The sequence below is a fragment of the Streptomyces sp. NPDC002125 genome (assembly GCF_053593715.1).
The window spans coordinates 57,672-288,357 of record NZ_JBSFDD010000001.1 but is presented as its reverse complement, the minus strand read 5'-3'; the positions used below and the strand labels follow the sequence as shown (position 1 = coordinate 288,357).

General features: G+C 71.2%; 202 protein-coding genes, 5 tRNA genes and 4 pseudogenes (2 of these 211 only partly in view). 150 read left to right on the top strand and 61 right to left on the bottom strand.

Annotated features, from left to right (window positions below):
- On the top strand, positions 1–1,754 hold the 3' portion of the coding sequence (locus ACWCQM_RS01290) for a helix-turn-helix transcriptional regulator (protein ID WP_450913631.1). 1,297 nt of this gene lie to the left of the window's left edge; only the last 1,754 of its 3,051 coding nucleotides appear in the window; the start codon falls outside the window, past its left edge; it ends in the stop codon at positions 1,752–1,754.
- 188 nt (positions 1,755–1,942) lie between these two features.
- Here the strand turns inward: ACWCQM_RS01290 and ACWCQM_RS01285 are convergent, their stop codons facing one another.
- Together ACWCQM_RS01285 and ACWCQM_RS01280 are read right to left on the bottom strand one after the other, a co-directional pair.
- Positions 1,943–3,121: a PQQ-dependent sugar dehydrogenase gene (locus tag ACWCQM_RS01285; protein ID WP_450913318.1), complete on the bottom strand. Its 1,179-nt coding sequence runs from the start codon at positions 3,119–3,121 to the stop codon at positions 1,943–1,945.
- Between the two features lie 93 nt (positions 3,122–3,214).
- On the bottom strand, positions 3,215–4,171 hold the full coding sequence (locus ACWCQM_RS01280; protein ID WP_450913630.1) for an aldo/keto reductase: 957 nt from the start codon (positions 4,169–4,171) through the stop codon (positions 3,215–3,217).
- A 129-nt stretch (positions 4,172–4,300) separates the two neighbouring features.
- On the opposite strand from ACWCQM_RS01280, the gene ACWCQM_RS01275 reads away from it, so the two are divergent.
- The 6 genes from ACWCQM_RS01275 to serA all read left to right on the top strand — a co-directional run bounded on the left by ACWCQM_RS01275 (position 4,301) and on the right by serA (position 13,974).
- A complete protein-coding gene (locus ACWCQM_RS01275; RefSeq protein WP_450913317.1) occupies positions 4,301–5,251 on the top strand; it encodes a 2-hydroxyacid dehydrogenase in 951 nt (316 codons plus the stop codon).
- Positions 5,252–5,518: 267 nt separating this feature from the next.
- Positions 5,519–8,350, top strand: coding sequence for a putative bifunctional diguanylate cyclase/phosphodiesterase (locus tag ACWCQM_RS01270; protein ID WP_450913316.1), 2,832 nt, complete (start codon positions 5,519–5,521; stop codon positions 8,348–8,350).
- Between the two features lie 217 nt (positions 8,351–8,567).
- Positions 8,568–10,424 carry an acetolactate synthase large subunit gene (locus tag ACWCQM_RS01265; RefSeq protein WP_450913315.1) on the top strand — a complete coding sequence of 619 codons (1,857 nt, stop codon included), beginning with the start codon at positions 8,568–8,570 and terminating at the stop codon, positions 10,422–10,424.
- Between the two features lie 22 nt (positions 10,425–10,446).
- On the top strand, positions 10,447–10,974 hold the full coding sequence (gene ilvN, locus ACWCQM_RS01260; protein WP_014153920.1) for an acetolactate synthase small subunit: 528 nt from the start codon (positions 10,447–10,449) through the stop codon (positions 10,972–10,974).
- 103 nt (positions 10,975–11,077) lie between these two features.
- On the top strand, positions 11,078–12,079 hold the full coding sequence (ilvC, locus tag ACWCQM_RS01255) for a ketol-acid reductoisomerase (RefSeq protein WP_450913314.1): 1,002 nt from the start codon (positions 11,078–11,080) through the stop codon (positions 12,077–12,079).
- A gap of 302 nt (positions 12,080–12,381) precedes the next feature.
- Positions 12,382–13,974 (top strand): phosphoglycerate dehydrogenase, encoded by a 1,593-nt coding sequence (serA, locus tag ACWCQM_RS01250; protein WP_267079871.1) that lies wholly within the window; start codon positions 12,382–12,384, stop codon positions 13,972–13,974.
- A gap of 349 nt (positions 13,975–14,323) precedes the next feature.
- Here the strand turns inward: serA and ACWCQM_RS01245 are convergent, their stop codons facing one another.
- Positions 14,324–15,466, bottom strand: coding sequence for a PucR family transcriptional regulator (locus ACWCQM_RS01245; RefSeq protein ID WP_450913313.1), 1,143 nt, complete (start codon positions 15,464–15,466; stop codon positions 14,324–14,326).
- A 177-nt stretch (positions 15,467–15,643) separates the two neighbouring features.
- On the opposite strand from ACWCQM_RS01245, the gene ACWCQM_RS01240 reads away from it, so the two are divergent.
- Positions 15,644–16,624, top strand: coding sequence for a proline dehydrogenase family protein (locus ACWCQM_RS01240; protein WP_450913312.1), 981 nt, complete (start codon positions 15,644–15,646; stop codon positions 16,622–16,624).
- A gap of 45 nt (positions 16,625–16,669) precedes the next feature.
- Entirely contained in the window at positions 16,670–18,301 is a 1,632-nt protein-coding gene (gene pruA / locus ACWCQM_RS01235; RefSeq protein WP_450913311.1) for an L-glutamate gamma-semialdehyde dehydrogenase, read from the top strand.
- 113 nt (positions 18,302–18,414) lie between these two features.
- On the opposite strand, the gene ACWCQM_RS01230 is transcribed toward pruA, so the two are convergent.
- Positions 18,415–20,706, bottom strand: a complete 2,292-nt coding sequence (locus ACWCQM_RS01230) for an exo-beta-d-1,3/1,6-glucosidase (RefSeq protein ID WP_450913310.1) — start codon at positions 20,704–20,706, stop codon at positions 18,415–18,417.
- 140 nt (positions 20,707–20,846) lie between these two features.
- Between ACWCQM_RS01230 and ACWCQM_RS01225 the strand changes: the two genes are divergently transcribed.
- The 9 genes from ACWCQM_RS01225 to cimA all read left to right on the top strand — a co-directional run bounded on the left by ACWCQM_RS01225 (position 20,847) and on the right by cimA (position 30,506).
- Complete coding sequence (locus tag ACWCQM_RS01225; RefSeq protein ID WP_450913309.1) at positions 20,847–21,446, top strand: TetR/AcrR family transcriptional regulator; 600 nt, start codon at positions 20,847–20,849, stop codon at positions 21,444–21,446.
- A gap of 294 nt (positions 21,447–21,740) precedes the next feature.
- A complete protein-coding gene (locus tag ACWCQM_RS01220; RefSeq protein WP_450913308.1) occupies positions 21,741–21,869 on the top strand; it encodes a hypothetical protein in 129 nt (42 codons plus the stop codon).
- A gap of 92 nt (positions 21,870–21,961) precedes the next feature.
- Positions 21,962–23,005, top strand: a complete 1,044-nt coding sequence (locus ACWCQM_RS01215; protein ID WP_450913307.1) for a 3-isopropylmalate dehydrogenase — start codon at positions 21,962–21,964, stop codon at positions 23,003–23,005.
- A 298-nt stretch (positions 23,006–23,303) separates the two neighbouring features.
- Positions 23,304–24,407: a branched-chain amino acid aminotransferase gene (locus tag ACWCQM_RS01210; RefSeq protein ID WP_450913306.1), complete on the top strand. Its 1,104-nt coding sequence runs from the start codon at positions 23,304–23,306 to the stop codon at positions 24,405–24,407.
- Positions 24,408–24,575: 168 nt separating this feature from the next.
- Positions 24,576–25,265, top strand: a complete 690-nt coding sequence (gene ureA, locus ACWCQM_RS01205) for an urease subunit gamma (RefSeq protein WP_450913305.1) — start codon at positions 24,576–24,578, stop codon at positions 25,263–25,265.
- The gene (locus ACWCQM_RS01200) at positions 25,265–26,947 is read left to right on the top strand and encodes an urease subunit alpha (protein WP_450913304.1); all 1,683 of its coding nucleotides are present in this window, start codon (positions 25,265–25,267) and stop codon (positions 26,945–26,947) included. The genes ureA and ACWCQM_RS01200 overlap by 1 nt, the downstream gene beginning before the upstream one ends.
- A 7-nt stretch (positions 26,948–26,954) precedes the next feature.
- Positions 26,955–27,971, top strand: coding sequence for an agmatine deiminase family protein (locus tag ACWCQM_RS01195; protein ID WP_450913303.1), 1,017 nt, complete (start codon positions 26,955–26,957; stop codon positions 27,969–27,971).
- Between the two features lie 4 nt (positions 27,972–27,975).
- Positions 27,976–28,620, top strand: coding sequence for a TetR/AcrR family transcriptional regulator (locus ACWCQM_RS01190; RefSeq protein ID WP_450913302.1), 645 nt, complete (start codon positions 27,976–27,978; stop codon positions 28,618–28,620).
- A 278-nt stretch (positions 28,621–28,898) separates the two neighbouring features.
- Positions 28,899–30,506: a citramalate synthase gene (gene cimA / locus ACWCQM_RS01185; RefSeq protein WP_450913301.1), complete on the top strand. Its 1,608-nt coding sequence runs from the start codon at positions 28,899–28,901 to the stop codon at positions 30,504–30,506.
- Between the two features lie 82 nt (positions 30,507–30,588).
- On the opposite strand, the gene ACWCQM_RS01180 is transcribed toward cimA, so the two are convergent.
- The gene (locus ACWCQM_RS01180) at positions 30,589–31,275 is read right to left on the bottom strand and encodes a hypothetical protein (RefSeq protein WP_450913300.1); all 687 of its coding nucleotides are present in this window, start codon (positions 31,273–31,275) and stop codon (positions 30,589–30,591) included.
- A 479-nt stretch (positions 31,276–31,754) separates the two neighbouring features.
- Between ACWCQM_RS01180 and ACWCQM_RS01175 the strand changes: the two genes are divergently transcribed.
- The 9 genes from ACWCQM_RS01175 to ACWCQM_RS01135 all read left to right on the top strand — a co-directional run bounded on the left by ACWCQM_RS01175 (position 31,755) and on the right by ACWCQM_RS01135 (position 44,799).
- Positions 31,755–32,729, top strand: coding sequence for a LacI family DNA-binding transcriptional regulator (locus ACWCQM_RS01175; protein ID WP_450913299.1), 975 nt, complete (start codon positions 31,755–31,757; stop codon positions 32,727–32,729).
- 136 nt (positions 32,730–32,865) lie between these two features.
- Positions 32,866–34,545, top strand: coding sequence for an ABC transporter substrate-binding protein (locus ACWCQM_RS01170; protein WP_450913298.1), 1,680 nt, complete (start codon positions 32,866–32,868; stop codon positions 34,543–34,545).
- A gap of 19 nt (positions 34,546–34,564) precedes the next feature.
- Positions 34,565–35,620: an ABC transporter ATP-binding protein gene (locus ACWCQM_RS01165; RefSeq protein WP_450913297.1), complete on the top strand. Its 1,056-nt coding sequence runs from the start codon at positions 34,565–34,567 to the stop codon at positions 35,618–35,620.
- On the top strand, positions 35,617–36,597 hold the full coding sequence (locus tag ACWCQM_RS01160; protein ID WP_450913296.1) for an ABC transporter permease: 981 nt from the start codon (positions 35,617–35,619) through the stop codon (positions 36,595–36,597). Before ACWCQM_RS01165 ends, ACWCQM_RS01160 begins: the two co-directional genes overlap by 4 nt.
- A gap of 4 nt (positions 36,598–36,601) precedes the next feature.
- Positions 36,602–37,735, top strand: a complete 1,134-nt coding sequence (locus ACWCQM_RS01155; RefSeq protein ID WP_450913295.1) for an ABC transporter permease — start codon at positions 36,602–36,604, stop codon at positions 37,733–37,735.
- Positions 37,732–38,718, top strand: a complete 987-nt coding sequence (locus ACWCQM_RS01150; RefSeq protein WP_073745552.1) for an ABC transporter ATP-binding protein — start codon at positions 37,732–37,734, stop codon at positions 38,716–38,718. Before ACWCQM_RS01155 ends, ACWCQM_RS01150 begins: the two co-directional genes overlap by 4 nt.
- Positions 38,719–38,765: 47 nt before the next feature.
- Positions 38,766–40,178, top strand: coding sequence for a GH1 family beta-glucosidase (locus ACWCQM_RS01145; protein ID WP_450913294.1), 1,413 nt, complete (start codon positions 38,766–38,768; stop codon positions 40,176–40,178).
- Positions 40,179–40,251: 73 nt separating this feature from the next.
- Positions 40,252–43,338 (top strand): glycoside hydrolase family 3 N-terminal domain-containing protein, encoded by a 3,087-nt coding sequence (locus tag ACWCQM_RS01140; protein WP_450913293.1) that lies wholly within the window; start codon positions 40,252–40,254, stop codon positions 43,336–43,338.
- 69 nt (positions 43,339–43,407) lie between these two features.
- Complete coding sequence (locus ACWCQM_RS01135) at positions 43,408–44,799, top strand: hypothetical protein (RefSeq protein WP_450913292.1); 1,392 nt, start codon at positions 43,408–43,410, stop codon at positions 44,797–44,799.
- 99 nt (positions 44,800–44,898) lie between these two features.
- On the opposite strand, the gene ACWCQM_RS01130 is transcribed toward ACWCQM_RS01135, so the two are convergent.
- Entirely contained in the window at positions 44,899–45,489 is a 591-nt protein-coding gene (locus tag ACWCQM_RS01130; RefSeq protein ID WP_450913629.1) for an MSMEG_1061 family FMN-dependent PPOX-type flavoprotein, read from the bottom strand.
- A 196-nt stretch (positions 45,490–45,685) separates the two neighbouring features.
- On the opposite strand from ACWCQM_RS01130, the gene ppk2 reads away from it, so the two are divergent.
- The gene (gene ppk2, locus ACWCQM_RS01125) at positions 45,686–46,636 is read left to right on the top strand and encodes a polyphosphate kinase 2 (protein ID WP_450913291.1); all 951 of its coding nucleotides are present in this window, start codon (positions 45,686–45,688) and stop codon (positions 46,634–46,636) included.
- A gap of 6 nt (positions 46,637–46,642) precedes the next feature.
- Here ppk2 and ACWCQM_RS01120 read toward each other — a convergent pair whose 3' ends face one another.
- Positions 46,643–47,401 (bottom strand): DUF4097 family beta strand repeat-containing protein, encoded by a 759-nt coding sequence (locus ACWCQM_RS01120; protein WP_450913290.1) that lies wholly within the window; start codon positions 47,399–47,401, stop codon positions 46,643–46,645.
- 133 nt (positions 47,402–47,534) lie between these two features.
- On the opposite strand from ACWCQM_RS01120, the gene ACWCQM_RS01115 reads away from it, so the two are divergent.
- The 3 genes from ACWCQM_RS01115 to ACWCQM_RS01105 are packed head-to-tail and all read left to right on the top strand — an operon-like array spanning position 47,535 to position 49,854.
- A complete protein-coding gene (locus ACWCQM_RS01115; protein WP_450913289.1) occupies positions 47,535–47,924 on the top strand; it encodes a GntR family transcriptional regulator in 390 nt (129 codons plus the stop codon).
- Positions 47,921–48,814 (top strand): ABC transporter ATP-binding protein, encoded by an 894-nt coding sequence (locus tag ACWCQM_RS01110; protein WP_450913288.1) that lies wholly within the window; start codon positions 47,921–47,923, stop codon positions 48,812–48,814. Before ACWCQM_RS01115 ends, ACWCQM_RS01110 begins: the two co-directional genes overlap by 4 nt.
- Positions 48,811–49,854: an ABC transporter permease gene (locus ACWCQM_RS01105; RefSeq protein WP_450913287.1), complete on the top strand. Its 1,044-nt coding sequence runs from the start codon at positions 48,811–48,813 to the stop codon at positions 49,852–49,854. Before ACWCQM_RS01110 ends, ACWCQM_RS01105 begins: the two co-directional genes overlap by 4 nt.
- A gap of 96 nt (positions 49,855–49,950) precedes the next feature.
- On the opposite strand, the gene ACWCQM_RS01100 is transcribed toward ACWCQM_RS01105, so the two are convergent.
- Complete coding sequence (locus ACWCQM_RS01100; protein ID WP_450913286.1) at positions 49,951–52,152, bottom strand: eCIS core domain-containing protein; 2,202 nt, start codon at positions 52,150–52,152, stop codon at positions 49,951–49,953.
- 247 nt (positions 52,153–52,399) lie between these two features.
- Positions 52,400–55,372 (bottom strand): LuxR C-terminal-related transcriptional regulator, encoded by a 2,973-nt coding sequence (locus ACWCQM_RS01095; protein ID WP_450913285.1) that lies wholly within the window; start codon positions 55,370–55,372, stop codon positions 52,400–52,402.
- Between the two features lie 129 nt (positions 55,373–55,501).
- Between ACWCQM_RS01095 and ACWCQM_RS01090 the strand changes: the two genes are divergently transcribed.
- From ACWCQM_RS01090 to ACWCQM_RS01080, 3 genes are all read left to right on the top strand, one after another.
- Complete coding sequence (locus ACWCQM_RS01090) at positions 55,502–56,140, top strand: helix-turn-helix transcriptional regulator (RefSeq protein WP_073745583.1); 639 nt, start codon at positions 55,502–55,504, stop codon at positions 56,138–56,140.
- A gap of 366 nt (positions 56,141–56,506) precedes the next feature.
- Positions 56,507–57,196 carry a DUF4255 domain-containing protein gene (locus ACWCQM_RS01085; RefSeq protein ID WP_450913284.1) on the top strand — a complete coding sequence of 230 codons (690 nt, stop codon included), beginning with the start codon at positions 56,507–56,509 and terminating at the stop codon, positions 57,194–57,196.
- Positions 57,193–59,307: an ATP-binding protein gene (locus ACWCQM_RS01080; protein WP_450913283.1), complete on the top strand. Its 2,115-nt coding sequence runs from the start codon at positions 57,193–57,195 to the stop codon at positions 59,305–59,307. The genes ACWCQM_RS01085 and ACWCQM_RS01080 overlap by 4 nt, the downstream gene beginning before the upstream one ends.
- 63 nt (positions 59,308–59,370) lie before the next feature.
- Here ACWCQM_RS01080 and ACWCQM_RS01075 read toward each other — a convergent pair whose 3' ends face one another.
- Positions 59,371–60,903, bottom strand: a complete 1,533-nt coding sequence (locus ACWCQM_RS01075) for a COG1470 family protein (protein WP_450913282.1) — start codon at positions 60,901–60,903, stop codon at positions 59,371–59,373.
- 331 nt (positions 60,904–61,234) lie between these two features.
- Between ACWCQM_RS01075 and ACWCQM_RS01070 the strand changes: the two genes are divergently transcribed.
- The 4 genes from ACWCQM_RS01070 (at position 61,235) to ACWCQM_RS01055 (ending at position 64,047) form a co-directional block, all read left to right on the top strand.
- A complete protein-coding gene (locus tag ACWCQM_RS01070) occupies positions 61,235–62,860 on the top strand; it encodes a phage tail sheath family protein (protein ID WP_450913281.1) in 1,626 nt (541 codons plus the stop codon).
- A 106-nt stretch (positions 62,861–62,966) separates the two neighbouring features.
- Positions 62,967–63,410: a phage tail protein gene (locus ACWCQM_RS01065; RefSeq protein WP_450913280.1), complete on the top strand. Its 444-nt coding sequence runs from the start codon at positions 62,967–62,969 to the stop codon at positions 63,408–63,410.
- A complete protein-coding gene (locus ACWCQM_RS01060; RefSeq protein WP_361574066.1) occupies positions 63,410–63,892 on the top strand; it encodes a hypothetical protein in 483 nt (160 codons plus the stop codon). Before ACWCQM_RS01065 ends, ACWCQM_RS01060 begins: the two co-directional genes overlap by 1 nt.
- Entirely contained in the window at positions 63,889–64,047 is a 159-nt protein-coding gene (locus ACWCQM_RS01055) for a DUF6760 family protein (RefSeq protein ID WP_198959632.1), read from the top strand. Before ACWCQM_RS01060 ends, ACWCQM_RS01055 begins: the two co-directional genes overlap by 4 nt.
- Positions 64,048–64,285: 238 nt before the next feature.
- On the opposite strand, the gene ACWCQM_RS01050 is transcribed toward ACWCQM_RS01055, so the two are convergent.
- Complete coding sequence (locus ACWCQM_RS01050; protein WP_450913279.1) at positions 64,286–64,696, bottom strand: hypothetical protein; 411 nt, start codon at positions 64,694–64,696, stop codon at positions 64,286–64,288.
- 2,395 nt (positions 64,697–67,091) lie between these two features.
- Here ACWCQM_RS01050 and ACWCQM_RS01045 point away from each other — a divergent pair.
- From ACWCQM_RS01045 to ACWCQM_RS01010, 8 genes are all read left to right on the top strand, one after another.
- Positions 67,092–67,715, top strand: coding sequence for an extensin (locus ACWCQM_RS01045; RefSeq protein WP_450913278.1), 624 nt, complete (start codon positions 67,092–67,094; stop codon positions 67,713–67,715).
- A gap of 85 nt (positions 67,716–67,800) precedes the next feature.
- Entirely contained in the window at positions 67,801–68,238 is a 438-nt protein-coding gene (locus ACWCQM_RS01040; protein ID WP_073745599.1) for a phage tail protein, read from the top strand.
- A 3-nt stretch (positions 68,239–68,241) separates the two neighbouring features.
- A complete protein-coding gene (locus ACWCQM_RS01035) occupies positions 68,242–68,964 on the top strand; it encodes a CIS tube protein (protein ID WP_450913277.1) in 723 nt (240 codons plus the stop codon).
- Positions 68,964–70,835, top strand: a complete 1,872-nt coding sequence (locus ACWCQM_RS01030; RefSeq protein WP_450913276.1) for a VgrG-related protein — start codon at positions 68,964–68,966, stop codon at positions 70,833–70,835. The genes ACWCQM_RS01035 and ACWCQM_RS01030 overlap by 1 nt, the downstream gene beginning before the upstream one ends.
- Positions 70,835–71,278, top strand: coding sequence for a GPW/gp25 family protein (locus ACWCQM_RS01025; protein ID WP_073745605.1), 444 nt, complete (start codon positions 70,835–70,837; stop codon positions 71,276–71,278). The genes ACWCQM_RS01030 and ACWCQM_RS01025 overlap by 1 nt, the downstream gene beginning before the upstream one ends.
- A complete protein-coding gene (locus ACWCQM_RS01020; protein WP_450913275.1) occupies positions 71,278–73,236 on the top strand; it encodes a putative baseplate assembly protein in 1,959 nt (652 codons plus the stop codon). The genes ACWCQM_RS01025 and ACWCQM_RS01020 overlap by 1 nt, the downstream gene beginning before the upstream one ends.
- A 62-nt stretch (positions 73,237–73,298) precedes the next feature.
- On the top strand, positions 73,299–73,883 hold the full coding sequence (locus tag ACWCQM_RS01015) for a phage tail protein (RefSeq protein ID WP_450913628.1): 585 nt from the start codon (positions 73,299–73,301) through the stop codon (positions 73,881–73,883).
- Positions 73,880–75,103, top strand: coding sequence for an NADase-type glycan-binding domain-containing protein (locus ACWCQM_RS01010; RefSeq protein ID WP_450913274.1), 1,224 nt, complete (start codon positions 73,880–73,882; stop codon positions 75,101–75,103). Before ACWCQM_RS01015 ends, ACWCQM_RS01010 begins: the two co-directional genes overlap by 4 nt.
- Before the next feature lie 124 nt (positions 75,104–75,227).
- Here the strand turns inward: ACWCQM_RS01010 and ACWCQM_RS01005 are convergent, their stop codons facing one another.
- The 5 genes from ACWCQM_RS01005 to ACWCQM_RS00985 all read right to left on the bottom strand — a co-directional run bounded on the left by ACWCQM_RS01005 (position 75,228) and on the right by ACWCQM_RS00985 (position 81,482).
- The gene (locus ACWCQM_RS01005) at positions 75,228–76,268 is read right to left on the bottom strand and encodes an SGNH/GDSL hydrolase family protein (protein WP_450913273.1); all 1,041 of its coding nucleotides are present in this window, start codon (positions 76,266–76,268) and stop codon (positions 75,228–75,230) included.
- Between the two features lie 334 nt (positions 76,269–76,602).
- Positions 76,603–77,799 (bottom strand): M23 family metallopeptidase, encoded by a 1,197-nt coding sequence (locus tag ACWCQM_RS01000; protein ID WP_450913272.1) that lies wholly within the window; start codon positions 77,797–77,799, stop codon positions 76,603–76,605.
- 168 nt (positions 77,800–77,967) lie between these two features.
- On the bottom strand, positions 77,968–78,834 hold the full coding sequence (locus ACWCQM_RS00995) for a hypothetical protein (RefSeq protein ID WP_450913271.1): 867 nt from the start codon (positions 78,832–78,834) through the stop codon (positions 77,968–77,970).
- 213 nt (positions 78,835–79,047) lie between these two features.
- On the bottom strand, positions 79,048–80,427 hold the full coding sequence (locus ACWCQM_RS00990) for a cellulase family glycosylhydrolase (RefSeq protein WP_450913270.1): 1,380 nt from the start codon (positions 80,425–80,427) through the stop codon (positions 79,048–79,050).
- A 194-nt stretch (positions 80,428–80,621) separates the two neighbouring features.
- On the bottom strand, positions 80,622–81,482 hold the full coding sequence (locus ACWCQM_RS00985) for an SMI1/KNR4 family protein (protein WP_450913269.1): 861 nt from the start codon (positions 81,480–81,482) through the stop codon (positions 80,622–80,624).
- 526 nt (positions 81,483–82,008) lie between these two features.
- Here ACWCQM_RS00985 and ACWCQM_RS00980 point away from each other — a divergent pair.
- A complete protein-coding gene (locus ACWCQM_RS00980; RefSeq protein WP_073745623.1) occupies positions 82,009–82,230 on the top strand; it encodes a hypothetical protein in 222 nt (73 codons plus the stop codon).
- A gap of 138 nt (positions 82,231–82,368) precedes the next feature.
- Positions 82,369–83,397, top strand: a complete 1,029-nt coding sequence (locus tag ACWCQM_RS00975) for an RNA polymerase sigma factor (RefSeq protein ID WP_450913268.1) — start codon at positions 82,369–82,371, stop codon at positions 83,395–83,397.
- A gap of 145 nt (positions 83,398–83,542) precedes the next feature.
- On the opposite strand, the gene ACWCQM_RS00970 is transcribed toward ACWCQM_RS00975, so the two are convergent.
- Positions 83,543–83,674, bottom strand: a complete 132-nt coding sequence (locus ACWCQM_RS00970; RefSeq protein ID WP_450913267.1) for a hypothetical protein — start codon at positions 83,672–83,674, stop codon at positions 83,543–83,545.
- A 106-nt stretch (positions 83,675–83,780) separates the two neighbouring features.
- Between ACWCQM_RS00970 and ACWCQM_RS00965 the strand changes: the two genes are divergently transcribed.
- A complete protein-coding gene (locus ACWCQM_RS00965) occupies positions 83,781–84,413 on the top strand; it encodes a hypothetical protein (protein ID WP_450913266.1) in 633 nt (210 codons plus the stop codon).
- A gap of 103 nt (positions 84,414–84,516) precedes the next feature.
- Here the strand turns inward: ACWCQM_RS00965 and ACWCQM_RS00960 are convergent, their stop codons facing one another.
- The 4 genes from ACWCQM_RS00960 to ACWCQM_RS00945 form a co-directional block, all read right to left on the bottom strand.
- Entirely contained in the window at positions 84,517–85,266 is a 750-nt protein-coding gene (locus ACWCQM_RS00960; RefSeq protein WP_450913265.1) for a transposase family protein, read from the bottom strand.
- Positions 85,267–85,526: 260 nt separating this feature from the next.
- Entirely contained in the window at positions 85,527–86,441 is a 915-nt protein-coding gene (locus ACWCQM_RS00955) for an FAD-dependent oxidoreductase (protein ID WP_450913264.1), read from the bottom strand.
- Between the two features lie 4 nt (positions 86,442–86,445).
- Positions 86,446–87,015, bottom strand: coding sequence for an isochorismatase family cysteine hydrolase (locus ACWCQM_RS00950; protein ID WP_450913263.1), 570 nt, complete (start codon positions 87,013–87,015; stop codon positions 86,446–86,448).
- Between the two features lie 22 nt (positions 87,016–87,037).
- Entirely contained in the window at positions 87,038–88,171 is a 1,134-nt protein-coding gene (locus tag ACWCQM_RS00945) for a helix-turn-helix domain-containing protein (RefSeq protein WP_450913262.1), read from the bottom strand.
- A gap of 210 nt (positions 88,172–88,381) precedes the next feature.
- Between ACWCQM_RS00945 and ACWCQM_RS00940 the strand changes: the two genes are divergently transcribed.
- The 10 genes and pseudogenes from ACWCQM_RS00940 to ACWCQM_RS00895 form a co-directional block, all read left to right on the top strand.
- Positions 88,382–88,849 (top strand): NUDIX hydrolase, encoded by a 468-nt coding sequence (locus ACWCQM_RS00940; protein WP_450913261.1) that lies wholly within the window; start codon positions 88,382–88,384, stop codon positions 88,847–88,849.
- 3 nt (positions 88,850–88,852) lie between these two features.
- Positions 88,853–89,500: a hypothetical protein gene (locus ACWCQM_RS00935; RefSeq protein WP_450913260.1), complete on the top strand. Its 648-nt coding sequence runs from the start codon at positions 88,853–88,855 to the stop codon at positions 89,498–89,500.
- Positions 89,497–91,296 carry a DUF4254 domain-containing protein gene (locus tag ACWCQM_RS00930; RefSeq protein WP_450913259.1) on the top strand — a complete coding sequence of 600 codons (1,800 nt, stop codon included), beginning with the start codon at positions 89,497–89,499 and terminating at the stop codon, positions 91,294–91,296. Before ACWCQM_RS00935 ends, ACWCQM_RS00930 begins: the two co-directional genes overlap by 4 nt.
- Before the next feature lie 51 nt (positions 91,297–91,347).
- Positions 91,348–91,923, top strand: coding sequence for a phosphoribosyltransferase family protein (locus ACWCQM_RS00925; protein ID WP_450913258.1), 576 nt, complete (start codon positions 91,348–91,350; stop codon positions 91,921–91,923).
- A complete protein-coding gene (locus tag ACWCQM_RS00920; RefSeq protein ID WP_450913257.1) occupies positions 91,920–93,071 on the top strand; it encodes a glycosyltransferase family 9 protein in 1,152 nt (383 codons plus the stop codon). The genes ACWCQM_RS00925 and ACWCQM_RS00920 overlap by 4 nt, the downstream gene beginning before the upstream one ends.
- On the top strand, positions 93,068–94,204 hold the full coding sequence (locus ACWCQM_RS00915) for a hypothetical protein (protein ID WP_450913256.1): 1,137 nt from the start codon (positions 93,068–93,070) through the stop codon (positions 94,202–94,204). The genes ACWCQM_RS00920 and ACWCQM_RS00915 overlap by 4 nt, the downstream gene beginning before the upstream one ends.
- Complete coding sequence (locus ACWCQM_RS00910) at positions 94,189–94,944, top strand: SDR family NAD(P)-dependent oxidoreductase (protein WP_450913255.1); 756 nt, start codon at positions 94,189–94,191, stop codon at positions 94,942–94,944. The genes ACWCQM_RS00915 and ACWCQM_RS00910 overlap by 16 nt, the downstream gene beginning before the upstream one ends.
- Positions 94,937–95,488 carry a histidine phosphatase family protein gene (locus ACWCQM_RS00905; protein ID WP_450913254.1) on the top strand — a complete coding sequence of 184 codons (552 nt, stop codon included), beginning with the start codon at positions 94,937–94,939 and terminating at the stop codon, positions 95,486–95,488. Before ACWCQM_RS00910 ends, ACWCQM_RS00905 begins: the two co-directional genes overlap by 8 nt.
- Before the next feature lie 46 nt (positions 95,489–95,534).
- A complete protein-coding gene (locus ACWCQM_RS00900) occupies positions 95,535–96,941 on the top strand; it encodes a hypothetical protein (RefSeq protein WP_450913253.1) in 1,407 nt (468 codons plus the stop codon).
- Between the two features lie 12 nt (positions 96,942–96,953).
- Positions 96,954–97,178: pseudogene (locus ACWCQM_RS00895) on the top strand (hypothetical protein); the annotation flags it as partial.
- 102 nt (positions 97,179–97,280) lie between these two features.
- Here the strand turns inward: ACWCQM_RS00895 and ACWCQM_RS00890 are convergent.
- From ACWCQM_RS00890 to ACWCQM_RS00880, 3 genes and pseudogenes are all read right to left on the bottom strand, one after another.
- Positions 97,281–97,526, bottom strand: coding sequence for a DUF397 domain-containing protein (locus tag ACWCQM_RS00890; RefSeq protein WP_450913252.1), 246 nt, complete (start codon positions 97,524–97,526; stop codon positions 97,281–97,283).
- Positions 97,523–97,822, bottom strand: coding sequence for a DUF397 domain-containing protein (locus ACWCQM_RS00885; protein ID WP_450913251.1), 300 nt, complete (start codon positions 97,820–97,822; stop codon positions 97,523–97,525). The genes ACWCQM_RS00890 and ACWCQM_RS00885 overlap by 4 nt, the downstream gene beginning before the upstream one ends.
- A pseudogene (locus tag ACWCQM_RS00880) lies at positions 97,819–98,640 on the bottom strand (helix-turn-helix domain-containing protein). The gene ACWCQM_RS00885 and the pseudogene ACWCQM_RS00880 overlap by 4 nt, the downstream one beginning before the upstream one ends.
- Before the next feature lie 112 nt (positions 98,641–98,752).
- Here ACWCQM_RS00880 and ACWCQM_RS00875 point away from each other — a divergent pair.
- Genes ACWCQM_RS00875 through ACWCQM_RS00865 form a run of 3 tightly spaced genes read left to right on the top strand, consistent with a single transcriptional unit; the run spans position 98,753 to position 100,881 of the window.
- A complete protein-coding gene (locus ACWCQM_RS00875) occupies positions 98,753–99,169 on the top strand; it encodes an ATP-binding protein (RefSeq protein ID WP_450913250.1) in 417 nt (138 codons plus the stop codon).
- A gap of 42 nt (positions 99,170–99,211) precedes the next feature.
- Positions 99,212–100,249 carry an NAD(P)/FAD-dependent oxidoreductase gene (locus ACWCQM_RS00870; protein WP_450913249.1) on the top strand — a complete coding sequence of 346 codons (1,038 nt, stop codon included), beginning with the start codon at positions 99,212–99,214 and terminating at the stop codon, positions 100,247–100,249.
- Positions 100,246–100,881, top strand: coding sequence for an SAM-dependent methyltransferase (locus tag ACWCQM_RS00865; RefSeq protein ID WP_450913248.1), 636 nt, complete (start codon positions 100,246–100,248; stop codon positions 100,879–100,881). The genes ACWCQM_RS00870 and ACWCQM_RS00865 overlap by 4 nt, the downstream gene beginning before the upstream one ends.
- A 64-nt stretch (positions 100,882–100,945) precedes the next feature.
- On the opposite strand, the gene ACWCQM_RS00860 is transcribed toward ACWCQM_RS00865, so the two are convergent.
- A complete protein-coding gene (locus tag ACWCQM_RS00860) occupies positions 100,946–101,560 on the bottom strand; it encodes a YceI family protein (protein WP_450913247.1) in 615 nt (204 codons plus the stop codon).
- Positions 101,561–101,802: 242 nt separating this feature from the next.
- Here ACWCQM_RS00860 and ACWCQM_RS00855 point away from each other — a divergent pair, with 242 nt between their 5' ends.
- On the top strand, positions 101,803–102,327 hold the full coding sequence (locus tag ACWCQM_RS00855; RefSeq protein ID WP_450913246.1) for a hypothetical protein: 525 nt from the start codon (positions 101,803–101,805) through the stop codon (positions 102,325–102,327).
- 86 nt (positions 102,328–102,413) lie between these two features.
- Here the strand turns inward: ACWCQM_RS00855 and ACWCQM_RS00850 are convergent, their stop codons facing one another.
- From ACWCQM_RS00850 to ACWCQM_RS00840, 3 genes are all read right to left on the bottom strand, one after another.
- On the bottom strand, positions 102,414–104,162 hold the full coding sequence (locus ACWCQM_RS00850) for an amidohydrolase (RefSeq protein WP_450913245.1): 1,749 nt from the start codon (positions 104,160–104,162) through the stop codon (positions 102,414–102,416).
- A 323-nt stretch (positions 104,163–104,485) separates the two neighbouring features.
- A complete protein-coding gene (locus ACWCQM_RS00845) occupies positions 104,486–105,808 on the bottom strand; it encodes an amidohydrolase family protein (RefSeq protein WP_450913244.1) in 1,323 nt (440 codons plus the stop codon).
- 123 nt (positions 105,809–105,931) lie between these two features.
- Positions 105,932–107,143 (bottom strand): glycoside hydrolase family 64 protein, encoded by a 1,212-nt coding sequence (locus tag ACWCQM_RS00840; protein WP_450913627.1) that lies wholly within the window; start codon positions 107,141–107,143, stop codon positions 105,932–105,934.
- Between the two features lie 594 nt (positions 107,144–107,737).
- Here ACWCQM_RS00840 and ACWCQM_RS00835 point away from each other — a divergent pair.
- Both ACWCQM_RS00835 and ACWCQM_RS00830 read left to right on the top strand, forming a co-directional pair.
- Entirely contained in the window at positions 107,738–109,321 is a 1,584-nt protein-coding gene (locus tag ACWCQM_RS00835) for an acyl-CoA carboxylase subunit beta (RefSeq protein WP_267079944.1), read from the top strand.
- A 64-nt stretch (positions 109,322–109,385) separates the two neighbouring features.
- Positions 109,386–109,589 (top strand): acyl-CoA carboxylase subunit epsilon, encoded by a 204-nt coding sequence (locus ACWCQM_RS00830; protein WP_073745651.1) that lies wholly within the window; start codon positions 109,386–109,388, stop codon positions 109,587–109,589.
- A 122-nt stretch (positions 109,590–109,711) separates the two neighbouring features.
- On the opposite strand, the gene ACWCQM_RS00825 is transcribed toward ACWCQM_RS00830, so the two are convergent.
- From ACWCQM_RS00825 to ACWCQM_RS00790, 8 genes are all read right to left on the bottom strand, one after another.
- A complete protein-coding gene (locus ACWCQM_RS00825) occupies positions 109,712–110,293 on the bottom strand; it encodes a GTP-binding protein (RefSeq protein WP_014048542.1) in 582 nt (193 codons plus the stop codon).
- Positions 110,274–110,954: a DUF742 domain-containing protein gene (locus tag ACWCQM_RS00820; RefSeq protein WP_450913243.1), complete on the bottom strand. Its 681-nt coding sequence runs from the start codon at positions 110,952–110,954 to the stop codon at positions 110,274–110,276. The genes ACWCQM_RS00825 and ACWCQM_RS00820 overlap by 20 nt, the downstream gene beginning before the upstream one ends.
- An 89-nt stretch (positions 110,955–111,043) precedes the next feature.
- On the bottom strand, positions 111,044–111,457 hold the full coding sequence (locus ACWCQM_RS00815) for a roadblock/LC7 domain-containing protein (RefSeq protein ID WP_006127847.1): 414 nt from the start codon (positions 111,455–111,457) through the stop codon (positions 111,044–111,046).
- Between the two features lie 10 nt (positions 111,458–111,467).
- Positions 111,468–114,707: a nitrate- and nitrite sensing domain-containing protein gene (locus ACWCQM_RS00810; RefSeq protein ID WP_450913242.1), complete on the bottom strand. Its 3,240-nt coding sequence runs from the start codon at positions 114,705–114,707 to the stop codon at positions 111,468–111,470.
- A gap of 349 nt (positions 114,708–115,056) precedes the next feature.
- Complete coding sequence (locus ACWCQM_RS00805) at positions 115,057–115,638, bottom strand: GTP-binding protein (RefSeq protein WP_073745657.1); 582 nt, start codon at positions 115,636–115,638, stop codon at positions 115,057–115,059.
- Positions 115,619–116,026 carry a DUF742 domain-containing protein gene (locus ACWCQM_RS00800; protein ID WP_003966010.1) on the bottom strand — a complete coding sequence of 136 codons (408 nt, stop codon included), beginning with the start codon at positions 116,024–116,026 and terminating at the stop codon, positions 115,619–115,621. Before ACWCQM_RS00800 ends, ACWCQM_RS00805 begins: the two co-directional genes overlap by 20 nt.
- Positions 116,027–116,160: 134 nt before the next feature.
- On the bottom strand, positions 116,161–116,574 hold the full coding sequence (locus ACWCQM_RS00795) for a roadblock/LC7 domain-containing protein (RefSeq protein WP_006127850.1): 414 nt from the start codon (positions 116,572–116,574) through the stop codon (positions 116,161–116,163).
- Positions 116,575–116,583: 9 nt separating this feature from the next.
- A complete protein-coding gene (locus ACWCQM_RS00790) occupies positions 116,584–120,267 on the bottom strand; it encodes a nitrate- and nitrite sensing domain-containing protein (RefSeq protein ID WP_450913241.1) in 3,684 nt (1,227 codons plus the stop codon).
- Positions 120,268–120,876: 609 nt separating this feature from the next.
- On the opposite strand from ACWCQM_RS00790, the gene ACWCQM_RS00785 reads away from it, so the two are divergent.
- The 9 genes from ACWCQM_RS00785 (at position 120,877) to ACWCQM_RS00745 (ending at position 124,815) form a co-directional block, all read left to right on the top strand.
- Entirely contained in the window at positions 120,877–121,059 is a 183-nt protein-coding gene (locus ACWCQM_RS00785) for a hypothetical protein (RefSeq protein WP_450913240.1), read from the top strand.
- Between the two features lie 103 nt (positions 121,060–121,162).
- The gene (locus ACWCQM_RS00780; RefSeq protein ID WP_267079949.1) at positions 121,163–121,939 is read left to right on the top strand and encodes a fumarylacetoacetate hydrolase family protein; all 777 of its coding nucleotides are present in this window, start codon (positions 121,163–121,165) and stop codon (positions 121,937–121,939) included.
- On the top strand, positions 121,932–123,404 hold the full coding sequence (gene gltX / locus ACWCQM_RS00775; RefSeq protein ID WP_450913239.1) for a glutamate--tRNA ligase: 1,473 nt from the start codon (positions 121,932–121,934) through the stop codon (positions 123,402–123,404). The genes ACWCQM_RS00780 and gltX overlap by 8 nt, the downstream gene beginning before the upstream one ends.
- A gap of 143 nt (positions 123,405–123,547) precedes the next feature.
- Positions 123,548–124,258, top strand: coding sequence for an HAD family hydrolase (locus ACWCQM_RS00770; protein ID WP_450913238.1), 711 nt, complete (start codon positions 123,548–123,550; stop codon positions 124,256–124,258).
- Between the two features lie 85 nt (positions 124,259–124,343).
- Positions 124,344–124,415: transfer RNA gene (locus ACWCQM_RS00765), tRNA-Gln, on the top strand.
- Positions 124,416–124,432: 17 nt separating this feature from the next.
- A tRNA-Glu gene (locus ACWCQM_RS00760) sits at positions 124,433–124,505 on the top strand.
- Positions 124,506–124,565: 60 nt separating this feature from the next.
- A tRNA-Glu gene (locus ACWCQM_RS00755) sits at positions 124,566–124,638 on the top strand.
- A gap of 12 nt (positions 124,639–124,650) precedes the next feature.
- A tRNA-Gln gene (locus ACWCQM_RS00750) sits at positions 124,651–124,722 on the top strand.
- Between the two features lie 20 nt (positions 124,723–124,742).
- Positions 124,743–124,815: transfer RNA gene (locus tag ACWCQM_RS00745), tRNA-Glu, on the top strand.
- Between the two features lie 226 nt (positions 124,816–125,041).
- On the opposite strand, the gene ndgR is transcribed toward ACWCQM_RS00745, so the two are convergent.
- Positions 125,042–125,758: an IclR family transcriptional regulator NdgR gene (ndgR, locus tag ACWCQM_RS00740; protein ID WP_014048551.1), complete on the bottom strand. Its 717-nt coding sequence runs from the start codon at positions 125,756–125,758 to the stop codon at positions 125,042–125,044.
- Between the two features lie 173 nt (positions 125,759–125,931).
- On the opposite strand from ndgR, the gene leuC reads away from it, so the two are divergent.
- The 4 genes from leuC (at position 125,932) to ACWCQM_RS00720 (ending at position 129,086) form a co-directional block, all read left to right on the top strand.
- Positions 125,932–127,356, top strand: a complete 1,425-nt coding sequence (gene leuC, locus ACWCQM_RS00735; RefSeq protein WP_450913237.1) for a 3-isopropylmalate dehydratase large subunit — start codon at positions 125,932–125,934, stop codon at positions 127,354–127,356.
- Positions 127,357–127,361: 5 nt separating this feature from the next.
- Positions 127,362–127,955: a 3-isopropylmalate dehydratase small subunit gene (leuD, locus tag ACWCQM_RS00730; protein WP_450913236.1), complete on the top strand. Its 594-nt coding sequence runs from the start codon at positions 127,362–127,364 to the stop codon at positions 127,953–127,955.
- A gap of 104 nt (positions 127,956–128,059) precedes the next feature.
- Entirely contained in the window at positions 128,060–128,287 is a 228-nt protein-coding gene (locus ACWCQM_RS00725; protein ID WP_073745673.1) for an SCO5555 family protein, read from the top strand.
- A 142-nt stretch (positions 128,288–128,429) separates the two neighbouring features.
- Positions 128,430–129,086 (top strand): HU family DNA-binding protein, encoded by a 657-nt coding sequence (locus ACWCQM_RS00720; protein ID WP_450913235.1) that lies wholly within the window; start codon positions 128,430–128,432, stop codon positions 129,084–129,086.
- A gap of 81 nt (positions 129,087–129,167) precedes the next feature.
- Here the strand turns inward: ACWCQM_RS00720 and ACWCQM_RS00715 are convergent, their stop codons facing one another.
- Complete coding sequence (locus ACWCQM_RS00715) at positions 129,168–129,371, bottom strand: hypothetical protein (RefSeq protein WP_267079956.1); 204 nt, start codon at positions 129,369–129,371, stop codon at positions 129,168–129,170.
- Positions 129,372–129,381: 10 nt separating this feature from the next.
- Positions 129,382–130,065 carry a 2-phospho-L-lactate guanylyltransferase gene (gene cofC, locus ACWCQM_RS00710; protein WP_073745679.1) on the bottom strand — a complete coding sequence of 228 codons (684 nt, stop codon included), beginning with the start codon at positions 130,063–130,065 and terminating at the stop codon, positions 129,382–129,384.
- Between the two features lie 150 nt (positions 130,066–130,215).
- Between cofC and ACWCQM_RS00705 the strand changes: the two genes are divergently transcribed.
- Genes ACWCQM_RS00705 through ACWCQM_RS00695 form a run of 3 tightly spaced genes read left to right on the top strand, consistent with a single transcriptional unit; the run spans position 130,216 to position 133,206 of the window.
- The gene (locus tag ACWCQM_RS00705) at positions 130,216–130,968 is read left to right on the top strand and encodes a lysophospholipid acyltransferase family protein (protein ID WP_073745681.1); all 753 of its coding nucleotides are present in this window, start codon (positions 130,216–130,218) and stop codon (positions 130,966–130,968) included.
- Positions 130,965–131,975 carry an NAD(P)H-dependent glycerol-3-phosphate dehydrogenase gene (locus tag ACWCQM_RS00700; protein ID WP_450913234.1) on the top strand — a complete coding sequence of 337 codons (1,011 nt, stop codon included), beginning with the start codon at positions 130,965–130,967 and terminating at the stop codon, positions 131,973–131,975. The genes ACWCQM_RS00705 and ACWCQM_RS00700 overlap by 4 nt, the downstream gene beginning before the upstream one ends.
- A 34-nt stretch (positions 131,976–132,009) precedes the next feature.
- Entirely contained in the window at positions 132,010–133,206 is a 1,197-nt protein-coding gene (locus ACWCQM_RS00695; RefSeq protein ID WP_450913233.1) for a D-alanine--D-alanine ligase family protein, read from the top strand.
- Positions 133,207–133,270: 64 nt separating this feature from the next.
- On the opposite strand, the gene ACWCQM_RS00690 is transcribed toward ACWCQM_RS00695, so the two are convergent.
- Positions 133,271–133,756, bottom strand: a complete 486-nt coding sequence (locus ACWCQM_RS00690) for a DUF3515 domain-containing protein (protein ID WP_450913232.1) — start codon at positions 133,754–133,756, stop codon at positions 133,271–133,273.
- Between the two features lie 20 nt (positions 133,757–133,776).
- On the bottom strand, positions 133,777–134,010 hold the full coding sequence (locus ACWCQM_RS00685; RefSeq protein WP_033304016.1) for an Lrp/AsnC family transcriptional regulator: 234 nt from the start codon (positions 134,008–134,010) through the stop codon (positions 133,777–133,779).
- Positions 134,011–134,329: 319 nt separating this feature from the next.
- On the opposite strand from ACWCQM_RS00685, the gene ACWCQM_RS00680 reads away from it, so the two are divergent.
- Complete coding sequence (locus ACWCQM_RS00680) at positions 134,330–135,301, top strand: thiamine-phosphate kinase (protein ID WP_073745687.1); 972 nt, start codon at positions 134,330–134,332, stop codon at positions 135,299–135,301.
- A gap of 144 nt (positions 135,302–135,445) precedes the next feature.
- Here the strand turns inward: ACWCQM_RS00680 and rpmB are convergent, their stop codons facing one another.
- Positions 135,446–135,631 carry a 50S ribosomal protein L28 gene (rpmB, locus tag ACWCQM_RS00675; protein ID WP_003965989.1) on the bottom strand — a complete coding sequence of 62 codons (186 nt, stop codon included), beginning with the start codon at positions 135,629–135,631 and terminating at the stop codon, positions 135,446–135,448.
- 257 nt (positions 135,632–135,888) lie between these two features.
- Between rpmB and ACWCQM_RS00670 the strand changes: the two genes are divergently transcribed.
- The 9 genes from ACWCQM_RS00670 to mutM all read left to right on the top strand — a co-directional run bounded on the left by ACWCQM_RS00670 (position 135,889) and on the right by mutM (position 144,952).
- Positions 135,889–137,514 (top strand): DAK2 domain-containing protein, encoded by a 1,626-nt coding sequence (locus tag ACWCQM_RS00670; RefSeq protein WP_450913231.1) that lies wholly within the window; start codon positions 135,889–135,891, stop codon positions 137,512–137,514.
- Between the two features lie 51 nt (positions 137,515–137,565).
- Positions 137,566–139,794, top strand: coding sequence for an ATP-dependent DNA helicase RecG (gene recG / locus ACWCQM_RS00665; protein ID WP_450913230.1), 2,229 nt, complete (start codon positions 137,566–137,568; stop codon positions 139,792–139,794).
- A gap of 88 nt (positions 139,795–139,882) precedes the next feature.
- Positions 139,883–140,467, top strand: a complete 585-nt coding sequence (gene rsmD, locus ACWCQM_RS00660; protein WP_450913229.1) for a 16S rRNA (guanine(966)-N(2))-methyltransferase RsmD — start codon at positions 139,883–139,885, stop codon at positions 140,465–140,467.
- A 26-nt stretch (positions 140,468–140,493) separates the two neighbouring features.
- Positions 140,494–140,973 carry a pantetheine-phosphate adenylyltransferase gene (coaD, locus tag ACWCQM_RS00655; RefSeq protein ID WP_450913626.1) on the top strand — a complete coding sequence of 160 codons (480 nt, stop codon included), beginning with the start codon at positions 140,494–140,496 and terminating at the stop codon, positions 140,971–140,973.
- Between the two features lie 97 nt (positions 140,974–141,070).
- Entirely contained in the window at positions 141,071–142,189 is a 1,119-nt protein-coding gene (locus ACWCQM_RS00650) for a cell division initiation protein (RefSeq protein WP_450913228.1), read from the top strand.
- A gap of 139 nt (positions 142,190–142,328) precedes the next feature.
- Positions 142,329–142,994, top strand: coding sequence for a YceD family protein (locus ACWCQM_RS00645; RefSeq protein ID WP_450913227.1), 666 nt, complete (start codon positions 142,329–142,331; stop codon positions 142,992–142,994).
- Positions 142,995–142,996: 2 nt separating this feature from the next.
- Positions 142,997–143,170, top strand: a complete 174-nt coding sequence (gene rpmF / locus ACWCQM_RS00640; protein WP_003965982.1) for a 50S ribosomal protein L32 — start codon at positions 142,997–142,999, stop codon at positions 143,168–143,170.
- 19 nt (positions 143,171–143,189) lie between these two features.
- Complete coding sequence (gene rnc, locus ACWCQM_RS00635; protein ID WP_450913226.1) at positions 143,190–144,014, top strand: ribonuclease III; 825 nt, start codon at positions 143,190–143,192, stop codon at positions 144,012–144,014.
- A gap of 80 nt (positions 144,015–144,094) precedes the next feature.
- A complete protein-coding gene (mutM, locus tag ACWCQM_RS00630; protein WP_450913225.1) occupies positions 144,095–144,952 on the top strand; it encodes a bifunctional DNA-formamidopyrimidine glycosylase/DNA-(apurinic or apyrimidinic site) lyase in 858 nt (285 codons plus the stop codon).
- 10 nt (positions 144,953–144,962) lie between these two features.
- Here mutM and ACWCQM_RS00625 read toward each other — a convergent pair whose 3' ends face one another.
- The 3 genes from ACWCQM_RS00625 to ACWCQM_RS00615 form a co-directional block, all read right to left on the bottom strand.
- Positions 144,963–145,367, bottom strand: a complete 405-nt coding sequence (locus ACWCQM_RS00625) for a winged helix-turn-helix transcriptional regulator (protein WP_450913224.1) — start codon at positions 145,365–145,367, stop codon at positions 144,963–144,965.
- Between the two features lie 76 nt (positions 145,368–145,443).
- Positions 145,444–147,483, bottom strand: coding sequence for a PA14 domain-containing protein (locus tag ACWCQM_RS00620; RefSeq protein ID WP_450913223.1), 2,040 nt, complete (start codon positions 147,481–147,483; stop codon positions 145,444–145,446).
- A 179-nt stretch (positions 147,484–147,662) separates the two neighbouring features.
- Positions 147,663–148,607, bottom strand: coding sequence for a CAP domain-containing protein (locus ACWCQM_RS00615; RefSeq protein ID WP_450913222.1), 945 nt, complete (start codon positions 148,605–148,607; stop codon positions 147,663–147,665).
- Between the two features lie 156 nt (positions 148,608–148,763).
- Between ACWCQM_RS00615 and ACWCQM_RS00610 the strand changes: the two genes are divergently transcribed.
- From ACWCQM_RS00610 to ACWCQM_RS00590, 5 genes are all read left to right on the top strand, one after another.
- The gene (locus tag ACWCQM_RS00610; RefSeq protein ID WP_450913221.1) at positions 148,764–149,045 is read left to right on the top strand and encodes an acylphosphatase; all 282 of its coding nucleotides are present in this window, start codon (positions 148,764–148,766) and stop codon (positions 149,043–149,045) included.
- A 208-nt stretch (positions 149,046–149,253) separates the two neighbouring features.
- On the top strand, positions 149,254–149,376 hold the full coding sequence (locus ACWCQM_RS00605) for a hypothetical protein (protein WP_450913220.1): 123 nt from the start codon (positions 149,254–149,256) through the stop codon (positions 149,374–149,376).
- Between the two features lie 105 nt (positions 149,377–149,481).
- Positions 149,482–149,694 carry a hypothetical protein gene (locus ACWCQM_RS00600; RefSeq protein ID WP_033304037.1) on the top strand — a complete coding sequence of 71 codons (213 nt, stop codon included), beginning with the start codon at positions 149,482–149,484 and terminating at the stop codon, positions 149,692–149,694.
- A 313-nt stretch (positions 149,695–150,007) separates the two neighbouring features.
- Positions 150,008–153,919 carry an AAA family ATPase gene (locus ACWCQM_RS00595; protein WP_450913219.1) on the top strand — a complete coding sequence of 1,304 codons (3,912 nt, stop codon included), beginning with the start codon at positions 150,008–150,010 and terminating at the stop codon, positions 153,917–153,919.
- Positions 153,920–154,171: 252 nt separating this feature from the next.
- Positions 154,172–155,590, top strand: coding sequence for a sugar porter family MFS transporter (locus ACWCQM_RS00590; RefSeq protein ID WP_450913218.1), 1,419 nt, complete (start codon positions 154,172–154,174; stop codon positions 155,588–155,590).
- 91 nt (positions 155,591–155,681) lie between these two features.
- Here the strand turns inward: ACWCQM_RS00590 and ACWCQM_RS00585 are convergent, their stop codons facing one another.
- A complete protein-coding gene (locus ACWCQM_RS00585; protein ID WP_450913217.1) occupies positions 155,682–157,073 on the bottom strand; it encodes a purine-cytosine permease family protein in 1,392 nt (463 codons plus the stop codon).
- Positions 157,074–157,182: 109 nt separating this feature from the next.
- Here ACWCQM_RS00585 and ftsY point away from each other — a divergent pair, with 109 nt between their 5' ends.
- Positions 157,183–158,388, top strand: a complete 1,206-nt coding sequence (gene ftsY / locus ACWCQM_RS00580; protein WP_450913216.1) for a signal recognition particle-docking protein FtsY — start codon at positions 157,183–157,185, stop codon at positions 158,386–158,388.
- A 62-nt stretch (positions 158,389–158,450) separates the two neighbouring features.
- On the opposite strand, the gene ACWCQM_RS00575 is transcribed toward ftsY, so the two are convergent.
- A complete protein-coding gene (locus ACWCQM_RS00575) occupies positions 158,451–159,098 on the bottom strand; it encodes a bifunctional DNA primase/polymerase (RefSeq protein ID WP_450913215.1) in 648 nt (215 codons plus the stop codon).
- A 423-nt stretch (positions 159,099–159,521) separates the two neighbouring features.
- Here ACWCQM_RS00575 and nsdA point away from each other — a divergent pair, with 423 nt between their 5' ends.
- The 5 genes from nsdA to ffh all read left to right on the top strand — a co-directional run bounded on the left by nsdA (position 159,522) and on the right by ffh (position 167,173).
- A complete protein-coding gene (gene nsdA, locus ACWCQM_RS00570) occupies positions 159,522–160,994 on the top strand; it encodes a transcriptional repressor NsdA (protein ID WP_450913214.1) in 1,473 nt (490 codons plus the stop codon).
- A gap of 336 nt (positions 160,995–161,330) precedes the next feature.
- Positions 161,331–162,683, top strand: a complete 1,353-nt coding sequence (locus ACWCQM_RS00565; protein WP_450913213.1) for an ammonium transporter — start codon at positions 161,331–161,333, stop codon at positions 162,681–162,683.
- Positions 162,680–163,018: a P-II family nitrogen regulator gene (locus tag ACWCQM_RS00560; RefSeq protein WP_033304048.1), complete on the top strand. Its 339-nt coding sequence runs from the start codon at positions 162,680–162,682 to the stop codon at positions 163,016–163,018. Before ACWCQM_RS00565 ends, ACWCQM_RS00560 begins: the two co-directional genes overlap by 4 nt.
- Before the next feature lie 32 nt (positions 163,019–163,050).
- Positions 163,051–165,504 carry a [protein-PII] uridylyltransferase gene (locus ACWCQM_RS00555; RefSeq protein ID WP_450913212.1) on the top strand — a complete coding sequence of 818 codons (2,454 nt, stop codon included), beginning with the start codon at positions 163,051–163,053 and terminating at the stop codon, positions 165,502–165,504.
- A gap of 121 nt (positions 165,505–165,625) precedes the next feature.
- Positions 165,626–167,173: a signal recognition particle protein gene (gene ffh, locus ACWCQM_RS00550; RefSeq protein WP_450913211.1), complete on the top strand. Its 1,548-nt coding sequence runs from the start codon at positions 165,626–165,628 to the stop codon at positions 167,171–167,173.
- A gap of 69 nt (positions 167,174–167,242) precedes the next feature.
- Here ffh and ACWCQM_RS00545 read toward each other — a convergent pair whose 3' ends face one another.
- Complete coding sequence (locus tag ACWCQM_RS00545) at positions 167,243–168,106, bottom strand: methyltransferase domain-containing protein (RefSeq protein ID WP_450913210.1); 864 nt, start codon at positions 168,104–168,106, stop codon at positions 167,243–167,245.
- 519 nt (positions 168,107–168,625) lie between these two features.
- On the opposite strand from ACWCQM_RS00545, the gene ACWCQM_RS00540 reads away from it, so the two are divergent.
- The 17 genes from ACWCQM_RS00540 (at position 168,626) to ACWCQM_RS00460 (ending at position 181,614) form a co-directional block, all read left to right on the top strand.
- Positions 168,626–169,219, top strand: coding sequence for a hypothetical protein (locus ACWCQM_RS00540; RefSeq protein WP_003965961.1), 594 nt, complete (start codon positions 168,626–168,628; stop codon positions 169,217–169,219).
- Positions 169,220–169,374: 155 nt separating this feature from the next.
- Complete coding sequence (gene rpsP / locus ACWCQM_RS00535) at positions 169,375–169,812, top strand: 30S ribosomal protein S16 (protein WP_073745735.1); 438 nt, start codon at positions 169,375–169,377, stop codon at positions 169,810–169,812.
- A 2-nt stretch (positions 169,813–169,814) separates the two neighbouring features.
- Positions 169,815–170,054 (top strand): RNA-binding protein, encoded by a 240-nt coding sequence (locus ACWCQM_RS00530; RefSeq protein ID WP_014153811.1) that lies wholly within the window; start codon positions 169,815–169,817, stop codon positions 170,052–170,054.
- A gap of 106 nt (positions 170,055–170,160) precedes the next feature.
- A complete protein-coding gene (gene rimM, locus ACWCQM_RS00525; RefSeq protein ID WP_450913209.1) occupies positions 170,161–170,757 on the top strand; it encodes a ribosome maturation factor RimM in 597 nt (198 codons plus the stop codon).
- Positions 170,757–171,578 carry a tRNA (guanosine(37)-N1)-methyltransferase TrmD gene (trmD, locus tag ACWCQM_RS00520; RefSeq protein ID WP_267079994.1) on the top strand — a complete coding sequence of 274 codons (822 nt, stop codon included), beginning with the start codon at positions 170,757–170,759 and terminating at the stop codon, positions 171,576–171,578. Before rimM ends, trmD begins: the two co-directional genes overlap by 1 nt.
- 124 nt (positions 171,579–171,702) lie before the next feature.
- A complete protein-coding gene (rplS, locus tag ACWCQM_RS00515; protein WP_014048592.1) occupies positions 171,703–172,053 on the top strand; it encodes a 50S ribosomal protein L19 in 351 nt (116 codons plus the stop codon).
- Between the two features lie 45 nt (positions 172,054–172,098).
- Positions 172,099–172,869: a signal peptidase I gene (lepB, locus tag ACWCQM_RS00510; RefSeq protein ID WP_450913208.1), complete on the top strand. Its 771-nt coding sequence runs from the start codon at positions 172,099–172,101 to the stop codon at positions 172,867–172,869.
- Complete coding sequence (gene lepB / locus ACWCQM_RS00505; RefSeq protein WP_450913207.1) at positions 172,862–173,920, top strand: signal peptidase I; 1,059 nt, start codon at positions 172,862–172,864, stop codon at positions 173,918–173,920. Before lepB (ACWCQM_RS00510) ends, lepB (ACWCQM_RS00505) begins: the two co-directional genes overlap by 8 nt.
- Positions 173,838–174,719 carry a signal peptidase I gene (gene lepB, locus ACWCQM_RS00500; protein ID WP_450913625.1) on the top strand — a complete coding sequence of 294 codons (882 nt, stop codon included), beginning with the start codon at positions 173,838–173,840 and terminating at the stop codon, positions 174,717–174,719. The genes lepB (ACWCQM_RS00505) and lepB (ACWCQM_RS00500) overlap by 83 nt, the downstream gene beginning before the upstream one ends.
- A gap of 50 nt (positions 174,720–174,769) precedes the next feature.
- Positions 174,770–175,546 (top strand): signal peptidase I, encoded by a 777-nt coding sequence (lepB, locus tag ACWCQM_RS00495; protein ID WP_450913206.1) that lies wholly within the window; start codon positions 174,770–174,772, stop codon positions 175,544–175,546.
- Positions 175,536–176,024 carry an NUDIX hydrolase gene (locus tag ACWCQM_RS00490; protein ID WP_450913205.1) on the top strand — a complete coding sequence of 163 codons (489 nt, stop codon included), beginning with the start codon at positions 175,536–175,538 and terminating at the stop codon, positions 176,022–176,024. The genes lepB (ACWCQM_RS00495) and ACWCQM_RS00490 overlap by 11 nt, the downstream gene beginning before the upstream one ends.
- Positions 176,025–176,087: 63 nt before the next feature.
- Positions 176,088–176,396, top strand: coding sequence for a DUF2469 domain-containing protein (locus ACWCQM_RS00485; RefSeq protein WP_003965949.1), 309 nt, complete (start codon positions 176,088–176,090; stop codon positions 176,394–176,396).
- 131 nt (positions 176,397–176,527) lie between these two features.
- The gene (locus ACWCQM_RS00480) at positions 176,528–176,887 is read left to right on the top strand and encodes a YraN family protein (protein ID WP_073745751.1); all 360 of its coding nucleotides are present in this window, start codon (positions 176,528–176,530) and stop codon (positions 176,885–176,887) included.
- Positions 176,887–178,509 (top strand): YifB family Mg chelatase-like AAA ATPase, encoded by a 1,623-nt coding sequence (locus ACWCQM_RS00475; protein WP_450913204.1) that lies wholly within the window; start codon positions 176,887–176,889, stop codon positions 178,507–178,509. The genes ACWCQM_RS00480 and ACWCQM_RS00475 overlap by 1 nt, the downstream gene beginning before the upstream one ends.
- Positions 178,510–178,739: 230 nt before the next feature.
- On the top strand, positions 178,740–179,876 hold the full coding sequence (gene dprA, locus ACWCQM_RS00470) for a DNA-processing protein DprA (RefSeq protein WP_450913624.1): 1,137 nt from the start codon (positions 178,740–178,742) through the stop codon (positions 179,874–179,876).
- A gap of 247 nt (positions 179,877–180,123) precedes the next feature.
- A complete protein-coding gene (gene whiG / locus ACWCQM_RS00465; RefSeq protein ID WP_450913203.1) occupies positions 180,124–180,960 on the top strand; it encodes an RNA polymerase sigma factor WhiG in 837 nt (278 codons plus the stop codon).
- A 96-nt stretch (positions 180,961–181,056) separates the two neighbouring features.
- Positions 181,057–181,614, top strand: coding sequence for a TetR/AcrR family transcriptional regulator (locus ACWCQM_RS00460; RefSeq protein ID WP_450913623.1), 558 nt, complete (start codon positions 181,057–181,059; stop codon positions 181,612–181,614).
- Positions 181,615–181,631: 17 nt separating this feature from the next.
- On the opposite strand, the pseudogene ACWCQM_RS00455 reads toward ACWCQM_RS00460, so the two are convergent.
- Positions 181,632–182,252: pseudogene (locus ACWCQM_RS00455) on the bottom strand (M23 family metallopeptidase); the annotation flags it as partial.
- Positions 182,253–182,779: 527 nt separating this feature from the next.
- Here ACWCQM_RS00455 and rpsB point away from each other — a divergent pair.
- From rpsB to ACWCQM_RS00395, 12 genes and pseudogenes are all read left to right on the top strand, one after another.
- Positions 182,780–183,700, top strand: coding sequence for a 30S ribosomal protein S2 (gene rpsB / locus ACWCQM_RS00450; RefSeq protein WP_267080001.1), 921 nt, complete (start codon positions 182,780–182,782; stop codon positions 183,698–183,700).
- Between the two features lie 101 nt (positions 183,701–183,801).
- A complete protein-coding gene (gene tsf / locus ACWCQM_RS00445) occupies positions 183,802–184,638 on the top strand; it encodes a translation elongation factor Ts (RefSeq protein WP_450913202.1) in 837 nt (278 codons plus the stop codon).
- Positions 184,639–184,796: 158 nt separating this feature from the next.
- The gene (gene pyrH / locus ACWCQM_RS00440) at positions 184,797–185,573 is read left to right on the top strand and encodes a UMP kinase (RefSeq protein WP_450913201.1); all 777 of its coding nucleotides are present in this window, start codon (positions 184,797–184,799) and stop codon (positions 185,571–185,573) included.
- 115 nt (positions 185,574–185,688) lie between these two features.
- Positions 185,689–186,246 carry a ribosome recycling factor gene (gene frr / locus ACWCQM_RS00435; RefSeq protein WP_031100531.1) on the top strand — a complete coding sequence of 186 codons (558 nt, stop codon included), beginning with the start codon at positions 185,689–185,691 and terminating at the stop codon, positions 186,244–186,246.
- A complete protein-coding gene (locus ACWCQM_RS00430; RefSeq protein WP_450913200.1) occupies positions 186,246–187,334 on the top strand; it encodes a phosphatidate cytidylyltransferase in 1,089 nt (362 codons plus the stop codon). The genes frr and ACWCQM_RS00430 overlap by 1 nt, the downstream gene beginning before the upstream one ends.
- A 235-nt stretch (positions 187,335–187,569) precedes the next feature.
- On the top strand, positions 187,570–188,082 hold the full coding sequence (locus ACWCQM_RS00425; RefSeq protein WP_450913199.1) for a SigE family RNA polymerase sigma factor: 513 nt from the start codon (positions 187,570–187,572) through the stop codon (positions 188,080–188,082).
- Between the two features lie 138 nt (positions 188,083–188,220).
- Positions 188,221–189,489 carry a hypothetical protein gene (locus tag ACWCQM_RS00420; protein WP_450913198.1) on the top strand — a complete coding sequence of 423 codons (1,269 nt, stop codon included), beginning with the start codon at positions 188,221–188,223 and terminating at the stop codon, positions 189,487–189,489.
- A gap of 313 nt (positions 189,490–189,802) precedes the next feature.
- Positions 189,803–190,909 carry a 23S rRNA (adenine(2503)-C(2))-methyltransferase RlmN gene (gene rlmN / locus ACWCQM_RS00415; RefSeq protein ID WP_073745767.1) on the top strand — a complete coding sequence of 369 codons (1,107 nt, stop codon included), beginning with the start codon at positions 189,803–189,805 and terminating at the stop codon, positions 190,907–190,909.
- Positions 190,910–191,269: 360 nt separating this feature from the next.
- Positions 191,270–192,367: a thiamine ABC transporter substrate-binding protein gene (locus ACWCQM_RS00410; RefSeq protein ID WP_450913197.1), complete on the top strand. Its 1,098-nt coding sequence runs from the start codon at positions 191,270–191,272 to the stop codon at positions 192,365–192,367.
- A gap of 26 nt (positions 192,368–192,393) precedes the next feature.
- Entirely contained in the window at positions 192,394–194,022 is a 1,629-nt protein-coding gene (locus ACWCQM_RS00405) for an ABC transporter permease (protein ID WP_450913622.1), read from the top strand.
- A 2-nt stretch (positions 194,023–194,024) separates the two neighbouring features.
- A complete protein-coding gene (locus ACWCQM_RS00400; RefSeq protein ID WP_450913196.1) occupies positions 194,025–195,047 on the top strand; it encodes an ABC transporter ATP-binding protein in 1,023 nt (340 codons plus the stop codon).
- 77 nt (positions 195,048–195,124) lie between these two features.
- Positions 195,125–195,241: pseudogene (locus ACWCQM_RS00395) on the top strand (SRPBCC family protein); the annotation flags it as partial.
- A 22-nt stretch (positions 195,242–195,263) separates the two neighbouring features.
- Here ACWCQM_RS00395 and ACWCQM_RS00390 read toward each other — a convergent pair.
- The 5 genes from ACWCQM_RS00390 to ACWCQM_RS00370 form a co-directional block, all read right to left on the bottom strand.
- Entirely contained in the window at positions 195,264–196,382 is a 1,119-nt protein-coding gene (locus tag ACWCQM_RS00390) for an LOG family protein (protein ID WP_450913195.1), read from the bottom strand.
- Between the two features lie 35 nt (positions 196,383–196,417).
- Positions 196,418–197,581: a hypothetical protein gene (locus ACWCQM_RS00385; protein WP_450913194.1), complete on the bottom strand. Its 1,164-nt coding sequence runs from the start codon at positions 197,579–197,581 to the stop codon at positions 196,418–196,420.
- Entirely contained in the window at positions 197,563–198,300 is a 738-nt protein-coding gene (locus tag ACWCQM_RS00380; protein ID WP_450913193.1) for an ABC transporter ATP-binding protein, read from the bottom strand. The genes ACWCQM_RS00385 and ACWCQM_RS00380 overlap by 19 nt, the downstream gene beginning before the upstream one ends.
- A 218-nt stretch (positions 198,301–198,518) precedes the next feature.
- A complete protein-coding gene (locus ACWCQM_RS00375; protein WP_450913192.1) occupies positions 198,519–199,898 on the bottom strand; it encodes an aspartate aminotransferase family protein in 1,380 nt (459 codons plus the stop codon).
- A complete protein-coding gene (locus ACWCQM_RS00370) occupies positions 199,883–200,389 on the bottom strand; it encodes an Lrp/AsnC family transcriptional regulator (protein ID WP_450913191.1) in 507 nt (168 codons plus the stop codon). Before ACWCQM_RS00370 ends, ACWCQM_RS00375 begins: the two co-directional genes overlap by 16 nt.
- Positions 200,390–200,551: 162 nt before the next feature.
- On the opposite strand from ACWCQM_RS00370, the gene ACWCQM_RS00365 reads away from it, so the two are divergent.
- Positions 200,552–201,991 carry a gamma-aminobutyraldehyde dehydrogenase gene (locus ACWCQM_RS00365; RefSeq protein WP_450913190.1) on the top strand — a complete coding sequence of 480 codons (1,440 nt, stop codon included), beginning with the start codon at positions 200,552–200,554 and terminating at the stop codon, positions 201,989–201,991.
- Positions 201,992–202,105: 114 nt separating this feature from the next.
- Positions 202,106–202,627 (top strand): hypothetical protein, encoded by a 522-nt coding sequence (locus tag ACWCQM_RS00360; protein ID WP_450913189.1) that lies wholly within the window; start codon positions 202,106–202,108, stop codon positions 202,625–202,627.
- Between the two features lie 3 nt (positions 202,628–202,630).
- Here the strand turns inward: ACWCQM_RS00360 and ACWCQM_RS00355 are convergent, their stop codons facing one another.
- From ACWCQM_RS00355 to ACWCQM_RS00345, 3 genes are read right to left on the bottom strand one after another with little or no spacing between them, the layout of a single operon-like run.
- On the bottom strand, positions 202,631–203,476 hold the full coding sequence (locus tag ACWCQM_RS00355) for an SAM-dependent methyltransferase (RefSeq protein WP_450913188.1): 846 nt from the start codon (positions 203,474–203,476) through the stop codon (positions 202,631–202,633).
- Positions 203,477–203,489: 13 nt separating this feature from the next.
- Complete coding sequence (locus ACWCQM_RS00350) at positions 203,490–204,194, bottom strand: glycerophosphodiester phosphodiesterase (RefSeq protein WP_450913187.1); 705 nt, start codon at positions 204,192–204,194, stop codon at positions 203,490–203,492.
- A 23-nt stretch (positions 204,195–204,217) separates the two neighbouring features.
- Positions 204,218–205,252, bottom strand: a complete 1,035-nt coding sequence (locus tag ACWCQM_RS00345; RefSeq protein ID WP_450913186.1) for an adenosine deaminase — start codon at positions 205,250–205,252, stop codon at positions 204,218–204,220.
- 120 nt (positions 205,253–205,372) lie between these two features.
- Between ACWCQM_RS00345 and ACWCQM_RS00340 the strand changes: the two genes are divergently transcribed.
- Positions 205,373–206,077, top strand: coding sequence for a DUF4190 domain-containing protein (locus ACWCQM_RS00340; RefSeq protein WP_450913185.1), 705 nt, complete (start codon positions 205,373–205,375; stop codon positions 206,075–206,077).
- A gap of 69 nt (positions 206,078–206,146) precedes the next feature.
- On the opposite strand, the gene ACWCQM_RS00335 is transcribed toward ACWCQM_RS00340, so the two are convergent.
- Positions 206,147–206,713 (bottom strand): NADAR family protein, encoded by a 567-nt coding sequence (locus ACWCQM_RS00335; RefSeq protein WP_450913184.1) that lies wholly within the window; start codon positions 206,711–206,713, stop codon positions 206,147–206,149.
- A 202-nt stretch (positions 206,714–206,915) separates the two neighbouring features.
- On the opposite strand from ACWCQM_RS00335, the gene ACWCQM_RS00330 reads away from it, so the two are divergent.
- The 7 genes from ACWCQM_RS00330 (at position 206,916) to ACWCQM_RS00300 (ending at position 214,948) form a co-directional block, all read left to right on the top strand.
- The gene (locus ACWCQM_RS00330) at positions 206,916–208,430 is read left to right on the top strand and encodes a gamma-aminobutyraldehyde dehydrogenase (protein WP_450913183.1); all 1,515 of its coding nucleotides are present in this window, start codon (positions 206,916–206,918) and stop codon (positions 208,428–208,430) included.
- A gap of 47 nt (positions 208,431–208,477) precedes the next feature.
- On the top strand, positions 208,478–209,725 hold the full coding sequence (locus ACWCQM_RS00325) for a polyamine ABC transporter substrate-binding protein (protein WP_450913182.1): 1,248 nt from the start codon (positions 208,478–208,480) through the stop codon (positions 209,723–209,725).
- Between the two features lie 50 nt (positions 209,726–209,775).
- Positions 209,776–210,927, top strand: a complete 1,152-nt coding sequence (locus ACWCQM_RS00320) for an ABC transporter ATP-binding protein (RefSeq protein WP_450913181.1) — start codon at positions 209,776–209,778, stop codon at positions 210,925–210,927.
- Positions 210,924–211,847, top strand: coding sequence for an ABC transporter permease (locus ACWCQM_RS00315; RefSeq protein WP_450913180.1), 924 nt, complete (start codon positions 210,924–210,926; stop codon positions 211,845–211,847). Before ACWCQM_RS00320 ends, ACWCQM_RS00315 begins: the two co-directional genes overlap by 4 nt.
- Positions 211,847–212,650 (top strand): ABC transporter permease, encoded by an 804-nt coding sequence (locus ACWCQM_RS00310; protein ID WP_450913179.1) that lies wholly within the window; start codon positions 211,847–211,849, stop codon positions 212,648–212,650. The genes ACWCQM_RS00315 and ACWCQM_RS00310 overlap by 1 nt, the downstream gene beginning before the upstream one ends.
- Positions 212,651–212,671: 21 nt before the next feature.
- Positions 212,672–214,087 (top strand): NAD(P)/FAD-dependent oxidoreductase, encoded by a 1,416-nt coding sequence (locus ACWCQM_RS00305; protein ID WP_450913178.1) that lies wholly within the window; start codon positions 212,672–212,674, stop codon positions 214,085–214,087.
- Positions 214,088–214,168: 81 nt separating this feature from the next.
- The gene (locus ACWCQM_RS00300) at positions 214,169–214,948 is read left to right on the top strand and encodes an MmyB family transcriptional regulator (RefSeq protein ID WP_450913177.1); all 780 of its coding nucleotides are present in this window, start codon (positions 214,169–214,171) and stop codon (positions 214,946–214,948) included.
- Here the strand turns inward: ACWCQM_RS00300 and ACWCQM_RS00295 are convergent.
- Positions 214,927–215,346 carry a hypothetical protein gene (locus ACWCQM_RS00295; RefSeq protein WP_450913176.1) on the bottom strand — a complete coding sequence of 140 codons (420 nt, stop codon included), beginning with the start codon at positions 215,344–215,346 and terminating at the stop codon, positions 214,927–214,929. The genes ACWCQM_RS00300 and ACWCQM_RS00295 overlap by 22 nt on opposite strands.
- 229 nt (positions 215,347–215,575) lie before the next feature.
- Between ACWCQM_RS00295 and ACWCQM_RS00290 the strand changes: the two genes are divergently transcribed.
- Together ACWCQM_RS00290 and ACWCQM_RS00285 are read left to right on the top strand one after the other, a co-directional pair.
- Positions 215,576–216,037, top strand: coding sequence for a hypothetical protein (locus ACWCQM_RS00290; protein ID WP_450913175.1), 462 nt, complete (start codon positions 215,576–215,578; stop codon positions 216,035–216,037).
- An 81-nt stretch (positions 216,038–216,118) separates the two neighbouring features.
- Positions 216,119–217,951: a chitinase gene (locus ACWCQM_RS00285; protein WP_450913174.1), complete on the top strand. Its 1,833-nt coding sequence runs from the start codon at positions 216,119–216,121 to the stop codon at positions 217,949–217,951.
- On the opposite strand, the gene ACWCQM_RS00280 is transcribed toward ACWCQM_RS00285, so the two are convergent.
- Together ACWCQM_RS00280 and gabT are read right to left on the bottom strand one after the other, a co-directional pair.
- The gene (locus tag ACWCQM_RS00280) at positions 217,936–218,538 is read right to left on the bottom strand and encodes a phosphatase PAP2 family protein (RefSeq protein ID WP_450913173.1); all 603 of its coding nucleotides are present in this window, start codon (positions 218,536–218,538) and stop codon (positions 217,936–217,938) included. The genes ACWCQM_RS00285 and ACWCQM_RS00280 overlap by 16 nt on opposite strands.
- Before the next feature lie 363 nt (positions 218,539–218,901).
- Complete coding sequence (gene gabT, locus ACWCQM_RS00275; protein WP_450913172.1) at positions 218,902–220,242, bottom strand: 4-aminobutyrate--2-oxoglutarate transaminase; 1,341 nt, start codon at positions 220,240–220,242, stop codon at positions 218,902–218,904.
- Between the two features lie 245 nt (positions 220,243–220,487).
- Here gabT and ACWCQM_RS00270 point away from each other — a divergent pair, with 245 nt between their 5' ends.
- From ACWCQM_RS00270 to aroA, 7 genes are all read left to right on the top strand, one after another.
- Positions 220,488–222,887 carry an ATP/GTP-binding protein gene (locus ACWCQM_RS00270; protein WP_450913171.1) on the top strand — a complete coding sequence of 800 codons (2,400 nt, stop codon included), beginning with the start codon at positions 220,488–220,490 and terminating at the stop codon, positions 222,885–222,887.
- 228 nt (positions 222,888–223,115) lie between these two features.
- Positions 223,116–224,693, top strand: a complete 1,578-nt coding sequence (locus ACWCQM_RS00265; RefSeq protein ID WP_450913170.1) for a PucR family transcriptional regulator — start codon at positions 223,116–223,118, stop codon at positions 224,691–224,693.
- Between the two features lie 228 nt (positions 224,694–224,921).
- Positions 224,922–226,367 (top strand): aldehyde dehydrogenase family protein, encoded by a 1,446-nt coding sequence (locus ACWCQM_RS00260; protein WP_450913169.1) that lies wholly within the window; start codon positions 224,922–224,924, stop codon positions 226,365–226,367.
- A gap of 243 nt (positions 226,368–226,610) precedes the next feature.
- A complete protein-coding gene (locus tag ACWCQM_RS00255) occupies positions 226,611–227,288 on the top strand; it encodes an HNH endonuclease (RefSeq protein ID WP_450913168.1) in 678 nt (225 codons plus the stop codon).
- A gap of 168 nt (positions 227,289–227,456) precedes the next feature.
- Positions 227,457–227,681, top strand: coding sequence for a hypothetical protein (locus ACWCQM_RS00250; protein ID WP_450913167.1), 225 nt, complete (start codon positions 227,457–227,459; stop codon positions 227,679–227,681).
- Positions 227,682–227,978: 297 nt separating this feature from the next.
- Positions 227,979–229,925: an acyl-CoA dehydrogenase family protein gene (locus tag ACWCQM_RS00245; RefSeq protein ID WP_450913166.1), complete on the top strand. Its 1,947-nt coding sequence runs from the start codon at positions 227,979–227,981 to the stop codon at positions 229,923–229,925.
- Positions 229,926–230,004: 79 nt separating this feature from the next.
- On the top strand, positions 230,005–230,686 hold the 5' portion of the coding sequence (aroA, locus tag ACWCQM_RS00240; RefSeq protein WP_450913165.1) for a 3-phosphoshikimate 1-carboxyvinyltransferase. It continues 602 nt past the right edge of the window; 682 of the gene's 1,284 nt are visible here — the first part of the coding sequence; the start codon lies at positions 230,005–230,007; its stop codon lies beyond the right edge, outside the window.

The following is a 230,686-nucleotide window of genomic DNA, read 5'->3' as shown; positions in this document are numbered from 1 at the left end:
TCTGGGACGACGTCCCCGACGAGGTGCGGGCCACCCTGCGTCCGCTCGACTACGCCGAGGTCTACCCGGCCTGCGGCTGCGAACCCCGTACCGACGCACTGCGCTACCTCGACCTGATGGCCGAGGCGGCGGTGGCCGCCCGCTTCGGCGGCGACCGCGAACGCGCCCTGACCCTCACCAAGAAGGCCCTGCGCATCCTGGACACGGGCACGGACCCGCTGCGCGCCGCGTGGTTCTGGGTGCAGCGCTCCTATCTGATGCAGAGCCTCTCCCGGGGTGACGGCTGGCAGGAACTGGGCACCGCCCAGGACCTGGTGCGCGGCACGAGCCCCTCCGCCGTGCACGCCGACGTCCTGGCGGCGGCCGCCAGCTGGGGCGCCCTGCACCGGCCCGGGCCCGAGACGCTGAAGGCCGCCGACCGGGCGGTGGAGTACGCCCGGCTGGTCGGCGAGGAGTCCATCGAACTGCACGCCCGGCTCACCCGCGGCTGGCTCACCATCGACGCGGGCGGTGTCGAGGAGGGCCTCGCCGAGATGTACGCCGTCCGGGACCGGGCCGAGGAGCTGCACCTGGTCGGCGTGATGAGCAGGGCGAGCATCAACCTCCCCTCCTCGCTCGAATCCACCGGCCGTTCCCTGGAAGCGGTCTCGGCCGCCGACCACGGCATCGAGATCTGCCACACCCACGGACTCCCGGACTCCGAGGCCTGGGTGCGGGCCAACCAGGCCCAGTCGTACTTCTCGCTCGGGCACTGGGAGGAGAGCCGGGCCGCCGTCGACGTGGCCGCCCCGCTGGCCAGGTCCCGCAAGGCGCACGGCCTCGTCGCCTCCCGTCGGGCCGATCTCGCACTGGCCCGCGGCGACTTCGAGGAGGCGCAGGAGCAACTGGTCCTGAACCGCCGCCATCTCGGCCTCCACGACCCACAGCCGCAGCATCTGATCAGCCCCGTCCGGCACGCCGTCGCGCTCGCCGCCCAGCAGGGCAGACTGCCCGACGCGCGGGCCGCGTTCGAGGCGCAGTCCGAGATCGGCCTGCCACCGGGGACCCAGCGGTACTCCCTGCCGCTCCTGCACACCGTCGCGTCGGCCGAGGCCGACGCGCGCGGGCTGCCCGCCACCGATCCCGGCCGGCCCGCGATCCTGGAGCGCGTCCGCACCCATCTGAGGCAACTGCCCATGCTGGTGCCGGTGTGGGCCGCCTACGGGGTGCTGGTCGAGGCGGAGCTCGCCCGTGCCGAGGGCGAGGACACCCCGGACCACTGGCGCCGCGCCGCCGAGGCGTTCGGCCCGCTCCAGCGGCCCTACGAGCTGGCCCAGGTCCGGGTCCGCTGGGCGGAGTCGATCCTCACCGCCACCGGCGAGCGGACACCTGCGGCTGTACTCCTGCGCGAGGCACACGCGGTGGCGGCACGGCTCGGGGCGAGACCGCTCGCCGAGAGCATCGAACTGCTGGCGGGCCGGGCCCGGATCGCGCTCGCGGGAGCCGGCGACGAGGCCGCGGACGAGGAGGAGCCCTCCGACGAACCGGGCGCCGCCGTGGACGTGATCGAGTCCTTCGGGCTGACCTCGCGCGAACAGGAGGTGCACCGGCTGGTGGCGGCGGGATACACCAACCGCCGGATAGCGGAGGAGCTCTACATCTCCCCGAAGACCGCGAGCGTGCACGTCTCCAACATCCTGGCCAAGCTGAGCGTCTCCAGCCGGGGCGAGGCGGCGGCCGTCGCGCACCGCTTCCGGCTGTACACCGTGGGCTGAGACCCGGCCGGGCCGCTCCCGGCCGTACGCCGTGGGCCGGGACCCGGCCGGGCCGCTTCCGGCCGTACGCCGTGGGCCGGGACCCGGAGGGCCGCTTCCGGCCGGTCCGGAGTGCTGGGACCTCCGGGAGTGCCGGGGCCTCCCGGGACCCGGCAGGGTCCGGGAGTGCGGGAGCTTCCGCCGGGCCCCTACCGCACCTTCAGCAGCAGGACGCGGTCGTCGCCCGCCTCCGGGTCGCCTCGGCCGTCCGTGTTGCTCGTGACCAGCCAGAGCAGGTCGCCACCCGCCGCGAGCACCGTGCGCAGCCGGCCGTACTTCCCCTCCAGGAACGCCTGGGGGGCGGCCAGCGGCTCACCGTCCGCCTTGTCCGACAGGGGGATCCGCCAGAGCCGCTCGCCCCGCAGCCCCGCCATCCAGATCGACCCCTCGGCGTACGCGATGCCGCTCGGCGAGGCCTCGGAGGTCTTCCACTGGGCCACCGGGTCGACGAACCCGGCCTCGCCCTCCTTGCCCTCGACGTCCGGCCAGCCGTAGTTCTTGCCGGCCTCGATCAGATTCAGCTCGTCCCAGGTGTTCTGGCCGAACTCCGATGCCCAGAGCCGCTTCTCACCGTCCCAGGCCAGGCCCTGCACATTGCGGTGCCCGTACGTGTAGACCAGGGAGTCGCCCTCGGGATTGCCGTGCACCGGTTCGCCGTCGGGCGTCATCCGCAGGATCTTGCCCGCGACCGAGGACTTGTCCTGGGCCAGGCCGGTGTCACCCGTCTCGCCCGTGCCCACGTACAGCATGCGGTCGGGGCCGAAGGCGATCCGCCCGCCATTGTGGATGGAGCCCTTCGGGATGCCCCGCAGAATGGTGTCCGGTGCTCCCAGCTGCTGCCCGGCGGGCTTCTTCTCGTCGTACAGGAGGCGGGCGACGCGGTTGTCCGACGCGGTGGTGAAGTACGCGTAGACCAGATGGTCCGCGCCGTACGTCGGGGCGACGGCGATGCCCAGGAGACCGCCCTCCCCGTCGGGCGCGACCCCGGGCACCGAGCCGAGCAGCGTCTTCCTGCCGCTCTCCCCGTCGATCCGGGTGATCGTCGCCTCGTCGCGCGAGGAGACCAGCAGATCGCCCCCCGGCAGTGCCGCGAGGCCCCAGGGAGAGGCGAGGCCGTCCGCGAGCGTCTTCACCACCTCGACCGACCCCTTGGCCGGAGCCAGGTCCGCCGACGGGCTCGCGGAGGCCGCCGGCGCCGATGTGGCGCCCGCCGAGGGCGACGACGAGCCGTCGGCCGCCGGGGCGCCGCCGGACGAGCAGGCGGACAGCAGGAGGGAGGCCGAGGCGAGCAGGGCCACCGCCCCCTTGCGCAGCACGGGTGTGGGCACAGCACCGATCCTTTCGACGGTCGCGGTCGCTACTGTGCCTACCCCGCTGCTCCCCGTGAGGTTCCCGGTCCCGCCGATTCTCCCGCCGCGGAGTCAGTCCCACGACTCCCGGGCGCGCGGCAGCCCGGCGATCTCGGCGAGGTCCCGGTCCGTGAGCACCAGCTCCGCGGCTCCCGCGTTCTCCACGGCCCACCGCTCCCGCTTCGCGCCGGGCACGGGCACCACATGGCGGCCCTGCCGCAGGACCCAGGCCAGGGCCACCTGCGCCGGAGTGGCGCCGTGCCGCTCCGCGATCCTCCGCAGCCCCACCACCACCGGCTGGTTGGCCGCCATCATCTCCGCGGTGAAGCGGGGATGCCTGGCCCGGGGATCGTCCGGCTCGAAACCCTGGCCCGGTTTGAGCGTCCCCGTGAGGTAGCCGTTGCCCAGTGGCATCGCCGCCAGTACGCCCACACCCCGGGCCGCGCACCACGGCAGCAGGCCGTCCAGCGCCTGCGGGGACCAGACGGAGAGCTCCGCCTGGACCGCGCTCACGGGGAAGACCTGCTGGACCCGCTCCAGCTGCCGGATGGTTCCGTCGTGCATCCGCGCCCCCGGCCCCCGCCCGGCACGCGCGCCCACCGCGCACAGCCCGAGCGCCCGCACCTTGCCCGCGGTCACCAGGTCGGCCATCGCGCCCCAGGTCTCCTCGACCGGAACCTCGGGATCGGCCCTGTGCAGCTGGTACAGATCGATCACATCGGTCTGGAGCCGCCGCAGCGAGGCGTCGCAGGCCCGTCGCACATAGCCGGGGCGCCCGTTGGCCACGATGTGCTGATCACCCACCAGCAGACCGCACTTGGTGGAGAGGAACGCCTCGGAGCGGCGGCCCCTGAGCGCCCTCCCGATGAGCAGTTCATTGGTGAAGGGGCCGTACATGTCGGCCGTGTCGAGCAGTTGGACGCCCGCGTCCAGCGCCGCGTGCACCGTGCGCACCGAACGGTCACCGCGCTGCTGCGACGTGCTGTAGGCCCAGCTCATCGGCATACAGCCCAGCCCGACCGCACCCACGGCGAGCGCCGCCGCACCGATAGTCCTGCGCTCCAACTCCCCGAACCCTCCCTCGGCCCATGATCACGGGCCCACCAGCACCCCAAACTAACCTCTGCCGCTCCCGGGCCTTCGCATAGCCTCCTGACCATGACTTCCGCATCTGCCAACGACGTATGGCTGCCGTTCGCGGCCGAGGACATCGACGGACTCCCCGAGGGTCTCAACTACCTTTTCTGGGACGGCGGCCGGGAGTACCCGGCGGACCCGTCCGACTGCGCTTTCTATGTCGTTCCGTACATGAAGGGCTCCGAGGTCGCGGTCCGCCCACTCGGCGGGATGGGCGCGGTCCAGGTCGTCCAGACCCTCTCCGCAGGCATCGACCACGTGCAACCCGGGCTCGGGCTGCTGCCCGCGGGGGTGCGGCTGTGCAATGCCAAGGGGGTCCACGAGGCGTCGACCGCGGAGCTCGCGCTCGCGCTGGTGCTGGCCTCGCTCCGGGGGATTCCCGGCTTCGTGCACGGCCAGGACAAGGAGGAGTGGCGGTCCGGCTTCTATCCGGCCCTCGCCGACAAGTCCGTTCTCATCGTGGGTTACGGGTCGATCGGCGCGGCCATCGAGGACCGGCTCGCGCCCTTCGAGTGCGCGCGGGTGGTGCGCGTCGCACGCTCCGCACGGACAACCGGGCGCGGCCCCGTACACGCGATCGACGAACTGCCCGCGCTGCTGCCCGATGCCGACGTCGTCATCCTGTCCACCCCGCTGAACCCGTCCACACAGGGGCTGGTCGGCCGCGACTTCCTCGCCGCGATGCCGGACGGAGCGCTGCTGGTGAACGTCGCGAGGGGGGCCGTGGTCGACACCGAGGCCCTGCTGTCCGAACTCGAGTCCGGGCGGTTGCGCGCCGCGCTCGACGTGACCGACCCGGAACCCCTGCCCGCGGGCCACCCGCTCTGGCATGCTCCCCACACGCTGATCAGTCCCCATGTGGGCGGCAGCACCTCAGCGTTCCTGCCCCGCGCCAAGCGGCTGCTCGCCGGACAGCTCACCCGGTTCGCCGCCGGGGAGCCGGTCGCCAACGTCGTGCTCACCACCGGCTGACCACGCTGCGATGCCGCCCGGGCGCACTCCGTACCGGTAACTCCCCAGGTCGTCACGGAGAGTAGAGAAGCTATGTCCCTGAGTGACGGCTCTGGTGTATCGTCCACAAGAGGGCAGCGCCGTGGAAGGGACGGCGCCGGGGCGGCAGCGGAACGCGAGGGGGCGACGGGCGATGTGCGGCCAGTGGAGAGACGATCCGACCGGGCGGGACGGCCTGCGGTGCTCAGCTGTGCCGGGGACACCCCGGCCGGGCCGTGGAGCTCTCCGGTGAGCGCCCCCGGAGCCCTGCTCTCCGGACGCACGGCCGCCGCCGGACGGAGTGCGGGGCTGCGCTCCCGGCTCGTCCTCGCCGCGGTCTGCGCCGGATACGCGGTGGGAGCCGCGTTCGGCTGGGGCTCACCCGCACTCGCTCTGTTCATGGGCGACTTCGGTCTCAGCGTCGCCGCGCTCATCGCCGCGGTGTCCTGCTTCCTCTACGCCCGCGCGGGAGGCATCCGGTTCCGGCCGGCCTGGCTCCTCTTCTCGCTCTCCTCGGCCATGGCCGCCGGAGGCAACGCGATCTGGGGATGGTACGAGGTGGTGCTGGGCCGCTCCGTGCCCACCCCGTCCCTCGCGGACCTGTTCTTCCTCTGCTTCGCGCCGCCCGCCATCGTCGGGCTGCTCGTCCTCGCCAAACGGCCCTTCACCAGGGCCGGATGGGTCTGCCTGGTGCTGGACGCCTGGCTGATCGGCGGATCGCTGCTGACACTCTCCTGGAGCCTCGCCCTCGCCCACACAGCCGAGGTGGCGAACGCCGCGGGGGAGAGCGTGGCCAGGGCCGCGCTCTCGCTGGCCTACCCGCTCCTGGACATCGTGCTCGTCTCGATGGTCCTCGCCCTGCACTTCCGGCGCTTCAGCACCAACCGCTCCTCGGTGAACACCGCCATCGCGGGCCTCGCCCTGACCGTGCTCTGCGACGCCCTGTTCACCGCACCGCTGCTCCGCTCGGCGTACGAGTCGGGCCAACTGCTGGACGCGGGCTGGTTCGCCGGTTCCCTGCTCCTCGCCTACGCCCCCTGGGGGGCCGGCCGCAGGGAGGACAACGCTGTCGAGGACATCCCGGAGCCGTCTCCCCTGAGCCGCCCGATCGCCGGGTCCCTCGCCGCGCTCACGCCCTATCTGGCCGCCGCCGTCTGCACCCTCGGCATCCTGTACAACGTGGTCGAGGGCCGCAGGGTCGACCGGGTGGTGGTCCTCACCGGCTGCACGGTCGTGCTCGCCCTGGTGGTCCGGCAGGCCATCATGCTCCTCGACAACATCTCGCTCACCCAGGAACTCGCGCAGAAGGAGAACCACTTCCGCTCCCTGGTCCAGGGGTCGAGCGACGTCATCATGATCGCCGAGCCCAGCGGAGTCCTGCGCTACGTCAGCCCGGCGGCGGCCGGGGTCTACCGCCGCGACGCCGAGGACCTCGTCGGTACGGAGCTGGCGTCGATCATCCACCCCGACGACCTCGGGGGAGTCGTCCACGAGTTGCGGCGCTTCCTCGCGGCCCCGCCCCGGGAGGAGCCCACCACCCGGATCGAGTGCCGCTTCGGATCGGGCACGGGCGACTGGCTCCACGTCGAGTCCACGGTCAACCGCCACCAGGGCGGGCTGCTGCTCAACAGCCGCGATGTGACCGAGCGGGTCAGACTCCAGGCGCAACTCCAGCACAACGCCGAGCACGACCCCCTCACCGACCTGCCCAACCGGGCCCTGTTCACCGCACGTGTCGGGCAGGCGCTCGGCGGCCGGCGGGCCGGGGACCCGGGCACCGCCGTGCTCTTCATCGACCTGGACGGCTTCAAGGCGGTCAACGACAGCATCGGCCACCAGGCGGGCGACGAGCTGCTCATCCAGGCCGCCAGGCGCCTCCAGGACTCCGTCCGCACCTCGGACACCGCGGCGCGCCTCGGGGGCGACGAGTTCGCCGCGCTCATCGTCGGGGACGGCACCCGCGACCAGGCCGCCCGGGAGTACCAGGTCCACGAGATCGCGGACCGGCTCCGCCTCAGGCTCTCCCAGCCGTACCGGATCGGCACGTCCGAGGTGCGGGTGGCCGCCTCCATCGGGGTCGCCTTCGCCGAGCCCTCCATCACGCCCAAGGACCTCATGCGCAACGCCGACCTCGCGATGTACCGCGCCAAGGCGAGCGGCAAGGACCGGGTCGAGCTGTACGCCCCCCAGATGCAGGCCGACGTGGTGCGCCGCTCCGAGCTCGCGGCTCGGCTGCGCACCGCCCTGCGGGAAGGTGAGTTCGCCCTGCTGCACCAGCCCGTCGTCCATCTGGCCAGCGGGACGGTCGCCGCCGTCTCCGCCCAGGCGCGCTGGCGCTCCTCCCAGGGCATCCTCTTCACCCCGGCCGAGTTCCTCCGGGTGTCCGAGGGCAGCGACCGTGCGGCGGAGCTCGGCAGCTGGCTGCTGGAGGAGGCCGTGGAGCAGGCCGCCGAGCGGGCCGGAGCGGGGCATCCGGTCGCCGTCTCCGTCCGTGTGTCGGCCGCCAGGCTCCTGGACAGGACCCTGCCGCCGGGCTCCGTCGAGGCGCTCCTCACCCGGTACGGCCTGCCCTCAGGCGCCCTGATGATCGAGGTCGCCGACAGCGACCCCCGGATCTCCTTCGACGAGCTCGAACAGCGCCTGGTGGCCCTGCGGCGCCTCGGCGTGCGGATCGCGCTCGACGGCTTCGGCAGCGGGTACGCGGCGGTCAACGCCCTGCGCCGTCTCCCCATCGACGTACTGAAGCTCGACCGGTGCCTGGTGGAGGGCGTCGTCGAGTCGGCGAGGCTGCACAAGATCACCAGCGGGCTGCTGCGCATCGCGGGCGATCTCGGCATGCAGTCCGTGGCCGACGGCGTCGACGTGCCCGAGCAGGTGCGGGCGCTGCGGGCCATGGGGTGCACGCACGGCCAGGGGATGGCCTTCAGCGGGCCGCTGGACGAGTACCGGCTGCGGCGCACACTGATCCGGGGGCAGTATCCCGTCCCGGGCATCGGCCCGGCCGCTCAGCCCGTGCTGGCGGGCGGCTCGATCCCGCTCCAGTGCCGCTCACATAATGAGACTCCCGTCCCACCCACTTGACACCGCACGCGTGCCGGAGAGAGGGTCAATGCCATGCGCACCCGAATTCTCGTACTTGGAAAGCGCGTCGGCTGAAGCAGGGTCACTCATGGACACCTTGCAGACCGCACCGGCGCGCTCCCCTCGCTTGCCTCACGGCACGAGGGGTTTTTTGTTGCACCGGGACCTTTCAAAACCCCGCAAAAACACCGCATAAACCCTCAGCTTCGAGAAGAGAATGCCGATGACCGAGCAGGCAACCGGGGCCCAGCACCCGCAGCCGCGGGCCCGTAACGGCGGACAGGCCTCCGCCTCCGTTGAGCACCTCACGGGCGCGCAGTCCCTCATCCGTTCTCTCGAGGAAGTCGGCGCCGACACCGTATTCGGCCTCCCCGGCGGTTGCATCCTCCCGGCGTACGACCCGCTGATGGACTCCACCCGGGTCCGTCACATCCTGGTCCGCCACGAGCAGGGTGCCGGTCACGCGGCCACCGGTTACGCCCAGGCGACGGGCCGGGTCGGCGTCTGCATGGTCACCTCAGGCCCCGGTGCCACCAACCTGGTCACCCCGATCGCGGACGCGGCCATGGACTCCGTGCCCCTGGTCGCGATCACCGGCCAGGTGGCCTCCGCCGCCATCGGTACGGACGCCTTCCAGGAAGCCGACATCTGCGGCATCACGATGCCGATCACGAAGCACAACTTCCTGGTCACCCGCGCCGAGGACATCGCCCACACGATCGCCGAGGCCTTCCACATCGCCTCCACCGGCCGTCCGGGCCCCGTCCTCGTCGACATCGCCAAGGACGCCCTCCAGGCGAAGACCACCTTCAGCTGGCCGCCGACCCTGGACCTGCCCGGCTACCGCCCGGTCACCAAGCCGCACGCCAAGCAGATCCGCGAGGCCGCCAAGCTCATCACCCAGGCCCAGCGCCCGGTGCTGTACGTCGGCGGCGGCGTCATCAAGGCCGGTGCCACCGCGGAGCTGAAGGTCCTGGCAGAGCTCACCGGAGCGCCCGTCACCACCACGCTGATGGCGCTCGGCTCCTTCCCCGACAGCCACCCGCTGCACGTGGGAATGCCCGGCATGCACGGTTCGGTCACCGCCGTCACCGCGCTGCAGAAGGCCGACCTGATCGTCGCGCTCGGGGCCAGGTTCGACGACCGCGTCACCGGCAAGCTGGACAGCTTCGCCCCGTACGCCAAGATCGTCCACGCCGACATCGACCCGGCCGAGATCGGCAAGAACCGTGCCGCCGACGTCCCGATCGTCGGTGACGCCCGGGAGGTCATCGCCGACCTCGTCCAGGCCGTCCAGGCCGAGCACACCGAGGGCAACACCGGCGACTACAGCTCCTGGTGGAAGGACCTCAACCGCTGGCGCGAGACCTACCCGGTCGGCTACGACCTGCCGGAGGACGGCAGCCTCTCGCCGCAGCAGGTCATCCAGCGCATCGGCGAACTCGCCCCCGAGGGCACGATCTTCGCGGCGGGCGTCGGCCAGCACCAGATGTGGGCCTCCCACTTCATCGACTACGAGCAGCCCGCCACCTGGCTCAACTCCGGCGGCGCGGGCACGATGGGCTACGCCGTCCCGGCCGCCATGGGCGCCAAGGCCGGCATGCCGGACCGCGCCGTCTGGGCCATCGACGGCGACGGCTGCTTCCAGATGACCAACCAGGAACTGACCACCTGCGCGCTCAACAACATCCCGATCAAGGTCGCGATCATCAACAACGGCGCGCTCGGGATGGTCCGCCAGTGGCAGACCCTGTTCTACAACCAGCGGTACTCCAACACCGTGCTGCACTCCGGCCCGGACGCCGACGGCAACGCCGCCAAGGGCACCCGCGTGCCGGACTTCGTCAAGCTGTCCGAGGCCATGGGCTGCTACGCCATCCGCTGCGAGGACCCGGCCGACCTGGACAAGGTCATCGCCGAGGCCAACGCGATCAACGACCGCCCGGTCGTCATCGACTTCATCGTCCACGAGGACGCCATGGTGTGGCCGATGGTCGCGGCCGGCACCTCCAACGACGAGGTCATGGCAGCGCGCGGCGTCCGCCCCGACTTCGGCGACAACGAAGACGACTGAGAGACAGAGAGAGACAGACTCCATGTCCACCAAGCACACGCTCTCCGTCCTGGTCGAGAACAAGCCCGGTGTCCTCGCCCGGATCACGGCTCTGTTCTCCCGGCGCGGCTTCAACATCGACTCGCTCGCGGTCGGTACCACCGAACATCCCGACATCTCACGCATCACCATTGTCGTGAACGTCGAGGGCCTGCCCCTGGAGCAGGTGACCAAGCAGCTCAACAAGCTGGTCAACGTCCTGAAGATCGTCGAACTCGAGCCCACCGCAGCGATCCAGCGGGAGCTCGTCCTGGTGAAGGTCCGCGCAGACAACGAGACCCGCTCCCAGATCGTCGAGATCGTCCAGCTGTTCCGCGCCAAGACCGTGGACGTCTCCCCGGAGGCGGTCACGATCGAGGCGACCGGGGGCGCCGACAAGCTGGAGGCCATGCTCAAGATGCTGGAGCAGTTCGGCATCAAGGAGCTCGTCCAGTCCGGCACCATCGCCATAGGGCGCGGCGCGCGCTCGATCACCGACCGTTCCCTGCGCGCACTCGACCGCACGGCGTAACCCTCCGGGTCCCTCGCCGCTCGTATGGCGAGACCCGGCAACGAACCCCACGCACCCCGCCGTACGGTGGGACGCAACACCTGCACACCAAGGAGAAGACCCAGTGGCCGAGCTGTTCTACGACGACGATGCCGACCTGTCCATCATCCAGGGCCGCAAGGTCGCGGTCCTCGGATACGGCAGCCAGGGCCACGCCCACGCGCTGTCGCTGCGTGACTCGGGTGTCGACGTCCGTGTCGGTCTGCACGAGGGCTCGAAGTCCAAGGCCAAGGCCGAGGAGCAGGGCCTGCGCGTGGTGACCCCGTCCGAGGCCGCCGCCGAGGCCGACGTCATCATGATCCTCGTCCCGGACCCGATCCAGGCCCAGGTCTACGAGGAGTCCGTCAAGGACAACCTCAAGGACGGCGACGCGCTGTTCTTCGGCCACGGCCTGAACATCCGCTTCGACTTCATCAAGCCGCCGGCCAACGTCGACGTCTGCATGGTCGCCCCGAAGGGCCCGGGCCACCTCGTCCGCCGCCAGTACGAGGAGGGCCGCGGCGTCCCGTGCATCGTGGCCGTCGAGCAGGACGCCTCGGGCAAGGGCCTGGAGCTCGCGCTCTCCTACGCGAAGGGCATCGGCGGCACCCGCGCCGGCGTCATCAAGACGACCTTCACCGAGGAGACCGAGACCGACCTGTTCGGTGAGCAGGCCGTCCTCTGCGGTGGCACCGCCGCCCTCGTCAAGGCCGGTTTCGAGACCCTGACCGAGGCCGGCTACCAGCCGGAGATCGCGTACTTCGAGTGCCTCCACGAGCTGAAGCTCATCGTGGACCTCATGTACGAGGGCGGCCTGGAGAAGATGCGCTGGTCCATCTCGGAGACCGCCGAGTGGGGCGACTACGTCACCGGCCCGCGCATCATCACGGACGCCACCAAGGCCGAGATGAAGAAGGTCCTCGCCGAGATCCAGGACGGCACCTTCGCCAAGAACTGGATGGCCGAGTACCACAACGGTCTGCCCAAGTACAACGAGTACAAGAAGGCCGACAGCGAGTCCCTCCTGGAGACCACCGGCAAGGAGCTCCGCAAGCTCATGAGCTGGGTCGACGACGAGAACGCCTGAGTCCCTGCCGGGGGCGGGTCCGCACGGGCCCGTCCCCCGGCGCACGGCCGGCCTCACCCCCGTGTCACTGCGGGGGCGAGGCGCGTGGCGGGTAAGCGCGACCGTACGTCTGTACAGACCGTCCACCCCGTGCGGGTGATCCTTCCACCGGGGCGCAGTGTGTGCCCGGCCGCATGACTACACTTCTCACCAACACATACACGCGTCAGGGCCCACAGTGTCGTGCGTCTTCCACGCGGCTAGCCCCTCCACCGCCTGCGGCCGTCGGGACGGCCGTCCGCACTGGACTTGTGAGGACACACGTGAGCTCGAAACCTGTCGTACTCATCGCTGAAGAGCTGTCGCCCGCCACGGTCGACGCTCTGGGTCCGGATTTCGAGATCCGGCACTGCAACGGCGCTGACCGCGCCGAACTCCTCCCCGCGATCGCCGACGTCGACGCGATCCTGGTGCGCTCCGCCACCAAGGTCGACGCCGAGGCGATCGCCGCCGCGAAGCAGCTCAAGGTCGTCGCCCGCGCCGGCGTCGGTCTGGACAACGTCGACGTCTCCTCGGCCACCAAGGCCGGCGTGATGGTCGTCAACGCTCCGACGTCCAACATCGTCACCGCGGCCGAGCTGGCCTGCGGCCTGCTCGTCGCCACCGCGCGCAACATCCCGCAGGCCAACACCGCTCTGAAGAACGGCGAGTGGAAGCGCTCCAAGTACACGGGTGTCGAGCTCAGCGAGAAGACCCTCGGCGTCGTCGGCCTCGGCCGCATCGGCGTGCTGGTCGCGCAGCGCATGTCGGCCTTCGGCATGAAGATCGTGGCGTACGACCCCTATGTGCAGCCCGCGCGTGCCGCGCAGATGGGCGTCAAGCTCCTCACGCTCGACGAGCTGCTCCAGGTCTCCGACTTCATCACGGTGCACCTGCCCAAGACCCCCGAGACGCTCGGCCTGATCGGCGACGAGGCGCTGCACAAGGTGAAGCCCTCGGTGCGCATCGTCAACGCCGCACGCGGCGGGATCGTCGACGAGGAGGCGCTCGCCTCCGCCCTCAAGGAGGGCCGCGTCGCCGGCGCCGGTCTGGACGTGTACACCAAGGAGCCCTGCACGGACTCCCCGCTGTTCCAGTTCGACCAGGTCGTCTGCACCCCGCACCTCGGCGCCTCCACCGACGAGGCGCAGGAGAAGGCGGGCATCGCGGTCGCCAAGTCCGTGCGCCTCGCCCTCGCCGGTGAGCTCGTGCCCGACGCGGTCAACGTCCAGGGCGGTGTCATCGCCGAGGACGTGCGCCCCGGCCTGCCGCTCGCCGAGAAGCTCGGCCGGATCTTCACCGCCCTCGCGGGCGAGGTCGCGGCCCGTCTCGACGTCGAGGTCTACGGCGAGATCACCCAGCACGACGTGAAGGTGCTGGAACTCTCCGCGCTCAAGGGCGTCTTCGAGGACGTCGTCGACGAGACCGTCAGCTACGTCAACGCCCCGCTCTTCGCGCAGGAGCGCGGTGTCGAGGTCCGCCTCACCACCAGCTCCGAGTCCCCGGACCACCGCAACGTGGTGACCGTCCGCGGCACGCTGTCGAGCGGCGAGGAGGTCGCGGTCTCCGGCACGCTGGCCGGCCCCAAGCACCTCCAGAAGATCGTCGCCATCGGCGAGCACGACGTGGACCTGGCGCTCGCCGACCACATGGTCGTCCTGCGCTACGAGGACCGTCCCGGCGTCGTCGGCGCGGTCGGCAAGATCCTCGGTGAGGCCGGGCTGAACATCGCCGGCATGCAGGTCTCGCGCAAGGACGCGGGCGGCGAGGCGCTGGTCGTCCTCACCGTCGACGACACCATCCCGCAGTCGGTCCTGACCGAGATCGCCGAGGAGATCGGTGCCGCGTCGGCCCGCTCGGTGAACCTCACGGACTGATCCGCAGTCCCACCACGACCGCGCCCGGCGGACAGAGACGCTCTGTCCGCCGGGCGCGGTCGTTCGTGGTTCCGGGGGCCTATCCGTCCACCTGGCCGGTGAAGAGCGCGATCAGGAAGATCACCCACCCCATGGTGGAGATCAGTGCGGGGAACCAGGTGGCGATCGCACAGCCGGAGAGGACGAGACCGACGCGCCGCTGCCGACGCGCGGGGGTGCGTGCGAGGAACCAGCTGGGCAGGATCAGCGCGTAGGAGAGCAGCAGGCCCCCGACCAGCAGGAACGTCCTGTCGGCGAAGGCGTTCTCCGTCGAGGAGACGGCGGTGGCCAGCGCCGGTGCCAGCGTGGCTCAGAGCCGGGCCTGCTTCAGCGCCATGTGCAGCAGCAGCCGGTCCTCGCCGTCGTTGAGGTCGAGGCCGGTGAGCTGCTGGACGCGGGCGAGGCGGTAGTAGAGCGTCTGGCGGTGGATGCCCAGCTCGGTGGCCGTACGGCTCGCCTGGCCCGCGAGGTCGAGGAACACCTCGGCGGTACGGGCCAGTTCGGCGTGGGGCGGGGCGAGCAGAGGGCGGACGGCCGGGTCGGGGGCGGCGTCCGGGGTGCGGGGCAGGGAGGCCAGGAGGCGGTACGGGCCGATGGCCGACCAGGCGGCGACCGGGCCGAAGCGGGATTCCGCCGCCGCCGCGCGGGCGGCGGACAGCGCTTCGTGCCAGGAGTCGGCCAGCTCGGTCAGGCCCCGGCGGGGTGCGGCGATCCCGCCGGTCGAGGCGGGCCCCGCCGCGGAGCGCAGCCGGGTGGCGGCCGTCGTCGCCGGGTCGAGGGCGTCGGGGGCGCGTAGCCGGACCAGCGCGGCCAGGGCGTGGGTGCCGCCCGGTCCGGCCGCGGTGGCGAGGGCCGCCGCCGACGGCACCGTACGCACGGACGGGGTCTCGCCGGGCCAGGGGGTCACGCAGACCACCGTGTGCAGCCCGTCGGCGTCGGCGCCCAGGGCCTCGTGCAGGGCGGCCACCGCCATGTCGCGCTGCCATCCGCGCCCCGCGACGAGCACCGCGCCGAACTCCCGGGACAGGTCCGCGCCGGCCCGCTCCTCGTCGGAGAGCAGGGCACCGATCCTGACCGCCACGTCCATCGCGGCGGTGAGCTGCTCGTCGGTGGGCCCGGGGTCCGCGTCCAGCAGCCACACATAGCCCAGGACGACACCCCGATGGCGTACGGGAAGGCAGATCCTGTCGCGGTAGACCCCGGCCTCGGGGGCGGCCGGGATGCGGACCGGGCCCGTCGCGCGGGTGATGCCGAAGCCCTCGAACCAGGCGCGGACCGCAGGGGTGGAGCGCCGGGTCAGGATCGAGCGGGTGCGGACCGGGTCCATGGCCGTGTCGTCGTCGCTGTCATGGGCTCCGAAGGCGACCAGCCCGAAATCGCGGTTCTCCAGGGTCGCGGGTGCGCTGAGCAGGGCGGAGATCTCGTCGACCAGCTCCTGGTAATCGCCTTTCACCCCGCCATTCTCGCACCCCTTCAGACATATGTCTGAGATCCAGTACACGGATGCGTGACAGCTGTCGATGGCACGGGTGTACGGGGATCCCTAGATTTCAGAGTGGTTCTCCGTGCCGTCCCGGTCTGTTCATGTATCTGCCGGTCCGGCCTCATTCGTACTCCGTGGAGGTGCCCCGTGCTGGGTCCCGTGATTCTCGCCGCGTCCCGCAGCGACACGATGCGTCGTTTCATCTCGGCCGCGCCGGGCACCAAGCAGGTCGTCGACCGCTTCATCGCCGGTGAGAGCGTCGACCAGGTCGTGCCGGTCGTCCAGGACGCAGCCGACAAGGGCCTCGAGGTCACCCTCGACGTCGTGGGCGAGGACATCACCACCCCGGAGCAGGCCGCCGCCGCCCGTGACGCCTATCTGGAGCTGATCGGCCGCCTCAAGGAGCTCGGCCTCGGTACCCGTGCCGAGATGTCCGTCAAGCTGTCGATGTTCGGCCAATCCCTCCCGTCGCCCACCACCGCCCTCAACGGAGAGCCCTCCGGGCCCGCCCCCGAATTCCCGGGCGGCCACGAGCTCGCCCTCGCCAACGTCCGGCCCGTCGTCGAGGCCGCCGCCGCGATCGGCACCACGGTCACGCTGGACGCCGAGGACCACACCACCCTGGACTCGATGTTCGCCATCCACGAGGAGCTGCGGAAGGACTTCCCGCAGACCGGCTGCGTCATCCAGTCCTACCTGTTCCGCACCGAGGCCGACGCCCGCCGCCTGGCCGCCGCGGGCAGCCGGGTCCGCCTGGTGAAGGGCGCCTACAAGGAGCCCGCCTCCGTCGCGTACCAGAGCAAGCCGGAGATCGACAAGGCGTACGTCCGCATCCTGAAGACGCTGATGCAGGGCGAGGGCTACCCGATGATCGGCTCCCACGATCCCCGTCTCATCGCCATCGGCCAGGAGCTCGCGCGCCAGGCCGGGCGCAAACTGGACGAGTACGAGTTCCAGATGCTGTACGGCATCCGCAGCGAGGAGCACATCCGGCTCGCGGCCGAGGGCCACCGGATGCGCGTCTACACGGCGTACGGCACCGACTGGTACGGATACTTCATGCGCCGCCTCGCGGAGAAGCCGGCCAACCTGCTCTTCTTCGCCCGCTCCGTCGTCACCAAGGGCTGACCTGCCCGGCCGACCACCCACCTCAACCAAGGAGACAAGGCACTCATGGACGCTGTCACCCAGGTCCCCGCGCCGGTCAACGAGCCGGTCCACTCCTACGCCCCCGGCACCGCGGAGCGCGCCCGTCTGGAGGCGAAGCTCAAGGAGCTCGCCGAGAACCCCATCGAGCTGCCGATGACCATCGGCGGCGAGAAGCGGATGGGCGGCGGAGCCCGCTTCGACGTCGTGCAGCCGCACAACCACCGGTCCGTCATCGGCACCGGCGCCGCCGCCACCGAGGCCGACGCACAGGACGCGATCGACGCGGCCCTCGCCGCCGCCCCGGCCTGGCGCGCCATGTCCTTCGACGACCGCGCCGCGATCATCCTGCGCGCCGCCGAGCTGCTCTCCGGCCCCTGGCGCGAGACGCTGGCCGCCTCCACGATGCTGGGCCAGGGCAAGACCGCCCAGCAGGCCGAGATCGACTGCCCCTGTGAGCTCGTCGACTTCTGGCGCTTCAACGTGCACTACGCGCGCCAGATCCTCGCCGAACAGCCGCCGGCGAACTCTCCCGGCGTGTGGAACCGCATGGACCACCGCTCGCTGGAGGGCTTCGTCTACGCGATCACGCCGTTCAACTTCTCGGCCATCGCGGCCAACCTGCCCACCGCGCCCGCCCTCATGGGCAACGTCGTCGTGTGGAAGCCGTCCCCGACACAGACCCACGCCGCCGTGCTGCTCATGCGGCTCCTGGAGGAGGCCGGGCTGCCCAAGGGCGTCATCAACCTGGTCACCGGCGACGGCATCGCCGTCTCCGAGGTGGCGCTGAACCACCGCGACCTGGCCGCGATCCACTTCACCGGCTCGACGCCCACCTTCCAGCACCTGTGGAAGACGGTCGGCAACAACATCGCCAACTACCGCACCTACCCGCGTCTGGTCGGAGAGACCGGCGGCAAGGACTTCGTCGTCGCGCACCCCAGCGCCGACCGCGCCGTACTGAAGACCGCGCTGACCCGGGGCTCGTTCGAGTACCAGGGCCAGAAGTGCTCGGCGTCCTCCCGTGCGTACGTGCCCGCCTCCATCTGGAACTCCGGTTTCAAGGAGGAGTTCGCGGCCGAGGTCGACGGCATCACCATGGGTGACGTCACCGACCTGTCGAACTTCATGGGCGCCGTCATCGACGAGCGTTCCTTCGCCAAGAACAAGGCCGCGATCGACCGCGCCAAGGCCGACCCGACCTGCACGGTCATCGCCGGCGGCACCTACGACGACTCCGTCGGCTACTTCGTCCGCCCGACCGTCATCGTCTGCGACGACCCGGCCAACGAGGTCTTCACCACCGAGTACTTCGGCCCGATCCTCGCCGTGCACGTCTACGAGGACGAGAAGTACGACGCCATGCTGGAGCAGATGGAGTCGGTCTCCGACTACGCGCTGACCGGTTCCGTCATCGCGGGCGACCGCGCGGCGGCCGCGTACACGATGGAGAAGCTCCGCTACGCGGCGGGCAACTTCTACATCAACGACAAGTCGACCGGTGCCGTCGTCGGCCAGCAGCCCTTCGGCGGGGGCCGTGGCTCGGGCACCAACGACAAGGCGGGCGCCCCGCAGAACCTGCAGCGCTGGACGCTGACCCGCGCCATCAAGGAGACGCTGGTCCCGCCGACCGAGTACACCTACCCCCACCAGGGCTGACGCCCCCGGGGCGCCCGTCGAGGGCGCCCCGCACCGAACTCCGCCTCCCGGCCGGCTCCCCCCGCCTGCCGGGAGGCGGTTTCCATGTGCGCGGACCCCTCGCGGGCCCGGCTTCAGCCCTTCACGGTGAAGCCGGCCCGCAGGAGCGCGTCGTCGGCGGAGGACGGGCCGACGAGCAGCTCGAAGGCGCCGGGCTCGACGACCCGGCGTCCCGCCACGTCCACCAGGGTGCAGTCGGCGACCGGCAGTTCGAGGAGCACCTCGCGGGCCTCGCCCGGGGCGAGCGTGATCTGCCGGTAGCCCTTCAGCTCCTTCTCGGCCCAGGTCACGGACGTCACGGTGTCGCTGACGTACATCTGGACGGTCTCCAAGGCCGGCCGCGTCCCCGTGTTGCGCAGGGTGACGTGTGCCCGCAGCGTGTCGCTCTCCCCGACGCTCGCGGTGAGCACCTCCAGACCGGAGTACTCGACGGTCGTGTAGCTCAGGCCCTCGCCGAACACGAAGGCCGGCCGCTGGGTCAGGTCGGCGTAGCGGGAGCCGTGCTGGCCCCGGATCTGGTTGTAGTACGTCGGCTGCTGGCCCGCGTGCCGGGCGAAGGAGACGGGCAGCCGGCCCGAGGGCTCGACCAGCCCCAGCAGCAGCTCGGCAACCGCCCGGCCGCCCTGCATGCCCGGGTTGAAGGCGTGCACGATCGCCGCGGCGCCGTGCGCGGACGGCGGCAGCACCAGGGGCTTGGAGCTGATGACGACGACGACCAGCGGCTTGCCGGTCGCGGCCAGGGCGTCGAGCAACGCGACCTGGCCGCCGACGAGTTCCAGGGTCGCCGTGGAACGCCCCTCGCCGACCAGCTCGATGCGGTCGCCCACGACGGCGACGACGAAGTCGGCGGCCTCCGCGGCGGCCACGGCCTCGGCGATCAGGGCCTCGGAGGGTTCGGCCGGGACGACCACCTCCGGACGGGGCTGTCCGTCGGGGAAGTACGCCCCCTCCGGGTCGGGGCCCACGGACAGGATCTCCGCGCCCCGGGCGTGGGTGACGCTCCAGCCGTCCGGGACGTGCTCCCGGAAGCCGTCGAGCACCGTACGGATCATGGCGCGCGGATGGCCGTCCGGCAGCCAGTCCGCCTGGCCGGACGAGCCCGCCCAGTCGCCCAGCTGGGTCTGCGCGTCGTCGGCGTTGGGCCCGACGACCGCGACCGTCCGGGGAGCCGAGCCCGGGGCGGCGACGGCGCGGCCGTCCACGCCCGCCACGAGAGAGCCGGCCAGCGGAAGGGTGCCGTCGTTGGTGAGCAGCACCAGGGAGCGGCGGGCGGCCTCCAGGTTCAACGCGGTGTGAGCGGCGCTGCCGATGACCGCGGCCTGGCGGGCGGCGTCCGGGTGGCGCGGGTTCTCGAAGAGGCCGAGCTCGAACTTCAGGGTCAGCACGCGCCGTACCGCCGCGTCGATCTCCGCCTCTTCCAGGGTGCCCGAGGCCACCGCGGCCTGGGCGCCCTCGAAGAACTGCGGGGTGGTCATCACCATGTCGTTGCCCGCGCGGACGGCCGCTGCCGCCGCCTGGGTGTGGTCGGCGTAGATCTTCTGCTCCCACACCATGCGGCCGACGTTGTCCCAGTCGGTGACCAGCGTGCCGGTGTAGCCCCACTCGCCGCGCAGCACCTCGTTCAGCAGCCAGTCGTTGACGGTGACGGGCACCCCGTCCATGGACTGGTAGCCGAGCATGAACGTACGGCAGCCCTCGCGGGCGACCCGCTCGAACGGGGGCAGGAACCAGGAGCGGAGCTTGCGCCGGGAGATGTCGGCCTCGCTCGCGTCACGGCCACCCTGTGTCTCGGAGTACCCCGCGAAGTGCTTGGCGCACGCCAGGACCGCCGTGGGGTCGTCCAGTCCCTCGCCCTGGTAGCCGCGCACCATCGCCGAGGCCAGCTCGCCGATCAGGAAGGGGTCCTCGCCGAAGGTCTCGCTGACCCGGCCCCAGCGCAGGTCCCGGGTGATGCAGAGCACCGGCGAGAACGTCCAGTGCACGCCCGTCGAGGCGACCTCGACGGCGGTGGCCCTGGCGACGCGCTCCACGAGCTCCGGGTCCCAGGACGCGGCCAGGCCCAGCTGCGTGGGATAGATCGTGGCCCCCTCCCAGAAGGAGTGGCCGTGGATGCAGTCCTCCGCCACCAGCAGCGGGATGCGCAGCCGGGTCCGCTCCGTCAGCGCGGCGGCTTCCAGGACGCGCTCGGGCGAGGCGTGGAGGATCGAGCCCGCGTGGAGGTCCTCGATGAGGTGGCGCACCCCGTCCTTGGCGTTCAGCTGGAGCATCTGGCCGGTCTTCTCGGCCAGGGTCATGCGGCCGAGGAGGTCGCCCACCCGCTCGGCGACGGACAGCTCGGGGTCGAGATAGGGCAGGGAGGGGGCCACGGTGGGTCCTTTCGCGACATGGTTCGTCTTCACCATAGAGTCAATACCGACCACCTGGTAAGTATCTCCGGGAGACCGAAGGACAATCCGATGCACCGAACAGCCGGCCGGACCCGAACCGGCGGACCGGGGAGTGGCGAGTGACGGCCGAAGCGCGGCGCGGCTACGCGAAGGGCCGTGCGAAGCGGCGCGAGATCCTCGACCAGGCCATGTCCCTGTTCGGCGAGGCGGGTTACCGGGGCGCGTCGCTCCGGGTGATCGCGACCCGCAGCGGCATCTCGCACACCGGACTGCTGCACCACTTCCCGACCAAGGAGGCGCTGCTGCTCGCGGTCCTGGAGCACCGCGACGAGGTGGACGACGAGTGGCTCTCGCTGGGCGGCACCGCGGGCGTCGAACGGCTGCGCCGGTTCGCCGAGCTGGCGGTGCTGAACTCCACCCGGCGCGGGATAGTCGAGCTGTTCTCGGTCGTCTCCGCCGAGGCCACCGCGGCCGACCACCCCGCGCACGGCTACTTCGTGCGCCGCTACGAGAACTCCGTGGCAGGGGCCCAGCGGGCGTACGCACAGGTGCGCGACGAGGGCGCGCTGCGGGACGGGATCGATCCGGAGGCCGCGGGCAGGCAGCTGATCGCCCTGATGGACGGCCTTCAGGTGCAGTGGCTGCTCAGCGACTGCGCGACGGACATGGCCGGCGTGCTCCGCGCCCATGTGCAGGCCCAGCTCACCGCGGACTTCTGAGCTCTCCGGGGACCCCGTGACGGCCGCCGCCGGCGGGGCTCCTGGACCGCGCCGTCTCAGATAGTAGGAAGTCCGAGTATCTGTAGAGACAGATGGCTCCGCCTGTCCTAGCTTTGTAGGAGCCGAACTACTCGCATGACCAGCGACCGGCGGTCGTGAGCGCGTGCCCCGAAGCAGGCAATCCCTGCGGCATCCGCTCCCCGCCCCTTCCGGCGCCTCGAAATCCCGATCTCGACATCTGTTGTGCGAAGTCCCGATCTCGAAATCCACGCGATCTCAAGGAGTCGATCCGTCATGGCCGAGACCACCGCCCGCCGCGTCCGCCGCGCCCCCCGCTCCGCCGAGCCGGAGCGCAAGAACGCCGCCGCCGCCCTCCAGCGCGCCCTCGACCGCCGGGACAACGGCGGATCGACGGGCCACTGAGCCCGGCGTCCCGCCCCGTGCGCACGCCCTCCGGATGTCCGTATCGTGGACGTCGGATGTCATGGGGTGGGACGGAGGGCTAGGCTGCCCGCATGTCTCGCAGCATCGATCTCGCAGTGATCCCCGGCGACGGTATCGGCCAGGAGGTCGTCACCCAGGGCCTCAAGGTCCTCAACGCTGTTCTCCCGCAGGATGTGAAGCTGGAGACCAAGGAGTACGACCTCGGCGCCCAGCGATGGCACCGCACCGGTGAGACCCTTCCCGACGCGGAGCTCGAAGCCCTCAAGGGCCACGACGCCATCCTGCTCGGAGCGATCGGCGACCCGTCCGTCCCGTCCGGTGTCCTGGAGCGCGGTCTGCTGCTGAAGCTCCGCTTCGCCTTCGACCACTTCATCAATCTGCGGCCGTCGAAGCTCTTCCCGAACACCGCGACGCCGCTGGCCGGCCGTCCCGAGATCGACTTCGTCGTCGTCCGCGAGGGCACCGAGGGCCCGTACACGGGCAACGGCGGTTCCCTGCGCACCGGCACGGAGCACGAGGTCGCCACCGAGGTCAGCGTCAACACGGCCTACGGTGTCGAGCGCGTCGTGCGTGACGCCTTCGCGCGTGCCGCCGCGCGCCCCCGCAAGAAGCTGACGCTGGTCCACAAGAACAACGTCCTCGTGTACGCCGGCCACCTGTGGAAGAACACCTTCGACAAGGTCGCCGAGGAGTTCCCCGAGGTCACCACCGACTACATCCACGTCGACGCCGCGACGATCTTCTTCGTCACCCAGCCCGAGCGCTTCGACGTCATCGTCACCGACAACCTCTTCGGTGACATCCTCACCGACCTCGCCGCTGCCGTGACCGGCGGCATCGGCCTGGCCGCGTCCGGCAACATCAACCCGACGGGCGCCTTCCCGTCCATGTTCGAGCCGGTGCACGGCACCGCGCCCGACATCGCGGGCCAGGGCAAGGCCGACCCGACGGCCACGGTCCTCTCCGTCGCCCTCCTGCTGCGTCACCTCGGTTACGAGGCCGAGGCCGTGCGCATCGAGGAGGCCGTCTCCGCCGACCTCGCGGAGCGTGACGGACAGAGCGCGCGCACCACCGACGAGATCGGCGACGCGCTCGCGGTACGAGTAGCGAGCTGACCCGACGTCTCCACTTCGAAGCCGCCGGGTCGCACATCGCACCCGGCGGCTTCTCCTCGCGGTCCCCGGGTGCCACCATCGACCCCTGGACCGCGTTCTCGCGACGCCGTGCGCGTCACCGTGAACGACATCTCGCATTCACACCATTTCGTACAGGGCCGCCCCCGGGAGATAATCGAACGCGGGGCCGCGGCTCGCGGCAGAGCTCGGACGTCCTACAAAACGTCCGGCCGCTGCCGGGCGCGAACGGGCGTGAGCGCGGTCCATCACACACAAGACCGGTGAAGGACACGCACTCATGACGACGCCCACGATCGAGCTCAAGCCCTCCTCGAACCCGCTGTCCGACGCGGAGCGCGAGGCGATCCTGGCCAGCCCCGGCTTCGGCCGCTACTTCACCGATCACATGGTGACCATCAGCTGGACCGAGGGCCGCGGCTGGCACGACGCCCAGCTCGTCCCCTACGGTCCGCTGTCGATGGACCCGGCCAACATGACCCTCCACTACGCGCAGGAGATCTTCGAGGGCCTCAAGGCCTACCGGCAGCCCGACGGCACGGTCGCCACCTTCCGCCCCGAGGCCAACGCCGCCCGCTTCCAGCGCTCCGCCGCCCGCCTCGCGATGCCCGAACTGCCGGTCGAGACCTTCATCGAGGCCTGTGACGTCCTGGTCCAGCAGGACGAGGCATGGGTCCCGGCGCACGGTGGCGAGGAGTCCCTCTACCTGCGCCCGTTCATGATCGCCTCCGAGGTCGGTCTCGGCGTCCGCCCGGCCAACCAGTACCTCTTCCTGGTCATCGCCTCGCCCGCCGGCGCCTACTTCCCGGGCGGCGTGAAGCCGGTCTCCATCTGGCTCTCCCAGGACCGGGTCCGCGCCGTTCCCGGCGGCATGGGTGACGCCAAGACCGGCGGCAACTACGCCGCGTCCCTGCTCGCCCAGGCCGAGGCCGCCGCGCAGGGCTGCGACCAGGTCGCCTACCTCGACGCCGTCGAGCACAAGTGGGTCGAGGAGCTGGGCGGAATGAACCTCTACTTCGTGTACGGGCAGGAGGACGGCAGCAAGCGGATCGTCACCCCCTCCCTCACCGGTTCGCTGCTCGCCGGTGTCACCCGTGACTCCCTCCTCACCGTCGCCCGCGACCTCGGTTACACCTCCGAGGAGGGCCGCGTCTCCATCGACCAGTGGCGCGCGGACACCGAGAACGGCAGCCTCACCGAGGTCTTCGCCTGCGGCACCGCCGCCGTGATCACCCCCGTCGGCACCGTGAAGTCCGCGGACGGCGAGTGGACGCAGGGCGACGGCACGCCCGGCGAGGTCACCCTCAAGCTGCGCGAGCGCCTGCTGGACATCCAGCGCGGTATCGCCGAGGACACCCACGGCTGGATGCACGAGCTCGGCTAGTCACCGCATCCGTACGGCGAAGGCCGCGCCCCCACGGCGGTTTCCAGGGGCGCGGCCTTCGGCGTTCCCGGGGCCCGCTCCCGCCCGTTCCCGGGCCCGCCCGCCCCGAGTTTTGAGCGCCGCTCAAAACCTGGTTAGAGTGCTGCTCCAACCAGGAGGTGCGGTGACGTGCGACTGACCCCGACCGAACGCGACCGGCTGCTGCTCTTCGGCGCCGCCGAGCTGGCCAGGGCCCGGCGTGCCCGTGGCCTGCGGCTCAACGTCCCCGAGGCGACCGCCCTGATCGCGGACACCGTCTGCGAGGCGGCCAGGGACGGCCGCAGGCTGGCCGAGGCGGTCGAGGCCGCCCGTGCCGTGCTGGGGCCGGACGATGTGCTGCCCGGTGTCGCCGACGTCGTCACCGAGGTCCAGGTGGAGGCCGTCTTCGACGACGGCTCCCGGCTCGCCGTCGTCAGCGCCCTCTTCGGCGGCTCCACGCTCGGTGACGAGGCCCCCGGAGCGCTGCTCCCGGGTCCCGCCACGCCCGAGCCGGAGCCCGCCGTGCGGCTCACCGTCCGTAACACCGCGACCGTCCCGGTCAGCGTGACGTCCCACTTCCACTTCTTCGAGGCCAACCCCCGGCTCGACTTCGACCGCGCGGCGGCGTACGGCATGCGGCTGAGCGTGCCGGCCGGCTCCTCCGTCCGCTTCGGCCCGGGGGAGAGCGCCGAAGCGGCGCTCGTGCCCATCGGCGGGGACCGGGTCGCGATCGGGTTCGCCGGGCTCGTCGACGGCCCGCTGGACGCGCCGGGCGCCAGGGCGGAGGCCCTGCGCAGAGCGGCGGCCTGCGGCTACCTCGGGGCGGGGGAGGAGAGCTGATGGACCCGTACGAGTACGCCTCCGTGCACGGGCCGCGCGCCGGGGACCGGGTCAAGCTCGGCGACTCCGGGCTGACCGTGCGCGTGGAGTCCGACTCCCAGCGGCAGGGCGACGAATTCCTCGCCGGCTTCGGCAAGACGGCCCGCGACGGCCTGCACCTCAAGGCGGCGGCGGTCCGGGAGACCTGCGACGTCGTCATCAGCAACGTGCTGGTCATCGACGCCGTGCTGGGCATCCGCAAGGTCTCCGTCGGCATCCGCGAGGGCCGCATCTCCGCGATCGGCAGGGCGGGCAACCCGGACACCCTCGACGGGGTCGACGTGGTCGTCGGCACGGGCACGACCATCGTCTCGGGCGAGGGACTGATCGCCACCGCCGGAGCGGTCGACCCCCACGTCCATCTGCTCTCGCCGCGCATCATGGAGGCGTCCCTCGCCTCGGGCGTCACCACGATCATCGGCCAGGAGTTCGGCCCGGTCTGGGGGGTCGGCGTCAACTCCCCGTGGGCCCTGCGCCACGCGTTCAACGCCTTCGACGCCTGGCCCGTCAACATCGGCTTCCTGGGCCGTGGTTCGTCCTCCCGCGCGGCGCCGCTGGTCGAGGCGCTCGCCGAGGGAGGGGCCTGCGGCTTCAAGGTCCACGAGGACATGGGCGCCCACACCCGCGCCCTGGACACCGCGCTGAGGGTCGCCGAGGAGTACGACGTCCAGGTCGCCCTGCACAGCGACGGCCTGAACGAGTGCCTCTCCGTCGAGGACACCCTGAGCGTGCTCGAAGGCCGCACGATCCACGCCTTCCACATCGAGGGCTGCGGCGGCGGGCACGTCCCCAACGTCCTGAAGATGGCTGGCGTTCCGAACGTCATCGGCTCCTCCACCAACCCCACGCTCCCCTTCGGCCGCGACGCGGTCGCCGAGCACTACGGGATGATCGTCTCCGTCCACGACCTCAAGACCGATCTGCCCGGTGACGCCGCCATGGCCCGCGACCGGATCAGGGCCGGGACCATGGGCGCCGAGGACGTGCTGCACGACCTGGGAGCCATCGGCATCACCTCGTCCGACGCCCAGGGCATGGGCCGGGCCGGGGAGACCGTGCGCCGCACCTTCGCCATGGCCGCGAAGATGAAGGCCGAGCTCGGCCCGATGGAGGGAGACGGCCCCGGCGACGACAACGCCCGGGTGCTGCGCTACATCGCCAAGCTCACCGTCAACCCCGCCATCGCCCACGGCATCGCGCACGAGGTCGGCTCCATCGAGACGGGCAAGCTCGCCGACATCGTGCTCTGGCGCCCCGAGTTCTTCGGAGCGAAGCCCCAGCTGGTCCTGAAGTCCGGCTTTCCCGCGTACGGCGTCACCGGCGACCCCAACGCCGCCACGGACACCTGCGAACCCCTGGTCCTCGGACCGCAGTTCGGTGCGTACGGGGCGACGGCCGCCGATCTCTCCGTGGCCTTCGTCGCGGAGGCCGCCACCCAGCTCGGCTCCGACCTGATGCCCACCCGCCGCCGCAGGGTCGCGGTCCGGGGCACACGCGGCATCGGCCCCGCGGACCTGCGCCTCAACTCCCGTACGGGACAGGTAGCCGTGGACGGCGACACCGGGCTGGTCACCCTCGACGGCGACCCGCTGCGCTCACCGGCGGCCGAGTCCGTCAGCCTCAACCGCCTCTACTTCCTCTAGGACCGCCATGACCTTCCGCATGCCGCCCGAATGGGCCCCGCACGAGCGCACCTGGATGGCCTGGCCGGGCCCCAACCCCACCTTCGCCGACGGGGAGGAGCTGGAGGAGGCGCGCCGCGCCTGGGCCGCCGTCGCCCGCGCCGTACGCCGCTTCGAGCCCGTCACCGTGGTCGTGGGCCCCGGCCAGGAGGACAGCGCCCGCGAGCTCCTCGGCCCGGACATCGAGACCGCCGTACGCCCCCTCGACGACGCCTGGATGCGCGACATCGGCCCCACCTTCGTCACCGACGGCCGCCGGCTCGCCGCCGTGGACTGGACCTTCAACGGCTGGGGCGCACAGAGCTGGGCCCGCTGGGAGCACGACCGGCACATCGCGCGCGGCGTCGCCGAGCTGGCCGGGGTCCCCGTGCACGGCTCACCGCTGGTCAACGAGGGCGGGGCCATCCACGTCGACGGCGAGGGCACCGTCCTGCTCACCGAGACCGTGCAGCTGGGCGAGGAGCGCAACCCCGGCTGGACCCGGCAGGCCGTCGAGGACGAGATCCACGCCCGGCTCGGCACCGAGAAGGCCATCTGGCTGCCGCGCGGGCTGGCCGGGGACTACGGCACGTACGGCACCCTCGGGCACGTCGACATCGTCGCCGCCTTCGCCCGTCCTGGTGTCGTCGTCGCCCATGTCCAGCCCGACCCCTCCCACCCGGACCACCTGATCACCCGTGAGACGGTACGCGTCCTGCGCGCCGCCACCGACGCCCGGGGCCGCCCGCTGGAGGTGGTCGAGGTGCCCGCGCCCACGGTGCTCAGGGACGCCGACGGAGCGTGGGTGGACTACTCCTACATCAACCACTACCTCTGCAACGGCGGCGTGGTCCTCTGCGCCTTCGACGACCCGAGGGACCAGGAGGCGGCGGACGTCTTCGGGGAACTGTTCCCGGACCGTACGGTGACGCTCGTCGACGCCCGTACGATCTTTGCCGGCGGTGGAGGCATCCACTGCATCACGCAGCAACAGCCCAGGATCTGACACCGTGCCCCGTACCCCGCGCCGCCGCAACATCGCCCCGCCCCGGGAGGACGTGCTCGCCGCCGTCATGGCCACCGTCGCCGAGCGTGGACTCGACGGGCTGACCATGGCGGGGCTCGGCCGCGAGGTCCACATGAGCAGCGGCCACCTCCTCTACTACTTCCGCACCAAGGACGAACTGCTGCTCCAGACCCTGGAGTGGAGCGAGGCCAGGCTCGGGGCCGAACGCCGGGCCCTGCTCACCGGGCCCGGCACCGCGCGCCGGCGCCTGGGCGCCTACATCGCGCTGTACGTCCCCGACGGCCACCGGGACCCGCACTGGACGCTCTGGCTGGAGGTCTGGAACCGCTCGCAGGACGCCGACGACGACGCGCGCGCCCGGCAGGCCGCGATCGAGGACGCCTGGCACCGCGATCTGGTGGAACTGCTGGCCGACGGCGTCGCCCGCGGGGAGTTCGCAGCCGTCGACCCGGACCGGGCCGCGACCCGCCTGCGGGCGCTGATGGACGGCTTCAGCGTCCATGTCACCGTCGGCATCCCGGGGACCGGGCGGGAGCGGGTCCTCGACGAGATGAGCCGGTACGTGGACGAGACGCTCGGGCACGGGCGTCCCTCCACCGGTGCGACGGACGTCACGCCCGCATCCTGAGACGACCGGGGACCCGGGAGTGCCGCTGTGCCAGACTGCTGCCGTGTCCTCGTTCGCCATGATTATCGGCAGCAGGCGCGCCGGTCCGCAGTGACCGTCCCGTACGACCACGTACGGAACGGACATCGTGCCCCAGACCCGCGCGCAGACCTCTCGCACCCGCGAGGGGTTTTTTCGTTTTCCGGCCCACACCACGGCCGGAGCGAGGCACGCGAGATGATGGGGGCAAGTGGAGCCTAGTCTTCCGGATCCGCTCACCCGACAGGAGTCAGATCAGCATGACCACCAAGGCCACGGCCCCCGACGACACGTTCCATGTCTTCGACACCACGCTGCGCGACGGTGCGCAGCGTGAAGGCATCAACCTGACGGTCGCGGACAAGCTGACCATTGCCCGGCATCTGGACGACTTCGGCGTGGGCTTCATCGAGGGCGGCTGGCCGGGCGCCAACCCCCGCGACACCGAGTTCTTCGCCCGTGCCCGGCAGGAGATCGACTTCCGGCACGCCCGGCTCGTCGCCTTCGGCGCGACCCGCAGGGCGGGCGGCAAGGCCGCCGAGGACCCGCAGGTACAGGCGCTCCTGGACTCCGGCGCCCCGGTGATCACGCTCGTCGCCAAGTCCCACGACCGCCATGTGGAACTGGCCCTGCGCACCACGCTCGAAGAGAACCTGGAGATGGTCCGCGACACCGTCGCGCACCTCACGGAGCAGGGCCGCCGGGTCTTCGTCGACTGCGAGCACTTCTTCGACGGCTACCGCGCCAACGCCGAGTACGCCAAGCAGGTCGTGCGCACGGCGCACGAGGCCGGCGCCGACGTCGTCATCCTCTGCGACACCAACGGGGGCATGCTCCCGGCGCAGGTCCAGGCCGTCGTCTCCACCGTCCTCGCCGACACCGGCGCCCGGCTCGGCATCCACGCCCAGGACGACACGGGCTGTGCCGTCGCCAACACCTTGGCCGCCGTGGACGCGGGCGCCACGCATGTGCAGTGCACCGCCAACGGCTACGGCGAGCGGGTCGGCAACGCCAACCTCTTCCCCGTCGTCGCCGCGCTGGAGCTCAAGTACGGCAAGACCGTCCTGCCCGAGGGCGCGCTTGCCGAGATGACCCGGATCTCCCACGCCATCGCCGAGGTCGTCAACCTCACGCCCTCCACCCACCAGCCGTACGTGGGTGTCTCCGCCTTCGCCCACAAGGCCGGACTGCACGCCTCCGCGATCAAGGTCGACCCCGACCTGTACCAGCACATCGACCCCGAACTCGTGGGCAACACCATGCGGATGCTCGTCTCCGACATGGCGGGCCGCGCCTCGATCGAGCTCAAGGGCAAGGAGCTCGGCATCGACCTGGGCGACGACCGCGCCCTGGTCGGCCGGGTCGTGGAGCGGGTCAAGGAGCGCGAGCTCAAGGGCTACACCTACGAGGCGGCCGACGCCTCCTTCGAACTGCTGCTGCGCGCCGAGGTGGAGGGCAGGCCGCGCCGCTACTTCCGCGTCGAGTCCTGGCGGGCCATCGTCGAGGACCGCCCCGACGGCACCCACGCCAACGAGGCGACCGTGAAGCTCTGGGCGAAGGGTGAGCGGATCGTCGCCACCGCGGAGGGCAACGGCCCGGTCAACGCACTGGACCGGGCGCTCCGCGTCGGCCTGGAGCGGATCTACCCGCAGCTCGCCAAGATGGAGCTGATCGACTACAAGGTCCGCATCCTGGAGGGCCGCACGGGCACCGAGTCCACCACCCGCGTGCTGATCACCACCGGCGACGGGAACGGCGACTGGGCGACGGTCGGCGTGGCCGAGAACGTCATCGCCGCGTCCTGGCAGGCACTGGAGGACGCGTACACCTTCGGCCTGCTGCGGGCCGGGGTGGAGCCGACCGACTGACGGCACCACGACCGGAGCCGCCGTGCCCGGGGCCCGGAATCGCCGCGGCCGGCGGACGGCCCCCCGCCGTCCGCCCCGCAGGTCAGAGCCGCATGTGATCGCCCTGGTCCAGCGGCAGCCAGTCCCAGAAGTTGTGGTCGTCGGCGGGACGGTAGCGGGCCACCCCGGGGGCGTGCGGAATCCGTACGAGCCCGTGCCCGGCGGCCTCCTCGGCCGCCGCCTCGAAGGAGGCCGACACCGGGCCGTGCCAGTAACCGGCGTCGAGCACCGGGTCTCCCGTCGCGTCGTGCGCCGGCTCGACGCAGCACGGCACATAGAGCTGACCGGGGCCGTCCGGAGCAGCGAGCGCCCGCCTCAGGGCCAGCCCCGCCAGCTGGGCGGTCCACGAGCCCCCAGCCTCCGGGGCGGCGTGCGCCAGCATCACGATCAGCGGCAGCGCCCCCACACTCCTCCACGCGTGAGGGAACGCCGTGGCGGGGCCGCCGGTCTCTCCACTGCTCAGGGGCTCGGCGCCCGGCGGACGGGTCAGGCCGCCCGGCCCCTCCTCGCGTACGGGCCGCAGCCGCCAGCCCTCCGCCTTCCCGTCGGCGTTGCCCGCGGCCGCGCCCTCGGCCCACGCCTTCATGAAGCCGGCGACGCGGACGGACGGAGTGGCGGGCACCCCGTCCGGGGAGCCGATCCCCGCGTCGTAACCCGCCTGCCAGCCACGGGCCTCGTGCGACGGGCCGAAGTCGTTCTCCACCCCGAGATGAGGGTTGGTGTGCGGCATGGCCGCCTCCGTGGTCCGCTGCCCCGGGTCGTCCGCGGTGCGGTGCGCCCTTCGCAGTCGCGCACGGATCGGAGGTGCCCCGGGGCGCCGAGTCGTTGCGTGCTCAACACCTGGTGCGAGCCGCACTGTTGGGTCGATCCTCGATGACATCAGTCTAGGCCCGGCCCTTCCCCGTCGCACGTCTTGAAGATCGGGAGCGGTGGACGGTTGCAGGTGTACAGCCGTGCCCGGACCCGCGCTCCGCCGGCCGGCGGCCCGACCCGGGCTTGAGAGAGGTATGCGTTCAAGAGGTGAACGGAAGCGCTTCCGGAGCTGCTTCGATCATGGGTACGGACCAATCTCGGTGTGAAGTGTTGACGCCTCTGTTCCAGCGGGGTTAACTCCAGCCGCAACGCCGGTACCGGTTCCGGTACCGGTTGCGGAACCGGTACCGAAGCCCGTTCCGTACCCCCTGTCCTGCCTTGCCCCTGGAGGCTCCGATGCGCGTCACCATCGCCGATGTCGCCCGTGAGGCCGGCGTCAGCAAGACGACGGTGTCGCGGGTCCTCAACCTCAAGGGCGACGTGGACGGTTCCACGGCCGCCCGCGTTCGTGAAGTGATCGCGGACCTCGGTTACGTACCGAGTTCGGGCGCCGTCGGACTGGCCCGTGGCAGCAGCCGTACGGTCGGGATGCTGGTGCCCTCGCTCACCTGGCCGTGGATGGGTGAAGTGCTCCAGGGGGTCGTCGACACCGTCGAGGCCGCCGACTACGGGCTGCTGCTCTTCACCTGCAACCGGGGTGCCGAGTCCGTCGAACGCTTCACCACCCAGGTGTCGGCGCGCGCCTTCGACGGCCTCGTCGTCGTGGAACCCGAGAACACGCTCGACCAGCTCACCGCGCTGCACAGGTCCGGGCTGCCGATCGTGCTGATCGACGACCGGGGCCACCACCCGGAATTCCCCTCCGTCGTGACCACCAATCACGAGGGGGGCGCGTCCGCCGCCCGCCATCTGCGGGACTCGGGACGCACGAGACCCCTGGTCGTCGCGGGGCCGAAGCACTTCGGCTGCGTACGCGACCGGCTCGCGGGATTCCTCTCCGTCCTGCCCACCGATCTGGTGGTGGACGGGGACTTCACCGAACGCCGGGGCCGTCTCGCCGTCGAGGAACTCCTCGCGTCGGGCACCGAGTTCGACTCCGTCTTCGCGCACAACGACATCAGCGCGGCCGGCGTCCTGCGGGCCCTGCGAGCCGCCGGCCGCCGCGTACCCGACGACATCGCGGTGGTCGGCTTCGACGACATCCCGATGGCCGAACACACCGAACCCCCGCTGACCACCGTGCATCAGCCCACCCGGCAGATGGGCGAGGCGGCGGCCCGCCTGCTGCTCTCCCACCTCGGCGGCACCGCCGTACCGGACGGACCGGTCGTGCTGCCCACCGAACTGGTCGTGCGCCACTCGGCGCCGTAACGGACCCGGCCTCCCCGCCGGTCACCCGCCCGCATCCCCGAAACCGCCGCCACCGGCACCCGCACCACCCGCCCGGCGCGTCGAGCGCTGTCCACACCACGGGATCTCCCAGACCCGCAGTCCTCCTGGAGTCGCCATGTCCGTACGCCGTCGTCACACTCTGAGAGCGCTCTCAGTCGCCACTGCCGTGGTCGCGCTCGCCGCGGGCTGCTCGTCCGCCAACTCGGGCGCCAACAAGGGAGGCGGAGCCGGTGCCTCCGGCGTGCTGACCATCGGAAAGCCGGACGGACCGCAGACGAACAACAGCAACCCGTTCCTCGCCACCTCCGCGAGCGCCACGCTCGGCTACCGCTACATGATCTACGAGCCGCTGGCGATGACCAACATGATCCGCCCCACCGACAAGGCGGACCCCTGGCTCGCGACCGCGTGGGGCTGGGAGTCCAACTTCACCAAGCTCACCTTCACCCTCGACAAGAGGGCCAAGTGGGCCGACGGCAAGCCGCTCACCGCCGCCGACGTCGCGTTCACCTTCGAGCTGCTGAAGAAGCACCCGGCGCTCAACGGCAACGGCATCCCGTACGACGGCATCGCCGTCGAGGGCGAGAAGGTCGTCCTGACTTTCAAGGAATCGCAGTTCGTCAACCAGAACAAGATCATCTCGACCTATGTCGTGCCCAAGCACATCTGGGAGAAGGTCGAGAACCCCGAGACCTGGCCCAACCGCACCCCGGTCGGCTCCGGCCCGTACAAGCTGAAGACCTTCACCCCGCAGACCACCACCCTGACCGCCACGCCCACCTACTGGAAGGGCAAGACCAAGGTCAAGGAGCTGCGCTACAGCACGTACAACGACAACAGCGCCGCGACCACGGCCCTGGCCAACGGCAAGCTGGAGTGGTCGTTCGTCTTCATGCCGAACTACAAGCAGCTGTACGTCGCCAAGGACCCGAAGAACCACAAGCTCTGGTTCCCCTCGGGACTCGGCATCCACGGCCTGTGGTTCAACACCGCCCGCAAGCCGTTCGACAACCCGGCGCTGCGCAAGGCGATGGCCATGGTCGTCGACCGCAACGCGATCCACGTGCAGGCGCAGGCGACGCTCTATCCGGAGATCACCAACCCGACCGGCATCCCGCTGCCCGCCGGTGAGCCGTTCCTCGCACCGGAGTACAAGAGCGCCACCACGAAGCCCGATGTCGCGGGGGCCAAGAAGATCCTGGACGAGGCCGGCTTCAAGCTCAGCGGAGGCGTCCTGAAGGACCCGAGCGGCAAGCCCGTGAAGCTGACCTTCACCGACCCGGCCGGCTGGAACGACTACATCACCGGGCTCTCGATCATCAAGGACAGCATCAAGCAGCTCGGCATCGAGGCCAAGGTCAAGACCCAGACCGCCGAGGCCTGGACCAACGATGTCGCCGTCGGCAACTTCGACGCCACCCTGCACTGGACCAACAGCGGCGCCACCCCGTACGACATGTACCAGAACATCATGGACGGGGCGATCCTCCAGCCCATCGGCAAGGCCTCCCAGCTCGGCAACTTCGGCCGCTTCAAGAGCCCCGAGGCGACCGCCGCGCTGAAGGAGTACGCCAACGCCACGGACGACGCGACGCGCACCGAGGCCATCAACGCCCTCCAGAAGATCATGGTCGAGCAGGCGCCGGTGATTCCGACGGCCGCGGCCCCCATCGGTGCCGAGTACTCCACGAAGAACTGGGTGGGCTGGCCGACCGAGGAGGACCCCTACGCAGCCCCGCAGCACACCCAGCAGGACGCGCTGGAAGTCGTGCTGAACCTGAAGCCCGCCAAGTAAGTAACGGGAAGAACCGGCCATGACCACCGAACAGTCCGAAGACGTGCGCACCACGACGGATGTGGTGCTCGAAGCACGCGGAGTCACCAAGCACTTCCCCGTACGGCGCACCGGCAAGGACCTCCTCGCCCGCAGCCGCCGTACCGTCCACGCCGTCGACGACGTCTCGCTGAAGCTCCGGCGCGGCACCGTCACGGCTCTGGTGGGGGAGTCCGGCTCGGGCAAATCCACCGTCGCGCGGCTGCTCGCCCAGCTGTACCCGCTCACCGCGGGGGAGATCGAGCTGGGCGGCACGGCGGTGAAGGCCGGGCGTGGCCGGTCCTTCCGCAGATACGTCAAGCAGGTCCAGCTGATCTTCCAGGACCCCTTCGCCTCGCTCAACCCGGTGCACACCGTGCGCTACCACCTCACCCGCGCCCTGAAGATCCACGGCAGGGCGGGGGACGGCGAGGCGGACCTGGAGAAGAACCTGACCGCTCTGCTCGAACGCGTCCAGCTGACTCCTCCTCATCAGTATCTGGACAAGTTCCCGCACGAGCTGTCGGGAGGGCAGCGCCAGCGCGTCGCGATCGCGCGCGCGCTCGGCGCCGACCCCCAGGTGCTGCTCGCCGACGAGCCGGTGTCGATGCTGGACGTGTCGATCCGGCTCGGCGTCCTCAACCTGCTCCGCGACCTCAAGGAGCGCCTGCACCTGGCGATCCTCTACATCACCCACGACATCGCGTCCGCACGCTACTTCGCGGACACGACCCTCGTGATGTACGCCGGCCGGATCGTCGAGGGCGGCGACAGCGAGACCGTCACCCAGCACCCCGCACACCCCTACACCCAGCTGCTCATCGCCTCCGCGCCCGACCCCGACCGGGTGGCGGACACCGAGGCGCAGGAGGAGACCGGGAGCGGCGAGCCGCCCTCACTGATCACCCCGCCGGCCGGCTGCCGCTTCCATCCCCGCTGCCCCAAGGCCATGGAGCGCTGCCGCACCGAGTTGCCGCCGCGCTTCGACCTGGCCGATGGCCAGTGGGCCGCCTGCTGGCTGTACGACGGCACCACCGCCGAGGGAGCAGCGAAGTGAAGTACATCCTCCAGCGGTTCGCCTTCTACGCGGTCACCGCGTGGGCCGCCATCACCATCAACTTCCTGATCCCGCGCATGATGCCGGGCGACCCCGTCGACGCCCTGATGAGCCGCTACCAGGGGCAGCTCGACACCACCGCCATCGCCTCGCTGAAGGCGCTGTTCGGACTCGACGAGAAGCAGTCCGTCTGGGCGCAGTACACCGACTACTGGTCCCATCTGCTCGACGGCGACCTCGGGCTCTCCTTCACCTTCTTCCCGACCCCGGTCGGCGAGGTGATCTCCCAGTCGCTGCCCTGGACGCTCGCCCTGGTCGGGATCACCACCCTGATCAGCTTCCTGCTCGGCACCGGCATCGGCGTCTACAGCGGCTGGCGGCGAGGCTCCTGGCTGGACGGTCTGCTGCCTGTGACCACCTTCATCTCGGCCATCCCCTACTTCTGGCTGGGCCTCATCGCGATCGCGGTGTTCGCGGTGAAGTGGCAGATCTTCCCGGCGGCCGGAGGATACGACAACTCCCTGGTCCCGGCCTTCGACTGGCCGTTCATCTCCAGCGCGCTCTACCACGGGGTGCTCCCCGGGGTGACGATCGTCCTGAGCGCCATCGCCGGCTGGATCCTCGGCATGCGCAACATGATGGTGACGGTCTCCTCCGAGGACTACGTCATGGTGGCGCAGGCCAAGGGGCTCTCCGAGCGGCGCGTGATGTTCTCCTACGCCGCGCGCAACGCCGTCCTGCCCAACATCTCGGGCTTCGCCCTCTCGCTGGGCTTCATCGTCGGCGGCACCCTGCTGGTCGAGATGGTCTTCTCCTACCCGGGCATCGGCTACCAGCTCTTCCAGGCCGTCGGAGCCAAGGACTACCCGCTCATGCAGGGCGTCTTCCTGATCATCACGCTCTCCGTGCTCGCCGCGAACCTGCTGGCCGACATGGCCTACGCCCTCCTCGACCCCCGTACCCGCAAGGAGGCATGAGCCGATGTCCGTCACCACCACCACCGACGTCGTCGTCAGCGACGCCGCGCCCGCCGCCTCGCGGGTCAGGTTCCGCTTCCTGCGCGGAGGGAAGACCCGCACCGGACTGCTGATCCTCGCCTTCTTCGTGCTCCTCGCCGTGGCGGGCCCCTGGCTCGCCCCGTACGACCCGGACGCGATGAGCGACCAGCTGCTGCAACCGCCGTCCTCCGAGCACTGGTTCGGGACGACCCAGACGGGACAGGACGTCCTCTCCCAGATCCTGGTCGGCACCCGGGGCGTGCTGCTCGTCGGATTCCTCGCCGGCATCCTGGCGACCGTGCTGTCCGTGCTCATCGGGGTCAGCGCGGGGTTCCTCGGCGGCGCCGCCGACGAGGTCCTCTCGATGGTCTCCAACATCTTCCTCGTCATCCCCGGGCTGCCGCTGATCATCATCATCGCGAGCTTCGTCGAGGACACCGGGGACCTGCTGATAGCCGCCGTCATCGCCCTCACCTCATGGGCCTGGGGCGCCCGCGTGCTGCGCGCCCAGACCCTGTCGCTCCGGCGCCGCGACTACGTGGAGGCCGCCCGCGCCACCGGCGAGTCCACCTGGCGGATCATCCTGTTCGAGGTCATGCCGAACCTCACCGCCGTCATCGCCTCCGGCTTCGTCGGCACCGTCATCTTCGCCGTCCTCTCGGAGATCACCCTCGCCTTCATCGGCGTGGCCGACATCTCCCACTGGAACTGGGGGACCGTCCTCTTCTGGGCGCAGTCCAACCAGGCCCTGGCCCAGGGCGCCTGGTGGTGGTTCGTCCCGGCCGGTCTGTGCATCGCCCTGCTGGGCACGGCGCTCTCCCTCATCAACTTCGGTATCGACGAGTTCGTCAACCCGCGTCTGCGCACCGCGACGGGCTCCTCCCGGAAGGTCCGGATGCGGGTCGGCTTCACCCCCGTGGTCCGCACCGCCGAGCCCGGGTCGCCCGGCGCCTCCGAGCCGCCCGCGTTCACCCCCGTGGTCCGCGAGGGCGCCCCCACGGAGCAGGCGTCGTCCGGTGCTCCCACGGAACCGGCGTCGTCCGGTGCCCCCACGGAACCGGCGTCGTCCGGCGCCCCCGAATCGCCCGGCACGTCCAGCAAGGAGCACAGCGCATGACCGCCGAGCCGATCCTCACCATCAGCGGCCTGAACGTCGACTACGGCACCGGCGAGACCGGTGTCCGCGCGCTGCGGGACATCGACCTCACCCTCCACCGGGGTGAAGTCCTCGGCCTGGCGGGGGAGTCGGGTTCGGGCAAGTCCACGCTGGCGTACGCCGTCACCCGGCTGCTCTCCCCGCCCGGGGTGATCACGGGCGGGGATGTCCACTACCACCGGCCGGGCGGGGAGGCCGTCGACATCCTCGCCCTGAGCCCCGACGAGCTGCGTGCCTTCCGCTGGCAGGAGCTGTCGATCGTGTTCCAGGGGGCGATGAACTCGCTGAACCCGGTGCACACGGTCCACAGCCAGCTCACCGACGTGCTCGCCGCGCACCGCCCCGGCATGCGGGCCGCCGAGCGGACCGCGCGCGCCGAGGAACTGCTCGGCCTCGTCGGCATCTCCGCGGACCGGCTCGCCGCCTATCCGCACCAGCTCTCCGGCGGCATGCGCCAGCGCGTGATGATCGCGATGGCGCTCGCCCTGGAGCCCGAGATCGTCATCATGGACGAGCCCACCACCGCGCTCGACGTCGTGATGCAGCGGCAGATCCTGCGCAAGCTGGTGGAGCTGCGCGAACGCCTCTCCTTCTCCGTCGTGTTCATCACCCACGACATCTCGCTGCTCATCGAGTTCTCCGACCGCATCGCGATCATGTACGGCGGACGGATCGTGGAGCAGGCGGGCGCCGCCGAGATCTACCGCGACCCGCGCCACCCCTACAGCGAGGGCCTGCTGCACTCCTTCCCCGCGCTGCACGGCCCCCGGCGCGAGCTCACCGGCATCCCCGGCTCACCCCCGCACCTGTCCGCGATGCCCGCCGGCTGCGCCTTCCACCCCCGCTGCGGCAAGGCCTTCGACGCCTGTTCCGCACGGGTGCCGGTCCTCGCCGCACCGGACGCCGGCCAGGACCGCGAGGTCGCCTGCTGGCTGCACCACTGACCGCACCACCGCTCACCACCCCACAGCACCCGGAGTTACGGAGACCCATGAATCTCGTCACGCCCCGCAGCAGCCTGCAGCCCGCCGCCGTCCAGGGACTCCCTGCCGACTTCCGCTGGGGCGTGGCCACCTCCTCGTACCAGATCGAGGGCGCCGTGGCGGAGGACGGCCGCACCCCCTCCATCTGGGACACCTTCTGCCGCGTGCCGGGCGCCGTGCACCACGCGGAGCACGGCGACGTGGCCTGCGACCACTACCACCGGATGCCCGAGGACGTGGAGCTGATCGCGGGCCTCGGCGTCGACACCTACCGCTTCTCCCTCGCCTGGCCGCGCATCCAGCCCGGCGGCCGGGGCCCGGCCAACGCCAAGGGCCTCGACTTCTACAAGCGGCTGGTCGACGAACTCCAGGGCAGGGGCGTCACGCCCTGGATCACGCTCTACCACTGGGACCTGCCGCAGGAGCTGGAGGACGCGGGCGGCTGGCCGGCCCGCGACACCGCCCTCCGCTTCGCCGAGTACTCCATGCTCGCCTACGAGGCCCTCGGCGACCGGGTCGAGCACTGGACGACCCTCAACGAGCCGTGGTGCTCGGCGATGCTCGGATACGCCTACGGGGCGCACGCCCCCGGCCGCACCGACATGGGCGATGCCATGCGCGCCGTCCACCACCTGCTCCTGGGCCACGGCCTCGCCGCCCGGCGGATGCGCGAGGCGGCGGGCGGCAACCCGCTCGAACTCGGCATCACCCTCAACCTCGGCACCGCGACCCCGGAGACCGACAGCCCGGCCGACCGGGAGGCCTGCCGCCGCGCCGACGGCATGGGCACCCGCCTGTACCTCGACCCGGTCGTCCACGGCCGCTACCCGCAGGACGTCGTGGACGACCTCGCCGCCCAGGGCATCGAACTGCCTGTCAAGGACGGCGACCTGGAGGCCATCGCCACACCCCTCGACGTCCTCGGCGTCAACTTCTACCGGGGTGCCATGTTCTCCGGAGTCACCGAGGACGGATCGCCCACCGACGCCGACGGGCTCCCCGTCGTCCGGGGGGTGGAGCGCGACCTGCCCCGCACCGCCATGGACTGGGAGATCACCCCCACGGAGCTCACCGATCTCCTGCTGCGGCTCCAGCGCGACTACGCGCTGCCGGTCGTCATCACCGAGAACGGCGCCGCCTTCGACGACACCGTCGCCGCCGACGGCACCGTGCCCGACGCCGACCGCACCGCCTACCTCGCCGACCACATCGCCGCCCTGGCCGAGGCGCGCGCCCAGGGTGCCGATGTCCGGGGCTACTTCGCCTGGTCGCTGATGGACAACTTCGAGTGGGCGTACGGCTACGACAAGCGGTTCGGCATCGTCCGCGTCGACTACGACACGCAGGCGCGGACGCTCAAGGACAGCGCCAAGTGGTACCGCGACACGATCAGCCTCACCCGGAACGCCCGCACCGACTGAACCTCACCCGGAACGCCCGCAACGACTGACCTCGCCCGCGCAGAACCGCCACCGGAGCAGAGAAGAGCCGCACATGCCCCGTACACCGCACGCCCGCGCACGCCATCGCGCGAGACCGGCGACCGCCGCGCTCGCCGCCGCCACCGTCCTCGCCTCACTCCTCGCCGGGGCCGTCCCCAGCGCGGCGGCCGGTGCCGAGGACCCGGCCCCCGTCCTCGTCGACCGCTTCGAGGGCGAGGTGCCCCTCGGCAACCCGCCCGCCGACTCCCTGTTCACCTGGGGCGGCGACGCGGACGACCACCCGGCGCTGGAGTTCAAGGAGCGCGCCGACGCCCCCGAGGGCTCCAAGGTCCTCCAGGGCACCTACGACATCAGCGCCTGGGGCGGACTCAGCCATGAGTTCGCCGTCGACCAGCCCCCGAAGGACTGGACCGCCCACAAGGGCATCCGCTTCTGGTGGTACGGCCAGAACACCGCGCCCCTGCCGCCCGGTTCGGGCAAGCGGATCAACTTCGAGATCAAGGACGGCGGCGCGAACGGCGGCGCCTCCGAGCTGTGGACCACCTCCTTCACCGACGACTGGGAGGGCTGGCACCAGGTCGAGATACCCTTCGCGGACTTCGTCTACCGCGCGGACTACCAGCCCGTCGGCGGCATCGACCAGGTCCTCGGCCTGAACGAGATGTGGGGCTACGCCGTCACCCTCCCGACCGGCGCCCCCGGCTCCTTCGCCATGGACGCCGTCGAGCTGTACGGCAAGGCCGAACCGGCGCTGAAGTCGAGCGTCGTCGTCGACTCCGCCGTGCACACGGTGAAGGAGGGCGGGACGGCGGACATCCGGATCTCCGTCGCCACCACCGGCTCCGCTCCCATCGAGGAGCCCGTCACCGTCGCGTACACGACCAAGGGCGGCAGCGCCGAGTCCGGCAAGGACTACACCCCGGTCACCGGCACCCACACCTTCCCCGCCGGCACCGCGTCCGGCACCACGCACACCGTCTCCGTGGCCACCGCCAAGGACAGGGGCGCCGAGTCCGCGGAGACGATCCCGCTGGAGCTCACCGTCACCGGGGCCCGGGCGCCCAAGGAGAACCCGCAGGTCGTCATCGACGCCCACGGGCTGCCGTACCAGAACGCGAAGCTGCCGGTGAAGCAGCGGGTCGCCGACCTGCTGGCGCGGATGTCCCCCGCGGAGAAGGCCGGGCAGATGACCCAGGCCGAGCGCAACGCGCTGAAGTCGCAGGGCGACATCGCCGCGTACGACCTCGGTTCGCTGCTCTCCGGCGGCGGCTCGGTGCCCACCCCGAACACGCCCGAGGCCTGGGCGAAGATGGTGGACGCCTACCAGCTGCGGGCGCAGGCCACCCGCTTCCAGATCCCGCTGATCTACGGCGTGGACGCGGTGCACGGCCACAACAACGTGATCGGCTCGACGATCATGCCGCACAACATCGGCATCGGCGCGGGCCGCGACCCGAAGCTCGCCGAGAAGACCGGCGCCGTCACCGCGAGCGAGGTCCGCGCCACCGGCATCCCGTGGGACTTCGCCCCCTGCGTCTGCGTCACCCGTGACGAGCGCTGGGGCCGTTCCTACGAGGCGTACGGCGAGGACCCCGCCCTGGTCGAGGCCATGGAGACGGTCATCAACGGCATGCAGGGCCACCCCTCGGGCAAGGACCTCGACCGCAACGACAAGGTGCTGGCCAGCGCCAAGCACTTCGTCGGCGACGGCGGCACGGAGTTCGGCTCGTCCACCACCGGCTCGTACACCATCGACCAGGGCGTCACCAAGGTCACCCGCGAGGAGCTCGAAGCCGTCCACCTCTCGCCCTTCGCCGAGTCCGTGAAGCGGGGCGTCGGCACGGTCATGCCGTCGTACTCCTCGCTGGACGTCCTCGGCGACGACGCCGGCCCGGTGAAGATGCACGCCAACGCCGAGATGATCAACGGTGTGCTCAAGGACCGGATGGGCTTCGAGGGCTTCGTCATCAGCGACTGGCAGGCCATCGACCAGATCCCCGGCGACTACGCGAGCGACGTCCGCACCTCGGTCAACGCCGGCCTGGACATGATCATGGTCCCGACCGCGTACCAGGACTTCAGCAGGACGCTCCAGAGCGAGGTCACCGCGGGCCGGATCAGCCAGGCCCGGATCGACGACGCCGTGTCGCGCATCCTCACCCAGAAGTTCCGCCTCGGCCTCTTCGAGAAGCCGTACGCCGACACGTCCAACCTCGACGAGGTCGGATCGGCCGGGCACCGCGCGGTCGCCCGTGAGGCGGCCGCCAAGTCCCAGGTGCTCCTGAAGAACGACGGCCCGGTGCTCCCGCTCAAGGCCTCGCAGAAGGTCTACGTCGCCGGCTCCAACGCCGACGACCTCGGCAACCAGGCCGGCGGCTGGACCGTCAGCTGGCAGGGAGCCTCCGGTGCCACCACCACGGGCACGACGATCCTGGAGGGCATCGAGAAGAACACCTCGTCGGCCACCTTCTCCCAGGACGCCTCCGCCCCGACCGACGGCTACGACGCCGGTGTGGTGGTCGTCGGCGAGAAGCCGTACGCCGAAGGCATCGGGGATGTCGGCAACGGCCACGACCTGGAGCTCACCGACGCCGACAAGAAGGCGATCGACACGGTCTGCGCCGCCATGAAGTGCGCCGTCCTCGTCGTCTCCGGCCGCCCCCAGCTCATCGGGGACCGGCTCGGTGACATCGACGCGCTGGTCGCCTCCTGGCTGCCCGGCACCGAGGGCGACGGCGTCGCCGACGTCCTCTACGGCAAGCGGGCCTTCACCGGACAGCTCCCGGTGACCTGGCCGAAGTCCGAGGCGCAGCTGCCGGTCAACGTCGGTGACACGGTGTACGACCCGCAGTACCCGTACGGCTGGGGCCTCACCACCCTGAAGAAGGTCCCCACGGGCGGTGAGGCCACGCTCACCGGCCTCGCTGTCGCCGCCCAGCTCGCCGAGCGGGCGGGTCTCGGGAAGACCGCGGCCGGCAAGGAGATCGTGGACCGGGCGAGGCTCCTGGTCCAGCAGCGGGCCGGGGGCAAGCTGACCCAGGCGGTCTCCAAGCCGTTCGCCGAGGCCGACCACCTGCTGCTCACCGGCGATCTCACCGGAGCGGTGGCGAAGCTGCGCGCGGCGTACCGCGCGGTGTAGCCGCATAACAGCAGGAAAGGGACCCGGGCGGGTGGCGCATTTGTCACCCGTCCGGGTTACTTTCGGAGTATGCGGAACAGGCTGTTCGCTCCCTTGTGGGCCTGCCTGCTGCTGATGCTCTCGGCGGCACTGCTGGCCATGTCCTCCACCGCCCATGCCGCCCCCGCCACGATCGACGACGCCGCCCGCGCCCTGCGCCAGGGCCCCGTCTTCGTCGACCCGGCCGCGTCCGGCCAGCTCTCGGCGGCCCAGGAGGCCGCCCTGGAGAAGAAGATCACCGACGCCGACAAGCCGGTCTTCGTGGCCGTCCTGCCGGCGACGTCCGAGTACCCGGCAGACAACCTCCTCCAGAACCTGCGGACCGACACCGGGATCACCGGTGTCTACGCGGTCCGCCTCGGCGACGGCTTCGACGCGGGCGCCGACCCGCAGGTGATGCCGGTCCGGGCGGTCGACAACCTCACCACCGCCGTGAAGGCACCCGGCACCGGCACGAACGCCGCGACCCAGCTCAACGCCTTCGTCGACCGGGCCGTCAAGGAGGCCAAGGGCAGCGCCCCGGCCTCCTGGTCCGGCGGTGACAACGCCGGTGACGGCGCGGCGAACGGCGTCCCGGTGGGCGGCCTGATCGTCCTCGGCGGCGTGGTCCTGATCGGAGGTGGCGCCGCCTTCGCCGTCGTCCGCCGCAACAGGAAGCGGAAGGAGGAAGAAGAGCGGGCCGCCCTGGAGAAGCTCAGGGTCGTCGTGGACGAGGACATCACCGCGTACGGCGAAACCCTGGACCGGCTGGACTTCCACCCGGGGGAGAAGGGCGCCGACGACGCGATGCGCGTCGACTACGAGCGGGCGCTCGACTCCTATGACGACGCCAAGTCCCGCATGGGCAACGCCCAGCACCCCTCCGACGTACGAGGGGTGACCCAGGCCCTGGAGGACGGCCGCTTCTCGCTCGCCGTCCTGGAGGCCAGGCGCACCGGCCGCGCGCTCCCGGCACGCCGCCCGCCCTGCTTCTTCGACCCGCGCCACGGCCCCTCGGTGGCGGACGTCCTGTGGACGCCGTCCGGCGGCGCGGCCCGCGAGGTCCCGGTCTGCGGCGCGGACGAGGTCCGGCTGCGCGAGGGCGAGGACCCGATGAGCCGTACGGTCGACGTCGGCGACGGCCGCCGCCGCCCCTACTGGGAGGCGGGCCCTGCCTATGGCCCCTGGGCAGGCGGCTACTTCGGCGGCGGCCTGCTCCCCGGCCTGCTGGTCGGCACCATGCTCGGCTCGATGCTCTCCACCCCGGCGTACGCGGCGGAGTACGGCGGCGGTGACTTCGGCGGGGGCGGTGAATGGAGCGGCGGTGACGTCTCCGGCTCCGACTTCGACTCGTCCGGCTTCGGCGGCTTCGGCGACGGGGGCGGCTTCGGGGACGGCGGCGGTTTCGGAGGCGGCGGCTTCGACGGCGGCGGCGGATTCTGACGGACCGGCGCCGGAATCTGATGGACCGGCGCCGGACGCCGCCCGGGCGCCCGCGCCGGTGACCGGCCCGCGCCCATCGGCTCGCCCCGGCGGATCAGCTCACCGCGCGGACGCCGGCCGCGCCGCCTTCTTCGCCGGCTGCTCCTCCCAGGTGTCGGGGGCCCACACTCCGGAGCGCTTCAGCGAGGCCGGGCAGTGCAGGTATATCTCGTCGATGTCCACGACCAGCGCCAGGTCGGGGCGCCGGCCCTTGACGGCCATCTCGTCGAAGAACGGGGCGTCCGTGAGGATGCGCGCCCGCCCGTTGATCCGCAGGACCGTCATGACACCGGGTATCAGGTAGAGCAGACCCACGTGCGGGTTGGACAGGATGTTGTGGAAGCTGTCCCCGCGCCGGTTGCCCGGCAGGTCGGGCAGCACGAGGGTGCGTGGGTCCAGGACCCGGGTGAAGCCCGGCTCGCCCCCGCGCGGGGAGGTGTCGCAGTTGCCCTCGGCGTCTGAGGTCGACACGGCGCAGAACGGTGCCCGGGCCAGGAGGTCCAGGTCCGCCTCGGTGAGCTCGTCGTGGACCTTCTCGATGACGATCGGCCACGGTTCGCCCAGGATCTCGCGCAGCTGCTCGGCCGACTCCAGGGGCACGGCTCCGGCCAGAGGGTCGCCGACGGGGGAGGGGGCGGTGCCGGGGGCCATGGACGGGGCATTCGACAAGGGGTTCTCCGACCTCAAGGGGGCACACCAGAGGAGCGCTGACCTGGCACTGTTAGGTGCACCTTACTTAAACGCGCGGGTGTTCCCCGTGCCGGGGCAGGGAGCAGGGCCGGAAACTGTGCGTCGGTGCCGCGCCACCTGGTGGCGCGGAACCCGAACGGGTGCCACGCTGGGCCTGATGAAGCGCGACGAGCTGGAGAAGCAGCTGCTGGACGGCCTGACCGTCGACACCAGCAGGCCGGAGCAGCCGATCCTGCTCGACGAGGCGGGCAGGCCGATCAAGACCTGGCGGGAGAACTACCCGTACGACCGCAAGATCCGCCGCAAGGAGTATGAGCGGATCAAGCGCATCCTGCAGATCGAGATGCTCAAACTGCAGCGGTGGACCAAGGACACCGGGGCGCGGGTCGTCGTGGTGTGCGAGGGGCGTGACGCCGCGGGCAAGGGCGGCACCATCCAGCGCTTCACCGAGCGGCTCAACCCCCGTGGCGCGCGGATCGTGGCGCTCGACAAGCCCACGGACCGCGAGCGGGGCCAGTGGTACTTCCAGCGTTACGTGGCCCACCTCCCCGCGCCGGGCGAGCTCGTCTTCTTCGACCGCTCCTGGTACAACCGGGCCGGCGTCGAACGGGTCATGGGCTTCTGCACCCAGCCCGAGTACGAGCTCTTCCTCCAGCAGTGCCCCGCCTTCGAGCGGATGCTCGTCGACGACGGCATCGTCGTCGTGAAGTTCTGGTTCTCCGTCTCCCGGGCCGAGCAGCGCACACGTTTCGCCATCCGCCAGGTCGACCCCGTACGCCAGTGGAAGCTCTCGCCGACCGACATCGACTCCCTCGACCGGTGGGACGACTACACGACGGCGAAGATCGACATGTTCCGCGCCACCGACACCGAGCACGCGCCGTGGACCGTCGTGAAGAGCAACGACAAACGCCGGGCCCGTCTGGAAGCCATGCGCAGCCTGCTCGCCCGGGTCGACTACACGGCCAAGAGCGCCGAGGCGGTCGGCAAGCCTGACCCGCTCATCGTGGGCGCTGCCGCCACCCTGCTGGAGCCGGGCGAGGAGGACACCGCCCTTTCGCCCACCCGCCTCGCCCCGTACGCCGACGGGCCGGGGGAGCACCCCTGAGGGGTCTCAGTCACGCACGGCGGTGACGTCGCCATTGACGGTGGACAGGCGCATCTCGTGGCCGTTCTCCCGCGTGGCGGCGGGGACGGCGACCGACGTCCGGCCGTTCCGCGTGGTGGCGGCGACGTCGTAGGCGGGCGCGGCGTGGGGCAGCGACACCCGCACCGAGCCGTTGACCGTGGCCGCGGTGACCCGGGCCGGCGAGGAGGCGTTGCCGAGCGCCACGTCCCCGTTCTCGGTCTCCGCGTGCACGCCCGCCGCACGCAGGGTGCCGGTGCGCACCGAGCCGTTGCGGGTCACCAGGCGGACGGTGGCGTCGTCCTTGCCGGACCGGGTGACCGTCACGTCCCCGTTGACCGTGGTCAGGTCCAGCCCCGCCGCGATACCCGTCGCGTCGATGCCCGCGTTCCTGGCGGTGACCGTGACGGAGACTCCGGCCGGAACGCCGACCGCGGGCATGCGGGGGCACCGGCCGTCCTCGTGACCCTCGTGGCGCGGGCAGGACAGGTCGAGGGCCCAGAAGCCGTCGCGGTGGGACCAGCCGCTGCCCATCCGGGCCTCCGTGACCGCCCGGTCGCCGTCGGCCGGCCGCAGCCGCACGCCGTTGCCGGTCGTGATCACCAGGTGCGCACCCGGACGCAGTACCGGCGGGGACCCGTCCGCCGGTGCGCCGGGAGCGGCGTGCCCGCCGCACGCCGCGACGAGGGGCCCGGCCGCCAGCAGTGCGGCCCATCGCCGTCCGCGCGTGAAAACCGTGATGTTCATGCCTGCCCGCCTTCCCTGACCGGGGCCCTCCCATGGCACCCCGCGATGAACTGCCTCTTCGACGAGGTGTGTTGACAGCCCGGGCATCACTAGAGTCCTATAGTGCTAGGAACCTAGATGAATAGAGGAGACGGTGATCGAGTTTCACCTCGATGCCCGGTCCGGTGTCGCGCCGTACCTGCAACTGGTCCACCAAGTGCGTCAGGCCATGCGCCTGGGGCTGCTCTTCGAGGGGGACCGCCTGCCCACGGTCAAGGACGTCGCCGCCAAGGTCGCGATCAATCCCAACACCGTGCTCAAGGCCTACCGGGAGCTGGAGTACGAGGGCCTGGTCGCCAAGAAGCCCGGCGTCGGCACCTTCGTCTCCAGCACCCTCAGCGACGCCTCGCTGTCCGAACACGAGCCGTTGCGACGCGAGTTGCAGGGCTGGCTGGAGCGGGCGCGGGGAGCGGGACTGGACGAGGAGAGCATCGAGGCCCTGTTCCTGAGCACCTTCCGCACACCCACCGAAGAGGAGCGATGACAGCCATTCTGGAAGCGAAGGGCCTGAGCAAGCGGTACGGCCGCCGCCAGGCCCTCTCGGACTGCACCATCAGCGTGCCGTCCGGCCGCGTCGTGGGCCTCGTGGGGCCCAACGGGGCCGGAAAATCCACCCTGTTACAGCTGGCCTGCGGACTGATCGCCCCCACCTCGGGCACCGTCGAGGTCCTCGGCGGACGCCCCGCCTCCGGCCCCGCGCAGCTCGCCAAGGTCGGGTTCGTCGCCCAGGACACCCCGACGTACGCCGGGCTGTCCGTCGCCGACCACCTGAGGCTGGGGCGGCGGCTGAACCCCGGCTGGGACGCGTCGCTGGCGGACGAGCGCGTCAGGAGCCTCGGCCTGGACCCCGCGCAGCGCGTCGGCAAGCTCTCCGGCGGCCAGCGCGCCCAGGTCGCGCTCACCCTCGCCGTCGCCAAGCGACCCGAACTGCTCATCCTCGACGAGCCGGTCGCGGCCCTCGATCCCCTGGCCCGGCGCGAGTTCCTCCAGGGACTCATGGAGTACGTCGCCGAGCACGGCACCACCGTCATCCTCTCCTCGCACCTCGTCTCCGACCTGGAGCGGGTCTGCGACCACCTGATCTCGCTGGTCGCCTCCCGGGTCCAGATAGCCGGGGACGTGGACGAGCTCCTCTCCACCCATTTCCGGCTCACCACCGCACGGCGCGAGGCCGGCAGCCTGCCGGACGGGATGACCGTCCTCCAGGCCACGCACACCGAGCGGCAGAGCACCTTCGTCGTCAGGGCAGCCGCCCCGGTCCCCGACCCGGCCTGGGTCCTGGAGCCCCTCGGCCTGGAGGACCTCGTCCTCACCTACATGGCGGGGGGCACGTCCGGCCCCGCCGGCCGCACCGTCCTGGAGGCACAGCGATGATCTGGCTCACCTGGCGCCAGTACCGTGTCCAGACCCTGGTGGCCCTGGCCGCACTCGTCGCCGTGACCGCCACCCTGGTGATCACCGGCTTGCAGCTCCGGGACACCTACGACAGCACGGTCGCCGTGTGCGGCAGCGACTGCGGGGCGGCGCGGAACGCGTTCGTCACCCGCTACGCCACCCTGTCCTCGTTCGTCACCGGCCTCCTGATCGCCGTACCGGGTCTCATGGGCGTCTTCTGGGGCGCGCCCCTGATCGCCCGCGAACTGGAGACCGGCACCCACCGGCTGATCTGGAACCAGAGCATCACCCGCACCCACTGGCTCGGCGTCAAGCTCACCGCCGTCGGCCTGGCGGCCGTCGCCGTCACGGCCTTGCTCAGCCTCATGGTGACCTGGTGGGCGTCCCCGCTCGACGAGATCAACAGCGACCGGTTCACCCCGGTGATCTTCGACGGCAGGGGCATCGTCCCGCTCGCGTACGCGGCCTTCGCCTTCACCGTCGGGGTCTGTGCCGGACTCCTGATCCGCAGGACCGTGCCCGCCATGGCGGCCACCCTCGCGGTCTTCGCCGCCGTCCAGGTCCTCATGCCCTTCGCCGTACGCCCCCACTTCATGGAGCCGGTACGCACCGAGATCGCCCTCAGCGCGCTCACCCTGCGCGGCGGAGGTCCGGACGAGGCCGGGGACGGCACCGCCGCGTCCGGGGCCGGCTGGGAGGCGACGAACATCTCCCTGACCGGCGAGGGCGACGCCGCGCAGGTGGAGGTCGGCGTGGCCAGGCCGGGCGCCTGGGTGGTGTCCGGCAGCGGCCCGGTGCTCGATCACTCCGGCCGGGAGGTCAGGGGGGCCGAGGGCTGCGCACAACGTGACATCGACCCGGCGGAATGCTTCGCGAAGGCCGACCTCCATGTGGAGGTCGTCCACCACCCGGCCGGCCGCTACTGGACCTTCCAGTGGATCGAGACGGGCGTCTTCCTGGCCCTGGCCGGGCTGCTCACCGGCTTCTGCACCTGGTGGCTGCGCCGGCGCCTGAACTGACGCGGCCACGAGAGGCGGCCATCGCACACGCGAGGCGGCCGAAGCCGACGCAACCGGCTTCGGCCGCCCACGCGGGCCCGGGGAGCGGGCCGCACGTCACCGACGACGGCCACGTTCCCTGGGCAGGAAGGGGTTGGCGTCGCCGTGGACGTCCTCGTCCCACTCCGGCTCGGCGTAGCTGCTGGGGACGAAGGTGTTGCGCCCGCTGTCCGTGATGAACGGCGTCCGCGAGGACGAGGGCCGGCTGCTGCGTCCGCGATCACGCCGCGGCTCGGCGTCGATGGGCCCGGCCCCGTACGAGAAGTCGTCGCCGATCTCGATGGGACGGCTGCTGGACATGCCCGCGGGGGGCCGGGTCGACCTGCGGCGGCTGCGGCTGCGGCTGCGGCTGCGTTCCGGCTCGGGTTCGGGCTCGAACCTCGGTTCGGGGCGGCGGCTCCGGCTCCTGTGCCGGCGCTCCCGCTCGGGCTCGGGTGCGAAGCTCGGTTCGGGGCGGCGGCTGCGGCTCCTGTGCCGGCGCTCCCGCTCGGGTTCGGGCGCGGGCTCCATGACGTAGCTGGGGGCGCGCCTGCTCCGGCGGTGCCGGTGACCGATGCTCTCCTCGGGCTGCTGGCTGCCGAAGATCTCCTCCTCGTCGTCCACCGCCGCGTAGTTGACGGGGGCGGCGACCTGGGGGCGGCCGATCGTGCTCACCGGCGGCCGGCTCGGCCTGCGCCGGCGGCTGGGGGCCTGGGGAGCCTGGCTCGCGCGGCTCCTGCTCTTGCTCCGGCTGCGGTACGAACGGTCCTCGTCCTCGTCCGGGCTGTTGCTGCGCCGGTCCGGCTCCATCCGATAGGTCTTCCGGCGATCGGCCACGGCGGCGCCCACGTCCCTGGTGGACTGGCGGTGACCGTAGCCGTAGTCCTCGAGATCGGCGTCGTCGTCCGAGTGCTCCCCGGTGATCCTCATGCCCTCCGGCACGCCCTTCCTGTTCTCCATGCCGTAGAAGCCGTTGTGCGTCCCCGGCCTCGGGTACTGGGATGGATGAGGCGTGGTGACGCTCACCGTCACGTCGTCACGGCCGGCGCGACCGGGCAGCCGTCCGGTGTCCCTGACGAGCTCCCGGGTGGAATAGCCGGGAGTTCCCCGCGGCACGCGCGGCATCTGGAAGTGCAGGTTGGCGTTCGGGCCGACGCCGCTGAGGCGGTCGGCGGCCTCGGGGCGGCTGAGGTCGACGTTGTTGAGGACGGGAACACCCAAGCGCCGCAGATCCTCGCGGTTGTCCTCGTACCCCTCGTAGTCGGGCCGTTCCTCGAACGTGGTGGCGGCCATCCTGCTCGCCGCCCCCGGGTCCCGTCGCACCTGCGCGCGTACCCTGGACAGGTCGGCCTCGGACAGGGAGATCTGGTTCCGGTCCCGCAGATTCTCCTCGGGTGGGCGGGTCCGGCCCGGCGGGTGGATGCCGCCCACCGTGGCCCGGGGACCGAGAATCTGGTCGGAGGACACCTCGATGCGCTCCTGGGTGGTGTCGAAGATCTCCCTCCCCTCCGACGACGACCCGACGTACCTGCCGACGACCGGACCGTGGGAAACGGCGATCTCGAACAGCTGGCCGCGGTCCTTCCTGTGCATCCTCCGGCCCCGGCCGGACACCATGCGGGCCACCGTGATCCCGCCGCCCTCGTGCACCTCGGCGGGCGTGCCGGTGGAGGCGCCGGATCCGGGTCCCGTCAGGTCCGGCATGGACCCCTGGGCCATCCTCCGGCCGTTCGCGGAGGCATGGCGCTCGAAGGGATCGTCCTGGTGGGAGACCGCCACGCCCGACCCGTTGTCCGTCCCCGCGACGGGGCCCAGGGACTGCTGGCGGACGTGGTCGAGCTCGTGGAACATCGTCTCGTCGTCCGCACCCTGGGGGCCGATGACGATGTCGTGGCCCGTGGTGTAGGCGCGGGCGCCGAGTGCCGCGGCCGAGCGCTGCGCGACCGGGTCGCTGTGGACCCGCACATGGCGGAAGGACATCCCGTAGCCCTGCTCCGCCTTCTCCATGACACGGGAGTCCAGCGGACGGCCCGGGGAGCGGACGGCGTCGACCACGGACGACTGCTGTACGGAGGCGTCGGCGGCCGGCGGCTCGGCGGTCTCGTGACCGCACCCGGCGCCGTGCTCGTGCCGTTCCTCCTCGACGGCGCGGGCCACGACCGCGTTTCCCGCCGAACGCTGGAGAGCCAGGACGCGTTGGGCGAACGTGGCAGGCGCCTTCGCGCGGTGGCCGCTCTCGGGGCCACGGGCCTGCTCGGCCGGTGCTCTGTACGCGCGCACGGTACTCCTCGCCACTCAAAGCCTGATCAGGAATCGTCACCCGTCCCGCGCGGGCGGCGGGAGGGCCGCGGGGGCAGGATGCCGGGCCGGGCGGGTGAGCGGGAGGACCGCGAGGGCAACGGCCCTTGCGGGGAACGCCCTTGGCGGTCCGCCCGCCACCCGGGCCCGCCGCCCTGGCCCGCCGTCCGGGCCCGCCCTGCGGGCCCGCCCTGCGGGCACGTCCGGGCATGCCCGCCCGCACCGCCGGTCATGTGCTCTCCTCCGCGCCGCTGTTCAGCGCGGCCGGGAGGTCCCCCCGCCGTCGTATGCCGAGTTTGCGGTAGGTGCTGGTCAGATGGGTCTCCACGGTTCGCCGCGCCAGATGCAGCAGTTCGGAGATCTCGGCGTTCGTCCGTCCGTCGGCGGCCAGCGCGGCGATGCGGCGCTCACTGGCGGTCAGTGAGCCGCTGCCCGTGAAGGGGGCGTTCCTCCGGCGGGCGCCGCTGGCACGCAGTGCCTGCTCCGCGCGGTCCGACAGCAGGACGGCGCCCATCCGTTCGGCTGCCGTCGCGGCCTCCCTGAGCAGCGGGCGGGCCCTGCGGGACTGTCCGGCGGCCGTGAGCTGGAGCCCGTGGGTGATGAGCGCGGGGATCAGCTCGACGTCGAGCGACGCGCCACGCAGCAACCCGACGGCCTCGGCGGTGAGTTCGAGACCGCGGCGGCCGCCGGTGGCCGAACCGAGGACGCGCAGGGCGCGGCCCCGGACCCGGGGCGTGCCCCACACATCGGCGTACCGGCTCTCCTCCTCGGCGAGCGCCAGGGCCTCCGGTGTCTCCCCCAGGATGAGAAGGCACTCGGCGGCGGCCGAACGCCACGGTGTGACGACGGGACTCTCCACGTCGCGGACGGCCTGACGCCTGCCGCACTCCCGGAAGTCGGCCAGGGCGCCCGCCGGATCGCCGGCGGACGCGCGCAGCACACCGCGTGCGTAGAGGAAGCGATTCTGCTCCCAGCCGTCCTGCGTCCGGCCGACGTCGACACCGGCGACGAGCCGTTCGGCCTCGGCGGAGCGGCCGCACTCGACCAGTGCGAGGACTCGGTGGGCCAGGAAGTTGCTGGCACCGGTGGGGGACGGGTCACCCGGAGTCCGTGACCGCTGGGCGGTCTCCTCCAGTACCCACCGGTGACGGCCGCCCGCGGCGGCGGTGTCCAGCCGGGTGTTGAGCAGCGACCCGTGGATGGGGTGCAGCGGCGACACCCAGTGCTCGGCGAGTCCGGTCCTGATGATGCGTTCGGCGTCCTCCGGCGCATCGGCCCACTGCGCCACGGCGGCGGCCGTACCCAGCAGATAGGGCACCAGCAAGGGGTCCTCGGGAGCGGTCAGCAGCCAGCGGATCTGCCGCATCGCCGTCTCGGCGGACAGCAGCCCGGCCGTCGACTCGTAGCGGATCAGCAGGGCGCGCAGGGCCGGGCTGATCCACTCGGGGGATCGCTCGGCGCGCTCCCGCAGCCGGGTGTAGACGGTCCGCCGGATCTCCGGGTCGTGGTCCGAGAAGAAGGCCGACGCCGTCTGGATGGTGCGGGCGAGGACGGGCTCCCCGTCCAGCGGGCCCAGTTCGCGCATGACGTCCAGGGCGGCGTGCGGCTTGCCCCGGTTGGCCAGGGCGTTGCCCAGGTGGACCGCGGCCAGCACCCGGTCCCGGGGCTCCTGCTGGAGGCGCAGCGCCTCGGCCAGGCGGGGTATCCCTCCGGTCCGCAGGGTGGCGAACTCCAGTTGGCCCAGCTCCGTGAGGACGGCCGCCCGGCGCCCGGGTGGCATCGGTTCGTCCAGCGCGCGGCGCAGATAGCGCGCGGCGGCGCTCGCCCTGCCCGCCCGGGTCGCGTCGGCCGCCGCGTCCAGGAGGGCCTGGGCGACACGCTCCGTGCCCCCGGGGGCGGTACGCAGCAGATGCCCGGCCACCGCCTCGACCCCGTGGCCCCGGCGCTGGCGCAGCTCTGCCGCGCGGAGGTGCAGGGCCTGCCGGTGCGAACGGGGCCGGCCGTCCAGGACCGCTCCGCGCAGCAGCGGGTGCGCGAAGCGCGGGACGCCGGTGCCGGGGGAGCGGCGCAGCAGCCCGAGCCGGACCATCGCGGTGATCCAGCCGCCGACGCGGTCGGGGTCGGTGTGGGTGAGCTCGGAGAGGAAGTCGGTGAAGTCGTCGCCGGGTTCATGGCCCGGGGCGTGAACACCGGGCCCGACGGGTCCCGGGCGGGTGCCCGGCGTCCCCGGACCGCCGTGGGACCCGTACTCCCTCTCGTCGCGTGCCGAGACCTCCAGTTCGGCGAGGGCGCGGGCCACCGTGGTGCTGCCGGGGCCCGCGCTCCGCAGCCACCACGAGACCGCCGCCACGAAGGCGCCCGGATACAGCTCGGCGACGTTCTCGGGAAGTCCCGGCTCCGGGCCGCCGCCGTCCGCCACCCCGGCCCGGCCGCCGTGCGGGAAGACCGCCCGCAGGTCGTCGAGCAGGGCGCGCAGCAGCAGCGGGTTGCCCGCGCCGGCCCGCACACAGCCGTCCACCCAGCTGCGGCAGATGTCCTGGCCGAGCGCCCCGCGCACCATGTCCTCGGCGGCGGGACGGCTCAGCGGTGCCACCGCGTGCATCCGGACCACACCGGGTGGCAGGGAGTACGCGAGGCCCGGTGCCGCCGGGGCGATGTCGTACTGCCCGCGCTCGGTCACCACCATCAGGACCGGCATCCCGGCGAGCCGCCTGGCGCCCTCCGCGAGCCAGCGCAGGGAGGCCTGGTCGGCGAGGTGCGCGTCGTCCACGGTCACCAACAGGGGGGACTCGGCGGCGCGTTCGCACAGGGACTGCCACAGACGGGACGAGAGGGCCAGGTGGTCCGAACCCTCCGGGGCGTCGTCGTGGAGAGCGCCGAGCCCGTGCGCCGGGCCGAGAAGCTGGCGTACGAGGGCGAGAGGCACGCCGGAACTCTCGGCGGAGGCGTGGGCCCGCAGGACCCGCATGCCCAGCCCGGCGCCCAGTCCGGCCGCGGCCTCCAGCAGTGCGCTGCGGCCCGTGCCGGTCGGCGCGCGGAACAGCACGAGCCGTCCCGACCCGTCCACGGCCCGTGCGGCCTCGGCCGCCAGCAGGGCCAGCGCCGGCCCGCGTTCGAGCAGTCCGGCGGAGGCGGGGTCCAGGTCCGGCGCCGGGGCGGGGAAGGGGAGGCAAGGAAAGGGCTGATTCGATAACGCGGTCATCGTGACGTGCCGCCGATCTCGTGGTCGGTCTCGTGGTCGGCCACGTTGGTGGGGGCCTGTCGGCACAGGAAGGATGGGAGGAGCACGAACGGGTGGTTCCGTTGAGGCAAGACACGAGGACGTACAGGCATGGTTGTTCGAGCCCCGGTCAGAATCCCCGTGGAGGTCCACGCGTCGGACCCGCTGTCCATGGACGGAGCGGTCAGCCAGCTGCGCAGGCACTCCGAGGTGGAGCTGATCGAGGAGGGCGCGGGCCGGCCGGGCACGGTCGCGGTCCTGCTGGCCGAGGCCCTCGACGAGCCCACGCTGTCGAGGCTGAGGCGGCTGACCCGCGCGGACGGCACCAAGGCCGTCCTCGTCACGAGCCTGATCCGCGAGGCGGAGCTGCTCCAGGTGATCGAGTACGGCGTCGGAGCGATCGTCTGGCGGCGCGAGGCCACCGGCCACCGTCTTCTCCGAGCGGTGCTCGCGGCCTCCCGGGGTGACGGGGATCTGCCGTCGGACCTGCTGGGGCGGCTGATCGCCCAGGTCGGGACGTTGCAGCGCGGCACGACCAGCGTGTCGGGCGCCACGGTGTCCGGCTTGGCGCCACGCGAGGTCGACGTGCTCCGGCTGGTGGCCGAGGGAATGGATACCGGGGAGATTGCCAGCAAGCTCTCGTACTCCGAACGCACGGTCAAGAACGTGATGCACGGTCTGACGACCCGGCTGCAGCTCCGCAACCGTGCCCATGCCGTGGCCTATGCCTTACGCGAAGGCTACATCTGACGGTTCGTACGGTGTTTCAAGGGCCCTGCGGACAGGAGATCGGCGACGCGAGGGCAGCGAGGATGCCCTGTGCTCGTCCCCCGGGTGCCTCGCGGGGCCGGTGCCCGCACGGCGACGATGGGCTGGGGGCACTCCGTGCCGAGGGGCCGTGTCCGGCTGGTCCACGCGCGGTTGGGCCACGAACGGCCAGCCCGGTGACAGGCCGGCGCCCCCCGACGGGCCCCTGTCCACGACGGGCGGGCCCGGCAGGCCGGTCCACCGCGGGCCGGCCCACGAAAGACCGATACGGAACAGGTCGTCCCGGCACGGTGCGTTCGGCGACGAGCGCCCCGTGCCGGGCAGCGACGGTGAAGGGCAGGCGCGACCGTGATCCACGAGGTGGATGACATCCTGAGAGGGCTGCTCGTCCGCGGCGCCTTCGCCGGGTCCGACGTCGAGGTCACCTTCGACGCCCCGACACGCGACTGGGCGGCCCGGCGCAACGCCCCGACCATCGACGCGTATCTCTACGACATCCGCGAGGACACCAAGCGGCGGCAGCGCGGCAAGATGTCGGTCCGCGACGAGCAGGGGATCGTCCTCAGACAGCACCAGCCGCCACGCTGGTTCCGGCTCTCCTATCTCGTGACGGCCTGGACCAAGCGCGCACAGGACGAACACCGCATGCTCTCCGCCGTGTTGCACACGCTCCTGCCCAAGGAGATCCTCCCGCCGGAGGACCTGACCGGCACACTCGCCGGGCTCGGCCTCTCCGTCCCGCTGACCGTGGCGGGGCTGCACACCGAGGCCCGCTCGCTCGCCGACATCTGGTCCGCGCTCGGCGGTGAACTCAAGCCCTCGCTCGACGTGGTGATCACCGCGCCCTTCCTGGCGTCCCCCGACTACCAGGTCGGCCCGCCCGTCACCGAAGGACTCGGCGTCCAGGTCAGCCGGACGGACGGCCCGCGCGACGACAGCCCCGAGCGCTACCACAGCGAGGACAGCGTCCAGGCCGCCAAGGAGGACTTCGCGAAGCGGCACGGCGCGACGGGCACGCTCCAGGAGCGGCGGGCATGAGCGACTCCGCCTCGCCCCTGCTCGAACGGCTCGCGGGGCTGCGCGAGCGGGTCGCGTTCCTCGTCGAGGAACGCAGCGCCACCGACCCGACGGCGGCCGATCCGATGCGCGGGATGTATCTGACGGACGACGCGGTCCGTCATCTGCTGTTCCGGAGCACGGAGAGCGCGGCGTATCCGCCCGGCGCGGACGAGCCGGACGGGTCCGCGACGCCCGAGCCGCCCGGCGCTGACGAGCCGGACGGGTCCGCCGCACCCGAGCCGCCCGACGACGACCGCCTCCATTGGCTCGCCCACTGGCTGCGCCTCGGCCCGCTCGACACCCAGATCCTGCTGATCGCGCTGGCCCCCGACCTCGACCGTACGTTCGAGTCGCTGTACGGCTACCTCAACGACGACGTCACGCGCCGCAGGGCGACCGTCGCCCTCGCGCTCGACCTGTGCGGGGTGCCCGCGCACTCCGCCGCGGGACGGTCCCGCTTCCATCCGGCCGCGCGGCTGCTCGCACGCGGGCTGATCGAGGTGGAGGACCCCGAACGCCCCTTCCTCAGCCGCTCCTTGCGTGTCCCCGACCGGGTCGTCGCCCATCTGCTCGGCGACGACACCCCGGACCCCGCGCTCGACGGGACCGTACGCCCGCTGCCGTACCGGCCCGTGGCGGCGGACGGGGAGACGGAGGGCACCGGGGCCGGGCCGCTCGCGGGGAGGCTGGCCGAGCAGCTCTCGGAGAGCCCCCTCACGGTCTACCTGCGGGAGCACAGGGAGGGCGACGGCCTCGCCCTCGCCACCGTCGCCCTGGGAGCGGCCGGCATCCCGGCCCTCCACCTCGTCCCCGGGGAACGGCCGGGGCCTCACCGCCCCGAGGACCGGACGCCGGACGACCGCACGACGGGGCCGCGCCTCCCGTACCGGGAGCTGCTCCGCGAGGCGCGGCTGACGGGCCGCGCGATCGTCGTGAGCCCGCTGCCCGAGAGGCCCGAGGAACTGATCAGGGCGCTCGCGGTGAACGACGTCCCGGTGCTGTTCACGGACCCGCGCCCCTACGACCCGCAGTGGTGCGACCGGGGGCGTGACCCGGTCGTCCTGGACGCGCCCCGGCAGCGGGCCGGCGATCTGGACGCCTGGCGGGCCGCGCTCGGCCCCGGGGAGCCGGACTTCGATCTGGCTCCGGTCGTCGCCGCCTACCGGCTCGGACCCGGCGGGATCGACCGCGCGTCCCGTGCGGCGCTGGACCTCGCCGCGTTCGAGGGTACGGAACTGTCGGCCGCGCACCTGCGCCTCGCCGCCCGGCAGCAGTCCGCGTCGGGCCTCGAACGGCACGCCCGCCGCATCCGGCCCGACGTCGGCTGGAGCGATCTCGTCCTGCCCGAGAGGCCGCTGGGGCAGCTGCGGGAGCTGGTCCTCCGCGCCCAGCACCGCGACCGGGTGCTCGGCGACTGGCGGTTGAGCGCGGGCGGCGGACGGGGCCGGGGCGTGGTGGCGCTGTTCGCGGGCGACTCCGGCACCGGCAAGACGCTCTCCGCCGAGGTGGTGGCGGGTGAACTCGGCCTGGATCTCTACGTCGTACAGCTGCCGTCGATCGTGGACAAGTACGTCGGCGAGACGGAGAAGAACCTGGAGCGCATCTTCACCGAGGCCGACCGCACGGACGCGGTGCTGCTCTTCGACGAGGCGGACGCCGTCTTCGGCAAGCGTTCCGAGGTCAGCAGCTCCAACGACCGGCACGCGAACATGGAGAGCGCCTACCTCCTCCAGCGTCTGGAGTCGTTCGACGGCATCGCGCTGCTGACCACCAATCTGCGCGCCAACATCGACGAGGCCTTCACGCGCCGGCTGGACCTGGTGGTCGACTTCCCGTTCCCCGACGAGCAACAGCGCCTGGCGCTCTGGCGGCACAGCCTCGCCCACGTCCCGTGCGCCGACGGCATCGACCCGGTCTCCTGCGCGGCGGACTTCGAGCTGGCGGGCGGGTCGATCCGCAGCGCGGTCGTCACGGCCGCGTACGCGGCGGCCGGCCGGGGCGACGGCGTGTCGACGGCGGACCTGCTGGCGGGCGCCAGGCGCGAGTACCGCAAGGCGGGCCGGCTGGTCCTGGACGACGCGTCCTGGTAGCCGGACGCACCGCGGGCCCGTGGTCCACCAGGACGGTGGACCACGGGCCCGCGGCGCGGCTGCCTAATCGATCGGTGCCGGGAGCCAGCCCTTCGCGATCACCGTGCCCGGCTGGTCCTGCCCGTTGATCCAGCCCAGCTTCAGCTTGTTGAGCGTCAGCTCGTCCAGGACGCCGGTCTGCTCGGCCTGGAACTGGCGCTGATACTCCTTGATCCTGTCGAAGAGGCCCTGGGAGGGCTTCTCCTTGGGCTGTATGCCCTTGCGCAGATAGTCGATGTTGGCCTTCGTGGCGTAGACCGCCAGGTCCATGTCCCCGTCGTCGATCTCGGCCTGCGTGCCCCAGAGCAGCGCGTTGCGCGCCCACAGCACCTCCGGGCTGAGCTCGCCCGGCTTCAGCTCCACCGTCTTCACGGCGGCGAAGTGCGACGCGAGGAGCGCCGTCATCGTGGAACGGCCGATGTTTCCGGCCCCGTCGTTCTTCACCAGCTGGCTGAAGGCGCCGTACTTCGAGTCCTGGGACTCCTGGAAGCACTTCACGGCCTTCTGGGTCGCGTCGTCCAGCTTGCCGACCGTGTGCGTGGCGGTCAGCTTGCAGCCGTTCGCCCCCGCCACCAGCCGTACCTGTGCGAACTGCACGAAGAGGTTCGGCTTGTCCTCCGAGGTGATGGGAAGCGGGCCCTTCTCGACCTTCTTCTCCTCCTCCTCGGGCTCCTTCTCCTGACCTCCGCCGCCCGACGCCTCGGGCTGTTCGGACGGCGCGGCCTCCTGCGTGGGCTTCTCGGTCGGCTGCTCCGGCGGCTCCTGGGGCAGCTCGGCTGCCGCCGCCTGCTCCATCTTCGGCTGCGCGAGGGTGCGGACCGGTGCCTTGTAGGTGAACCAGAGCACGAGACCGGTGATGGTGAGAGCGAGCAGCAGACTCAGCGTGGTCATCATCCAGAACGGCAGCACACTGCGCTGGACGTACGTCCCGTTCACCGCCAAGGGTTCGAACCCCGAGCGCCGCACCGACAGTTCGTAGGGCCGCTCCTGCTTGCTGCCGGCCCAGGTGATCTGCCGGGGCTTGAGCGTCGCGTCGACGAACGCGGCGCGGCCGGGCTGGATCTGGACGTTGGACGGGACGATCTCGTACGAGAGGTCGTCGCTGGCCTTGTCGCCCCCGCCGATCGACGCCGTGAGCACGGTGTTGCCGAGGTTGTCGACGGCCAGCTTGGGCCGGCCCCTGAAGCGGCCCTTGACGGTCTGCGGGACCAGCTCGGCCCGCACCTCCATGAAGGTGGTGAAGGTGACGTTCCCCTCGGCGACCGTGGTGGCCTCGGGGTGCTCGGTGGGCAGGACGCGCACACCGTACGGATGCGGCCCCGCGGTCGCGTCCGGGGTTCTGGGCGGAGCGAACGTCAGCTCCACGACCCCGGTGGTACCCGGGAAGAGCCTGATGGACGGAGGTTCCACCGAGACGTACGGTGCGACGTCGCCGACCGCCTCGAAGCGGTACTCGTCGACGACATCGCCGGTGTTGTGCAGGCGCAGTCGAACGGTGGTGCTGCTGCCCGGGTCGACCGTGGTCGAGGCGGGTTCCAGGGATGTCCAGGTCGTCACCCGACGACGCTACTGCTCACGGGAGAGGCGCTGTCAGAGGCCGCAGGGTACTCCCGGTGCCCGAAAGGTATCGCCCGCTGCCCTCGAATCCCCTCGTGTGCGGCACCGCTCCGGAGGGCGCGCGGCCGTGCCCGCGCCCGCACCGGGCCGTGCGGCGCCCGCGCACGGGGCGGGAGCCCTGCTGGCGTGAGAAGCCCCGGGAATCCTCACGCCGTTGCCCCTGGGGGCATGACCGGTGCCCTCGACAAGGCACCGGAGGACGTTTACCCGTACGTCGCCGGGGAGCGAGGGTGAGTCTGGTCTTGTATCGGTACCCCGAGGAGAGCAGAGCATGCCGTCTTACCTGTCGCCGGGCGTGTACGTGGAAGAGGTGGCCAGCGGCTCTCGCCCGATCGAGGGGGTCGGCACCTCGGTGGCCGCATTCGTCGGGCTGGCGCCCGACGGCCCGCTGAACGAGCCGACGCTGGTCACCAACTGGACCCAGTACGTCGCGTCCTTCGGCGAGTTCACCGACGGTTACTTCCTGGCGCACTCGGTGTACGGCTTCTTCAACAACGGAGGCTCCGCCGCCTACGTGGTCCGCGTGGGCGGTGCCCCCGGCGGAGTGGCGGGCACGCCGGGCGAAGGCGCCGGCGCGGCAGGCGCGCAGCGCGGCCGGCAGGCCGTCGCGGGCGGTGCGGCACCCGCCGAGCTGACGGCCGGTGAGCCCGCGGCCCTGGGCACGTTCAAGGTGTCGGCCGTCGCGCCCGGCGAGAGCGGCACGCTCAGCGTCGAGGTCGCGGACGCCGAGGGCGAGGGCCCCGCCGAGCGCTTCCGCCTGGTCGTCAGGGACGGCGCCAAGGCCGTGGAGACCTTCGACGTCTCGGCGAAGAAGAGCGCCCGCAACTACGTGGTCACCCAGGTCAAGGAACGCTCCAAGCTGATCTCGGTGCAGGAGGGTGCGGCGGCCTCGCAGCTCGCCCGCCCCGACAACCAGACGGTCGCGCTGGAGGCGCCCGCGGCCGCCGCGCAGGCCCCCGCGGTCCCGGACGCGGCGGAGGGCGAGTCGGTCGGTATCGCCGAGTACCTGGGCGACTCCTCGGACCGCACGGGCTTCGGCGGTCTCGAAGCGGTGGACGAGATCTCCATGGTCGCCGTCCCCGACCTGATGGCCGCCTACCAGCGCGGCGCGATCGACCTGGAGGCCGTGAAGGCCGTCCAGCTCGGTCTGATCGCCCACTGCGAGCTGATGGGCGACCGGCTGGCGATCATCGACCCGCCGCCCGGGCTCAACGCCCGGCAGATCCGGGTGTGGCGCCAGGAGACGTCCAACTACGACTCCAAGTACGCCGCGCTCTACTACCCGTGGATCAAGGTCTTCGACCCGGCCGGCGGCCAGACCCGGCTGATCCCGCCGAGCGGTCACATCGCCGGCATCTGGGCCCGCAACGACTCCGAGCGCGGCGTGCACAAGGCCCCCGCCAACGAGGTCGTACGCGGCGCCGTCGACCTGGAAATGCAGATCACCCGGGGCGAGCAGGACCTGCTCAACCCGATCGGCGTCAACTGCATCCGCACCTTCCCCGGCCGCGGCATCCGCGTCTGGGGCGCGCGCACCCTCTCCTCCGACCCGGCCTGGCGCTACCTCAACGTCCGCAGGTACTTCAACTACCTGGAGGAGTCGATCCTCAACGGCACGCAGTGGGTGGTCTTCGAGCCCAACGACCAGGCGCTCTGGGCCCGGATCAGGCGGAACATCTCCGCGTTCCTGGTCACCGAGTGGCGCAGCGGCGCGCTGTTCGGCGCCACGCCGGAGGACGCCTACTACGTGAAGTGCGACGCGGAGACCAACCCGCCGGAGTCGGTGGACCTGGGCCGGGTCATCTGCCAGATCGGTGTCTCCCCGGTCAAGCCCGCCGAGTTCGTGATCTTCCGGCTGGCGCAGTTCTCCGGCGGCAGCGGCGAGCTGGAGGAGTAGCCGCCGCAGCCTCCCGCCCCGCCCGATCTCCCGCACCGCCGCAGGCCCCGGCTCAGGTCCCAGCCCGAGCCCCGGGTCCCGGCCTCAGTAGAAGGAACGGCTTCTCATGAGTCTCTCCCAGGGTGACGCCCTCACTACCCACAACTTCGGCCTCCAGATCGACGGAGTCATGGTCGAGTACCTCCACGCCGTCGGCGAGGTGGGCATGGAGCAGGACGTCATCGAGTACCAGCAGGTCTCGGCGAACGGCCAGCCGATCACCAAGAAGATGCCCGGCGTGAAGAAGGCCGGCGAGACCACCGTCACGCGCGGCATGGAGCAGTCCACGGCGTTCACCGAGTGGATCAACGCCTCGCTCCGCGGCGACATGGCCTCGGCCCGCAAGAACGCCAGCATCATCTACATGGACTACCAGTACAACCCGGTCCGGCGTCAGCACCTGCGCAACGCCTGGTGCACCAAGGTGATGGGCGCTGCGGCGACGGCGGGCGAGGCCTCCGTGATGACCGAGACCGTCACGATCGTCTACGAAGAGCTGGTCACCGAGTAATGCGCCGCGGACCTGCCAGGCCCGCCACCGACGCCGTAGCCGCCACCTCCGCTCCGGCGGACGTGGCGGCCCCGGCCGTCGCCCCGGCGGAAGCACAGCCCGTCCGGCGACAGTTGCAGACCGAGTTCGCGTTCGAGCTGCCGCGCGGGTACGTGGACGACATGGGCACCGTGCACCGCGAGGGTGTCATGCGACTGGCCACCGCCCGGGACGAGCTGATCCCGCTGCGGGACATGCGGGTTCAGGAAAACCCCGCGTATCTCTCGGTGGTCCTGCTCGGCCGGGTCATCACCCAGCTGGGCACCGTGGCCCACATGCACGACGGCGTGGTGGAGAACATGTTCGCCTCCGACCTCGCCTTCCTCCAGGACTTCTACCGACAGGTCAACGCCGAGGGCCACACCAGGGCCGGCGTGTCCTGCCCGCACTGCGAGCAGCCCTTCGAGGTCGAGCTCGGCGGGAGCCGCCTGGGGGAATCGTGACGTACGCGACCGACCGCATCCATGAGGAGATCGCGTACATCGCCTACCACTTCCACTGGAACCTCGACGACATTCTGGACCTGGAACACCGTGAGCGGCGGCGATTCGCCGATCAGATCGCCACGTTGGTGACGCGTGCTGCAACGGAGCGGTGATGGGCATGTTCGACCGGCTCAAGGGCCGGGGCCGACTCGGTGACCAGCGCCGGGAGCGCGGTGCGGGCGGGGACGGTACGACACCCGGCCCCGCCGCCCGCGCTCCCGGGGCTCCCGGCGTTTCCGGAGCTCCCGCGGGTGAAGGAGCCGGCGTGGGCGGCGCTGCCGGTGTTCCCGGCAGGGGACAGGGCTGGGCCGCTCTTCCGCCGATCCGGCTCGCGTCGCGGGCTCCGGAGCGTCAGACGGTCGCGTCGGCGGAGTTCGGCGGTTCGCTGACCGCATGGCAGAACCCCTCCTTCTCCGGCACGCTCTCGCACGCCGTCCTCGACGACGCCCCGACCGGACTCATCAAGGACACACGGTCGTTCACCCTGGGGTCCGGGACGGCCGGTCCCGGCGAGCCCAGGACCGTCCCGGCCGCCGTCGTGGCCAACGGCCACGGTGACGGGGAGCCCGGCGGCACGGCCGGCTCCTGGCAGGGGCCGTCGGTCCAGCGCGCCCTGGGGCCGCAGGTCGCTCCCGTACGGCCACGGCAGGCGCCTCCGGCGCTGACCCGCGCTACGGCCCCGGGCACCGCGCAGCGCAGGGTGCTTCCCGCAGTGGCGCCGAGCAGGGCGACACCGTCCCCGCAGGCTGCCCGGGCGGCCACCCCGGCGTCCGTGCCGTCACCCCCGGCCGGCCCCTCTCCGGCCTCCGCCTCCCGCTCTCCGCTTCCTCCTTCCTCCGGTACTCCGGCGCCCGCTCCTGGCCCGTCGCTCCCTCCGGCTCCCGCTGTCCGTGGCCCGCGCCCGGAGGGGGACCAGGACGGCCCCCGGGGCGGCTCCGCGCGGACCGGGCCGCCGGCCCCACGGCAGCCAGGACCGCCGGCCGCGCCGAAGGCCGCCCCCCGGCCGGACCCGGCTCCGCCGGCCCGCGCCTCCTCACTCCCCGTGCAGCGACGCGCGGCGGGGCCCGCCGCGCCAGGGCGTGAGCCGGGCGTGCCCGGACCGGCCGCCTCAGCGCCGCGCCGGCGCCCGCTGCTCGGGCCCCCGCTGCCGGGACCGGCCTCCCCGCCGGCCCCACCGGCCTCGCGGACCTCTCCGGCGCAGGGGCGTCCCGGTGGCGCCGGTCCCGCAGCGCGACCAGCCCCGCAAGGACCGGCATCACCCGCAGTCCCGCCCCCGGGCATCCCCGGGGGCGCAGTGCCGTCGGGGCGCTCCGGTGCGTCCGGCGGCGCGGACGCCGGGCCGGCGCCCGCACGGCCGGTGCCGGTCGCCCGTCCGGCCGGAACAGAGGCGACAGGCCCGTCCGGAGCCGGTGCGGGTGCGGGAACGCATGGGCCTCTTCCGGCCGTCAGGCCGAGGCTGGGCGCCCCGTCGAGCGGGCCCGTCGGCGGACCGGCGGTGAGCCCGGCGGCTGCCACGGCTCCCGGCCGGGCACCCCGCGTCCAGCGTTCCCCGGCAGTCGGCAGGCCGTCGACGGGACCGGTGCCCGCCGCACCGGCACCGGCGCAGCCCGTGCAGCGGCGCGAGGCCGCCGCTGACGGCGGGGCGCCGGGTGTGCGCCCGCCCACGGCCACCGGGGCTGCTGCGGACTCCCGGCCCCTCTCCTCCGGTTCGCCCGGTGCCGCGACCGGTGCGAGCGGTGCGGGCCCGGGGCCTGGCACCGCCCCCGGGCGCCCCGTCGCCCCGACGCGCGCGTCCACGGGCGCGGCCGGTCCGGGCGCGGGGACGACCGGGGCCCCGGGACCGGTGCGGCGGACCGGGGCCCCTGGCCCGTCCGGCAGCGGGGCCGTTCCCCCGAGCGGCACGGTCACGCCGGGACCGGCGGTCCGGCCTCCGGTGCACCGACTCGGCGCACCCTCGACCGGGCCCGCGCCCGCCTCCGGCCCCCGTGCCCAGGCCCCCTCGGCTTCCACTCCCGCGGCTCCCGCCCGCCGCGCCGTGTCCCCGGCCACCGGTCCGGCGCACGCCGCCGGCGCGCCCGTGCCCGGCGTGCCCGACCGGCCGCTGAACGGGTCCGACGCGGGCCGCTCCGGCCACGTCGCCCCGCCGGTGGGTCCGACACGGCCCGTGGTGGCCGGAGCACCCGGAGCCGCCACCCCGGCCGCGGCGCCTTCGGTGCAGCGGTCGGCACTTCCCCCTGTGCCGGTGCGGCGGCAGTCGGCGGCTCCGGCCGTCCCGCCGGTGAGCCCCACACGAGGGGCGCCGGCACCCGGACCCGGACGTTCTTCCGGGCCGGGTCCCGTGGAGCGGGGGCCGGTGCGACCCCTGGCGAACACCGCGTCCGGACCCGGGCGTTCGGACCGTGCGCTGCCCGTGCAGCGGTCGTCCTCCGCCCAGCCCACGCCCCGGACACCGGACCAAGTGCCCACTCCTGCCTCGCAGTTCTCCCCTGCTCCGGCGGATCGTCCCGCAGCGGCACCGGCCGGAACCCGTCCGCCCGGGGAGCGTTCCCCCGCCGGAAAGCCGGCGCCCGCCGCACAGCCCGTGCCCGTGGCCCCGCTGCTGGGTTCCTCGCGGCCCGTCACGGCCGCCGGTTTCACGCCGCCGGGCGGAACGGAGGCCGTGGCCCCCGCCGTGGGCAACGCTCCGGCTGCCGCCCCGCGGCGACATGACGCCGCCCCCGTGCCCCCTCCCGTCGCCGTGCAGCGGGCCGCCGCTCCTGGCGCACCCGCACTCCCGGGCGCCCGTGGCGCCGCTCCACGGCCCGCGCCGTCACCGGCCCCCACGCCGGCGATGAGGAGTCCTCGGGCCCCCGCGTCTGTGGTGAGGAGCGCCCAGGCCCCCGCGCCTGTGGTGAGGACCGCCCCGGCCGCCGTGCGTCTGCACCGTGTCCCGACTGCCGCACCGGGTGCCGTCCCGGCAGCCGGCGGTGGTGCCGGTGCTCGTCCTCATGCCGTACAGCGTTCAGCGGCGTCCTCACCGCCGCCCGCCGCCGTCCGTACTCCGCCCGCGACGGCACCCCGCCCCGCAGTCGCGCCCGCGCGCCCCGGCGACGAAGGACGGCGTCCCGGCTCCGAGACCACAGACGCCCCGGTCGTCCCACGCTCCACAGCCATCCCGGTGGTCCCACGCTCCACAACCGTTCCGGCCGTTCAGCGCTCCACGGCCGTCCCGCTCGTCCAGCGCTCCCGAGCCGTCCCCGTGCCCGCACCCGCCCCCGTGCCGAACGTCCCGTCCGTCCCCGTGCACGCGCCCGGCGTCCCGGGGCGCGGCGCCCGTACCCCGTCGGCCGATTCCCTCGGCCTCCCCGGAGCCCCCCGCGCCCACCTGGCTCCGGACGCCCCGGCCGCCTCCGTACCCCGGCCCGTCCGGAGCCCCGTCGTGGCCCTGGCGCCCGCCCGGCCCGCTCCGCCCGTCGCGCTCCCCGTGCAGCGGGCGCCCACCGTCCCGGCCGCGCGGCCCACCCCGCCTCCCGCGCCCCCGATTCCGCCCCGGTCGCCCGCGCGGGTGACCGCACCGTCCGGCGCCACGTCCGTCGCGGTGCAACGCGGCGGAGGCGGCGGCCAGAGCTCCGCGGAGAAGCCCGCGCCGTCCGTGACGAGTCAGTTCGCCCCGCGTGAGCTGAAGGAGGACCAGCTGGCGGAGCTGGTCCACCGGCTCATCGGGCCGATGACCCGTCTGCTCCGCACCGAGCTGCGGCTCGACCGCGAGCGGATCGGCAGGCTGCGCGACCCGCGCCACTGACCGGACCCGAAGAACGCCCGTACGTCAAAGACCGCCGCACCACCCGCCCCGACCGCACGTGGAACCGCAGGAAGGCCCCACCCCGATGCCTCAGGAACTCGACGCAGGCTCCACCATCTTCTTCAACCTCACCATCGACGGTGAGAGCCTGGGCAACTTCAACGGTTGCGAAGGGCTCTCCTCCCAGGTCGAGATCGAGCAGCGGCAGGAGGGCGGCAACAACGGATTCGTCTGGCAGCTGCCCTCCCGTGTCACCTTCTCCAACATCACGCTGACCCGGCCCCTCACCGAGGAGACCGCGAAGGTGGCCGAGTGGATCTCCTCCGTGACCACGGGGGTGACCCGGCCCACCGGGCAGATCGCCGCGCTGCGCGCGGACGGCTCGCTGGTAGCGCAGTGGGGGCTCATCGACGTACTCCCCGTGAGCTGGCGCGGTCCCTCCTTCGACCCGGCGAGCCCCGCCGTGGCCACCGAGGTGCTGGAGATCGCCCACCACGGTTTCACGGACGCGGGGGAGGCGTAGCCGATGAACCTCTCCAGCTTCGGCATCGGCGACAGCCTGGTGCGGGCGACCCTCGCGATCCACCAGCCGCCGATCGGCAGCAGCACCAGCCCCGGCGCGCTGATGAAGACGTTCAACTTCGACTTCAACCCGTCCCAGCTGTCCCTGACCCGCAGGGCGCAGTGGAAGACCACGCCCACCGCCGCGGTCCGCGACGGCGCGGTACCGGAGTTCATGGGGCCCGAGCCCCGGGAGATGTCGGTGGAGATCTTCCTCGACCGCTCCGACGACCCGGACAGCAACGATGTGCGCAAGAAGGTCGAAGCTCTCTTCTCCTGCTGCGAGACGACGACCGCCAGCATCGCCGCGAACCAGCCGTCGACCCCGTGGGTGGTCTTCGAATGGGGTGCCTTCTCCACGGCCCGCTTCAACGCGTACGTGAGCTCGGTGGAGGCCCAGTACACCCTCTTCAACACCAACGGGATGCCGATCCGGGCCGTCTGCCAGGTGAACCTGCACGAGATCCCGAGCAGCACCCCCGGACAGAACCCGACCTCCGGGGCGCTCACCACCCGCCGGGTGCACCGGGTCGTGGCCGGTGACTCGCTCCCGCTCCTGGCCTGGCGCGAGTACGGGGACGCCACCGTGTGGCGCACGATCGCCGAGGCCAACGGCATCGACGACCCGAAGTCGCTGACACCCGGTTCCGAACTCATGCTCCCCGCCGCCGAAGAGGTCGGCGTCTGATGCCCGACATAGGTTTCTCCAACATCCTCGCGGTGCAGATCGCCGGCACCAAGCTCAAGTCCCCGGAGAACACGAAGCTGGTGGCGGGCCGGGTCGACTTCGGCGCGGGGGTGCCCGGGGCGTTCCACCTCACCTTCCGTGACGACAAGAAGGACATCCTCGCCCGGCTGAACGTCGAGATCGGCGTGCCCGTGGTCATCTCCCCCATGTCCGACGGCAAGGGCACGCCGCTGATCACCGGCGAGGTCACCGCGCTGGAGACCGACTACGACCGCACCGGCACGTTCACCGTCATCCGGGGCTACGACAAGGGCCACCGCATGCTCCGTCAGCGCAGGGTCGCGGCCTACAAGAACAAGACCGCCACCGAGATCGCCGTCGAGCTCGCGCGCAAGAGCGGCATCCCGCTGGGCAGGACCCAGCGGACCAAGGGGCAGTACGAGTTCATCAGCCAGGCCAACGTCACCGACTGGGACTTCGTCCAGCGGCTCGCGGACGAGAACGAGATGGTGATGTCCATCAACTCCAAGGGCCGCTTCCAGTTCGTCAAGCGTCAGCTGGCGGCGACGGCTCCCCCGGAGAGCATGCAGAGCGCACAGAGCGCGCTCCTGCTGAAGGGCGGCGAGGAGATCCTGCGCTGCCGCGCGGCGGTCACCTCGGCCGACCAGGTGACCACCGTCGAGGCGCGCGGCTGGAACGTCACCACCAAGCAGCCCCTGGTCTCCAAGGCGCCCGCCCGGACCAACTCGGGCTTCGCCATCGGCACCACACCGGCCGAGGTCTCCAGGACCTTCGGCAAGGCCGAACTCGTCGTCACCGACACGCCCTACGACAAGCTGGACGAGGTCAAGCACGCCGCCGACGCCGTCGCGGACGACGTGACCTCCTCCTTCGCCGAGGTGGAGATCACGGCACGCGGCAACACCGCACTGCGCCCCGGAGTCGCCGTCACCCTCAAGGACGTCGGTAAGCCGTTCCAGGGGAAGTACACCGTCACGGCCGCCCGCCACACCTTCGGCGACCAGGAGCACTACGAGACGTTCCTGAACGTCAGCGGGCGCCAGTGGCGGTCCCTGTACGGGCTCACCTCCGGGGGCGGCGGCGCCGGGGCGGCCGGGCTGCCGAGCGTCGCCAACGCCCTGGTCACCGACATCAAGGACCCGCTGAGGCAGGGCAGGGTCAAGCTGAAGTTCCCGTGGCTGGACGACATGTACGTCAGCGACTGGACCCGCACCGTCCAGTTCGGCGGGACCAAGGGCGGCAGCATGATCTCCCCCGACGTCGACGACGAGGTGCTGGTGGCCTTCGACCGGGGCGCCCTGGACCACCCGTACGTCATCGGGGGCCTCTACAACGGCGTGGACAAGCCCGACCCCGTCGACGTGCCCGTGTACGACCCGACGCGCGGCAAGGTCACCCGGCGCACCCTGTCCGACCGCAGCAACAACCGTCTCGACCTGCTCGACCAGAGCGTCGGCCTCAAGCGCGGGGTGCGCCTCTCCACCGGCGACAACCGGCTCACCATCAATCTGGACCGCACGAAGACCGAGATCGTGGTGGACAGCAAGGGGAAGGTCTCCATCCGGGGGACCGGCGCCGTGGCCGTCAACGCGGGCGGCAACCTCTCGCTCAACGCGGTGGGCTCCATGACGATCCGCAGCGGCGGACCCATGAACATCAACGCGAGCGCCCTGTCGGTGCAGGCAGGGGTGACGTCCGTGAACGCGAGCGCGCTGAGCGTGTCGGCCGGTGCCGCCATGACGCTGACCGCGGGACTCGCCGTGAAGATCAACTCGGGCGTGGAGGTCGGCCTGAACGCTCCCCTGGTCCTGTCCAAGCTGAAGCCGGTGCTGACGGTGGGAGGCATCTGATGGCCGAACAGTTCGTGGGCTCCGGATGGGCCTTCCCGCTGCGCATCAGCCCCACCGGCGGCATCGCGCTGGTCAGCGGGGAACGCGAGGTCGAGGAGGCCATCCGGCTCGTCCTCTCCACCGCGCCCGGCGAACGGCCGATGCGCCCCGAATTCGGCTGCGCCATCCACGACATGGTCTTCGCCCCCGTCAACGAGGCCACCGCCGGCCGCATCCAGCACGAGGTGCACAGCTGCCTGGACCGCTGGGAACCGCGCATCGAGGTGGACGACGTCGCGGTGACGGCCGGCGCGGAACAGGGCGTGCTCCTCATCGACGTCCGCTACTCGATCACGGGGACCAACAACCCGCGCAGTCTGGTCTTCCCGTTCTACGTGATCCCCTCCCACGACGGGCCCGAGGGGTCCGGCACGCCCGACGAGCACTTTGGAAGCGACCGCTGATGGCCCTGCCCTCCCCGAACCTCGACGACCGGCGCTTCCAGCAGTTCGTCGACGACGCCAAGCGCTACATCCAGCAGCGCGCCCCCGAGTGGACCGACCACAACGTCTCCGACCCGGGCGTGACCCTCGTCGAGACGGTCGCGCACATGGCCGACCAGATCGTCTACCGGCTCAACCGGGTGCCCGAGAAGAACCACCTCGCGTTCCTGGACCTCATCGGGATCACGCTCTTCCCGCCCTCCGCGGCGCGCGCCGACGTCACCTTCTGGCTGTCGGCGCCGCAGCAGCAGCCCGTCGTCCTTGCGACGGGCACCGAGGTCGCCACCGTCCGCACCCAGACCGAGGATGCGGTGGTCTTCGCCACCGAGCGCGAACTCACGGTGATTCCCTGCGAGTTGTCGTACCTCGTGGTCCAGTCGGTCGACCAGGAAGCGGTTGACCGCACCTCGGACCTCGCCGAGTCCAAGGACGTGCACTGCTTCACCGAGGCCCCGCGCCCCGGCGACCGCATGCTGTTCGGGCTCAGCGCCGCCGTACCGGAGTGCGTGGTCGTCCTGGAGCTCGACAGCCAGGTCGACGGCGTCGGCGTCGACCCCAGGCAGCCGCCGCTCGTCTGGGAGGCGTGGACCGCCGACGGCTGGGCCGCCTGCGACGTCGACCGGGACACCACCGGCGGTCTCAACCGCCCCGGCGAGGTCGTGCTGCACGTCCCCGGCGGGCACGCCCTCTCCCGCACGGGGCGGCGGGAGGCGGGCTGGCTGCGCTGCCGGGTCACCGACCCGGAACAGGGCCAGCCCTTCTACACCACCTCGCCCACCATCCGCTCCGCCGAGGCGTTCAGCATCGGCGGCACCACCGGCGTCGTGCACGCCGAGACGGTGCGGGACGAGGCACTGGGAGAAGCCACCGGGCTCCCGGGACACCGGCTGCGGCTGGCCAACAGCCCCGTGGTCGGCGACGCGCAGCCGCTGCTCCTCCAGGTCGCCGAGCGCGACGGCTGGGTCGACTGGGAGACCGTCGGCCACTTCGCCGCCTCCGGCCCCGCCGACCGGCACATCACCCTGGACGCCACCACCGGCGAGATCGCCTTCGGCCCGTCCGTCCGCGAACCGGACGGCACCCTGCGCCAGTACGGGGCCGTGCCGCCCAAGGGCGCGCCCATCCGCGCCCGCCGCTACCGGACGGGTGGCGGAAGGGCCGGCAACGTCGCCAGGGGCGCTATCCAGGTGCTGCGCGACTCCGTGCCGTACGTCTCCGACGTCGTCAACCGGGAGGCCGCGCGCGGCGGCGTCGACGGGGAGACCGTCGAGGAGGCGAAGCGCAGGGCTCCCATCGCGCTGAGCGCGCAGGACCGCGCCGTCACCCTGCGGGACTACGAGGAGCTCGCGCGGCGCGCCGCGCCCGAGACCGCGCGCATCACCTGCCTCGCGGCCGACCCGGACGAGCACGGCGCGCACGCCGTACGGGTACTGGTCGTCCCGCAGGCCGTCTCCGACCCGGGCGGCCGGCTGCGCTTCGAGCAGCTCGTCCCCGGGGACGCCCTGCTCGGGCGCATCACCCGCTACCTGGACGAGCGCCGCCTGATCGGCACCCGGCTGGCGGTCGGGCCGCCGTTCTACCAGGGGGTGACGGTCGTCGCGACGGTCCACGCCTTCCGGGGCGCCGACACCGACCGGGTCAGGCGGCAGGCGCACGACGCCCTGTACCGCCATCTCGACCCGCTGACCGGCGGCGCGCACGGCACGGGCTGGCCCTTCGGCCGTCCCGTACAGGCGGGCGAGGTGTTCGCCGTGCTGCAACGGGTCCCCGGCGTCGAGCTGGTGGACGAGGTGCTGCTGCACCCCGCCGACCCGCTCAGCGGCAAGCGCGGCGACCCCACGGAGCGCATCGACCTCGAAGCCCCCGCGCTCGTCTTCTCGTTCGACCACCGCGTCCGGGTCATCGGGGACGCCTCGTGACCACGAGCGGGAGCACGCGAGGCTCCGTCGACGGGCTCGGCTCCTCGGCACCGCTGGGCGTCATGCTCCCGGCGGTGTTCGCCGACGACGACCTCGCCCAGCGCTTCGTCGCCGGTCTCGACGAGGTCCTCGCGCCGTTCCACAACGTCCTCGACAACCTGGACGCCTACTTCACGCCATCGCTCGCCCCCGCGGACTTCACCCGCTGGCTCGGCAGCTGGGTGGGCGCGGAGACCGAGGCGCCCGACACGGCCGGGGCCGACGGCCCGGCCACGAAGGCCGCCCTCACCGCCTCGGCCGCCGCCCACCCGCAGGACACCGAGGAGACGGCCGCGCTGCGCGCCGCGGTGACCGCCGCCGTACGGCTGCACCGCATCCGCGGCACCCGGCGCGGACTGTCCGAGGCGGTACGGCTCGCCTTCGGCGTGGAGCCGGAGATCACCGAGAGCGGCGCCGCCTCCTGGGACGCCAGGCCCCTGGGGCCCGTCCCCGGCGAGAGCCGCCCGCATCTGCACGTCACCCTGCGGCTGCCGGACCCCGGTCCCGCCGCCGAACACCGGCTGGAGCGCCTCGTAGCGGCAGCCCGCCCCGCCCACATGCCTTACACGGTCCGAGTGACCACCGCCGAAAGGACTTCCGACAGGTGACCAGTCAGCAGGCTTCCTCCTCCACGCCACCCCCGACAGGGGCCGCCGCGGACACGGGGGACCGGCCGCGTCACTGTGCCGAGTGCGGTGCGCGGGCGACCCCGGGCCAGTCCTTCTGCGACGACTGCGGCGCGGTCCTGAGCTGGACCCCGGGCCCGGCCGCGAGCACGGAGCCCGCACGCGAGCCCGAGCGCGAGCCCGAACCCGTACGCGAGCCCGAGCGCGCCGACGCGCCGCCCTTCGCCCCCGAGGAGGACGACACCCTCCCCACGATGCCGGCGGCCACCGGCGCACCGGACCCCGCCCCCGCCACGGACGCCGACGCGAGCGCCCGGGCCAGGGCGCTGCTCGTGCCGGTCGCGGACCAGGGCCCCGCCGCACCGGTACCGGACGTCGCCCCGGTCCTTCCCGGCGTGCCCGCCGCCGCCCGTCCCCAGGTCCAGGCCCCCCGAGGCGAACCGGCCGACGAGACGGGCCCCCCGTGCCACTGGTGCGAGACCGGCAACCGCCCCGACCGGCACTTCTGCCGACGCTGCGGCATGTCCCTGGACGAGCGCCCCGGCGTTCCGGAGGCCCGGCGCCCCTGGTGGCGACGGATGCGGGACTTCGGCAACGGCCCGGCGCCGTGGGCGGGCGACCGCCCGAGGCTGCGCCGGGGCATCGGCCGCATCTTCACCTGGGTCGCGTACGGCCTCGCGCTCGGGCTGGTGATCTACGCGGCGTTCAACGTGGGTACGGCGTGGAACGCGGCCCGTGACCACTTCGCGAAGCGGGCGCAGATCAGCCCGGACTCCGCGGCGGCGTCCCGCTCCTTCGGCGGCCACCCGCCGAAGGTGCTCTTCGACAAGGTCAACAACAGCTGGTGGGGCCCCGGGGTCGCCGAGACGGCGGAGGGGGAGTGGGTCGAGGCGCGCTTCCAGGAACCCGTCCGACTGCTGGACATCCTCATCACGTCCGGCATCTCCGCCAAGGCATCCGACCTCTCCGAGGCCGCGCTGCCGCACCGCATGGACGCGGTCATCACCACGGCCGACGGGAAGAAGACCACCCGTCAGATCAAGCTCGACCAGATGAGCGGCCCTCAGCAGCGGAAGTTCCGTGCGCAGAACGTCGTCAGCGTACGGTTCGTCATCCGCTCGGCGTTCAACACCGGCCCCGACAAGCAGGTCTCGATCGCGGAGATCGAGTTCTTCACCCGCGCCACGACCAGCGGCACCTAGCAGGCGTCAGCTGAGTCCCGCTCCGGGACTGACAGGCGGGGTGTCCGGAACGCGTGGAGCCTTCCGGACACCCCGCCTCACCCGAGGCGGCCGCGTCCCCGGACCGGGCCGGGCCCCCGGGGCGTCAGCGTTCGAGGAGGGCGATGCGGATCGCCCGCTCCACCGGCGCCGCCGTGTTGGCGTGGCCCTCGGTGTTGGGGTGGACCAGGGTGACGCGCTTGCCGATGGGGCCGCAGTTCAGCAGGGTGCCGGGCAGCCTGGACGGCCAGTGGTCCGCGGCGTCGCCACAGATCCCCTCGACCCACTTGGTGTCGGCCGGCTGGCAGGCGTCGTGGCCCACGCTGGACGAGTAGATGTCGACGTAGCGGTCGCCGAAGAAGTTCGTCACCCGCTGGATCGTGCTGTTCAGCTGCTTGAGGACGTCGTCACGGAGCCAGTCGATGTCGGCGTGCTTGATCGAGCCGAGCTCGGTGAGGGAGAGGCGGTTGCAGTCACTTGCCTCGTCCGGCAGGACCGCCGGGTACCCGACCGTGATCACCTTGGCGTTGGGCGCCGCCTGGTGCACCTCGGCCAGCACCTCGATGTACTCGTCCTGGACCCGCGCGAGCTTGTCCTGGATGCTCTCCTCCCCCTCGGGGGGATTGGTGTAGTGCTCACGGCAGGACTTCGTGCCCACGCCTTCTTCGAGGCACTTGATGAGCATGCCGCCGAAGGGAAGGCTGTTCCCGCCGACGCCGATCGTGACGATGTCGGTCTCGTCGTTGAGCTGGGCCCGCTTGATCTGCGGGTCCACCTCGGACCAGCCGTCGACCGGAGGCTGGACCGGGCTGATCGGCTTCTGCTTGTCCTTGGCGATGTGGGCGATGGTGGCGTTGCCGCAGCTGACGTCGGTCAGGTGGACGGGCTTGCCCGGCGGGAACTCGGCGAGTTCCCCGTTGACGACGTCGGGATAGGAGTTGGTGCTCCGGTCGCAGCCGTCCCGCGACGCGTCACCGAGCGCGGGCAGCGGGTCTCCGACGAACCCGCCGGCGGTGTACGAGTCGCCGAGCGCGGCCCACTCGTACTGGTCGGCTGCCGCTTGGGCGGAGCCGGAGGGCGAGAGCACGGCCGCTGCCAGCACGAGCCCCACGGCCAGTGCGCGGGTGCGGGAGACAGGGTGTCGCATGGGATGGATCCTCCAGGATCTGTGGAGGGCACCTGGGCCGAGGTGGCAGGCGCCTCGGCCAAGATCATCCACGCCGTCGGACCGCCCCTTCCGGAATCGGGACCGGCGTCCCTCGATCGAACCAAATGGTCAGATCTTCGTGTTTCCCCCGGTCGCGGGGCCCGGCGAACAGGTCACTGACCGCACGGTCGTGAACCCGAAAAGCCCTTTCTCTCCTACCGGTTGGCAATCCTCTTGCGATCGCCGGGCAGGCTGCTCCGTCCGGGCCCGTCGGGGGTGACCGTGTGTAGCCCACGCCCCACGCGCCCCACGCCCCACGGCCGGTGCGTCGTCGTCAGAGGATCAGGCCCTTGGCGCGCAGGAACGGGACGGGGGAGACGTCCGACCCGAAGCCGGCCCCGGTGCGCACCTCGAAGTGCAGATGCGGCCCCGTGGCGTTGCCGGTGTCGCCGGACCAGCCGATGAGCGTGCCGCCCTGGACGCTCTGGCCGACGACGGCCTTCACCTGGGAGAGGTGGGCGTACTGGCTGAACGTGCCGTCCTCGTGACGGATGACGACCTGGTTGCCGTAGTCCCCGCCGTCCCCGGCCGTGACGACCTCGCCGGGGCCGATCGCCTTGACCTGCGTGCCGGTGGGGACCACGAAGTCGACGCCGGTGTGCAGACCGGTCGACCAGGAGGTGCCCCTCTGGTGGTACGGGGTGCCGGCCGGTCCCTCGACGGGAAGGGTCCAGCCGCCGGACACGGCGCCGCCGACCGGCACCACCATCTTCGGGTAGGACTTCATGACGGCCTCGACGTATGCGTACGTCTCGCCGTCCGCTCCGCTCGCCCGCGGCACGCCGCCGTACTCCTCGACCGTCTTCCATCCCAGCCGGTAGCCCGCCAGGGCCAGTTCGAGGGGGGCGCCCCGGTAGCCGGGGTGCTCCTTCGCGGTCTCCAGGAGCTCGCACATCTTCCTGCCCTGCGCCGGTATGGCGTCTGCCGGGTCCAGGACGTCCTTCACTCCGTCGTTGTTGCCGTCGATGCCCTCGGCCGCCCAGTCCGCGTCGGAGAACTGCGCGATGCCCCTGGTGACGGGCCGTTCGGCCTTGGACGCGTCGGCCAGGTCCCCGCCCGGGGAGCCGTCCTCGGAGCCGGGGCCGGTGGTCGCCTCCTCGTCGGAGAGGCCGTCCCCGCCGGCCTTCTCGTCCTTCGCCCGCTGCTCCGCGCTCCGCGGGTCCGTCAGCGAGCCCTCGTCGTCAACCGGCTCGCCGGCCGCGAGCGATCTGGCCCTCGCGTTGAAGTTGCTCTCCCGCTTCAGCTGCGCGGCCAGCACGGGCGCGGTGAGCAGCTTGTCGCCGCAGTCGTCCGCCGCGTCGCGTATGAGCTTCGCGTACATGACGGGGACGCCCACGTCGCCCGCTTTCAGCTCGGTGCTCATCGGTGCGGGGACGCCCGTGCCGGCCGCCTCGCTGTCGTCGGAGCCCAGTAACAGCGTCCCGATCCCGATGGACACCGGCGTCACCACACCCACGGCAACGAGCGGCACCAACCAGCGAGCGATCCTCACGAGCCCGAACTCCCCCACTCGAACACCCCGTTGGGGATCACTATGCCATTCGTGACGCACGGTCCTGAATGAACCCCGTGCGTCCCGCGATGTGCGGGAGGCGGCCGTACGACACCCTCCGTGCCGAGGGCGATCCACCTCGACCGGTCAGCGGGACAGCACGTCGATCAGCTGGTAGGGCACGAGGAAGAACCCGATGACCAGCAGGAACGTGCCGCCGAAGGCCACCCCGATCGTCCTGAGCACCCAGGTCCGCACCGGCAGGACGGCCTTGACCCGTTCGACGTGCCGGGGGTCGTAGTGGGCGGCCACCCCTTGCGGTGCTGTGCCGACGGGCTCAGCCGCGTGGTCGGGTTCGAAGAACCGCCGCACTCCCTCCGCGTCGACGAAGCCGAAGATCTGCTTCTTGCCCTCGGTGTGGTCGAACGTCGCCACCACGGAGATGCCGCGACGGCGCAGGAGCCACCGGTCGTACAGAGCCTTCGCCGACGCCCCGTACAGGACCAGGCCGAAGGCCAGGGGCTTCAGACCGAGGAGCCAGAAGATCACCCCGAGCACGTCCCCGTGCGCGATCAGGACGACCAGCCCCGCCACGTAGAGCGCCACGGGCGTCAGGAGAGCCGCGATCACCAGCCAGTCGCGGGCCGACCTCTTGTCAGGGTCTTCCGCCGGCGGAAGCACGACGACCCGCGCCCCGCCGTCCTCGCGCGGTGCGTCCGCCTCTCTCACGGGCAGCGCCCGGCCGGCCGCCTCCACGAAGGCTGCCGCGGACGCGGCGTTGCGGCAGCCGACCCGGAAGACCGTGCCCGGCGTGCCCGCGGGAGCGGTCAGGACGACCTGTACCGCAGGCCGGCGCTCCCCGTCGTCCACGCGGACCACCTCGATGGCTTCCAGCGGTATGCGCCGTCGCACGCTGCCCTCTGTGAGCAGTATCGATCGTCGCTCCAGTGCGAAGGAGCCGGAGCGGTTGCCCGCGGTCAGGGAGGGCGGGGTGGAACCCGGGTTGGCGGTCATGGCGGGACCTTAGCGACGATGTCCGCGAGAGTGCATCCGATTCTGTCGCGGGCTGGGGAGTTCCTCCCCCGCACCGCGTGAACGGCCACCGGACCCGCACCTCCCCGGCACCTCACCGCGCCGGCACCTCACCGGCCCCGCGCGGGACCCGGCGGCGGGAGCGGTCCCGTCACCGACAGCGGGGCCCCGGCGCGGCCGGGACCCCGCCGGACGTCAGCTCGTGGGGAAGCTGTCCGGAGTGCTGATACGGCTCTTGAGCAGTGCACCGGACTCCGTGAGCACGCCACTGCTGCTGTAGTCGCTGCCGGCGCAGGTGCCCGGCCGGAACGCCGCGCTGCTCTCGTCGGCGTCGGAGTAGGTCCAGTTCGCGTAGCTGATCTTCAGCTGGTCGAGCAGGTCCAGCCAGGCCGTGGTGCTCGACCGGTCCATCGCCCCGCCGCCGGTGGCGCTCACCGTGCCGAACTCCGTCACGAACAGCGGCAGCTGGGAAGCCGCCCGGCTCAGAGTGGCGCGGTAGTTGTCCTTGTGGCTCGCGGCGTAGAAGTGGAACGCGTACATGATGTTGGTCGCGTTCACCGGGTTGTTGACGACCTCGCTCTCGCTGGAGCCGTCCGAGACGCCCAGCGAGGACCAGCCACGGGTACCGACGATGACTACGGCGTCCGGGTCGGCGGCGCGGACCACCGGGATGACCTGTTCCGCGTAGTTCTTGATGCCCGACCAGCTCACCCCGTTGGGCTCGTTGGTGATCTCGTAGATCACGTGCTTCTTTCCGGCGTTACGGGCGGCGACGGAGGCGAAGAACGTCTTCGCGCGCTCCAGGTTGTAGTTCGGGTCGCCCGGCGTCAGCGTGTGGAAGTCGATCAACGCGTACATACCGCGCGCCTCGGCCGCGTCGACGAGCTCGTTCACCCGCCTGGTGAAGCCTGCCGGGTCGGTCTCGTAGCCGTCCTCCTGCACGTATATGGAGATGCGCAGCAGGTCCGACTTCCAGTCGTTCGCCAGCGCGTCCAGGGAGGCTGCGTTGTAGCACGCGTCGAACCACTGGATGCCGTGCGTGCTCATGCCCCGCAGCTGGACCGGGCGGTTGTACTGGTTGCACAGGTTCACGCCGCAGACGTGGAGCGGGCCGTTGATGTCCACGGGGGTGCTGCCGACGGGATCGGGGCCGGGAGGTGTCTCCTCGTCGACCGAACCCGTACAGGCGACGCCGTTCAGCGTGAACGCCGTGGGCTTGGGGTTGGCGCCCGTGAAGGTGCCCGTGAATCCGAGGTCCGCCGACGCGCCGGTGGCCAGCGTGCGGTTCCAGTCGACACCGGTGACGGTGACCGCCGAACCCGACTGCGACCAGGTGGCGTTCCAGCCCTGGGCGATCTTCTGGCCCGGGTCCGGCATGGTGAACGCGAGCGTCCATCCGTTGACGGGGGCGCCCAGATTGGTGATCTTCACCCCGCCCTGGAAACCGCCCGTCCACTGGCTGGTGACCGTGTAGTCGACCTTGCAGCCGGTGGCGGCAGCCGCCTGTGGGCCCAGTGCGGCTGTCAGGCCCAGGATCGTCGCGCAGGTCGCCAGTAAGGCGAGCAGGCGTTTCATGTCGTTCCTCCTCGTGCGGAGCGGAAACGGTGGGGGGCTGGGGAGTGGGAGCGCTCCCAAGGCCATCGGCCCGAGAACGTACACCGAAGCGCCGATGCGCGTACAGACATGCGACAGGCATCGGTGAAGAGCCGCGCGGGAGGCGCGGCGCGAGTACGGGCGGTCAGCGGCGAGCCGTGGCGGACAAGGCCTCGTCAGGCGGTGTGCGAGGAGAGGGCCCAGGACGAGGTGCCGTGCACGGTGTCGGCCGACAGCACGGGGCACCCGATGAGCTCCACCGCCGCCAGCACCGCGCGCCGCGCCGACTCGCTGTCGGCGGGCGGGAACGCGACACGGAGCTGATGGCCGTAGGCGGACTCGTACGTCATGAGCCAGCCGGTGCCGTCGACGGCGAAGTGGTCCTGCCGCTGACCGTCGTGCGCGAAACCGCCCCGGTCCGACGTGGGGGCGAACGCGTCGCGCAGGATGCGCAGCCGCTCCTCGTACGGGAGGGCCCCCTCGCCCAGCCGGACGTACACGTGGTCGAGCGGGATCGCGGGGTCGAACCAGGGGGCGAGCTCCGGGTCGTGGTGCAGGAGCTCCGAGGTGATGCTGCGGCTCGTCAGCCCGTCGAGCAGCGCACCGGCCCCGCAGTCGAACCGCTCGTAGTCGTCGTCCCGTGACCAGATCACCACGGGCCAGGACTCGGGAGGCCCCTCGGTCAGCCAGCACACGTGCGCCGCGCTCTCCGTCACCGCCCAGGCGAGCAGCCCGCCGGGCTCCGGGAAGAGGGGGTACGGATAGTACTCGGGACAGTCGTCGCGCAGCGGACCGAAGTCCTCCAGCAGGTCCGCCCGGAGCGGGACCGGGTTGCCGGCGCCGAACGGCGTGCACAGACACAGCGCACCCCAGAAGTCCCCGCGCCCGTACGCCGCGACCAGCTGCTTGAAGTCCTCGGGCAGCGGGGTGCCCAGGGCGCGCTCGGCCTCCGCCCAGTCTCCCTGCCCGTCCACCGCCGCGACGGGAGGCGGGACGCGCTCGATCACCCGGGCGACGGAGCTGTGCGGAACGGTCACGTGACCCTCCATGCGGGACGTTCGGCGGGACCACGTCCACCCCTCGGGCGAACGTCGGGTGCGGGCAGCATCCCAGATCCCCCGGCCCCCGCACCGGCCGCCCTCCGGCGGGCGGACCGGGGCGTCTGCGGCGGATCTGCACACGGTGTCCGCAGGCGGCGGGGCACACGCCGGGGCTCTCCGGACGCGCGCCGGAATCAGGGCACCGGCGGACGGCTATGTCCCTTTCGTGGCGTATCGATGAACGGGCCGGCGGAACGTCCGTCGGCCGGACCAGTGAAGGAACTGTACGGGTCCATGAAGCGATGTGACCGTGCCGTCCCGGAAACACGTGCGGAATTTCCGGAGGGTGGCTTCGCGGCGGCCCCACGTGTTTACATCCCTCACATCGCGGAAGTTGCAAGGAAATTCGACGCCTCCGGGCGAACGGCGAATCCGTTCTTGTGACCGTGACAGCGGCAAGGCCCATTCCCCACTGCGGAGTCGGGCCGGGCCATTCCAAATTAATGCGAAGGGAATTCACCTCATGAGCTCCACCCCCCAGATAGCGACCCAGGAAATCTCCGACGCGGACCTGGACGCCGTGTCCGGCGGCCTCGCCGGCGCCGCTTCCGTCGAGGCGCCCCTCGTCGGTGGCATCTCGGGTGGGCTCAACGCCGACCTGCTCTCCGGCAGCGTCTCGGGCGCAGTCGGCGCCAACGTGCTCGGTGTCGCCGGGCTCGGCTCCGCCGCCACGCTCTCGGTCTGACCCGAGGCTCTCGGTCTGACCCGACGCCGAGCCCGTGTGCCCCCACCCCGTCCTGCCGGATCGCGGGGCACACGGGCGAGTCGGGCAACCCTTGCTGACGCACATCGGACCCGAAACCACGGACCAGAGGCTGTGAACGTGAGCGAGCCGAGCACCGCTCCTCGTCCAGGTGCCCCGGGCAACCGGTGGGAGCTCATCTGGAGTCACCGGGACGAACTCCTGGAGATCGCGCGCAGCCGGTCGTCGAGCGCCGAGGAGGCGGAGGACGCCGTCCAGGAAGCGATGATCCGCGCGGTGGAGGAACCCGGCGTCCCGTACGGCAGGATCCGCCCGTGGCTCAGGCACGCGACCGTACGCGCATGCGCCGACCGGCAGAGGCAGGTCGCCCGAGACAGGGAACTGGGCGCGGCTCCGTCTGCCGCGCCCGCCGCATCCTCCCTGGTCGAGGAGGAGGCCTGCGACCGCGCGGAGGCCAGATGGCTGGCCGACCGCACAGCCGAACTCCTCCCCGCCCGCCAGGCACAGGCGCTCCGGCTCCAGGCACAGCACCTCGACGTCGGACAGGTGGCCCGGACCATGGGGCTGAGCTACCGGGCGACCGAGTCGCTGCTGTCCAGGGCCCGGAGGTCGCTGCGCGGCACCCTGGCCGGAAGCCTGGCACTGGCTGCGGCAGCATGGCTGTGCGCACGCAGATTTCCCCGTACGGGCACCGTGCAGTCCGCAGGAGCGGCCACGGCGGCGGTGACCCTCGCCGTCGCGGGAGCGGTGCTCCCCGCCGGACCCTTCGACCGGCCGGACGGCCCGCCTCCGGGCAACAGGTCCGAGGCCCTGCCGCCCGCCGCGCCGGAGTTCCCTGCGTCCCGCGCTTCCCGGGCCCGTCCGCACCCGACGTTCCCCTCCACGGACCAGCACACCGGCCGGGGGAGCCAGGTCGCCTCGCGGCCCGTCCCCGAGAAGCCGTCGGACACCTACGATCCGCCGGGCCGGGTGGCCGTGGAGATATCGATCGGGACCGCTTCGCCGGTGCTGGAACTGACCTCGGTGGTCACACCCACGTCGATACCGGAACTGCCGGTGGATATCCCGGATGCCGGCCGTCCGGAATTGCCCTCGGTGCGGACGGATGTCCCCGGCACTGGGCTCGGCGTGGCGGTCGATCTGCCATAGGGCGCGCGTTGTCATCCCAATGCCCGGCCTCACTCTTTTCCGGACGAAGAGGTCGTGGGTGCAAATCCCCTCCCCCTGACAGCCGGTAAGACCAGCTCAGGGGTTTCCGGGGTCGGCTTGGGAGCCGACTTCGGGTCCGGCACCGTCAGTCAGGCCGGGCCATGAGTCGGTGACGCATGCCGGGGGTGACGTGGGCGCAGCGGGCCGGGACGGAGCCGTCGATGTGGCCCACGCGCTCGTCCGTGAGGACCTTTTCGGTGCCGAGGTCTTTCGTCATTGAGCCTCTTCAGCGACGTCACCCGATCGTGGCCCTATGGGCGCCTCCGCGGTACGCAGCGGAAATCCCGTGACCTGCGTGGACAGGTCGTGGCACAGTCGCCCGCATGTCCAACGACATTGCCTACCCCGTCTTCCGCACTTCCGACCTGGGCCTGGCTCTCAGCACCGCGCGCCGTCTGATGGAGTTCGGCCGCCGAGAGGACTCTCGGGTCACCGCGTATGCCGAGCTCTGCTCGGTTGCCGAGGTGCAGCGGGTGGCGAGGGAGCTGCCCCAGGGGCAGTACGCGGGGGATTTTGATCATCGAGAGGTCGGCGGAGTGCCACGGGAGCAGTGGCCCCCGCTGGTGGCTGGCCTCGCAGGGCGTGATCTGCCGACCGATCCGGCGGTGTACGAAGGACGGCTGCCGGTGACGTGCGAGTTCGACAACCTGCCGATCGGGGGAATTGAGGACGTCTTCGCAGCGGCGATTGGCCCGAGCAGGGGCTGGATCAACTGGGAGTGGCTGTGCTGGCCGGATGCACCTGAGCTGGATTTCCTTGGCGAGCGCAAGCATGCCGAGGTGTCGCTCCTGTTCAACGCACGCACCCGCGAACTCGATGAGCCTGCCGACGATCACACCGTCCTACTTCACGTTCGTAGCGTCTGCATTGACGGCAGCCAGGTGAGGGAGCCTTACGCACACTGGCTTGCCGAGCAGGTGGGACTCACTGTCATAGGACCTGGAGAGCTCTGGTAAATCCGGAGCGCTGTGACTGACCGGACCGGCCAGCCGTAGCGCTCGGTCACGCTTCGCTCTACCCCCTGCCCTTCTCGATCTTCGCGTTGTTCGTCGAGCTTTGTCAGCGGTGCCGCTCCAGAGTGAGGACGGCTTTGGCGATTGACGTCATACGGTTCGGACTGCATCGGGCGTGACGGAAGATTCGCCAGTATTTCAGGCGGGCAACACCGCGTTCGACCGGCGCCCGGGTGCAAGCTAGGGCCCGGTTGAGGGTCTGGGCGGTCGGAGTGAGGTTGTAGTGCGGCCGACGCTTGATGCCCGTGGTGACCCAGGGTCCGCCGCCCTGGTAGGCCAGGTCGGCAAGGATCGGGACGCCCTGGCGCTCACAGATCCGGATGATCCTGTGGGTGCGAGCGGCAGTCAGGTCGTGGCAGCGTCCTGGCAGGGCCGGCGAGAGCCACAGCAGCTGGCCGCACGGATCGGTCACGATCTGGACGTTCACCCCGTGGCGGCGGTGCTTGGCGGAGTAGTCGGCCCGGCCGTCGCCGACGCGGTCGCACTCGGCGAGGGTGCCGTCCAGCAGGACGAAGTCCGGATCGCTTTCCCGCAGCACCTTCAGCAGGCCGGGTGCCCGTTCGGCCAGCAAATCGATGACCGCGGTGGTGTAGGCGTGGGCGGTGGACTCGCTGATCCGGAACCCGGCGGCGATTTTGGCCAGAGTGGTGTGCTCGCGCATGTACACCAGTGCCACCATCGCGCGCTGGGACGGGCGCAATTTGCACCGCCGGTCGCCCTCACGGGTGACGATGAGCATCGTCACCCACTCCACGAGCGCATGAGGCAGGTCGAGACTGGCAGGATAGATGACCAACGAGGCCCCCAGGCTGATCGGTTGAGACGTCAGACATCTCGATCAACAGCCCGAGGGCCTCGCTTGTTACGCCTCACAGCCGTCACCCGATCAGGGGCTAGTCCGAAGAAGCTCATTGTCCGGTGGGTATGGCGCAGCTCGCACGGAGTGATCCCCTTGGCGATCGGGACCCAGCATGCGACTGCTCGGGCCGTGACGTTGCGGCCCCGGACGGGCCTCCTGGCGCGCCTTCTTTGGGTACCCAGCCGGAGACGGTCGTCTCAGCCCTTGAGCGGCACGTCTCTGGCCGCGTAGTAGGCGTGCAGTGCAGCTTCGCTGCCTGATCCCAAGGCAGTCATGATCCGCTGGAAGCGGGCCGACCGGAGGTCGCCGGCCACGATGACGCGGGGATGCTGGTCAGCCGGAGGGCAGTATCCGTCCGGCCCGCGGGTCAGGTCGCCGGTCGGGGCGGTCGGGGCGTTGCCGATGCTGAGGTAGGCGGCGTCCGCAGTGATCGTCCGCCGACTGCCATTCTGGCCCACCCCTTGCGCCGACACCGGGGTGCCCTCTGCGGGCTCCAACGCCAGGTGCTCGACGGGAACGAGCACGACGCGGGGATCGTCCCGGATTTCCTCGATCTTGTACGTGTCGGCCGCCGGGTACGCCACGAGCAGACGCGTATCTGTGGCCGGGTGGGCCCGCAGGAACGTGCCGATCGGGCGGTCACCGCCCAGTACGAGGAGGGTGCGACCCTGGGCGTCGTCGGCTCGGGCCTCCCAGAGCGGGGGCAGGGCGAGGTCGCTGGGGGCCGTGATCCAGGCGACGTCGTGGGGCTGGAGGGGGCCGACGCCGGTGGCGACGACAGCGTACGGAGCCGTGAGACGCGCACCGGTGTCGACCGTGACGGTCACCCGGTCGTCATCGGCCCGGAGTTCAGTGACGCGCCTGCCGAGTTCGAGGCGGCACAGCTCGGTGCCCTTCAGCTCCGCCACGATGGCGTCGGCCAGGTCGGGACCGTTGGTGTGGCCGCCGAGGACGTTGTTCAGGGCCGGGATCCGGTAGAGATTGCGGCACAGCCGGTCCGGCTCGACCAGGATCGTGCGCATGCCCACGCCGGCGGCCATGCGGGCCGCGGCGCAGCCAGCCGGTCCTCCGCCGATGATGATCAGGTCGGTGTCGAGCGGTGTGTCGGCCATGAGGCTATTCCAGCACCGGGTAGGCCACACGCGTATCGAGTTGGCCCATCACATGCTCGACGTCCACGAGTTGGCCTGTTCCGATCAGGCGCCGAGCGACGAGCAGACCGGCGTCGTGGACGTCCGGGCCGGCGTCGCTGGCACAGGCGTCCGTCACGATCCAGGGTGCGTATCCGTGCTCGAAGGCGTCTGCGGCGGACTTCAGAACGCAGCTCTCGGTGGCGATTCCGCAGAAGACGAGGTCGGTCCAGCCGGCCTGTCGCATCAGTTCTGCCGCCTCGGGTGTGAAGAGCGTGTATCCGGTCTTGTCGACGCCTGCGTGCGCGTGGCCCGCCGCCTCGGCGAGCTCGGGAACGATGTCGGTCTCGGGTGATTTCTGGAGCCGACGCCATTGGAAGAAGCGCTCGAAGGGGCTGTCGGGATAGTTGAAGTACCGGGTGAAGACGACAGGGCGCCCGGCGGCGGACCATCTGGCGACGAGGTCGGCGACGGCGGGCACGACGTGGCGACTGTGGTGGTTCACGAAGCCGTTCTGCATGTCGATCACGACCAGTGCGGCACTGCTGATGTCCATCGGCTCTCACTCCTGCCCGTTCTCAGCCGGCGCTCTCGCGCAGAGCTTCCTGCGCGGTGCGCAGCCGTTCGGCCAATCCGCTGGTCTTCATGATGGCCTCGCGCATCAGGACGTGTTGTGCGGTCTCCTGAGCACGGGCGGTGGTCAGCCGGGAGGCGGCGGCGCGCAGGAATCGCCAGCCGTACCGCTCCGGCATGGAGGGGTCCTGGCCGTCCTCGACCATCTGCTGGATGTGGCGGGTGAAACACCACAGGGCCTGGACGGTCAGCTCGCAGGCGACCAGCTCGTCGGTGGTGAGGCTGCGCTCGCTGGAGTGGGAGGCGTACGCGACGCCTGACCAGCCGGCGTAGGCGGTGGACACTCCCCGTACACCGAAGGACACGATGTCCGGGTGGTCGAAGCCGGTGGCAAGAAGCGACTCCTCGACCGTGCAGGCCAGGGGCGCGGGACCGCCCGGCGCCCCGCGGTCGACCAGAACCGAGGGAGTGGAGAGCAGGCGCAGCGCGGTGTCGTAGGCGTCTCCGGCCCACGGGCCGGAGGTCAGGCAGTAGAGGGAAAGAACGTATTCGGGGTTGGGGGCCCCGGCCTGGTCCCCTTCGAGGACTTCACGGATCTTGTCCCGGGCCCAGGGAAGGTCGGACGCGTAGGAGCGGTAGCGCCAGACGGCCAGGTCGGTCAGCGCGGCAGGTTCGTGCGGCTGGACAAGGTGGAAGACAGCCACCCCGCAGGCGAAGACGTGCAGGACACAGCTTTCCGCCTCGGGGTGGTCCAGTCGGGCCGAGGAGGACTCCAGCCACTGAGCGCCCTCACTCGGTGTCAGATACTCCCGAAGCTGGCCGGCGCGCTCGACACCGATGAAGACCGGCAGGAACTTGTGGGAGTCGACTTCTATCCGTCCCGTGACAGGTGCAGCAGCGTCACTCATTCCCAGTGCTTCCGCGAATCGGGTTCTCGCGTCGTCGGGTGCGCGACCGAGCGCGGTGTCGAGAATGCCCTGAGACTCGGCGCGAGGCTGGTAGCCGGCACCGCCTGCCTCCCAGTTCGACACCGTGCGGTCGCTGACCCCCAGGTACGCAGCGAAGTCCCGCAGGCTCATGCGCAGGGCGTCGCGTAGCAGTCGGGCTTCCCGACCGGACCATCTCTGCACCGTGACCACCGTGGCACCCCCTGTCCGTCACCCGGTGGAACGACCGAACGACCAGCGTATCCAGCCTTGTTCAGCAGTGCTGCGGCATTGCTGCAGCGCCCGTTCATCACACTCCGCAACCGCCTTGCTCCATGCTGAATCCACCGCGCCGGGGCCGGCCACCACCAAGCAGCCCCTCCGCAGTTCTTTCCCGCACCACCACCAGAAGGAGCAAACGGCATGACCGACATCGTCAAGCGCAACGCCCGCGCCATCCTCCTCGACGGCGACGAACTGGTCCTGATCAAGCGCACCAAGCCGGGCAGGGAGCCGTACTGGGTGACGGTCGGCGGAGGGGTCGAGGCGAACGACACGACCATCGAATCGGCCCTGCACCGCGAGGTGTTCGAGGAGCTCGGCGGCAAGCTGGCACGCGCCGAACTGGTCCACCTGATCACCGACCAGTTGGAGGGCGGCGTCGGCGTCCAGCACATCTTCGCCGCACGCTTGGAGTCGATGGACCTGGCCGCGCGTACGGGAACGGAGTTCGCGAATCCGGAGCGGGGCGAGTACGAGGTGGTACGCGTCCCGCTCACCGGCGAGGCGGTCCGCGAACTGAATCTGATGCCCCCGGAGCTCGCCGAGTTCATCGCCGCCAACACGTACGCGATCACCTCCGTCCTCGACACCCCGATCCGCGAGGCATGAGCGATGACGCAAGCCCCGGACTTCGTCAGCCTCAACGGCCCTGACAACGTCGGCAAGACGACCCACCTGGTGCGGCTGGCCGAAAGGCGGAACAGCTTCCAGCCGCTGGGCGCGGTCCACGAGCACGATCCCGAGCCCTGGGCACGAGTCGCCGCCGGCGACTACACCCGGTGGTGGTTCGAGACGTCCACGACCGTCGAGCTGACCGAGATGCTGCTCGCCGGTCATGCCAAGCGGGCCGCAGCACGCGAGAGCGGGCGAACGGGTCTGCTGGACCGGGGTCTGCCCATGCTTCTCGCCGTGGCCACTGCGACCTGCGTGGTCAAGGACGGGCTGACCGTCGGCGAGGCGGTCAAGACCGTGACGGGAATCGCCGGTTCGCGGGCCGCCACACCCGAGACCTCCATCCTCCTGCTTCCGTCATCCGACGCCGAACGCAGCTATGCCATCACCAGCGCCCGCGAGGGCCGCCCCTGGACCGGGATCTACCCGGAGTACCAGAAGACGCTGCACGCGGTTCTGCTCCACCAGGTCGACCACGGTGCGTTCACCGCGGTCGTCGACTGCGAGGACCGCTCCTTGGACGCCGTGCACAGCGACGTGCTCGGTCGCCTCGGCCTCAGCCGACTCACCGACGGGAGTCCCCGATGACGCAGAACTCCCCGCCCCTGGTGCTGCCACCCGGTCTGTCCCGCACCGTGGCAGCGCTCCAGGACAAGGACCGGAACCGCCTGGACGACACCATCACCCGGCTTCACACCGTCAACGGGCGTCTGTGGGACACCGAGGACCGGGTGCGCGGCACGTTACTTTCCGCCGCCCAGATCGCCGACTGCAAGCGAGAGATCGACCAGCTCAACGCCGAACGGAACCTGCTCGCCGAACGGGCTGACGAGGTCCTCGGCTCGCTGGCCGACGCAGGCCGCGCCGACGCACCGCTGCACACCGAGACGCTCGCCTCCGTCGTCGACCGCCTCTCGGTGCTGACGCTGAGGATCTGGCACAGCGAACGGGCAGCTGCCCGGGACGAGCTGGCCCGCCGACGTGTCTCCGCCCTTCACGGCCAACGGGAGGAACTGTGCGCCGCCCTTGACGCGCTGGTCTCCGACGTTGTCGCAGGCCGGCGCCGACTCCCCGTACCGGCTCGCTTCAAGCTGTACGGCCGGGACGACGCCGCCCCCGCAGAGATCAAACCGAGTCGGCGTCTGCGCCGGGTCCTCGCCTTCGGTGGACTGAGCGAGTGCGGCAAGAGCACCAGCGCCGAGTTCGTCCAGCGCACCTGCGGTGCGCAACGCTTCAAGATCGGCTTCCTGTTGCGGCAGGCGGCTCACCGGGAGGGCCTCGCGGACCCGTACGCCTTGTCTGCCCGTCGGCAGGCCGAGCTGCTGCTCGGTGAGTTGAACCGTTTCGCGGACGCGCACATCGACATGGAGCTGTTCACCATCGAGTCCGTCCACGACGACGCCTCGATCGCCGAGCTCAAGCGACTCATGGGCGACGCACTCCAGATCGTCTACCTGGACGCCTCCTTCGCCGTTCGCGTCGAGCGGTCCGCCACTCCGGCACAGGCAGTCGCCGCGAAGGACGAGATCAAGATGAGCCGTGGCGCCCATCAGGTCGCCGTGCTGGCCGACCACGTCATCGACAACACCGGCAGCATCGCCGCCCTCCGCGCCCGGCTTCGGCGCATCGCCGCCCCGCCCGCCCCCACTGCTCTGCGCGCGGCCACTCCGTACGGGCTGGGCCTGCCTGCCGCCATAGCTTCGGCGACGGCCGACTTCACCGACGCGGTACGGGCCTACGGCCCCGGCGTACGGCTCGCCGCCCTGACCGGCAGCCCTGGCGAGGGCAACTGGATCGCCGGCTGGTCCGACCTGGACCTCCTCGTGGTCGCCGAGCACGAGGACATCGGGCGGGTCCACGAGGCCCTGGAGCAGTACCGGATGGCCCTCGGCGGTGCGGCCTCCCTCGGCCCCAGCCTCGTCACCCCCGGCGAACTGACCGCCCGGCGTCTCACCCCGCGCCTGGCGTTCGCCCTCCACCAGCTCCAGCAGGGCAGCCCTGTCCTGTATGCCGCACCCGGCCTCGAACTGCCGAAGATCAGCAGAGGCGAGCTGGCGTTCGCCGCCGTCCGGGAACTCCCGCAGGTCATCCTGACCATGCGCCGTCTGCGCGCCGACGCGGGGCCGACCGCGCTGCGGCAGCTCTACAAGCACCTCGTGCTCGCCTGCCGCCTCATCCTGCGCGAGCACAACCGATGGGAGTCCGGCCCCGATCGGATCCTTGCCGCTGCCTCCCGTATGCCGGGCCTGGCGGCCCTCTCGACGCCCTCCCTGGCCGAGATCTCCAGCGCTTGGCGCGACGGCGAGGCCGAGCTCGTCCTCAAGCCCGTCACCATGGCCGTCGACCAGCTCCTCACCTGGTACGCGACCCAGCTCGCCGCCTGAACAGTCTCCCTCTCCTCCCTTCCTTGTCCTCCGTCCGACAGGAGCTTCGCCATGCCCGAAACCATCGCCGTCCCGTCCTTCACCGCCCGGATCGTCGAACGGCTCAGCGTCGGAGCCACGAGCCGCCGCGAGCGCGTCATCCACTCACTGGACGGCCTGGAGCACCCGGTCCACCCCGACACCCTCGCCAACACCGGAGCCGACCTGTGGCGTCTGCTCCAGGAGCAAGTGCCGGACGGAATCGGCTCCGTGGACTTCCTCCTCGGCCTGGACGCCGGCGGCATCCTGCCGACTGTGTCCCTCGCAGGCGCCGCCCAGCTCCCGTACAAGATCGCCTGGAAGCTGCACCTCCCGCTCGGCGGCGCGGTCCGCTTCAGCGAGCCCCACGCGATGCGCACCGACGTCTTCGCGTACGGCATCACTCCCGGTCAGCGCATCGTCATCGTGGACGACGAGATCACCACCGGCCGGACCCTGGCCGACCTCACCCGCCGCCTACGCGAGGCCGGCGCCGTCCCGCTGGCGGCGGCCTGCCTGGTGGAGGACACGACCCGCGGAGCCCGCGACCTGCTCACCGACCTCGGCCTGCCGCTCGTCTCGCTCACCACGATCGAGGGCGCGGAATGACAGCTCTGGCCCCGCCGGGGATCCGGTTCCACCACGGTTCCCTCGTCATCCCCGCCGGGGCCGTCCACACCACCCCGCTCGGGTACGACCGGGACAGCGTTCCCGTCGGCGCACCGCTCCCGCTGGCCGCCTCCGCCGAGCTCGTCCACCGCCTGAGCGGGTGCGGCGAGATCGTCGTGGCCTTCGAGGGGAAGCTCGGCGACACCCTCCTCGCGCTGTCGGGAGTCAGCGCGGTCCTCGACTGGCTACGGCTGCGGTCGGTACGAGTGTCCCTCCGGGCGGCGGGTCCATACGCGGGACTGATCGCCCGCACCGGTCTGCTCACGCAGCCCCAGGCCACCACGCCCAACGGCTGGCGGGTCGTGATCGGCGACCGCACGGGCATCGAGGCGCACGGCTCGGAGGCGGCGGTGAGCCTGGTGCTCGACCCGGCCGCCCCGCCCTGCTGGTCGAGCGACGGCCGCGCCCACCCGGACCTGCCCGCCCGCCACTACCTGGCTCTGGAGCGCCGCCTCGGCATCCGCCTGCCCGGCACGGCCCCTTTCGCTCCCACCGTCGCGACAGGGCCGAACGAGCTCGTGGAAGAACTGCGCTCCGTGGGCTGGCTGGGCGGTCTGACCATCGCCGCCACCAGTTGGCCGGAGCGCAAGGACTACACCGCCCAGCGCTACATCGCCTTTGCCGAGCACGTCGCCGAGGCCCAACAGGCCCAAGCCCGCCTGCTGCTCATCGGAGGCAAACCGGGCGACAGCCTCCGCATCATGGCGGAGGCTCCCCGTCGCCACGTGCAGGCCCTCCACATCGACGGGATGCCGGCCGACCACCTCGCCGTCCTTTTCCCGCACTGCCACCTGATCGTCGGCAACGACACCGGCCTCACCCACCTCGCCGCGATGGCGCGCGGCGGCCGGGAAGGCGGTGGCCCGCCGGTCATAGGCCTGTACGCGCGCCACAGCCACAGCAAGTGGCGCACCGGCCAGCCGCACCACCACGCCGTCGCCACCAACCTGTCCGACCGCATGCACCAGGGCGACCTCTGCCCCGTCCGCGACGCCATCGCCCCGGACACGGACGTGCACATGGACGCCTTCCCGCCCGCCATGCTGGCCCAGGTCGGCCGCGACCTGCTCAACGAGGTGGGGCGATGACCTCCCAGCCTCTCCTCCGGATCGGGCCGGTGCGGCGCTTCACCCGCAACCTGCTCTGCCCGGTCGACCTCTTCGGCCACTCGCTGCTCCTGAAGTACACCCGCAACCCGGCCGAGGCCGACGAGGAGATCAACGGCCACGCCCACCTGGCCCGGCACTACCGCGTCCCCTCCCTCCACGCCCACCTACGCCTGCCGGGCGGACACCTCCTCGCGTACGAACGCCTGCCCGGCGGCACCGACCAGGGGCTTCTGCTCGACCTCCTCAACGCGAACGAGCCGAGCAGCGACCTCCGCACCTACATGGACCAACTCACGGCCGCATACTGCGAGGTCATTCTCACGACGGCATGGCCGTCCGATCCGGCGCACGTCGTCCGAAAGCTGTACTGGGACCGCGCGGCACCCGGCGGCCGACTCGACACGTATTACGCCGGCAAGGACTTCCTGATCGCCGACGGCCTCGTCGACATCCCGGTATCCCGCCTCAACACCTACGCCCTGAAGATCAACGGCCGTCGTTGCCAGCTGGATTGGGGCGCCATCCTCCGCTGGCTGCGCGCGCATTTCGCCACGGCAGAGCCGGTCTGGGCGGCCCTCACCCAGGGCGACCCCACCGACGTCAACCTCGCCCATCCGCTCGCCTGGTTCGACTGCGACACCGCCGGGATGAACAGCATCCCCGGCGAGTTCGCCAACTTCCTCTGGTACGCCTCCGCTCTCGGCGGCTGGCTCGTACCCACGTACAACCCGACCGCCTTCGCCGACCACCCCGCAACCTTCACCTACGGCCCGGCCAACACCCCGCAGATCCGACGAGCAGTGATCGACCACACCACCAGCACCATCCACATCGACTACACGCCGCGCCTCTCTGCACCCCGGCGAGCCGCCGTGACCGCGTACTGGAACAAGCTCGTACGACCGGTCGCGGACCGTCTCTGGCCCGGCGAGGACTTGGCGAACCTGCTCCGCCCGTACCTTGCCATGCGCATCCTCGGCGTCTACAACCTGGCCGACCTGGCCTCCGAGGACCGGCTGGTCCTCCTCGCCCGGCTCGCCGAGGCCATGAGCCCCACCTTCGACCCGACCACCTACTTCTGCCCGCTGGAGTCGCCATGCTCGGCCCCCTGAACGGCCGCACCGCCCTGGTCACCGGAGCCACCGGCGGCCTCGGCTCGGCCATCGCCCGCCGTCTCGCTGCCGACGGCGCCACCGTCGCCCTCGCGCACCTCGACGTCGACCTGGCCGCAGCCGCCGCCCACATCACCGGCAGCGGCGGCGCCGCAATCAGCCTGGCAGCCGACCTCCGCGACGCCGGGGCCGTGCGCGCCCTCTGTCACCAGGCCCACGAGCAGCTCGGCCCGATCGACATCCTGGTCAGCAACGCCGGCGCCTACCCCCGCCGCCCGTGGGCGGAGACAACGCCGGCTCACTGGAACGAGGCTCTGGCCTCTAACCTGACCAGCCACTACCTCCTCGCCCACGAGCTGACCCCTGCCATGACGGCCGCCGGCTGGGGCCGGTTCATCACCATCGGCTCAGTCCTCGCCACGGCGGGCCGTCACGACCTCGCCGGCTACATCAGTGCCAAGGCCGGCCTCGAAGGACTCACCCGTGCCCTCGCACGCGAACTCGGTCCCGTCGGCGTCACCGCGAACTGTGTCGCCCCCGGATCCATCCACGTCCCCGCTGAGGACACCGTCGTCGACGACCCGGAAGCCATGACCGTCCGGCAACTCGCCCGCCAGTGCGTCCAGCGCCGGGGCCGCCCGGAGGACATCGCCGCGGCCGTCGCCTTCCTCGCCACCGAGGACGCCGGCTTCATCACCGGCCAGACCCTGCGCGTCGACGGAGGCTGGATCCTTGGCTGACACCTGGCTCATGCGCCACGGCGCCTACGAAGGCCACCGCCCCGGCTACCACGCCCCGCACGAGGCCGGCCTCACGCAGGAGGGCCGCGAGCAGGTGCGCCGCTCCTTGCCCCTCCCTGAGGGCATCACCAAGATCGTCACCAGCCCGATGCCCCGCGCCCGCCAGACCGCCACCCTCGTCTCACACCTCACGGGCCTGCCGATCGTGGCCATCTCCGGCCTTCTTGCCGAATGGCGCGCCCCGAGCATCGTTCTCGGCCGCACGGCCGAGACCTACCCGCCCGCCTACCGGGCCTGGCGAGCCCGACGCCTCGCCAACCCCTCCCTGCGCTGTGAAGACGGCGAAAGCCTCACCGACCTCCACACCCGCGCCCGCCAGTGCGCCGCATTCCTCCACCACACCGCTGGGCGCCACGGCCCCCTCCTGGCCGTCTCCCACACCCTCCTCCTCGGCGTCCTCACCCACCTCCAAGAGGGCCCCGCCGCATTCACCACCGCGGCAAGGGCGCCCCTGCCGTTCGTCGAGATCCGTCGCCTGGCCTGAATCGCATTCTTGCCGTCGGTATCGGGGATTCCTACCGTCCCGTTGCATGGACTCCACGGCCTTCGACGTGATCAGGCGTCTCGGCGACTCTCTGACCGTGCAGGTGAACTCATCGCCCGAACTCATCGCCGGGGTAGGGAAGGCGGCCGACGCCGTCGACCGCGAGCGTGCGAAACAGAAGCCCTCGAAGGAAGGTCATGGTCCCCGCAAGCCGCACCTGCGCCCACTGCCCCGGGCCGAGCGCGGTCCCTTACGGGTGACTCCATGGGATTTGCTCGCGACGTTCGCGCGGGGTACAGCCTTGGCACGGCAAGGACGAGGCAGGGGACTGGCTGAGCACTGGCAAGGGCTGAAGTACTGCCGCGCCTTCGCCGCCGACAGGCACGGAAGTCTGCGCCTCACCGATGAGGGGAAGGCTCCCGAGCTGTCCTATCGGGCCATGCAGGCAAGGGAACTGGGCCGAGCGTTCGGGCTCGCCGCCGCTGAATGGGAGCTACGCGAGAGGTATCCGGACCACCTGGTCAGCATCGTCGACGCGGAAACCGTGCTGCTTCCCGGCTTCGCGCGAACCAAGCCGGCCGGGACTCTCGGCGCGAGGCCGCGGCCGGACTTCCTGCTGGAGGCATGGCGTCCTGGTGAAGGCTCCCGAATTTTCGTGGTGACCGTGAACGGCAACCACCAAGCGGTGAAGCCCAAGACCTCCGCGAGCTCTCGCACGACATACAGGCAGCTGGCACGGGGCAGCGAGCGCGTGGAGCGATTCCATCTGGGGCAGTGGAACGCGACTCCCACGCTCATGACCTCGACCGAGTTCCTGGCCGCAGCCGGTGTGACGGTGCATGTCCTGCACACGGGTGGAGGTGTCGAGCTTCCAGTACGGCCGGCATCAGGTGCGGATTCGGCCGATGTGGCCATCGGTCGCCGGTCTCTGCCATACGTGGACTCCGTGGCCCTCCCGGAAGAACGGGGGGCGGAACGGTACAACGCCTTCTTGATCCCTGAGAAGGAATTCTCGTGGTTCGGCCGCGTCGTCGCGCGGGCGCACGCCTCCGGACAGCTCTCCTTGGCCGGCGGCGGTGGGAGCGTCGGCCGGTATTTGATCGATGAGCAGGGCCGCAAGCACTTCAGCGAAGCCGCCTACGCCGGGACTGCCAGCGTCCACGACGCGAAAGCCTGTTTCGCCGGGGAACGATACGTGGGCACTGACCAGGTCTTCCGTATCAACGGCACGCGGGTCGAAGCGTTTTCCGGCGTGGCCGCAGATCTCCACGACCTGCTCGCGGAGGGCAAGGTGGAGGAGTACCGCCGACGGGCGTATGAACGGCGGAATGACTGGCCTGAGCCGGACGACGTCGACGACTGGGGTGCAAGTTCCTTCCGGCCGGACGGCACCGCACTCGCGATAAGGGTGGTGCCGGGGCAGGCGTCGCCCGATGACCGCTCGCCAGGCTGACCCCTACGAAGGGTGTTCCAGGAGGAGAAGTCAACACTCACCGGTCCGTGCCGACTTGAGGCAGGCCCGGGCAGCGAATGGGGCATCTCCCCTCCGACGCTGGACGGGTGGTCGGACGTTGTACGCCACTACCCCGGCTGGCTACGGCGGCCACAGCTATGGAGGACCTTCGCCGGCCACCGCGTCCTGGTCATGCCCTCCACGACGCCGGAGGCCATGGGCCTCATCGCGCTCGAAGCCCAGGCATGCCGCCTGCCAGCCCTCTACCAACCTGTGCCGGGCCTCACGGAAGCACTGGGCGGCATGGGCTCGCCACCGACTTCGACGCGGCGGTGTGCCTCAGACCGTGACGCTCACGAAAGCCGCCCAAGCGGCCGGGGGCACGGTGAGGACCGGGCCGTCGGTGACCTTGGAGTCGCGGATGTGGACGGCGGCGGGGTGGGCGGAGACCTCTACGCAGTCGCCACCTTGGTCGCTGCTGTAGCTGGACTTGTGCCAGTCGTAGGCGACTTCGAGGCAGTCGCCGCCCTGGCTGCTGCTGTGGCTGGACTTGAACCAGGCGAGGGCTGTGGGGCGGGTGTTCATCGCTGGCCTGCTCCGTCGACGAACGCGGCCCAGGCGGCCGGGGGCACGGTCAGGACCGGGCCGTCGGTGACCTTGGAATCGCGGATGTGCACGGCGGCGGGGTGGGCGGAGACCTCGACGCAGTTGCCACTGGAGGTGTGCCAGTCATAGGCGACTTCGAGGCACGCGCCGCCTTGGTCGCTGCTGTAGCTGGACTTGTGCCAGTCGTAGGCGACTTCGACGCAGTCCCCGCCCTGGCTTCCGCTGTAGCTGGACTTGAACCAGGCGAGGGCTGTGCCGCGTGTAGTACGAGTCATGACTCTCCAAGCAGGTCGTCCAGTAGGCGCATGCTTTCCTCGGGGGAAGTCGCCTGCGAACGCAGCATCCCATACATCTGATGCAGGACGCTGACCTCGTCGAGGTCGTCGAGCAGCACACTGACCCGCTGTCCCTCGATGTAGGCCAGTTGATCATGGTCGGGGGTCTCCAGCAGCACCATCGGCCCGTCGAGCGCCGCGTGTGTCTCGCGGTTCGTGGGCATGATCTGCACTCCCAGAAAGGGGAGTTCGGCGCAGCGCCGCAGGTGGAGGATCTGTTCGCGCAGCACGGTCCCGCCCCCGAGAGGCCGCGTCAGAATGCACTCCTCGATCAGGAAGTTGGCCATCAGCCGCGGCTTGCGCTCGAAGACGCGCTGCCGGTCGAGCCGCGCGGCGACGCGCTCCTCCATCTCGCCGTCCTCCATGGGCGGGTACGAACTCGCGAACACCGCCCGTGCGTATTCCTCCGTCTGGAGTAGCCCAGGTACGACGTGGTTCTGGTACGACAGCAGCGTCACCGCCTCCTGCTCGTACTCCACGAAGTCCTGCACGAACGCCGGGAACCGCTCCTTCTGCGGCACCTTTGCCACCGCGACCCCCAACGCTCCCTTCGTCTACAGCAGTTCGTCCAGCTGGGTCGCGAAGTCAGCCTGGAGTGCGCGGCGCCCCTGCTCGATCGACGCGATCGTGTCCTCGCCCACGCAGAACCGGTCGGCCAGTGCCGCCTGCGTCAGCCCCGCCGCGCGCCGGAAGGCGGCGAGCTGGGCGCCGATGACGTGCCAGGACGTGACCCGCTTGTTCCTCTTCACCGAATGCATGACGTGCCTTTCCCCGTACGCGAGCCCCGCCGGACCCGTCAGGGCTCGTACAAACGCGGTGTACGACCTGACGCGGTGCCCCACAGTAGTGACGTTCTGTGACAGTCGTCCTGTGAATGAGACAACGCAACTCGCCTCCGTCCGCGAGGCGTTCTACCGCCGTGAGCGCAGGTCCGTCCCCCTCGTGCGGAAGTTCGTACGGCAGGCGCTGCTCGACTGGGCGTGCGAGGTGGACGTCGACGACGTGCTGCTCTGCGTGAGCGAGCTCGCCACCAACGCGCTGATCCACGGCGTGCCGCCGGGCAGGGGTTTCCGGGTCCACCTCACCCTGGGGCACGCGCTCCGGGTCGAGGTGCACGACAGCGGGGGCGGCGAGGTCCGGGAGGCCGTTCCCACGCTCGACGCGGAGTGGGGCAGGGGGCTGGTGCTCGTCGAAGCGCTCGCCGACGCGTGGGGGGTGGGGGAGAGGCAGCCGGGGAAGACCGTCTGGTGCGAGTTTGCCGCTTCGGCAAGCACATTTGTCGAATGAGGTGAGCGGGCGCACCATCTGCCGTGACAGGAGGTGTTCCGCATGAGCGAGACGAAGCAGCGGTACGACGTAGTGGTGATCGGTGGCGGGGCCGCCGGACTGAGCGGGGCGCTCGCCCTCGCACGGGCGCGGCGTTCCGTGCTCGTGATCGACGGCGGCAGACCGCGCAACGAGCCCGCGTCCCACGTGCACAACTACCTGGGGCGCGAGGGCACCCCGCCCTCGGAGCTGCTGGCCATCGGCCGGGCCGAGGCGGCGGAGTACGGCGCGGAGATCGTCCGGGGCGACGTCGTGTCGGCCGAGAGGACGGCCGACGGCTTCCGGGTCGTACGGGAGGACGGGGGCGTCGTCGAGGCGCGCCGCCTCCTCGTGACCACGGGGCTCGTCGACGAGCTGCCGGCGGTCGACGGGCTGGCCGGGCGCTGGGGCCGGGAGGTGCTGCACTGCCCGTACTGCCACGGCTGGGAGGTGCGGGGCCGGGCGGTGGGCGTTCTGGCCGTCAACCCCATGGCCGTGCACCAGGCGCTGCTGTGGCGGCAGTGGACCGACGACGTGGTGCTGTTCCGGCACGACCAGGCGGATTTCACCGACGAGGAGTACGAGCGTCTCGCCGCCCGGGACATCTCCGTGGTCGACGGGGAGGTGGCCGGGCTGGAGGTGACCGGCGACCGGCTCACCGGTGTGCGGCTCACCGGGGGCACGGTGATCCCGCGCGAGGCGCTCGTGGTCGCTCCCCGCTTCACCGCCCGCTCGGCGGTCCTGGAGGGCCTCGGCCTGCGGCCCACTCCCATGGAGATCGGCGGCCAGGTCGTCGGCACGTACATCGCGGCCGACCCCGCAGGGGCGACCGAGGTGCCCGGTGTGTGGGTGGCCGGTAACGTCGCCAACCTCATGGAGCAGGTCGTCGGCGCGGCAGCCGCCGGGCTCAAGGCCGCGTCGATGATCAACATGGACCTCGTCGAGGAGGACACCCGCCGCGCGGTCGACGCCCGCCGCACCCCTTTCTCGGCCGAGGCCGAGCGCCGGGTCACCGAGCGCGTGCTCGGAGACCGCCGTCACGGACTTCAGGAGACACGATGACCACGGACAGCACCCGCACCGACGCCGAGATGTGGGACGACAAATACCGCGAGAGCGACCGGATCTGGAGCGGTAACCCCAACGTCGCTCTCGTCCGCGAGGTGGAGGGTCTCAAGCCCGGCCGCGCACTCGACCTGGGGTGCGGTGAGGGCGCGGACGCGGTCTGGCTCGCGCGCTTCGGCTGGAAGGTCACCGCCACCGACATCTCACGCGTCGCCCTGGAGCGCGCTGCGGTCCACGCGGCCGAGGCCGGTGTCGCTGACCGCATCGACTGGCAGTGGCACGACCTGGGGGCGTCGTTCCCCGACGGGGAGTACGACCTGGTCTCCGCCCAGTTCCTGCACTCCATGGGTGACCTGCCGCGTGAACAGATCCTGCGGCAGGCGGCCTCAGTGGTCGCGCCCGGTGGTGTGCTCCTCGTCGTCGGGCACGCCGGCTTCCCCTCCTGGGAGCACGACCACCCGGACATGGAGCTGCCGACGACGGACGAGGTGCTCGCCTCCCTCGAACTCCCGGAAGGCGAGTGGGAGGTGCTGCTCAGCGAGGAGCACGAACGCATCCAGAACGACCCGGACGGCAACCCCACGACCCGGACCGACAACGCGCTCAAGGTCCGCCGCATCGCTGGATGACGCCGAGCGCCCGCCGTCCTCCCCGGAAGGGGGAGGGCCGGCGGGCGCGCTCGGTGGCGGTGCGTCAGGCCTGCGGGGCGGACTTGATCGCGGAGATGTCGAAGTTCAGCTTGACCTTGTCGCCGACCAGCACGCCGCCGGTCTCCAGCGCGGCGTTGTAGGTCAGGCCCCAGTCGGAGCGCAGGATCTCGGCGCTGCCCTCGAAGCCCACGCGCTGGTTGCCGTAGGGGTCGGTGGCCGAGCCGTTGAACTCCAGGTCGATGGAGAGCGGGCGGGTGACGTCCTTGATCGTGAGGTCGCCGGTGATGCGGAAGGTCTCGCCGCCGAGCTGCTCGGCCTGCGTGGAGCGGAACGTCATCAGGGGGAACGTCTCGGCGTCGAAGAAGTCGCCGCTGACCAGGTGGCCGTCACGGTCGGCGATACCGGTGTCGACGCTGGAGATCTTGACATCGATGGACGCGGTGGAGGCGGAGGGGTCCGTGCCGTCCAGTACGAGGGTGCCCTCGTGGTCGCCGAACGAGCCGCGCACGTTGGTGACCATGGCGTGGCGCACCGTGAAGCCGATGCTGCTGTGGGCCGGGTCGATCGTGTAGGTGCCGGTCAGGGCGGCCAGCGCCGGGTCCACGGCGAGGGTCGCGGTGGTGGACGGGGCGGTGTTCTTGCGGTTGAACAGAGCCATGGCTCCTCCTCGGGGACGTGTTCCGACGCGTTCTGTTGGATCAGACCGCCGAACGTTTGGTTTAACCTTCAACGAGATTCACTGTAGACCCATCTTGTTCAAAGTTCAACATCAAGGGTCCAGGCCGGTCCGAAAGTCGCGGTGAACGTGCTGCTGTCCGCTATGACCCCCTGGCGGACGCGCGTAGAGCTGGGGCACTATCTCCCTGCCCTCAAATTGTCATGAGCAGGAGGACTTCCCCCATGCTGACCCGTACCGGACTCCGCTCGGTTCTCACCGCCCTCGCCCTCGTGCTCGGCGCCCTCTTCGCACCCGGCGTCGGCGTGCTCGGCGGCGGCGCCACCGAGGCGCACGCCGTGACCAAGCTGACCCACTCCCAGGCGACCTCCCGCTTCACCTCGTCCGGGATCACCTGGTCGTCCTCCGGTGGCTGTTCCAACAGGAACGTCTCCACCTGCACATCCTTCGAGCAGCTCAACCTGACCAGCGCCCAGGGCGCCCAGACCCTGAAGAGCGCCACGGGGTGCGCGCTCAACATCACCGGGGGCACCGAGACGGGGCACGCGAGTGGCACGTACTCGCACTGGAACGGCTACAAGCTCGACTTCAGCAAGAGCACCTGCCTCACGAACTACGTGAAGAGCGCGTTCAGTTACATCGGCCTGCGCGGCGACGGCGCCCCGCAGTACAAGTCGGGCTCGGGCAACGTCTACGCCGACGAGGGCAACCACTGGGACGTGACGTACTACAACTGCGGCGGCTGCTGACCCCGTCCACCGCACACACGGCGGTGCCCCCGTCCGGCCGTTTCCGGGCCGGGCGGGGGCACCGCTCCGTCATGCCGGGCGCCGCGTCAGACCTGCGGCTCCAGCGCGGGTCCGAGCGAGGCGAACTTCTCCTTGCTGATCACCCGGCGCGGCGGCCAGGTGATGTTCTCCGGCGGCCAGCTCTGGCCCGTCTTCTTGAGGAACCACGCCGGCGGCTCGTACATCGGGGGCTCGTACCCCTCCGGCAGCGCGGTCTTCCAGGTCAGGCCCTCGGTCCGCTTCCGGAACTCCTCCTTGATACCGGCCAGCAGCTCCGGCTTCACCAGGAGGTCCACCGCGGTGGCGGCCAGATAGGAGGCCGCGGCCCTGACCGCCGCGTGTCCCGGCGCCGAACCCGCGCACGAGGCGGTCGACCAGGTGTGCATCTTCGATCCGATGGGAGCGAGCGCGGCGCCCATCGAGACGGTCGGCACCTGCCAGCTGATGTCGGCCACATCGGTCGAACCGCCGCCCAGGAACACCGGGTTGGGCGGAGTGAGAGCGCCGATCTTGTCGTGCAGGCCGCTCTCCGGGAGCCCCAGCGAGCTCTGGAGCTCCTTGGCCAGACGCTGGGCGTCCGCGGAGAACACCGGCGGCCCGATCTGGCGCATGTTGTCGTACATCAGCTCGGCGAACGCCTTCGACGGGAGCTGGTTCCAGCACGCCGAGGTGATCCGGTGCCGCACCGAGGTGCGGCTCGCGGTCGCCGCGGCCTCCGACACGGCGATGACCTTGTCCAGCAGCGAGGCGACGCGCGCGACGCTGCCCTCGCGGACGTAGTAGGAGATCTCCGCGATCTCCGGCGTCACGTTGGGGATGTCCCCGCCGTTGTTGATCACCCAGTGCAGCCGGGCGGACGGGCCCATGCTCTCCTCGCGGAGGAACTCCGACATGGTCGCCATCATCACGGCCGCGTCCAGCGCGCTCTTGTTGCCCAGCGGGGTGCCGCCGTGGCCGGCCACGCCGAGGAAGGTGAAGGTGACGGCCGTCATCGCGTTGGACGTGCCCCAGCCGGTGGCGTTGCCGGTCGAGGGGTGCCAGTCGAGGAAGGCGTCGAGCCCGTCGTAGACGCCCTTGCTGACGGCGTACGTCTTGCCGATCAGCTGCTCCTCGGCGGTCGAGCCGAAGAACTTCACCGTCACATCGAGCTTGTGGCGCCGGGACGCCTCCGCGACCGCTGCCGCAGCCGCCGCGGCAGCCGCGCCCAGCGCGCAGTGCCCGCAGCCGTGACCGCTCCCGTAGCCCGGGGCGAACGGATCGTGGATGTACTCCTTCGGGTCGTGCTCGCCCACGCCCTTGTTCTGGGACAGTCCGGGCAGGGCGTCGTACTCACCGCTGAAACCGATGACCGGGCCGCCCTTGCCGCGGGTGTACGTGGCGGTGAAGGCGGTCGGGAAGCCCGCCGTCCCGAACCGGACGTCGAAGCCCGCCTTGCGCAGGAAGTCGGCCTGGGCCAGGGAGGAGTTCCACTCCCGCAGGCTCAGTTCCGCGTGCTCCCAGATCTCGTCGTTCAACCCGGTGATCCGAGACGCGTTCTTCTCGATCCAGCCGAGCGCCGTCCGCTTCGCCGCCGAGTCCTCGGCGAGCCCCTCGGGCGCGGTGTAGGCGGCGGCGTCCGCCGCGGCGAGTCCGGCCGCCTCGTCGGACGCCGCCGCCATGGCCGGGTCCGCCGTCGCGGTGATCGCCGTGGTGGCTATCCCGGCTGCTCCGAGCATCTGCATGATCCGGCGGCGGCTGAGCCCGTCACCTGTCTGTACCGCGTGGTCGTGGTCGCTGGGGTCGTGCAGATCGCACACAGGCGCCTCCGGGCCGATGGTGTGTACAAGTACAGTGCCCGGCACTCTCCATTCCGGATGTTGCGAAGTCAAGAGGTCTGCGTGTCCGCGGAGTTACGCACTCCGCTACGCCCGAGTAGGAGCCGCGCGGCGGCGGAGCCGTCTGTTCCGTTACGGCCGGGAAAGGCCACCGGCCGGGGGAGCGGCGCACTCTGCCCCGGCGCGGACGGGCCCGCTCGTCTCGCGTACTCCGTCACGGCCGAGGTGGAGCCGCACACCGAGCCGTGGCCGGGGCGGGCCGCCTGCCCGCTGAGCCGTACCTCCGCCACCGCCGGTGTGTCGGCTCAGGGGCAGAGTGCGGGCAGCACGCCCTCGCCAAGGACCCCCGCGCGGTCGACGGCGATCCGGCCCTCCTTCACCACGGCCAGGATGCGGGCGGGATCGCCCAGCGCCGCGATGCCCGTCAGAGGGTCGGCGTCCGTCACCACCAGATCGGCGGCCTTGCCCGCCTCCAGGGTGCCGGTGATGTCGTCGACGCCGCACAGCCGCGCGGCTTCCGAGGTCGCGGCCACGATCGCCTCCATGGGGGTCAGCCCCGCGATGTCCACGAGGAGCCCCAGCTCCCGGAGATTGCTGCCGTGGCCGACGGCCAGACCGCTGTCGGTGCCCATCGCGATCCTGACCCCCGCCGAGGCCGACCTGGCCACCGACTCCTGGGCGATCCGGTGCCAGCGCACCCCCTTCTCGTACGCCGTGGGGGATGTGCGCGCCGGGTCCAGGTCCTGGGTCGTCTCCAGCAGCGTGGGCACGAGGTACTGGCCGCGCTCCACCATCTCCGCCCGCAGCTCGTCGTCCAGGGCGTAACCGTGCTCGATGCTGGTCACGCCCGCGCGGACCGCGGCCTCGATGCCGGGCCGCCCGATGGCGTGCGCCGCGACCGGCAGACCGCCGTAGGCCGCGGCCTCCTCGACGGCCGCCCGGATCATCTCGGGCCGCAGGCCCAGCCACTCGGGCTGGTCGTGCGGGGACGAGACCCCGCCGCTGGTCGCGATCTTCACGCAGTCGGCGCCCGCCGCGACCAGGTCGCGCACCCGGGCGCGCATGTCGTCGACGGAGCCGACCAGGCTGGGCGGGCTCCCGGGGAAGGTGACGGCGACGGCGAGGCCGTCGATCCCTCCGGCGAGCGTGAAGTCCGCGTGGCCGGCCCGCTGGCTGAGCATGGTGACGGAGACCAGCAGCCGGGGCCCGGGCACCTTCCGCTCCGCCACGGCCCGCCGGAAGCCCGCGTCCACGCCCATCAGGTCCCGTGCGGTGGTCACCCCGTTCTCCAGGGTGACCCGCATCCGCTCCAGGACCTTCAGGGTGCGGTAGCTCGGCAGCTCGAAGAGGCCCTGGAGGGGGTCGCCCGCCGGACCCGGCAGGGCGAAGTGCACATGGGTGTCGATGAAGCCGGGGCAGACGGTCCGCCCCCCGAGGTCCAGCAGCCGCGCCGGGCCGAGGCCGGGCGGGAGGAGCAGCGCGGGACCCGCCCACCGGATCACCGGCCCCTCGATCAGCAGCGCCGCGTCGGACACCGGGTCCCGGCCGGTGCCGTCGATCAGACGCAGGCCCTGGAGGAGGACCCGCTCGCGCGGGTCGCCGACGGGAGTCTCGCCGAGGGAGGACATCTGCCAACGATCCGCCGCGCGGACCCGGGGCGCAGGCCGGGCTGGGCCGCACGGGTGCCGGACGCGGCAGGGCCGCCCGCGCCCCGGCCGGGCGGCGGGCGGCCCTGCCGCGTCACAGGGGCGTCAGGAGCCCACGCTCACCGTGAAGCGGCGCGGGTTGCCGTCGTGGGCCGCCCCCGAGACGTCGGGCTCGCCGTCCGGGCGCACGTCGTCGTAGGGGAAGGCGTAGCCGATGGGGGAGTTCGCGTGGACGACCCGGGACCAGTGGTTCGTCACCGGCCCCTTGTAGTAGTCCGACACCGTGGTGCCGTTCGGCTGCTGCGGGTGGCTGAGCATGATCGAGCGGTTGAAGCCCGCCGCGATCCTGGCCAGCAGCGCCTTCTTGTCGTCCGAGTCACCCGGGTTGTTCGTGAAGGGGCCGTGGTTGCACGTGAAGATGTCCTTCGACGTGGGCTTGACGAAGGTGTGCCCGCCCTCGAAGGTCAGCGTGTCCCCGCTGACACGGCCGGCGAGCGTGCCCCGCCCGCCCTGGAGGTCGATCCGCAGATCGGTCGAGCGGTACTTCTCCCAGACCTCGTCGATCTGCGCGGTGAACAGATCCCGGAACGGCATCTCGTTCGGCCGGTCGAAAAACGGCGCCATGAGGTTCTGCGGCGAGACCACCCGCAGCACCTGGCCGTCCCCACCACGGGTGATCAGCTTGTCCCACGGCTGCCCGTCCGCTGCGGCCTGCGCCGTCAGATCGTCCGCGATGCGCTGGACGGCGCCGTCCGGGAGCGGGGCCACCGTGTGCGTGGCGTCGCCCTCCAGGGTCAGGCCGATCGGCAGCGCCGTCACGAGGTCGACGTAGCTGATGTTCGCGTACAGCTGCTGCGGGTTGAAGGTGAACTCGCAGAACGACCAGGTCCGGCCGTAGTTCGGATCGGCCGGCGTCGCGAAGGCCGGCTCGACCAGCGAGGGGCCCGGGTTGAGGTAGAAGTCCAGCTTGTCGTCGCGTACGAAGTAGACCCGCGCCCCGTACATCTGGGGCAGGGTCAGCACGACCGGGCCCGCCCCCGCGCCCTTCAGCGGGATGCCGCAGTCCACCGGCAGAGGGGTCTGCGGGGCGCCGGGGGAGTCGGGGCGGTAGACGCTGCCGTCCGGGCGCAGGAGCACCCAGCGGTCGGTGCCCTGCTCGTGCCCCGTCACATAGGCGTGCACGGTTCCCGGCAACGACTTGTTCTCCAGGGCCAGTTCGCATGTGGCGGGGGCCGCCGAGGTGCGCGGGCTGAGCGCGCTGCCCCAGAGGGGATAGCTGAGCGCGGTCGCGGAGGCGGCGGCGCCGGTCAGGAACATTCTGCGAGAAATCACGGAGGAACTCCCGATGTGTGGGGGGCGCAGACATGGGTGTGGGGGGTGGCGCGAGGGGGTGGAACGGTGGGCCGTCTGCGGTGCGCACCACTCTTGCGACGCCCTTGCCGAGCGTCAAGAGTTAGGACTGAGAGCGCTCTCAAGAAGGGCCTGTTCTTCACAACTCGACGCCGCCGGCAGGGTTTTCGCCACGCTTGGTCGGCCACCGTGCGCACGGAGTGAACAGGAATCGAACGAGTCTGCCCGGCGTCACCGGGAAGAGCGGGCCGGAGTGGCCGGTGAAGAGGCCCGCGCGGCGGATACTGGTCCCGTCCTCCGGCGGGTCCGGATCACCCCGCCAGCCGCCATTCCGGTACGCCCCGTACCCCGCCCCGGTGCATCCGCGGCGTGGCGCGCGGGAGGGTCTGTGTCCGGGGCCACAGGGAGCGCTTTGTCAAAGCCCTACAACGGGGACGCCCGGTGAGCTGGCAGATGGGATGCATCGTGCCCCGGTTCTGTCGGGTGCCACCAGGAAACCGGGCAGGAGACTGTCCGGAGTGAACGGCAGGATTTCCTGGGTCGGGTTCGTAGGGTCGACGCATGACCGTTGTGGACGAAATCGCGGGCGAGCCGAGCGACACGCGTGGCCGGGTGGCCGAACTGCTGGCGCTGCGTGACGAGGCCCGGCGCGGGCCGAGCGAGCGGGCGACCGAGGCGCAGCACGCCAAGGGCAAGCTGACCGCGCGGGAACGCATCGCGCTGCTGCTGGACGAGGGATCGTTCAAGGAGGTCGAGCAGCTGCGCAGGCACCGGGCCACGGGCTTCGGCCTGGAGGCCAAGAAGCCGTACACCGACGGTGTCATCACCGGCTGGGGCACGGTCGACGGCCGGACGGTCTTCGTCTACGCGCACGACTTCCGGATCTTCGGCGGGGCGCTGGGCGAGGCCCACGCCACGAAGATCCACAAGATCATGGACATGGCCATCTCGGCCGGTGCTCCGCTGGTCTCCCTGAACGACGGCGCCGGCGCCCGCATCCAGGAGGGCGTCTCGGCGCTCGCCGGATACGGCGGGATCTTCCAGCGCAACACCCGCGCCTCCGGTGTCATCCCGCAGATCAGCGTGATGCTCGGCCCGTGCGCGGGCGGCGCGGCCTACAGCCCCGCGCTGACCGACTTCGTGTTCATGGTCCGCGAGACCTCGCAGATGTTCATCACCGGCCCGGACGTCGTCAAGGCCGTCACCGGTGAGGAGATCACCCAGAACGGCCTGGGCGGCGCCGATGTGCACGCCGAGACCTCGGGCGTCGCGCACTTCGCGTACGACGACGAGGAGACCTGCATCGCCGAGGTCCGCTACCTGATCGGGATGCTGCCCTCGAACAACCGTGAGAACCCGCCGGTCGTCCCCAGTGACGACCCGGCCGACCGGCGCGGCGACGTCCTGCTGGACCTGGTCCCGGCCGACGGCAACCGCCCGTACGACATGCACAAGGTCATCGAGGAGCTCGTCGACGACGGCGACTTCCTGGAGGTCCACGAGCGCTGGGCCCGCAACATCGTCTGCGCGCTGGCCCGCCTGGACGGCCAGGTCGTCGGCATCGTCGCCAACCAGCCGCAGTCGCTGGCCGGTGTGCTGGACATCGAGGCGTCCGAGAAGGCCGCGCGGTTCGTCCAGATGTGTGATGCGTTCAACATCCCCATCGTCACTCTGCTGGACGTACCCGGCTTCCTGCCCGGCGTCGATCAGGAGCACGGTGGGATCATCCGGCACGGAGCGAAGCTGCTGTACGCGTACTGCAACGCGACCGTGCCGAGGATCTCCCTGATCCTGCGCAAGGCCTACGGCGGCGCGTACATCGTCATGGACAGCCAGTCCATCGGCGCCGACCTCACCTACGCGTGGCCCACCAACGAGATCGCGGTGATGGGCGCCGAGGGTGCCGCCAACGTCATCTTCCGTCGGCAGATCGCCGACGCCGAGGACTCCGAAGCCATGCGGGCCCGCATGGTCAAGGAGTACAAGGCCGAGCTGATGCACCCCTACTACGCGGCCGAGCGCGGCCTGGTCGACGACGTCATCGACCCGGCCGAGACCCGCGAGGTACTGATCGCCTCGCTCGCGATGCTCCGCAACAAGCACGCCGACCTGCCGTCCCGCAAGCACGGCAACCCCCCGCAGTAGCCGCGGCACCGGCGGCGAACCCGGCCGGACCCCGCGACCCATCTGCCCAGAAGACGGAGACACCATGAGCGTCAACCCCGCCGATTCGGTCCTGCGCGTCGAGAAGGGCCAGGCCGGCCCCGAGGAACTCGCGGCCATCACCGCGGTCCTCCTCGCCCGCGCCGCCGCCCAGCCCGACGCCCCCGCCCACCGGGGCCGCAGCACGGCCGGGTGGCGCCGCCTGGAGCGCACCCCCGGCTTCCGCGCCCCGCACAGCTGGCAGGGCTGAGGAAAGGCCCTGAGGCCGCTCCAGGAGCCCAGCGGGCCCCTGGAGCCTCCTCCAGCCCCACGACGGACGAAGGCCCCGCACTCCTCCAGGGAGTACGGGGCCTTCGCCGTGCGGCGGCGGGGTCAGCGCAGGCGGGCCATGAGCGCGTGCTCGACCAGTGTGATGAGCGCGCTCTTGGCGTCCGCGCGGTGCCGGGCGTCCGTGGTGAGGATCGGGGTGTCCGGCCCGATCTGGAGTGCTTCGCGTACTTCGTCGGGGGTGTAGGGCTGGTGTCCGTCGAAGCCGTTGAGGGCGATGACGAAGGGGAGGCCGCTGTTCTCGAAGTAGTCGACCGCGGGGAAGCAGTCGGCGAGGCGGCGGGTGTCGACGAGGACGACGGCGCCGATGGCGCCGCGGACCAGGTCGTCCCACATGAACCAGAAGCGGTCCTGTCCGGGGGTGCCGAACAGGTAGAGGATCAGGTCCTGGTCCAGGGTGATGCGTCCGAAGTCCATGGCCACCGTGGTGGTGGTCTTGTCCCCGGTGTGGGTCAGGTCGTCGATGCCCGCGGACGCGGACGTCATCACGGCTTCGGTGCGCAGCGGATTGATCTCCGAAACGGCACCGACAAACGTGGTCTTACCCACGCCGAAGCCCCCTGCCACCACGATCTTCGCCGAGGTAGTGGAGCGGGCCGCTCCGCCGCTAGAGCTTGCGAAGTCCACTGAGCACCCTTTCGAGCAGTGTCACATCTGGCTGGCCGCCGGCGGCCTCGTCGCCGCCGGGCTGATGGATAGCGACGAGTCCGGCCTCGGCCAGGTCGGCGACGAGGATCCGGGCAACGCCGAGGGGGATCGAGAGAAGGGCCGAGACCTCGGCAACCGACTTGATCTCGATGCAGAGCCGGCAGATCCGCTGGTGCTCGGGCAACTGCCCTTGCAGCCTGGCCGGATCGGCCGTGGTGCTGACCAGCGCCTCGATGGCGAGCTGGTAGCGCGGCCGGGTCCGGCCGCCGGTCATGGCATAGGGACGGACCAGCGGGTTGTGCGCCGAGGGCTTCGCGGGTGCGGGGGCCTGCCGCTGGACCGGCTGGATGCGCGACGGCGGCGCCTCGTACCGCTGCTGCTCGTGCTGCGGCTGCTGGTACGGGGGCTGTTGACCGTACGGCTGCTGCTGCGGCCACCCGGAACCGGGCTGCTGGGGCTGCTGCTGCCACTCGCCGCCCTGCGCGCCCTGCTGGGGCTGCTGGTAGGGGTCGTACGGCCCGTAAGGCTCGTGCGAACCCTGTCTGCCGGGTACGGAGGGGGTGTCGAAACGGTTGTCACCCTGCTCACCCGGAACCCGCTGACCGCCCTCGTACGGGTGTCCGCCTGTGGGTGCTGCCACGTTTCCTCCTCCGACTGCCGGTCGCCATCCCAGTGGTGCCGCGCCACCGCACCTTATGGCGCGGTGACGAGAAACGCACTGTCTGTCTATTAGTTAAGAAGACTTCCCTGGAGTTCGGCGCGGAGATCCGGGGTAAGGACACTTCCTGCGCGGTCCACAAGAAGTGCCATTTCGTACCCAACCAGACCGATATCGGCGTCCGGGTGGGCGAGGACAGCGAGTGAAGATCCGTCAGAGATGGACATGATGAAGAGGAATCCTCGCTCCATCTCCACAACGGTCTGGTTCACGGCGCCGCCTTCGAAGATCCGGGAGGCACCCGCGGTCAGCGACGTCAGACCGGAGGCGACGGCCGCCAGCTGATCGGCGCGGTCCCGTGGGAAACCTTCGGACATCGCCAGCAGGAGTCCGTCGGCGGAGACCACCACCGTGTGCGACACCCCAGGGGTGTTGTCCACGAAGTTGGTGATCAACCAGTTGAGATTCTGCGCCGCCTGGCTCATCGGGCTCACACTAACGCTCCTGGTTGTAGGTATTACTTGTGTCCGACCCCGCGGTACGTCCCCGCAGGACACCGCGGCGCAGGTTGCTCAACCTGCCCCGCACGTCCTCCGGAGCGCGGGAGACCTGTGGGCCGCCCTGCTGGGTCTGCTCCGCCGTACCCTCGACCAGGTTGGCCTTGGGCACGCGACGGGGGAGCCCGGACGGGGTTATTCCACCCGCCTTGGGGTCCCGGAGCTTCTCGGCCCGCTCCCAGCGCTCGTCGTTGGCCGAGCGCCAGTCGTCGGGGCTCTCCCCGCTCGCGGGCTCCGTCTGCTGCGGCTGCTCGGGCTGCGGACGCTGCCGCTGCTCCGGCGCCGCAGGCTGATCGTTTCCGCGGCCGGTGGGCTGCCAGTGCTGCTGGCCGGCACCGCGGCGCGGAAGACCCGCGTCGGTCAGGTCGTGACCGGGATTGGGGGTCGGCCCCGGGCGGTCGAAGCCTACGCGTTCCCGCGTCTCGGCGGGAGCGCTCGGGGCGGATTCCGCTTCCGGCTGCGCCTGGGGCTCGAACGCGCCCTGGTAGGAGCCCTGACCTGCCCAGTCACCCTGGCCCGCCTGGTCGGCCCGGGGCGCGAACGGGTCGGCGTACTGCTCCTGCCGGCCGTCCGGTGCGGCGTACGCGGCCTCCGCATAGCCGTTCTGCTGCTGCTCCTGGAAGCCGTTGCCGGGAGCCTGCTGCTCCTGGAAGCCGTTCCCGGCGGCGTACGGCTCGTAGCCGCCCTCGTAACCGGGCTGGGCGAACTGCTGCTGCTCCTGGGCGTACTGCTCGGGGGCGTACTGCTCCTGGCCGTACTGCTCCTGCGTGTACTGCTCCTGGGCGTACGCGCCCTGCTGCCCGGCGCCGTCGTCCTGGAACGCGGGACGCTCGCCGCCTGCCTGGGCCTCCAGCGCCGCCCTGCGCTCCTCACGCATCAGCGAGCGGTTGACCGGGTCCAGCTGGGGGGAGTCCGCCGCCGGTGTGTCGTAACGCGAGTCGTCGAAGCCGAGCTCCGCCGCCGTGCGCATCGGGGCCTGCTGGGACATCGGCTCGAAGGCCTGCGCCTGCTGCTGCTCCGGGATGATCGAGGAGACCGTGAAGTCGTTGTCCTGGGCCAGCTCGCCACCACCACCGTGGGTGATGGCGTCCGGAAGCATGACCAGCGAGGTGGTCCCCGCCTGCTCGCCCGAGGGGCGCAGCTGGACACGGATGCCGTGCCGGTCGGCCAGCCGGCCGACCACGAAGAGGCCCATGCGCTGGGACACCGCGGCGTCCACGGTCGGCGGGTTCGCCAGCTTGTGGTTGATGTCCGCGAAGTCCTCGGCGGTGAGGCCGATTCCCTTGTCGTGGATCTCGACCATCACGCGGCCGTCGGGCAGCCGGGTCGCGGTGACGCGGACCTTGGTCTGCGGGGAGGAGAAGGTGGTGGCGTTCTCCAGCAGCTCGGCCAGCAGGTGCACGAGGTCGGTCACGGCCTGGCCGTGGATCTCGCTCTCCGGCACCCCGGTGAGCTCGATGCGCTCGTAGGACTCCACCTCGGAGGAGGCGGCCCGGAGCACGTCGACCAGCGGCACCGGCTGGTTCCAGCGGCGGCCGGGCTCCTCGCCCGCGAGGACGAGGAGGTTCTCGCCGTTGCGGCGCATACGCGTGGCCAGGTGGTCCAGCTTGAAGAGGCTCTCCAGCTGGTCCGGGTCCGCCTCGTTGTTCTCCAGGTCGGTGATCAGGGTCAGCTGGCCCTCGATCAGCGACTGGTTGCGGCGCGACAGGTTGGTGAAGATCGCGTTGACGTTGCCCCGCAGCATGGCCTGCTCGGCGGCGAGCCGGACGGCCTCGCGGTGCACCTGGTCGAAGGCGCGGGCGACCTCGCCGATCTCGTCCTGGCTGTTGATCGGGATCGGCTGCACCCGGGTGTCCACCCGGCCCGGCTCGGTCCGCGACAGCTGGTCGACGAGCATCGGCAGCCGCTGCTCGGCGATGCCGAAGGCGGCCGTACGCAGCTGGCGCATCGAGCGGCTCATCTGGCGGGCCATGAGCCCGGCGATGATGAAGGCGGCGAGCAGCGAGACGATCACGATCGCCGCGTTGAGGATGGCGTCGTTGCGGGCGTCGGTGGAGATCTCCGCCGCCTCGGTCACGGCCTTGTCGACGAGCTCGTTCTCGACCGTGGTGTAGCCGTCGAACTTCGCGGTCGCCGCGGCCATCCAGGTCTCGGGCGTGATGCCCTTCGCCTTCAGCTGGTCCGGGGACTTGCCCTGACCGATCTGCTGGGCCATGCCGTCGAAGACGGAACCGTCGACGCTCGGGGGCGTCACGAAGGGCTTCCCGGCGGCGGCGGCCTGCTCCTTGGCCGCCTTCAGCTGCTTGGCGCCCTCGGCGGCCTTCTCGGCCATGACTTGCTTGAGCCGCGCCGAGTCGGCCTCCGTGCCGCCGGAGACGAACTCACCGAGGGCGATCTGCTCCAGGTAGTTGTACGAACTGAATGCCGTGACCTGGCCGTTGAAGTTGCGCTGCTCCTGGCTCGGACGCACCAGCAGGTGCATGCCTATGGAGCGCTGGAGCGACCCGGCGGCCTTGGCCAGCTCGATCGCGTACACGGTCCGGCCGTAGCTGGTGATGTTGCCCGTACCCAGGCCGAGCTCGTTGGAGAACTCCATCAGCGAGTGCTGGACCTTGGTGTAGCCCTCTTCCGTCTTCACCGGGTCCATGGCCTCGGCGTAGGCGGCCTTGCGGAGCTCGGGGAGCAGGGGCTCCTCCACCTTGAACAGCTTCAGGCGGCGGTCCAGGCCCTCTTTGTCCGGCATGTTCTGCACGGCGGCGTCGAACTTCGCGGCGGCGTCGTCGGTGATGGCACGGACGTCCTCCACCTCGGCCGCGGTGCGCTTGTTGGACAGCAGCGGCTGTGCGGTGAGGTCACGCTCGTTCAGCAGCGCCTGTCCGTACGCGGAGGCGGCACGGACCACCAGAGCCGTCTTCTCCGCCTCCTGGGCCTCGTTCCAGGTGTCGACCGACCCCTTCACCTGGAAGCCGCCCATGACCAGGCCGACCAGCGCCGGGATCAGGAGGATCGCGTTCAGCCGGGTGGGCACCCGCCAGTTCCTGGGTGACAGCCGGCTGGTGCTGCCACCTGCCGGTTCCGCCTCGGACGACATGTCCGCAGGCGACACCGCAGCGCGCGGCGGAGGGGTGAAGTTGCCCCGCTCCGACTGGGCCGCGGAGCCCTCGTTGCTTCGCCTCACTCGACCAACAACCTCTCGGCGTCGGCACCTACGTTGTGCCGGATTATCGTTCAGGGGCCGTACTACTGGGTAGTTCGAGGCATTGCAGCACGCGGACCGGTCGCCTTCCAAACAGTCGGAATGTGTGATTCCGAGCGAGGCGGACCGCCGATAAAACGGGCATAAAGAGCGAGCCCCGCCAAAAGGCGAGGCTCGTGTGAGCGCAGTGGTACCGGCCGTGCGCGTCGTGTATCGGCCAGGGGCCAATTCTCTGTCGAAATGTTATGAACGCGGGGGCGGACCGTGTCAAAGGACACAGGCCGCCCCCGCGTGACTACAGCAAGTTCCGTAGATCCATTCCGACTTGCGGCTACTTCAGCCGGGCCATGAGCGCGTGCTCGACCAGAGTGATCAGACCGCTCTTGGCATCCGCACGATGCCGGGCGTCGGTCGTGATGATCGGGGCGTCGGGCCCGATCTGGAGTGCTTCGCGTACTTCGTCGGGGGTGTAGGGCTGGTGTCCGTCGAAGCCGTTGAGGGCGATGACGAAGGGGAGGCCGCTGTTCTCGAAGTAGTCGACCGCGGGGAAGCAGTCGGCGAGGCGGCGGGTGTCGACGAGGACGACGGCGCCGATGGCGCCGCGGACCAGGTCGTCCCACATGAACCAGAAGCGGTCCTGTCCGGGGGTGCCGAACAGGTAGAGGATCAGGTCCTGGTCCAGGGTGATGCGTCCGAAGTCCATGGCCACCGTGGTGGTGGTCTTGTCCCCGGTGTGGGTCAGGTCGTCGATGCCCGCGGACGCGGACGTCATCACGGCTTCGGTGCGCAGCGGATTGATCTCCGAAACGGCACCGACAAACGTGGTCTTACCCACGCCGAAGCCCCCTGCCACCACGATCTTCGCCGAGGTGGTGGAGCGGGCCGTACCGTCGCTAGAGCTTGCGAAGTCCACTGAGCACCCTTTCGAGCAGTGTCACATCCGGCGCGCCGCCGGCCTCTCCGTTGCCCGGCTGGTGGATTGCCACCATGCCGGCTTCCGCCAGGTCCGCCACGAGAATCCGCGCCACACCCAGGGGCATGGACAGCAGGGCCGAGACCTCGGCCACCGACTTGACCTCACGGCACAGGTGGCAGATCCGCTGGTGCTCGGGGAGCAGCGTCCCGAGGTGGGCGGGGTCCGCGGTGGTGCTGACCAGCGCCTCTATCGCGAGCTGGTAACGCGGCCGGGTCCGGCCGCCGGTCATGGCATAGGGACGGACCAGCGGCTGATCGCCTTCACCGTCGTACGACGCGTGGTGCAGTGCGCCGTACGGATCGGGTGAGGCGGGTGGCGGGGTCATAAATCCTCCGGGCGTGACAGCAGGGTGTCGGCTTGCCGTCTGAAGGTGGCCGGTGAGGGGCTGTGGCGGCCGGACGGGTGAGGGTTTTGAGTAGTACCTGGGGGGATCGTGTCAGGTGTCTGCCGCATGGCCGCTCAGTGGAGCAGACTTCCTTGTAGCTCGGCGCGGAGGTCAGGGGTGAGGACGGTCCCCGCACGGTCGACGAGCAGGGCCATCTCGTACCCGACCAGGCCGATGTCGGCGTCCGGGTGGGCGAGGACGGCGAGCGACGATCCGTCGGAGATGGACATGAGGAAGAGGAATCCCCGCTCCATCTCCACGACCGTCTGGCTCACGGCGCCGCCTTCGAAGATCCGGGAGGCACCCGCGGTCAGCGACGTCAGCCCGGAGGCGACGGCCGCCAGCTGATCTGCGCGATCGCGCGGGAAACCTTCGGACATCGCCAGCAGCAGGCCATCCGCGGAGACCACCACCGTGTGGGACACACCTGGGGTGTTGTCCACGAAGTTGGTGATCAGCCAGTTCAGATTCTGCGCGGCCTGACTCATGGGGCTCAACTAACGCTCCTGCTGGTGAGTGGGGCCGAGTTGGAAACTGCCGGTAGACGAGCCGTTGTTGGCCTGTCGTCCCTGCTGGATGCCCCGGCGGAGATTGGTCAGACGGCCGCGTACGTCATCGGGCGCACGCGAAACCTGAGGTCCGGACTGATGATTCTGCTGCTGAGCAGTGCCCGGCACCAAATTGGCACGTGGGACGCGGCGCGGCAGTCCGGAGGTGGTGATCCCGCCGGCGGCGGGCTTCTTGACCCGCTCCGCCTGCCGCACGAGCTCGTCGTTCGGCGAAGCGCGCCACGAACCGGTGTCGGCCGCACCACGCCTGGGCATGGGCGGAGCCGGGCTGTCGGCGGGCCGGGGAGCGGCCGGTTCCTGCGGCTCGGCGGGCGGCTGCTGGCCACCCTGCTGCGGGCCGTGGAACCAGTTGGTCTCCAGCGTGTCGTACAGCGGCGTACGCCCGTCACCGGGACCGGCCGGTGGCAGCACCTCGGGCTGCTGCGGCAGGGCGGGACGGCGCGGCGGCTCACCCGCGGAGGGGGCGGGCGGACGCGGGGCGCCGAAGTCGTCGCCCCGGCGGGGCGCCGGCATCTGCGGCTGCTGCGGGGCCTGGGCGCCGAAGCCCTGGTCCTGCGGCCTCGGGGCGTTGAAGTCCGGGCGGGCGAACTGCGCCGTGCTCGCCGGGTCCTGGGCCTGCGGAGCCTGGGGTGCCTGCGGTGCCGAGAAGTCCGGGCGGGCGAACTCGGCCGTGGCGCCGGGGCCCTGGCGGTCGTTCATCGGCGGACGCTGGTTCGGCGGGGTGAACGGCTGGTTCGGCGCGGAGGTGCCCGGCCGGGCGAACCGGCCGGAGTCGTGCTCCTCGTGACCGCGCGGAGCGTCCGGCTGCGTACGCCGCGGAGCACCCTGCTCCTCGACTCCCCAGCTGGTGGTCCCCGGGTGCTGGGGCTGCGGGTTGCCGCCGGGCAGTTCGGCGCGCGGGCCGCCGGGGGGCGGCAGCTGGCGTCCGGGACCACCGGGCTGCTGCGGGCCGCCCTGGTTGCCGCCCTGGCCGAGCTGAGCCTGCTGGGGCTGCGGGTTCTGGCGTGCGGGCGGGCCGCTCTGCTGGCCGGAGTGGCCGAAGAGGTTGGGCCTGTCCGAGTCCGTACCGGCCGGAGGGCTCTGCGGGGAACGCGCGCCCGGACGGGCACCGCCCGAGAAGGCGCCGGCGAGGCCGCCGCCCTGACGCGGGCCCTCGGGCCTGCCCTGGCCCGGCAGCCCGGGAGCCTGCTGGCCGCCGGTCTGCTGGCCGGGGCCCTGCTGCGGCTGACGCGGTCCGCCGTCGCGCGAGGGAAGCGCGGCACGCGGGGCTGAGCCCGCACCGACCTGCCCGCGCGGGGCGGCCGATCCGAGTCCCTTGGCGGGAGCCGACGCCGACCCCGCGAGACCGGGGCGCTGGCCGCCCGCGGGAGAACCGCCGCCGGCGAGGAGCCCGCCCGGGGCGCCGCCCTGCGGGGCGCCCTTGCCCTGCTGGCCCTGACCCGGCTTCGGCGGCTGCTTGCCGCCGTGCGCGACCTCCATGGGCAGCATGACCAGCGCGGTCGTACCACCGGAGTCGGAGGGGCGCAGCTGGATGCGGATGCCGTGACGCAGGGACAGCCGGCCGACCACGAACAGACCCATGCGGCGCGAGACCGAGACGTCCACGGTGGGCGGCGACGCGAGCCGCTCGTTGATCGCGGCCAGGTCCTCGGGGGAGAGGCCGATGCCGGTGTCGTGGATCTCGACGAGCACACGCCCGTCGGGCAGCGCGTGACCGGTGACCCGGACCTTCGTCTGCGGCGAGGAGAACGACGTGGCGTTCTCCAGCAGCTCCGCGAGGAGGTGCACGAGGTCGTTGACGACGCGGCCGGCCACTTCGGTGGCGGGCACCGCGGCCAGTTCGATGCGCTCGTACTGCTCCACCTCGGAGGCGGCGGCACGGAGCACGTCGACCAGCGGCACGGGACGCGTCCACCGGCGGCCCGGCTCCTCGCCCGCGAGGACGAGGAGGTTCTCGCCGTTACGGCGCATACGGGTCGCGAGGTGGTCGAGCTTGAAGAGCGAGGACAGCTGGTCCGGGTCGGCCTCGCGGGACTCCAGTTCGGAGATGAGCGAGAGCTGGCGCTGGATGAGGCCCTGGCTACGGCGCGAGAGGTTGGTGAACATCGCGTTGACGTTGCCTCGCAGCAGCGCCTGCTCGGCTGCCAGTCGGACCGCCTCGCGGTGCACGTCGTCGAAGGCCGCGGCCACCTGGCCGATCTCGTCCCGGGAGTGCACACCGACCGACTCGACGGAGGTGTCGACGTCCTGCGGGTCCGTCTCGGAGAGCTGCCGGACGAGCTCCGGCAGACGGTCCTGGGCGACCCGGGTGGCGGTGTCCTGGAGGCGCCGCAGCGAGCGGATCATGGACCGCGCCACGACGAAGGCGCCGACGAGCGACACCCCGAGGACGATCAGGATGATCGCACCGTTGAGGATCGCGTCGCGCTGCGACTCCTCACGGAGCTCGCGGGCCTTGCTCTCCATCTCACCGAGGAGGGTGGCCTCGATGGTGTTCATGGCCTGGATCTTGTTCGAGCTCTGGTCGAACCAGTCCATGTACGTACGGGTCTTGCCGCTGCCCTCCATGCCCAGGGGGCTGTCGAGCACCTTCCTGGCGTACATGTCGGCGGCGGTGATCTCGGGATTCCCGTTGTCCAGCGGCGCCAGCAGCTCGGCGGAGCTCTTGCCCGTGGACTCGTAGGTCGTCTCGAAGGTCTTGAGGGTCGTGCTCGCCTTGTTGAGCGCGTTGCGCCCGAACGCCTGGTCGTTGTCGTTCAGGTGCGTCTCGGTGCTGTCGCCGCCGGGCAGGGCCGCGGCGATGATGGCGCGCTCGACGGAGGCGTACTCCTTGGAGGAGGAGAAGGCCGCCAGCGCACGGGTGCGCTTGATCATCTCCGGGTTGCTGGTCGCCTGCGCCATGTCCTGCGAGAGGCTGAGCAGCGAGGTGATCAGCTGGCTGTACTGGTCGACCGTGTTGAGGCTCGGGCTGCCCTTGGCGTACGCGTCCTTGCGGATGCTGGTGATGTTGCCCAGCTGGTTGCCGATCTGGCTGACGCTCGCGTGGATGCTGTCCAGCGCCGCGTCGCCCGGGGTGTTGCCGATCTCGTCGGTGGCCTCGAAGAAGGCGGCCTTGGCGCGGTCGGTGCGCTTGCGCGGCTCGGTGACCTTGAAGTCGGTGGCCTTCACGCCGTTGGCCAGCGGGCCGGCCGAGTTGTCGCGCTCGTCCTGGAGCGCCTTGGCGAGCGCGGTCGCCTGCTTGGTCATCTTGGTGAGCAGCTGCATGTGCTCCAGCTGGTCCATGTTGTTCATGGACTCGTTGATGCGCAGCCCGCCCAGGGTGGTCGCCGCGACCACGGGGAGGGCGAGCAGGGAGACCAGGCGCGTGCTGATGCGCCAGTTGCGCAGGGCCATGCGCGAGCCGGCGCTGGTCGGTCCCACGGGCTTCAGGGGCGCCGCTGCCTCACCGCTGCCGGTGCTCGTCGAGCCGGAGCGTTGTGCGCGGTCGCCGCCGTCGGCGGGCTGACCGGGGTTCTGGGCGTGCTGGGGTGAGGAACCGCGGTCGTTCCCGCCACGCGGTTCCTGATCCGCCGGAGCTTCCCCTCGGCCCTGGCGGGGCTGGGGCGACCCCATGCCATCCCTCTTGAAACGTCCCTGCACTAGCGTCGCAACCTCTGGACCAGGCGCCCCTCCGCGCGTAGGCACGGCAGGGCGGTGTCGGCGTCGTGGGGCGCTGGACGCGCCCCATGGTGGTCGTGAGTGACCGGCGTACTTCCCCCTCCCGCCGCCACTCGGCGCTGCGTTGCGCCCCTGCGCGCTGGGCCTGAAACCCGCGGCGGTGCGTGGAATTCCAGCACAGTGGAGGATCTCCAACAAGGCCCGCGTACCGGGCTGTGACCTGGATGACACGGTGTGATGGACACGTAACAAGGTGTGCGGCGTGTTCATGGTCAAACCGGGCAATTAAGGGTGGACCTCCTTGTCGCGGCGGGTGTCCCAGACGCGATGATCGGGAGCGGAATGACAGATTCAGTGATGGATTGTCGGGTTTGCATCCCGTGATCAACTGTCTGCAATGAGCGTTTTGTCGTCAACTTCGTGAGCAAACTCACATGATGATCGCCGTCTCATCCCGGCCATGGTGGGGAATCGGATGTTTAGCCTGGCGCTTTACAGGGATAGCGAATCCGACAACCGGCGCGCCTCCGGGCATCGCCCCAGTGACAAGGGTCCATACGGCAGATGAAGACGACGATGACCTTCCGCAACATTGCCAATCCCCGGCGCACCACGCTCGCGCACCTCGAGGACGCCGAGGTGCTTCGGACGCCGGAACAGCGGGAGCACGCCGTCGACCTGCCCACCCAGACCGCCAACCCGCGCCGCACCATCCTCATGGAAGCCCCGGTCGCGGCGGCGAAGTGACCCGCCGGCCCCGGCCGTGACGCGCACAGCCGTCCCCCTCGCGAAGCGCTAGCCTGGAGCGTCAGTCTTCAGCCAGCCAGCAAGTGAGGGGCGACAGCATCCCGTGCGCATCGCCAGGTTCTCCATCGACGGCAATGTCGCCTTCGGCGCGGTCGAGGGCGACAGCCCCGACAGCCTCGTCCTCGACATCATCAAGGGCATCCCGTACGCCGACTTCGAGCTCTCCGGGACCAAGGTCCCGCTGAACAAGGTCCGGCTGCTGCCGCCCGTGCTTCCCAACAAGGTCGTGGCCATCGGCCGCAACTACGCGGAACACGCCGCCGAAATGGGCAACGAGGTCCCGGATGTGCCCGTCGCCTTCTTCAAGCCCACCACCTCGGTGATCGGCGCCGGCGACTCGATCGAGTTCCCCTCCTTCTCGGAGGAGCTGCACCACGAGGCCGAGCTCGCCGTGGTGATCGGCCGCATGTGCCGCGAAGTTCCGCGTGAGCGCGTCAAGGACGTCATCTTCGGCTACACCTGCGCCAACGACGTCACCGCGCGTGACGTCCAGCGCCGCGAGAGCCAGTGGGCCAGGGCGAAGGGGTTCGACACCTCCTGCCCGCTCGGCCCCTGGGTGGAGACCGACGTCGACCCCGGCAACCTGGCCATCCAGGCCACGGTCAACGGCGAGCAGCGCCAGCTCGGCCGGACGAGCGACATGATCCGCTCCGTCGAGGACCTGGTCGTCCACATCACGGAAGCCATGACGCTGCTCCCGGGCGACGTGATCCTCACCGGAACCCCCGCAGGAGTCGGACCCCTGCACGTCGGCGACGAGGTCGCCGTCACCATCGAAGGCATCGGCACTCTCACCAACAAGGTGATCAAGCGTGGCTAACGCACCTGTCCGTGTACGTTTCTGTCCCTCCCCGACCGGCAACCCCCACGTGGGCCTGGTCCGGACGGCTCTCTTCAACTGGGCCTTCGCCCGGCACCACCAGGGCACCCTGGTCTTCCGCATCGAGGACACCGACGCCGCCCGGGACTCCGAGGAGTCCTACCAGCAGCTGCTCGACTCGATGCGCTGGCTCGGCCTGGACTGGGACGAGGGCCCCGAGGTCGGCGGCCCGCACGAGCCGTACCGCCAGTCGCAGCGGATGGACCTCTACAAGGACGTGGCCGCCAAGCTCCTGGACGCCGGGCACGCGTACCACTGCTACTGCACCACCGAGGAGCTCGACGCCCGCCGCGACGCCGCCCGCGCGGCCGGCAAGCCGTCGGGCTACGACGGTCACTGCCGCGACCTGAGCGACGAGCGGAAGGCCGCGTACGAGGCCGAGGGACGCACCTCGATCGTCCGCTTCCGGATGCCCGACGAGGCCATCACCTTCACCGACCTGGTCCGCGGCGACATCACCGTCCAGCCGGAGAACGTGCCGGACTACGGCATCGTCCGTGCCAACGGCGCCCCGCTCTACACGCTGGTCAACCCGGTCGACGACGCCCTGATGGAGATCACCCACGTCCTGCGCGGCGAGGACCTGCTCTCCTCCACCCCGCGCCAGATCGCGCTCTACCGGGCGCTGATCGAGCTCGGCGTCGCCAAGGACACCCCGGCCTTCGGTCACCTCCCGTACGTCATGGGGGAGGGCAACAAGAAGCTCTCCAAGCGTGACCCGCAGGCCTCGCTCAACCTCTACCGCGAGCGCGGCTTCCTGCCCGAGGGGCTGCTCAACTACCTCTCGCTGCTCGGCTGGTCGATCGCGGAGGACCGCGACATCTTCGGCCGCGACGAGCTGGTGGCCGCCTTCGACATCGCGGACGTCAACGCCAACCCGGCGCGCTTCGACCTGAAGAAGGCCGAGCACATCAACGCCGAGCACCTGCGCATGCTCGATGTGAAGACCTTCACGGAGGCCTGCGGCCCCTGGCTGAAGGCCCCCTTCGCCCCCTGGGCGCCCGAGGCCTTCGACGCGGAGCAGTTCGCCGAGATCGCCCCGCACGCCCAGACGCGTGTGACGGTTCTCTCGGACATCACGGCCAACGTGGACTTCCTCTTCCTGGACGAGCCCGTCGAGGACGAGGCGTCCTGGGCGAAGGCCATGAAGGAGGGCTCCGACGCCCTGCTCGTCACGGCCCGCGCCGAGCTGACCGCCGCCGAGTGGAACGCCGAGGCGCTCAAGGCGGCCGTCCTCGCCGCCGGCGAGAAGCACGGCTTGAAGCTCGGCAAGGCGCAGGCCCCGGTCCGGGTCGCCGTCACCGGCCGCACGGTCGGCCTGCCGCTCTTCGAGTCCCTGGAGATCCTGGGCCGCGAGAAGACGATCGCCCGCATCGACGCGGCGCTGGCGAAGTTCGCCGCGTAACGCCGTACACGCACCGGAGGCCGGGTTCCCCGCGGGGAGCCCGGCCTCCGGTGCGTGTACGGCACCGGGGCGGACGCGGAGTGCGGTATCCCGCTTCCCGTGTCCCGGCTTCCGCGCGTTCACGGGCGGGTAGGTTCCCCGGCATGGTGATTCGCGCGGTCCTCTGGGATGTGGACGACACGATCTTCGACTACGCGGGCTCGGACCGGACCGGTCTGCTGCGGCATCTCCGGGCGGAAGGGCTGGCCGACAGTGACGAGGACCACCACGGCCGCTGGATGCGCATCGCCTCCGTCCACTGGGCGCGCGTCGCCGCCGGGGAGTCGGACTGGCCCGCGCACTGCCGGGACCGGGTGCGGGAGTTCCTGGACGCGGAGCTGAGCGACGAGGAGGCCGAGGCGTGGTTCGGACGGTACGTCGGGCACTACGAGAGCTCCTGGGAGCTCTTCCCGGACGCCGTGCCCGTGCTCGACGCGCTGGCCGCCACGCACCGGCACGCGATCCTGTCGAACTCCTCCGTGGACCACCAGGAGCGCAAGCTGCGGGCCCTCGGGGTGCGCGACCGCTTCGAGGCCCTGCTGTGCGCGCAGGAGCTCGGCGTCTACAAGCCGGACGCCAGGGCCTTCCGCACGGCCTGCGAGGCGCTGGAGCTCGACCCGCACGAGGTCGTCTACGTCGGCGACCAGCCGGACATCGACGCGGCCGGAGCCGTGGCCGCGGGTCTCGCCGGTGTGTGGCTGGACCGGCGTGGACGGGGCGGGCGCCCCGAACTGGTCCGGATCACGGGCCTCGACGAGCTTCCCGGGCTGCTGACGGGCCATACCCGTTTTGGAGCGCCGGACACCTTCAGGTAATGTTCTTCCTGCGCCGCCCGAGCGGGCCGAAAGATCCGGCCGGGAAGCGCAGACAGGAACAAGACCCTCAGGGGTTGCGTTTCATTGGGCTATGGTGTAATTGGCAACACTACGGTTTCTGGTACCGTCATTCTAGGTTCGAGTCCTGGTAGCCCAGCGCAAGACAAGTAACAAGCCCCCGTTGTGTAGCGGCCTAGCACGCTGCCCTCTCACGGCAGTAGCGCCGGTTCGAATCCGGTCGGGGGTACAGATCCTTCCCGCGAGAACACCTGGGTCGCACCCACGTTTTCGATGCAGGATCGCTAGGGCCCCCGTTGTGTAGCGGCCTAGCACGCTGCCCTCTCACGGCAGTAGCGCCGGTTCGAATCCGGTCGGGGGTACTTGTCACACCATGGGCTATGGTGTAATTGGCAACACTACGGTTTCTGGTACCGTCATTCTAGGTTCGAGTCCTGGTAGCCCAGCGCAAGTCAACAGTAACCACGCCCCCGTTGTGTAGCGGCCTAGCACGCTGCCCTCTCACGGCAGTAGCGCCGGTTCGAATCCGGTCGGGGGTACAACAGAGCAGTACGGCAAAGCCCTTCACTTCGGTGAAGGGCTTTTCTCATGCTCCCGGCGGGGGAGTTGGGGAGGTGCGCGGCCACTTCCCGTACGGGGCGGGCCTGTTGGTGCGAGGAGGGGGCCGCCACGACGCTGGGGCGGCCTCGGGGAAGGAATGCGGGCCCGGAGGCGGGGTGCGGGCTTCGGCCTCGTACGACGGAGAGGCGCGGCCCTTCAAGGGCGTCAGCCCGTGCGGCGCAGGGCCTCGCTCAGCCGCGCGGCCGAGTCGATGACGGCCTGGGCGTGCATCCGGCCCGGGTGGCGGGTGAGGCGCTCGATCGGCCCGGAGACGGACACCGCGGCGACCACCCGGTTCGACGGCCCGCGCACGGGGGCGGAGACCGAGGCGACGCCCGGCTCGCGCTCGCCGATCGACTGGGCCCAGCCGCGGCGCCGTACGCCCGAGAGCGCCGTCGCCGTGAAGCGGGCGCCCTGGAGGCCGCGGTGCAGACGCTCGGGCTCCTCCCAGGCCATGAGGATCTGGGCGGAGGAGCCCGCCTTCATGGTGAGGGTCGAGCCGACCGGCACGGTGTCCCGCAGTCCGGACAGCCGCTCCGCGGCGGCCACGCAGATGCGCATGTCGCCCTGCCGGCGGTAGAGCTGCGCGCTCTCGCCCGTGATGTCGCGCAGATGTGTGAGTACGGGTCCGGCCGTGGCCAGGAGGCGGTCCTCGCCGGCCGCGGCCGCGAGCTCCGCGAGCCGGGGGCCGAGAATGAAACGGCCCTGCATGTCCCTCGCCACCATGCGGTGGTGTTCGAGTGCCACGGCCAGTCTGTGTGCCGTGGGCCGTGCGAGCCCTGTCGCCGCGACCAGCCCGGCGAGGGTGGCCGGACCGGACTCCAGGGCGCTCAATACCAGAGCTGCCTTGTCGAGAACGCCGACGCCGCTAGAGTTGTCCATACGACGATACTCGCGTCTCACTCTGTGAAACGCAAGTTCAATTTTCCCCGGAAGTTGCGAACCTGTACAGGCGGCCGTACAACGGCCCGCAGCCACCGCCCCGCTCGGGGGTCCGGGCGGCGGCACCCGAATCTCTAGTTGGGCCGGCGAAGACGCCGGCCGGAGGGAAAGCGATGGGTAGGACACTCGCGGAGAAGGTCTGGGACGACCACGTCGTCCGGCGCGCCGAAGGTGAGCCCGACCTCCTCTTCATCGATCTGCACCTGCTGCACGAGGTGACCAGCCCGCAGGCGTTCGACGGCCTGCGCCAGGCCGGCCGCCCGGTTCGGCGTCTCGACCTCACCATCGCCACCGAGGACCACAACACCCCGACCCTCGACATCGACAAGCCGATCGCCGACCCGGTCTCCCGTGCCCAGCTGGAGACCCTGCGCAAGAACTGCGCGGAGTTCGGCGTGCGGCTGCACCCGCTGGGTGACGTCGAGCAGGGCGTCGTGCACGTGGTCGGCCCGCAGCTCGGCCTGACCCAGCCCGGCACCACCGTCGTCTGCGGCGACTCGCACACCTCCACCCACGGCGCCTTCGGGGCACTGGCCTTCGGCATCGGCACCAGCCAGGTCGAGCACGTCCTCGCCACCCAGACGCTGCCGCTGGCCCGCCCGCGGACCATGGCGATCACCGTCGAGGGCGAACTCCCCGAGAGCGTCACCGCCAAGGACCTGATCCTGGCGATCATCGCCCGGATCGGCACCGGCGGCGGCCAGGGCTACATCCTCGAATACCGCGGCTCCGCCATCGAGAAGCTCTCGATGGAGGCCCGGATGACCATCTGCAACATGTCGATCGAGGCCGGAGCCCGCGCGGGCATGATCGCCCCCGACGAGACCACCTTCGCCTATCTGCGGGGCCGTGACCACGCCCCCGAGGGCAAGGACTGGGACGCCGCGGTCGAGTACTGGAAGACGCTGCGCACCGACGACGACGCCGTCTTCGACGCCGAGGTCGTCATCGACGGCGCCTCGCTCGCTCCGTTCGTCACCTGGGGCACCAACCCGGGCCAGGGCGCGCCGCTGTCGGCCAACGTCCCCGACCCCGCTTCGTACGAGGACGCCTCGGAGCGCCACGCGGCCGAAAAGGCCCTGGAGTACATGGGGTTGACCGCGGGCCAGCCGCTGCGCGAGATCAGCGTGGACACCGTGTTCGTAGGTTCGTGCACCAACGGACGCATCGAGGACCTGCGCAACGCCGCCTCGGTCCTGGACGGCCGCAAAGTCGCCGACGGCGTACGGATGCTGGTCGTCCCGGGCTCCGTCCGGGTCGCCCTCCAGGCCGTCGAGGAGGGACTGGACAAGGTCTTCACCGCCGCCGGCGCCGAATGGCGGCACGCGGGCTGCTCGATGTGCCTCGGCATGAACCCCGACCAGCTGGCCCCCGGCGAGCGCTCCGCCTCCACCTCGAACCGCAACTTCGAGGGCCGGCAGGGCAAGGGCGGCCGCACCCACCTGGTGTCCCCGCAGGTCGCCGCCGCCACCGCCGTGCTGGGCCATCTGGCCTCGCCCGCCGATCTGTCCGACGCCCGTACGCCCGCCGGAGTCTGAGAGCCATGGAAGCATTCACCGCACACACCGGCCGTGCCGTCCCGCTGCGCCGCAGCAACGTCGACACCGACCAGATCATCCCCGCGCACTGGCTGAAGAAGGTCACCCGCGACGGCTTCGAGGACGGCCTCTTCGAGGCCTGGCGCAAGGACGAGAACTTCGTCCTCAACCGCCCGGAGCGCAAGGGCGCCTCGGTCCTGGTCGCCGGTCCCGACTTCGGCACGGGTTCCTCCCGTGAGCACGCCGTCTGGGCCCTCCAGAACTACGGCTTCAAGGCCGTCATCTCCTCGCGCTTCGCCGACATCTTCCGGGGCAACTCCCTGAAGAACGGTCTGTTGACCGTCGTCCTCGACCAGAAGGTCGTCGACAGCCTGTGGGAGCTGACCGAGGCCGACCCGACCGCCGAGATCACCGTCGACCTGGAGAAGAGGCAGGTCCTCGCGGAGGGAATCACGGCCGACTTCGAGCTCGACGAGAACGCCCGCTGGCGACTGCTGAACGGCCTCGACGACATCAGCCTCACCCTTCAGAACGAAGCGGACATTGCGACTTATGAGGCGGCCAGGCCGTCCCACAAGCCGCGCACAATTGTCGCCTGATCAGCGCTTTTCCCGAACTGCGCCCTCTGCCTTCCGGCAGGGGGCGCAGTCGCTTGTTGAGACCCCCTCGGGCGACAACTCGCCCCAGATGGCACAATCGGTGCATGGAACGCGACAGCCAACTCGAGCTCTATGGCCACGTCGCCGACCGATTGAAAGAAGCGCACACAAGGGTGCGCTCACTGCAAGTCCCGGAGGGCGTAAGGATGGCGCTGTCCCGGAAGCTGTTGGCCGTCACGGCCGCGGCTAAGCACGATCTCCCAGGCGCGGCAAGGCGTCTGGACCGGTTGATGAAGGACCTCGATGAGGGCCGATTCCCCGAAGGCGACTGACTCTGCGGACAGCGCAGCGGTCCACTTCGTTGCGGCACTAGGGTGATTAGCCCGTTTCGTGTTTGATTTGCGGTATATATCTGCCTAACGTGCGAAAAAGCCTGAACAGTTTCGTTCCGGCAATGTCTCCGAAGGGGAAGACGTGAACAAGGCGCAGCTCGTAGAAGCGATTGCCGACAAGGTCGGCGGCCGTCAGCAGGCCGCAGACGCTGTCGACGTGGTACTCGACGCGATCGTCCGCGCGGTCGTCGCGGGGGACCGTGTCTCGGTCACCGGCTTCGGCTCGTTCGAGAAGGTCGACCGTCCCGCCCGGTACGCCCGCAACCCGCAGACGGGCGAGCGCGTGCGGGTCAAGAAGACCTCCGTCCCCCGTTTCCGCGCGGGACAGGGCTTCAAGGACCTGGTGAGCGGCTCCAAGAAGCTCCCCAAGGGCGGCGAGGTCTCCGTCAAGAAGGCCCCCAAGGGCAGCCTCTCGGGCGGTTCTTCCACCCGCACGACGGCCAAGGCCGCCGCGAAGAAGGCCACCGCCAAGAAGGCGACGGCCCGCAAGACCACCGCAGCGGCGGCGAAGAAGACGACCGCGGCCAAGAAGACCACCGCCAAGAAGACGACCGCGGCGGCGAAGAAGACGACCGCGGCGGCGAAGAAGGCGACCCCGGCGAAGAAGACGACGGCCACGAAGAAGACGGTCGCCGCCAAGACCGCGCCCGCCAAGAAGACCACGGCGAAGAAGGCGCCCGCGAAGAAGACCACGGCACGCAAGACCACCGCCAAGAAGGTCACCGCACGCAAGAAGTGAGACCGGGCACCGCTCGTTCTCATACGCGCCGGGCCGGGCTCCCCTCGGGGAGCCCGGCCCGCGGGCTGTTCAGGGGGGCTTTCAGAGCGTCTGGAGCGTCACCAGGGTGATCCGGAGCGACGTGCCCGCCCCCTCGGTCTCGATCCGCACCCGCTGCCCCGGACGCAGCAGCCTGAGCCCGCCCGCGTCGAACGCGGGTGCGTCGAAGTCCACCGGGGTGCCGTCGTCGAGGAGCACGCTGCCGGTGCGCGTCCCGGGGTCGTACGTGAACGAGGTCGCCTGCATGAACGGCAGCCTATCGGTCCCCGGCGGACACCAGCGGGGCCGCCGGACCGGCCGTGAACCGGCCCACCCCGAGTGCCAGGGCGGCCGCAAGGTCCTCGCCCGTGTCCACGTCCCTGCGGACCGAATCGAGACCGGGCAGCGGAACCTCCACCGCCCCCGACGCCAGATGCCTCGCACGGGACGCGCCGCCGAAGGCCGGCCTCAATTCCACACCCGGTGCCGCGGAAAGGAAAGTGGTACCGATTCCCTGGGCATCCGCGACAAATACACGGGGGAATTCCGCCGCGAAATCGAGCACCCGAGCCAATTCCTCCGGACGCAGCGCGGGAAGGTCCGCGTTCAGCACCGCGACCGCCGCTTCCCCCCGCCTCGCACGCACCGAACGCGCGCCGTGCTCCAGCGCCGCGTTGAGCCCGGCCGCAGGGGTGTCGGCCAGGGTGCGCGCGCCGAGCGCGGCCAGCGCCGCTCCCGCCGCGGGGTCGTCCGTGACGACCACCACATCCCCCACGGCCCGGCAGGACAGCGCGGCCGACACCGTGTCCTGGGCGAACGCCAGGGCGAGGCGCGGACGCAGATCCCCGCCCACCGCCCGGCCCAGCCTGCTCTTGGCCCGTGCGAGCGGTTTCAGCGGGACGACCAGGGACCAGGGGCCGGTCGGGTCGGTGTTCGTGGCGATCTCCCCCTCCGTACGCATCAGGACTTATTCTCGCCTGCCGGTACGACAACCCGGAGGTCCGCCCCCACGGGTGAGGCGTACGGTGTTCACCACACAGCAGCAGGGGCCCGGACGGGCAGCAGCGCCGCCGCCCCCGCAACAGGTCAGTTCCTAGAGGAAGGCGTCCGAGTGTCCCGCCCCAGAATCGGCTTCTGGTACCGCCTGGCTGCGGTCATCGCAAAACCGCCCCTGGTGGTTCTGTTCAAGCGCGACTGGCGGGGAATGGAACACATTCCGGCCGAGGGCGGATTCATCACGGCGGTCAATCACAACTCGTATCTGGACCCGCTGTCGTACGGGCATTTCCAGTACAACACCGGACGCGTCCCGCGGCTGCTCGCCAAGGCGGGACTGTTCCGGACGCCGTTCGTCGGAATGATCCTGCGCGGCACCGGGCAGATCCCCGTCTACCGCGAGTCGACCAACGCCCTCGACGCCTTCCGCGCCGCCGTCGACGCCATCGAGCGGGGCGAATGCGTCGCCTTCTACCCGGAGGGCACGCTCACCCGGGACCCCGACATGTGGCCGATGGCCGGCAAGACGGGCGCCGCCCGCGTCGCGCTGATGACCAAGGCCCCCGTCATCCCCGTCGCCCAGTGGGGCGCCAACCTCGCGATGCCGCCGTACGCCAAGGAGAACAAGCTCCAGCTGTTCCCCCGCAAGACCCTGCGGGTGCAGGCGGGACCGCCGGTCGACCTCTCCCGTTACTACGGCCTCGAACCGACGCCCGACGTGCTGCGCCAGGCGACCGAGACCATCATGGCCGCCGTCACCGCCCAGCTCGAAGAGGTACGCGGCGAGAAGGCCCCCGCCGAGCTCTACGATCACCGCAAGGCCCGTGCTGAACAGCGGCGCAAGGCAGAGGGAAAGGGAACCACGTGACGCACCCCGCCAAGGCGGCCGTCTTCGGAACCGGCTCATGGGGTACGGCCTTCGGCATGATCCTCGCCGACGCGGGCTGCGAGGTCACCCTCTGGGGACGTCGTGCCGAGGTCGCCGAGGCCGTCAACACGACCCGTACCAACCCGGAGTACCTGCCGGGAATCGAGCTCCCCGCCTCGATCCGGGCCACCACCGACGCAGCCGAGGCCCTGCGCGGCGCCGACTTCGCGGTCCTGGTGGTGCCCTCCCAGACGCTGCGCGCCAACCTCGCCGACTGGACACCGCACCTGGAGTCCAGGACGGTCCTGGTCTCCCTCATGAAGGGCGTCGAACTCGGCACCGCCAAGCGGATGAGCGAGGTCGTCGAGGACGTCACCGGCGTCACCTCCGACCGCATCGCCGTCGTCACGGGCCCCAACCTCGCCAAGGAGATCGCCGAACGCCGCCCCGCCGCGGCCGTCGTCGCCTGCTCGGACGAGACCGTCGCCCAGCGCCTCCAGGCGGCCTGCCACACCCCGTACTTCCGGCCGTACACCAACACCGACGTGGTCGGCTGCGAGCTGGGCGGCGCCGTGAAGAACGTCATCGGCCTCGCGGTGGGCATCGCCGACGGAATGGGCCTCGGCGACAACGCCAAGGGCTCGCTCATCACCCGCGGCCTGGCCGAGACCACCCGCCTGGGACTTGCCATGGGCGCCGACCCGCTCACCTTCTCCGGGCTGGCCGGACTCGGTGACCTGGTGGCCACCTGCTCCTCGCCGCTGTCGCGCAACCACACCTTCGGGACCAACCTGGGACGCGGGATGACGCTCCAGGAGACCGTCGCCGTCACCAGTCAGACCGCCGAGGGCGTCAAGTCCTGCGAATCCGTGCTCGATCTGGCGCGCAGGTACGGCGTCGACATGCCCATCACCGAAACGGTCGTCGGGATCGTCCACGAGGGCAAGTCGCCGGTGGTCGCGGTCAAGGAGCTGATGTCGCGCAGCGCCAAGCCCGAGCGGCGCTGACTCGAGCCCTACCAGCAGGTACGCTCATCGCGATATGAGCAGCCAGAACCTCCCCCAGCGCCCCGAGAGCCCCCAGAGCTCCGAGCAGAGCTCCGCGCAGGGCTCCGAGCAGGGCCGTAAGCCGCGTGTGGCCGTCGTGTTCGGTGGCCGCAGCTCCGAACACGGCATCTCGGTCGTCACCGCGGGTGCCATCATGAGCGCCATCGACCGGACGAAGTACGACGTCCTGCCGATCGGCATCACCAGGGACGGGCGGTGGGTCCTCACGTCCGACGACCCGGCCCGCATGGCCATCACGGACCGCCGGGTGCCCGACGTGGAGCAGCTGGCCGAGTCCGGGCGGGGCGCGGTCGCGCTCTCCGTCGACCCCGGCAACCGCGACGTCGTCGTCGGCGAACCGGGCGCGGTCCCCACGGTCCTCGGCGAGGTCGACGTCGTCTTCCCGATGCTCCACGGCCCCTACGGCGAGGACGGCACCCTCCAGGGATTCCTGGAGCTCTCCGGTGTGCCGTACGTCGGCGCGGGAGTCCTGTCCTCGGCCGTCGGCCAGGACAAGGAGTACATGAAGCGGGTGTTCATCTCCTTCGGGCTGCCGGTCGGCCCGTACGAGGTCGTCCGCCCCCGGGAGTGGGAGTCGGACCGCCCCGCCGCCCGCAAGCGCATCATGGAGTTCGCCGCCGAACACGGCTGGCCGCTCTTCGTGAAGCCCGCCCGCGGCGGCTCCTCCATGGGCATCACCAAGGTCGACGACGCCGCCGGGCTCGACGAGGCGATCGAGGAGGCCCGCAGGCACGACCCGAAGTTCCTCGTGGAGTCCCTGCTGCGCGGCCGTGAGATCGAGTGCGGCGTGCTGGAGTTCGAGGACGGACCGCGCGCCAGCGTGCCCGCCGAGATCCCGCCGGTCACCGCACACGACTTCTACGACTTCGAGGCCAAGTACATCGACTCGGCGGCCGGCCTCGTGCCCGCGCCGCTCACCGACGAGCAGACCGCCGAGGTCCAGCGGCTGGCCGTCGACGCCTTCGAGGCCGCCTCCTGCGAGGGCCTGGTGCGCGCCGACTTCTTCCTCACCGAGGACGGCACGTTCGTCATCAACGAGATCAACACCATGCCGGGCTTCACACCGATCTCGATGTACCCGCGCATGTGGCAGGCGAGCGGTGTGGACTACCCGGAGCTGGTCGACCGGCTGATCACGTCCGCGCTGAACCGCCCCACGGGCCTGCGCTGACCGAGGGCCTCCCGGACCGGGCGGGTTCTCCCGTCCGGGGCGGCTCCTCCGCTCGGTGCGGCTCTCAGAGGCTGTCGGGGACGGTCTTCTTCACGGCTACGGCGAACGCCGACAGAGGGGTGATGTCATGGGCGTACTCCGTCCCGAGCGTCACCTCGACATACGCCTTGCGGTACGTCGTGGTGAACCGCGGACCGGCGTCATCGCGCTGCTCCAGCAGCCAGTTGACGCCGTCCGCGTCCACACCCTTGGCCTGGGAATCGTCCATCTTCGCGGGCCGGGGCACTCCGCAGCGCAGTACGATCGCCCCGTCCCCCCAGCCGGCGGTCAGGTCCGAGTCCGGTGAGGGGTCACTCCGTTCCAGATCCGCGACCTTCTCCGGCAGTTCCTCGTGCAGTGCCTCGCAGTAACCGGCGGCCTCCGACGACGGCGTGGGGACCGCCACCGAGGGCTGTGAGCCGGTGGAACAGCCCGCCGCTGTCAGGACGAACAGGGCGGCGGACGGAGCGAGGAAACGGGACCTGGGGGACCGGCGGCGGGTGTGAGTCACCGGACCAGCGTAGACAGGGGTCAGAGGTGGACGACCGGGCAGGTCAGCGTACGTGTGATGCCGTCCACCTGCTGGACCTTGGCGACCACCATGCGGCCGAGCGCGTCCACCGTGTCGGCCTGTGCCCGCACGATCACGTCGTAGGGGCCTGTGACGTCCTCTGCCTGGATCACTCCCGGGAGCTTGGCGATGGTCTCGGCGACGGTCGACGCCTTGCCCACCTCGGTCTGGATAAGGATGTACGCCTGTACCACGGAACCTCCAGGGCGGCCACGAGGATCATGTGGGGGAAAGGGACGCCACGTTATCGCGTTGCCGCGGGCCGCGGGGAGACCTACGGGCCGGTTGACGCCACCGCGTGGCGCTCGCACCACAGAAGTTGACGTATCTCTTGACGGTACCGACAGCAGTTGGGGCTCGCGACCGCAAGCCCACCGAGGCGGAAGGGGGACGGTGATGCCTGTACGCGACGGGGCCGCGGCCCTTCGTGGGCACGTCGTCCACGGTCCGGACCGCCGGCCGCTGAAGCAGCCCGGACAGGTGTCCGGTGCGATAGATGAGAGGTGACACTCGGTGAAGGGAACCGTGGGCGAGTTGGGGGAGTTCGGGCTCATCAGAGAGCTCACGTCCCGGCTCACCACCACTCCGGCGGTACGACTGGGACCCGGCGACGACGCCGCGGTCGTGGCCGCTCCCGACCGCAGGGTCGTGGCCAGTACGGACATTCTGCTGGAAGGGCGGCACTTCCGCCGCGACTGGTCGACCGCGTACGACGTCGGCCGCAAGGCCGCCGCGCAGAACCTCGCCGACATCGCGGCCATGGGCGCCGTGCCCACGGCGCTGCTGCTCGGCCTCGTCGTACCGGCCGACCTCCCGGTCACCTGGGCCGCCGAGCTGATGGACGGGCTGCGCGACGAGTGCCAGGTCGCCGGCGCCGCCGTGGTCGGCGGTGACGTCGTCGGCGGAGACACCATCACCGTCGCGATCACCGCGCTCGGCGACCTGCGCAACCACGAACCCGTCACCCGGGCCGGCGCCCGGCCCGGCGACGTCGTGGCCGTCACCGGCTGGCTGGGCTGGTCCGCCGCCGGATTCGCCGTGCTCTCGCGCGGTTTCCGCTCACCCCGCGCCTTCGTCGAGGCCCACCGGCGCCCCGAACCGCCCTACCACGCGGGCCCCGCGGCCGCGGGACTCGGCGCCACGGCCATGACCGACGTCAGCGACGGACTCGTCGCCGACCTCGGGCACATCGCCGAGGCCAGCAAGGTCCGCATCGACCTGAGGTCCGGGCTCATCGACATCCCCTCGCAGATGTCCGACATCGGGCAGGCCGTCGGGGTCGACCCGTTGCAGTGGGTGCTCACCGGGGGAGAGGACCACGCGATCGTGGCGACCTTCCCGTCCGACGTGAAGCTCCCCGCCCGCTGGAAGGTGATCGGCGAGGTCCTCAACCCGTCGGCGCTGCCCCAGGTCACCGTGGACGGCGCCCCCTGGACCAGCAAGGGCGGCTGGGACCACTTCGGCTCCATCGAGGACGCCCAGTAGGCCACGGCCGCTTCCCGCCGCCGCCCGGATACGGTCCGGCGGCGGGAAGCGGCCCACGGCCACCGGCCGGGTACAGCAAAAAGCCGGTCCACCGAGGTGGACCGGCTTTTTGGGCAACCGGAAGGCTGCGCTACGACGGGGACGTCAGCGCGCGACCTTGCCGGCCTTGATGCACGAGGTGCAGACGTTGAGCCGCTTCGGCGTCCGACCGACCACGGCACGCACGCGCTGGATGTTGGGATTCCAGCGACGGGACGTACGGCGGTGCGAGTGCGAAATGCTGTTGCCGAAGCTCGGCCCCTTGCCGCAAACGTCGCAGTTGGCAGCCACGGGTCACTCCAAAGACTTCAGATGCACTTACAGTGAATTCCGGCGCGCCGGAATCATTTTACTGAAGTGGCGGTACCGGAGGGATTGGCCCGACTCTCGTCGGGCAACCGAAGCAGCATACAACGGCTGCCCCGGGGATACGAAACTACCACGGCTCGCAGGGCCCTCCGTCCCGCACCTCTGCCCGCCCGGCCTGGGCACGAGGGCTACTCTGCGGTGCAGCCAGCCCCCCACGGCCGTCCCAAGGAGGACCAACGGTGCCGCAGTCCCCCGACGCTCTCGACGCCGTCGCGGTGCGCACCTGGTGCTCACTGGCCCTGGAGGCCCTGGGCCGCGAGCGGGCGGCCATCGACGCCATCAACGTCTACCCGGTCGCCGACGGGGACACCGGCACCAACCTCTACCTGACCGTCGAGTCCGCCGCCGCGGCCGTCGAGGCGGTTTTCGCCGCCCACGAGACCGGCTCCACCGTCCCCGGCCCGGCCGACGCCGTACGCGCCATGGCGCACGGGGCGCTGATCGGCGCCCGGGGGAACTCCGGCACCATCCTGGCCCAGCTGCTGCGCGGCATGGCGGGCGTACTGGCCGAGTCGGGTGACGCGGCTCACCTGCGCAGGGCGCTGACGGAGGCCGCCGCCGCGGCCCGGCTGGCCGTCGCCCACCCCGTCGAGGGCACCGTGCTGACCGTCGCCACCGCCGCGGCGGAGGCGGCCGGGTCCGCCCCGGACGGCGCCCGCCTCCGGGACGTGCTCGACGCGGCGTACGAGGGCGCGCGCACGGCGCTCGCCGCCACCCCCGGCCAGCTCGCCGTCCTCGGGCGGGCCGGAGTCGTGGACGCGGGCGGGCAGGGCCTGGTCACCGTGCTCGGGGCGCTGCTCGAAGCGGCCGGCGGACTGCCCGGGGAACGCGCCGTCCCGGCCGCCCCGGACGTCCTGCCCCTGACCGGCGACTGTGCGGAGGCGGACCCCGAGGAGGGCGGGCCCGCCTTCGAGGTGATCTACCTCCTGGAGGCCCCGGACGAGGCGGTCGCCCGGCTGCGGGGCCGCCTCGATGCCCTCGGGGACTCCCTCGTCGTGGTCGGCGGCGACGGCCTGTGGAACGTCCACGTCCATGTCGACGACGCCGGGGCCGCCGTCGAGGCGGGGGTCGAGGCCGGCCGGCCCTACCGCATCCGGATCACCCACTTCGCAGCCGACCGCGTCCGCGCCGGCAAGGACCCCGTCCAGCGCGCGGTCGTCGCGGTCGTCCCCGGCGACGGGCTCTCCGAGCTCTGCGCCGAGGCGGGGGCCACCACCGTGCTGGCGCGCCCCGGCGAACCCCCCGCCAGCGGCGAGCTGGTCGACGCGATCCGCCGGGCCCACGCCCGCGAGGTGGTCCTGCTGCCCAACGACGCCCAGCTGCGCCACACCGCGGCCGCCGCCGCCGAACAGGCCAGGGCCGAGGGCGTCCGTGTCGCCCTGGTGCCCACCCGCGCCGCCGTGCAGGGCATCGCCGCCCTCGCCGTCCACGAACCCGGCCGCAGCTTCGACGAGGACGTCGTCGCGATGACCGCGGCGGCCGGCGCCACCCGCTACGCCGAACTCGCCGTCGCCGAACGCCAGTCGTGGACCATGGCGGGCATCTGCCAGGCCGGCGACATCCTCGGCCTGATCGACGGGGACGTCGCCGTCATCGGGACGGACGTCCCCGGCACGGCACGCACGGTCCTGGACCGGATGCTGTCGGCGGGCGGCGAACTCGTCACCCTGGTCCTCGGCCAGGACGTGCCCGACGCCCTCGCCGACGAACTCGGCGAACACGTCCGCGAGGGCTATCTCGCCGTCGACACCGTCGTCTACCGGGGCGGCCGTCAGGCGGCGCCCCTGCTCATCGGCGTCGAGTGACACCCCGCGCGACACGGCGCCCGGCGACATCTGTCAGTGCCGTGGTGTGCAATGGACCGCGTGTCCGCTTTCGATGAACCCCTCAAGAAGCTGCTCGGCGGAGCCACCGCGAAGGTGATGGCCGAACACCTCGACCTGCACACGGTCGGTGATCTGCTGCACCACTACCCGCGGCGCTACGAGGAGCGGGGCCGTCTCACGGCGCTCACCGAACTCCCGCTCGACGAGCACGTGACGGTCGTCGCGCAGGTCGCCGACGCGCGGATCATGATGTTCAACAACGGCCGGGGCAAGCGGCTGGAGGTCACCCTCACCGACGGCAGCGGCAGGCTCCAGCTGGTCTTCTTCGGACACGGCGTCCACAAGCCGCACAAGGACCTGCTCCCCGGCCGCCGGGCCATGTTCGCGGGCAAGGTCTCCGTCTTCAACCGGAAGATGCAGCTCGCCCACCCCACGTACCAGCTCCTCGACGCCCAGGACATGGACGGGGAGGCCGGGATGACGGAGGCGGTCGACGCCTTCGCCGGGCAGCTGCTGCCGATCTACCCCGCCTGCAAGCAGCTCGACTCCTGGCGCATCGCCAAGGCCGTGGACACCGTCCTGCCCAGCGCGCAGGACGCGGTGGACCCCCTGCCCCCCTCGCTCCGCGACGGCCGCGGATTCGTCCCGCTGCCCGAGGCGCTGCTGCGCATCCACCGCCCGCAGACCAAGGCGGACATCGCCGCCGCGCGTGACCGGCTGCGCTGGGACGAGGCGTTCGTCCTCCAGGTCGCGCTCGCCCGCCGCCGCTTCGCCGACACCCAACTCCCCGCGGTGGCCCGCGCGTCCGTCCCCGACGGGGTCCTCGACGCCTTCGACGCCACCCTTCCCTTCACCCTCACCGACGGCCAGCAGAAGGTCACCGCCGAGATCTTCGGCGACCTGGCGACGGAACACCCGATGCACCGGCTGCTCCAGGGCGAGGTCGGCTCGGGCAAGACCCTGGTCGCGCTGCGGGCCATGCTCCGCGTCGTCGACGCGGGCGGCCAGGCGGCGATGCTGGCGCCCACCGAGGTGCTGGCCCAGCAGCACCACAGGTCCATCACCGAGATGATGGGCGAGCTCGCCGAAGGCGGGATGCTGGGCGGATCGGACAAGGGGACGAAGGTCGTCCTGCTCACCGGCTCCATGGGCACCGCGGCCCGCCGGCAGGCGCTCCTGGACCTGGTCACGGGCGAGGCCGGGATCGTCATCGGCACCCACGCGCTCATCGAGGACAAGGTGAAGTTCCACGACCTCGGCCTCGTCGTCGTCGACGAACAGCACCGCTTCGGCGTGGAACAGCGCGACGCGCTGCGCTCCAAGGGCAAGCAGCCCCCGCACCTTCTCGTCATGACGGCGACGCCCATCCCGCGCACGGTCGCGATGACGGTCTTCGGCGACCTGGAGACCTCCGTGCTCGACCAGCTCCCGGCCGGCCGCTCACCGATCGCCAGCCATGTCGTCCCCGCCAAGGACAAGCCCCACTTCCTCAGCCGCGCCTGGGAACGCGTCCGCGAGGAGGTGGAGAACGGCCACCAGGCGTACGTCGTCTGCCCCCGCATCGGCGACGACGCCGACGAGACCGGGGAGAAGAAGGGGAAGGCGGGCAAGAAGCAGCCCGCCCCCGAGGACGACGCCGAGAAGCGTCCGCCGCTCGCCGTGCTGGACATCGCCGCACAGCTCGCCAAGGGCCCGCTCACCGGGCTGAGCGTCGAGGTGCTCCACGGCAGGATGGCGCCGGACGACAAGGACGACGTCATGCGCCGGTTCGCCGCGGGCCAGGTGGACGTCCTGGTCGCCACCACCGTCATCGAGGTCGGGGTGAACGTCCCGAACGCCACCGCCATGGTGATCATGGACGCGGACCGATTCGGGGTGTCCCAACTGCACCAGCTCAGGGGCCGCGTCGGCCGCGGCAGCGCCCCCGGCCTCTGTCTGCTGGTCAGTGAGGCCCACGAGGCGAGCCCCGCCCGGGCCAGGCTCTCCGCGGTGGCCGCCACGCTCGACGGCTTCGAGCTCTCCCGCATCGACCTCGAACAGCGGCGCGAGGGCGATGTCCTCGGCCAGGCCCAGTCCGGAGTCCGCTCCTCCCTGCGGGTGCTCAGCGTGATCGACGACGAGGAGGTCATCGCGGCGGCCCGCGAGGAGGCCGTCCGCGTCGTCAGCGACGACCCCGCCCTGGAGCGGCTTCCGGAGCTGCGCACCGCCCTGGACGCCCTCCTGGACAAGGACCGGGAGGAATACCTCGACAAGGGCTGACCGGGCGGATCCGCGAGGACGCCATATCGTGGGAACACGGCACGCGTCCCGTCCTGCGTGCCGCCCGCGACCCGAGGACCAGACACCCATGACCCGCGTGATCGCCGGCTCGGCCGGCGGACGCCGCCTGGCCGTCCCGCCCGGCACCGGCACCCGCCCCACCTCCGACCGTGCGCGCGAGGGCCTGTTCTCCACCTGGCAGGCGCTGCTGGGCACGCTCGACGGCATCCGTATCGCCGATCTGTACGCCGGATCCGGTGCCGTGGGCCTGGAGGCGCTGTCCCGGGGGGCGGCGCACGCGCTGCTCGTCGAGGCCGACGCCAGGGCCGCCCGCACCGTCCGCGACAACATCCGCACCCTCCAACTGCCCGGCGCCGAGTTCCGTGCCGGCAAAGCCGAACAGATCGTGACGGGTCCGGCACCCTCCGAGCCGTACGACGTGGTCTTCCTCGACCCGCCGTACGCCGTCACGGACGACGATCTTGGGGAGATACTGCTCACACTCCGTGCCCAGGGGTGGCTCACGGGCGGCGCTCTCGTCACGGTGGAACGGAGCACCAGAGGCGGGGAATTCAACTGGCCCGAAGGATTCGAGCCACTGCGGGCCCGTCGCTACGGCGAGGCCACGTTTTGGTACGGTCGCGCCGCCTCTACGTGCGAAGACGCACGATGACCGCACCGGAGAGCGAGGGAACCACGTTGCGCCGCGCCGTCTGTCCGGGGTCGTTCGACCCCATCACCAACGGACATCTCGACATCATCGGACGAGCCTCCAAGCTGTACGACGTCGTGCACGTCGCCGTGATGATCAACCAGTCCAAGAAGGGCCTGTTCACGGTCGACGAGCGGATCGAGATGATCCGCGAGGTCACCGCGGACTTCGGCAACGTCGAGGTCGAGTCCTTCCACGGCCTGCTGGTCGACTTCTGCAAGCAGCGCGACATCCCCGCCATCGTGAAGGGCCTGCGGGCCGTGAGCGACTTCGACTACGAGCTCCAGATGGCCCAGATGAACAACGGCCTCTCGGGCGTCGAGACCCTCTTCGTGCCGACGAACCCCACCTACAGCTTCCTGTCGTCCTCCCTGGTCAAGGAGGTCGCCACCTGGGGCGGCGACGTGTCGCACCTGCTGCCGCCCACGGTCCACGAGGCCCTCGTGGAGCGTCTCGGCCGGAGGTGATCTGCTGACCGGCCGTCACCAGGTGTCGGACGGGAGGCGACTGGCCTTACAGTCGTCCCGTCCGTCTCCAACAGCAGCAGAGAGTGGCGAGCACACGGTGGACGTGCAGAAGAAGCTCGACGAGATCGTCGAAACGGTCGGGAACGCCCGCTCCATGCCCATGTCGGCGTCCTGCGTGGTCAACCGGGCCGAACTGCTCGAGATGCTCGAGGAGGTCCGCGAGGCCCTGCCCGGCTCCCTCGCCCACGCCCAGGAGCTCATCGGCGGCCATGAGCAGCTCGTCGAGCAGGCCAGGCAGGAGGCCGAGCGGATCATCGAGTCCGCCAGGGCCGAGCGGGGCTCGCTGGTCTCCGGCACCGAGATCGCCCAGCGCTCCCAGGCGGAGGCCGACCGGATCCTGTCCGAGGCCCGCCGGGAGGCCGACGAGGTCCGGGCCGAGGCCGACGAGTACGTCGACAGCAAGCTCGCCAACTTCGAGGTCGTCCTCACCAAGACCATCGGCTCCGTCGACCGGGGCCGCGAGAAGCTCCTCGGCCGCGGCGAGGGCGTCGACGAGCACGGCTACGAGGACCCCGACTTCGCCGAGGCGCCCGAGCGCAGCGCCGACCCCGAGACGCTCCGCAGGCGTGCCGACGACTACGTGGACACCAAGCTCGGCGCCTTCGAGGCCGTGCTCGCCAAGACGCTGGAAGCCGTCGGCCGGGGGCGGCAGAAGCTGCACGGCCGGGTGGCCACCGACGAGCTCGGCGCGCACATGGCGGCCCAGGACGCCGCCGGCGGCCTTCAGCACACCAGCGACGAGGACCACTGGGCCGGACTGGCCGAGCTCGCCACCCCCGAGCCCGCCCAGAGCCCCCGGCAGCACACGTACGCCGAGCCCGCGCAGCCGGACTACGCGCCGGTGGCGGACTACCAGGACCCCGCGCAGTCCGGCTTCCCGGCCCAGCCCCAGGCCGAGCCGCAGTACGCGCAGACCTACGGCTACCAGGACCAGCAGCAGCTCCGGCAGGACCCCTACTCCGCCTACCAGCAGCAGTCCGACCCGTACGCCGGCTACCAGCAGCAGGCGTACGACCCGAACCAGCAGCAGGAGTACTGGCCGCAGCAGGCGCAGGTGCCCGCGCAGCAGGGGGAGAGCGCGCTGGACGAGACCAGCCTGTTCGACACCAGCATGATCGACCTGGAACAGCTGCGCCGCTACGAAGAGGGCCGCTGACCGGAGCGGTCCGTACCGGATTGGGAGCTGGGCGGTACGTCCAGTATCCTGGCTCTTCGGTCGCGCGTATGTCCGCGATCCCGGCTGCCCTCTTTTCCCCCGGGACAGGGGCGGCCCTCCCGAAAGCCGCACCACGCACATGATCTCGAAAGCAGGAAAAGCCCTGAACGGCCACCTCGACCACCGCAGCCCTCTCGTGTTCGATACGCGCGAGCTGGGCCGGCGTCCGGGTACCCAGAAGCGGCTGACCCGCACGGCGGAAGCACCGAAGGACCTCGGCATCGACGGGGTCATCGGCGTTCCGGAGAACGCGCCCCTGGCGCTGGACCTCCGCCTCGAATCGGTCATGGAAGGGGTGCTCGTCACAGGCACCGCCCGTGCGACGGCCGAGGGGGAGTGCGTAAGGTGTCTGGAGCCGCTGACCGTCGAGGTCGAAGCGGACTTCCAGGAGCTGTTCTCGTACCCTGACGCCGATGACCGGAACCGCAGCAGGACCGCGGACCCGGTCGACGACGCCGAGGACGACGAGGACAGGTTCTTTCTCGAGGACGACTCGTTCGACCTCGAGCCTGTGCTGCGTGACGCGGTGGTGCTCGCACTGCCGCTGCAGCCGGTGTGCAAGGAGACCTGTGCCGGTCTGTGTTCCGAATGCGGGATCAGGCTGGACGAGAATCCGGACCACCACCACGACGTCGCCGACATTCGTTGGGCGGCACTGCAAGGACTCGCCGAGACCGTTCAGGACGGCGAGAAGGACAACATGGGCGGCGCCGAACCGGGCGTCGACGAGAAGCAGGAGAAGTAGCCGTGGCTGTTCCGAAGCGGAAGATGTCGCGCAGCAACACGCGCCACCGCCGGTCGCAGTGGAAGGCTGCGGTCCCCACCCTGGTTTCGTGCGAGCGTTGCCAGGAGCCGAAGCTCCAGCACATTGCGTGCCCGAGCTGCGGCACCTACAACAAGCGCCAGGTCCTCGAGGTCTGAGCGGCTGGTGAGAGGCCCGATGTCTGAGTTGTCCAGCGCCAAGAAGCAGGCAGACAACATCAACACAGCCTCGTCCCACACGCTTCTGGAAGGGCGGCTCGGGTATCACCTCGAGTCCGCCCTTCTGGTGCGTGCGCTGACCCACCGTTCGTACGCGTACGAGAACGGCGGTCTGCCCACCAACGAGCGGCTCGAATTCCTCGGGGATTCGGTGCTCGGCCTGGTGGTCACGGACACGCTGTACCGCACCCACCCCGACCTGCCCGAAGGCCAGCTGGCCAAGTTGCGGGCCGCGGTGGTCAACTCGCGTGCACTTGCGGAAGTGGGCCGGGGCCTCGAACTCGGCTCCTTCATCCGGCTCGGCCGCGGTGAAGAGGGCACGGGTGGCCGGGACAAGGCTTCCATCCTCGCCGACACCCTTGAAGCGGTGATCGGCGCCGTCTATCTCGACCAGGGCCTCAGCGCGGCCTCGGAGCTGGTCCACCGGCTCTTCGACCCGCTGATCGACAGGTCCTCGAACCTCGGAGCCGGCCTGGACTGGAAGACCAGTCTCCAGGAGCTCACCGCGAGCGAGAGCCTCGGAGTCCCCGAGTACCTCGTCACGGAGACCGGCCCCGATCACGAGAAGACCTTTACTGCTGCTGCTCGCGTCGGTGGTGTCTCGTACGGCACCGGCACCGGCCGTAGCAAGAAGGAAGCGGAGCAGCAGGCGGCGGAGTCCGCCTGGCGCGAGATCAGCGCCGCCGCGGAAGCACGGGAGGCGGCCGCCAGGACCGCTGCCGACGGAGGGGCCGCCGACACCCCTGCCGACCCGTCGCCGAACTCGGACGCCGCTCCGGCCTGAAGCAAGCGGAAGCCCCTCGGTGCCCTCGCGCACCGGGGGGCTTCCGCTGTCCCGCCACCACCCCGAAGGAGTGCCCAGCCGTGCCCGAACTGCCCGAGGTCGAAGTCGTGCGGCGGGGTCTGGAGCGCTGGACCGCAGGGCGCACCGTCGAGGCGGTGGAGGTCCTGCATCCGCGCGCCGTCCGCAGGCACCTCGCGGGCGGCGCCGACTTCGTGGCCCGGCTCCGGGGGCTGCGCTTCGGCACGGCGATGCGCCGCGGGAAGTACCTCTGGGTGCCCCTGGACGAGGCGGACTCCTCGCTCCTGGGCCACCTGGGCATGAGCGGCCAGCTGCTCGTGCAGCCCGAGGACGCGGCCGACGAGAAGCACCTGAGGATCAGGATCCGCTTCGACGACGCCCTCGGTACCGAGCTGCGCTTCGTCGACCAGCGGACCTTCGGCGGACTCTCGGTGCACGAGAACACCCCGGACGGGCTGCCCGACGTCATCGCGCACATCGCGCGCGACCCCCTGGACCCGGCCTTCGACGACGACGCCTTCCACGCGGCGCTCCGCCTGCGCCGTACGACACTCAAGCGCGCCCTGCTGGACCAGTCCCTGATCAGCGGCGTCGGCAACATCTACGCCGACGAGGCGCTCTGGCGCAGCCGGCTGCACTACGAGCGCCCGACCGCGACCCTGACCCGCCCGAGGACGGCCGAGCTGCTCGGGCATGTCCGGGAGGTGATGCGCGAGGCCCTCGACCAGGGCGGCACCAGCTTCGACAGTCTGTACGTCAATGTGAACGGCGAGTCCGGCTACTTCGACCGCTCGCTGGACGCCTACGGACGCGAGGACGAACCGTGCCGCCGCTGCGGTACGCCGATGCGCAGGCGGCCCTGGATGAACCGATCCAGCTACTTCTGCCCGCGCTGCCAGCGTCCGCCGAGGATCTCCTGACGCTCCGGCCTCAGGCCGGGTGCGCGGCGTCGTACCGCGCCCGGGCCTCGACGACCTCGGGCATCCTGCCCTCGACGAACTGGATGAGGTCCATCAGCCGGGCGGCGACCTCGCGGCCCAGGGGCGTCAGCTCGTAGTCGACGCGCGGCGGATTGGTGAGCTGGGCATCGCGGTGGACGAGGCCGTCGCGCTCCAGTGCGTGGAGCGTCCGGGAGAGCATCTTCTCGCTGACACCGTCGACCCGGCGGCGCAGCTCGTTGAAGCGTGCGCCGCTCTCGTACAGCGCCCCCAGGGTCAGTCCGCCCCAGCGGCCGGTGGCGTGCTCCAGCGTGCCGCGCGAGGGGCACTGCCGTGAGAAGACGTCGAACGGCAGGTCGCCGCCCTCCTGTACCGGCTCCGTCCGTGTCTCGCTCATACCCGCAGCTTACGCCTGCGCAGCGCCCACCCGGGGTGAGCGCTGCGCAGGAGGAAGAGCCGGGGGGCCGTCGCCGTCAGCGGCTGACGACGGCGACCTCACTCGCACCGGACGTGGTGCCGTCCGTGTAGAGCACCGAGACCCGGTAGTAGACCGTGCTCGCCGGCGGCAGGGCGGGGTCCACCCAGTTCCAGGAGGTGACGTTGTCCCTGGGCTCCGTGCGGACCAGGTCGAAGGTCTGCGTCACCGGGTTCCAGCGGTGGATGGCGAACCCGGTGACCTCGCCGAGGGTCGTGGAGCTCGCGAGAGCCCAGGAGATCCAGCCGTTCTGGTCGGAGCTCAGGTACACCAGCGGCGCACCGGTCGCCGCCGGCGCGGCCGGGCGGAGGTCCAGCTCGGTGACGTCGAGGGCCGTCGCGCCGGTGGCCGGGGTGAGCTGGTTCCCGTACTGGTCGACGGCGACCACGGCGTAGCGGACCTGCTGTCCGTCGGCCGGGACGTAGTCGTGGAACGTCGTCTCCTTGATCTGCCAGGGCTTGAAGTCCGCCGGATGCGGCACGGCCTTGTACGTCCACTGCCCGTCGGCGAGGGTGCCGCGCAGCACGAGGTAGTGCGCGAGGCCGGGGTCCTTGCTCGCGTCCCAGGAGAGGGTGACGCCGTTCTTCTCCGGGACGGCCCTCACGCCGGTGACCGCCGGGGGCGCCGTCGTGTTCCCGGTGACGGTGACGGTGAGCCCCGCGGACGGGGTGCCGCCGTTCCCCTCGTGGTCGACGGCGACGACGTAGTAGGCGTACGTGGCGCCGGGCTGCGGGGCGGCATCGGTGAACGAGGTCCCCCTGACGCCCGAACCGACCTCCGTGCGGGTGGCGCTGCTGGTGCCGGGGCGGCTCGTCCGGAAGATCGAGTAGCCGGCGAAGTCGCCGCTGGTCACCGCGGAGGCGTCCCAGGTGAGGGTGACGCCCGCCTCGCTCTCCGAGGCCCGCGCGTTGAGCGCGGTGTCGACCGGGCCGGTCGTGTCGTCGCTGTAGTACATCGCGGTGCCCGAGGCCGGGGACTCGTTGCCGCTCGTGTCGACGGCGGTGACGACGTAGTAGTAGACGTCACCGGTCTGCGGCAGCGGTCCGCTGTAGCCGCCGCCGGTGGAGGCCAGCCGGTTGGCGGGGGTGAGGGCGACCGGCTGCGAGGTCGAGCGGTAGACCCGGTACTCGGCGAGGTCGGGCTCGGTGTTGCCGTCCCAGTACAGGGTGATCCTGGCCGGGCTGCCCATCGCCCAGTTGTCCTCGACGCCCTTCGGGGCGGCGGGGGCCGTGCGGTCCACGGTGGTGACGCCGAGGTCGGCGGTGCCCGACGAGGTGTTGCCGGCCTTGTCGTACGCGCGCACCTCGTAGTAGTAGACGTTGCCGTCCTTCGGCGCGGTCGTGTCGGTGTACGAGGTGGACGTCGTGGTCGCGAGGGCCTTCGCCGGATAGGAGGCGCCCTTCAGCCGGCGGTACACGCGGTAGCCGGCGAGGTCCATCTCGTTGTTCTTCGCCCAGCTGACCCTGGTGGACGTGGAGGCGGTGCTGTAGGTGACGGCGGTCCCGGTGGGGACCAGCGGCTTCACCTTGTCCACGGTCGCCGAAGTGCGGGGAGCGTACGAGAACTTGACGTTGGCGGCGCCCGTCCAGTTCACGAAGTCGACGCGCAGGCTGTGCTTGCCCGAGGGGATGGTCACGTTGACCGTCCTGGAGACGGTGTTCGCGACGTTCTTCCACAGGTCGACCTTGCGTACGCCGTCGACGTAGACGCGGATGCCGTCACGGGAGGACGCCGCGAACGAGAACGGCCCGCCCGAGCCGAAGTCGCGGGTCATGGACCAGCGGACACCGAAGTCGTTGGAGGGCATGCCCTTGTAACCGGGTGCGCCCGTGCCCCAGTTCTGGTCGATCACGGAGTCGCAGTCCGTGCCCTTGGGCGTGCCGGAGAAGCTGGTGTTCGCGTAGAACGTCCGCTTGAAGACGGGCGAGGCGCAGGTCACGGCTGCGGAGGCGGGGGCGGCCGTGGCGAGCAGGCCGCCTGCGGAGGCGAGTACCACAGCGGTGGCGGTGGCCACCGTGGTGCCTCTGGGTCGGTTCATTCGTTCCTTCGGTCTTGATCATCTGCAGCCCGGAAATGACTGCCGACGATCAAGACTCCCGGTGAGCGGTCATGGTTGTAGACCCACGAGCTCCTTCGGCGGCCTCTCCGGCGCGGCCGGGGACAGCGAGAGGCCCCGCCGGTCCGTCGACCGGCGGGGCCTCTCGTCCGTACGGCCTCTCAGAAGCCGAAGTCCTGCGTCCACCAGGGGCCACCGGAGCCGAGGTGCACTCCCACGCCCAGGGTCTTGTAATCGCAGTTGAGAATGTTTGCGCGGTGGCCATCGCTGTTCATCCAGGCATCCATCACGGCCTGGGCGTCGCCCTGTCCGCGGGCGATGTTCTCCCCGCCGAGACCCTCCACACCGGCCGCGGCGGCACGGTCCCAGGGGGTCGCCCCGTCGGGGTCGGTGTGGCCGAAGAAGTCACGGGCGGCCATGTCCTCGCTGAAGTCCTGGGCGAGCGCGGTGAGCGGGGCGCTGGTGGTGACCGGGCTGCACCCGACCTTTGCGCGCTCCTGGTTGACGAGGGCGAGCACGGCCGCCTGGGCGGAGGTGCCGGCCGGGCTCGGGGAGCTCTCGGCCGTGCGGCTCGGGGTGGCCGACGCGGTCTTCGGAGCGGCCGGGGCTTTCGGGGCCGGGGCGGACGACGCGGTCTTCCTCGGCTCGGCGGCCGGAGCCTTCGTCCGCTCGGGCGTCCTGGTGGCCTGCTTCGACGCGGTGGCCGACGGCTTCTTGCTCGGTGTCCCGCTCGGTGTGGCCGAGGGGGACACCGAGGGAGAGGCCGACCGGTCGCCACCCCTGCTGGCCTCGGCCGACGCGGACGCCGATGTGCGGTCGGTCGGCTCGGCGGACGAGTCGCCCTGGGTCAGCAGATCGGGAGCGCCGCCCGCCTGGACCTGGTCGGAGGACGGGTCGCCGCTGACGTCGTAGCTGCCGCCGCCGGGCAGCAGCCCGGAGGCGACGGCGACCGCTCCGACGGCCACGGCCGCGGACACACCGAGAAGTCCGGCGCGCACCGGCAGCCCGGTCCGCTTCTTCCGGCGGGCGCTCCGCGGGCCTTCCGCCGCGTTCGCCGCATGCTGCTCAGCGGCGGGGGCCGCGCCTGCGCGTCGATGCCGTCCCATGCGCCGTGCCTTCCTCGTGCTCCGGACGCCGTGGCCGGCGTCACCGAATTCAAGATCAGCCTCACCCGTTCGGGTGAGGCTATTGCGAGGGGACCTTACGCCATGGCGGATTGGGGCGACGTGCTCCTTGAGCAATTGGCCGGTTAGCGTTCGGGCATGAACGAACATGCACGACTCGTCGTATGGGTACGCGGCCGAGTACAGCAAGTAGGGTTCCGCTGGTTCACCAGGGCAAATGCTTTGGAGATCGGAAATCTCACCGGCTTCGCCCTCAATCTCGACGACGGCCGGGTGCAGGTGGTGGCCGAGGGGCCACGTGAGAATTGCCACCGTCTGCTGGACTGGCTCGGCTCCGACGACACACCCGGGCGCGTGGACGGCGTCACTGAGATCTGGGACACGCCTCGCGGTGGTTACGAGGGATTCGCGATCCGCTGAAGCCCGCCCGGAAAGGGGGCGCGGATCCGCTCCGTACACACGGGGCGGCAAGCGGTCACCGGAAGGCCCGCGAGGGGCCCGCACCCGAAATGACCTGCGAATTGATCCGGCGCGGGCACATGGTTGCCAAGAAGCCCCCGCCGTGCCAGGCTGCGGCATTGACGAAGATCTCCACACCCCTCGGGGACCCGCGAGAGAGTCGCGCCGCATGATCGTCGAGCCGCGCGCCCCGGGACACCCGGCCCGCTGGCGTGTGATCGTGTTGACCGTCAAACTTTTTGGTGAGACGCTGAAAACCCCGCGCACCTTAGCTGTTCGGCAGAGCTGGTGACAGCAGAACAGCAGTGAATACAGAGCACTGCCGAGCACCGCGGGTGCGATTCCCTCACGACCCACACCGCATCGGTCGGTCACTCAGTGTGGAGGACCATCCATCATGGCAAAGGCGCTTCTCGGTTACGTCGGCGGTTCCGACCCGCGACTCCTCGCCGAGATGCGACGGCTTCAGAAGCGCGTCCAGGACCTGGAATCCGAGCTCGTACGGATCCAGGACGAGAACGACGCGCTCAACGCCGCCGCCCAGCACCAAGAGTCGCTGCTCGACAGCATCGACATCGACGTACCCCAGGCGGAGCCCGCGCTGACCTGACCCCCAGGCCCTGCCGGGGCCGGTCGGGCCGCACGCCAGCTGCTCGGGATCAACCACGGAATGTCTTTCGTCACGGATCGGTCGTCCTGGAACACAGAGGATTGCTCGTGATCCGGTCCGCTCGCGATCCGTTACGCAAGGCTGTGCGCGGAAGGCTGTACACCCAGCGCCGCGCGAGATTCACAAGGGACGCCTCGGCGTCCCTTCTTTCTTTCCCCCTGGACCGTCACCGGCGTATCGCTCTTCGCTTACCGTCTGATGTGCCCTGCACCTTCATCAGCGAAACCGAGAGTGAAAGGTAGAGTCCGGCGGCGTGCACCTCAAGGCCCTGACCCTCCGTGGATTCAAATCGTTCGCCTCCGCCACCACCCTGCGGTTCGAACCGGGGATCACCTGTGTCGTCGGTCCCAACGGGTCCGGCAAATCCAATGTGGTGGACGCGCTCTCCTGGGTCATGGGAGAACAGGGAGCCAAATCCCTGCGCGGCGGCAAGATGGAAGACGTGATCTTCGCCGGGACCACGGGAAGGCCACCGCTGGGCCGCGCCGAAGTGTCGCTGACCATCGACAATTCCGATGGCGCGCTGCCCATCGAGTACGCCGAAGTCACGATCACCCGGATCATGTTCCGCAACGGCGGCAGCGAATACCAGATCAATGGGGACACCTGCCGGCTCCTCGACATCCAGGAACTCCTCTCGGACTCCGGTATCGGCCGCGAGATGCACGTCATCGTCGGCCAGGGCCGTCTGGACTCCGTCCTGCACGCCGACCCGACGGGGCGCCGCGCCTTCATCGAGGAGGCCGCCGGTGTGCTCAAGCACCGCAAGCGCAAGGAGAAGGCGCTGCGGAAGCTTGAGGCGATGGGGGCAAACCTCGCCCGCGTCCAGGACCTCACCGACGAACTGCGGCGCCAGCTCAAGCCGCTCGGCAGGCAGGCCGCCGTGGCCCGCAGGGCCGCGGTCATCCAGGCCGATCTGCGGGACGCCCGGCTGAGACTCCTCGCCGACGACCTGGTGCGGCTGCGCGAGGCGCTGCGCAGCGAGATCGCCGACGAGGCCGCCCTGAAACAACGCAGGGAAGCGGCCGAGGCCGAACTCAAGGCGGCGCTCGCCCGCGAGGCGGACCTGGAGGACGAGGTGCGCCGGCTGGCGCCGCGTCTCCAGCGGGCCCAGCAGACCTGGTACGAACTCTCGCAGCTGGCCGAGCGGGTGCGCGGCACGATCTCGCTCGCCGACGCCCGGGTGAAGAGCGCCACCGCGCCGCCCGAGGAGGAACGGCGCGGGCGGGACCCGGAGGACATGGAGCGGGAGGCCGCCCGCATCCGCGAACAGGAGGCGGAGCTGGAGGCGGCCCTCGAAGCGGCCGAGCACGCCCTGGAGGACACCACCGCCCACCGCAGCGAGCTGGAACGCGAGTTGGCGGCCGAGGAGCGCAGGCTCCGGGACGCCGCCCGGGCCATCGCGGACCGGCGCGAGGGCCTCGCGCGGCTCAACGGACAGGTCAACGCGGCCAGGAGCCGGGCCGGTTCGGCACAGGCCGAGATCGACCGGCTGGCCGCGTCCCGGGACGAGGCGCAGGAGCGGGCGGTCGCGGCGCAGGAGGAGTACGAGCAGCTCAAGGCCGAGGTCGAGGGGCTGGACGCGGGCGACGCCGAGCTGGCGGAGCGGCACGAGGCCGCGAAGCGGGAACTCGCCGAGGCGGAGGCGGGGCTGAGCGCGGCGCGGGAGGCGGTCACCGAGGCGGAACGCAGCCGTGCCGCGCTCTCCGCCCGCCATGACGCGCTGTCGCTGGGCCTGCGGCGCAAGGACGGCACGGGGGTCCTGCTCGGTGCGGGGGACCGGCTCCCCGGCCTGCTCGGACCGGTCGCGGAACTGCTCACGGTGGCCCCGGGGCACGAGATCGCGGTGGCCGCGGCGCTGGGCGCGGCGGCCGACGCGCTCGCCGTCACGGACCCCGCCGCGGCGGCGGACGCGATCCGTCTGCTGCGCAAGCAGGACGCCGGGCGCGCGGCACTGGTGGCGGGCGGCGCGGGAACCGTGCAGGTGCCGGCGCAGGGAACCGAGCCGCTGCCGGAGCCCGCCGAAGCCTCCGCCGGCCAGGTGCCCGGCCAGACGTCGGGCCAGGTGGCGGGCCGGACCTCAGGACCGGAGCAGGGCACGGCGGCCCCGGCGGTTCCCGGGCCGGAGCGGAGCACTGCCCCCGGGAGGGCGCAGGGCACGGTCCCCGGCCCGGCGCAGAGCACGGCCGCCCAGGGGGACCCGTACGGTGCCGGCGACGCCGGTGCCGAGTACGGCCCCTCGGCCTCCGCGACCGGGCCCGGCCCCTCGGCTTCCGCGACCGGGCCCGGCCCCTCGGCTTCCGCGACCGGGCCCGGTGCCGGGCAGCCCGTGGTCCGGACCGCCGTCGCCCCCGGTGAGTGCGCCGCGCCCGCCGTCGCCGGCCTGCTGCACGGCCCGGCCGAACTGCTCGCCGCCGTACGCGGGCTGGTGCGCGGCATGGTCGTCGTCGGCACGCTGGAGGACGCCGAGGAGCTGGTCGCCGCGCACCCCGGGCTGACCGCCGTCACCGCCGAGGGCGATGTGCTGGGCACCCACTTCGCGCACGGCGGCTCCGCCGGGGCGCCCAGCCTGCTGGAGGTGCAGGCATCCGTCGACGAGGCCGCCGCCGAACTGGCCGAGCTCGCCGTGCGCTGCGACGAGCTCGCCTCGGCGCAGCGCCTCGCGGCCGGGCGCCGCGAGGAGTCCGCCGCCAGGGTGGAGGAGCTCGGGGAGCGCCGCCGGGCCGCCGAGCGGGAGAAGTCCGGGGTCGCCCAGCAGCTGGGGCGGCTGGCCGGGCAGGCCAGAGGCGCCGCCGGGGAGGCCGAGCGCACCACCGCCTCCGCCGCCCGTGCCCAGGAGGCGCTGGAGCGCGCCACCGAGGAGGCCGAGGAACTCGCGGAACGGCTGCTGGTCGCGGAGGAGACCCCGGTGGAGGAGGAGCCCGACACCTCCGTACGGGACCGTCTCGCCGCCGACGGCGCGAACGCGCGCCAGACCGAGATGGAGGCGCGCCTCCAGGCCCGTACCCATGAGGAACGCGTCAAGGCGCTCGCCGGGCGGGCCGACGCCCTGGACCGGGGGGCCCGCGCCGAACGCGAGGCCCGTGCCCGCGCCGAGCAGCGCCGCGCCCGGCTGCGCCACGAGGCCGCCGTGGCCACCGCCGTGGCGTCGGGTGCCCGGCAGCTGCTCGCCCACGTCGAGGTCTCCGTCGTACGGGCGGACGAGGAACGGACCAGGGCCGAGGCGGCCAAGGCCGGGCGCGAGCGGGAGCTGACCGCCGAACGCGGCCGGGGCCGTGACCTCAAGAGCGAGCTCGACCGGCTCACCGACTCGGTGCACCGGGGCGAGGTGCTGGGAGCCGAGAAACGGCTGCGTATGGAGCAGGTGGAGGCCAGGGCGCTGGAGGAATTCGGCGTCGAGCCGGCCGGCCTGGCCGCCGAGTACGGACCGGAGCAGCTCGTGCCCCCGTCGCCCGCGGCGGAGGGCGAGGAGCTCCCGGACGATCCTGAGCACCCGCGGAACCAGCCGAGGCCGTTCGTGAGGGCCGAGCAGGAGAAGCGGCTGAGGGCGGCCGAACGGGCGTATCAGCAACTCGGGAAGGTGAATCCTCTCGCCCTGGAGGAGTTCTCGGCACTGGAGGAACGGCACAAGTTCCTCTCCGAGCAGCTCGAAGACCTGAAGAAGACCCGGGCCGACCTGATGCAGGTGATCAAGGAGGTCGACGAGCGGGTCGAGCAGGTGTTCACGGAGGCGTTCCGGGACACCGCGCGTGAGTTCGAAGGCGTCTTCTCACGGCTCTTCCCCGGCGGCGAGGGCCGCCTCATCCTCACCGACCCGGACAACATGCTCACGACAGGTCTTGACGTCGAGGCCAGGCCGCCGGGCAAGAAGGTCAAGCGTCTCTCGCTGCTGTCCGGAGGCGAGCGATCCCTTACGGCAGTTGCCCTGCTGGTCTCCATCTTCAAGGCCAGGCCGAGCCCGTTCTATGTCATGGACGAGGTCGAGGCGGCACTCGACGACACCAATCTGCAGCGTCTGATCCGGATCATGGAGGAGCTCCAGGAGAGCTCCCAGCTCATCGTGATCACGCACCAGAAGCGGACGATGGAGGTCGCCGACGCGCTGTACGGCGTCTCCATGCAGGGCGACGGAGTCTCCAAGGTGATCAGCCAGCGGCTCCGCTGAACCCTCGGCCCTCGGCCTGAGGGGCAGTCACATTCTCTTTACTCAATCTTCAACACTTGGACGCACCTTTTGGGTGCTCCTGGGTACTTGTGAGTGACGCCTAGGTGGATATCACGCCTTGACTTCGAAACTTGAACGCATAATCTCAGCAACGTTGTTTTTGCCTTCAAGTGGTGGTCAGCTGGAAGTTGTGCGCCACTAGGAGGGCTCACCCCCCACACCTGACGTTGCGGCCAGGTATCAGGAGTTCATGTGACCAGCACAGCGCGCGGACCGGAGTCCGGAGCCCGGGATGCCCACCCGGACCATCTCGGCCATGTCATCTTCATCACGGCAGCCGCAGCGATGGGCGGCTTCCTCTTCGGCTACGACAGTTCCGTGATCAACGGCGCCGTCGAAGCGATCCGTGACCGCTATGACATCGGGTCGGGGACGCTGGCCCAGGTGATCGCCATCGCGCTGATCGGCTGCGCGATCGGCGCCGCCACCGCGGGACGCATCGCCGACAAGATCGGCCGTATCCGCTGCATGCAGATCGCCTCGGTGCTGTTCACCATCAGCGCCGTCGGCTCCGCACTGCCGTTCGCCCTCTGGGACCTCGCCATGTGGCGGATCATCGGCGGCTTCGCGATCGGCATGGCCTCGGTCATCGGCCCGGCCTACATCGCCGAGGTCTCTCCGCCCGCCTACCGAGGCCGCCTCGGCTCCTTCCAGCAGGCCGCCATCGTCATCGGCATCGCGATCTCCCAGCTGGTCAACTACGGCATCCTGCAGATCGCCGACGGCGACCAGCGCGGCGAGATCGCCGGGTTCGAGGCCTGGCAGTGGATGCTCGGCGTGATGGTCGTACCGGCCATCCTGTACGGGCTGCTCTCCTTCGCGATCCCCGAGTCGCCGCGCTTCCTGATCTCGGTCGGCAAGAAGGACCGGGCCCGGAAGATCCTCGAAGAGGTCGAGGGCAAGAACGTCGACCTCGACGCGCGTGTGAACGAGATCGAGACGGCCATGCGCCGTGAGCACAAGTCGAAGTTCAGCGATCTGCTCGGGAGCCGCTTCGGCTTCCTGCCCATCGTCTGGGTCGGTATCGGTCTGTCGATCTTCCAGCAGCTCGTCGGCATCAACGTCGCGTTCTACTACTCGGCGACGCTGTGGCAGTCCGTCGGCATCGACCCGACCGACTCGTTCTTCTACTCGTTCACCACGTCGATCATCAACATCATCGGCACCGTGATCGCCATGGTCCTGGTCGACCGGGTGGGCCGCAGGCCGCTCGCCCTCGTCGGTTCCACCGGTATGGCCATCGCCCTGGCGTTCGAGGCCTGGGCCTTCTCCGCGGACCTGGTCGACGGCAAGCTCCCGACCACGCAGGGAACGGTCGCACTGGTCGCCGCCCACGTCTTCGTGCTCTTCTTCGCGCTGTCGTGGGGTGTCGTCGTCTGGGTCTTCCTCGGCGAGATGTTCCCGAACCGCATCCGCGCCGCCGCCCTCGGTGTCGCCGCGTCGGCGCAGTGGATCGCCAACTGGGCGATCACCGCGAGCTTCCCCAGCCTGTCCGACTGGAACCTGTCGGGCACGTACATCATCTACACCTGCTTCGCCGTGCTCTCCATCCCCTTCGTGCTCAAGTTCGTGAAGGAGACCAAGGGCAAGGCGCTGGAGGAGATGGGCTGATCCCCGCTGCCCCTCTTCTCGACCCGCTGCCCCGGCCCGGCCCACGCCCGGCCGGGGCAGCGTTCTTCGTGCGGAAGCCGTCCGGGCGGCGTCAGAAACGGGCCGGTGCGCGCCCGGTCCCGTCCGCGGGGCGCGGCAGGACTGCGTACAGCCCCGCCGCGACGAGGACCGACGCCGCCCAGTCCAAGCCGTGGCGGCCGGTCCAGGTGGAGGCGAGCGGTCCGGTGAACCACTCCACCTCGGTGAAGAGCAGCCCGGCCACGAGCGCCGCGCCCCAGGCGGCCATGGCGGACCCGCTGTATCCGCCGGCGTACCAGTAGCCGCGGCGGCCCGTGGTGTCCAGAAGCGCCTCGGCGTCGTACGTCCGCCCCCTCAGCAGATCCACGCCGAAGACCCCGATCCAGGCGGAGAAGGTCACGCCCAGCAGGGCGAGGAACGACATGAACGTGCTGATGAAACTCGTCGCGACCATCATCAGCAGCCCGCCGAGCAGCAGGCTGATCGTCGCGTTCACCCCCACGGCCCAGGCACGCGGGACCGCGAATCCGAGGGTCTGGGCGGTGAAGCCGGCCGAGTACATGGACATGGCGTTGATCAGCACCATGCCGAGGACGGCGGTCAGGAGGTACGGCACCGAGATCCACCCCGGCAGGAGCTCGCCGATGAAGGCCACCGGGTCGTTCGTGACGGCCAGCTCGGGCGCCTCCACGGCCAGCAGCGCCCCCATCGTCACCAGCGGCAGCACGGTGACCAGGGCCCCGCACGTGGTCGCCATGACCATCGCCCGGCCGGACGCCGAGCGCGGAAGGTAGCGGGCGAAGTCCGGGGCGGACGGCACCCAGCTGATGCCCCCGGCGGCCAGCGTCCCGATGCCCGCGATCACCCCCGCCGCGGGTCCCGCCGGCCGGTCCAGGACGGACCGCCACGGCGTCGCGCCGATCAGATGGACCAGGACGAGGACGCTCGCGCCGCCGAAGAGGCACACGGAGACGCGGGAGCACGCCCGCAGCGCCCGGATGCCGAGCCCCGACACGAGGAAGCTCGCGGCGACGAAGGCCGTCAGGGTCACCAGGACCAGGGTGTGGGTGATGCGGATGCCGAACAGCAGATCGAGCACGGCCAGCAGCGCGTAGGAGCCCGTGACCGCGTTGGCCGTCTCCCAGCCCCACCGGGCCACCCACAGCACGGCCCCGGGGAAGAGATTGCCGCGCTGTCCGAAAACCGCCCGGGAGAGCGCCATGCCGGGTGCGCCGCCGCGCTTCCCCGCGATCGACACGAGGCCGACCAGTCCGAAGGCGAACGCGGGGGCGAGGAACCCCACGGCCAGCACCTGCCAGAGGTTCAGCCCGTTGAAGACGGTGAGTCCGGCTCCGACGGTCAGCAGCAGCACGGTCATGTTGGCCGTCACCCAGGTGGGGAAGAGGGTGCGGACACGGCCGGTGCGCTCGGCGTCGGGGACGGGATCCAGGCCGCGGTTCTCCACGGGCAGCAGCGTACCTTTACCCCCAAACGTGGCATACCGCCCACGCGTCCCGCTCGCCGTCCCACGGAACCGTGCCCGGACCACGGTGGTGGCCGATACTGGACGCGTTATGGAAATCGTCATCCTTGCTGTAGTCATCGCCCTGGTCGCGGTCGGCCTGATCAGCGGGCTCGTGGTCAGCAGCCGCAAGAAGAAGCAGCTGCCGCCCTCGGCACCGTCGAGCACGCCGACCATCACTCCTCCCGCCGAACCCCATGTCGGCGAGGAAGCCGAGGCGCCGCGCGAGGGAGCGCGGCGCACCATCGAGGACGCCGGTCTCCCCGGTGCCGGGACTCCCGTCGAGGAGACCCCGGTCGTCATCGAGCCGGAGGTCCCCGGGCTCGAGGTCCCCGAGCCCACCGCGGGCCGCCTGGTGCGGCTGCGCGCACGGCTCGCCCGCTCGCAGAACTCCCTGGGCAAGGGGCTGCTCACGCTCCTGTCCCGCGACAACCTCGACGAGGACACCTGGGAGGAGATCGAGGACACCCTCCTCACCGCCGACGTCGGCGTCGCCCCCACGCAGGAGCTGGTGGAGCGGCTCCGTGAGCGGGTCCGCGTCCTCGGCACCCGTACGCCCGAAGAGCTGCGCACGCTGCTGCGCGAGGAGCTCGTCACCCTGCTCGGCCCGGACTTCGACCGCGCCGTGAAGACGGAGGGCGGCGAGGAGACGCCCGGCGTCGTGATGGTCGTCGGGGTCAACGGCACCGGCAAGACGACCACGACGGGCAAGCTCGCCCGGGTGCTCGTCGCCGACGGCCGCAGTGTCGTGCTCGGCGCCGCCGACACCTTCCGTGCCGCCGCCGCCGACCAGCTCCAGACCTGGGGCGAGCGCGTCGGCGCCCGTACGGTGCGCGGGCCCGAGGGCGGCGACCCCGCGTCGATCGCCTTCGACGCGGTGAAGGAGGGCATCGCCGAGGGCGCCGACGTGGTGCTCATCGACACCGCCGGCCGGCTGCACACCAAGACCGGTCTGATGGACGAGCTGGGCAAGGTCAAGCGGGTCGTCGAGAAGCACGGCCCGCTCGACGAGATCCTCCTCGTCCTCGACGCCACGACCGGTCAGAACGGCCTGGTCCAGGCGCGGGTGTTCGCCGAGGTCGTCGACATCACCGGCATCGTCCTCACCAAGCTGGACGGCACGGCGAAGGGCGGCATCGTCATCGCCGTCCAGCGGGAGCTGGGCGTCCCGGTGAAGCTCATCGGCCTCGGTGAGGGACCGGACGACCTGGCTCCGTTCGAGCCGGGCGCCTTCGTCGACGCGCTGATCGGCGACTGACGGACGTACGGCCGTGTGCGCGAAGGGCGGTGGACCCGGAAGGGGTCACCGCCCTTCCGCGTTCACCAGCGGTGGCATATGTAGGCCAGCGTGCCCAGCAGCAGCCTGGCCTGCGGGGGAGTGGCGGCGGCGCCGGGCAGCGGCGGACGCAGCCAGCGGACCGGCCCCAGGCCGCCGAGGTCCGAAGGGGGAGCCGTGATGTAGGCGCCCCGGCCCAGCGCCCGCAGATCCAGATCCGCGTCGTCCCAGCCCATCCGGTAGAGCAGTCCGGGCAGTCCGGCCGCGGCCCCGGGGGCGACGAAGAACTGTGTACGGCCCGTCGGCGTCACCGTCACCGGGCCCAGCGGCAGCCCCATCCGCTCCATCCGCACCAGGGCCCGCCGCCCCGCCACCTCGGGGACGTCGAGGACGTCGAAGGTCCGGCCCACCGGGAGCAGCATCGAGGCACCCGGCACCTCGGCCCAGGTGTCGGCGGCCATGCCGAGCGTGGCGCCGGGCGGCACCTCGCGGGCGAAGTCCAGCGGGTGCGCGCCGGGGGCGGGGCACGCGGAGTCGCCGCACGAGCAGGCCCCGTCCGCGGCGCGCGCGCCCGGAGCCACCGCCCAGCCCCAGAGTCCCGTGTACTCGGCCACCGCGGTCGCCCCGGCCGCCCGGCCGCGCCGCCGCGTGCCGGACCGCATCTCGCGGATTCCGCCGATCGTGAAGCCCATGCCCCCTCCAACGGGTCCGACTCACCGGTGGTTACGACCCGGAGTCGTGGACGTCCTCGGCCGTCGCCGCCGACACCCAGGCGCACGGGGTGGTGACACCGGGGTGCGTGACGCGACTCCCGCGCCCCCGAATGCTTCACTCCGCCCGACTGCTGATCGCGGCCTGTCAAGTCAATCGCGGTCTGCGTCGAACGGGTTCATCCGAAGGGGTGGCGAATGGTGGCGTTTCCGCAACACCCTGGCGGCGGCGGTGATCGTAGGATTACCGTCGGTACCCGAACCTGCAATTGCATGTGCGCGTGGTTATGCCTCGGGCAACCCGGTGATGTGGCCTAGGTGTGCGACACCCGTACAGGCAGCACGGAGGCACGGCATTCTGATAGAGGTTCGCGCGACAGATTTCGGCGGGATGGGGGCGTTCCAGTGAGTGGCAGCGGCGCAGGCGAGGCGAATGCCGGAAAGCGCCCCAACGGGCAATTGGGATCGTGGTTCGTCCGGAGCGGCTGGTCGAAGGGCGAGCTCGCGCGCCAGGTGAACCGGCGGGCCCGCCAGCTCGGCGCCCACCACATCAGCACCGACACCTCCCGGGTGCGCAGATGGCTCGACGGCGAGCAGCCCCGCGAACCGATCCCGCGCATCCTCTCCGAGCTGTTCTCCGAGCGCTTCGGCGCCGTCGTCGCCGTCGAGGACCTCGGACTGCGCGCCGCCCACCAGGCACCCTCCGTCGCCGGGGTCGACCTGCCCTGGGCCGGCCCGCAGACCGTCGCGCTGCTCAGCGAGTTCTCCCGCAGCGACCTCATGCTCGCCCGTCGCGGCTTCCTCGGCAGCTCCCTCGCCCTGGCCGCGGGGCCCACCCTCATCGAGCCGATGCAGCGCTGGCTGGTGCCCGTCGCACCCGGCCGGACCGACCCGGAGCGGCCGGCCGGGCAGAGCCGCCCCTCCAGGCTCTCCGGCCCCGAGCTCGACCTGCTGGAGTCCACCACGGCGATGTTCCGCCAGTGGGACGCCCAGTGCGGCGGCGGCCTGCGCCGCAAGGCCGTCGTCGGCCAGCTCCACGAGGTCACCGACCTGCTCCAGGAACCGCAGCCGGAGGCCACATCCAAGCGGCTGTTCCGCTGCGCGGCCGAACTCGCCGAGCTCGCGGGCTGGATGAGCTACGACGTGGGCCTCCAGCCCACCGCCCAGAAGTACTTCGTGCTCGCCCTGCACGCCTCCAAGGAGGCGGGCGACAAGCCGCTCGGTTCGTACATCCTCTCCAGCATGAGCCGCCAGATGATCCACCTCGGCAGGCCCGACGACGCGCTCGAACTCATCCACCTCGCCCAGTACGGCAGCCGTGACTGCGCCACCGCGCGGACCCAGGCCATGCTGTATGCGATGGAGGCGCGCGCCTACGCGAACATGGGCCAGCCGAGCAAGTGCAAGCGGGCCGTCCGGATGGCCGAGGACACCTTCGTCGACGCCACGCTCGACGACGAGCCCGAGCCCGACTGGATCCGCTTCTTCTCCGACGCCGAACTGCACGGGGAGAACGCCCACTCCTACCGTGACCTGGCCTATGTCGCCGGCCGCAGCCCGACCTACGCCTCGCTGGCCGAGCCCGTCATGGCCCGGGCCGTCGAGCTCTTCGGCGACGACGACGAGCACCAGAGGTCCTACGCGCTCAATCTCATCGGCATGGCCACCGTGCATCTCCTCAAGCGCGAGCCGGAGCAGTCGACCGTGCTGGCCACCCAGGCCCTGCGCGTCGCCAAGAAGGTCAGGTCGGAGCGCGTCAACACCAGGCTCCGCAAGACCGTCGACACCGCTGCCAGGGACTTCGGCGACATCTCCGAGGTCGCCGTGCTCACCGACCTGCTCACCCAGCAGCTCCCGGAGACCGCCGAAGCGGTCTGACCGGCATTCCCGCCACCGGCCACGACAGCCGCCCCGTACCACCCGACCGGCTCCCCCATCGCCAGGTCAGCGGGTCGCTGTCGTGGCCGGTTCACGTCCACGGGCGTTCAACCCCGCCGTATGCGGCGCAGGCAGCATGGTAGGCAGCACACCGGCTCCGACACTCCTGGTTCATTGGGACGTAACACGCGCAGCGCCTTCGTCACTGCGGTGAAACATCGTGCGGCATTCGTGGAAACCGCGCTGCGCGAATCTCATGGCGCATAACCGGCCCGCACCTTTTCACCGTGGTCCCGCACCCCCGCACGTGGCCGCACCGACGACGAGGAGACGCCGATGCCCCCAGGCATCACGACGCTTGCCGCAGACGCCCCGCAGCTGTCTGCCGCCAACACAGGGTTCATGCTCATCTGCTCCGCGCTGGTGATGCTCATGACCCCGGGTCTGGCCTTCTTCTACGGAGGCATGGTCCGCGTCAAGAGCACCCTGAACATGCTGATGATGAGCTTCATCAGCCTCGGGATCGTCACGGTCCTGTGGGTGCTCTACGGATTCAGCCTCGCCTTCGGCACCGACGTCGGCTCCGTCATCGGCTGGAGCTCGGACTTCGTCGGCCTCAGCGGCATCGGCGTCACCGAACTCTGGGACGGCTACACCATCCCGGTGTACGTCTTCGCCGTCTTCCAGCTGATGTTCGCGATCCTGACCCCGGCCCTGATCAGCGGTGCGCTCGCCGACCGCGTCAAGTTCACCTCCTGGGCCCTGTTCATCACGCTCTGGGTCACCGTCGTCTACTTCCCGGTCGCGCACTGGGTCTGGGGCGCCGGCGGCTGGCTCTTCGAGCTGGGTGTCATCGACTTCGCCGGTGGTACGGCCGTCCACATCAACGCGGGTGCCGCCGCCCTCGGCGTGATCCTCGTCATCGGCAAGCGCGTCGGCTTCAAGAAGGACCCGATGCGGCCGCACAGCCTGCCGCTCGTCATGCTCGGTGCCGCCCTCCTGTGGTTCGGCTGGTTCGGCTTCAACGCCGGTTCGTGGCTGGGCAACGACGACGGCGTCGGGGCCGTCATGTTCGTCAACACGCAGGTCGCCACCGGTGCCGCGGTCCTCGGCTGGCTCGCCTACGAGAAGATCCGCCACGGCTCCTTCACCACCCTCGGTGCCGCGTCCGGCGCCGTCGCCGGTCTCGTCGCCATCACCCCCGCGGGCGGTGCGGTCAGCCCCCTCGGCGCCATCGCCATCGGTGTCATCGCCGGTGTCCTCTGCGCCATGGCCGTCGGCCTCAAGTACAAGTTCGGCTACGACGACTCCCTGGACGTCGTCGGCGTCCACCTCGTCGGCGGTATCCTCGGCTCCCTCCTCGTCGGCTTCTTCGCCACCGGTGGTGTGCAGTCCGACGCCGCGGGCCTCTTCTACGGCGGCGGTCTCGACCAGCTCGGCAAGCAGGCCGTCGGTGTCTTCGCGGTCCTCGCCTACTCCCTGGTCGTCTCCGCGGCCCTGGCCTTCATCCTCGACAAGACGGTCGGGATGCGGGTCAGCGAGGACGACGAGGTCTCCGGCATCGACCAGGTCGAACACGCCGAGACGGCGTACGACTTCAGCGGCGCCGGCGGCGGCGCGGCCACCCGCACCACCCCGCCGGCCCCCGGCACGACGGCAGCCCCGACGAACAAGAAGGTGGACGCATGAAGCTCATCACCGCAGTCGTGAAGCCGCACAGGCTGGACGAGATCAAGGAGGCCCTCCAGGCCTTCGGCGTCCAGGGCCTCACGGTCACGGAGGCCAGCGGGTACGGGCGTCAGCGCGGACACACCGAGGTCTACCGTGGAGCCGAGTACACCGTCGACCTGGTGCCGAAGATCCGCATCGAGGTACTCGTCGAGGACGAGGACGCCGAACAGCTCATCGACGTGGTCGTCAAGGCCGCCCGTACGGGCAAGATCGGTGACGGCAAGGTCTGGAGCGTCCCGGTCGACACCGCGATCCGCGTACGGACCGGTGAACGCGGCCCGGACGCACTCTGACCGACGGTCCCTGTGAACGGAAAGGCAGCTGGGTGACGAGCACCGAAGTGACCACCGAATCCGAGGACTCGGGACCCAGCGGCTACGCGGCGGCCCGGCTGCGTCTTCTCCAGGAGGAGACGCGGTCCGGGCCGCCGCGCCGTGCCGCCCTGGCCCGGCTCACCGACGACTGGCTCACCGCGCTGTTCGCGGCCGCCGCCGAGGAGTCGGGCGTACGCGGCGCCGCCCTCGTCGCCGTCGGCGGATACGGCCGGGGCGAGCTCTCCCCGCGCAGCGACCTCGACCTGCTGCTCCTGCACGACGGCAACGCCGACGCGGGCGCCGTGGCCACCCTCGCGGACCGGATCTGGTACCCCGTCTGGGACCTCGGCCTCGCCCTCGACCACTCCGTACGCACCCCCGCCGAAGCCCGCAGGACCGCGGGTGAGGACCTCAAGGTCCAGCTCGGACTGCTCGACGCGCGCCCCGTCGCCGGAGACCTCGGCCTCGTCGCCGGACTGCGTACCGCGGTCCTCGCCGACTGGCGCAACCAGGCGCCCAAGCGCCTCCCGGCCCTCGACGAACTCTGCCGCGAGCGGGCCGAGCGCATGGGCGAGCTCCAGTTCCTCCTGGAACCCGACCTCAAGGAGGCCCGCGGGGGCCTCCGCGACGCCACCGCCCTGCGCGCCGTCGCCGCCTCCTGGGTGGCCGACGCACCCCGCGAAGGGCTCGCCGAGGCCCGGCGCACCCTCCTAGACGCCCGCGACGCCCTGCACCTGACCACCGGCCGGGCCACCGACCGCCTCGCCCTCCAGGAGCAGGACCAGGTCGCCGGCTCCCTCGGCCTCCTCGACTCCGACGCCCTGCTGCGCCAGGTGTACGAAGCCGCCCGCACCGTCTCGTACGCCACCGACGTCACCTGGCGCGAGGTCAACCGCGTCCTGCGCGCCCGCTCCGCACGGCCACGGCTGCGGTCGATCCTCGGCGGCGGCGCCAAGGCCGCTCCGGAGCGCACGCCCCTCGCCGAAGGCGTCGTCGAGGCCGACGGCGAGGTGGTGCTCGCCCGCACCGCCCGCCCGGAACGCGACCCCGTGCTCACCCTCCGGGCCGCCGCCGCGGCGGCCGAGGCGGGACTGCCGCTCTCCCGCCACCTCGTACGCCATCTGCGGACCGCGGTCCAGCCACTGCCCGTGCCGTGGCCGTCCCAGGCCCGAGAGGAGCTCGTCACCCTGCTCGGCGCCGGCGAATCCACCGTCGGCGTCTGGGAGGCCCTCGAAGCGGAAGGCATCATCACCCGCCTGCTGCCCGACTGGGAACGCGTCCACTGCCGCCCGCAGCGCAACCCCGTCCACACCTGGACCGTCGACCGGCACCTCGTCGAGACGGCCGTACGCGCCGCCTCGCTCACCCGACGTGTCGGTCGCCCCGACCTTCTCCTGATCGCCGCGCTCCTCCACGACATCGGCAAGGGCTGGCCAGGGGACCACTCCGTCGCGGGCGAGGTCATCGCCCGCGACATGGCCGCCCGTATCGGCTTCGACAAGCAGGACGTGGCCGTCGTCGCCACCCTCGTACGCCACCACCTGCTCCTCGTCGAGACCGCCACCCGACGCGATCTCGACGACCCCGCGACCGTGCGCTCCGTCGCCGACGCCGTGGGCAGCGCCTCCACCCTGGAGCTGCTGCACGCCCTCACCGAGGCCGACGCCCTCGCCACCGGCCCCGCGGCCTGGAGCTCCTGGCGGGCCTCGCTCGTCACCGACCTGGTCAAGCGGGTCGCCGCGCTGCTCGCGGGCGAGGAGCCTCCCGAGCCGGAACCGCTCGCGCCCAGCGCCGAGCAGGAGCGCCTGGCCGTGGAGGCCCTGCGCACCGGCGAGCCCGTCCTCTCCCTGCACACCCGGCCCGAACCGGCAGCGGAGGACGGCGAGCCCGAGCCCGTCGGCGTCGAGCTCCTCATCGCGCTGCCCGACCGGCCCGGGGTGCTGCCCGCCGCGGCCGGAGTCCTGGCCCTGCACCGCCTCACCGTCCGCGCCGCCGACCTGCGCGCCGTGGAGCTCCCGACCGAGCTCGGCGAATCGGCCGACCTGCTGGTGCTCAGCTGGCGGGTCGCGGCCGAGTACGGCTCGCTCCCGCAGGCCGCCCGGCTCCGGGCCGACCTCGTGCGCGCCCTGGACGGCTCCCTGGACATCCGGGCCCGGCTGGCCGAGCGCGAGGCCGCCTATCCGCGGCGGCGCGGGGTCAAGGCGCCACCGCCCCGGGTGACCGTGGCGGCGGCCGGCTCACGCCTGGCCACCGTGATAGAGGTCCGCGCCCAGGACGCCCCCGGGCTGCTGCACCGGATCGGCAGGGCGCTGGAGCAGAGCGAGGTGCGGGTGCGCAGCGCCCATGTCTCCACGCTCGGGGCCAATGCCGTGGACGCCTTCTACGTCACGGACACCGACGGCGAACCGCTGACGCCGCAGCGGGCGGCCGAGGTGGCCGGGGAGGTCGAGAAGGAGCTGGGCTGACCCCCCGCGCCGGCCCTCGTTCGTCACGAAAACGGGCGAGGGCTTTGCGTTCTCCGGGGTCCGGATACCCTGGAGGGCGACTGACCTGCCCCGCCCCCGACCCTGAGGACCGACGAGCGCCGTGTTCGATACTCTCTCCGACCGCCTTAGCGCGACTTTCAAAAACCTCAGGGGCAAGGGCCGCTTGTCCGAGGCGGACATCGACGCCACGGCTCGCGAGATCCGGATCGCGCTGCTGGAGGCGGATGTCGCCCTCCCCGTCGTCCGCGCGTTCATCGCCAACGTCAAGGAGCGGGCGCGCGGCGTCGAGGTCTCCCAGGCGCTGAACCCGGCCCAGCAGGTCGTCAAGATCGTCAACGAGGAGCTCGTCGGCATCCTCGGCGGCGAGACCCGGCGGCTCAGGTTCGCCAAGAACCCGCCCACCGTGATCATGCTCGCGGGTCTCCAGGGTGCCGGTAAGACGACCCTCGCCGGAAAGCTCGGCCTCTGGCTCAAGGGCCAGGGCCACTCCCCGCTGCTCGTCGCCTGTGACCTCCAGCGCCCCAACGCCGTCAACCAGCTGAGCGTCGTCGCCGACCGCGCGGGCGTCGCGGTCTACGCCCCGGAGCCGGGCAACGGCGTCGGTGACCCGGTCCAGGTCGCCAAGGACTCCATCGAGTTCGCCAAGTCCAAGGTCCACGACATCGTCATCGTCGACACCGCCGGCCGCCTCGGCATCGACGAGGAGCTGATGCGCCAGGCCGCGGACATCCGCGACGCCGTCAGCCCCGACGAGATCCTCTTCGTCGTCGACGCGATGATCGGTCAGGACGCGGTCAACACCGCCGAGGCCTTCCGTGACGGCGTCGGCTTCGACGGCGTGGTGCTCTCCAAGCTCGACGGTGACGCCCGTGGTGGCGCGGCCCTGTCGATCGCCCATGTCACGGGCAAGCAGATCATGTTCGCGTCGAACGGTGAGAAGCTCGAGGACTTCGACGCCTTCCACCCCGACCGCATGGCGTCCCGCATCCTCGACATGGGTGACCTCCTCACCCTGATCGAGCAGGCGGAGAAGACCTTCAGCCAGGAAGAGGCCGCCAAAATGGCCTCCAAGCTGGCGTCGAGCAAGGGCAAGGACTTCACGCTCGACGACTTCCTGGCGCAGATGGAGCAGGTCCGGAAGATGGGCTCCATCTCCAAGCTGCTCGGGATGCTGCCGGGCATGGGGCAGATCAAGGACCAGATCAACAACATCGACGAGCGCGACGTCGACCGCACCGCCGCGATCATCAGGTCGATGACCCCGAAGGAGCGCGCCGAGCCGACGATCATCAACGGCTCCCGCCGGGCCCGTATCGCCAAGGGTTCCGGTGTCGAGGTCTCCGCCGTGAAGAGCCTGGTCGAGCGGTTCTTCGAGGCCCGCAAGATGATGTCGAAGATGGCCCAGGGCGGCGGCATGCCCGGGATGCCGGGGATGCCCGGCATGGGCGGCGGCGCCGGCCGTCAGAAGAAGCAGGTCAAGCAGGCCAAGGGCAAGCGCAAGAGCGGCAACCCGATGAAGCGCAAGGCCGAGGAGCAGGCCGCGGCCGCCCGCCGCGAGCAGGCGGCCCAGGGCGGCGCGTTCGGTCTGCCCGCCCAGGAGGACAAGAACTTCGAACTCCCCGACGAGTTCAAGAAGTTCATGGGCTGACCGCCCGGACACACGCGAAGGGGCACCCCGCACGAGCGGGGTGCCCCTTCGCGTCGCCGGTGGTCGCCGTCAGGCCACGCACACCAGGTAGCGGAAGACGTTCGGCATCCACACCGTGCCGTCCGGCCGCAGATGCGGATGCAGGGCCTCCGCGACCTCCTTCTCCACCTGGACGCGGTCGGTCGCCCGCACCGCCGCGTCGAACAGCCCGGTCGACAGCAGCCCGCGCACCGCGCTGTCCACGTCCGCGTAACCGAACGGGCAGGACACCCGGCCCGAGCCGTCCGGCTTCAGCCCGGCCCGCGCCGCGACATCCTCCAGCTCGTCCCGCAGCGCCGGCCGCCATCCGCTCACGGAGCGCGGGGCGCGGGCGGACCCGGTCAGCCGCGCCGCCACCTGGAGCACGGGAGCCGTGGCACACCGCTCCGGCGGCCCCCAGCCGGCCAGCACCACCGTGGCGCCCCGCACGGCCAGCGGCACGGCGGAGGCCAGCGCGGGCGCGAGCCCCTCGGAGTCACCGGCGGCGCAGCCGACCGGCTGGAAGGCGGTCAGAAGGTTGTACGGCGCACCGTCCGGCACGGCCGACGGAAGGTCCTCCACGAGCCTCGCCCGTGGTTCCGGGCGGCCCGGGACGGGCTCCTGCCCCGGAGCGGGCGCGAGGCGCTCACGGGCCAGGGCGAGACGGTCACGGTCGCTGTCGACGCCGGTGACCCGCGCCCCGCGCGAGGCCGCGATCAGCAGCGCCAGCCCGGAACCGCAGCCGAGCGAGAGCATCCGCGTCCCGGCCCCGACTTCGAGGCGCTCGTACACCGCCTCGTAGAGCGGCGCCAGCATGCGCTCCTGGATCTCGGCCCAGTCACGAGCACGGGTACCGGTGTCCACCGGGGCGGACGAATCCGCGTACCTGTGGTGCCGGACGAGCGTAGGTGTCATGGAATGCGCCCCAATCCGCCGTGAGGTCGGTCGTGCCCGAGTGAGGTCCCCCATGTCTGTGTGCTGTGTATGCGCGCCCACAGCCTCCGTATGTCAGAGAACTCCGCATCGGCGGTCCCGTCCAGGGGTCGGACGGGGTGGGATGGCATTGCTTGCGTGCTCCGGCCGTGCGCCCCGGCGCCGCGTGGTGCGGGCGGACACCGGCAGCAGCGCGCCCGCTGCTCGCTTCCTCACAGTCTTACCCGACACGCGGGGCGCAGCACGTCGAGCGCTCCCCGCCCCCTCGGCCCCCTCGGCGCACCGGTCGCTCCGTGCCGGGTAATGTCGCCCGCGCGGCCCTTGTCGGCACCGGGGCGTACGCGTTGCTACGTACCACCTTGGTGCGAGCTGTGAGCCTTCTCCGCTGATCTGCGCACCCGCCCTCGTCCGGACGCATCAACGGCAACTGACTGGTACGTGCAAATTATTTGGGATGCCCCGGAATAGGAACACCGGAGCACTCAGGCTCGTTGTCACGACGTGAGCACGACACCACCTGTACTTGCCGCAGAGCTGGCACAGGCGTGGGCCGACATTCAGCGGTACCACCCCGAGCTGCCCGATCTTGCCGCGCCAGAGTCCCTGATCGGAGAGTCCTCGTCCGCCTGTGGCGCCGAGCTCTCCTTCGAACGGCTGCTCCATGAGGCAGTCCACGGCATCGCGGCCGCGAGAGGTGTCCGGGACACTTCTCGCGCCGGCCGCTACCACAACCGACGCTTCCTCGCGATCGCCGAGGAGCTGGGCCTCGACCATGCCGAGGAGCCCCACCCCAGCAGCGGATTCTCGTTGGTGACGCTGAATCCCGAGGCCAAACGCAGATACCGCCCGACGACGGAACGGCTGCAGCGTGCGCTCAAGGCGCACACCGTCGCCACCGCCGCCGACACCAAGCGCTCGTTCCGCGGCCCCGCGGCGCGGCACGGATCGTCCGGGGGAGGGGTGCGGGTCAAGGCCGTCTGCGACTGCGGGCGCAACGTCCGCGTCGTCCCGTCGGTCCTCGCCCAGGCGCCGATCGTCTGCGGCGGGTGCGGAAAGCCGTTCCGTATCCCGGAAGCGGCGGTCGCGGTGGGGTGACCCGGCGCGGTGTGGCACAATGGACAGCTGTACTCGACAGTCGCATAGGACCCCTCTCTCCTCCGGCTGACGCGTCCATCGGGCACCCGAGTACCGCAACCCCACGTGGCATCTTTTGTGCCCAACCACGTCAGAGACCAGGAGACACCACTTCCGTGGCAGTCAAGATCAAGCTGAAGCGTCTGGGCAAGATCCGTTCGCCTCACTACCGCATCGTCGTCGCCGACTCCCGTACCCGCCGTGACGGCCGGGCCATCGAGGAGATCGGCCTGTACCACCCGGTGCAGAACCCCTCGCGCATCGAGGTCAACGCAGAGCGCGCGCAGTACTGGCTGTCCGTCGGCGCCCAGCCGACCGAGCCCGTCCTCGCGATCCTGAAGCTCACCGGTGACTGGCAGGCCCACAAGGGCCTTCCGGCCCCGGCGCCGCTCCTGCAGCCGGAGCCCAAGGCTGACAAGCGCGCCCTGTTCGAGGCCCTGGCCACGGACGGTGACGAGGCCAAGGGTGAGGCCATCACCCAGAAGGCCAAGAAGTCGGACAAGAAGGCGGACGAGGCGGCTGACGCTGCGTCCACCGAGTCGACCGAGGCCTGAGCATGCTCGAGGAGGCTCTTGAGCACCTCGTGAAGGGCATCGTCGACAACCCCGACGATGTGCAGGTCGCCTCGCGTGACCTGCGCCGTGGGCGCGTCCTGGAGGTCCGGGTCCACCCGGACGACCTCGGCAAGGTGATCGGCCGCAACGGCCGCACCGCGCGCGCCCTGCGTACCGTCGTGGGTGCCATCGGCGGACGTGGAATCCGTGTCGACCTCGTCGATGTGGACCAGGTTCGCTGAAAGAGTTGAACACCGGCCGGGGCCGGGGAGGGCTTTCGAGCCGTCCCCGGCCTTTGTCGTCGGTACATGACCGCCTCCTCAGTAGAAGATCATCGGGAGAAGTAGCGTGGAGTTGGTAGTTGCGCGGATCGGTCGCGCCCACGGCATCAAGGGCGAGGTCACCGTCGAGGTGCGCACCGACGAGCCCGAGCTCCGGCTCGGGCCCGGGGCCGTGCTGTCCACGGAGCCCGCCCACGTGGGGCCGCTGACGATCGAGACCGGCCGGGTGCACAGCGGAAGGCTGCTGCTCCGGTTCGAGGGCGTACGGGACCGCACGGCGGCCGAGGCGCTGCGCAACACCCTGCTGATCGCCGAGGTGGACCCGGCGGAACTGCCCGAGGACCCCGAGGAGTTCTACGACCACCAGCTGATGGACCTCGACGTCGTCCTCGCAGACGGCACGGAGATCGGCCGGATCACCGAGATCACGCACCTGCCGTCCCAGGACCTCTTCATCGTGGAGCGTCCGGACGGCAGCGAGGTGATGATCCCGTTCGTCGAGGAGATCGTCACCGAGATCGACCTGGAGGAGCAGCGGGCCGTCATCACGCCGCCGCCGGGTCTGATCGACGAGAGCGAGGCCGTCATCGCCTCCACGCGCGACGCCGGGGAGGACGCCCCGGCCGGGGACGCCGGCGGCGAGTCCGGGAAGGGCGAGGCCTGATGCGGCTCGACGTCGTCACGATCTTCCCCGAGTACCTCGAACCGCTGAACGTCTCGCTCGTCGGCAAGGCGCGGGCCCGCGGCAGCCTCGACGTACAGGTGCACGACCTGCGGTCCTGGACCCACGACCGGCACAACACGGTGGACGACACCCCCTACGGCGGCGGTCCCGGCATGGTCATGAAGACCGGGCCCTGGGGCGAGGCGCTCGACGACGTGCTGGCCGACGGCTACGAGGCGGGGGCGCACTCCCCGGTGCTCGTGGTGCCCACGCCCAGCGGCAGGCCCTTCACCCAGGAACTGGCCGTGGAGCTCTCGGAGCGGCCGTGGCTGGTCTTCACGCCCGCCCGGTACGAGGGCATCGACCGCCGGGTGATGGACGAGTACACGACCCGGATGCCGGTCATCGAGGTCTCCATCGGCGACTACGTCCTGGCCGGCGGCGAGGCGGCCGTCCTGGTGATCACGGAGGCGGTGGCCCGGCTGCTGCCCGGAGTCCTCGGCAACGCCGAATCGCACCGGGACGACTCCTTCGCGCCCGGAGCCATGGCCGACCTGCTCGAAGGGCCGGTCTACACGAAGCCCCCGGAGTGGCGCGGGAGGGGCATCCCCGATGTGCTGCTCAGCGGACATCACGGCCGGATCGCACGCTGGCGCAGGGACGAGGCGTTCCGTCGTACGGCGCTCAACAGGCCCGATCTGATCGAGCGTTGCGAGGCGTCCGGCTTCGACAAGAAGGACCGCGAGATCCTCTCCATCCTCGGCTGGTCCCCGGAGCCCGGCGGACGATTTTGGCGCAGGCCCGAGGCCGTGGAAGAATAGGCGCGCTGTACGTCCGGCGTGCGCCCCTGCCACAGGGGGAAAGACGCCCGCCCGATGTGATCAGCATCCGAACTTCACTCTCTCCCGTCGATGACCTGTGGCATCGGCGAAGAAAGCAGACAACATGGCTTCCCTGCTCGATGGCGTCAACGCCGCCTCGCTCCGTACCGACCTCCCGGCGTTCCGCCCCGGTGACACGGTCAACGTCCACGTGCGCGTGATCGAGGGCAACCGCTCCCGTATCCAGCAGTTCAAGGGCATCGTCATCCGCCGCCAGGGCTCGGGCGTCAGCGAGACCTTCACGGTCCGCAAGGTCTCCTTCAGCGTCGGCGTCGAGCGCACCTTCCCGGTGCACAGCCCGATCTTCGAGAAGATCGAGCTCGTCACCCGCGGTGACGTCCGTCGCGCCAAGCTGTACTTCCTCCGTGAGCTCCGCGGCAAGGCCGCGAAGATCAAGGAGAAGCGCGACCGCTGATTCCCCTCCGGCGTCCACAGCGCGGCCGGATAGGATTCGGCCCCGATGGACACGGAAGCACAGCACATGGAGCGCGATCGTTCCTCCGGCCCCGCAGACGGGACGGAGGAGGGGTCGCGCTTCACGCATGTTCCGGACCGGCCGGCCACCTCGATGTCATGGGGCCGGGCCGTCTTCACGGGCATGCTCTGCACGGTCGCCCTGCTGCTCTTCAGCTCCTTCGTGCTGCAGCCCTTCCTCATCCCCAGTGGCTCGATGGAGCCCACGCTGAGGGTCGGGGACCGGGTCCTCGTCAACAAACTGGCGTACCGTTTCGGCTCGGAGCCGGTCCGCGGCGACGTGGTGGTCTTCGACGGCACCGGCTCCTTCGTGCAGGAGACGTCCGGGGGGAACGCCCTGGGCGCGCTGGTGCGCGGGGCGGCGGCTTCCCTGGGACTGGCCGAACCCGCCGGGTCCGACTTCGTGAAGCGGGTGGTGGGCGTGGGGGGCGACCGGGTGGTCTGCTGCGACAAGCGGGGGAGGCTCGAGGTGAACGGCGCTCCGGTGGACGAGGAGTACCTGCGCCCGGGCGACCGTCCGTCCGACGTGGCCTTCGACATCGTGGTGCCCGAGGGCACCCTCTGGATGATGGGCGACCACCGGAGCAACTCGCGCGACTCCCGTGACCACCTGGGGCAGCCCGGGGGAGGCATGGTGCCCGTCGAGCGGGTGGTCGGACGGGTGGACTGGCTCGGCTGGCCGCTCGGCAGGATCGGTTCCCTGGAGAGGACCACCGCCTTCGCGGGCATACGGCCGGCGGGCGCCGACCATGGGTAACCGGGGCCGTAAGCGGGGAGAACCGGAGACGGGCCCGCCGCTGCCCACCGGGTCGAGGCCGGTCACCGCGCGCTCGCTGCCCACCCGCGCGGAGCGCCGCCGGCTCGCCCGCAAGGTGAAGCGCCGCAGGCGCAGTTCCGCGATCAAGGAGATACCCCTCCTGGTCCTCGTGGCCCTGCTGATCGCGCTGGTGCTCAAGACCTTTCTCGTACAGGCCTTCGTGATCCCCTCGGGGTCGATGGAACAGACCATCCGGATAGGCGACCGGGTGCTGGTGGACAAGCTGACCCCGTGGTTCGGCTCGGAGCCGCAGCGCGGTGACGTCGTCGTCTTCAAGGACCCGGGCGGCTGGCTCCAGCAGGAGAAGACCGCCACCGAGGACCCGCCGGCCGGGATCAAACAGGTCAAGGAACTGCTGACCTTCATCGGGCTGCTCCCCTCCGAGGACGAGCAGGATCTGATCAAGCGCGTGGTGGCCGTCGGCGGCGACACCGTGAAGTGCTGCGGTGCCGACGGAAGGATCACGGTCAACGGCGTCGCGCTCGACGAGCCGTACCTGAATCCCGGCGATGTGCCATCCACTCTCACATTCGAGGTAAAGGTTCCCCAGGGCCGGATCTTCGTGATGGGCGACCACCGCTCGAATTCCGCGGACTCGCGCTTCCATCTCGACAAGCCGGGGAAGGGCACGGTCTCGGAGGACGAGGTCGTGGGACGGGCCGTCGTGATCGCCTGGCCCTTCGGTCACTGGCGCAGGCTGGAGGAGCCCGGGACGTACGCCTCGGTCCCCGACGGGCGCGCCGGGACGACGGCCGCGCCGAGCCCGTCGAATAGTGTGTCCTCCCAGGATCGCAACGGAATGGTCCTGCTCCCGACCCCTGCGGAACTCCCGCTCGTTATGGGAGTGGTGGGCCTGCGCCGGATCGGGCGCGGGCGGTGGCACGGAGTGAGGAGTGGATGTGGGGGATTTGGCGGTCGGCGCACGATCCGGACACGACGAGCCCGAGGACCGGCCCGTGGGCGACGGGGTCCCGGGGGAGGCGGAGAGTGACGGCCATTCCGCGGACGGCGGGAGCACGGCGGTGAAGAAGCCGCGCTCCTTCTGGAAGGAACTGCCGCTGCTCATCGGCATCGCGCTCATCCTGGCGCTGCTGATCAAGACGTTCCTGGTACAGGCGTTCTCGATCCCCTCGGACTCCATGCAGAACACGCTGCAGCGGGGCGACCGGGTGCTGGTCGACAAGCTGACCCCGTGGTTCGGCTCGGAGCCGGAGCGCGGCGAGGTCGTGGTCTTCCACGACCCGGGCGGCTGGCTGGAGGACACCGCGACGCCCGAGCCGAACGCGGTGCAGAAGTTCCTGAGCTTCATCGGGCTGATGCCGTCGGCCGAGGAGAAGGACCTGATCAAGAGGGTCATCGCGATCGGCGGTGACACCGTCGAGTGCAAGAAGAACGGGCCGGTCACGGTCAACGGCAAGGCGCTGGACGACAAGTCCTTCATCTTCGAGGGCAACAGCGCCTGCGACGACGAGCCGTTCGGACCGATCCATGTGCCCGAGGGCCGGATCTGGGTGATGGGTGACCACCGGCAGAACTCGCTGGACTCCCGCTACCACCAGGAGCTGCCCGGGCAGGGCACGGTGTCCACGGACGAGGTCGTCGGCCGGGCCATCGTCATCGCCTGGCCCGTCAACCGCTGGGCGACCCTGCCGGTGCCGAGCACGTTCGACCAGCCCGGCCTGAACGCGGCGGCGTCCGCGGCGGTGCCCGGAGCACTGGGTGTAGCCGGTGCGCTGCCCCTCGTGTTCTGGCGTCGGCGCAGGCTGACCGCTGGGCGTACCGCCGGGTAGGGTGCCGACTCGGATCAGCGATTGTCGATCTCCGATGGGGGAGCGCTGGGATGAGTGGATCAGGACGTACGGGTGACGGCCGGGGCCGGCTCGGCAGTGTGCTGTCGAACCTGGCCGTGGCCGTCGGCTGTGTGCTCTTTCTCGGCTGCTTCGCCTGGGGAGCGGTGGTGTACAGGCCGTACACCGTGCCGACCGACTCGATGACCCCGACGATCAACGCCGGGGACCGGGTGCTCGCCGAGCGGATCGAGGGCGGCGAGGTCCGCCGCGGCGACGTGGTCGTCTTCACCGACTCGACGTGGGGCGACGTGCCGATGGTGAAGCGGGTCGTCGGCGTGGGGGGCGACAGGATCGCCTGCTGCGACAAGGACGGCCGGCTCACCGTCAACGGCGAACCCATTGAAGAACCGTATCTCCGGGCGGACGGCGCCTCCTCGCTCGTCGGGCCGGACGGGAAGGCCCCGGCCTCCCCGCAGAACTTCACGGCCGAGGTGCCCGAGGGGCAGCTCTTCCTTCTCGGCGACGAGCGCAACACGTCCATGGACTCCCGAGTCCATCTGGAGGACCCGGGTCAGGGCTCGGTCCCGCGCAGTGCCGTCCAGGCCAGGGTGGACGCCGTGGCCTGGCCCATGAACGGAATGATCGGCAGGCCCGAGGCCTTCGCGGCGCTGCCCGGCGGGGTGTCGTCCAGCGGCCCGTTGCCGCTCCAGCTCGGCGGTGTCGTGGTGGGCGTGGTGCTGATCCTGGGCGGTGCCGCCTACGGCCCGCTCGCCGCCCGCTCCGCGCGCGGTACCAAACGGCCGAAGGCGTCCGCCGGTGCCCGCTGAGATCCGCAGGGTCGCCCGCGTGGTGCTCCTGGACCCGGACGACCGGATTCTCCTGCTGCACGGTTTCGAGCCGGACGACCCCGCCGAGAGCTGGTGGTTCACCCCGGGCGGCGGCCTGGAGGGCGACGAGACCCGGGAGGAGGCCGCCCTGCGTGAGCTCGTCGAGGAGACCGGGATCACGGACGTGTCGCTCGGCCCGCTGCTGTGGACGAGGATCTGCTCCTTCCCGTTCGACGGGCGGCGCTGGGACCAGGACGAGTGGTACTTCCTGGCGCGTACGTCGCAGACCGCCACCGACCAGAAGGGCCTGACCGAGCTGGAGCTGCGCAGCGTCGCCGGTCTGAGGTGGTGGACTTCCGCCGAACTTCTCGCCACGCGTGAGACGGTGTATCCGACCAGGCTCGCCGGGCTGCTGCGCACGCTGCTCGACGAGGGTCCCCCGAGTGTTCCGCTGGTTCTCGCCCCCGAAATCGTCTAATCGGCCAGGGGCGCGTGGGGCTGACGCACAATAGGGGGACGCACGGCTGAAGGGGAACATGCCATGAGCGCCGAGGACCTCGAGAAGTACGAGACCGAGATGGAGCTGAAGCTCTACCGGGAGTACCGCGATGTCGTCGGTCTGTTCAAATATGTGATCGAGACCGAACGGCGCTTCTACCTCACCAACGACTACGAGATGCAGGTGCACTCGGTCCAGGGTGAGGTCTTTTTCGAGGTTTCCATGGCGGACGCATGGGTCTGGGACATGTACAGGCCCGCTCGGTTCGTCAAGCAGGTCCGGGTGCTGACGTTCAAGGACGTGAACATCGAGGAGCTCAACAAGAGCGACCTCGAACTTCCGGGCGGCTGATCCCGCGCAGGCCCCGCGATATCCCGGTTCACTCGTCCGAGTGGCCGGGATATTCACAATCACCCGGTTTTCCACCAAGATCCAACAGATCCGGCGGGGCGCGTCAGAGTCGGTGCCGGAGGTGGTGCCGAATGAACGCACGGGGGGCACTCGGGCGGTACGGCGAGGATCTGGCGGCGCGGCTGCTGACCGAGGCCGGAATGACCGTCCTGGAGCGCAACTGGCGGTGTCGCGCGGGAGAGATCGACATCGTGGCGAGGGACGGCGACGCGGTCGTCGTCTGCGAGGTGAAGGCCCGCAGGGCGGGCTGCTTCGAGCATCCGATGGAGGCCGTCACACCGGTCAAGGCCGACCGGCTGCGAAGGCTCGCGGAGATCTGGCTCGACCGGCACGGCGGGCCGCCGCCGGGCGGGGTCCGGATCGATCTGGTCGGGGTGATCCTGCCGAGGCGCGGCGCCCCGGTCACCGAGCATGTGCGGGGCGTGGCCTGATGGGGTTCGCGCGTGCGTGCTCGGTGGCGCTGGTCGGCGTCGAGGGTGTGGTGGTCGAGGTCCAGGCCGATCTGGAGCCGGGGGTCGCGGCGTTCACGCTGGTCGGCCTCCCGGACAAGAGCCTGGTGGAGAGCAGGGACCGGGTCAGGGCCGCGGTCGTCAATTCCGGCGCGGAGTGGCCGCAGAAGAAGCTCACCGTGGGGCTGTCGCCCGCCTCCGTGCCGAAGGGCGGATCGGGTTTCGACCTCGCTGTCGCCAGCGCGGTCCTCGGTGCGGCGGAGCGGATCGACCCGGCCGCCATCGCCGATGTGGTGATGATCGGCGAGCTCGGCCTCGACGGCAGGGTGCGCCCGGTGCGCGGGGTGCTGCCGGCGGTGCTGGCGGCGGCCGAGGCGGGGTACCGCCATGTCGTCGTCCCGGAGCAGACCGCGGGGGAGGCCGCCCTGGTGCCGGGGATCTCCGTCCTCGGCGTGCGGAGCCTGCGACAGCTGATCGCGATCCTCGGCGACGAACCGGTGCCCGACGAGCCCGTCGCCGAGCCGGGCCGTCCCGACACGATGCTGGCCGGACTGCTGGTGCCGGGAGCGGGCATCGGCACGGGCCTGGCCGCGCACGCCGCGGACGGCGCGGGGCACCGACCCGACCTGGCGGATGTCGCGGGCCAGGCCAGGGCCCGCCACGCCCTGGAGGTGGCCGCGGCCGGAGGGCACCATCTGCTGCTCTCCGGGCCGCCCGGGGCGGGGAAGACCATGCTGGCCGAGCGGATCACGGCGATCCTGCCGCCGCTGAGCCGGCAGGAGTCGCTCGAAGTGACGGCGGTGCACTCGGTCGCGGGCATCCTTCCGCCGGGTGAACCACTGATCAGCAGGGCTCCCTACTGCGCACCGCACCACTCGGCGACGATGCAGTCGCTGGTCGGCGGCGGAAACGGCCTGCCCAGGCCGGGGGCGGTGTCCCTGGCGCACCGGGGTGTGCTCTTCCTGGACGAGGCTCCCGAGTTCTCCGGGCGGGCGCTCGACGCCCTGCGCCAGCCCCTGGAGTCCGGACACGTGGTGGTGGCGCGTGCGGCCGGGGTCGTCCGGCTGCCCGCGCGATTCCTGATGGTGCTGGCCGCGAACCCCTGTCCCTGCGGCAGGCACACCCTGGCCGGAGCGGGCTGCGAGTGCCCGCCGTCCGCGGTGCGGCGCTATCAGGCGCGGCTCTCGGGCCCCCTGCTCGACCGGGTCGATCTGCGGGTCGAGGTGGAGCCGGTCGGACGGGCCGACCTGATGGGCCGCGGCGGGCGCGGGGAGTCCTCGGCGGAGGTGGCCGCCCGGGTGCGGGAAGCCAGGGAGCGGGCCGCCGCACGGCTCGCGGGCACCCCCTGGAGCACCAACAGCGAGGTGCCGGGGCACGAGCTGCGGACGAGGCTGGTGGCGGCGCCCGGCGCGCTCATGGCGGCCGAGCGGGACATGGAGCGGGGTGTCCTCACGGCCCGGGGCCTGGACAGGGTCCTGCGGGTGGCGTGGACCGTGGCCGATCTGAGAGCAGCCGACCGGCCGGACGCCTCCGACATCGCGGTGGCGCTGGAACTGCGCACCGGCATCCAGCGCGGGGTGCCGATGCGGGCCGGTGCCTCGTGAACGGCCTGCCGGCCGCAGGTGCGGACGGCTTCGCGGCCGCGGCGGCGAACGGCCTCCCGGCAGCTGGTGCCGGCGGCTTCGCGGCGGCCGGTGCGAGCGGTGTCACGGCTGAAGGTGCCGGCGGCTTCGCGGACACCGGTGCGAGCGGTTTCCCGGCTGCCGGGGTTGACGGCCCCGCGCCGGCGGCCGGTGGCGACGGCCTTCCGGGCGGCGGCGACCACCAGGACCGGCTGGCGCGAGCGGCGCTCGCCCGGGTGTTCGAACCGGGCGACGAGCGGGGAGGCCGCTGGCTCCGCGAGTTCGGGGCGGCCGAAGTGTTCCGGCGTCTCACCGGTACGGAAGGGGTGGCCCGGACACTCGCGGGGATGACCGAGGCGCGGCTCGGCGGCTATCGCCTACGGGCCGCGGGCGTGGATCCCCGCAAGGATCTGGCGGACATGGCCGCGCTCGGGGGGCGCTTCGTCTGCCCCGGAGACCAGGAATGGCCGACCCAGCTCGACGACCTGGGTGACGCACGCCCGGTCGGGCTCTGGGTGCGCGGCAGACGCGATCTGCGCCTCTGGGCCCTGCGTTCGGTCGCCGTCGTGGGCGCGCGGGCCTGCACACCGTACGGGGCGCACATGGCCGCGGCACTCGGCGCGGGGCTGGCCGAGCTGGGCTGGGTGGTGGTCTCGGGCGCGGCGTTCGGTGTGGACGGCGCCGCACACCGGGGGGCGCTGGCCGCGGGAGGGGCGACGATGGCGGTGCTGGCCTGCGGGGTGGACGTGGCCTACCCCCGGGGCCACGCCGAGCTGATCGGGCGCATCGCGGAACAGGGCCTGGTCATGGGGGAACTGCCACCCTCGGAGCACCCCACACGCAGCAGGTTCGTCCTCCGCAACAGGGTGATCGCGGCACTCACCCGGGGCACCGTGGTGGTGGAGGCGGAGTACCGCAGCGGCTCGCTGGTCACCGCGAGGAGCGCGCAGCGGCTGGGCCGCTTCACGATGGGGGTGCCCGGCCCGGCGACCAGCGGTCTTTCGGCGGGAGTCCACGAACTCCTGCGGGGCGAGGGCGTCCTGGTGACCGACGCCGCCGAGATCTCGGAGCTGATCGGCGAGATCGGCGACCTCGCCCCGGTGGGACGTGGCCCGGTCCTGCCCAGGGACCAGCTCGACCCCGTCTCCGCACGGGTCCTCGACGCGCTGCCCAGGAGGGGTGTGAGGGACGGCCGTGACGTGGCCCGGAGCGCGGGGACCTCGACGGACGAAGCGCTCGGACGTCTGTACGAGCTGTACTCACTGGGGTTCGTCGAACGCGAAGGCGACGGATGGAAGTTGACGAGTGGACCGACTTGCAATGGTGACGCGCGGCGAGGCGTTACTTGACCCGGAGCATTCGGGTGAAAAGGTAATGCCGATGACCTCGGAATTACCTCCTCAGGCCTCGGGGCCCGCTGTGCGTGGTGACGGATCCGCCGTCGGACCGTCTCCGCCGGCGGGTGAAGACCGGCGCAATCGCATCGCACGGTTCCCTCGTCCAGCGCGCACCGCAACGCCGCAGTCACGCTACGCTCACAAGGAATCCGCCCCAGAGACACGTCCCAGAAGCTCACAGAACGGCTCAAGGCACCACATGCCCCAGCACACCTCCGGGTCTGACCGCGCGGCAGCACCACCGGCTGCGCGTGGCACTGTGCGCCCTCCCGCCCCCTCCTCGCTCGACGAGTTGTGGCGTTCGTACAAGACCACCGGCGACGAGCGGCTGCGGGAGCAGCTGATCCTGCACTACTCGCCCCTCGTGAAGTACGTCGCCGGCCGGGTCAGCGTGGGGCTGCCGTCCAATGTGGAGCAGGCGGACTTCGTGTCCTCCGGAGTCTTCGGGCTGATCGACGCCATCGAGAAGTTCGACATCGAACGCGCCATCAAGTTCGAGACCTACGCGATCACCAGGATCCGCGGCGCGATGATCGACGAACTCCGGGCCCTGGACTGGATTCCCAGGTCGGTGAGGCAGAAGGCGCGCAACGTCGAGCGCGCCTACGCCACGCTGGAGGCCCAGCTGCGGCGTACACCCTCGGAGGCGGAGGTGGCGGCGGAGATGGGCGTCGCCCTGGAAGAACTGCACTCCGTTTTCAGCCAGTTGTCGCTCGCCAACGTGGTGGCGCTGGAAGAACTGCTGCATGTGGGCGGTGAGGGCGGCGACCGGCTCAGCCTGATGGACACGCTGGAGGACACCGCCGCCGACAACCCGGTCGAGGTCGCCGAGGACCGCGAGCTCAGACGGTTGCTGGCCCGCGCCATCAACACGCTCCCCGAACGGGAGAAGACCGTGGTCACCCTCTACTACTACGAGGGCCTCACCCTCGCCGAGATCGGCAACGTCCTCGGCGTCACCGAGAGCCGGGTCAGCCAGATCCACACCAAGTCGGTGCTCCAGCTCCGCGCCAAACTGGCCGACGCCGGACGCTGAGCCGGGCGGCTTCGGCCATCCGGTCCCGGACGCGCACCTTCCCTCGATCCCGTGCCGCCGTAGAGTGGTGGGGTGCCCAGGATTCGAGCGGCCTCCGTGGCCGAGCACCGGACCATGCAGCGCGGCGCCCTCCTGGACGCCGCGCGCTCCCTGCTGTCCGAGGGCGGTACGGAAGCGCTGACCTTCCCCGCCCTCGCCGAGCGCACCGGCCTCGCCAGGTCCTCCGTCTACGAGTACTTCCGCTCCCGCGCCGCCGTGGTCGAGGAGCTCTGCGCCGTCGACTTCCCCGTCTGGGCCGCCGAGGTCGAGAACGCCATGGAGCGCGCCTCCACCCCCGAGGCCAAGATCGAGGCCTACGTACGACGGCAGCTCGACCTGGTCGGGGACCGGCGGCACCGCGCGGTCGTGGCCATCTCCGCGAGCGAGCTGGACGCGGGCGCGCGGGAGAAGATCCGTGCCGCGCACGGCGGCCTGATCGCCATGATCGTCGAGGCCCTCGCCGACCTGGGCCACAGCGAGCCCAGGCTTGCGGCCATGCTCCTGCAGGGCTCCGTGGACGCCGCGGTGCGCAGGATCGAGCTGGGCGCAGCTGAGGAGCCCGGCATCGTGGCCGACACCGCCGTGGCCATGATCCTGCGCGGGGTCAGGGGCTGAGCGGACCTGCGCCCTTCCTCCGGCAGCGGCACGCCCAGCACCGGCAGCAACCTGGAGGGGCCCCGCCGCAGCAGTGACGGGGGAAGCAGCGACAGCGGGTCCAGATAAACGCCGCCGCGCCGCAGCCCCCAGTGCAGACAGCCGGAGGCGCAGTGGGAGGGTTCCGGTCCGACCACGCCCACCACCTGCCCCGCGCTCACCTCGTCGCCCCGGGCGACCCGCGCCCGCACCGGCTCGTACGTGTACCGGAGCGGCGGCTCCCCGCTCCGGGCCACATCCACGGAGACCACCCCGCGCCCCGCCACCGGCCCCGCGAAGGCGACCCGGCCCGCGGCGGCCGCCAGCACGGGGGTGCCCGGCGGGGCGGCGAGGTCGACCCCTCGGTGACCAGGGCCGTAGGGACCGGCGGGCGGCTCCCAGCCGCGTACGACCACGGGCCGGCCGGCGAGCGGCCAGACCCGGTCACCGCCCGTCGGCGGAGCATCCGGGGGAGCGGCCCGGGCGGCGGACCCGTTGAGCAGCAGCGCGAGCAGCACGGCCATCAGCAGCGCCGTGAGCGTCACGGCAGTCGGCGCTGCGGCCCGGGGCGTCCCGGAAGGCCGTGCGGCTCGGGGCGTCCCGGAAGGCACTGCGGGCAGCGCGCCCCAGGGCCGGGTTGAGGCCGGCGCGCCGCGTGGCCGGGGCAGAGGCCGTGTCCCGGGGCGGAGCAGGGGCCGGGCCGGCGGCCGTGACCGGGCCGGCAGCCGTGACCGGCAGCTACGCAGGGGCCGCCGGGCCGGGGGCCGGAGCAGGGGTCGGGACGAGGGGCGGGCCAGGGGCCGGGCCGTCCGTCGTGGCAGAGCTCCGGGCAAGGGGCCGGACAGGGGATTTCCATGGGTGCGGGGCATGACCGCACGATGCCCCGGCCGCCCGTTCCGCGGGGATCATGGCCCGGATCTGTGGACAGCCGAGCGCTTGTGGACATCGCCGTCACCCGGCACCCGGCGGGTCCCGTACACTTCTTCTGGCGATCCGGGTCACCGGGTCGACTTCGCACGCCCCTCCACCTCTCCTCTCTGCGGACGGTGGCCGCGCCTCTCGGTCCCTCGTGGCACGGCGCGTCGGGGCGTCAGGCGCGACAGCAATCCTGCGGTCGCGACAACCGAGTACCTCAAGGAGTACGGCCATGGCCGTCGTCACGATGCGGGAGCTGCTGGAAAGCGGCGTCCACTTCGGTCACCAGACCCGTCGCTGGAACCCGAAGATGAAGCGCTTCATCTTCACCGAGCGCAACGGCATCTACATCATCGACCTGCTCCAGTCGCTGTCGTACATCGACCGCGCCTACGAGTTCGTCAAGGAGACCGTCGCCCACGGCGGCTCCATCATGTTCGTGGGTACGAAGAAGCAGGCCCAGGAGGCCATCGCCGAGCAGGCGACGCGCGTCGGCATGCCGTACGTCAACCAGCGTTGGCTCGGTGGCATGCTCACCAACTTCTCCACCGTCTACAAGCGCCTTCAGCGTCTGAAGGAGCTCGAGCTCATCGACTTCGAGGACGTGGCCGCCTCCGGCCTCACCAAGAAGGAGCTCCTGGTCCTCTCCCGCGAGAAGGCCAAGCTGGAGAAGACCCTCGGTGGTATCCGCGAGATGCAGAAGGTGCCGAGCGCCGTCTGGATCGTCGACACCAAGAAGGAGCACATCGCCGTCGGTGAGGCGCGCAAGCTCCACATCCCGGTCGTCGCGATCCTCGACACCAACTGCGACCCCGACGAGGTCGACTACAAGATCCCGGGCAACGACGACGCGATCCGCTCCGTCACCCTGCTCACCCGCGTGATCGCCGACGCCGTCGCCGAGGGCCTCATCGCCCGCTCCGGTGCCGCCACCGGTGACTCGAAGCCGGGCGAGAAGGCCGCCGGCGAGCCCCTCGCCGAGTGGGAGCGCGACCTGCTCGCGGGCGAGAAGAAGGACGACGCCGAGGTTCAGTCCTCCGCCGAGACCGAGAAGGCCGCCGACGCCGAGCCGGCCGCCGCCGCTGCCGAGCAGGCTTCGGAGCAGGCCGAGACCCCCGCCGCCGAGGCCCCGGCCACGGACGAGCAGGCCTGACACCCGTCAGTCACGGCTGAATGACGGCGGGGGCCGGTGCACTGGCACCGCCCCCGCCGTTCACCCGTAGATCTTTCAGACTTCGAGAGAGAAACAGACTCATGGCGAACTACACCGCCGCTGACGTCAAGAAGCTCCGCGAGCTCACCGGCGCCGGCATGATGGACTGCAAGAAGGCCCTCGACGAGGCCGACGGCAACGTCGACGGCGCTGTCGAGGCGCTCCGTATCAAGGGCCAGAAGGGCGTCGCCAAGCGCGAGGGCCGTTCTGCCGAGAACGGTGCCGTCGTCTCCCTCGTCGCCGAGGACAAGACCTCCGGCGTCCTGGTCGAGCTGAAGTGCGAGACGGACTTCGTCGCCAAGGGTGACAAGTTCCAGGCCGTCGCCAACACGCTCGCCGCGCACGTCGCCGCGACCTCCCCGGCCGACATCGAGGCGCTCCTCGCCTCCGAGATCGAGCCCGGCAAGACCGTCCAGGCGTACGTGGACGAGGCCAACGCCAACCTCGGCGAGAAGATCGTCCTGGACCGCTTCGCGCAGTTCGAGGGCGCTTACGTCTCCGTGTACATGCACCGCACCATGCCGGACCTGCCCCCGCAGATCGGCGTCATGGTCGAGCTGGACAAGGCCGACGCCGAGCTGGCCAAGGGCCTCGCGCAGCACATCGCCGCCTTCGCGCCGAAGTACCTGTCCCGCGAGGACGTCCCGGCCGAGGTCGTCGAGGCCGAGCGCCGCGTCGCCGAGGAGACCACGCGCGCCGAGGGCAAGCCCGAGGCCGCGCTCCCGAAGATCGTCGAGGGTCGCGTCAACGGCTTCTTCAAGGAGGCCACCCTCCTCGGTCAGCCCTACGCGCTCGACAACAAGAAGTCCGTTCAGAAGGTCCTGGACGAGGCCGGTGTCGTCCTGAAGCGCTTCACGCGCATCAAGGTCGGCATCTGAGTCCGTCCGCGAACAACGGTGGACCCCGATAGGGTCTGGTGCAGTCGTCGGCCGCACCCAGCCGGACGACCGCAGATCTGACGAGGAGGCCATTGCCGCTGAGGGACAACAGACCCACCGGCAATGGCCTTCTTCGTATGTGCACGAGGAGAATCTCCATGAACAAGGGCGCGGACGCCACACACGGTGACCACAAGCGCGACAACGGCAAGATTTCCGGACGCTTCATGCTGAAGCTGTCCGGCGAGGCTTTCGCCGGTGGCGGAGGCCTCGGTGTCGACCCCGACGTCGTGCACGCCATCGCCCGCGAGATCGCCGCGGTCGTGCGCGACGGCGCCGAGATCGCGATCGTGATCGGCGGCGGCAACTTCTTCCGTGGCGCCGAGCTCCAGCAGCGCGGCATGGACCGGGCGCGGTCCGACTACATGGGCATGCTCGGCACGGTCATGAACTGCCTGGCGCTGCAGGACTTCCTGGAGAAGGAAGGCATCGACTCACGCGTCCAGACCGCCATCACCATGGGCCAGGTCGCGGAGCCGTACATCCCGCTCCGCGCCGTACGGCACCTGGAGAAGGGGCGTGTCGTGATCTTCGGTGCCGGCATGGGGATGCCGTACTTCTCCACCGACACGACCGCCGCCCAGCGCGCCCTGGAGATCGACGCCCAGGCGCTGCTGATGGGGAAGAACGGGGTGGACGGGGTCTACGACTCCGACCCCAAGACCAACCCCGACGCGGTGAAGTTCGACGCCCTGGAGTACGGCGAGGTGATCGCCCGCGACCTCAAGGTCGCCGACGCCACCGCCATCACCCTCTGCCGCGACAACCAGCTCCCGATCCTCGTCTTCGAGCTGACCACGGAGGGCAATATCGCCCGCGCGGTCAAGGGTGAGAAGATCGGCACGCTGGTGAGCGACGAGAGCACCCGGGCCTGACGGCCCAGAAGATGGACAACGGCCTGCCGGTCGGACACCGTGCAGGTGAGGACGCGACGCAGGATCCGCAGGACCCGACGATGCCGGGTCCGTTCAAGACACGCAGGAGCACGTGGTGATCGAAGAAATCCTCCTCGAGGCCGAGGAGAAGATGGAGAAGGCCGTCGTGGTCGCGAAAGAAGACTTCGCCGCGATCCGTACCGGCCGTGCGCACCCGGCGATGTTCAACAAGATCGTCGCCGACTACTACGGCGCGCTGACCCCGATCAACCAGCTGGCCTCGTTCTCGGTGCCCGAGCCGCGGATGGCCGTGGTGACGCCGTTCGACAAGACCGCGCTGCGCAACATCGAGCAGGCGATCCGTGACTCCGACCTCGGCGTCAACCCGAGCAACGACGGCAACATCATCCGCGTGACGTTCCCCGAGCTCACTCAGGACCGCCGCAAGGAGTACATCAAGGTCGCCAAGACCAAGGCCGAGGACTCCAAGATCTCGATCCGCTCCATCCGCCGCAAGGCCAAGGAGTCGCTCGACAAGCTCGTCAAGGACAAGGAGTCCGGCGAGGACGAGGTCCGCCGCGCGGAGAAGGAGCTCGACGACACCACCGCGAAGTACGTCGCGCAGGTGGACGAGCTGCTCAAGCACAAGGAAGCCGAGCTGCTCGAAGTCTGATGAACGACTCCACCTGGGGCGCCCCGCAGGGAGCCGGTTACTGGGGCGCGCCCGAGATGGGGGCCGCTCCGGCGGGTCCTGCATACGATGTGCGTGGCGCCCAGCAGACTCGGCCCATGCCCATCGTGCCGGACGTTCCCGACGCAGGTAGAGACGCTGACGACCGCGACGACCGGAACCAGGACGCCGCGCGCGTCAGCGGCCCCCTGTTCCGTGACGAGAAGCCGCAGGAGCCCATGTCCACCCCGCTGTCGCCCCCCACGCCGCCCAAGAAGCGTGCGGGGCGAGACCTGCGTGCCGCCATAGGGGTGGGTCTCGGTCTCGGTGTCCTCGTCGCCGGCTCGCTCTTCGTCGTGAAGGCCGTCTTCGTCGGTGTGGTCGCGCTGGCCGTGGTGGTCGGGCTCTGGGAGCTCACCTCCCGCCTCAAGGAGCGCAAGGGCATCAACGTCCCCCTCGTGCCGCTCGCCGTCGGCGGTGCCGCGATGGTGGTCGCCGGTTACGTGAGGGAGGCGGAGGGCGCCTGGGTCGCCATGGCGCTCACGGCCCTCGCCGTGCTCGTGTGGCGGATGACGGAGCCTCCCGAGGGCTACCTCAAGGACGTGACGGCCGGGGTCTTCTCCGTGTTCTACGTGCCGTTCCTGGCGACGTTCGTCACGATGATGCTCACCGCGGACGACGGCGCCTGGCGGGTGCTGACGTTCCTGCTGCTGACCGTGGTCAGCGACACCGGCGCGTACGCGGTCGGCTGGCGCTTCGGTACGCACAAGCTGGCACCGCGCATCAGCCCGGGGAAGACCCGCGAGGGCCTGTTCGGCGCGGTCGGCTTCGCGATGGCGGCCGGTGCCCTGTGCATGGAGTTCCTGATCGACGGCGGGACCTGGTGGCAGGGACTGCTGATGGGCCTCGCGGTCGCCGCCAGCGCCACGCTGGGCGACCTCGGCGAGTCCATGATCAAGCGGGACCTGGGCATCAAGGACATGGGCACCCTGCTGCCGGGCCACGGCGGCATCATGGACCGGCTCGACTCGCTCCTGCCGAGCGCGCCGGTCGTATGGCTGCTGCTGGTGCTGTTCGTCGGATCCGGCTGAGCCGGCCGGAGACTTCGCGCGTCGCGCGGTCGCACTGATGGGGCCCGCCGTCCACCGGACGGCGGGCCCCATCAGTGCGCTCGGAGGGCCCATGGCGTGCGTGCCGGTCACGGATCGGAGGTACGCACAGCGACTGCGGAAGTGGGCCCGTGCAACATTCCACCGGGGTTGGCGCGTCGATGAGGTGGGGGCTGAAGTTCTCGGCCGCAGTGGACGACAAGGGGGACGGGAACGCATGAGAAAGTCCCGCGAGGACGAATTCATCGAGTTCGCAGGTGGCCTCACGGGGCATCTTTTCCGTTCCGCGTGCCTACTCACCAGTGGTGACACCTACCTCGCCGAGGATCTGGTGCAGGAGACGCTGGGGCGGATGTATGTGAGGTGGGGGCGGATGTCCCACGTGGACAACCCTGCCGCGTACGCCCGGACGGTTCTTGTGCGCACCTTCCTCACCTACCGGCGCAGGCGGTCCTCCGACGAACGACCGGTGGCGGACCTACCCGACGCCCCGCTCGTCACCGGAAGCGATCCGCTGCTGCGGCTGGCGCTGCTCCAGGCGCTCGGGCAGCTGCCGCCGAAGGACCGGGCCGTGGTGGTGCTCCGCTACTGGGAGGACCGCAGCATCGATGAGACAGCCGATGCCATGAACATCAGCTCTTCCGCCGTACGTACCCGGGCCTCACGAGCGCTGGTCAGGCTACGGGCCCAGCTCGGCGGCAGCCTCGCCGAACTTGTCGCCGCAACCTGAGCCCTCGCCGCGGAGGTGTCGGACGCGTGATCGTGCGGGGAGCCGTCCGCGCCGAAGCCATGAGCACCTCCGTATCCGAGTCAGTAGAGACCTCCCTCAACCCCGGCCCACCGGCGCCGACTGGAGATGGTGAATCGCATGCCCCTCGAGAACAACACCGAGAACGACACCGAAGGCACCCCCGAGAGCCACTTCGAGAACGGCCTCGGTGAGATCATGCGGCGTACCGGCGGAACATTCCACGCCGACCGGCGGGCTCTGGTCGAAGCGGGGGCGCTTCGAGGCCGCCGTAAGTCGGCCCGCCGTGCCACGGCGCTGACCGCAGGAGTGCTGACGCTGGCCGTGCTGGGGACGGCCGGGTGGTATGTCACGGATGAATTCGGGGGTGACGGTGCCTCGGTGGCCAGCGCGACGCCGACCCCGACGCCCTCCTCGAAACCGGATGGAAGTTTTTCCCCCACTCCCGGCGCCACCAGGGGAAGCGGCCCGGAAGAGGACTCCACCACCTATCTGCGCGCCCGCGCCGACCAGATGATCAAGCTTCTGGAAAACAGCCTCCCGGTGCTCCCGAAAGCGACGTTCAGCAAGCAGCGGGGCACAAGCAACATGGGAGGGCCCGGGGCGGCCGACGCCTCACTCGTCTTCGACGACAGCTACGGGGCCTCTCTCGTCACCATCTCGGCCGAGCGCGTCGACCCGAAGGATCCTGAGGTCCAGCAGCTCCTGAAGTGTGGCAAGACCAAGCCCGGTTCCATGTGCACGGTCAACGCCAAGGGATGGAAGTCCGAGCAGGGGTACGTCGGGGGTGGCTCCAGCGGGGTGAAGATCTGGAAGTCCACAGGGACCTCGGTGGAGGGCTATCTGCTGCAGGCGATCGAGTACAACGCGCCTTCCCCTACGGGTACCCCGACCCGGAACGAGCCGCCGCTGAGCATTCGCCAGCTGGGTGAGCTGGCGGGCGTGGTGGAGGGGGCGTTCACGAAGCACGGCACCTTGGACGCCGAGGCGTTCACCAGCCCGGGCCGTGTCCAGAACAGCTGGGAGGTCTTCGAGACGGTCGGCGGCCTGGTACCCGCGGGGTACGAGGTGGCTGGCCGGGGCGGGGGCGGCGACGAAGGCTACGTGATCATCCGCGACCGGAAGACGAAGATCAAGACGTTCCTCCGGGTACGGCTGGGCCACGGCGCTGCGGACGGTGGCAGAGTCATCACCCGGGACGAGACCGGCCGGCATGCGGGCACGGTGGGGTGGACGGCCGAAACCGTGACCGCGAAGGGCCTGCGGGTCACAGTCACCTCGTACAACGCTGAGTATCCGAACAGGGCTCCGGTGCTCTCCGCGCCCCCGCTCACCAAGGCCCAGCTGTCGGTGATCGCGACCGACGAGGTGTGGCAGACGCTGAAGTAGGTCTCACCCCCGGCCCGGCCGGAGGCGTTCCCGGGCGACGGCCGCGCGGAATGCCTCCCGTCGGGCGGGTGATCTACGCCATGGTGGCAGTACCGGGCCGCATTTCCTTCGCCGAGCCACTCGCAGCCGGCCGTGCACGGGCCATCGTGTGATCGGTCACGGTCCGAGCGGGTTTCCGGGCCCCCGCCGAGCTCTCACTGCCCTCCGACGTCGACAGGTGACGACCGACGGCAGCCGGGGGCGCCCTGAATCACCCTCTCCGAACCGGCTGAGGTCTCTACGACCTCGGCGTGTCTGTAACACTGGAAGAACCATGCCTAAGCCCGGAGAACTCACTTTCGTCGCGCCCCGTGGAGCCAAGCGGCCGCCGCGGCACCTCGCCGACCTCACGCCCGACGAGCGCAAGGAAGCAGTCGCCGCGACCGGCGAGAAGCCCTTCCGCGCCAAGCAGCTGTCGCAGCACTACTTCACGCGGTACGCCCATGACCCGGCCGAGTGGACCAACATCCCGGCCGCGTCGCGCGAGAAGCTCGCCGAGGCGATGTTCCCGGACCTGATGTCGGTCATGCGCCACATCAGCTGTGACGACGACACCACCCGCAAGACGCTCTGGAAGCTGCACGACGGGACGCTCGTCGAGTCCGTCCTCATGCGGTATCCGGACCGGGTGACCATGTGCATCTCGTCACAGGCGGGCTGCGGGATGAACTGCCCGTTCTGTGCGACCGGGCAGGCGGGTCTCGACCGCAATCTGTCGACCGCCGAGATCGTGCACCAGATCGTGGACGGCATGCGGGCGCTGCGCGACGGCGAGGTTCCCGGCGGGCCCGCCCGGCTCTCCAACATCGTCTTCATGGGCATGGGTGAGCCGCTGGCCAACTACAAGCGCGTCGTCGGGGCGATCCGGCGGCTGACGGACCCGGAGCCCGACGGGCTGGGGCTCTCGCAGCGCGGGATCACGGTCTCCACCGTGGGTCTGGTGCCCGCCATGCTGCGCTTCGCCGACGAGGGCTTCAAGTGCCGCCTCGCGGTCTCGCTGCACGCCCCGGACGACGAGCTGCGCGACACCCTCGTGCCAGTGAACACCCGCTGGAAGGTCCGGGAGGTCCTGGACGCGGCGTGGGAGTACGCCGAGAAGTCCGGCCGCCGCATCTCCATCGAGTACGCGCTGATCCGCGACATCAACGACCAGGCGTGGCGGGGCGACCGGCTGGGCCGGCTGCTCAAGGGCAAGCGGGTACACGTCAACCTCATCCCGCTGAACCCGACGCCGGGGTCCAAGTGGACCGCTTCGCGGCCCGAGGACGAGAAGGCGTTCGTCGAGGCGATCGCCGCCCACGGCGTGCCGGTCACCGTCCGGGACACCCGTGGCCAGGAGATCGACGGCGCCTGCGGTCAGCTGGCGGCCTCCGAGCGCTGAGCGGGAGGAGGCCGGCCGGGCGCCGTCCCGCCGGAGGGCAGGGCGGAACCGGCGGCGTCCGACCACGGTGGAGACCGGGGCGTCCGACCACGGTGGAGACCGGGGCGGACCGGCGGTATCCGGCCGGTCCGGCGCGTTCGGGCCGGTGTAGCCTGGCCCCGAAATCAACTTCATATTCCGACAGGGGAGCGCCACAGCGCTGAGAGTGCGGCACCGAGGACAGGTCGGCCGCAGACCCTCTGAACCTCGCCCGGGTCATTCCGGGTAGGAAGTTCGGACCTTACTCAAGCTGTTGCGCCCTGCCCGCTCACCGAGCGGGTGGGGCCGCGTCTCTTCCTGGTCACTTCCAGGAGGAATCATATGAACACCACCACGAGGTACGGGGCGACGGCGCTCGCCGCCGCGCTCGGCGTCTGTGTGCTCGCCGGCTGCGGCGGTTCCGACGGCAAGGCGTCCGGTGGGTCGGGGGACGGGGACTCCAAGACCGTCACCCTGGTCAGCCACGACTCGTTCAACGCGTCCGACGCCGTGCTGAAGGCGTTCACCAAGGAGACCGGCTACACGGTCAAGGTGCTCAAGAGCGGTGACGCCGGAGCCGCGCTCAACCAGGAGATCCTGACCAAGGGCTCCCCGCGCGGCGACGTGTTCTTCGGCGTCGACAACACGCTGCTCTCCCGCGCCCTGGACAACGGCCTGTTCACGCCGTACGAGGCCAAGGGCCTCGACCGCGTGGCGGCCGGCACCCGGCTCGACGCGGACGAGCACCGGGTGACGCCCGTCGACACCGGCGACATCTGCGTCAACTACGACAAGAAGTACTTCGCCGACAAGAAGCTCGACCCGCCGAAGTCCTTCGACGACCTGCTGAAGCCCGCGTACAAGAACCTCCTCGTCACCGAGAACGCCGCGACCTCCTCGCCCGGCCTCGGCTTCCTCCTCGGCACCGTCGCCACCTACGGCGAGACCGGCTACCAGGACTACTGGAAGAAGCTGAAGAGCAACGGCGTCAAGGTCGTCGACGGCTGGGAGCAGGCGTACAACGAGGAGTTCTCCGGCTCCGCGGGCGGCAGGAAGGCCAAGGCGGACCGGCCCCTCGTCGTCTCGTACGCGTCGAGCCCGCCCGTCGAGGTGCTCTACGCCGACCCGCAGCCCACCGAGGCCCCGACCGGCGTCGCCACCGGCACCTGCTTCCGCCAGATCGAGTTCGCCGGTCTGCTGGACGGCGCGAAGAACGAGAAGGGCGGCAAGGCGCTGCTGGACTTCCTGATCAGCAAGCAGTTCCAGGAGGACATGCCGCTGAACATGTTCGTGAACCCGGTGGCGAAGGACGCGGAGCTGCCCGAGCTCTTCACCGAGTTCGGCGCCGTCGTCGACGAACCGGCGACCGTGGCACCGGAGAAGATCGCCAAGAACCGTGAGCAGTGGGTCCAGTCGTGGTCCTCGCTCGTCGTGAAGTAGCCGCCCGGCCCCGGCGCGGGAACGCGGTGCGGCTGGGCCTGACGGCCCTGCCCGTCGCGTTCTTCGCGCTGTTCTTCGCCTACCCCGTCGCCGCGATCGTCGGCCGGGGGCTGAGGACGGACGGCGTCTGGCAGTTCGGCCGGATCGGCACGGTGCTGAGCCGGCCGGACATCCTCGACGTCCTCTGGTTCACCACCTGGCAGGCCCTCGCCTCCACCGCCCTCACCCTGGTGATCGCCCTGCCCGGCGCCTATGTGTTCGCCCGCTTCGACTTCCCGGGCAAGCAGGTCCTGCGCGCCGTCGTGACCGTGCCGTTCGTGTTGCCGACCGTCGTGGTGGGCACCGCGTTCCTGGCGCTGCTGGGGCGCGGAGGGTTCCTCGACGAGCTCTGGGGCGTCCGGCTCGACACCACCGTGTGGGCGATCCTGCTCGCCCATGTGTTCTTCAACTACGCCGTCGTCGTACGGACCGTGGGCGGCCTGTGGTCCCAGCTCGACCCCCGTCAGGAGGAGGCCGCCCGGGTGCTCGGGGCGGGACGCCTGGCCGCCTGGCGGCGGGTGACGCTGCCCGCGCTCGGCCCGGCGGTGGCCGCCGCCGCGCTGATGGTCTTCCTCTTCACGTTCACCTCCTTCGGAGTCGTCCAGATCCTCGGCGGTCCGGCGTACTCCACGCTGGAGGTGGAGATCTACCGGCAGACCGCGCAGCTGCTCGACCTTCCGACGGCCGCCGTGCTGACCCTCGTGCAGTTCGCCGCGGTCGGCGCGGTCCTCGCCGTGCACGCCTGGACCGTGCGGCGCAGGGAGACGGCCCTGAAGCTCGTCGACCCGGCGCAGACCTCCCGGCCGCCCCGGGGCGCCGGACAGCGGGCGCTGCTCGGGGGCGTACTGCTGACCGTGCTCGTGCTGATCCTGCTGCCGCTCGGCGTGCTGGTGGAACGGTCCTTCGACACCTCCGGCGGCTACGGCCTCGGCTTCTACCGCGCGCTGCAGTCCGCCGACGCCAACGGCTCCACCTTTCTGGTGCCGCCGCTCGACGCCATCGGCAACTCCCTGCGCTACGCCGCCGTCGCGACCCTCATCGCCCTGCTGATCGGCGGCCTGGCGGCAGCCGCCCTGAGCCGGCGGGGAGGCAGGCTCGTACGGGGCTTCGACGCGCTGCTGATGCTGCCGCTCGGAGTGTCCGCCGTCACGGTCGGCTTCGGCTTCCTGATCACGCTCGACGAGCCGCCGCTCGATCTGCGTACGTCCTGGATCCTCGTCCCGCTCGCCCAGGCCCTCGTCGGCGTTCCCTTCGTCGTACGTACCATGCTGCCCGTCCTGCGCGCGGTCGACGACCGGCTGCGCGAGGCCGCCGCCGTCCTCGGCGCGTCGCCGCTGCGGGCCTGGCGCGAGGTGGACCTGCCGCTGGTGCGCAGGGCGGTACTGGTCGCCGCGGGCTTCGCCTTTGCCGTGTCGCTCGGGGAGTTCGGCGCGACCGTGTTCATCGCCCGCCCCGACAATCCCACCCTGCCGGTCGCCGTGGCCCGGCTGCTGGGGCGTTCCGGAGAGCTCAACTACGGCCAGGCGATGGCCCTCAGCACGATTCTGATGCTCGTCTGCGCGGTCTCGCTGCTCCTTCTCGAACGTATCCGCACCGACCGATCAGGGGAGTTCTAGAGATGCTGGCAGTGGAGTCGGCCACCGTCCGGTTCGGGGAGCGGACCGCGCTGGACGCCGTGGACCTCCGGGTCGCGGACCACGAGACCGTCTGTGTGCTGGGCCCCAGCGGCAGCGGCAAGTCGACGCTGCTGCGGGCCGTGGCCGGGCTCCAGTCCCTGGACGGCGGGCGGGTGCTGCTGGACGGCGTCGACCAGGCCCCGCTGCCCGTGCACCGGCGCGGGCTCGGCCTGATGTTCCAGGACCACCAGCTCTTCCCGCACCGGGATGTCGCCGCGAACGTCGCCTTCGGCCTGCGGATGCACGGCATGCCCCGCGCCGAACGTGATCGCAGGGCCGCGGAACTCCTGGATCTGGTCGGCCTGCCCGGGGCCGGGCACCGGGCCGTCGCCGCCCTGTCCGGTGGCGAGCAGCAGCGCGTGGCCCTCGCCCGCGCGCTGGCGCCCCGGCCCAAGCTCCTGATGCTGGACGAACCGCTGGGCCAGCTGGACCGGAGCCTGCGGGAGCGGCTCGTCGTCGAACTGCGCACCCTCTTCGGCCGCCTCGGCACCACCGTGCTCGCCGTCACCCACGACCAGGGCGAGGCCTTCGCGCTGGCCGACCGCGTCGTGGTCATGCGGGACGGCCGCATCGCCCAGACGGGCACCCCGCTGGAGGTCTGGCAGCGCCCCGCTTCGGCCTTCGTCGCCCGCTTCCTGGGCTTCGACAACCTGGTGGCCGCGACGGTCACCGGCACCGCCGCCGACACGGCCTGGGGCAAGGTCCCGGTGCCCGAAGGCTCGCCCCAGGGGGAGCGCGAGCTGCTCGTGCGGCCGGGCGGAGTGCGGATCGGGAGCCCGAAGGACGGCCTGCGCTGCACGGTGGGAGCCCGGACCTTCCGCGGCCACCACGTCACCGTCGTCCTGCACCCCGCGGACGGCCCGCCGCTGGAGGCCGAGTGCGGCCTGCGGGACACCCCGGACGAGGGGGCCGAGGTGGGCGTGGCCTTCGACCCGGCGGAGACGGTGGTGCTTCCCCCGGCCTGACCCGCCCGGTGGCGGCCTTCACCGGAGCCGGTCCTCTGGACGGGGCGTCGACCCTCACCGAGAGGAGCCGCACGTCCACCGAGATGGTCTTCCGGCAGCGCGGCGGCAACCTCACACCCGAGCAGTACGCGGCGGCCGAGGACGGCTGGGAGGCCTTCTTCGACGCCCTCGACACCCGGCTCGCCGCCCGCTGAGCTCCCCGGGGCGGCGGCCCGCTCAGCCGCCCAGCCGGGCCAGCGCCCCGGCCGCCTCCTCCACCGTGTCGACGAGCGCGATGCGGGACTCCATCGCGCGGTCCGCCGCGAGCGCGCTCAGCAGCGGCCACGCGGGCAGCTTCTCCGTCCAGTGCGCGCGGTTCACCAGCACCATCGGTGTGGGCGCGGAGCGCGACTCGTAGTAGTTCGGCGTCGCGTTGTCGAAGATCTCCTGCACGGTCCCCGCGGCGCCGGGCAGGAAGATCACACCCGCCGTCGAGCGGGCCAGCAGCCCGTCCTCGCGCAGGGCGTTCGCGAAGTACTTGGCGATGTGGTCCGCGAAGGCGTTCGGCGGCTCGTGTCCGTAGAACCAGGTGGGGATCGCGACCGAGGTGCCGCCGTCCGGCCAGCGCTCCCTCACCTCGAAGGCCGCCGTCGCCCAGTCCGTGACCGAGGGGCTGAACGAGGGTGCGGTGGCGAGGAGTTCGCAGGCCTTGAGCAGCATCGCGTCGGAGTACGGAGCGGAGTACGCGCCCAGATTGGCCGCCTCCATCGCGCCCGGACCACCGCCCGTGGCGACCGTGAGACCGCTGCGGGCCAGCTCCCTGCCGAGCGTGGCGGCACCGGCGTACTCCTCGGTTCCCCGGGCCATCGCGTGGCCGCCCATGACGCCCACCACCCGGGCACCGGCGAGGTGTTCGTCCAGCGCGTCGGAGACCGCGTCGTCGTGGAGCGCCCGCAGCATCGACGCGAAGACGTCACCGTTCGACTTGGTCAGCTGGAACCAGGCGTAGGCGCGGGCGTCCGGCGTCGCCGCGTAACCACCCCGTCCGAGCCCTTCGTACAGCGCCTCGGGGCTGTAGAGCAGTCCGCGGTACGGGTCGAAGGGCAGACCCGGCACCGGTGGGAAGACGAAGGCGCCGTCCGCCCGTATCTTCGCCTCCGCGCGGGGCTCCATGCGGCTGCCGAGGAAGACAGCGCCCCGGGTGTCGGTCGTGAGCAGGGCCTCGGCCCGGTCCGTCAGGTCGACGGACTGGACGCGGTGGCCGGCCAGGGTCCCGGCCGCCACCGCCTGATCGAATGCGGCGAGCGTCTCGATCTCGACGCCGGGTGCGTAGGTGTTCTCGTCCGGATTCTCCACGCCGCCATGCTACGTACCGGCTTCGGCGGAAGGTTTCACTCCGTCAGGGGCAGTGCCGCCAGCACCGCGATCGCCCAGGTCAGCGGGGCGAAGACGACCAGCAGCGCCACCGCCCGCAGCGCTGCGGCGGACCGCAGCGCGGAGGCCGGGGCGCCGAGCCGCAGCAGGGTCCTGGCCGTACGGGCGCGGGCCTGCCTGGCCTCCAGCGCGGAGGTCATCAGCGTGGCGGTGGTGCAGCCGACGACGAGTACGGCGCCGAGCGCGGTCAGCGGGCCGAAGGGGCGCGGGCCGCCGGTGTACAGCACGGACGCCGCGATCACCCCCGACAGCACCGCGCAGACCACCCCGAGCGGCCGGCCGATCCGGGACGCCTCGTCCATCAGCACCCGGCCGGCCAGCAGCCGCACGGCTCCCGGGCGCACGGCCTGGAGCAGCCGTCCACAGAGATGGGTGAGACCGGGCCCCGCCATCGCCAGGCCGATCGCGGTCAGGGTCCAGCCCACGAGCACCGCCGCGGGGGTGGCGTCCAGCCGCCCGGGCAGCGGGAGGGGGCTGCCCGCCGAGCCGCGGCTCGCGTACGCCTCGACCGCGAGTCCGGCCGCCGTGAGCGCCACCCCCCAGGGCAGGCCCGTCGGCGCCGGGGCGGGCGCGAGATCGTCCTCGGCCTCCTGCGCCTCGGAGGGCGCGACCTGCCTGGACCGCAGGGCCAGCCCGCCGGCCGCCGAAGCGGCCAGCGGCACCAGGGCCAGCAGCATCAGCGCGGCGGCGAGCGGCAGCGGGGTGCCCGCGCCCAGGAACTCGGCCGCGCCCCCGTCGAACGGCAGCCCGGTCAGATCGCCGCGCAGATGCAGGAAGAAGAGCAGCGCCACCACCGACCCGAGCGTGGTGGACACCGCCGTCGAGATCGCCGCGAGCAGGGAGAGACGTGCCGGCCCGAGACCGGCGGCGAAGAGACCGGGCCGCGGACGCGTGCTCGGATCCGTACGCGCGACGGCGACCGCGAACTGGACGGTCGCGGCCAGCGGCACGGCGCACCAGAGCAGCCGCAGGACGGAACCGGAGGCGTGTGCCGGGTGCCCGGAGGCGTATCCCAGGGTGCACAGGAGCAGGAAGCCGACCCCCGCCGACGCGGCGGCGAGAAGCAGCCGCCGCATCAGGACCAGGGGATGCGAGCCGCGGGTCAGACGGAGAGCGAGCACGCCGAGCGGCCTTCCGTATCGGACGCGGAGGGCAGGGAGACGGTGTTGACGCGGCGGCCGTCCAGCAGCGAGACCACACGGTCCCCCAGGGCGGCGACCTCCGGGTCGTGGGTGGCGAGCACGACGGTGATGCCGTGCGAGCGCGCCGCCGTGGTCAGGGTGCGCAGCAGCTGGGCGCGCTCTGCGTGGTGCAGTGTCGCCGTCGGCTCGTCCGCGAAGATCACGGACGGTGAGGCGGCCAGCGCGCGGGCCACGGAGATCCGCTGGCGCTGGGACTGGAGCAGCGCGTGGGGCCGCTTCCTGGCGAGCGGGCCGATGTCCAGCCGCTCCAGCCACTCGGTGGCCGCCTTCTTCGCCTGCCGGTGGGAGACGCCCCGCAGCAGCAGCGGCAGGGCGGCGTTCTCCCAGGTGTTGAGCTCGGGCACGAGCTGCGGCTCGGCCGCGATCCAGCCGAATCTGTCCCGGCGCAGCTGCTCGCGCAGCCGGGGGCCCATGGTGTGCACGGGGACGCTGTTGAACCAGACCTCGCCCTGATCGGGCACCAGCTGGCCGGAGAGACAGTGCAGGAGCGTTGTCTTGCCGCTCCCTCGCGGCCCGGTCACGGCGAGGATCTCGCCGTCGCGGACGCCGAGGGAGACACCGCCGAGTCCCGGGGAGCCGTTGTGGGAGTGGTGCAGGGAACGTGCCCAGATCACGTCGTTGTCGGGCGGGGCCACCATGGCGTACACCTCGGTTCGGATCAGATTTCCCATTCCCCCGTATGGGGGAACGAGGTCAAGGCCGATCGGTCACTCGGCACGCTAGGCAGCCGAACCGGGGTGTCGGGACAGTACGCGGCCCGGATGCTCCCCTTCTCACTCGAACGGGTGCATCCGGGCCGTGCGGACCGTATGAAATGACTGCCGCGCGGGCTCTCGCCGGCAGCGGGAGCCGTCGGTCAGAGCTTCGTCCAGGCCTCCGTCAGGACGCCGCGCAGAATGCCCTCGATCTCGTCGAAGGTCGACTGGTCGGAGATCAGCGGCGGTGCGAGCTGGACGACCGGGTCGCCGCGGTCGTCGGCCCGGCAGTAGAGACCGTTCTCGTACAGCGCCTTGGAGAGGAAGCCGTACAGGACGCGCTCGGTCTCCTCGTCGGTGAAGGTCTCCTTGGTGGCCTTGTCCTTCACCAGCTCGATGCCGTAGAAGAAGCCGTTGCCGCGGACGTCGCCGACGATCGGCAGGTCGTGCAGCTTCTGGAGCGTCGTCAGGAAGGCGTTCTCGTTGTCCAGGACGTGCTGGTTGAGGCCCTCGCGCTCGAAGATGTCGAGGTTGGCGAGGCCGACCGCCGCGGACACCGGGTGGCCGCCGAAGGTGTAGCCGTGCAGGAAGGTGTTGTCGCCCTGGTAGAACGGCTCGGCCAGCCGGTCGGAGATGATGCAGGCCCCTATGGGGGAGTAGCCCGACGTCATGCCCTTGGCGCAGGTGATCATGTCGGGCACGTAGCCGAACTTGTCGCAGGCGAACATCGTGCCGAGGCGGCCGAAGGCGCAGATGACCTCGTCGGAGACGAGCAGCACGTCGTACTGGTCGCAGATCTCCCGGACCCGCTGGAAATACCCGGGCGGCGGCGGGAAGCAGCCGCCGGCGTTCTGCACGGGCTCCAGGAAGACCGCGGCGACCGTGTCCGGGCCCTCGAAGAGGATCTGCTGCTCGATCTGGTCGGCGGCCCAGCGGCCGAAGGCCTCCGGGTCGTCGCCGAACAGCGGCGCGCGGTAGATGTTGGTGTTCGGCACCTTGTGCGCGCCGGGGACCAGCGGCTCGAACGGGGCCTTGAGCGCGGGCAGTCCGGTGATCGACAGGGCGCCCTGCGGGGTGCCGTGATAGGCGACCGCGCGGGAGATGACCTTGTACTTGGTCGGCTTGCCCTTGAGCTTGAAGTACTGCTTGGCCAGCTTCCAGGCCGTCTCCACGGCCTCGCCGCCGCCCGTGGTGAAGAAGACCTTGTTGAGGTCGCCGGGGGCGTGGTGGGCCAGTCGCTCCGCGAGCTCGACGGCCTTGGGGTGGGCGTACGACCACACCGGGAAGAAGGCCAGTTCCTGCGCCTGCTTGTACGCCGTCTCGGCGAGCTCGTGCCGGCCGTGTCCGGCGTTGACGACGAACAGGCCGGAGAGGCCGTCGAGGTAGCGCTTGCCCTTGTCGTCGTAGATGTAGGTGCCCTCGCCACGCACGATGGTGGGAACGGGCGCGTTCTCGTAGTCCGACATGCGGGTGAAGTGCATCCACAGGTGGTCGTACGCGGTACGGCTGAGGTCCTTGCTCACGGCTATCGGGTTCCCCACATATAGGTCTGCTTCTTGAGCTTGAGGTAGACGAAGCTCTCGGTGGAGCGCACACCGGGTATGGCCCGGATGCGTTTGTTGATCGTCTCCAGCAGGTGGTCGTCGTCCTCGCAGACGATCTCCACCATGAGGTCGAAGGAGCCCGCGGTCATCACCACGTACTCGCACTCGGCCATGGCCGACAGGGCCTCGGCCACGGGGTCGAGGTCCCCCTCGACGTTGATGCCGACCATCGCCTGACGCCGGAGTCCCACGGTGAGCGGGTCCGTGACGGCAACGATCTGCATCACGCCCTGGTCGAGCAGCTTCTGGACGCGCTGGCGCACGGCCGCTTCGGACAGGCCCACGGCCTTGCCTATCGCGGCGTACGGACGGCGTCCGTCCTCCTGGAGCTGCTCGATGATTGCGAGGGACACGGCATCGACGGCTGGTGCCGATCCGCTCCCGGTCCTGGAGTCTCCGCTACGGCTGGCCACATCCCCACTGTGCACTGCTACTCGTCTGTCTGGCAAGCCTGAATCAATGAAATTCGTTGTCTGCATGCCTGAATCTGACTGAATCCGAAGGAATCGGCGGGTGGGTATGTCGAAAGCGTCACCGAACGGTCTAGGGTGGAAGTCTCACCCATTGGACAGCCGACAGGAGGGGTGGCCGTGACCACCGAGGTGCGCCGCCTGCGCAACTACATCGACGGAGAGTTCCGGGACGCCGCGGACGGGCGGACCATCGACGTGGTCAACCCGGTGACGGAAGAGGTCTACGCGACCTCCCCGCTCTCCGGGCAGGCCGACGTCGACGCCGCCATGAAGGCCGCCGCCGCGGCCTTCCCCGCCTGGCGCGACGTGACTCCCGCCGAGCGCCAGAAAGCCCTGCTCAAGATCGCGGACGCCTTCGAGGAGCGGGCGGAGGACCTCATCGCGGCCGAGTCGGAGAACACCGGCAAGCCGCTGGAGCTCACCCGCACCGAAGAGATCCCGCCGATGGTGGACCAGATCCGCTTCTTCGCGGGCGCCGCCCGGCTGCTCGAAGGCCGCTCGGCCGGCGAGTACATGGAGGGGCTGACCTCCATCGTCCGGCGCGAGCCGGTGGGCGTCTGCGCCCAGGTCGCGCCGTGGAACTACCCGATGATGATGGCGGTGTGGAAGTTCGCTCCGGCGCTCGCCGCGGGCAACACCGTGGTCATCAAGCCGTCCGACACCACTCCGGCGTCGACCGTGCTGATCGCGGAGATCATCGGCCGGATCCTGCCCAAGGGCGTCTTCAACGTCATCTGCGGCGACCGTGAGACCGGCCGCGCGATGGTCGAGCACCCCACCCCGGCGATGGCCTCCATCACCGGCTCCGTACGGGCCGGCATGCAGGTCGCCGAGTCCGCGGCCAAGGACGTCAAGCGGGTCCACCTGGAGCTCGGCGGCAAGGCACCCGTCGTCGTGTTCGAGGACACCGACATCGCCAAGGCCGTCGAAGGCATCTCCATGGCCGGTTACTTCAACGCAGGCCAGGACTGTACGGCGGCCACCCGCGTCATGGTCCACGAGTCCATCCACGACGAGTTCGTCACCGCACTCGCCAAGGCGGCGGCCGACACGAAGACCGGCCTGCCGGACGACGAGGACGTGCTGTACGGCCCGCTCAACAACGCCAACCAGCTCGCCCAGGTCGCCGGGTTCATCGAGCGGCTCCCGGCACACGCCAAGGTCGAGGCGGGCGGCCACCGGGTCGGCGACAAGGGCTACTTCTACGCCCCGACCGTCGTCTCGGGTCTCCGGCAGGACGACGAGATCATCCAGCACGAGGTCTTCGGGCCCGTCATCACCGTCCAGTCCTTCAGTGACGAGGCCCAGGCCGTGGAGTACGCCAACGGCGTCGAGTACGCCCTGGCCTCCTCGGTGTGGACCAAGGACCACTCCCGCGCGATGCGCATGTCCAAGAAGCTCGACTTCGGCTGCGTGTGGATCAACACCCACATCCCGCTCGTCGCGGAGATGCCGCACGGCGGGTTCAAGAAGTCCGGCTACGGCAAGGACCTCTCTGCGTACGGCTTCGAGGACTACACCCGGATCAAGCACGTCATGACGTCCCTGGACGACTGACACCGCTCCTCCGCGGAAGCGGCATCAGTTGCGGGAACGGCCCCGGACCCTGTCCGGGGCCGTTCCGCGTACCCCCAGATTTGAACGTGTTCATGGCGGGCGTACGCTGCGGGCATGAGCGAGCGAGCCCTCTTGCGGCGCATACGCGTGTGGTTGGTCGTCTTCATCGTCTGTCTGGTGCTCAGCGGCCTCACGGCCTTCCCGCTGGTCACCGAACTCCGCTGGGCCGAGGACCTGTTGAACTCCTCCGCCTCCCCCGTTCCCGAGCACCTCCCGTCGCTGACCGAGTGGATCGGCAGGGTGCGGGCCGGCCTCGACGAGGCCGACGCGGACTATCCCTTCGTGCTGTACGGCACCGACTGGCTGGCCTTCGCCCACCTCGTCATCGCCGTCGCGTTCTACGGTCCCTACCGTGACCCGGTCCGCAACATCTGGGTGATCGAGTTCGGCATGATCGCCTGCGCCGGGATCATCCCGCTCGCCCTGATCTGCGGGCCGATCCGGGACATCCCCTTCTGGTGGACCGTCATCGACATGTCCTTCGGAGTGTTCGGGATCATCCCGCTGCTCGTCGTGCGCCGCATGATCAAGCGTCTGGAGACGGCTGCCACGACGGCGACTGCGGTGCCTGCCTGACCCTCAGGGCTTCCGGCCCACCGCGCCGAACTGCGCCACCTCGGGGTTCCGGGCGACGGCGGGCGCCCGCCAGCGGGAGCAGGAGACGATGCCCGGTTCCAGGATGTCCAGGCCGTCCAGGAACGAGGCGAACTCGGTCCGGCTGCGGGCGGTGATCGGCGGGGTGGCGTTCTTGTTCCAGAAGGCCATCGCCTCCTCGTTGCCCTCGCCGCCCAGCTCCAGCGTGGGATGCGTCAGCACCAGATGGCTGCCGGAGGGCAGCGCGTCCATCAGCGTCCTCACGATGCTCCGCGCCTCGTCCGTGTCCAGCACGAAGTTGAGGATGCCGAGCATCATCACCGCGACCGGGCGCCGCAGATCGAGGGTGCCCTCGGCGGCGCTCAGGATCCGCCGCGGGTCCCGGGCGTCCGCGTCGACGTACTCCGTGGCGCCCTCGGGCGAGCTGCTGAGCAGCGAGCGCGCGTGCGCCAGGACGGTCGGGTCGTTGTCGACGTAGACCACACGGGCGTCGGGCGCGGTGTGCTGGGCGACCTCATGGGTGTTGTCCGCGCTCGGCAGCCCGGTGCCTATGTCCAGGAATTGGCCGATGCCCGCGTCACCGGCCAGATGGCGCACCACCCGTCCCAGGAACGCCCGGTCTGCGCGGGCCACTTCACCGATGCTGGGATACAGGCCGGTGACCCGGTCGCCGACCACACGGTCCACGGGATAGTGGTCGGCCCCGCCCAGCCAGTAGTTCCACACCCGGGCGTTGTGGGCGATGTCGGCACGGACACGGGCTGGCGCGGTGCGGGGGCCGGGGTCGGTCACTTCTGCTCCTGGAATCACTGACGGTGCGGACCCGCCCATGATGCCGGACCGATCAAGAAGCGCCAGGGGTACGCGAGTTCGCCAACTGCGCCCGGAGCGCGTCGATCCGGTTGGTGGTGATCGAGTCGACGCCGTACGCGAGGAGCCTTCGCATCGTGCGCCGGGTGTCGGCCGTCCACGCGGAGACCAGCAGCCCGTCGGCGTGGATACGGGCGGTCAGCTCCTGGCTCAGCAGCCCGAAGCGGTAGTTCAGCCAGCGCGGGCGCACCGCTTCGAGCAGGACGGCGCGCGGCGGGGCGAGCGTCGTCCAGGTCAGCGCGATCTCCGCGGACGGGTCCGCGGCGCGCACCTTCAGCATCGCGTCGGTGTTCGCGCAGTAGTAGACGCTCTCCGGCGCTCCGCTCTCCCGCACCACCCCGACGATCTCCCGCACGGACGCGTCGGTCGCGCCGGGCAGATCGGCCATGATCCGCCGGCCGCCGGCGGCGGACAGGACCTCGCGCAGGGTGGGGACCCCGCCGCCGGTCCGCTCCACCAGCTCCTGGTGGCCGATCCGGTCGATGCGGATGTCATGGCCCCAGAGGCGCTCCAGGGTGGAGTCGTGCAGCAGCACGGGCACCTTGTCCCGGGTGACGCGGACATCGATCTCGACCGCGTCCGCCCCCCGGGCGAGGGCGGACAGGACCGAGGGGAGCGTGTTCTCGCGGGCACGGTAGGGATCGCCGCGGTGGGCCACGGCGGTGACGTCGGTGATCATGGGGCCATTGTGACCGCGGGGGCTCACCTGCCGGGAGTCCTCAGCCAGTTCGTCGTGTACGTGTCGATCTCGGAGGCCAGGGTCCGCTTGCCGGCCGGGTCCAGGTACGACGCCTCCACCGCGTTCTTCGCCAGGGCCGCGAGGCCGAGCTCGTCCAGGCCGAGCAGCCGGGCGGCCACCGCGTACTCGTTGTTGAGGTCGGTGCCGAACATGGGCGGGTCGTCGCTGTTGACGGTGACGAGGACGCCCGCCTCGACCATCTCCTTGATCGGGTGCCGGTCGATGTCCGTGACCGCGCGGGTGGCGATGTTGGACGTCGGGCAGACCTCCAGGGCGATGCGGTGCTCGGCGAGATGGGCCAGCAGCTCCGGGTCCTGGACGGAGCTGGTGCCGTGGCCGATGCGCTCGGCCCGCAGCGCGGTGAGCGCGTCCCAGACGGTCCCCGGGCCCGTCGTCTCCCCGGCGTGCGGGACGGAGTGCAGGCCCGCCGCGATCGCCCGGTCGAAGTAGGGCTTGAACTGCGGGCGGTCCACGCCCACCTCGGGGCCGCCGAGGCCGAAGGAGACCAGCCCCTCGGGCCGCAGGTCCAGGGCGAGCCGGGTCGTCTCCTCGGCGGCTTCGAGGCCTGCCTCGCCGGGGATGTCGAAGCACCAGCGCAGTACGACGCCGAGCTCGGTCTCGGCCGCCTTGCGGGCGTCCTCTATGGCCTCCATGAAGCCCTGCTCGGGAATGCCCCTACGGGTCGAGCTGAACGGGGTGACGGTCAGCTCCGCGTACCGGATGTTCTGCCGCGCCATGTCCCGGGCGACCTCGAAGGTCAGCAGCCGGACGTCCTCGGGGGTGCGGATCAGGTCCACCACCGAGAGGTAGACGTCGATGAAGTGCCCGAAGTCGGTGAAGGTGAAGTAGTCCGACAGCGCCTCCGGGTCCGTGGGCACCTTGGAGTCCGGGTGGTGGGCCGCCAGTTCGGCCACGATGCGCGGCGAGGCGGACCCCACGTGGTGGACGTGGAGCTCGGCCTTGGGCAGCCCCGCGATGAAGGGGTGCAGATCGTTCATCGGATTCTCCCGGATCTCTTTTTCGGGCCGGGCGCACCGGCTGCACCGGTCATCGTATGCGGGGCTCTGCGGCCGGAGGCCGGGCCGTAGCATGGGGCGGGATCACGATGGGGGAGGCCCATGTCAGACAACACACCTCAGGCCGGCGGCGAGGGCGTGCCGCGCGATCCGTGGGCGCCGCCGGAGAAGCGGATCGATCTGGGCAAGCAGCCCTCCGACGCCGCGCCGCCCGCCGTGCACAACCAGCCCACGGTGACGTCCATGCCCGGCCCGGAGACGGGCGGCGGGACCGTACCGGGACAGGCAGGCGGCTTCGGGCCCGCGCAGCCGCCCGGCGTCCCCGCGCCGCCGACCGCACCGAACGGACCGGGCCAGTACGGCTACCCGACCCCTCCCGCTCCGCCCTCCGCCGCCTACGGCTACCCCGCCCCGCCCGGCGGCCCGTCCGCCGCCTACGGCTATCCGGGATACCCCGGCTACGCGGGCCAGCAGGCCTGGGGGCCGGCACCTGCCAACGGGCTGGGTGTCGCGGCGATGGTGCTCGGCATCATCTCGGTCGTCGGCTTCTGCATGTGGGGGCTGGGGATCATCCTGGGCCTCCTCGCCCTGATCTTCGGCATCATCGGCCGGGGCCGCGCCAAGCGGGGCGAGGCGACCAACGGGGGCATGGCGCTCGCCGGGATCATCCTGGGATCGATCGCGATGGCCATCAGCGCGGCCTTCCTCGGATTCCTGATCTGGGCCGTCGCCAACGACGAGACAAGCAGCGAGTACGACTACGACGACCCGTACGCCACCACGCTGGTCGTGGGCGCCTCGCGCTGACCCGCGCCGGAGCCCGCCCGTGGCCGGCCCCGGACCCCAGGTCCCCGGGCCGGCCACGCGCCCGGCTGCCTACGGGTGGTCCGCGCGCAGCCGCGTCCGCGCCTCCATGAGTGCGAAGCCCAGCAGATTCAGCCCCCGCCAGGACTCCGGGGCCAGGGCGCGCGGATCGTCCTTGGCGAGCCCGATGCCCCATATCCGGTCCAGAGGGCTGGCCTCGACGAGCACCCGCTCGCCGGTGCCCAGCAGATACGCCCGCAGGTCCGGGTTTTGGCCGAACTTGTGGACGCTGCCCGCGACGACCAGAGCGAACCGCTCCCGCCGCCACACGGCGTCGTCGAAGCCCCTGACCAGCCGGCCCACTTTCTTTGCCGCGGCGGGGCTGCCCGCCGCCACCGCCCGCTCCTCCGACTCCCGGTCGCCGAAGAGCCGCGCCTTGCCCGCCATCATCCAGTGCTCCGCCGAGGCGTAGCTCACCGAATCGACGGTGAACGGCGACGGCCACCACTGACTGAGGCAGCTCTCTCCGAGCCTGCCGTCCGCGCGGGGCCGATGCCCCCAGAACGGCAGGTACTTCACACGCTCCCCGCGGGCCACTCGTGCCACGAGCGCGTCACGGTCCGCACATTCCGTCTCCATGCCCGCCGAGTCTGGCATCCACCACTGACAGCCGGTACAGGGATTTCCGTGCCGACGAGACACATCGTCGACAGATTCCGTCGCGTAACCAAAAGGAAACAACGGAATCACTTGTTGGTAGAGGTCTCCTCTGTCAGGATCGGCACTCAATTCGAGAAGAAGCTACGCCGCCCCTGGTCACAGGGGCAGCGGAGGAGAGCTCATGGGCAACGGCTTCCAGGTGCAGGAGCGCTTCGCGACAGGGGCGCAGTACATCGGCGGACGGCTGCGCCCCGGCACATCGGGGCGCCACCAGGACGTGGTGAACCCCGCGACGGGCGAGACGGTGTACCGCTACGAACTGGCCGGCACCGCCGATGTCGACGCCGCCGTCGCCGCCGCCCGCGAGGCGTTCCCCGGCTGGTCGGGGCTGACCCCGGGCGAGCGGTCGCAGGCGCTGCACCGCTTCGCCGCCGTACTCGACGCGCGGGCCGGGGACCTCGCGTACGCCGAGTCCCTCCAGTGCGGAAAGCCGGTCAAGCTCTCCACCGAGTTCGACGTACCGGGCACCGTGGACAACACCGCGTTCTTCGCCGGTGCCGCCCGCCACCTCGAAGGGAAGTCGGCCGGCGAGTACAGCGGCGACCACACCTCCTACGTCCGCCGCGAGGCCCTCGGGGTCATCGGCTCCGTCGCGCCCTGGAACTACCCGCTCCAGATGGCCGCCTGGAAGATCCTCCCGGCCGTCGCCGCCGGCAACACCATCGTGCTGAAGCCCGCCGAGATCACGCCGCTCACCTCGCTGATGTTCGCGCAGGCTGCCACCGAGGCGGGCATCCCGGACGGCGTGGTCAACATCGTCTCCGGCGCGGGCGAGGACGCGGGCGAACACCTCGTCGGCCACCCCGATGTCGCGATGATCTCCTTCACCGGCTCCACGGCCGTCGGCAGGCGGGTCGCCGCGCTGGCCACCGGGTCGGTCAAGCGCCTGCACCTGGAACTCGGCGGCAAGGCGCCCTTCCTCGTGTTCGACGACGCCGATCTCGACGCCGCGGTCCAGGGAGCGGTCGCCGGATCGCTCATCAACACCGGACAGGACTGCACGGCCGCCACCCGTGCCTATGTGCAGCGCCCGCTGTACGACGCGTTCGTCAGCGGGGTCGCCGCCCTCATGGAGACCGTGCGGCTCGGCGACCCCTTCGACCCGTCGACCGACCTCGGACCGCTGATCAGCCATCAGCAGCGCGACCGCGTGGCCGGCTTCGTCGACCGGGCCCGCGCCCACGCCACCGTCGTCACCGGCGGCGAGGCCCCCGGCGGCGCACTCGCCGACGGGGCCTACTACCGGCCCACCCTGATCACGGACGCGGCCCAGGACAGCGAGATCGTCAGCGCGGAGATCTTCGGCCCCGTGCTCGTCGTGCTGCCCTTCGACACCGACGACGAGGGAATCCGCCTCGCCAACGACACCCCGTACGGACTGGCCGCCTCCGCCTGGAGCACCGGTCTCTACCGGGCCAACCGCGCCACCCGTGAGATCAGGGCGGGCTGCGTGTGGATCAACGACCACATCCCGATCATCAGCGAGATGCCGCACGGCGGATACGGGGCCAGCGGCTTCGGCAAGGACATGTCGTCGTACTCCTTCGAGGAGTACACGCAGGTCAAGCACGTCATGTACGACAACACCGCGGTGGCCCGGAAGGACTGGCACCGCACCGTTTTCGGGGACCGATAGCAGCGGCCGCCGTCCGGCGGCCCACCCACCCGGAAGGGCATACGCGTATGGAGCAGTACGAGCCCGAGCGCCTCTCCGCGCCCCAGCTGGCCGCGATGAGGCGCAGCCTCACCAACGGCAGGGGCGCGCTCACCCGCCGCTCCCTCCTGCGGGCGTCGGGCATGGGCGCCCTCGCGCTCGGCGGCCTGGGGACGCTGAGCGCGTGCGGCATCCCGCCCGCGAAGCGGGACGGGGACACCGCGGCGTCCGACGACCACTCGGCGAAGGAGAAGGTGATCAACTTCTCCAACTGGACCGAGTACATGGACGTCAGCGAGGACGAGAAGAGCCGGCCGACCCTCGACGCGTTCACGGAACGCACCGGGATCAAGGTCAAGTACACCGAGGACATCAACGACAACGTCGAGTTCTTCGGGAAGATCAAACCGCAGCTCGCCGCGGGCCAGGACACCGGCCGCGACCTCATCATCGTGACCGACTGGCTGGCCGCGCGGATCATCCGGCTCGGCTGGGCGCAGAAGCTCGACCACGCGAACCTGCCGCACGCCTTCGCGAACCTCTCCGCCCAGTTCCGCACGCCCGACTGGGACCCGGGACGCGCCTACTCCTACCCCTGGACCGGCATCCCGACCGTCATCGCCTACAACGAGAAGGCGACCGGCGGCCGGAAGGTCGACTCCGTCACCCAGCTGCTCGACGACCCCAAGCTCAAGGGCAGGGTCTCCTTCCTCTCCGAGATGCGCGACTCGGTCGGGATGACGCTCCTGGACATGGGCAAGGACCCCGGGACGTTCGACGACGCCGACTTCGACGCGGCCATCGGCCGGATGCAGAAGGGCGTGGACACCCACCAGATACGCCGCTTCACCGGCAACGACTACACCGCGGACCTGAGCAAGGGCGACATCGCCGCCTGTGTGGCCTGGGCGGGGGACATCATCCAGCTCCAGGCCGACAACCCGGCCATCAAGTTCACCATCCCCGCCGCCGGTTACATCACGTCGAGCGACAACATGCTGGTCCCGGCCGAGGCGCGGCACAAGACCAACGCCGAGAAGCTCATGGACTACTACTACGAGCTCCCGGTCGCCGCCCAGCTCGCCGCGTACATCAACTACGTCTGCCCGGTGGACGGGGTCGCCGCGGAACTCGCGAAGATCGACGAGGCCATGGCCTCCAACACGCTGATCCTCCCCGACAAGGCGATGGCCGCGAAGTCGCGGGCGTTCCGCTCCCTCAGCTCCGAGGAAGAGACGGCGTACGAAGAGAAGTTCGCCAAGCTCATCGGCGCCTGACCGGCCCGCTCCCCGCCCGATCTCCTCCGACACCACCGGGACCGCGACCCATGACACAGCAGCAGACAGAGGGCGGCGACGTCCGTCTCACCGGGATCAGCAAGACCTACGGCTCCTTCACCGCAGTGCACCCCCTCGACCTGACCGTCCCGCAGGGCTCCTTCTTCGCGCTGCTCGGCGCGTCCGGCTGCGGCAAGACCACCACCCTGCGGATGATCGCGGGCCTGGAGGACGCCACCACCGGCACGGTCTCGCTCGGCGGCCGGGACATCACGGGCCTGCCCCCGTACAAACGGCCCGTCAACACCGTCTTCCAGAGCTACGCGCTCTTCCCGCACCTCGACGTCTTCGAGAACGTCGCCTTCGGACTGCGCCGACGCGGGATCAAGTCCGTGAAGAAGCAGGTCGGCGAGATGCTGGACCTCGTCCAGCTCGGCGACTTCGCCCACCGCAAACCGCATCAGCTCTCGGGCGGGCAGCAGCAGCGCGTCGCCGTGGCCCGCGCGCTCATCAACCACCCCCAGGTCCTCCTCCTCGACGAGCCGCTCGGCGCGCTCGACCTCAAGCTCCGCCGGCAGATGCAGCTCGAACTCAAGCGGATCCAGACCGAGGTCGGCATCACCTTCGTCCACGTCACCCACGACCAGGAGGAGGCCATGACCATGGCCGACACCGTCGCGGTGATGAACGGGGGCCGGGTCGAACAGCTCGGCGCCCCCGCCGATCTGTACGAGAACCCCCGCACCACCTTCGTGGCCAACTTCCTCGGCACCTCCAACCTCATCGAGGGCGAGATCGTCTCCACCGGCACGGACGTCGTCGTCACGGCGGGCGGCGGCAGGCTCAGGCTGCCCGGCGGCCGGTGCGCGTCCCCGGCGGCGAGCGGCGGGAAGCTGCTCGTCGGGGTCCGCCCCGAGAAGATCTCCCTGGCCCACGCCGAGGACGCGGACGCGATACCCGACGGCCGCAACAGGGTCACCGGCCGCATCACCGACTCCAGCTTCATCGGCGTCTCCACCCAGTACGTCGTCGAGAGCCCCGCCGGCCAGGCGCTCCAGGTCTACGAGCAGAACATCGAACGCGACGGCCGGCTCGTCCCCGGCGCCGAGGTCGTCCTGCACTGGAACCCCGAGCACACCTTCGGACTCGACGCGGACCAGGACATCAGCGCCGGCGCGGAAGTCCTGGAGGAGGCGGCGTGAGCGTCACCGAGGCGCCGCCGGCGCCCCCCGTGGAGGCGGAGATCCGCAAGCCGTCCACCCGCAGGCGGCTCGTCCCCTACTGGCTGCTGCTCCCCGGCATCCTCTGGCTGCTGGTCTTCTTCGCGCTGCCGATGGTCTACCAGGCCTCCACCTCCGTGCAGACCGGATCGCTGGAGGAGGGCTTCGAGGTCACCTGGCACTTCCGGACGTACTGGGACGCCTTCGCCGACTACTACCCGCAGTTCATCAGGTCCCTGCTGTACGCGGGCACCGCCACGGTGCTCTGCCTGCTGCTGGGCTACCCGCTCGCCTATCTGATCGCCTTCAAGGCCGGGCGGTGGCGCAACCTGGTGCTCGTGCTGGTCATCGCCCCCTTCTTCACCAGCTTCCTGATCCGGACGCTGGCCTGGAAGACGATCCTCGCGGACGGCGGCGCCGTCGTCGACGTCCTCAACACCCTCCACGTCCTGGACGTCACCGGCTGGCTCGGCTGGACCGAGAACAACCGGGTCCTGGCCACCCCGATGGCCGTCGTCTGCGGACTGACGTACAACTTCCTGCCCTTCATGATCCTGCCGCTCTACACCTCGCTGGAGCGGATCGACGGCCGGCTGCACGAGGCGGCGGGCGACCTCTACGCCACGCCCGCCACCACCTTCCGCAAGGTGACCCTGCCGCTGTCCATGCCCGGTGTCGTCTCCGGCACCCTGCTGACGTTCATCCCCGCGAGCGGCGACTACGTCAACGCGGAACTCCTCGGCTCCACCGACACCAAGATGGTCGGCAGCGTCATCCAGACCCAGTTCCTGCGGGTCCTGGACTATCCGACGGCCGCCGCGCTCTCGTTCATCCTCATGGCGGTCGTCCTTCTCGTGGTCACCGTCTACATCCGCCGCTCCGGTACGGAGGACCTGGTCTGATGCCCGTACTCCGTATCGTCCGCCGGAACCTGGTCGTGATCGCGGGTCTGCTGACCCTCGCCTACATGATCCTTCCGAACGTCGTCGTGATGGTCTTCTCCCTCAACCGGCCCAACGGGCGCTTCAACTACGCCTGGCAGGAGTTCTCCCTCGACGCCTGGAAGGACCCCTGCGGTGTCGCGGACCTCTGCGGCTCGCTCTCGCTCTCGCTGCGGATCGCCTTCTGGGCGACGGCCGGCGCCACCCTGCTCGGCACGATGATCGCCTTCCCGCTGGTCCGCTACCGCTTCCGCGCACGCGGCGCGATCAACTCGCTGATCTTCCTGCCGATGGCCATGCCCGAAGTCGTCATGGCGGCCTCACTGCTCACGCTCTTCCTCAACCTGGGCGCCGAACTCGGCTTCTGGACCGTGCTGATCGCCCACATCATGTTCTGCCTCAGCTTCGTGGTGACGGCGGTCAAGGCACGCGTGATGTCGATGGACCCGAGGCTGGAGGAAGCGGCCCGCGATCTCTACGCGGGCCCCGTGCAGACCTTCCTCAGGGTGACCCTCCCGATCGCCGCCCCCGGCATCGCCGCGGGAGCGCTGCTCGCCTTCGCGCTCTCCTTCGACGACTTCATCATCACCAACTTCAACGCGGGCACCACGGTGACCTTCCCCATGTACGTCTGGGGATCGGCCCAGCGCGGAACGCCCGTGCAGATCAACGTCATCGGTACGGCCATGTTCGTCATCGCCGTGGCGGTGGTCCTCGCCGGACAGCTCATCGCGAACCGGCGGAAGAGCAACGCGGGAAAATAGCACCCGAAGGAGTTGGAAGCCATGGCCCCGGATGCCATGCGTACTGCCGCACACTCACTCTCCGACGCACGTCCCCTCTCGTACTGGCTCGACGACCCCGGAAAGCCGGAGGCGCTGTCCGCGCTCACCGGGGACGAGCGCTGCGACCTGCTGGTCGTCGGCGGCGGCTACAGCGGGCTGTGGACCGCGCTGCTCGCCAAGGAACGGGACCCCGGGCGCGACGTCGTCCTCATCGAGGGGCACGAGGTGGGCTGGGCCGCCTCCGGCCGCAACGGCGGATTCTGCGCCGCGTCCCTGACGCACGGCCTGGCCAACGGGGTGGAGCGCTGGCCGGAGGAGATCGGGAAGCTGGAGGAGCTGGGCGCGCGGAACCTCGACGCCATCGAGGAGACCGTCGCCCGCTACTCGCTGGACTGCGAATTCGAGCGCACCGGCGAGATCGACGTGGCGACCCAGCCCCACCAGCTGGACGAACTGCGGGCTTGGCACCGCAGGACCCGGGAACTCGGCCTCGGCGAGCTGGAGTTCCTGGACCGCGACCAGGTGCGCGCGGAGGTCGACTCGCCGACGTTCCTGGGCGGACTGCTGGACCGGCGCGGTGTCGCCATGCTGCACCCGGCGAAGCTCGCCTGGGGCCTCAAAGCAGCGTGCATCGGCCTCGGCGTACGGATCTACGAGCGCACCCCGGGCCTCGGCCTCGCCCGGGCGGGCGCGGGCACGGCGGTGCGTACCCCGTACGGCAGAGTGACCGCCCGGGATGTCGCACTCGGTACGAACGTCTTCCCGTCGCTGGTCAGGCGGGTGCGCCCGTACACGGTCCCGGTCTACGACTACGCGCTGATGACGGAGCCCCTCAGCGCGGACCAGCTCGCCTCGGTCGGCTGGCACAACCGCCAGGGGCTGGGGGACAGCGCCAACCAGTTCCACTACTTCCGGCTCTCCGCCGACAACCGCGTCCTGTGGGGCGGTTACGACGCCGTCTATCCGTACGGCGGCCGGCTGGACTCCTCGCTGGACCAGCGCCCGGAGACCTTCCTGAAGCTCGCCGGGCAGTTCTTCGCGTGCTTCCCGCAGCTGTCCGGAGTGCGCTTCACCCACGCCTGGGGCGGCGCGATCGACACGTGTTCCCGCTTCTCCGCCTTCTTCGGTACGGCCCTTCGAGGGCGGGTCGCCTACGCCGCCGGGTACACCGGACTGGGCGTCGGAGCCACGCGTTTCGGAGCCGAGGTCATGCTCGACCTCCTCTCGGGGCGGGAGACCGGGCGGACCGCGCTGGGCATGGTCCGCTCCAAGCCGATGCCCTTCCCGCCCGAACCGTTCGCCTGGACCGGGATCGAGCTCACCAAGCGGTCTCTGGCCTGGGCGGACAGCCATGGCGGGCACCGGAACGCGTGGCTGCGGACCATGGACCGGCTGGGGCTCGGCTTCGACAGCTGAGCGGGGCCGGGCCGGCGGCCGGGGGCGGTCATTCCCCGAAAGGAATGGTTCTGCGGGCCGCCCCACGGCTACAACAGACGCGTGGACTTTCCCCGTGCGCTTCGCGAACGCCGTACCCGCCTGCACGTCAGCCAGCTCGACCTGGCGCTGCGGGCGGGCACGACCCAGCGCCACCTCAGCTTCATCGAGTCCGGCCGGTCGGTCCCCGGCCGGAACATGGTGGTGCGGCTGACCGAGTCGCTGGAGCTGCCACTGCGGGAACGCAACGAACTGCTGCTGGCAGCGGGCTACGCGCCGGTCTACCCCGAGAGCGCGCTGGACGACCCGGTCCTGGCCCCCGTCCGTACGGCCATCGACCACATCCTCCGCGGCTATCTGCCCTACCCGGCCTTGGTCGTGGACCGGCGGGGTGACCTGATCGCCGCGAACACCGCCTTCGACCTGGTCTCCGAGGGCGCCGCCCCGGAGCTGGTCGGCCCGGGGACGAACATCTACCGTCTCGCGCTGCACCCCGACGGTGTCGCGCCCCGCATCCGCAACCTGGCCGAGTGGGCGCGCCACATCCTGGCGCGCCTCGGCCACCAGCGGGAGTTGCGCGACGAGCTCTCCGGTTACGTCCCCGGACTCGGGCCGTCCTCGGGGCAGCTCGGCTTCGCCGTTCCGCTCCGGCTGCGGTCCTCGCACGGTGAACTGCGCCTGATGACCACGGTGACGACCTTCGCCACCGCCGTCGACGTGGCGCTCGCCGAGCTGAAGCTCGAGGCGTTCCTGCCCGCCGACGAGGAGACGGCCGAGGCGCTCCGGGCGGCCGCCGGACCGATCGCGCCGGCCGCTGCCGGTCAGGCCCCGGGGAACATGTAGTCGGTCTCGATCCGGCCGTCGTCGTCCAGGACCAGGATCTCCGAGCCGCCGCCCACGACCTCGCCGGTCGCGTCGACCGTCTCCCAGCCGAACCGGACGACGCCGTGGAGACGCATCGCATCGGTGCAGCGTCTGAACGTGAACCCCTTCTTCTCGACGAACTGCTCGTGACTCCGGGCCACCCGGGACTCGATCGCGTCGTAGCCCCGGGCCTCCAGGGTGGTGTGCGCGAAGCCGAGTTCCTCGGCGATCTCCCGGATCTCCACGGGCGGCCGGAGGATGTGGGTGCCGTTCTCGGCCCACAGCCCTTCGATGGCCGCGCGTCGTCCGGCCGTGTCCGGCTCCGTCCACTGAGCCATGTAGCGGTCGGCCAGGTGCTGCGCGTCGATCTCGGTCATCTGCGTCTCCTCGCTGCCGGGTGAGTGGTCCGGGACAAGATCCTGCGGCGCCCGGCGGCGACGGACAATTCCCCCCGGGGAATGGGCCGGTGGCCCCCGCCGAACCGAAGTGACCGGCGTCACTCCAACCCGTCCGCCCGACCCGCGTCATGATCCGGCCCCCGCGCTCTCTCTCCCTCGGAAGCACCGGCGGAACCCTGCCGGTGCCCGCAGGAGAGGGAGGCAGCTCATGGCCCGCACGGGGGCGGAAGCCGCGATCACATGGCTCGTGTCGGTGGCACCGGATCCGGGTGCCTGCCGGAGGGAGTGGGCGCGCAACCCTCAGGGAATGGCGCTCCTTCCCGCCGGGAAGCGCTGGGACGTACTGATCGTCCCGGCGGAGCTGGGCTATCCGACGCTCGATGTGCTCACCCGTCTCCTCGACCGGCCGGGACCGGTCCTCGCGGACTTCGGCGACTCCCGGATGGGCTTCTTCGTGCCCCCGGGCACGGCCGCCCGCTGGGTCGGAACCGGCATCCGGGGAGTCGGCACCGGGACCTGGATCATCGTCCCCCGGCCGGGCAGCACGGTGGGCGGGGTGCGGTGGCTGATCCTGCCGGACGGCTCGGGCACGCTCACCGACGCGACCCTTCTGGAGCTGGCCCTGCACGAGGCCGCCGCAGTCCGTGGGGCGCGGGGCGGCGGGGGGTGAGGCACCGCCAGAGGTCTTGACAACCTGATTGGTCTGGACCATGTTGTGCACCACTCAATTCCCCCCTGTACGGAGGCTGTTGTGGAACGCACCGGATCCAGACCACCCGTCCGTCTCTCCCGGGTCACCGCGGTCCTCTCGGCCGCCCTGCTCACCGCCGGTGCGCTGGTCGCCACGGCGCCGGCCGCCGGAGCGGCCGACGTGGACCTGGCGCGCAACGGCGGCTTCGAGGCGGGCCTGGACGGCTGGTCCTGCTCCGGCGGCAGCGGTGCGGCCGTCAGCACCCCCGTGCACAGCGGCACTTCGGCACTCAGGGCGACACCGGCGGGCAGCGACAACGCCCGCTGCTCCCAGACGGTGACGGTGAAGCCCGACTCCGCCTACACGCTGAGCGCCTGGGTGCAGGGAAGTTACGTCTACCTCGGGGCGTCCGGCACCGGGACCACCGACGTCTCCACCTGGACCCAGTCCGCCGGGGCGTACCAGCGGCTCACCACCAGCTTCAGGACCGGCCCCTCGACCACCTCGGTGACCGTCTACACCCACGGCTGGTACGGCACCCCGGCCTACTACGCCGACGATCTCACCCTGACCGGCCCCGGCGGCGACCCTGTCGCCGTGCCCGCCGCCCCCACCGCGCTGCGGGCGGGCACGGCCACCGCGTCGGCCGTCCCGCTGTCCTGGACGGCATCCGCGGGGGCCACCGGCTACCGCGTCTACCGCGACGGCACGAAGGTCCTCGACGCCACCGGCACCTCGGCGACCGTGACGGGGCTGACCGCGTCGTCCGCGTACAGCTTCCAGGTCTCGGCGGTCAACGCCGCCGGTGAGTCGGCGAAGTCCTCGGCGGTGAGCGTCACGACGGCGGCGGGCGGCGGGGGAGGGAGTGACGCGGGCCTCCCGGCCCACGCGCTCGTCGGCTATCTCCACTCCAGCTTCGCCAACGGCTCCGGCTACACGCGCATGGCCGACGTGCCCGGCTCCTGGGACGTCATCAACCTCGCCTTCGGCGAGCCGACCTCCGTCACCTCCGGCGACATCCGCTTCTCGCTCTGCCCCGTCGCCGAGTGCCCGAACGTGGAGTCCGAGGCGGAGTTCAAGGCCGCCATCAAGGCCAAGCAGGCCGCGGGGAAGAAGGTGCTGATCTCGATCGGCGGCCAGAACGGACAGGTCCAGCTCGCCTCGACCGCCGCCCGCGACGCCTTCGTCACCTCCGTGTCCAAGATCATCGACACCTACGGACTCGACGGCCTGGACATCGACTTCGAGGGCCACTCGCTCTCGCTGAACACCGGCGACACCGACTTCCGCAGCCCCACGACCCCCGTCATCGTCAACCTGATCTCCGCGGTGAAGTCCCTCAAGGCCAAGTACGGCGACGACTTCGTCCTCACCATGGCCCCCGAGACCTTCTTCGTGCAGCTCGGATACCAGTACTACGGCTCCGGCCCCTGGGGTGGCCAGGACCCGCGCGCCGGCGCCTATCTGCCCGTCATCCACGCGCTGCGCGACGACCTCACGCTGCTGCACGTCCAGGACTACAACTCGGGCTCCATCATGGGCCTGGACAACCAGTACCACTCCATGGGCGGCGCCGACTTCCACATCGCCATGACCGACATGCTGCTCACCGGCTTCCCCGTCGCCGGTGACCAGACCAAGGTCTTCCCGGCGCTGCGCCCCGAGCAGGTCGCCTTCGGCCTCCCGGCGTCCACCCAGGCGGGCAACGGCCACACCTCGCCCGCCGAGGTCACCAAGGCCCTGAACTGCCTGACGAAGAAGACGGACTGCGGCACCTACCAGACGCACGGCACCTGGAGCGGACTGCGCGGGCTGATGACCTGGTCCATCAACTGGGACCGCTTCAACAACTGGGAGTTCTCGAAGAACTTCGACGCCTACTTCGGCGGCTGACCGCTCCTGCTGCCCGCCCGAAGGCTGCCCGCCCGAAGGCTCCCCGCCCGCAGGGCGATCAGCAGGATCCCGCTCAGGCACCAGGCGGCCACCACGTCCAGCGGCCAGTGGTAGCCGCGCAGCACCAGACCGACGCTCGTCGCCGCCGTCAGCAGGACGGCGGCGGCGGGCGTCACCCATGTCCACCGCGTGTACGGGGCGATCAGCAGGGCCGCGGCCCCGTACGCCACCATCGCGGTGGTCGTGTGGCCCGAGGGGTAGTAGCCCGTCGCCTCCGTCAGCGGACCCTGCCGGTCCGTCCACAGCTTGAGCGGGACGACGAGCGCGGGAACGGCCGCCATGGCCAGGACGGCGCACACCGCCGCCCGCCGGGCGCGGCGGAACCAGGCGAAGAGGACCGCGCACGCCAGCACCGGAACGGCCACCTGCATATTGCCCAGGTCGGCGAAGAAGTCGGCGAGCCGGGCGGAGCCGCGCCCCGCCAGCTCCAGGCCGAGCCGCTCGTCGGGGACCAGCAGGGGGCCGTCGGCCAGCACCTGCCAGGTGATCAGGGCGAAGAGCACCAGCATCGTCACGGCCGTGGACACGAGAAGAACCGGCCACCGGGGAACAGGGGGGATTGTTCCGAGGTGGCCGGTCGGACCGGTTTGCCGCGCGCCCCGGGGGGTGTGGGGCGGGCGGCCATCCGATCGGTGAGGAGTCCCGGAGCCCGAAGCTCCAGCGGTGTGCGCGATGGCACGGCCGGATCGGTGCTGGGGGAGCCCCGGCCCGGCATCACCCGCAGTCCCCTGCGGGCGGGGTGTTTCTCTCATCTGGGAAAACCGTACGTCAGAGGAAGGAGGCACCGGAAGCGACAACGGTATCCCGCCATCGCCCCCGCACACCTTCTTCACACGCCCTCACCGGTGGCCGGGCCAGGGGCCGCCCGGCCACCGGGAGGTTCGCACGGATCAGAGGGTGGCGAACGCCTGCTCGATGATGTCCAGGCCCTCGTTCAGCAGGTCCTCGCCGATGACGAGCGGCGGCAGGAAGCGCAGGACGTTGCCGTAGGTCCCGCAGGTCAGCACCAGCAGGCCCTCCGCGTGGCAGGCCTTGGCCAGCGCGCCCGCGGCGGCGGCGTCGGGGTCCTTCGTGCCGGACTTCACCAGCTCGATCGCGATCATGGCGCCGCGGCCGCGGATGTCGCCGATGATGTCGCCGTTCGGGAGCTTGGACCGCATCTCGGCGAGGCGGCCCTTCATGATCTCCTCGATGCGCTTCGCCTTCCCGTTCAGGTCCAGCTCGCGCATCGTCTCGATGGCACCGAGCGCGCCCGCGCAGGCCACCGGGTTTCCGCCGTAGGTGCCGCCGAGGCCGCCCGCGTGCGCGGCGTCCATGATCTCGGCACGGCCGGTCACCGCCGAGAGCGGGAGACCGCCCGCGATGCCCTTGGCCGTGGTGATCAGGTCCGGGACGATGCCCTCGTCCTCGCAGGCGAACCACTGGCCGGTGCGGCAGAAGCCGGACTGGATCTCGTCCGCGACGAAGACGATGCCGTTGTCCTTGGCGAACCGCGCGATCGCCGGGAGGAAGCCCTTGGCCGGCTCGATGAAGCCGCCCTCGCCGAGCACCGGCTCGATGATGATCGCCGCGACGTTCTCCGCGCCGATCTGCTTGGTGATCTCGTCGATGGCCTGCGCGGACGCCTCGGCACCGGCGTTCTCGGCACCGGTCGGCCAGCGGTAGCCGTACGCCACCGGTACGCGGTAGACCTCGGGTGCGAACGGCCCGAAGCCCTGCTTGTACGGCATGTTCTTCGAGGTCAGCGCCATCGTGAGGTTCGTACGGCCGTGGTAGCCGTGGTCGAAGACGACGACCGCCGTGCGCTTCGTGTACGCGCGGGCGATCTTCACGGCGTTCTCGACGGCCTCGGCACCCGAGTTGAACAGCGCCGACTTCTTGGCGTGGTCACCCGGCGTCAGCTCGGCGAGCTGCTCGCAGACCTCGACGTACCCCTCGTACGGCGTGACCATGAAACAGGTGTGGGTGAAGTCGGCGAGCTGCGCCGAGGCACGGCGCACGACGGCTTCGGCGGAGGCGCCCACGGACGTCACGGCGATACCGGAACCGAAGTCGATCAGCCGGTTGCCGTCCACGTCCTCGATGATCCCGCCGCCCGCCCGGGCGGTGAAGACCGGCAGGGTGGAACCCACACCTGCGGCCACCGCCGCGACACGGCGGGCCTGCAGCTCGGCCGACTTCGGGCCGGGGATGGCGGTGAGGACGCGGCGCTCCTGCGGGATGTCGGACATGCGGGGCTCCTGGGGGTGTTTCGGACGCTTCTGTTTCTGCAGGCTACGAGCGCGTGAGGGCGCCGGTCATGCTCCGATCGGGAGTGGTGGGAGCGTGTCCTTGTCCGCCGCGGACAGATGGCCGCGCGGGGCCCCCGCGCGCCGCCTCCGCCGGGTCATCCGGCCGCATGGCTGAACTCCCCGGGCCCGGGCACTAGATTGGCCGTGCAGAAGGCGGGACCTGGCTGGTCAGGGGGCAGCGGTTCATGGACACCGAAGGCACGTACGACGCACGCGGCACGGGCGCGGACCGGGTGCCGCGCCCCGCGGGGCCACCGCCCGCCGCGCCACCGCCTCCCACCCGTGCCCCGCACGCCCCGGGGCCCCGCCCCGCGCCCACGGCCGACGGCGGGCTGGAGGAATGGCTGCGCACCCCGCGCCCCGTGCGGGAACCGGGCGTGTGGCGGTTCGGGCACACGCCCCGCCCGCCCGAGAAGCCCGAGGGGGTCTCCGACCGCTCGTTGCTGGTCGGCGTGCTCATCTCCGTACTCAGCGGGCTGCTCCTGTGGTCCCTCTGGCGCAACGGCTACATCCCCTACCGGCTGGTCCCGCTGAAGCTGTTCACCCCAGGCGACTGGTGGTACGCCGGGACGTTCGGCGGGCCCCGGACGATCGAGGGGGCCGACGCCCTCACGGTCTACGAGGCCGTCCTCTTCGGCCTCCTCGTCTACGGCTGCGGGCGCCTCGGTAACTGGTCCGAGATCTTCCGGCGCCATGTCGCCGGCCGGGGGCAGCCCCTTCTCGGGCTCGCGACCGCCGGCGCGGCGGCCCTCGCCGAGCTCCTCGTCTGGAAGGACGCGGTGCCGCTCGTGCGCCCCGTGCTGATCCTGGTCGCCTCGGTCGCCGGCGGCGAGATCTACCAGAGCCAGGCCGTGGTCAACGTGATCTACGCACTGATCGCCCTCGGTGTGCTCTGGCCCTTCGCGCGCCTCGGCCAGTGGCGCGCGCTGGCCGCCACCCGGCTCGGGAAGGGCGCCGGCTCGCCCGCCAGGGGCACCGGCTCCGCGCCCCCCGTGCCATCCGCGCCCCCGGGCGCCCCCTCCCCCGAGCAGTGGCCGGAACTGCGCGCCGCGGGGCTGACGGACGCCGCCGAGACCCTCGCCGCCGAGGTCCGCCTCGGCCGGATGAACGACGTCGACGTGGCGCGTGTGCGCCACGCCTGGACCGTCGGCAGGGCGCACCCGGAACGCCTGGCCGCGCTCTCCGAGGCCGTGCTGCGCTCCGGCGGCGCCGCGGCCCTGCACCCCTCGGGCGCCCGTGACCTGGCGCGCCGCACCGCCCGGCACGACCTGCTCACCGGCCAGGTCCGCATCGGCGGCTGCGCCGACGACCCGCACAACCCCTACGCGCGCCGGGGATCGGGCATCGCCCTGGAACCCGCCCTGCTCGGCACCTCCCTGCTGGCGGTCGGCCCGCCGGGCGCGGGCAAGTCCGCCCGGCTGGTCCGGCCGGTCGTCGAGTCGCTCGCCCTCCAGGCACTCGCCGGGCGCGCGGCCGTCCTCGCCGTCGGCGGCGCCGGGGGAGAGCTCGGCCCGGACGACGCCTTCGACGTCGTGGTGCGGATCGGGGACCCCGCGTCCGTGCACGACTTCGACCTCTACGGCGGCACGACCGACCCCGACGAGGCGGCGGGAGTCCTCGCCGAGGGGCTGGTCGGCGACGTGGCCCAGCTGGACAGCAGGCGCGCCGCCACCGTGCTCGCCCAGCTGCTCGGCCCCTACCGCGCCGTCCACGGCCACTTCCCCGGTGTGCCCGCGCTCCGCGAGCTCCTGGACGGCGACGCCGCCGCCGTCGACGCCCTACGGCAGGCCCTCGCCGCGGGCGGGCACCAGGCGATGCTGCGCGAGCTGGAGGCCCGCGCCAGGCAGCGGGGAGGCCCGGGGGACCCCGGGCCGGTGCTCGCCGACCGGATCGCGCTGCTGGACCGGCCCGCGTTCGCGCCGTTCTTCGCCACCGGCGACGAGGCCAGGCCCTTCTCGCTGCGCTCCCTCGAACACCTCCCGCTCCGGGTCAGGATCGACCTCCCCGAGCGCGCGCACGCGGAGGCCTCACGGCTGCTCACCCGGCTCGTGCTCGCCCAGTTCACGGCGATCGCCGCCGCCCGCGCCGACCGGTCGCTCTTCGTCTGTCTCGTCCTGGACGACGCCACGCACACCGTCACCGCGGAGACCGTACGGGGCATCAGGCGGCTCAGGTCGGTCAACGCGGGAGCCGTCCTGGCCCTGCGGACCGTCGACGACGTGCCCGAAGGGCTGCACACCGCGCTGCTCGGGGCGGTCGGCTGCCGCATGGCCTTCAGCGGGGTCACCACCTGGGACGGCAAGCGCTTCGCCGAGGTCTGGGGCAAGGAATGGGTGGAGACCCGCGAGGTCGCCCAGCACGCCGTCTTCGCGGACCAGCCGTTCACCCGCGCCCTCCACGGCCTGCGCAAACTGGTCACCGGAAAGGCCGTGACCAGGGACGCCGTGACGGTGCGCCGGGTCGAGCGGGAGCGCTGGTCCGCCTCGGAACTGGCGTACCAGCTGCCCGCCGGGCACGCAGTCCTGTCGCTGACGACGGTCGAGGGCGAGCACGTGCCGCCCCTCCTGGTCGACCTGGGAGGCTGAGCGCGAGGTTACGGGGACCCTGCCGCCCTGGCAGAATTGGCCCTGGCCCTCTGTACGGGGCGGCGCAAACCAGCCATCCGTACGGGGTCGCGCACAGGGCCGTCCACGGAAGGACGGCAGAACCGAGCCGTCCGTACGGGCCGCGCAATCGGGCCGTTCGCACAGGGCGGCCCAACCGAGCCGTTCGTACGGGGCGGCGCAACCGACTTCCAGAGGTCCGGCGGTCCCATGCCCCTCACTCTCGCCTCGCTCCTCCAGCACTCGGCGCTCAAGCTCACCGTCAGGGCGGGCGCCGACCGGCTCGGCACGCCGGTGCGCTGGGCGCACGCCAGCGAGCTCGCCGACCCCGTCCCGTACATGGACGGCGGTGAGCTGCTCCTCGTCACGGCGACCAACCTCGACGCCCGGGACCACGGCACCATGCGCCGGTACGTGCGACGGCTGGCCGGCGCGGGCGTCGCCGGGATCGGCTTCGGTGTGGGCGTCACCTACGAGGACATCCCGCCCGCGCTCGTGGACGCCGCCGAGGAGGCGGGCCTGCCCCTCCTGGAGGTGCCGAGGCGCACGCCCTTCCTCGCGATCAGCAAGGCGGTGTCGGCGGCGATCGCCGCCGAGCAGTACAGATCCGTCACGGCCGGATTCGAGGCGCAGCGGGAGCTGACCCGCGCGGCGGTCGCCGGGGACGGCCCCACGGCGCTCCTCACCCGTCTCGCCGCGCACGTCGACGGCTGGGCCGCGCTCTACGACTCCTCGGGCGCCGTCGTCGCGGCGGCGCCCGAATGGGCGGCCCGCCGCGCCGCCCGGCTCACGCCCGACGTGGAGCGCCTGCGGGAGCGCCCGGCCCCGGCCAGCGCCGTCGTCGGCGACAGCGAGAGCGACGACCGGGTCGAGCTCCAGTCCCTGGGCACCGGCCACCGCGCCCGCGGCGCGCTGGCCGTCGGCACCGGGGCGGCGCTCGGCACCGCCGAGCGGTACGCCGTGCACTCGGCGGTCGCCCTGCTGACCCTGACCACGGCACGCTCCCGCTCGCTCCAGGGCGCGGAGCAGCGCCTCGGCGCGGCCGTCCTGAGGATGCTGCTCGCGGGGGAGTCCGGCCACGCCAGGGCCGTCGCCGGGGACCTGTACGGCGGCCTGCTGGACGCGCCCTTCCGGCTCCTGATCGCCGAGGCGTCCGCCCCGGCCGGGACGGAACCGCTGGGCGAGGCGATGGAGGCCGCGGCGTCCCGCTCCGGCGAGACGCTGCTGATGGTGCCCGAGGGGGAGCGCCTCGTGGTCCTGGCCGCCGACGGCGGGGCGGCGGTCGCGGCCTGTGCGGCCCACGCCGCCCGGACCGAGGACGAACGCCCCCCTCTCGAGACCGCCGCCGATGACGGCGAGGTGGTCATCGGCCTGTCCGCGCCCTCCGGCCCCGTCGCCGTCTCCGCCGCGTACAAACAGGCCGAGCAGGCACTCTCCGTGGCCCGCCGCAGGGGCCGCGTCCTGGTCGAGCACGAGGAGCTCGCCGCCGGCTCCGTCCTGCCGCTGCTGGCCGACGACGCCGTACGGGCGTTTGCCGACGGGATGCTCCGTCCCCTCCAGGAACACGACGCGAAGGGCCGGGGCGACCTCGTCGCCTCCCTGCGCGCATGGCTCTCCCGGCACGGCCAATGGGACGCCGCCGCCGCCGACCTCGGCGTCCACCGCCATACCCTGCGCTACCGGATGCGCAGGGTCGAGGAGATCCTCGGCCGCTCGCTGGACGACCCGGACGTCCGGATGGAGCTCTGGCTCGCCCTGAAGGCGACGGCCGCCTCCTCGGGGACGTGACGACCCTGACCCCGCTGCGGCGGACCGGCGTACCGGACTCCGGGGCGCGCTTCGACGGACCGGCGTACCGGACCCCGGACCCGCTACGACAAACCGGCGCACCGGATTCCCGCTCCACTCCACGGCGGACAAGCCTCATCCGCCCCGGGCCGCCCTACGGTGGGGCCGAAGGGTGCCCGCGCGGCGCCCGGCGATCGTGTTCACCACCCCCGAAGGGCCGGTACCGCCATGACTTCCACCCACGCCTTCTGGCTGGCCGGCCGCCAGGCCACCGGCGAGGACAGCTTCGACGTCACCAACCCGTACGACGGCCGTCTCGTCGGTACGGTCGCCGTGCCGACCGACGCCCAGGTCGAGGAGGCCGTCGCCGCCGCGTACGCCGTGCGCGAGGAGTTCGCCGCGACCCCCGCGCACGTGCGGGTCGCCGCCCTCGACCACGTCGTACGCCGCCTCACCGAGCGCACCGAGGAGATCGCCCAGCTGATCTCCGCCGAGAACGGCAAGCCCATCAAGTGGGCCCGCGGCGAGGTCGGCCGCGCCGTCTCCGTCTTCCGCTTCGCCGCCGAGGAGGCCCGCCGCTTCAACGGCGGAGACGCCCAGCGACTGGACACGGACGCCGGCGGCACCGGCCGCCTCGGACTGACCCGGCGCTTCCCGCGCGGGCCCGTCCTCGGCATCGCACCCTTCAACTTCCCGCTCAACCTGAGCGCCCACAAGGTGGCCCCGGCCATCGCCGTCGGCGCCCCGATCATCCTCAAGCCCGCCCCGGCCACCCCGATCTCGTCCCTGATCCTGGGCGAGCTGCTGGCCGAGACGGACCTCCCGGCGGGCTCCTGGTCCGTGCTGACCGTCCCCAACGACAAGATGCCCGCGCTGGTCCAGGACGAGCGGCTGCCGGTCATCTCCTTCACCGGATCCGGGCCGGTCGGCTACTCGATCATGGAGTCGGTGCCGCGCAAGCACTGCACCCTGGAGCTCGGCGGCAACGGCGCGGCCGTCGTCCTCGGCGACTGGTCCTCCGAGGAGGACCTGGACTGGGCCGCGACCCGCATCGCGACCTTCTCCAACTACCAGGGCGGCCAGTCCTGCATCTCGGTGCAGCGCGTCATCGCGGACGCCTCGGTGTACGACCGGCTCGTCCCGAAGATCGTCGCGGCCGTCGAGGCCCTGGTGACCGGCGACCCCTCCGACGCGGCCACCGACGTCGGCCCCCTGGTCAGCGAGGACGCCGCCCGCCGGGTCGAGTCCTGGGTCGACGAGGCCGTCACCGCCGGAGCGACGCTGCTGACCGGCGGCAAGCGCGACGGGGCCACTTACGCCCCGACGGTCCTCACCGACCTCCCGGACACCACGACGCTCGCCTGCGAGGAGATCTTCGGCCCGGTCCTGTACGTGCAGAGGACCGACGGAGAGGCCGAGGCCTTCGCCGCCGTCAACTCCTCCAAGTACGGCCTCCAGGCAGGTGTCTTCACCCACGACCTCCAGACCGCCTTCCGCGCCCACCGCGCCCTGGAGGTGGGCGGCGTGATCATCGGCGACGTGCCCTCCTACCGCGCCGACCAGATGCCCTACGGCGGCGCCAAGCAGTCCGGAGTGGGCCGCGAGGGCGTCCGCTACGCCATGGACGACTACACCTACGAGCGGGTGCTCGTCCTCACCGGCCTGGCCCTGTAGTCCACGGCGCCCACAGAACCGGCCTGAGCCCACTGTGCGGGGGCTCAGACCGGTTCTGTCGTTTTCCCCGCACCGGGCCGGGCCCCCTGCCGCCCCGGCGGGCCTTCAGGTGCGGTCCGCGCTGTCGTCCACCGCTGCCGCCCGCGAGCGCGAATCGTTCCTGCGGTGAACGTCCACGCCCGTGCGGGTGAGGGAGGGCCGCCGGTCGTCCGGCGGGGGCCTCCAGGCCGGTAGAACGCGAAGGTGATCAAGAACCTCCTGCGCGGCTCCGTGCCCGCCCTCGCCCTGGTCCCTCTCGTCGCCGGCGCCCCGGCGCAGGCCGCCCCCGCCCCGGGGCCCGCCGTCGTGACCACGCTCGCCGACGCCGTCGGCCTGGTGAAGGTCGTCGAGGAGAACCGCACCGGCTGGACGCCGTCCGCCTTCAAGCACTGGACGGAGGGTGACCTCCCCTCCGACGGCTGCGACACCCGGAACGAGGTGCTGCTCTCCGAGGCGGTCGAGGCCCCCGCCGTGGGGGCCGGATGCACGCTGACCGGCGGGGCGTGGGTCTCGTACCACGACGGCCAGAAGGTGACCGGCTCCTCGGCCGTGGACGTGATCCACACGGTGCCCCCGGTGGAGGCGTGGGGCTCCGGCGCGTCGGCGTGGACCGCCGCCCGGCGCGAGGCGTACGCGAACGACCAGGGGGCGGCGGCGTCGCTGGCCGCGGTGACCGCTCGCACGAACCGGCAGAGGGCGGACCGGGGCCCCGCGGACTGGCTGCCACCGGTGCCGGAGGCCCACTGCCGCTACGCCGGCGAGTGGGTGGCGACGAAGCTCCGCTGGCAGCTCACCGCCGACAACACGGAGATGGAGGCGCTGAAGGTGCTCGCCGAAGGCCCCTGCGAGGACGTCGTGGTCCAGTACACGCCGGCTCCGTAGCCCGCCGCCCGGCCACGGCCGGGACACGCACAACCGGCCGGAGCCCGGGACGGGCACGCGAGCGAGGCGATCCGTCCACCGACGGATGATCTTGCGTGACCTGGGGCCCGTTCAGCGGTTGAGGCGAGCGGACGGACACATCCGATGAGAAGAAGACGAGGTCACAGCGTGAAGTCATACCGGACGCCGTCACTGTTCCGAGGCTCCGCCGCGTGCGGCGCCGCTCTGATGGCCCTCGGGCTGTCCGCCGGGGCGGCCCACGCCGACGAGACGCACAACCATTCCCACAACGCGCCCCGAGTGGGCCTCATCCAGACAGGGCAGATCGACGATCCCCTGGAGGACGTGCTGGAGCACGCGGCGGTCCTCGGCACCACCTACGTCTTCGACTGAGGGCGAGGACCGGGCAGGCGCTCACGTGCCCCGGCGCCGCCGCACGCCGCACCGGGGGACCGGTCCTCCGGGGCGGCGGGCGGCGGCGGCGAGGTCGCCCGACCGGCGCAGCGGTTCCCGCCGTGCCGGGGAACGGGCGGGGCCACCGTCCCGGGCCCCGGCCGCCGGCGCGGACCGTCCCGGAGCCGCCGCAGAGGTGGTGGGGGTTGTGCGGATCGGGTAGATACGGACAAGTGACACCGATCGGCACGCGTACGGCCCGACCCATATCCCGACTCGCGGCGAGGTGAGCTCCTCATGTCCGCCCCATCCGACATCCCCCAGGCCCCCAAGGTCACCGAGCGCGAAGCCCGGCAGGTGGCCGAGGCCGCCCGCGAACAGGACTGGCGCAAGCCGAGTTTCGCCAAGGAACTCTTCCTCGGACGCTTCCGGCTCGACCTGATCCACCCCCATCCCCAGCCCGCCCCGGACGACGTACGGCGCGGCGAGGCCTTCCTCGCCCGGCTGCGCGACTTCTGCGAGAACCGGGTCGACGGCGCACTCATCGAGCGCGAGGCGAAGATCCCCGACGAGGTGATCGAGGGCCTCAAGGAGCTCGGCGCACTCGGCATGAAGATCGAGACCAAGTACGGCGGCCTCGGCCTGACGCAGGTGTACTACAACAAGGCGCTCGCGCTGGCCGGTTCGGCGAACCCCTCGATCGGCGCGCTGCTCTCCGCCCACCAGTCCATCGGCGTACCGCAGCCGCTGAAGATGTTCGGCACGCAGGAGCAGAAGGACGCCTTCCTGCCCCGCCTCGCGCGCACGGACATCTCCGCGTTCCTCCTCACCGAGCCCGACGTCGGGTCCGACCCGGCCCGGCTCGCGACGGCGGCCGTGCCCGACGGGGACGACTACGTCCTGGACGGTGTGAAGCTCTGGACGACCAACGGCGTCGTCGCCGACCTGCTCGTCGTCATGGCCCGTGTCCCGGAGTCCGAGGGCCACAAGGGCGGCATCACCGCCTTCGTCGTCGAGGCCGACTCCCCGGGCATCACCGTGGAGCACCGCAACGCCTTCATGGGCCTGCGCGGCATCGAGAACGGCGTGACCCGCTTCCACCAGGTCCGCGTCCCCGCGGCCAACCGGATCGGCCCCGAGGGCGCCGGTCTCAAGATCGCCCTCACCACGCTCAACACCGGCCGGCTCTCGCTGCCGGCCATGTGCGTCGGCGTGGGGAAGTGGTCGCTGAAGATCGCCCGCGAATGGTCGGCCGTCCGCGAGCAGTGGGGCAGGGCCGTCGCCCGCCACGAGGCGGTCGGCGCGAAGATCTCCTTCATCGCCGCCACCACCTTCGCCCTCGAAGCGGTCGTGGACCTCTCCTCGCAGATGGCCGACGAGAGCCGCAACGACATTCGCATCGAGGCCGCCCTCGCCAAGCTGTACGGCTCCGAGATGGGCTGGCTGATCTCCGACGAACTCGTCCAGATCCGTGGCGGACGCGGCTTCGAGACCGCCGCCTCGCTCGCCGCCCGCGGCGAACGCGCCGTCCCCGCCGAGCAGATGCTCCGCGACATGCGGATCAACCGGATCTTCGAGGGCTCCACGGAGATCATGCACCTGCTGATCGCCCGCGAGGCCGTCGACGCCCACCTCAAGGTCGCGGGCGACATCATCGACCCCGACAAGCCGCTCTCCGACAAGGCACGGGCAGGCGCCAACGCCGCCGGGTTCTACGCCCGCTGGCTCCCCAAGCTGGTCAGCGGCCCCGGCCAGCGGCCCAGTGCCTACGGCGAGTTCCGTGTCCCCGGGCACCCCGACCTCTCCACCCACCTGCGGTACGTCGAGCGCGCCTCCCGCAAGCTGGCCCGCTCCACCTTCTACGCGATGTCCCGCTGGCAGGGCCGCATGGAGACCAAGCAGGGCTTCCTCGGCAGGATCGTCGACATCGGCGCCGAACTCTTCGCGATGAGCGCGGCCTGCGTCCGGGCCGAGCACCTGCGGGTCGACGGCGACCACGGCCGCGAGGCGTACCAGCTCGCCGACGTGTTCTGCCGCCAGTCCCGCATCCGGGTCGAGGAACTGTTCGGCCGGCTCTGGTCCAACACCGACGACATCGACAGGCGCGTCGTCGACGGTGTCCTCTCCGGCACCTACACCTGGCTGGAGGAAGGCGTCATCGACCCCAGCGGCGACGGCCCCTGGATCGCCGACGCCACCCCCGGCCCGGCCACCGGCGAGAACGTCCACCGTTCCGTCCGCTGAACCCGGCCACCCCGCGGGACGCGTCCACTGCCTGGACGCGTCCCGCGGGCACGCCGGGCGCAGGGCAAAATGGATGCCCGTGACCGTCATCGACATCCCCGGCTCCAAGTCCATCACCGCCCGCGCCCTGTTCCTGGCCGCCGCGGCGGACGGCACCACCACCCTCCTGAGGCCCCTGCACTCGGACGACACCGAGGGGTTCACCGAAGGGCTGGCCCGCCTCGGATACGGGGTGACGCGCGAGCCCGGACGATGGCACATCGAGGGACGCCCCTCCGGCCCCTCCGTCACCGAGGCCGAGGTCCACTGCCGCGACGGGGCCACCACCGCGCGCTTCCTGCCGACGCTCGCCGCCGCCGCGGCCGGCGGCACCTACCGCTTCGACGCCTCCGCGCAGATGCGCCGCCGCCCCCTTGCCCCGCTCACCGAGGCGCTCCGCACCCTCGGCGTCGACCTGCGCCACGAGGGAGCCGAGGGCCACCACCCGCTCACCATCGAGGCGTCGGGCGTCAAGGGAGGCGAACTCACCCTGGACGCCGGGGAGTCGTCCCAGTACCTCACGGCCCTCCTGATGCTCGGTCCGCTCACCGCCGAGGGCCTCCGCATCGACGTCACCGAGCTCGTCTCGGCGCCGTACATCGAGATCACCCTCGCGATGATGCGCAGCTTCGGTGTCGAGGTCACCCGCGAGGGGAACACCTTCACCGTCCCTTCCCCAAGCTCTCGGCTTCGCTCGGGCAGGGGAGGCCCCAGTGGCGGCT

Coding starts and splice junctions, on each gene's coding strand:
- ACWCQM_RS01275 (WP_450913317.1), top strand. CDS start 4,301: ATGACTTCCGCATCTGCCAACGACGTATGGCTGCCGTTCGCGGCCGAG.
- ACWCQM_RS01265 (WP_450913315.1), top strand. CDS start 8,568: ATGCCGATGACCGAGCAGGCAACCGGGGCCCAGCACCCGCAGCCGCGG.
- ilvN (WP_014153920.1), top strand. CDS start 10,447: ATGTCCACCAAGCACACGCTCTCCGTCCTGGTCGAGAACAAGCCCGGT.
- pruA (WP_450913311.1), top strand. CDS start 16,670: ATGGACGCTGTCACCCAGGTCCCCGCGCCGGTCAACGAGCCGGTCCAC.
- ACWCQM_RS01220 (WP_450913308.1), top strand. CDS start 21,741: ATGGCCGAGACCACCGCCCGCCGCGTCCGCCGCGCCCCCCGCTCCGCC.
- ACWCQM_RS01215 (WP_450913307.1), top strand. CDS start 21,962: ATGTCTCGCAGCATCGATCTCGCAGTGATCCCCGGCGACGGTATCGGC.
- ACWCQM_RS01210 (WP_450913306.1), top strand. CDS start 23,304: ATGACGACGCCCACGATCGAGCTCAAGCCCTCCTCGAACCCGCTGTCC.
- ACWCQM_RS01200 (WP_450913304.1), top strand. CDS start 25,265: ATGGACCCGTACGAGTACGCCTCCGTGCACGGGCCGCGCGCCGGGGAC.
- ACWCQM_RS01195 (WP_450913303.1), top strand. CDS start 26,955: ATGACCTTCCGCATGCCGCCCGAATGGGCCCCGCACGAGCGCACCTGG.
- cimA (WP_450913301.1), top strand. CDS start 28,899: ATGACCACCAAGGCCACGGCCCCCGACGACACGTTCCATGTCTTCGAC.
- ACWCQM_RS01180 (WP_450913300.1), bottom strand. CDS start 31,275: ATGCCGCACACCAACCCTCATCTCGGGGTGGAGAACGACTTCGGCCCG.
- ACWCQM_RS01175 (WP_450913299.1), top strand. CDS start 31,755: ATGCGCGTCACCATCGCCGATGTCGCCCGTGAGGCCGGCGTCAGCAAG.
- ACWCQM_RS01170 (WP_450913298.1), top strand. CDS start 32,866: ATGTCCGTACGCCGTCGTCACACTCTGAGAGCGCTCTCAGTCGCCACT.
- ACWCQM_RS01165 (WP_450913297.1), top strand. CDS start 34,565: ATGACCACCGAACAGTCCGAAGACGTGCGCACCACGACGGATGTGGTG.
- ACWCQM_RS01155 (WP_450913295.1), top strand. CDS start 36,602: ATGTCCGTCACCACCACCACCGACGTCGTCGTCAGCGACGCCGCGCCC.
- ACWCQM_RS01150 (WP_073745552.1), top strand. CDS start 37,732: ATGACCGCCGAGCCGATCCTCACCATCAGCGGCCTGAACGTCGACTAC.
- ACWCQM_RS01145 (WP_450913294.1), top strand. CDS start 38,766: ATGAATCTCGTCACGCCCCGCAGCAGCCTGCAGCCCGCCGCCGTCCAG.
- ACWCQM_RS01140 (WP_450913293.1), top strand. CDS start 40,252: ATGCCCCGTACACCGCACGCCCGCGCACGCCATCGCGCGAGACCGGCG.
- ACWCQM_RS01135 (WP_450913292.1), top strand. CDS start 43,408: ATGCGGAACAGGCTGTTCGCTCCCTTGTGGGCCTGCCTGCTGCTGATG.
- ACWCQM_RS01130 (WP_450913629.1), bottom strand. CDS start 45,489: ATGGCCCCCGGCACCGCCCCCTCCCCCGTCGGCGACCCTCTGGCCGGA.
- ppk2 (WP_450913291.1), top strand. CDS start 45,686: ATGAAGCGCGACGAGCTGGAGAAGCAGCTGCTGGACGGCCTGACCGTC.
- ACWCQM_RS01120 (WP_450913290.1), bottom strand. CDS start 47,401: ATGAACATCACGGTTTTCACGCGCGGACGGCGATGGGCCGCACTGCTG.
- ACWCQM_RS01110 (WP_450913288.1), top strand. CDS start 47,921: ATGACAGCCATTCTGGAAGCGAAGGGCCTGAGCAAGCGGTACGGCCGC.
- ACWCQM_RS01105 (WP_450913287.1), top strand. CDS start 48,811: ATGATCTGGCTCACCTGGCGCCAGTACCGTGTCCAGACCCTGGTGGCC.
- ACWCQM_RS01095 (WP_450913285.1), bottom strand. CDS start 55,372: ATGACCGCGTTATCGAATCAGCCCTTTCCTTGCCTCCCCTTCCCCGCC.
- ACWCQM_RS01090 (WP_073745583.1), top strand. CDS start 55,502: ATGGTTGTTCGAGCCCCGGTCAGAATCCCCGTGGAGGTCCACGCGTCG.
- ACWCQM_RS01080 (WP_450913283.1), top strand. CDS start 57,193: ATGAGCGACTCCGCCTCGCCCCTGCTCGAACGGCTCGCGGGGCTGCGC.
- ACWCQM_RS01070 (WP_450913281.1), top strand. CDS start 61,235: ATGCCGTCTTACCTGTCGCCGGGCGTGTACGTGGAAGAGGTGGCCAGC.
- ACWCQM_RS01065 (WP_450913280.1), top strand. CDS start 62,967: ATGAGTCTCTCCCAGGGTGACGCCCTCACTACCCACAACTTCGGCCTC.
- ACWCQM_RS01060 (WP_361574066.1), top strand. CDS start 63,410: ATGCGCCGCGGACCTGCCAGGCCCGCCACCGACGCCGTAGCCGCCACC.
- ACWCQM_RS01040 (WP_073745599.1), top strand. CDS start 67,801: ATGCCTCAGGAACTCGACGCAGGCTCCACCATCTTCTTCAACCTCACC.
- ACWCQM_RS01035 (WP_450913277.1), top strand. CDS start 68,242: ATGAACCTCTCCAGCTTCGGCATCGGCGACAGCCTGGTGCGGGCGACC.
- ACWCQM_RS01030 (WP_450913276.1), top strand. CDS start 68,964: ATGCCCGACATAGGTTTCTCCAACATCCTCGCGGTGCAGATCGCCGGC.
- ACWCQM_RS01025 (WP_073745605.1), top strand. CDS start 70,835: ATGGCCGAACAGTTCGTGGGCTCCGGATGGGCCTTCCCGCTGCGCATC.
- ACWCQM_RS01020 (WP_450913275.1), top strand. CDS start 71,278: ATGGCCCTGCCCTCCCCGAACCTCGACGACCGGCGCTTCCAGCAGTTC.
- ACWCQM_RS01015 (WP_450913628.1), top strand. CDS start 73,299: ATGCTCCCGGCGGTGTTCGCCGACGACGACCTCGCCCAGCGCTTCGTC.
- ACWCQM_RS01005 (WP_450913273.1), bottom strand. CDS start 76,268: ATGCGACACCCTGTCTCCCGCACCCGCGCACTGGCCGTGGGGCTCGTG.
- ACWCQM_RS00995 (WP_450913271.1), bottom strand. CDS start 78,834: ATGACCGCCAACCCGGGTTCCACCCCGCCCTCCCTGACCGCGGGCAAC.
- ACWCQM_RS00990 (WP_450913270.1), bottom strand. CDS start 80,427: ATGAAACGCCTGCTCGCCTTACTGGCGACCTGCGCGACGATCCTGGGC.
- ACWCQM_RS00980 (WP_073745623.1), top strand. CDS start 82,009: ATGAGCTCCACCCCCCAGATAGCGACCCAGGAAATCTCCGACGCGGAC.
- ACWCQM_RS00970 (WP_450913267.1), bottom strand. CDS start 83,674: ATGACGAAAGACCTCGGCACCGAAAAGGTCCTCACGGACGAGCGCGTG.
- ACWCQM_RS00965 (WP_450913266.1), top strand. CDS start 83,781: ATGTCCAACGACATTGCCTACCCCGTCTTCCGCACTTCCGACCTGGGC.
- ACWCQM_RS00955 (WP_450913264.1), bottom strand. CDS start 86,441: ATGGCCGACACACCGCTCGACACCGACCTGATCATCATCGGCGGAGGA.
- ACWCQM_RS00950 (WP_450913263.1), bottom strand. CDS start 87,015: ATGGACATCAGCAGTGCCGCACTGGTCGTGATCGACATGCAGAACGGC.
- ACWCQM_RS00940 (WP_450913261.1), top strand. CDS start 88,382: ATGACCGACATCGTCAAGCGCAACGCCCGCGCCATCCTCCTCGACGGC.
- ACWCQM_RS00935 (WP_450913260.1), top strand. CDS start 88,853: ATGACGCAAGCCCCGGACTTCGTCAGCCTCAACGGCCCTGACAACGTC.
- ACWCQM_RS00930 (WP_450913259.1), top strand. CDS start 89,497: ATGACGCAGAACTCCCCGCCCCTGGTGCTGCCACCCGGTCTGTCCCGC.
- ACWCQM_RS00925 (WP_450913258.1), top strand. CDS start 91,348: ATGCCCGAAACCATCGCCGTCCCGTCCTTCACCGCCCGGATCGTCGAA.
- ACWCQM_RS00920 (WP_450913257.1), top strand. CDS start 91,920: ATGACAGCTCTGGCCCCGCCGGGGATCCGGTTCCACCACGGTTCCCTC.
- ACWCQM_RS00915 (WP_450913256.1), top strand. CDS start 93,068: ATGACCTCCCAGCCTCTCCTCCGGATCGGGCCGGTGCGGCGCTTCACC.
- ACWCQM_RS00910 (WP_450913255.1), top strand. CDS start 94,189: ATGCTCGGCCCCCTGAACGGCCGCACCGCCCTGGTCACCGGAGCCACC.
- ACWCQM_RS00900 (WP_450913253.1), top strand. CDS start 95,535: ATGGACTCCACGGCCTTCGACGTGATCAGGCGTCTCGGCGACTCTCTG.
- ACWCQM_RS00890 (WP_450913252.1), bottom strand. CDS start 97,526: ATGAACACCCGCCCCACAGCCCTCGCCTGGTTCAAGTCCAGCCACAGC.
- ACWCQM_RS00885 (WP_450913251.1), bottom strand. CDS start 97,822: ATGACTCGTACTACACGCGGCACAGCCCTCGCCTGGTTCAAGTCCAGC.
- ACWCQM_RS00870 (WP_450913249.1), top strand. CDS start 99,212: ATGAGCGAGACGAAGCAGCGGTACGACGTAGTGGTGATCGGTGGCGGG.
- ACWCQM_RS00865 (WP_450913248.1), top strand. CDS start 100,246: ATGACCACGGACAGCACCCGCACCGACGCCGAGATGTGGGACGACAAA.
- ACWCQM_RS00860 (WP_450913247.1), bottom strand. CDS start 101,560: ATGGCTCTGTTCAACCGCAAGAACACCGCCCCGTCCACCACCGCGACC.
- ACWCQM_RS00855 (WP_450913246.1), top strand. CDS start 101,803: ATGCTGACCCGTACCGGACTCCGCTCGGTTCTCACCGCCCTCGCCCTC.
- ACWCQM_RS00845 (WP_450913244.1), bottom strand. CDS start 105,808: ATGTCCTCCCTCGGCGAGACTCCCGTCGGCGACCCGCGCGAGCGGGTC.
- ACWCQM_RS00840 (WP_450913627.1), bottom strand. CDS start 107,143: ATGTTCCTGACCGGCGCCGCCGCCTCCGCGACCGCGCTCAGCTATCCC.
- ACWCQM_RS00835 (WP_267079944.1), top strand. CDS start 107,738: ATGACCGTTGTGGACGAAATCGCGGGCGAGCCGAGCGACACGCGTGGC.
- ACWCQM_RS00830 (WP_073745651.1), top strand. CDS start 109,386: ATGAGCGTCAACCCCGCCGATTCGGTCCTGCGCGTCGAGAAGGGCCAG.
- ACWCQM_RS00815 (WP_006127847.1), bottom strand. CDS start 111,457: ATGAGCCAGGCGGCGCAGAATCTCAACTGGTTGATCACCAACTTCGTG.
- ACWCQM_RS00800 (WP_003966010.1), bottom strand. CDS start 116,026: ATGACCCCGCCACCCGCCTCACCCGATCCGTACGGCGCACTGCACCAC.
- ACWCQM_RS00795 (WP_006127850.1), bottom strand. CDS start 116,574: ATGAGTCAGGCCGCGCAGAATCTGAACTGGCTGATCACCAACTTCGTG.
- ACWCQM_RS00790 (WP_450913241.1), bottom strand. CDS start 120,267: ATGGGGTCGCCCCAGCCCCGCCAGGGCCGAGGGGAAGCTCCGGCGGAT.
- ACWCQM_RS00785 (WP_450913240.1), top strand. CDS start 120,877: ATGAAGACGACGATGACCTTCCGCAACATTGCCAATCCCCGGCGCACC.
- ACWCQM_RS00770 (WP_450913238.1), top strand. CDS start 123,548: ATGGTGATTCGCGCGGTCCTCTGGGATGTGGACGACACGATCTTCGAC.
- ndgR (WP_014048551.1), bottom strand. CDS start 125,758: ATGGACAACTCTAGCGGCGTCGGCGTTCTCGACAAGGCAGCTCTGGTA.
- leuC (WP_450913237.1), top strand. CDS start 125,932: ATGGGTAGGACACTCGCGGAGAAGGTCTGGGACGACCACGTCGTCCGG.
- leuD (WP_450913236.1), top strand. CDS start 127,362: ATGGAAGCATTCACCGCACACACCGGCCGTGCCGTCCCGCTGCGCCGC.
- ACWCQM_RS00725 (WP_073745673.1), top strand. CDS start 128,060: ATGGAACGCGACAGCCAACTCGAGCTCTATGGCCACGTCGCCGACCGA.
- ACWCQM_RS00715 (WP_267079956.1), bottom strand. CDS start 129,371: ATGCAGGCGACCTCGTTCACGTACGACCCCGGGACGCGCACCGGCAGC.
- cofC (WP_073745679.1), bottom strand. CDS start 130,065: ATGCGTACGGAGGGGGAGATCGCCACGAACACCGACCCGACCGGCCCC.
- ACWCQM_RS00695 (WP_450913233.1), top strand. CDS start 132,010: ATGAGCAGCCAGAACCTCCCCCAGCGCCCCGAGAGCCCCCAGAGCTCC.
- recG (WP_450913230.1), top strand. CDS start 137,566: ATGGACCGCGTGTCCGCTTTCGATGAACCCCTCAAGAAGCTGCTCGGC.
- rsmD (WP_450913229.1), top strand. CDS start 139,883: ATGACCCGCGTGATCGCCGGCTCGGCCGGCGGACGCCGCCTGGCCGTC.
- ACWCQM_RS00645 (WP_450913227.1), top strand. CDS start 142,329: ATGATCTCGAAAGCAGGAAAAGCCCTGAACGGCCACCTCGACCACCGC.
- rnc (WP_450913226.1), top strand. CDS start 143,190: ATGTCTGAGTTGTCCAGCGCCAAGAAGCAGGCAGACAACATCAACACA.
- ACWCQM_RS00625 (WP_450913224.1), bottom strand. CDS start 145,367: ATGAGCGAGACACGGACGGAGCCGGTACAGGAGGGCGGCGACCTGCCG.
- ACWCQM_RS00620 (WP_450913223.1), bottom strand. CDS start 147,483: ATGAACCGACCCAGAGGCACCACGGTGGCCACCGCCACCGCTGTGGTA.
- ACWCQM_RS00615 (WP_450913222.1), bottom strand. CDS start 148,607: ATGGGACGGCATCGACGCGCAGGCGCGGCCCCCGCCGCTGAGCAGCAT.
- ACWCQM_RS00610 (WP_450913221.1), top strand. CDS start 148,764: ATGAACGAACATGCACGACTCGTCGTATGGGTACGCGGCCGAGTACAG.
- ACWCQM_RS00605 (WP_450913220.1), top strand. CDS start 149,254: ATGATCGTCGAGCCGCGCGCCCCGGGACACCCGGCCCGCTGGCGTGTG.
- ACWCQM_RS00600 (WP_033304037.1), top strand. CDS start 149,482: ATGGCAAAGGCGCTTCTCGGTTACGTCGGCGGTTCCGACCCGCGACTC.
- ftsY (WP_450913216.1), top strand. CDS start 157,183: ATGGAAATCGTCATCCTTGCTGTAGTCATCGCCCTGGTCGCGGTCGGC.
- ACWCQM_RS00575 (WP_450913215.1), bottom strand. CDS start 159,098: ATGGGCTTCACGATCGGCGGAATCCGCGAGATGCGGTCCGGCACGCGG.
- ACWCQM_RS00565 (WP_450913213.1), top strand. CDS start 161,331: ATGCCCCCAGGCATCACGACGCTTGCCGCAGACGCCCCGCAGCTGTCT.
- ACWCQM_RS00560 (WP_033304048.1), top strand. CDS start 162,680: ATGAAGCTCATCACCGCAGTCGTGAAGCCGCACAGGCTGGACGAGATC.
- ACWCQM_RS00545 (WP_450913210.1), bottom strand. CDS start 168,106: ATGACACCTACGCTCGTCCGGCACCACAGGTACGCGGATTCGTCCGCC.
- ACWCQM_RS00530 (WP_014153811.1), top strand. CDS start 169,815: ATGCTCGAGGAGGCTCTTGAGCACCTCGTGAAGGGCATCGTCGACAAC.
- trmD (WP_267079994.1), top strand. CDS start 170,757: ATGCGGCTCGACGTCGTCACGATCTTCCCCGAGTACCTCGAACCGCTG.
- rplS (WP_014048592.1), top strand. CDS start 171,703: ATGGCTTCCCTGCTCGATGGCGTCAACGCCGCCTCGCTCCGTACCGAC.
- lepB (WP_450913208.1), top strand. CDS start 172,099: ATGGACACGGAAGCACAGCACATGGAGCGCGATCGTTCCTCCGGCCCC.
- lepB (WP_450913207.1), top strand. CDS start 172,862: ATGGGTAACCGGGGCCGTAAGCGGGGAGAACCGGAGACGGGCCCGCCG.
- lepB (WP_450913206.1), top strand. CDS start 174,770: ATGAGTGGATCAGGACGTACGGGTGACGGCCGGGGCCGGCTCGGCAGT.
- ACWCQM_RS00485 (WP_003965949.1), top strand. CDS start 176,088: ATGAGCGCCGAGGACCTCGAGAAGTACGAGACCGAGATGGAGCTGAAG.
- ACWCQM_RS00480 (WP_073745751.1), top strand. CDS start 176,528: ATGAACGCACGGGGGGCACTCGGGCGGTACGGCGAGGATCTGGCGGCG.
- ACWCQM_RS00475 (WP_450913204.1), top strand. CDS start 176,887: ATGGGGTTCGCGCGTGCGTGCTCGGTGGCGCTGGTCGGCGTCGAGGGT.
- whiG (WP_450913203.1), top strand. CDS start 180,124: ATGCCCCAGCACACCTCCGGGTCTGACCGCGCGGCAGCACCACCGGCT.
- rpsB (WP_267080001.1), top strand. CDS start 182,780: ATGGCCGTCGTCACGATGCGGGAGCTGCTGGAAAGCGGCGTCCACTTC.
- tsf (WP_450913202.1), top strand. CDS start 183,802: ATGGCGAACTACACCGCCGCTGACGTCAAGAAGCTCCGCGAGCTCACC.
- pyrH (WP_450913201.1), top strand. CDS start 184,797: ATGAACAAGGGCGCGGACGCCACACACGGTGACCACAAGCGCGACAAC.
- ACWCQM_RS00430 (WP_450913200.1), top strand. CDS start 186,246: ATGAACGACTCCACCTGGGGCGCCCCGCAGGGAGCCGGTTACTGGGGC.
- ACWCQM_RS00425 (WP_450913199.1), top strand. CDS start 187,570: ATGAGAAAGTCCCGCGAGGACGAATTCATCGAGTTCGCAGGTGGCCTC.
- ACWCQM_RS00420 (WP_450913198.1), top strand. CDS start 188,221: ATGCCCCTCGAGAACAACACCGAGAACGACACCGAAGGCACCCCCGAG.
- rlmN (WP_073745767.1), top strand. CDS start 189,803: ATGCCTAAGCCCGGAGAACTCACTTTCGTCGCGCCCCGTGGAGCCAAG.
- ACWCQM_RS00410 (WP_450913197.1), top strand. CDS start 191,270: ATGAACACCACCACGAGGTACGGGGCGACGGCGCTCGCCGCCGCGCTC.
- ACWCQM_RS00400 (WP_450913196.1), top strand. CDS start 194,025: ATGCTGGCAGTGGAGTCGGCCACCGTCCGGTTCGGGGAGCGGACCGCG.
- ACWCQM_RS00380 (WP_450913193.1), bottom strand. CDS start 198,300: ATGGTGGCCCCGCCCGACAACGACGTGATCTGGGCACGTTCCCTGCAC.
- ACWCQM_RS00360 (WP_450913189.1), top strand. CDS start 202,106: ATGAGCGAGCGAGCCCTCTTGCGGCGCATACGCGTGTGGTTGGTCGTC.
- ACWCQM_RS00355 (WP_450913188.1), bottom strand. CDS start 203,476: ATGGGCGGGTCCGCACCGTCAGTGATTCCAGGAGCAGAAGTGACCGAC.
- ACWCQM_RS00350 (WP_450913187.1), bottom strand. CDS start 204,194: ATGATCACCGACGTCACCGCCGTGGCCCACCGCGGCGATCCCTACCGT.
- ACWCQM_RS00345 (WP_450913186.1), bottom strand. CDS start 205,252: ATGAACGATCTGCACCCCTTCATCGCGGGGCTGCCCAAGGCCGAGCTC.
- ACWCQM_RS00340 (WP_450913185.1), top strand. CDS start 205,373: ATGTCAGACAACACACCTCAGGCCGGCGGCGAGGGCGTGCCGCGCGAT.
- ACWCQM_RS00335 (WP_450913184.1), bottom strand. CDS start 206,713: ATGGAGACGGAATGTGCGGACCGTGACGCGCTCGTGGCACGAGTGGCC.
- ACWCQM_RS00330 (WP_450913183.1), top strand. CDS start 206,916: ATGGGCAACGGCTTCCAGGTGCAGGAGCGCTTCGCGACAGGGGCGCAG.
- ACWCQM_RS00325 (WP_450913182.1), top strand. CDS start 208,478: ATGGAGCAGTACGAGCCCGAGCGCCTCTCCGCGCCCCAGCTGGCCGCG.
- ACWCQM_RS00320 (WP_450913181.1), top strand. CDS start 209,776: ATGACACAGCAGCAGACAGAGGGCGGCGACGTCCGTCTCACCGGGATC.
- ACWCQM_RS00310 (WP_450913179.1), top strand. CDS start 211,847: ATGCCCGTACTCCGTATCGTCCGCCGGAACCTGGTCGTGATCGCGGGT.
- ACWCQM_RS00305 (WP_450913178.1), top strand. CDS start 212,672: ATGGCCCCGGATGCCATGCGTACTGCCGCACACTCACTCTCCGACGCA.
- ACWCQM_RS00295 (WP_450913176.1), bottom strand. CDS start 215,346: ATGACCGAGATCGACGCGCAGCACCTGGCCGACCGCTACATGGCTCAG.
- ACWCQM_RS00290 (WP_450913175.1), top strand. CDS start 215,576: ATGGCCCGCACGGGGGCGGAAGCCGCGATCACATGGCTCGTGTCGGTG.
- gabT (WP_450913172.1), bottom strand. CDS start 220,242: ATGTCCGACATCCCGCAGGAGCGCCGCGTCCTCACCGCCATCCCCGGC.
- ACWCQM_RS00270 (WP_450913171.1), top strand. CDS start 220,488: ATGGACACCGAAGGCACGTACGACGCACGCGGCACGGGCGCGGACCGG.
- ACWCQM_RS00265 (WP_450913170.1), top strand. CDS start 223,116: ATGCCCCTCACTCTCGCCTCGCTCCTCCAGCACTCGGCGCTCAAGCTC.
- ACWCQM_RS00260 (WP_450913169.1), top strand. CDS start 224,922: ATGACTTCCACCCACGCCTTCTGGCTGGCCGGCCGCCAGGCCACCGGC.
- ACWCQM_RS00245 (WP_450913166.1), top strand. CDS start 227,979: ATGTCCGCCCCATCCGACATCCCCCAGGCCCCCAAGGTCACCGAGCGC.